At 36.6% G+C, this 224,330-nt stretch carries 209 protein-coding genes, 2 other RNA genes, 1 pseudogene, 2 riboswitches and 1 other annotated feature; of the genes and pseudogenes, 189 read left to right on the forward strand and 23 right to left on the reverse strand.

The features are described from left to right. The 10 genes from secF to A33S_RS0101455 all read left to right on the forward strand — a co-directional run. A partial coding sequence (gene secF, locus A33S_RS11525) for a protein translocase subunit SecF (RefSeq protein WP_037556596.1) occupies positions 1–1,575 on the forward strand: 1,575 nt, incomplete at its 5' end. A 155-nt stretch (positions 1,576–1,730) separates the two neighbouring features. Next, positions 1,731–4,004 (forward strand): single-stranded-DNA-specific exonuclease RecJ, encoded by a 2,274-nt coding sequence (gene recJ, locus A33S_RS0101420; RefSeq protein WP_009382662.1) that lies wholly within the window; start codon positions 1,731–1,733, stop codon positions 4,002–4,004. A gap of 19 nt (positions 4,005–4,023) precedes the next feature. Continuing rightward, complete coding sequence (locus A33S_RS0101425; protein ID WP_009382661.1) at positions 4,024–4,545, forward strand: adenine phosphoribosyltransferase; 522 nt, start codon at positions 4,024–4,026, stop codon at positions 4,543–4,545. Between the two features lie 407 nt (positions 4,546–4,952). Next, entirely contained in the window at positions 4,953–7,142 is a 2,190-nt protein-coding gene (locus A33S_RS0101430; protein WP_009382659.1) for a RelA/SpoT family protein, read from the forward strand. 13 nt (positions 7,143–7,155) lie between these two features. Beyond that, on the forward strand, positions 7,156–7,608 hold the full coding sequence (gene dtd / locus A33S_RS0101435) for a D-aminoacyl-tRNA deacylase (protein WP_009382658.1): 453 nt from the start codon (positions 7,156–7,158) through the stop codon (positions 7,606–7,608). Beyond that, positions 7,605–8,480 (forward strand): N-acetylmuramoyl-L-alanine amidase family protein, encoded by an 876-nt coding sequence (locus A33S_RS0101440; RefSeq protein ID WP_009382657.1) that lies wholly within the window; start codon positions 7,605–7,607, stop codon positions 8,478–8,480. Before dtd ends, A33S_RS0101440 begins: the two co-directional genes overlap by 4 nt. A 540-nt stretch (positions 8,481–9,020) precedes the next feature. Further along, a complete protein-coding gene (gene hisS / locus A33S_RS0101445) occupies positions 9,021–10,280 on the forward strand; it encodes a histidine--tRNA ligase (protein WP_009382656.1) in 1,260 nt (419 codons plus the stop codon). A gap of 12 nt (positions 10,281–10,292) precedes the next feature. Further along, positions 10,293–12,056, forward strand: a complete 1,764-nt coding sequence (gene aspS / locus A33S_RS0101450; RefSeq protein WP_017176473.1) for an aspartate--tRNA ligase — start codon at positions 10,293–10,295, stop codon at positions 12,054–12,056. Between the two features lie 53 nt (positions 12,057–12,109). Next, positions 12,110–12,303, forward strand: a non-coding RNA gene (ssrS, locus tag A33S_RS11960) — 6S RNA. Between the two features lie 74 nt (positions 12,304–12,377). Further along, complete coding sequence (locus A33S_RS0101455) at positions 12,378–13,151, forward strand: tRNA threonylcarbamoyladenosine dehydratase (RefSeq protein WP_017176474.1); 774 nt, start codon at positions 12,378–12,380, stop codon at positions 13,149–13,151. Between the two features lie 239 nt (positions 13,152–13,390). Here A33S_RS0101455 and A33S_RS0101460 read toward each other — a convergent pair whose 3' ends face one another. After that, positions 13,391–14,662 carry a replication-associated recombination protein A gene (locus A33S_RS0101460; RefSeq protein WP_009382653.1) on the reverse strand — a complete coding sequence of 424 codons (1,272 nt, stop codon included), beginning with the start codon at positions 14,660–14,662 and terminating at the stop codon, positions 13,391–13,393. A 91-nt stretch (positions 14,663–14,753) separates the two neighbouring features. Between A33S_RS0101460 and cymR the strand changes: the two genes are divergently transcribed. The 3 genes from cymR to A33S_RS0101475 all read left to right on the forward strand — a co-directional run bounded on the left by cymR (position 14,754) and on the right by A33S_RS0101475 (position 15,718). After that, the gene (gene cymR / locus A33S_RS0101465) at positions 14,754–15,173 is read left to right on the forward strand and encodes a cysteine metabolism transcriptional regulator CymR (protein ID WP_009382651.1); all 420 of its coding nucleotides are present in this window, start codon (positions 14,754–14,756) and stop codon (positions 15,171–15,173) included. Positions 15,174–15,282: 109 nt separating this feature from the next. Next, positions 15,283–15,474: a CsbD family protein gene (locus A33S_RS0101470; protein ID WP_009382649.1), complete on the forward strand. Its 192-nt coding sequence runs from the start codon at positions 15,283–15,285 to the stop codon at positions 15,472–15,474. Between the two features lie 37 nt (positions 15,475–15,511). Next, positions 15,512–15,718, forward strand: a complete 207-nt coding sequence (locus tag A33S_RS0101475) for a hypothetical protein (RefSeq protein WP_009382647.1) — start codon at positions 15,512–15,514, stop codon at positions 15,716–15,718. 1,145 nt (positions 15,719–16,863) lie between these two features. Here A33S_RS0101475 and A33S_RS0101485 read toward each other — a convergent pair. Next, positions 16,864–17,862, reverse strand: coding sequence for an LLM class flavin-dependent oxidoreductase (locus A33S_RS0101485; RefSeq protein ID WP_009382645.1), 999 nt, complete (start codon positions 17,860–17,862; stop codon positions 16,864–16,866). Between the two features lie 477 nt (positions 17,863–18,339). On the opposite strand from A33S_RS0101485, the gene A33S_RS0101495 reads away from it, so the two are divergent. The 35 genes from A33S_RS0101495 (at position 18,340) to holA (ending at position 51,893) form a co-directional block, all read left to right on the forward strand. Continuing rightward, positions 18,340–19,479, forward strand: a complete 1,140-nt coding sequence (locus A33S_RS0101495; RefSeq protein ID WP_017176476.1) for a cysteine desulfurase family protein — start codon at positions 18,340–18,342, stop codon at positions 19,477–19,479. Between the two features lie 3 nt (positions 19,480–19,482). After that, the gene (gene mnmA / locus A33S_RS0101500; RefSeq protein WP_009382642.1) at positions 19,483–20,592 is read left to right on the forward strand and encodes a tRNA 2-thiouridine(34) synthase MnmA; all 1,110 of its coding nucleotides are present in this window, start codon (positions 19,483–19,485) and stop codon (positions 20,590–20,592) included. A 123-nt stretch (positions 20,593–20,715) separates the two neighbouring features. Continuing rightward, positions 20,716–21,381, forward strand: a complete 666-nt coding sequence (locus A33S_RS0101505; RefSeq protein ID WP_009382641.1) for a tetratricopeptide repeat protein — start codon at positions 20,716–20,718, stop codon at positions 21,379–21,381. Between the two features lie 3 nt (positions 21,382–21,384). Further along, the gene (recD2, locus tag A33S_RS0101510) at positions 21,385–23,859 is read left to right on the forward strand and encodes an SF1B family DNA helicase RecD2 (RefSeq protein WP_017176477.1); all 2,475 of its coding nucleotides are present in this window, start codon (positions 21,385–21,387) and stop codon (positions 23,857–23,859) included. A gap of 22 nt (positions 23,860–23,881) precedes the next feature. Beyond that, positions 23,882–24,050, forward strand: a binding site (T-box leader). 40 nt (positions 24,051–24,090) lie between these two features. After that, positions 24,091–26,721, forward strand: coding sequence for an alanine--tRNA ligase (gene alaS, locus A33S_RS0101515; RefSeq protein WP_017176478.1), 2,631 nt, complete (start codon positions 24,091–24,093; stop codon positions 26,719–26,721). A 60-nt stretch (positions 26,722–26,781) separates the two neighbouring features. Continuing rightward, entirely contained in the window at positions 26,782–27,045 is a 264-nt protein-coding gene (locus A33S_RS0101520) for an IreB family regulatory phosphoprotein (RefSeq protein ID WP_009382637.1), read from the forward strand. A gap of 1 nt (position 27,046) precedes the next feature. Beyond that, positions 27,047–27,475 (forward strand): Holliday junction resolvase RuvX, encoded by a 429-nt coding sequence (gene ruvX / locus A33S_RS0101525; RefSeq protein WP_009382636.1) that lies wholly within the window; start codon positions 27,047–27,049, stop codon positions 27,473–27,475. Positions 27,476–27,488: 13 nt separating this feature from the next. After that, positions 27,489–27,809, forward strand: coding sequence for a DUF1292 domain-containing protein (locus tag A33S_RS0101530; protein ID WP_009382635.1), 321 nt, complete (start codon positions 27,489–27,491; stop codon positions 27,807–27,809). 209 nt (positions 27,810–28,018) lie between these two features. After that, positions 28,019–28,390: a hypothetical protein gene (locus A33S_RS0101535; protein ID WP_009382634.1), complete on the forward strand. Its 372-nt coding sequence runs from the start codon at positions 28,019–28,021 to the stop codon at positions 28,388–28,390. Positions 28,391–28,464: 74 nt separating this feature from the next. Further along, a complete protein-coding gene (locus A33S_RS0101540; RefSeq protein ID WP_017176479.1) occupies positions 28,465–30,471 on the forward strand; it encodes a DUF1430 domain-containing protein in 2,007 nt (668 codons plus the stop codon). Positions 30,472–30,551: 80 nt separating this feature from the next. Continuing rightward, entirely contained in the window at positions 30,552–31,178 is a 627-nt protein-coding gene (locus A33S_RS0101545; protein ID WP_009382632.1) for a putative bacteriocin export ABC transporter, read from the forward strand. A 286-nt stretch (positions 31,179–31,464) separates the two neighbouring features. Further along, positions 31,465–32,109 carry a class I SAM-dependent methyltransferase gene (locus A33S_RS0101550; RefSeq protein ID WP_017176480.1) on the forward strand — a complete coding sequence of 215 codons (645 nt, stop codon included), beginning with the start codon at positions 31,465–31,467 and terminating at the stop codon, positions 32,107–32,109. Between the two features lie 2 nt (positions 32,110–32,111). Then, the gene (locus A33S_RS0101555; protein WP_009382630.1) at positions 32,112–33,035 is read left to right on the forward strand and encodes a peptidase U32 family protein; all 924 of its coding nucleotides are present in this window, start codon (positions 32,112–32,114) and stop codon (positions 33,033–33,035) included. Positions 33,036–33,112: 77 nt separating this feature from the next. After that, positions 33,113–34,339: a peptidase U32 family protein gene (locus A33S_RS0101560; protein WP_392450437.1), complete on the forward strand. Its 1,227-nt coding sequence runs from the start codon at positions 33,113–33,115 to the stop codon at positions 34,337–34,339. Further along, positions 34,339–34,965, forward strand: coding sequence for a uridine kinase (udk, locus tag A33S_RS0101565; RefSeq protein WP_009382628.1), 627 nt, complete (start codon positions 34,339–34,341; stop codon positions 34,963–34,965). Before A33S_RS0101560 ends, udk begins: the two co-directional genes overlap by 1 nt. Before the next feature lie 23 nt (positions 34,966–34,988). After that, positions 34,989–35,471, forward strand: coding sequence for a transcription elongation factor GreA (gene greA / locus A33S_RS0101570; RefSeq protein ID WP_017176481.1), 483 nt, complete (start codon positions 34,989–34,991; stop codon positions 35,469–35,471). Positions 35,472–36,005: 534 nt separating this feature from the next. Continuing rightward, positions 36,006–36,737, forward strand: a complete 732-nt coding sequence (gene pxpB / locus A33S_RS0101575; RefSeq protein WP_009382626.1) for a 5-oxoprolinase subunit PxpB — start codon at positions 36,006–36,008, stop codon at positions 36,735–36,737. Next, on the forward strand, positions 36,727–37,746 hold the full coding sequence (locus A33S_RS0101580; protein ID WP_017176482.1) for a 5-oxoprolinase subunit C family protein: 1,020 nt from the start codon (positions 36,727–36,729) through the stop codon (positions 37,744–37,746). Before pxpB ends, A33S_RS0101580 begins: the two co-directional genes overlap by 11 nt. After that, entirely contained in the window at positions 37,743–38,186 is a 444-nt protein-coding gene (locus A33S_RS0101585) for an acetyl-CoA carboxylase biotin carboxyl carrier protein (protein WP_009382624.1), read from the forward strand. The genes A33S_RS0101580 and A33S_RS0101585 overlap by 4 nt, the downstream gene beginning before the upstream one ends. Before the next feature lie 14 nt (positions 38,187–38,200). Beyond that, the gene (locus A33S_RS0101590; RefSeq protein WP_017176483.1) at positions 38,201–39,559 is read left to right on the forward strand and encodes an acetyl-CoA carboxylase biotin carboxylase subunit; all 1,359 of its coding nucleotides are present in this window, start codon (positions 38,201–38,203) and stop codon (positions 39,557–39,559) included. Next, complete coding sequence (gene pxpA / locus A33S_RS0101595) at positions 39,559–40,320, forward strand: 5-oxoprolinase subunit PxpA (RefSeq protein ID WP_009382620.1); 762 nt, start codon at positions 39,559–39,561, stop codon at positions 40,318–40,320. Before A33S_RS0101590 ends, pxpA begins: the two co-directional genes overlap by 1 nt. 3 nt (positions 40,321–40,323) lie before the next feature. Next, positions 40,324–41,550 carry an NRAMP family divalent metal transporter gene (locus A33S_RS0101600; RefSeq protein ID WP_009382619.1) on the forward strand — a complete coding sequence of 409 codons (1,227 nt, stop codon included), beginning with the start codon at positions 40,324–40,326 and terminating at the stop codon, positions 41,548–41,550. Between the two features lie 179 nt (positions 41,551–41,729). Then, a complete protein-coding gene (locus tag A33S_RS0101605) occupies positions 41,730–42,416 on the forward strand; it encodes a 5'-methylthioadenosine/adenosylhomocysteine nucleosidase (protein WP_009382618.1) in 687 nt (228 codons plus the stop codon). Between the two features lie 44 nt (positions 42,417–42,460). Next, on the forward strand, positions 42,461–42,985 hold the full coding sequence (locus tag A33S_RS0101610) for a YqeG family HAD IIIA-type phosphatase (protein WP_009382617.1): 525 nt from the start codon (positions 42,461–42,463) through the stop codon (positions 42,983–42,985). Positions 42,986–42,988: 3 nt separating this feature from the next. Then, positions 42,989–44,089 (forward strand): ribosome biogenesis GTPase YqeH, encoded by a 1,101-nt coding sequence (gene yqeH / locus A33S_RS0101615; protein ID WP_009382616.1) that lies wholly within the window; start codon positions 42,989–42,991, stop codon positions 44,087–44,089. Between the two features lie 11 nt (positions 44,090–44,100). Then, complete coding sequence (aroE, locus tag A33S_RS0101620; protein WP_009382615.1) at positions 44,101–44,898, forward strand: shikimate dehydrogenase; 798 nt, start codon at positions 44,101–44,103, stop codon at positions 44,896–44,898. A 15-nt stretch (positions 44,899–44,913) separates the two neighbouring features. Continuing rightward, positions 44,914–45,204 (forward strand): ribosome assembly RNA-binding protein YhbY, encoded by a 291-nt coding sequence (yhbY, locus tag A33S_RS0101625; protein ID WP_009382614.1) that lies wholly within the window; start codon positions 44,914–44,916, stop codon positions 45,202–45,204. A 1-nt stretch (position 45,205) separates the two neighbouring features. Continuing rightward, positions 45,206–45,775, forward strand: coding sequence for a nicotinate-nucleotide adenylyltransferase (locus tag A33S_RS0101630; RefSeq protein WP_009382613.1), 570 nt, complete (start codon positions 45,206–45,208; stop codon positions 45,773–45,775). Then, positions 45,765–46,334: a bis(5'-nucleosyl)-tetraphosphatase (symmetrical) YqeK gene (gene yqeK, locus A33S_RS0101635; protein WP_009382612.1), complete on the forward strand. Its 570-nt coding sequence runs from the start codon at positions 45,765–45,767 to the stop codon at positions 46,332–46,334. Before A33S_RS0101630 ends, yqeK begins: the two co-directional genes overlap by 11 nt. 14 nt (positions 46,335–46,348) lie before the next feature. Next, entirely contained in the window at positions 46,349–46,723 is a 375-nt protein-coding gene (gene rsfS, locus A33S_RS0101640; RefSeq protein ID WP_009382611.1) for a ribosome silencing factor, read from the forward strand. Continuing rightward, entirely contained in the window at positions 46,702–47,424 is a 723-nt protein-coding gene (locus A33S_RS0101645; RefSeq protein ID WP_009382610.1) for a class I SAM-dependent DNA methyltransferase, read from the forward strand. Before rsfS ends, A33S_RS0101645 begins: the two co-directional genes overlap by 22 nt. A gap of 51 nt (positions 47,425–47,475) precedes the next feature. Then, complete coding sequence (locus tag A33S_RS0101650) at positions 47,476–48,156, forward strand: helix-hairpin-helix domain-containing protein (RefSeq protein ID WP_009382608.1); 681 nt, start codon at positions 47,476–47,478, stop codon at positions 48,154–48,156. A 28-nt stretch (positions 48,157–48,184) separates the two neighbouring features. Continuing rightward, complete coding sequence (locus A33S_RS0101655; protein WP_009382606.1) at positions 48,185–48,646, forward strand: ComE operon protein 2; 462 nt, start codon at positions 48,185–48,187, stop codon at positions 48,644–48,646. A gap of 36 nt (positions 48,647–48,682) precedes the next feature. Next, the gene (locus A33S_RS0101660) at positions 48,683–50,857 is read left to right on the forward strand and encodes a DNA internalization-related competence protein ComEC/Rec2 (protein ID WP_238537481.1); all 2,175 of its coding nucleotides are present in this window, start codon (positions 48,683–48,685) and stop codon (positions 50,855–50,857) included. A 61-nt stretch (positions 50,858–50,918) separates the two neighbouring features. Further along, positions 50,919–51,893, forward strand: coding sequence for a DNA polymerase III subunit delta (gene holA / locus A33S_RS0101665; RefSeq protein ID WP_017176485.1), 975 nt, complete (start codon positions 50,919–50,921; stop codon positions 51,891–51,893). Positions 51,894–51,983: 90 nt separating this feature from the next. Here the strand turns inward: holA and rpsT are convergent, their stop codons facing one another. Beyond that, positions 51,984–52,235, reverse strand: a complete 252-nt coding sequence (rpsT, locus tag A33S_RS0101670) for a 30S ribosomal protein S20 (protein WP_009382601.1) — start codon at positions 52,233–52,235, stop codon at positions 51,984–51,986. A gap of 225 nt (positions 52,236–52,460) precedes the next feature. Here rpsT and lepA point away from each other — a divergent pair, with 225 nt between their 5' ends. The 19 genes from lepA to recO all read left to right on the forward strand — a co-directional run bounded on the left by lepA (position 52,461) and on the right by recO (position 70,458). Further along, positions 52,461–54,284: a translation elongation factor 4 gene (gene lepA, locus A33S_RS0101675; RefSeq protein ID WP_017176486.1), complete on the forward strand. Its 1,824-nt coding sequence runs from the start codon at positions 52,461–52,463 to the stop codon at positions 54,282–54,284. Between the two features lie 55 nt (positions 54,285–54,339). After that, the gene (hemW, locus tag A33S_RS0101680; protein WP_103370602.1) at positions 54,340–55,470 is read left to right on the forward strand and encodes a radical SAM family heme chaperone HemW; all 1,131 of its coding nucleotides are present in this window, start codon (positions 54,340–54,342) and stop codon (positions 55,468–55,470) included. 101 nt (positions 55,471–55,571) lie between these two features. Next, entirely contained in the window at positions 55,572–56,540 is a 969-nt protein-coding gene (hrcA, locus tag A33S_RS0101685) for a heat-inducible transcriptional repressor HrcA (RefSeq protein ID WP_017176488.1), read from the forward strand. Positions 56,541–56,564: 24 nt separating this feature from the next. Beyond that, the gene (grpE, locus tag A33S_RS0101690) at positions 56,565–57,188 is read left to right on the forward strand and encodes a nucleotide exchange factor GrpE (RefSeq protein WP_009382596.1); all 624 of its coding nucleotides are present in this window, start codon (positions 56,565–56,567) and stop codon (positions 57,186–57,188) included. Between the two features lie 67 nt (positions 57,189–57,255). Next, positions 57,256–59,091: a molecular chaperone DnaK gene (gene dnaK / locus A33S_RS0101695; protein ID WP_009382595.1), complete on the forward strand. Its 1,836-nt coding sequence runs from the start codon at positions 57,256–57,258 to the stop codon at positions 59,089–59,091. 113 nt (positions 59,092–59,204) lie between these two features. Next, on the forward strand, positions 59,205–60,341 hold the full coding sequence (gene dnaJ / locus A33S_RS0101700; RefSeq protein ID WP_017176489.1) for a molecular chaperone DnaJ: 1,137 nt from the start codon (positions 59,205–59,207) through the stop codon (positions 60,339–60,341). A 2-nt stretch (positions 60,342–60,343) separates the two neighbouring features. Further along, on the forward strand, positions 60,344–61,282 hold the full coding sequence (gene prmA / locus A33S_RS0101705; RefSeq protein WP_009382593.1) for a 50S ribosomal protein L11 methyltransferase: 939 nt from the start codon (positions 60,344–60,346) through the stop codon (positions 61,280–61,282). Between the two features lies 1 nt (position 61,283). Next, the gene (locus tag A33S_RS0101710; RefSeq protein WP_009382592.1) at positions 61,284–62,036 is read left to right on the forward strand and encodes a 16S rRNA (uracil(1498)-N(3))-methyltransferase; all 753 of its coding nucleotides are present in this window, start codon (positions 61,284–61,286) and stop codon (positions 62,034–62,036) included. 4 nt (positions 62,037–62,040) lie between these two features. After that, positions 62,041–63,387, forward strand: coding sequence for a tRNA (N(6)-L-threonylcarbamoyladenosine(37)-C(2))-methylthiotransferase MtaB (gene mtaB, locus A33S_RS0101715; protein ID WP_009382590.1), 1,347 nt, complete (start codon positions 62,041–62,043; stop codon positions 63,385–63,387). 126 nt (positions 63,388–63,513) lie between these two features. Further along, positions 63,514–63,690 carry a 30S ribosomal protein S21 gene (rpsU, locus tag A33S_RS0101720; RefSeq protein WP_009382589.1) on the forward strand — a complete coding sequence of 59 codons (177 nt, stop codon included), beginning with the start codon at positions 63,514–63,516 and terminating at the stop codon, positions 63,688–63,690. A 312-nt stretch (positions 63,691–64,002) separates the two neighbouring features. Next, positions 64,003–64,701, forward strand: coding sequence for an NfeD family protein (locus A33S_RS0101725; protein ID WP_009382588.1), 699 nt, complete (start codon positions 64,003–64,005; stop codon positions 64,699–64,701). A gap of 14 nt (positions 64,702–64,715) precedes the next feature. Further along, positions 64,716–65,714: a flotillin-like protein FloA gene (floA, locus tag A33S_RS0101730; protein WP_009382587.1), complete on the forward strand. Its 999-nt coding sequence runs from the start codon at positions 64,716–64,718 to the stop codon at positions 65,712–65,714. A gap of 14 nt (positions 65,715–65,728) precedes the next feature. Next, positions 65,729–66,361, forward strand: a complete 633-nt coding sequence (locus A33S_RS0101735) for a hypothetical protein (RefSeq protein WP_009382586.1) — start codon at positions 65,729–65,731, stop codon at positions 66,359–66,361. A 246-nt stretch (positions 66,362–66,607) separates the two neighbouring features. Next, complete coding sequence (locus A33S_RS0101740) at positions 66,608–67,552, forward strand: PhoH family protein (RefSeq protein ID WP_009382585.1); 945 nt, start codon at positions 66,608–66,610, stop codon at positions 67,550–67,552. 3 nt (positions 67,553–67,555) lie between these two features. Further along, positions 67,556–68,017 (forward strand): rRNA maturation RNase YbeY, encoded by a 462-nt coding sequence (ybeY, locus tag A33S_RS0101745; protein WP_009382584.1) that lies wholly within the window; start codon positions 67,556–67,558, stop codon positions 68,015–68,017. A 1-nt stretch (position 68,018) separates the two neighbouring features. After that, entirely contained in the window at positions 68,019–68,354 is a 336-nt protein-coding gene (locus A33S_RS0101750) for a diacylglycerol kinase family protein (RefSeq protein WP_009382583.1), read from the forward strand. 18 nt (positions 68,355–68,372) lie between these two features. Beyond that, positions 68,373–68,777: a cytidine deaminase gene (gene cdd, locus A33S_RS0101755; RefSeq protein WP_009382582.1), complete on the forward strand. Its 405-nt coding sequence runs from the start codon at positions 68,373–68,375 to the stop codon at positions 68,775–68,777. Continuing rightward, positions 68,778–69,674 (forward strand): GTPase Era, encoded by an 897-nt coding sequence (era, locus tag A33S_RS0101760; RefSeq protein ID WP_017176490.1) that lies wholly within the window; start codon positions 68,778–68,780, stop codon positions 69,672–69,674. A 19-nt stretch (positions 69,675–69,693) separates the two neighbouring features. Continuing rightward, positions 69,694–70,458 carry a DNA repair protein RecO gene (gene recO / locus A33S_RS0101765; protein WP_009382580.1) on the forward strand — a complete coding sequence of 255 codons (765 nt, stop codon included), beginning with the start codon at positions 69,694–69,696 and terminating at the stop codon, positions 70,456–70,458. 56 nt (positions 70,459–70,514) lie between these two features. Here the strand turns inward: recO and A33S_RS0101770 are convergent, their stop codons facing one another. Beyond that, positions 70,515–71,906, reverse strand: coding sequence for a glycine--tRNA ligase (locus A33S_RS0101770; protein ID WP_009382579.1), 1,392 nt, complete (start codon positions 71,904–71,906; stop codon positions 70,515–70,517). 298 nt (positions 71,907–72,204) lie between these two features. Here A33S_RS0101770 and ccpN point away from each other — a divergent pair, with 298 nt between their 5' ends. From ccpN to A33S_RS0101800, 6 genes are all read left to right on the forward strand, one after another. Then, the gene (gene ccpN / locus A33S_RS0101775; protein WP_241864513.1) at positions 72,205–72,864 is read left to right on the forward strand and encodes a transcriptional regulator CcpN; all 660 of its coding nucleotides are present in this window, start codon (positions 72,205–72,207) and stop codon (positions 72,862–72,864) included. Between the two features lie 15 nt (positions 72,865–72,879). Next, entirely contained in the window at positions 72,880–73,707 is an 828-nt protein-coding gene (locus tag A33S_RS0101780) for a pyruvate, water dikinase regulatory protein (RefSeq protein WP_009382577.1), read from the forward strand. 78 nt (positions 73,708–73,785) lie between these two features. Beyond that, on the forward strand, positions 73,786–75,558 hold the full coding sequence (gene dnaG / locus A33S_RS0101785) for a DNA primase (protein ID WP_017176491.1): 1,773 nt from the start codon (positions 73,786–73,788) through the stop codon (positions 75,556–75,558). A 28-nt stretch (positions 75,559–75,586) separates the two neighbouring features. After that, positions 75,587–76,696 (forward strand): RNA polymerase sigma factor RpoD, encoded by a 1,110-nt coding sequence (gene rpoD, locus A33S_RS0101790; protein ID WP_009382573.1) that lies wholly within the window; start codon positions 75,587–75,589, stop codon positions 76,694–76,696. Positions 76,697–77,027: 331 nt separating this feature from the next. Then, complete coding sequence (locus tag A33S_RS0101795) at positions 77,028–77,702, forward strand: tRNA (adenine(22)-N(1))-methyltransferase (RefSeq protein ID WP_009382571.1); 675 nt, start codon at positions 77,028–77,030, stop codon at positions 77,700–77,702. Then, a complete protein-coding gene (locus A33S_RS0101800) occupies positions 77,699–78,796 on the forward strand; it encodes a Nif3-like dinuclear metal center hexameric protein (RefSeq protein ID WP_017176492.1) in 1,098 nt (365 codons plus the stop codon). The genes A33S_RS0101795 and A33S_RS0101800 overlap by 4 nt, the downstream gene beginning before the upstream one ends. A 319-nt stretch (positions 78,797–79,115) precedes the next feature. Here A33S_RS0101800 and A33S_RS0101805 read toward each other — a convergent pair whose 3' ends face one another. Further along, positions 79,116–80,084 (reverse strand): 4-hydroxy-3-methylbut-2-enyl diphosphate reductase, encoded by a 969-nt coding sequence (locus A33S_RS0101805; RefSeq protein WP_009382567.1) that lies wholly within the window; start codon positions 80,082–80,084, stop codon positions 79,116–79,118. Between the two features lie 255 nt (positions 80,085–80,339). Between A33S_RS0101805 and A33S_RS0101810 the strand changes: the two genes are divergently transcribed. The 7 genes from A33S_RS0101810 to A33S_RS0101840 all read left to right on the forward strand — a co-directional run bounded on the left by A33S_RS0101810 (position 80,340) and on the right by A33S_RS0101840 (position 86,858). Beyond that, the gene (locus A33S_RS0101810; protein ID WP_017176493.1) at positions 80,340–81,674 is read left to right on the forward strand and encodes a DEAD/DEAH box helicase; all 1,335 of its coding nucleotides are present in this window, start codon (positions 80,340–80,342) and stop codon (positions 81,672–81,674) included. 12 nt (positions 81,675–81,686) lie between these two features. Beyond that, positions 81,687–82,577 carry a deoxyribonuclease IV gene (locus A33S_RS0101815; protein WP_009382562.1) on the forward strand — a complete coding sequence of 297 codons (891 nt, stop codon included), beginning with the start codon at positions 81,687–81,689 and terminating at the stop codon, positions 82,575–82,577. 164 nt (positions 82,578–82,741) lie between these two features. Beyond that, the gene (locus tag A33S_RS0101820; RefSeq protein WP_009382561.1) at positions 82,742–83,512 is read left to right on the forward strand and encodes a thermonuclease family protein; all 771 of its coding nucleotides are present in this window, start codon (positions 82,742–82,744) and stop codon (positions 83,510–83,512) included. A 116-nt stretch (positions 83,513–83,628) separates the two neighbouring features. Next, positions 83,629–84,636 (forward strand): thermonuclease family protein, encoded by a 1,008-nt coding sequence (locus A33S_RS0101825; RefSeq protein ID WP_017176494.1) that lies wholly within the window; start codon positions 83,629–83,631, stop codon positions 84,634–84,636. A gap of 191 nt (positions 84,637–84,827) precedes the next feature. Continuing rightward, a complete protein-coding gene (locus A33S_RS0101830) occupies positions 84,828–85,598 on the forward strand; it encodes a metal ABC transporter ATP-binding protein (protein WP_009382559.1) in 771 nt (256 codons plus the stop codon). Next, the gene (locus tag A33S_RS0101835) at positions 85,595–86,455 is read left to right on the forward strand and encodes a metal ABC transporter permease (protein ID WP_009382557.1); all 861 of its coding nucleotides are present in this window, start codon (positions 85,595–85,597) and stop codon (positions 86,453–86,455) included. The genes A33S_RS0101830 and A33S_RS0101835 overlap by 4 nt, the downstream gene beginning before the upstream one ends. Continuing rightward, positions 86,445–86,858, forward strand: coding sequence for a Fur family transcriptional regulator (locus A33S_RS0101840; RefSeq protein WP_009382556.1), 414 nt, complete (start codon positions 86,445–86,447; stop codon positions 86,856–86,858). Before A33S_RS0101835 ends, A33S_RS0101840 begins: the two co-directional genes overlap by 11 nt. 328 nt (positions 86,859–87,186) lie before the next feature. On the opposite strand, the gene ispG is transcribed toward A33S_RS0101840, so the two are convergent. Next, positions 87,187–88,302 carry a flavodoxin-dependent (E)-4-hydroxy-3-methylbut-2-enyl-diphosphate synthase gene (gene ispG / locus A33S_RS0101845; RefSeq protein WP_009382555.1) on the reverse strand — a complete coding sequence of 372 codons (1,116 nt, stop codon included), beginning with the start codon at positions 88,300–88,302 and terminating at the stop codon, positions 87,187–87,189. A 290-nt stretch (positions 88,303–88,592) separates the two neighbouring features. Here ispG and A33S_RS0101850 point away from each other — a divergent pair, with 290 nt between their 5' ends. The 25 genes from A33S_RS0101850 to gcvPB all read left to right on the forward strand — a co-directional run bounded on the left by A33S_RS0101850 (position 88,593) and on the right by gcvPB (position 109,039). Further along, on the forward strand, positions 88,593–89,192 hold the full coding sequence (locus tag A33S_RS0101850; protein WP_009382554.1) for a superoxide dismutase: 600 nt from the start codon (positions 88,593–88,595) through the stop codon (positions 89,190–89,192). A gap of 127 nt (positions 89,193–89,319) precedes the next feature. Further along, the gene (locus A33S_RS0101855) at positions 89,320–91,563 is read left to right on the forward strand and encodes a peptidoglycan D,D-transpeptidase FtsI family protein (protein WP_017176495.1); all 2,244 of its coding nucleotides are present in this window, start codon (positions 89,320–89,322) and stop codon (positions 91,561–91,563) included. Positions 91,564–91,830: 267 nt separating this feature from the next. Next, positions 91,831–92,805, forward strand: a complete 975-nt coding sequence (locus tag A33S_RS0101860; RefSeq protein WP_009382552.1) for a PstS family phosphate ABC transporter substrate-binding protein — start codon at positions 91,831–91,833, stop codon at positions 92,803–92,805. 74 nt (positions 92,806–92,879) lie between these two features. Next, positions 92,880–93,806: a phosphate ABC transporter permease subunit PstC gene (gene pstC / locus A33S_RS0101865; RefSeq protein WP_009382551.1), complete on the forward strand. Its 927-nt coding sequence runs from the start codon at positions 92,880–92,882 to the stop codon at positions 93,804–93,806. 3 nt (positions 93,807–93,809) lie between these two features. After that, the gene (gene pstA, locus A33S_RS0101870) at positions 93,810–94,688 is read left to right on the forward strand and encodes a phosphate ABC transporter permease PstA (RefSeq protein ID WP_009382550.1); all 879 of its coding nucleotides are present in this window, start codon (positions 93,810–93,812) and stop codon (positions 94,686–94,688) included. A gap of 20 nt (positions 94,689–94,708) precedes the next feature. Beyond that, positions 94,709–95,575 (forward strand): phosphate ABC transporter ATP-binding protein PstB, encoded by an 867-nt coding sequence (gene pstB, locus A33S_RS0101875; RefSeq protein WP_009382549.1) that lies wholly within the window; start codon positions 94,709–94,711, stop codon positions 95,573–95,575. A 3-nt stretch (positions 95,576–95,578) separates the two neighbouring features. Beyond that, positions 95,579–96,232 carry a phosphate signaling complex protein PhoU gene (gene phoU / locus A33S_RS0101880; RefSeq protein WP_009382547.1) on the forward strand — a complete coding sequence of 218 codons (654 nt, stop codon included), beginning with the start codon at positions 95,579–95,581 and terminating at the stop codon, positions 96,230–96,232. Between the two features lie 70 nt (positions 96,233–96,302). Then, positions 96,303–96,452, forward strand: coding sequence for a 50S ribosomal protein L33 (gene rpmG, locus A33S_RS0101885; RefSeq protein ID WP_009382546.1), 150 nt, complete (start codon positions 96,303–96,305; stop codon positions 96,450–96,452). A 173-nt stretch (positions 96,453–96,625) separates the two neighbouring features. Beyond that, entirely contained in the window at positions 96,626–97,162 is a 537-nt protein-coding gene (locus tag A33S_RS0101890; RefSeq protein ID WP_009382545.1) for a 5-formyltetrahydrofolate cyclo-ligase, read from the forward strand. 11 nt (positions 97,163–97,173) lie between these two features. Then, positions 97,174–98,628, forward strand: a complete 1,455-nt coding sequence (locus A33S_RS0101895; protein ID WP_017176496.1) for a rhomboid family protein — start codon at positions 97,174–97,176, stop codon at positions 98,626–98,628. Beyond that, positions 98,618–98,824: a YqgQ family protein gene (locus A33S_RS0101900; RefSeq protein ID WP_009382542.1), complete on the forward strand. Its 207-nt coding sequence runs from the start codon at positions 98,618–98,620 to the stop codon at positions 98,822–98,824. The genes A33S_RS0101895 and A33S_RS0101900 overlap by 11 nt, the downstream gene beginning before the upstream one ends. Further along, on the forward strand, positions 98,821–99,804 hold the full coding sequence (locus A33S_RS0101905) for an ROK family glucokinase (RefSeq protein WP_009382541.1): 984 nt from the start codon (positions 98,821–98,823) through the stop codon (positions 99,802–99,804). Before A33S_RS0101900 ends, A33S_RS0101905 begins: the two co-directional genes overlap by 4 nt. 2 nt (positions 99,805–99,806) lie before the next feature. Next, positions 99,807–100,127, forward strand: coding sequence for an MTH1187 family thiamine-binding protein (locus tag A33S_RS0101910; RefSeq protein WP_009382540.1), 321 nt, complete (start codon positions 99,807–99,809; stop codon positions 100,125–100,127). Beyond that, entirely contained in the window at positions 100,127–100,750 is a 624-nt protein-coding gene (locus tag A33S_RS0101915; RefSeq protein WP_009382539.1) for an MBL fold metallo-hydrolase, read from the forward strand. Before A33S_RS0101910 ends, A33S_RS0101915 begins: the two co-directional genes overlap by 1 nt. Before the next feature lie 55 nt (positions 100,751–100,805). Then, positions 100,806–101,777 carry a competence type IV pilus ATPase ComGA gene (gene comGA, locus A33S_RS0101920; RefSeq protein WP_009382538.1) on the forward strand — a complete coding sequence of 324 codons (972 nt, stop codon included), beginning with the start codon at positions 100,806–100,808 and terminating at the stop codon, positions 101,775–101,777. Beyond that, entirely contained in the window at positions 101,749–102,822 is a 1,074-nt protein-coding gene (gene comGB, locus A33S_RS0101925) for a competence type IV pilus assembly protein ComGB (protein ID WP_017176497.1), read from the forward strand. Before comGA ends, comGB begins: the two co-directional genes overlap by 29 nt. A gap of 16 nt (positions 102,823–102,838) precedes the next feature. Further along, positions 102,839–103,174 (forward strand): competence type IV pilus major pilin ComGC, encoded by a 336-nt coding sequence (gene comGC / locus A33S_RS0101930; RefSeq protein WP_009382536.1) that lies wholly within the window; start codon positions 102,839–102,841, stop codon positions 103,172–103,174. Then, positions 103,152–103,592: a competence type IV pilus minor pilin ComGD gene (gene comGD, locus A33S_RS0101935; protein ID WP_238093926.1), complete on the forward strand. Its 441-nt coding sequence runs from the start codon at positions 103,152–103,154 to the stop codon at positions 103,590–103,592. Before comGC ends, comGD begins: the two co-directional genes overlap by 23 nt. Beyond that, entirely contained in the window at positions 103,579–103,863 is a 285-nt protein-coding gene (gene comGE / locus A33S_RS0101940) for a competence type IV pilus minor pilin ComGE (RefSeq protein WP_009382533.1), read from the forward strand. Before comGD ends, comGE begins: the two co-directional genes overlap by 14 nt. Then, positions 103,841–104,272, forward strand: a complete 432-nt coding sequence (comGF, locus tag A33S_RS0101945; RefSeq protein WP_009382531.1) for a competence type IV pilus minor pilin ComGF — start codon at positions 103,841–103,843, stop codon at positions 104,270–104,272. Before comGE ends, comGF begins: the two co-directional genes overlap by 23 nt. Continuing rightward, positions 104,250–104,459: a hypothetical protein gene (locus tag A33S_RS0101950; protein ID WP_009382530.1), complete on the forward strand. Its 210-nt coding sequence runs from the start codon at positions 104,250–104,252 to the stop codon at positions 104,457–104,459. Before comGF ends, A33S_RS0101950 begins: the two co-directional genes overlap by 23 nt. Further along, entirely contained in the window at positions 104,446–104,964 is a 519-nt protein-coding gene (locus tag A33S_RS0101955; protein WP_009382529.1) for a shikimate kinase, read from the forward strand. Before A33S_RS0101950 ends, A33S_RS0101955 begins: the two co-directional genes overlap by 14 nt. Then, positions 104,951–105,041: riboswitch (glycine riboswitch) on the forward strand. (Overlaps the previous gene by 14 nt.) A 79-nt stretch (positions 105,042–105,120) precedes the next feature. Continuing rightward, a complete protein-coding gene (gene gcvT / locus A33S_RS0101960; RefSeq protein WP_009382528.1) occupies positions 105,121–106,212 on the forward strand; it encodes a glycine cleavage system aminomethyltransferase GcvT in 1,092 nt (363 codons plus the stop codon). A 12-nt stretch (positions 106,213–106,224) separates the two neighbouring features. After that, positions 106,225–107,574, forward strand: coding sequence for an aminomethyl-transferring glycine dehydrogenase subunit GcvPA (gene gcvPA, locus A33S_RS0101965; RefSeq protein ID WP_009382527.1), 1,350 nt, complete (start codon positions 106,225–106,227; stop codon positions 107,572–107,574). After that, complete coding sequence (gene gcvPB / locus A33S_RS0101970) at positions 107,564–109,039, forward strand: aminomethyl-transferring glycine dehydrogenase subunit GcvPB (RefSeq protein ID WP_009382526.1); 1,476 nt, start codon at positions 107,564–107,566, stop codon at positions 109,037–109,039. Before gcvPA ends, gcvPB begins: the two co-directional genes overlap by 11 nt. Positions 109,040–109,135: 96 nt before the next feature. Here the strand turns inward: gcvPB and A33S_RS0101975 are convergent, their stop codons facing one another. Beyond that, positions 109,136–109,522, reverse strand: coding sequence for a rhodanese-like domain-containing protein (locus A33S_RS0101975; RefSeq protein WP_009382525.1), 387 nt, complete (start codon positions 109,520–109,522; stop codon positions 109,136–109,138). A 154-nt stretch (positions 109,523–109,676) separates the two neighbouring features. On the opposite strand from A33S_RS0101975, the gene A33S_RS0101980 reads away from it, so the two are divergent. After that, positions 109,677–110,507, forward strand: coding sequence for a lipoate--protein ligase family protein (locus A33S_RS0101980; protein WP_009382523.1), 831 nt, complete (start codon positions 109,677–109,679; stop codon positions 110,505–110,507). Positions 110,508–110,581: 74 nt separating this feature from the next. Here the strand turns inward: A33S_RS0101980 and A33S_RS12475 are convergent, their stop codons facing one another. Together A33S_RS12475 and A33S_RS0101990 are read right to left on the reverse strand one after the other, a co-directional pair. Beyond that, positions 110,582–110,800, reverse strand: a complete 219-nt coding sequence (locus A33S_RS12475) for an SA1362 family protein (RefSeq protein WP_026048946.1) — start codon at positions 110,798–110,800, stop codon at positions 110,582–110,584. Positions 110,801–110,810: 10 nt separating this feature from the next. Then, a complete protein-coding gene (locus tag A33S_RS0101990) occupies positions 110,811–111,425 on the reverse strand; it encodes a hypothetical protein (RefSeq protein WP_009382521.1) in 615 nt (204 codons plus the stop codon). Positions 111,426–111,523: 98 nt separating this feature from the next. Between A33S_RS0101990 and A33S_RS0101995 the strand changes: the two genes are divergently transcribed. From A33S_RS0101995 to A33S_RS0102105, 22 genes are all read left to right on the forward strand, one after another. Further along, positions 111,524–112,582 carry a M24 family metallopeptidase gene (locus A33S_RS0101995; protein ID WP_009382519.1) on the forward strand — a complete coding sequence of 353 codons (1,059 nt, stop codon included), beginning with the start codon at positions 111,524–111,526 and terminating at the stop codon, positions 112,580–112,582. A gap of 26 nt (positions 112,583–112,608) precedes the next feature. Further along, a complete protein-coding gene (gene efp, locus A33S_RS0102000; protein WP_009382517.1) occupies positions 112,609–113,166 on the forward strand; it encodes an elongation factor P in 558 nt (185 codons plus the stop codon). Between the two features lie 349 nt (positions 113,167–113,515). Continuing rightward, positions 113,516–113,977 (forward strand): acetyl-CoA carboxylase biotin carboxyl carrier protein, encoded by a 462-nt coding sequence (gene accB, locus A33S_RS0102005; protein ID WP_009382516.1) that lies wholly within the window; start codon positions 113,516–113,518, stop codon positions 113,975–113,977. A 2-nt stretch (positions 113,978–113,979) separates the two neighbouring features. Then, positions 113,980–115,332, forward strand: coding sequence for an acetyl-CoA carboxylase biotin carboxylase subunit (gene accC, locus A33S_RS0102010; RefSeq protein WP_026048947.1), 1,353 nt, complete (start codon positions 113,980–113,982; stop codon positions 115,330–115,332). Between the two features lie 24 nt (positions 115,333–115,356). Further along, complete coding sequence (locus A33S_RS0102015) at positions 115,357–115,734, forward strand: Asp23/Gls24 family envelope stress response protein (protein WP_009382514.1); 378 nt, start codon at positions 115,357–115,359, stop codon at positions 115,732–115,734. Between the two features lie 30 nt (positions 115,735–115,764). Next, a complete protein-coding gene (nusB, locus tag A33S_RS0102020) occupies positions 115,765–116,160 on the forward strand; it encodes a transcription antitermination factor NusB (RefSeq protein WP_009382512.1) in 396 nt (131 codons plus the stop codon). Between the two features lie 8 nt (positions 116,161–116,168). Next, entirely contained in the window at positions 116,169–117,506 is a 1,338-nt protein-coding gene (gene xseA, locus A33S_RS0102025; RefSeq protein WP_009382511.1) for an exodeoxyribonuclease VII large subunit, read from the forward strand. Next, the gene (locus A33S_RS0102030) at positions 117,499–117,732 is read left to right on the forward strand and encodes an exodeoxyribonuclease VII small subunit (RefSeq protein ID WP_009382510.1); all 234 of its coding nucleotides are present in this window, start codon (positions 117,499–117,501) and stop codon (positions 117,730–117,732) included. The genes xseA and A33S_RS0102030 overlap by 8 nt, the downstream gene beginning before the upstream one ends. After that, entirely contained in the window at positions 117,701–118,585 is an 885-nt protein-coding gene (locus A33S_RS0102035; RefSeq protein WP_009382509.1) for a polyprenyl synthetase family protein, read from the forward strand. The genes A33S_RS0102030 and A33S_RS0102035 overlap by 32 nt, the downstream gene beginning before the upstream one ends. Before the next feature lie 107 nt (positions 118,586–118,692). Beyond that, a complete protein-coding gene (gene dxs, locus A33S_RS0102040) occupies positions 118,693–120,585 on the forward strand; it encodes a 1-deoxy-D-xylulose-5-phosphate synthase (protein WP_009382508.1) in 1,893 nt (630 codons plus the stop codon). A gap of 440 nt (positions 120,586–121,025) precedes the next feature. Beyond that, positions 121,026–121,478: a transcriptional regulator AhrC/ArgR gene (gene ahrC / locus A33S_RS0102045; protein WP_009382507.1), complete on the forward strand. Its 453-nt coding sequence runs from the start codon at positions 121,026–121,028 to the stop codon at positions 121,476–121,478. Positions 121,479–121,489: 11 nt separating this feature from the next. Continuing rightward, positions 121,490–123,163 (forward strand): DNA repair protein RecN, encoded by a 1,674-nt coding sequence (gene recN / locus A33S_RS0102050; protein ID WP_009382505.1) that lies wholly within the window; start codon positions 121,490–121,492, stop codon positions 123,161–123,163. A gap of 16 nt (positions 123,164–123,179) precedes the next feature. After that, on the forward strand, positions 123,180–124,076 hold the full coding sequence (locus tag A33S_RS0102055) for a phosphate acyltransferase (RefSeq protein ID WP_009382504.1): 897 nt from the start codon (positions 123,180–123,182) through the stop codon (positions 124,074–124,076). A gap of 116 nt (positions 124,077–124,192) precedes the next feature. Continuing rightward, positions 124,193–125,254, forward strand: a complete 1,062-nt coding sequence (gene buk, locus A33S_RS0102060) for a butyrate kinase (RefSeq protein ID WP_009382503.1) — start codon at positions 124,193–124,195, stop codon at positions 125,252–125,254. A gap of 10 nt (positions 125,255–125,264) precedes the next feature. Further along, positions 125,265–126,683, forward strand: a complete 1,419-nt coding sequence (lpdA, locus tag A33S_RS0102065; protein WP_009382502.1) for a dihydrolipoyl dehydrogenase — start codon at positions 125,265–125,267, stop codon at positions 126,681–126,683. Positions 126,684–126,698: 15 nt separating this feature from the next. Beyond that, positions 126,699–127,697: a thiamine pyrophosphate-dependent dehydrogenase E1 component subunit alpha gene (locus tag A33S_RS0102070; protein ID WP_009382501.1), complete on the forward strand. Its 999-nt coding sequence runs from the start codon at positions 126,699–126,701 to the stop codon at positions 127,695–127,697. After that, a complete protein-coding gene (locus A33S_RS0102075) occupies positions 127,690–128,673 on the forward strand; it encodes an alpha-ketoacid dehydrogenase subunit beta (protein ID WP_009382499.1) in 984 nt (327 codons plus the stop codon). Before A33S_RS0102070 ends, A33S_RS0102075 begins: the two co-directional genes overlap by 8 nt. Before the next feature lie 12 nt (positions 128,674–128,685). Further along, complete coding sequence (locus tag A33S_RS0102080) at positions 128,686–129,981, forward strand: dihydrolipoamide acetyltransferase family protein (RefSeq protein WP_009382498.1); 1,296 nt, start codon at positions 128,686–128,688, stop codon at positions 129,979–129,981. A 74-nt stretch (positions 129,982–130,055) separates the two neighbouring features. Beyond that, positions 130,056–130,493, forward strand: coding sequence for a bacilliredoxin BrxB (gene brxB / locus A33S_RS0102085; protein WP_009382497.1), 438 nt, complete (start codon positions 130,056–130,058; stop codon positions 130,491–130,493). A 14-nt stretch (positions 130,494–130,507) separates the two neighbouring features. Beyond that, the gene (locus tag A33S_RS0102090) at positions 130,508–131,491 is read left to right on the forward strand and encodes an aromatic acid exporter family protein (protein WP_009382496.1); all 984 of its coding nucleotides are present in this window, start codon (positions 130,508–130,510) and stop codon (positions 131,489–131,491) included. A gap of 17 nt (positions 131,492–131,508) precedes the next feature. Continuing rightward, positions 131,509–131,757 (forward strand): hypothetical protein, encoded by a 249-nt coding sequence (locus A33S_RS0102095; protein WP_009382494.1) that lies wholly within the window; start codon positions 131,509–131,511, stop codon positions 131,755–131,757. Positions 131,758–132,052: 295 nt separating this feature from the next. After that, entirely contained in the window at positions 132,053–132,298 is a 246-nt protein-coding gene (locus A33S_RS0102105) for a hypothetical protein (RefSeq protein ID WP_009382492.1), read from the forward strand. A 241-nt stretch (positions 132,299–132,539) separates the two neighbouring features. Here A33S_RS0102105 and A33S_RS0102110 read toward each other — a convergent pair whose 3' ends face one another. Further along, positions 132,540–132,899: a hypothetical protein gene (locus tag A33S_RS0102110; RefSeq protein ID WP_017176499.1), complete on the reverse strand. Its 360-nt coding sequence runs from the start codon at positions 132,897–132,899 to the stop codon at positions 132,540–132,542. Between the two features lie 191 nt (positions 132,900–133,090). Between A33S_RS0102110 and A33S_RS0102115 the strand changes: the two genes are divergently transcribed. After that, positions 133,091–133,333, forward strand: a complete 243-nt coding sequence (locus A33S_RS0102115) for a hypothetical protein (protein WP_009382490.1) — start codon at positions 133,091–133,093, stop codon at positions 133,331–133,333. Between the two features lie 396 nt (positions 133,334–133,729). Here the strand turns inward: A33S_RS0102115 and prli42 are convergent, their stop codons facing one another. Continuing rightward, on the reverse strand, positions 133,730–133,828 hold the full coding sequence (gene prli42 / locus A33S_RS12160; protein WP_017176500.1) for a stressosome-associated protein Prli42: 99 nt from the start codon (positions 133,826–133,828) through the stop codon (positions 133,730–133,732). A gap of 135 nt (positions 133,829–133,963) precedes the next feature. Here prli42 and A33S_RS0102125 point away from each other — a divergent pair, with 135 nt between their 5' ends. The 6 genes and pseudogenes from A33S_RS0102125 to A33S_RS0102155 form a co-directional block, all read left to right on the forward strand. Continuing rightward, positions 133,964–135,073 (forward strand): M20/M25/M40 family metallo-hydrolase, encoded by a 1,110-nt coding sequence (locus A33S_RS0102125; RefSeq protein ID WP_017176501.1) that lies wholly within the window; start codon positions 133,964–133,966, stop codon positions 135,071–135,073. Between the two features lie 59 nt (positions 135,074–135,132). Continuing rightward, complete coding sequence (gene gndA, locus A33S_RS0102130; protein ID WP_009382487.1) at positions 135,133–136,539, forward strand: NADP-dependent phosphogluconate dehydrogenase; 1,407 nt, start codon at positions 135,133–135,135, stop codon at positions 136,537–136,539. Between the two features lie 281 nt (positions 136,540–136,820). Continuing rightward, a complete protein-coding gene (locus A33S_RS0102135; RefSeq protein WP_009382486.1) occupies positions 136,821–139,598 on the forward strand; it encodes a type I restriction endonuclease subunit R in 2,778 nt (925 codons plus the stop codon). Positions 139,599–139,709: 111 nt separating this feature from the next. Beyond that, positions 139,710–141,275, forward strand: a complete 1,566-nt coding sequence (locus A33S_RS0102140; RefSeq protein WP_017176502.1) for a type I restriction-modification system subunit M — start codon at positions 139,710–139,712, stop codon at positions 141,273–141,275. Then, a complete protein-coding gene (locus tag A33S_RS0102145; protein WP_009382483.1) occupies positions 141,268–142,500 on the forward strand; it encodes a restriction endonuclease subunit S in 1,233 nt (410 codons plus the stop codon). The genes A33S_RS0102140 and A33S_RS0102145 overlap by 8 nt, the downstream gene beginning before the upstream one ends. 181 nt (positions 142,501–142,681) lie before the next feature. Continuing rightward, positions 142,682–143,755 (forward strand): annotated as a pseudogene (locus tag A33S_RS0102155) (PDDEXK-like family protein); the annotation flags it as partial. 493 nt (positions 143,756–144,248) lie between these two features. Here the strand turns inward: A33S_RS0102155 and A33S_RS0102165 are convergent. Together A33S_RS0102165 and A33S_RS0102170 are read right to left on the reverse strand one after the other, a co-directional pair. After that, positions 144,249–144,644, reverse strand: a complete 396-nt coding sequence (locus tag A33S_RS0102165; protein ID WP_009382478.1) for a type II toxin-antitoxin system PemK/MazF family toxin — start codon at positions 144,642–144,644, stop codon at positions 144,249–144,251. After that, positions 144,634–145,149: a Panacea domain-containing protein gene (locus tag A33S_RS0102170; RefSeq protein ID WP_009382476.1), complete on the reverse strand. Its 516-nt coding sequence runs from the start codon at positions 145,147–145,149 to the stop codon at positions 144,634–144,636. The genes A33S_RS0102165 and A33S_RS0102170 overlap by 11 nt, the downstream gene beginning before the upstream one ends. Positions 145,150–145,509: 360 nt before the next feature. Here A33S_RS0102170 and A33S_RS0102175 point away from each other — a divergent pair, with 360 nt between their 5' ends. Further along, positions 145,510–145,998, forward strand: a complete 489-nt coding sequence (locus A33S_RS0102175; RefSeq protein WP_009382475.1) for a TspO/MBR family protein — start codon at positions 145,510–145,512, stop codon at positions 145,996–145,998. A 56-nt stretch (positions 145,999–146,054) separates the two neighbouring features. On the opposite strand, the gene A33S_RS0102180 is transcribed toward A33S_RS0102175, so the two are convergent. Beyond that, complete coding sequence (locus tag A33S_RS0102180) at positions 146,055–146,933, reverse strand: AraC family transcriptional regulator (RefSeq protein WP_009382474.1); 879 nt, start codon at positions 146,931–146,933, stop codon at positions 146,055–146,057. 335 nt (positions 146,934–147,268) lie between these two features. Here A33S_RS0102180 and A33S_RS12165 point away from each other — a divergent pair, with 335 nt between their 5' ends. After that, a complete protein-coding gene (locus tag A33S_RS12165) occupies positions 147,269–147,445 on the forward strand; it encodes a hypothetical protein (RefSeq protein ID WP_017176505.1) in 177 nt (58 codons plus the stop codon). A 137-nt stretch (positions 147,446–147,582) separates the two neighbouring features. Here A33S_RS12165 and zwf read toward each other — a convergent pair whose 3' ends face one another. Beyond that, a complete protein-coding gene (gene zwf, locus A33S_RS0102190; protein ID WP_009382473.1) occupies positions 147,583–149,067 on the reverse strand; it encodes a glucose-6-phosphate dehydrogenase in 1,485 nt (494 codons plus the stop codon). Positions 149,068–149,216: 149 nt separating this feature from the next. Between zwf and rnz the strand changes: the two genes are divergently transcribed. After that, positions 149,217–150,134 (forward strand): ribonuclease Z, encoded by a 918-nt coding sequence (rnz, locus tag A33S_RS0102195; protein ID WP_009382472.1) that lies wholly within the window; start codon positions 149,217–149,219, stop codon positions 150,132–150,134. Positions 150,135–150,725: 591 nt separating this feature from the next. Here rnz and proC read toward each other — a convergent pair. After that, entirely contained in the window at positions 150,726–151,538 is an 813-nt protein-coding gene (gene proC / locus A33S_RS0102200; RefSeq protein ID WP_009382471.1) for a pyrroline-5-carboxylate reductase, read from the reverse strand. 81 nt (positions 151,539–151,619) lie between these two features. Here proC and A33S_RS0102205 point away from each other — a divergent pair, with 81 nt between their 5' ends. Together A33S_RS0102205 and A33S_RS0102210 are read left to right on the forward strand one after the other, a co-directional pair. After that, positions 151,620–152,387: an SDR family NAD(P)-dependent oxidoreductase gene (locus A33S_RS0102205; protein ID WP_009382469.1), complete on the forward strand. Its 768-nt coding sequence runs from the start codon at positions 151,620–151,622 to the stop codon at positions 152,385–152,387. Between the two features lie 88 nt (positions 152,388–152,475). Continuing rightward, on the forward strand, positions 152,476–153,501 hold the full coding sequence (locus A33S_RS0102210) for a bifunctional metallophosphatase/5'-nucleotidase (protein ID WP_009382467.1): 1,026 nt from the start codon (positions 152,476–152,478) through the stop codon (positions 153,499–153,501). A gap of 805 nt (positions 153,502–154,306) precedes the next feature. On the opposite strand, the gene A33S_RS0102220 is transcribed toward A33S_RS0102210, so the two are convergent. Further along, entirely contained in the window at positions 154,307–155,215 is a 909-nt protein-coding gene (locus tag A33S_RS0102220; RefSeq protein WP_009382466.1) for an aldo/keto reductase, read from the reverse strand. Positions 155,216–155,305: 90 nt separating this feature from the next. On the opposite strand from A33S_RS0102220, the gene A33S_RS0102225 reads away from it, so the two are divergent. The 3 genes from A33S_RS0102225 to xerD all read left to right on the forward strand — a co-directional run bounded on the left by A33S_RS0102225 (position 155,306) and on the right by xerD (position 157,310). Then, on the forward strand, positions 155,306–155,848 hold the full coding sequence (locus A33S_RS0102225; protein ID WP_009382464.1) for an NUDIX hydrolase: 543 nt from the start codon (positions 155,306–155,308) through the stop codon (positions 155,846–155,848). A 104-nt stretch (positions 155,849–155,952) separates the two neighbouring features. After that, complete coding sequence (gene fur / locus A33S_RS0102230; RefSeq protein ID WP_009382462.1) at positions 155,953–156,399, forward strand: ferric iron uptake transcriptional regulator; 447 nt, start codon at positions 155,953–155,955, stop codon at positions 156,397–156,399. 23 nt (positions 156,400–156,422) lie between these two features. Continuing rightward, a complete protein-coding gene (gene xerD, locus A33S_RS0102235) occupies positions 156,423–157,310 on the forward strand; it encodes a site-specific tyrosine recombinase XerD (protein ID WP_009382461.1) in 888 nt (295 codons plus the stop codon). Between the two features lie 37 nt (positions 157,311–157,347). On the opposite strand, the gene A33S_RS0102240 is transcribed toward xerD, so the two are convergent. Continuing rightward, positions 157,348–157,851: a DUF309 domain-containing protein gene (locus A33S_RS0102240; RefSeq protein WP_009382460.1), complete on the reverse strand. Its 504-nt coding sequence runs from the start codon at positions 157,849–157,851 to the stop codon at positions 157,348–157,350. A gap of 93 nt (positions 157,852–157,944) precedes the next feature. Between A33S_RS0102240 and A33S_RS0102245 the strand changes: the two genes are divergently transcribed. The 6 genes from A33S_RS0102245 (at position 157,945) to A33S_RS0102270 (ending at position 163,686) form a co-directional block, all read left to right on the forward strand. Next, positions 157,945–158,676, forward strand: coding sequence for a segregation and condensation protein A (locus tag A33S_RS0102245; protein ID WP_009382458.1), 732 nt, complete (start codon positions 157,945–157,947; stop codon positions 158,674–158,676). Next, positions 158,663–159,211: an SMC-Scp complex subunit ScpB gene (gene scpB, locus A33S_RS0102250; RefSeq protein WP_017176506.1), complete on the forward strand. Its 549-nt coding sequence runs from the start codon at positions 158,663–158,665 to the stop codon at positions 159,209–159,211. Before A33S_RS0102245 ends, scpB begins: the two co-directional genes overlap by 14 nt. Further along, positions 159,204–159,947, forward strand: a complete 744-nt coding sequence (locus A33S_RS0102255; protein WP_009382455.1) for a pseudouridine synthase — start codon at positions 159,204–159,206, stop codon at positions 159,945–159,947. Before scpB ends, A33S_RS0102255 begins: the two co-directional genes overlap by 8 nt. A 119-nt stretch (positions 159,948–160,066) precedes the next feature. After that, complete coding sequence (locus tag A33S_RS0102260) at positions 160,067–160,792, forward strand: response regulator (protein ID WP_009382453.1); 726 nt, start codon at positions 160,067–160,069, stop codon at positions 160,790–160,792. Next, on the forward strand, positions 160,773–162,542 hold the full coding sequence (locus A33S_RS0102265) for an ATP-binding protein (RefSeq protein ID WP_017176507.1): 1,770 nt from the start codon (positions 160,773–160,775) through the stop codon (positions 162,540–162,542). The genes A33S_RS0102260 and A33S_RS0102265 overlap by 20 nt, the downstream gene beginning before the upstream one ends. 399 nt (positions 162,543–162,941) lie before the next feature. Further along, a riboswitch (FMN riboswitch) is annotated at positions 162,942–163,072 on the forward strand. Positions 163,073–163,128: 56 nt separating this feature from the next. Then, on the forward strand, positions 163,129–163,686 hold the full coding sequence (locus tag A33S_RS0102270) for an ECF transporter S component (protein WP_009382451.1): 558 nt from the start codon (positions 163,129–163,131) through the stop codon (positions 163,684–163,686). Positions 163,687–163,943: 257 nt separating this feature from the next. On the opposite strand, the gene A33S_RS0102275 is transcribed toward A33S_RS0102270, so the two are convergent. Further along, positions 163,944–164,192 (reverse strand): ferredoxin, encoded by a 249-nt coding sequence (locus A33S_RS0102275; RefSeq protein WP_009382450.1) that lies wholly within the window; start codon positions 164,190–164,192, stop codon positions 163,944–163,946. Between the two features lie 114 nt (positions 164,193–164,306). Here A33S_RS0102275 and A33S_RS0102280 point away from each other — a divergent pair, with 114 nt between their 5' ends. The 4 genes from A33S_RS0102280 to ypdA all read left to right on the forward strand — a co-directional run bounded on the left by A33S_RS0102280 (position 164,307) and on the right by ypdA (position 169,268). After that, positions 164,307–165,272 (forward strand): helix-turn-helix domain-containing protein, encoded by a 966-nt coding sequence (locus A33S_RS0102280; protein ID WP_009382448.1) that lies wholly within the window; start codon positions 164,307–164,309, stop codon positions 165,270–165,272. Further along, complete coding sequence (locus A33S_RS0102285; RefSeq protein ID WP_009382446.1) at positions 165,256–166,638, forward strand: RecQ family ATP-dependent DNA helicase; 1,383 nt, start codon at positions 165,256–165,258, stop codon at positions 166,636–166,638. The genes A33S_RS0102280 and A33S_RS0102285 overlap by 17 nt, the downstream gene beginning before the upstream one ends. 129 nt (positions 166,639–166,767) lie before the next feature. Beyond that, the gene (locus tag A33S_RS0102290; protein WP_238537483.1) at positions 166,768–168,114 is read left to right on the forward strand and encodes a LysM peptidoglycan-binding domain-containing protein; all 1,347 of its coding nucleotides are present in this window, start codon (positions 166,768–166,770) and stop codon (positions 168,112–168,114) included. Between the two features lie 167 nt (positions 168,115–168,281). After that, positions 168,282–169,268: a bacillithiol disulfide reductase YpdA gene (ypdA, locus tag A33S_RS0102295; RefSeq protein WP_009382443.1), complete on the forward strand. Its 987-nt coding sequence runs from the start codon at positions 168,282–168,284 to the stop codon at positions 169,266–169,268. Between the two features lie 133 nt (positions 169,269–169,401). Here the strand turns inward: ypdA and A33S_RS0102300 are convergent, their stop codons facing one another. Next, the gene (locus A33S_RS0102300) at positions 169,402–170,370 is read right to left on the reverse strand and encodes an asparaginase (RefSeq protein WP_017176509.1); all 969 of its coding nucleotides are present in this window, start codon (positions 170,368–170,370) and stop codon (positions 169,402–169,404) included. Between the two features lie 75 nt (positions 170,371–170,445). On the opposite strand from A33S_RS0102300, the gene cmk reads away from it, so the two are divergent. The 25 genes from cmk to A33S_RS0102425 all read left to right on the forward strand — a co-directional run bounded on the left by cmk (position 170,446) and on the right by A33S_RS0102425 (position 195,732). Then, positions 170,446–171,102 (forward strand): (d)CMP kinase, encoded by a 657-nt coding sequence (gene cmk / locus A33S_RS0102305; RefSeq protein WP_009382441.1) that lies wholly within the window; start codon positions 170,446–170,448, stop codon positions 171,100–171,102. A gap of 96 nt (positions 171,103–171,198) precedes the next feature. Then, complete coding sequence (gene rpsA, locus A33S_RS0102310) at positions 171,199–172,380, forward strand: 30S ribosomal protein S1 (protein WP_009382440.1); 1,182 nt, start codon at positions 171,199–171,201, stop codon at positions 172,378–172,380. A gap of 341 nt (positions 172,381–172,721) precedes the next feature. Next, complete coding sequence (der, locus tag A33S_RS0102315) at positions 172,722–174,032, forward strand: ribosome biogenesis GTPase Der (protein WP_009382439.1); 1,311 nt, start codon at positions 172,722–172,724, stop codon at positions 174,030–174,032. A gap of 14 nt (positions 174,033–174,046) precedes the next feature. Next, positions 174,047–175,045, forward strand: coding sequence for an NAD(P)H-dependent glycerol-3-phosphate dehydrogenase (locus A33S_RS0102320; RefSeq protein WP_009382437.1), 999 nt, complete (start codon positions 174,047–174,049; stop codon positions 175,043–175,045). Positions 175,046–175,215: 170 nt separating this feature from the next. Next, positions 175,216–175,488 carry an HU family DNA-binding protein gene (locus tag A33S_RS0102325; protein ID WP_009382433.1) on the forward strand — a complete coding sequence of 91 codons (273 nt, stop codon included), beginning with the start codon at positions 175,216–175,218 and terminating at the stop codon, positions 175,486–175,488. 390 nt (positions 175,489–175,878) lie between these two features. After that, positions 175,879–176,457 (forward strand): heptaprenyl diphosphate synthase component 1, encoded by a 579-nt coding sequence (locus A33S_RS0102330; protein ID WP_017176510.1) that lies wholly within the window; start codon positions 175,879–175,881, stop codon positions 176,455–176,457. Continuing rightward, positions 176,454–177,179, forward strand: coding sequence for a demethylmenaquinone methyltransferase (locus tag A33S_RS0102335; protein WP_009382429.1), 726 nt, complete (start codon positions 176,454–176,456; stop codon positions 177,177–177,179). The genes A33S_RS0102330 and A33S_RS0102335 overlap by 4 nt, the downstream gene beginning before the upstream one ends. Position 177,180: 1 nt before the next feature. Then, positions 177,181–178,134, forward strand: coding sequence for a polyprenyl synthetase family protein (locus A33S_RS0102340; RefSeq protein WP_009382428.1), 954 nt, complete (start codon positions 177,181–177,183; stop codon positions 178,132–178,134). Between the two features lie 260 nt (positions 178,135–178,394). Then, positions 178,395–178,844, forward strand: coding sequence for a nucleoside-diphosphate kinase (ndk, locus tag A33S_RS0102345; protein WP_009382427.1), 450 nt, complete (start codon positions 178,395–178,397; stop codon positions 178,842–178,844). A 474-nt stretch (positions 178,845–179,318) separates the two neighbouring features. Beyond that, the gene (aroC, locus tag A33S_RS0102350; protein ID WP_009383763.1) at positions 179,319–180,485 is read left to right on the forward strand and encodes a chorismate synthase; all 1,167 of its coding nucleotides are present in this window, start codon (positions 179,319–179,321) and stop codon (positions 180,483–180,485) included. A gap of 12 nt (positions 180,486–180,497) precedes the next feature. Beyond that, positions 180,498–181,568, forward strand: a complete 1,071-nt coding sequence (gene aroB, locus A33S_RS0102355; RefSeq protein ID WP_009383764.1) for a 3-dehydroquinate synthase — start codon at positions 180,498–180,500, stop codon at positions 181,566–181,568. Between the two features lie 3 nt (positions 181,569–181,571). Next, positions 181,572–182,861 carry a 3-phosphoshikimate 1-carboxyvinyltransferase gene (gene aroA / locus A33S_RS0102360; protein WP_009383765.1) on the forward strand — a complete coding sequence of 430 codons (1,290 nt, stop codon included), beginning with the start codon at positions 181,572–181,574 and terminating at the stop codon, positions 182,859–182,861. Positions 182,862–182,864: 3 nt separating this feature from the next. Continuing rightward, the gene (locus tag A33S_RS0102365; RefSeq protein ID WP_009383766.1) at positions 182,865–184,109 is read left to right on the forward strand and encodes a tetratricopeptide repeat protein; all 1,245 of its coding nucleotides are present in this window, start codon (positions 182,865–182,867) and stop codon (positions 184,107–184,109) included. Between the two features lie 8 nt (positions 184,110–184,117). Then, the gene (locus A33S_RS0102370; protein WP_009383767.1) at positions 184,118–184,663 is read left to right on the forward strand and encodes a YpiB family protein; all 546 of its coding nucleotides are present in this window, start codon (positions 184,118–184,120) and stop codon (positions 184,661–184,663) included. A gap of 13 nt (positions 184,664–184,676) precedes the next feature. Then, positions 184,677–185,279 (forward strand): DUF1405 domain-containing protein, encoded by a 603-nt coding sequence (locus tag A33S_RS0102375; RefSeq protein ID WP_009383768.1) that lies wholly within the window; start codon positions 184,677–184,679, stop codon positions 185,277–185,279. A 36-nt stretch (positions 185,280–185,315) separates the two neighbouring features. Then, positions 185,316–186,005, forward strand: a complete 690-nt coding sequence (locus A33S_RS0102380; RefSeq protein ID WP_009383769.1) for a zinc metallopeptidase — start codon at positions 185,316–185,318, stop codon at positions 186,003–186,005. 256 nt (positions 186,006–186,261) lie between these two features. Beyond that, positions 186,262–186,591, forward strand: coding sequence for a nucleotide pyrophosphohydrolase (locus A33S_RS0102385; RefSeq protein ID WP_009383770.1), 330 nt, complete (start codon positions 186,262–186,264; stop codon positions 186,589–186,591). Between the two features lie 15 nt (positions 186,592–186,606). Continuing rightward, complete coding sequence (gene bshA, locus A33S_RS0102390) at positions 186,607–187,746, forward strand: N-acetyl-alpha-D-glucosaminyl L-malate synthase BshA (RefSeq protein ID WP_009383771.1); 1,140 nt, start codon at positions 186,607–186,609, stop codon at positions 187,744–187,746. Next, positions 187,727–188,926 carry a CCA tRNA nucleotidyltransferase gene (locus A33S_RS0102395; protein WP_193765452.1) on the forward strand — a complete coding sequence of 400 codons (1,200 nt, stop codon included), beginning with the start codon at positions 187,727–187,729 and terminating at the stop codon, positions 188,924–188,926. The genes bshA and A33S_RS0102395 overlap by 20 nt, the downstream gene beginning before the upstream one ends. Continuing rightward, a complete protein-coding gene (locus A33S_RS0102400) occupies positions 188,913–189,887 on the forward strand; it encodes a biotin--[acetyl-CoA-carboxylase] ligase (RefSeq protein ID WP_009383773.1) in 975 nt (324 codons plus the stop codon). The genes A33S_RS0102395 and A33S_RS0102400 overlap by 14 nt, the downstream gene beginning before the upstream one ends. A 15-nt stretch (positions 189,888–189,902) precedes the next feature. Then, positions 189,903–192,605, forward strand: coding sequence for a helicase C-terminal domain-containing protein (locus A33S_RS0102405; RefSeq protein ID WP_009383774.1), 2,703 nt, complete (start codon positions 189,903–189,905; stop codon positions 192,603–192,605). A 64-nt stretch (positions 192,606–192,669) separates the two neighbouring features. Then, positions 192,670–193,962 carry an asparagine--tRNA ligase gene (asnS, locus tag A33S_RS0102410; RefSeq protein WP_009383775.1) on the forward strand — a complete coding sequence of 431 codons (1,293 nt, stop codon included), beginning with the start codon at positions 192,670–192,672 and terminating at the stop codon, positions 193,960–193,962. A gap of 108 nt (positions 193,963–194,070) precedes the next feature. Next, the gene (locus tag A33S_RS0102415; RefSeq protein ID WP_009383776.1) at positions 194,071–194,757 is read left to right on the forward strand and encodes a DnaD domain-containing protein; all 687 of its coding nucleotides are present in this window, start codon (positions 194,071–194,073) and stop codon (positions 194,755–194,757) included. Further along, the gene (gene nth / locus A33S_RS0102420) at positions 194,747–195,409 is read left to right on the forward strand and encodes an endonuclease III (protein WP_017176511.1); all 663 of its coding nucleotides are present in this window, start codon (positions 194,747–194,749) and stop codon (positions 195,407–195,409) included. Before A33S_RS0102415 ends, nth begins: the two co-directional genes overlap by 11 nt. Beyond that, complete coding sequence (locus tag A33S_RS0102425; RefSeq protein ID WP_009383778.1) at positions 195,409–195,732, forward strand: YpoC family protein; 324 nt, start codon at positions 195,409–195,411, stop codon at positions 195,730–195,732. Before nth ends, A33S_RS0102425 begins: the two co-directional genes overlap by 1 nt. Before the next feature lie 61 nt (positions 195,733–195,793). Here the strand turns inward: A33S_RS0102425 and A33S_RS0102430 are convergent, their stop codons facing one another. Both A33S_RS0102430 and recU read right to left on the reverse strand, forming a co-directional pair. After that, entirely contained in the window at positions 195,794–198,217 is a 2,424-nt protein-coding gene (locus A33S_RS0102430) for a transglycosylase domain-containing protein (protein WP_009383779.1), read from the reverse strand. Then, positions 198,214–198,840, reverse strand: coding sequence for a Holliday junction resolvase RecU (gene recU / locus A33S_RS0102435; RefSeq protein ID WP_009383780.1), 627 nt, complete (start codon positions 198,838–198,840; stop codon positions 198,214–198,216). Before recU ends, A33S_RS0102430 begins: the two co-directional genes overlap by 4 nt. Positions 198,841–199,098: 258 nt before the next feature. Between recU and A33S_RS0102440 the strand changes: the two genes are divergently transcribed. The 8 genes from A33S_RS0102440 to A33S_RS0102470 all read left to right on the forward strand — a co-directional run bounded on the left by A33S_RS0102440 (position 199,099) and on the right by A33S_RS0102470 (position 207,559). Continuing rightward, entirely contained in the window at positions 199,099–199,440 is a 342-nt protein-coding gene (locus A33S_RS0102440) for a DUF1798 family protein (RefSeq protein WP_009383781.1), read from the forward strand. Then, the gene (locus A33S_RS0102445; protein ID WP_009383782.1) at positions 199,433–199,990 is read left to right on the forward strand and encodes an SLOG family protein; all 558 of its coding nucleotides are present in this window, start codon (positions 199,433–199,435) and stop codon (positions 199,988–199,990) included. The genes A33S_RS0102440 and A33S_RS0102445 overlap by 8 nt, the downstream gene beginning before the upstream one ends. Before the next feature lie 22 nt (positions 199,991–200,012). Beyond that, entirely contained in the window at positions 200,013–200,339 is a 327-nt protein-coding gene (gpsB, locus tag A33S_RS0102450) for a cell division regulator GpsB (RefSeq protein ID WP_009383783.1), read from the forward strand. An 82-nt stretch (positions 200,340–200,421) separates the two neighbouring features. Beyond that, positions 200,422–200,802: RNase P RNA component class B (rnpB, locus tag A33S_RS11965), an RNA gene on the forward strand. Between the two features lie 171 nt (positions 200,803–200,973). Then, positions 200,974–202,095, forward strand: coding sequence for a THUMP domain-containing class I SAM-dependent RNA methyltransferase (locus tag A33S_RS0102455; RefSeq protein ID WP_009383784.1), 1,122 nt, complete (start codon positions 200,974–200,976; stop codon positions 202,093–202,095). A gap of 23 nt (positions 202,096–202,118) precedes the next feature. Continuing rightward, positions 202,119–203,018 (forward strand): EamA family transporter RarD, encoded by a 900-nt coding sequence (gene rarD / locus A33S_RS0102460; RefSeq protein ID WP_009383785.1) that lies wholly within the window; start codon positions 202,119–202,121, stop codon positions 203,016–203,018. A gap of 196 nt (positions 203,019–203,214) precedes the next feature. Then, positions 203,215–206,664, forward strand: a complete 3,450-nt coding sequence (locus A33S_RS0102465) for a dynamin family protein (protein WP_017176512.1) — start codon at positions 203,215–203,217, stop codon at positions 206,662–206,664. Between the two features lie 13 nt (positions 206,665–206,677). Further along, complete coding sequence (locus tag A33S_RS0102470; RefSeq protein WP_009383787.1) at positions 206,678–207,559, forward strand: 5'-3' exonuclease; 882 nt, start codon at positions 206,678–206,680, stop codon at positions 207,557–207,559. A gap of 79 nt (positions 207,560–207,638) precedes the next feature. Here A33S_RS0102470 and A33S_RS0102475 read toward each other — a convergent pair whose 3' ends face one another. Next, positions 207,639–208,028 carry a ribonuclease HI family protein gene (locus tag A33S_RS0102475; protein WP_009383788.1) on the reverse strand — a complete coding sequence of 130 codons (390 nt, stop codon included), beginning with the start codon at positions 208,026–208,028 and terminating at the stop codon, positions 207,639–207,641. A 200-nt stretch (positions 208,029–208,228) separates the two neighbouring features. Between A33S_RS0102475 and A33S_RS0102480 the strand changes: the two genes are divergently transcribed. The 3 genes from A33S_RS0102480 (at position 208,229) to A33S_RS0102490 (ending at position 224,288) form a co-directional block, all read left to right on the forward strand. Beyond that, positions 208,229–208,531 carry a YSIRK-type signal peptide-containing protein gene (locus A33S_RS0102480; RefSeq protein WP_017176513.1) on the forward strand — a complete coding sequence of 101 codons (303 nt, stop codon included), beginning with the start codon at positions 208,229–208,231 and terminating at the stop codon, positions 208,529–208,531. A 24-nt stretch (positions 208,532–208,555) separates the two neighbouring features. After that, on the forward strand, positions 208,556–210,166 hold the full coding sequence (locus A33S_RS0102485; protein ID WP_017176514.1) for an LPXTG cell wall anchor domain-containing protein: 1,611 nt from the start codon (positions 208,556–208,558) through the stop codon (positions 210,164–210,166). Positions 210,167–210,227: 61 nt separating this feature from the next. Beyond that, the gene (locus A33S_RS0102490; RefSeq protein WP_017176515.1) at positions 210,228–224,288 is read left to right on the forward strand and encodes an Ig-like domain-containing protein; all 14,061 of its coding nucleotides are present in this window, start codon (positions 210,228–210,230) and stop codon (positions 224,286–224,288) included. Positions 224,289–224,330 lie beyond the last annotated feature (42 nt).

Here is a 224,330-nt window from a genome sequence, read left to right on the forward strand (position 1 = left end):
GGTTCACTTCCAGTTAAATTAGATGAAATTTACTCTACATCAGTTGGTGCTCAGTTCGGTCAAGATGCACTTAAAAAGACAGTATTCGCGTCATTAATTGGTATCGGACTTATCTTCTTATTTATGTTGTTCTTCTATCGCCTACCAGGCTTAATCGCGATTATCACGTTAACAACATATGTATACTTAACATTAGTCGCATTTAACTTTATCTCTGGTGTACTTACATTACCAGGTATTGCAGCGTTAGTACTTGGTGTTGGTATGGCAGTAGATGCGAACATCATCATGTACGAACGTATCAAAGATGAATTACGAATCGGTAGGACATTAAAACAAGCTTATAAACGTGCGAATAAGAGCTCCTTTATTACGATTATCGATGCCAACTTAACAACAGTACTTGCAGCAGGCGTACTTTTCGTATTCGGTGAAAGTTCAGTTAAAGGTTTCGCTACAATGTTATTATTAGCGATTCTGATGAGTTTCATAACAGCGGTGCTTTTAACACGTATTCTAATGTCACTACTTGTTTATTCAAACTTCTTCAAGAAAAAGCCAGGCCTGTTTGGTGTCAACAAGAAGTCACAACATGATATTGGTGAAGGATATGACATCCATGATTTAAAAACACCTTACGATAAAATTAACTTTATGAAACTTGCTAAACCATTATTTGCGCTTAGTGGTATCGTGATTTTAATCGGTGCTATTATCTTATTTATCTTCAAGTTAAATTTAGGCATTGATTTTACAAGTGGTACTCAAGTCAGCATGCAATCTGACAAAGCAATCAAACAAGATAAGATTGAGAAGCAAATGAAAGATCTTGATCTTAAACCTGATCAGCTTTCAGTGTCTGATGGTGAAAAGGCCAACGTTAAAATGCAATTTAAGAAAGATTTAACGAAAGACGAAGAAGCTAAGATTAAATCTAAGATGAAAAAAGAATATGATGCAACGCCAACAGTAAGTAAGGTATCACCAGTAATTGGTCAAGAACTTGCTAAAAACGCACTCATGGCGTTACTTTACGCATCAATCGGTATGATTATCTACATCTCATTACGATTCGAATGGCGTATGGGTATCGCATCCATCATTTCTTTACTTCACGATGCGTTCATGATTATAGCTGTATTTAGTTTATTCAGATTAGAAGTTGATATTACATTCATTGCAGCTGTACTTACGATTATTGGTTATTCAATTAACGATACGATTGTAACGTTCGACAGGGTTCGTGAAAACTTACGTAAAGTTAAAGTCATTACGAAGGAAAAACAAATCGACGATATCGTTAACAGCTCAATTAGACAAACGATGACACGTTCAATTAGTACAGTTCTCACTGTAGTAATCGTAGTTATAACATTATTAATCTTTGGTGCTTCAAGTATCTTTAATTTCGCATTAGCGTTATTAATTGGCTTAATCTCAGGTGTCTTCTCATCTATCTTCATTGCCGTTCCATTATGGGGTATCATGAAAAAACGTCAACTTAAGAAGACAGATAATCATAAACTTGTCGTACACGAAGAAAAACGATCAAACGAAGAGAAAATTCTCGTTTAATAGATGCAATTTAGGAGTTAAGACATGTTAATGTCTTAGCTCCTTTTTTCTTGAAAAGGACTTTAAATATCTAGTTTGTCGTGCTAATTTAAAGTACTTACTTTTGATTTGGTGAATAGTTCGATATAATGACTTGTGGAAATGAGGAATTGATTATGATTAAATCTAAGTTTGTTTGGGATACAAAATTTACGGACAATCAAATACCTGATGAAGTGAGTACGTCATTAAACTTAACACCAATCGTTAAGAAAGTACTTGAAAGCAAACATATTACGGATGCTGATTCGATTAATGCTTTGTTCAAATCTAAAGATATAGACCACGCGCCAACTCTAATGAGTGATATGGACAAGGCTGTCGAACGCATTAACGAAGCGATAGAGTCCGATGAAAAGATACTCGTCTATGGTGATTATGATGCTGACGGTGTCACTTCAACAACGATTATGGTTAAAACTTTAAGTTCTTTAGGTGCTGAAGTGGGTTATTACATACCAAACCGTTTTACTGAAGGATATGGACCTAATAAAGATGCCTTTATGCAGGCTTATGAAGAAGGCGTAAACTTAATCATAACGGTCGATAACGGGATTCAAGGTCACGATGAAATTGACATGATTCAAGAATTAGGTGTAGATGTAATCGTTACAGATCACCATGAAATCGGTGAGACATTGCCAAATGCTTTTGCTATTGTGCACCCAATGCATGAATCATTTAATTATCCATTCAAGTATCTATGTGGAGCTGGTGTTGCTTATAAGGTTGCTCAAGCACTCATTGATCATCCACCTCAGTCCTTCTTAGCTTTAGCAGCAATAGGTACGATTGCGGACCTCGTATCATTAACCGATGAAAACCGTGCCATTGTGCAAAAGGGGCTTGAAGTACTGAATCAACATTGCCCTGTAGCTATTGAAGCGCTATTAAATCAAGCGAATTATAAGGATGATATCAACGAGGAAACGATTGGTTTTATTATAGGACCACGTTTAAATGCTGTAGGTCGATTAGATGATGCGAGTTTAGCGCTTGAATTACTTATGACTGAAGATATCGAAGAAGCAAGTTTTCTAGCAGAACAAGTGGATGCCTATAATGTTGAACGTAAAGATGTCGTCCAGTCTATTTATGATGAGGCTTCTGTTATTGCTGAAGAAAAGGTTCAGTCAGGCAGAAAGTTTATTCTGTTAGCCCAAGAAGGTTGGCATGAGGGCGTACTCGGAATTGTAGCCTCACGCATCGTTGAAATGTATAACTTACCTACGCTCATATTAAATATAGATATTGACCAAAACCACGCGAAAGGTTCAGCTAGAAGTATTGAACAAGTATCCATGTTTGATTGCTTATCAGAGAATCAATCGTTAATTTCTAAGTTTGGTGGTCACCACATGGCTGCCGGCATGACATTACCGATTGAGAACATTGATGAACTTGAAGCGGCATTAGACGCCTATGTTCAAAAGCTCAGTCAGCAATATGATTTATCACCAAAGAAAACCGTTGATATAGAGTTAGAAGAATCAGATATCACAGTGGAAAATATTCAAGATATCGAACGTTTACGTCCATTCGGAACTGATTTTAATGCACCACTTATACGTATTAATAATATTCGCATTCGTGATTCAAAAGCAATCGGACAAGAAAAGCGTCATCTTAAGTTAACGCTAGGTGAACGTTCTATTCAAGCACTATTTTGGAACCAAGGTCAACTGTCGCAAGAAATGATGACAGATGAGTCACTAAGCTTTATAGGTAAACTACAAGCTAACGAATGGAATGGTAATAAAAATCCTCAAGTCATCTTAGAAGATTTAAAAAGTGATCATATTCAAGTTCTCGATTATCGTAGTAAAAATAAAGTAAACCAGCTCAAACAAATTGAAGATGAACTCGCATTTTTCATTAACGATTCCGAAGACAAATTTGGTGACAACTATTACTACTATGGTGAAGCGATTGATAAGCAGTATGACAAATGCGTGTTTAGAGATTTACCGAATACGCTTGATGACTTTAAGGCAACGCTTAAATTAAACAATGTATCTCAAATCTATTTGATTTTAAAGCATCATCAATCCATTTACTTTGATGGTATGCCACATATGTCTAGCTTTAAAAATTGTTATAAAGCTATTTATGCGAAGAAGCGTGTGAACTTAGAAGATCAAGGCATGATGCTATGTGAGTATTTAAGAATTAAACCAAATGAATTGAAATTTATATTAAAAGTATTTCTCGAATTACAGTTTATTAAAGAGGAAAATGGTATAATTGAAATCGTTCCGTTAAATGAGAAAAAGGATATTCAATCGAGTAAGATTTATCAAAAAAGGGAACAACGCATAATGGTTGAGAAACACTTACTCTATCAGGATTTTGATTCATTAAAAAAATGGATATTAAATGAATTGGCATAAGTTTTAGGGAGGCACAAACATGGATTTAAAACAATATGTTTCAGAAGTACCGAATTGGCCTAAAGAGGGCGTCAACTTTAAGGATATCACTACAATTATGGATAACGGTGAGGCGTACGGTTATGCGACAGATCAAATCGTTAAGTATGCGAAAGAAAAAGAAGTAGATATTGTAGTTGGACCAGAAGCACGTGGTTTTATTATTGGTTGTCCAGTTGCCTACGCAATGGGTATTGGATTCGCACCTGTTCGTAAAGAAGGTAAACTTCCAAGAGAAGTTATCTCATATGAATATAATCTTGAATATGGTACGAATACGTTAACAATGCATAGAGATGCGATTAAACCAGGTCAACGTGTACTTATAACTGATGACTTACTTGCTACTGGCGGTACGATTGAAGCGGCCATTCACTTAGTTGAAGAACAAGGTGGTATTGTTGCGGGTATCGCATTCATTATAGAATTAAAATACTTAAACGGTATGGAGAAGATTAAGGACTATGACACAATGTGCTTAATCTCATACGAAGAAGAATAACAAATAATTTAACTGAGGCTGGGACATTATTTAAACAATAGAGCATAATTGCTTTATTTGTACATTTCCCGTAACAGCTGACTCCTAGGGGAGTAGCGTGAGTCCGGAGACTACAGGCTCCGGCCACGCCCCAGGAAAGCATGCTGTTTAAGGGAATTGGTTATTATGTCTTAGACCTCTTTTTTTACATATTTGAGTAATCAAACCGATAAGATTCCAAAAACAATTCAATAATAAAAGAAATTATTATATAATGTACTCAAAACAAGAAATCAGATTGGATAAAATCTATAAGTAAAATATATTTAATTCATTTTCGGTTATAGAACTATTGAAACATGAACATTTAAATCTGTATAAACTTATAGTAAAATAGAAGAAATTAACTTTTCGTAGGGGGTGTCCTTTTGAATAATGAATATCCATACAGTGCTGATGAAGTATTGTATACAGCTAAAACATATTTAAGTAAGGAAGATTATGAATATGTTCTAAAGAGCTATCATATTGCATATGAGGCACATGAAGGGCAGTTCCGTAAGAACGGATTACCATTTATTATGCATCCAATCCAAGTAGCGGGTATATTAACTGAGATGCGCTTAGATGGTCCTACAATTGTAGCAGGGTTTTTACACGACGTAATTGAAGATACATCTTATACGTTTGATGATGTGAAAGGTATCTTCAATGAAGAAATCGCTAGAATTGTGGACGGTGTTACTAAACTTAAGAAAGTAAAATATCGCTCTAAAGAGGAGCAACAAGCTGAGAACCATCGTAAATTGTTTATCGCCATTGCGAAAGACGTTCGCGTTATCTTAGTTAAGCTTGCTGACCGCTTACATAATATGCGTACTTTAAAAGCAATGCCCCGTGAAAAGCAAGTGCGTATTTCTAAGGAAACTTTAGAAATATATGCGCCACTCGCTCATCGTTTAGGTATTAACACGATTAAGTGGGAGCTTGAAGATATTGCGTTACGTTACATTGATAACATGCAATATTTTAGAATCGTCAATCTGATGAAAAAAAAGCGTAGTGAGCGTGAAGATTATATACAAAATGCGATTAAAAACATTCGCCAAGAAATGGATGTTATGTCGATTTCAGGAGACATTAGTGGACGTCCTAAGCATATTTATAGTATCTATCGCAAAATGATGAAGCAGAAGAAGCAGTTTGAACAAATATTTGATCTCTTAGCAGTACGCGTTATCGTGAATTCTATTAAAGATTGTTACGCGGTATTAGGCTTAGTGCACACGTTATGGAAACCCATGCCGGGGCGTTTCAAAGATTATATCGCGATGCCGAAACAGAATATGTATCAATCTTTACACACAACGGTAGTAGGTCCTAATGGCGACCCACTTGAAATTCAAATTCGTACATTTGAAATGCACGAAATTGCGGAACATGGTGTTGCAGCACATTGGGCTTACAAAGAAGGTAAGCAAATCACGAAAGAAGACGATGATTATCAAAAAAAATTAAGCTGGCTTAAAGAAATCGCTGAAACGGATAACACGACGTCTGATGCAGAAGAATTTATTGAGTCACTTAAATTCGATCTTCAAAGTGATAAAGTTTACGCGTTTACGCCTGAGAGTGACGTCATAGAGTTACCTTACGGCGCAGTACCTATAGACTTTGCTTATAATATTCATAGTGAAGTTGGTAATAAAATGATAGGTGCTAAAGTGAATGGTAAGATCGTGCCGATTGATTATGTCTTGAAAACTGGTGACATTGTTGAAATTCGTACGAGTAAACATTCTTACGGTCCGAGCCGCGACTGGTTAAAGATTGTGAAGTCTTCAAGTGCGAAGAGTAAAATACGTAGCTTTTTCAAAAAGCAAGACCGCTCATCAAACATTGAAAAAGGTAAATTTATGGTTGAAGCGGAAATTAAAGAACAAGGTTATCGTGTTGAAGATATTCTAACGGAAGCCAACATCGAAATTGTTAATGCGAAATACAACTTCTCGAATGAGGATGACTTATATGCTGCTGTCGGTTTCGGTGGTATCACGTCGTTACAAGTTGTGAATAAACTTTCTGAAAAGCAACGTATTATCGATAAGCAAAAGATGCTAAATGACGTTCAAGAAGTGAGTAAATCAATACCGATTAAGGATAGTATTACAACGGACACTGGTGTCTATGTTGAAGGGCTTGAAAATGTTTTAATTAAGCTGTCTAAATGTTGTAATCCAATACCTGGAGATGATATTCTAGGTTATATCACGAAAGGTCATGGTATCAAAGTTCATCGAAGTGATTGCCCGAATATTCGTAATGAAAAGGATCGTTTAATTGCGGTTGAATGGGTGAAATCTAAAGATGAAACACAGCGTTACCAAGTTGATCTTGAGGTTAACGCTTATGATCGTAATGGTCTTTTAAATGAAGTTTTACAAGCAGTGAATAGTACAACAAGCAATTTAGTTAAAGTTTCAGGTAAATCTGATATCGATAAAAATGCCGTTATTAACTTAAGTATAATGGTTAAAAATGTGAATGAAGTTTATAAAGTCGTAGATAGAATCAAACAACTTGGCGATGTTTACACCGTGACACGAGTATGGAATTAGGAGTGCACCTTACATGAGAATTGTCTTACAAAGAGTAAAGTCTGCTAAAGTTTCTTTTGATAAAGAAGAACATGCTATTCAAAAAGGTTTCTGTTTACTAGTTGGTGTTGGCAAGGATTCAACAAAAGAGGATGCTGAGGTGCTCGCAAGAAAGATAGCCAATACCAGACTTTTTGAAGATGAAAATGGTAAAATGAATCTGAACATACAAGCCGTGTCGGGTGAAATTCTTTCGATTTCGCAATTCACGTTGTATGCAGATGTACATAAGGGCAATCGCCCTAGCTTTATGAACGCAATGTCGCCAGAAGAGGCTAATTCGTTATATGAATATTTTAATGAATCTCTAAGTCAATATGATATCCCTGTTCAAACAGGTGCGTTTGGGCAAGATATGACTGTTGATATCGTCAATGATGGTCCAGTAACAATCATATTTGAAAGTCAGGATGGCAAAGTAAAATGAAAAAACTACTCGCATGGTTTAAGAAAAAAAGATTAAAACCAGTACCTGTTTTACTTCTCGCTTTAGCGCTTTTACTCGGTTTAATACTGTTAGCGATCTTAGGGTTTTATCATCTTAAAAATGATGACCGACTTTCTTTAAAAGAAGATGCTGAAATTAGATCAGGTCCTGGCGCACAATACCCAGAGCTTTATCAAATTAAAAAAGGCGAAGCCTATGAAATTATAGGTGAAAAAGGTAAATGGGTTGAAGTTAAATCTGGTGATGATAAACGTAAAGGTTGGATAGCAGGTTGGCATACGGATTTAGGTATTAAAGAAGACGTTAATCCGAATGAACATCCTTTGAAAGGTAAAACCATTGTCTTAGATCCAGGTCATGGTGGTGGTGACCAAGGTGCAGCAAGTAGTACGAAAGCACATAGTTTAGAAAAGACAATCACACTTAAAACAGCACAAGAACTTAAGAAACTACTTGAAAAAGAAGGCGCTAAAGTAGAGCTTACGCGTGAAGAGGATAAGTTTGTAAGCCTTGAGGAACGTAAAGTTGACGGTGATGCGTACTTAAGTATACATAATGACGCACTTAAGTCACCTAAAGCTAACGGCGCGACTGTATATTGGTACCATGAACAACAAGAAATTCTTGCTGAAACTCTGAACCAATCGATTCAGAAAAAAGCAGTTCTAAGTAACCGTGGTGCGCGTCAACAAAACTTCCAAGTATTAAGACAAACAGAAACACCAGCTGTTTTACTTGAGCTTGGCTATATTAGTAATCCTACCGATGAAGAAATGATTAATGATAAATTACACCGTCACGTTGTTGAACATGCAGTTGTAGATGGCTTAAAATATTACTTTATGGAATAGGTACTTGCAACTTATTCAAAAAGCAGTTATGATTGTAATTAATTACAGACATGAACCGTTAATATTCTTGCATGTTAAATAGTGATAGCTAAAGAGACGTTCATCCGTGGCTGAAAGATAACGCAAATTCCTATTTAATTTATGGAACACAAGAAGAGGTGTCTTATTAAAAAGTAAGGCCGTTCAACGTACGTTACACGTTACGAGTGAGTAATCATTTGATTACTAATTAGGGTGGCAACACGGAAATTTCGTCCCTTACATAGTTAAGTACTATGTAAGGGGCTTTTTTTATTGCATGAAACTCAAACTCGAAGTTTAAAATTCTTAGTTTTTAAACGTTTTTGCTAAATGACAACTTTAATTATCTAATTTCCTAACAGCTGACTCCTAGGGGAGTAGCGTGCGTCCGGAGACTACAGGCTCCGGCCACGCCTCAGGAAAGCATGCTGTTAAGGAAATTAGGGTGAATTAAATACTTTAACTACTAAGAGATGAATAATCGCACTTACTTATAATCACATTAAGGAGATGACCGATATGATACGTATCCCTAGAGGTACTCAAGATATCTTGCCTACAGAAACAAAGAAATGGCGTTACATCGAAAATAAATTAGATGAACTCATGACATATTACAATTATAAAGAAATTCGTACACCGATTTTTGAAAGTACAGAATTGTTCGCACGCGGTGTTGGTGATTCTACTGATGTTGTGCAAAAGGAAATGTATACATTCAAAGATAAAGGTGACAGAAGTTTAACACTTCGTCCTGAAGGTACAGCTGCAGTTGTTCGTAGCTTTATCGAAAATAAAATGCAAGGTGAACCTAATCAACCAATCAAATTATATTACAATGGGCCAATGTTTCGTTATGAACGTAAACAAAAAGGGCGTTACCGTCAGTTTACGCAATTCGGTGTTGAAGCTATTGGTGCTGAGAATCCAAGTATTGATGCTGAAGTGTTATCTCTAGTGATGCATGTTTACCAAGCATTTGGTTTAAAGAAACTTAAGCTTGTTATCAATAGTATTGGTGATATGGAATCTCGTAAAGAGTATTACGAAGCTTTACAAGCTCACTTTAAGCCAGTGATTCACGAATTTTGTAGCGATTGTCAAAATCGTATTGATTCTAACCCAATGCGTATCTTGGATTGTAAAGTAGACCGTAATCATGAAGCTGTTCAAAACGCACCAAAGATTACAGATTACTTAAATGATTATTCAAAAGCGTATTACCAAAAGGTTAAGGAATTACTCGATGTGCTTGAAATCCCTTATGAAGAAGATCCGAATTTAGTTCGAGGATTAGATTATTATACGCACACAGCATTCGAACTCATGATGGATAACGAAGCTTATGACGGTGCTATTACAACGTTATGTGGTGGCGGTCGTTATAATGGTCTACTCGAGCTTCTTGACGGACCTAAGGAAACAGGTATTGGTTTCGCGTTAAGTATCGAGCGTTTACTACTTGCGCTTGAAGAAGAAGGTATTGAACTACCTGTAGATGATGAATTTGACTTATTCATCGCGACGATGGGTGAACGTGCTGATACTTATGCAGTAAAACTATTAGACGCATGTCGCAAAAATAATATTAAAGCAGATAAAGATTATCTTTCTCGTAAGTTAAAAGGCCAAATGAAACAAGCGGATCGCTTAAACGCTACTTATACAATTGTACTAGGTGATCAAGAGCTTGATAACGATGAAGTTAACCTTAAGACTATGGAAACAGGCGAGCAACAATCTATTAAACTTTCAGAGCTCGTATCGCATTTAAAATAAGGAGTGTTATTAATGTCAAAACGTACAACATATTGTGGTTTAGTTACAGAATCACTATTAGATAAAGAAGTAACTTTAAAAGGTTGGGTGCATAACCGTCGTGACTTAGGTGGTTTAATCTTCATTGACTTACGTGACCGTGAAGGTTATGTACAGACAGTATTTAACCCTGACTTTTCAAAAGAGGCATTAGAAATTGCGGAAACGATTCGTTCAGAATACGTTGTTGAAGTTCAAGGTATCGTTAAAAAGCGTGACCCTGAAACAATCAACCCTAAAATTAAAACAGGTAACGTAGAAGTACGAGTTTCTTCAATTAAAGTTATCAATAAATCTCAAACACCACCATTTGCGATTAATGAAGACAATTTAAATGTAGATGAAAACCTTCGTCTAAAATATCGTTATTTAGATTTACGTCGTGAAGGTTTAGCGAACACAATGAAGATGCGTTCACAGATTACGCGCTCTTTCCGTAATTATTTAGATGACAATGGATTCTTCGACGTTGAAACGCCAATTCTTACGAAATCAACACCAGAAGGTGCACGTGACTATTTAGTACCATCTCGTGTACATGACGGTGAGTTTTACGCATTACCTCAATCACCGCAGTTATTTAAACAATTGTTAATGATTAGTGGTCTTGATCGCTATTATCAAATCGTAAAATGTTTCCGTGACGAAGACTTACGTGCTGACCGTCAACCTGAATTTACGCAAGTCGATATCGAAATGAGCTTCGTTGATCAAGAAGACGTGATTCAAATGGGTGAAGAGATGCTGCAACAAGTTGTTAAAGACGTGAAAGGTAAAGACATTACGACACCATTCCCACGTATGACATATGATGAAGCAATGGCACGCTATGGTTCAGATAAACCTGATACACGCTTTGGTATGGAACTTCAAGATGTGTCAGAGCTTGGTGAAATTATGGACTTTAAAGTATTCAAAGGTGCTGTTGAAAGCGGCGGCCAAGTTAAAGCTATCGTAGTCGAAGATGCTGCGAAAGATTACACGCGTAAAGATATCGATGCGTTAACAGAGTTCGTTAACATTTATGGCGCTAAAGGTTTAGCATGGGTCAAAGTAGTAGATGATGGCTTAAGTGGACCGATTGCACGTTTCTTTGAGGACCCCCACGTTGAAAAGCTTCAAGCTTTAACAAACGCGAAATCAGGAGACTTAGTACTCTTTGTTGCTGACCAAAAAGATGTAGTAGCTCAAAGTTTAGGTGCGCTACGTACGAAACTTGCGAAAGAACGTGAACTTTACGACCCAGAACAATTAAACTTCTTATGGGTAATGGATTGGCCATTATTTGAATATGACGATGAAGAACATCGTTATGTAGCTGCGCACCATCCATTCACAGCGCCAAAAGATGAAGACTTAGATAAACTATCTTCAAATCCTGAGGACGCTCAAGCAAAAGCCTATGACGTTGTATTAAATGGTTATGAGCTAGGTGGCGGTTCTATCAGAATTCATGATGGTGATATCCAATCACAAATGTTTAAAGCATTAGGCTTTTCAGAAGAGGAAGCACAAAAACAATTCGGATTCTTACTAGAAGCATTTAAATACGGTGCACCACCACATGGCGGTATCGCTTTAGGTTTAGACCGTTTAGTGATGTTATTATCAGGTCGTTCTAACTTACGTGACACAATCGCATTCCCTAAAACAGCGTCAGCATCTTGCTTATTAACAGATGCACCTGGTGAAGTTTCAGAACGTCAATTAGATGAGTTATCACTTCGCATTAAATAATAAACGTTAAACTTGCCAATACGTAAAATTATGGTATTATATAAGTATAAGATAGCCGTCTGAAGTGTTCGTAAGTTCGCTTTATGTATTTTGACCTAACACTCTCTGATCAGGGAGCCCAATAGGTTTTCTTACGGCGCAAACGTCTCTATAGGAGGACTTGCAAACTAAGAAACAGGGCACCCACCTGTATTTAGCAGGCCAAAATGATCAAGCACTTATAAAACTACGGCACTATGGATTCTATCGGTACGCAAGGCATTTATTGTCTTGCGTATTTTTTTAGGCTATAAACTGAAACGTGTTAAAGGAGTCTGTTCAATGAAACACCAATTTTCAAGAAATGAGTTGGCCTATGGTAGCGAAGGCCTCGATAAGCTAAAGGAACAAACAGTTGCGATACTTGGTGTAGGCGGTGTGGGTTCTTTTGCTGCTGAAGCGCTCGCGAGAACAAATATCGGCCATATCATATTAATAGATAAAGATGATGTAGATATCACAAACGTCAATCGCCAAATTCATGCGTTAACTACGACAATCGGTCAAAGTAAAGTTAACCTTATGGAAGAGCGAATTAAATTAATTAATCCAGAATGTAAAGTGACTTCACTTCATATGTTTTATACTGAAGAGACGTATGAGGACTTCTTCCAAGATTTTGATATCGATTATATTGTGGACGCTAGTGACACGATTATGTATAAAGTGCACTTAATGAAAGAATGTATCCGTCGTGATATCAAGATGATTTCAAGCATGGGTGCTGCGAACAAGACTGATCCAACCCGCTTTGAAATTGCTGATATTTCTAAGACACATAGCGATCCTATGGCAAAGATTATCCGTCAGAAACTCAAGAAGGATGGTATTAAGAAGGGTGTTAAAGTTGTATTCTCTGATGAGAGTCCGATCGTTATTCGTGAGGACGTCAACGAAGTTGTGGGTGATAAGAATGCGCCTACCCGAAAAGCCCAAATGCCACCGTCTTCAAATGCATTCGTACCAAGTACAGTAGGATTAATTTGTGCAAGTTATGTCGTAAATGATATTTTAAAAGATATTCCAGTACGCCGTGTTAAAGACGGAAAAGGTTGAACGATTATTGATAAAGAAATAGACGTGAGCACATTGTGAATAGCGTGTCTCACGTCTTTAAGTTTATGGTATGGATTTGTGGTTATGGGTTGAATTTAAGGTTGTGGTAAGGTTTTAAGTTACAGGAAATGATCTTAGTTAATGGTATAGATTAGTGGTTATGGATTTAATTTAAGATTGTGGTAAAGATTTGAGCTAATGTTTATGGCATTGATGTGTCTTTAGGAAATGGCATCGTCTTAAGATTTATTTTTTAAATTATCATAAATTGTCTTAAATTGATGTTCACTTTTAGATGTGTCTTTTGGTTGATAATATGAACGGTGCTTTAACTTGTCTGGTAAATATTGTTGAGGCACGAAGCCATTATCATAATTATGCGGATATTTGTAGCCAATAGCACGACCTAAATCTTTCGCTCCTTTGTAATGACCGTCTTTAAGGTGATCTGGAATTTGGCCGATGAGGCCTTTTCTAATATCAGATAAAGCAGCATCGATTGACTTAATCGCCGAATTTGATTTAGGTGACAGACTAAGTTCGATAACCGCCTGACTGAGCGGGATTCGCGCTTCTGGAAAGCCGAGACGCTCTGCTGATTCTATCGCAGCGAGTGTACGTTGTGCGGCACCAGGTGAAGCAAGTCCTACATCTTCGTAACTGATGACGAGTAAACGTCTCGCAATCGTTGGTAAATCGCCAGCCTCGATTAAGCGGCCTAGGTAATGGAGCGCAGCGTCAACATCGCTACCTCTAATGGACTTTTGAAAAGCACTCATCACATCATAATGATGATCGCCATCCTTATCACTAACAATAGCACTCTTCTGAAGACAATCTTTCGCGTCAGATAACGTTACATGTCGACAGCCATCATCATCAGTATCAGCTGATAACACGGAAAGTTCGAGTGCGTTAAGAGCACTACGCACGTCACCTTGGCTACTTGTCATAAAGTACGTTAACGCATCGTCGTCTACTTTAGGGTTATAATTTTTAAGTCCCTTGTCGGAATCCTCTAAAGCACGATTGAGTGCAACACGAACGTCATCCTCATCTAGTGGATAAAGCTCGAATATTTGAGCACGCGAACGAATGGCTGGGTTTATCGCGTGGTAAGGGTTCGAAGTTGTCGCACCGATGAGCACGATTTTACCGTCTTCTAAGTGAGGTAGCAAGAAGTCTTGCTTTGCTTTATCAAGTCGATGAATCTCATCAAGTAATAAGATAACTTGGCCTGACATTTTAGCCTCATCCACAACCATCTGCATGTCTTTTTTAGTATTGGTAACAGCATTTAACTGTCTAAATTTAAATTTGGAACTACCCGCAATGGCTTTAGCGATACTCGTCTTACCGATACCTGGCGGGCCGAAAAATATCATAGATGATAGACGTTTGGTCTCAACCATACGTCGGATGATACCTTTCTTTCCCACAAGATGGCCTTGTGAAATAATATCGTCTATCGTTTCTGGTCGCATTCTAGATGCTAATGGTTCATTCGTCACTTTATGTCACACCTTTCTAACTATTATCTTAACGTAAAAAATGATAAAATGTGAATGAATCGTATTAAGAAGAATTAAGAGAGGGTAAAATATGAAAATTTCTACAAAAGGGCGTTATGGCTTAACACTTATGATTTCTTTAGCCAAAAAAGAAGGCTCAGGTTGTGTGTCTTTAAAAACGATCGCTGAAGAAAATGGCTTAAGTGATTTATATTTAGAACAACTTGTGGGCCCACTGCGTAACGCAGGTTTAATAAAAAGTGTTAGAGGCGCAAAGGGTGGCTACCAATTACGTACGCCAGCAGAAGAAATTACAGCTGGTGATATTATACGCTTACTTGAAGGTCCAATTACAATTGTTGAAGGTATTGAATCAGAGCCACCTGCGCAACAACAACTTTGGCTACGTATGCGTGATGCTGTCAAAGAAGTTTTAGATGAAACTACTTTGAAATACCTCGCTAACTATCAAGAAAAAGACGCATTAGAAGGGTATATGTTTTACATTTAAAATAATGTAAATATTTTACAAATAATTTATATAATGCGCGCGTGAATTGATGTTTAACAACTCTCTTTTAAGGTTATTGACAAGTAAAACCTTGAAAGGAGAATGTGAGATGTCTGAAGAAAACAATCAGTTCGAGCAAACTAAAGGTAACGTTAAAGAAACGATCGGTAATATGACGAATAATAAAGATTTAGAGAATGAAGGTAAAGAAGATAAAACGTCTGGTAAAGCTAAAGAAGTTGTAAACGATGTGAAAGATAAAGCACATGATGTTATTGATAACTTCAAAAGCGACAAATAATTATCAACTATAGAATTTAACGAAAGGCTGATTAACTATGAATAAAGAACAATTCGATAAAATTAAAGATACAGCGGAAGACGCTTATAACAAATACCAAGAGTACCAAAACAAAAATGGTGAGAATAACGAAAACAACGATAACGACAATAACGATAATAATGAAAATAATGAAAAGAGCGGCGGCAACTTCATGGATCAAGCTAAAGACGCTATCGATAAATTCACTGGCGACAAATCATAAGTATTTACGAAGCTACAACGATGTACATGCGTTGTAGCTTTTAGTCTGTTAAAGGTTTGGATTTGGGTTGGATTTGGCTTGGAATTGTTGGTGGTTTATCATGAAAATTGTAACGTGATAAACGGAGGCCCTTGGTTTATCAAGAAAGTCGAAACGTGATAAACGGAGGCCCTTGGTTTATCAAGAAAGTTGTTATGTGATAAACGGAGGCCCTTGGTTTATCAAGAAAGTTAGAACGTGATAAACGGAGGGGCTTGGTTTATCAAGAAAGTTAGAACGTGATAAACGGAGGGGCTTGGTTTATCAAGAAAAGTAGAACGTGATAAACGGAGGGGCTTGGTTTATCAAGAAAGTTGAAACGTGATAAACGGGAGGCCTTAGTTTATCAAGAAAGTTAGAACGTGATAAACGGAGGGGCTTGGTTTATCAAGAAAGTTGAAACGTGATAAATGAAGGCCCTTGGTTTATCAAGAAAAGTAGAACGTGATAAACGGGAGGCTTTGGTTTATCAAGAAAGTTGAAACGTGATAAACGGAGGGCTTATACCTTCATTTACAAGAAATCGAAAACGTGTAAATGAAAGGGCTCTAAATTTACAAGAAATCAGAAACGTGTAAACCAAGGCCCTTTAAAATTACAAGAAATCAGAAACGTGTAAATTAAGGGCCTTCAAATTTACAAGAAATCGAAAACGTGTAAATGAAAGGGCTCTAAATTTACAAGAAATCGAAAACGTGTAAATGAAAGGGCTCTAAATTTACAAGACTTCAAAAACGAGTAAACCAAGGGCCTCCAAATTTACAAGAAATTGAAAACGTGTAAACCTAGAGCCATCAAATTTACAAGAAATCGAAAACGTGTAAATCAAGGGCCTCCAAATTCAAAAGACTTCGAGAACGTGTAAAACAAGCCCCCCTCTAAAAATTGTACATACTTATCTTATCACTTATGTACATTCTAAATTAGCATTTACAGTAAACCCCAGCAGCACATAATTCTCTCTCATATGGACCCAAAGAAGCAATGGCTTCTTTGCCCCGATTATAACCAGCAATATCAAAGGAACAACACCCAATACCGCTAAATATCCATAAAAAAGGACCAAAGAAGCGACGGCTTCTTTGACCCTCATTTAATTCAACAAATTATGATTCTAAAGCTTCCTTAAGCAGTTTGTAAGAGTAATGTTGTTTGTCTTCATCATATATATAGCTTACTGCGATTAACTCATCGAATTCACCATAAGTTTCTTCGAATGCTTCTAACTGTTTCTTAACGGTTTCTTTAGAACCGACTAACGATTGTTGCATACGTGTTTTAGCAAGTTCATACTCTCTTGGCGTTAGAATTGCTTCTAAGTCTTCTACAGGTGGTTGAACGGGTTGAAGTTTACCGCGAATGATACTAATCATAACTTGAGCTTGTGTAGTAGCTAGATATTGAGCTTCTTCATCCGTATCAGCTACGATAGCGTTTAAACATACCATCATATAAGGCTCGTCAAGTACATCAGATGGTTCGAATAAGCGTTTGTAAATATCCATTGCTTCTTTCATTTGTTGTGGCGCGAAATGACCAGCGAATACATACGGTAGGCCTTTTCGGGCAGCAAGATGAGCAGAATCTGTAGATGAACCAAGAATATATAAAGGCACTTCTTTCTCAGGTGCTGGATAAGCGCGAACATGTGGTTGTTGAGATGACGGACCGAAGTACATGCGTAACGATTCAACCTCATCAGGGAACTGATGAACGCCTGCATGTTGATCGCGACGTAGAGCACTAGCCGTCATCATATCCGTACCTGGTGCGCGACCTAAACCTAAATCAATACGGTCGCCAAAAATCGTAGCTAACGTACCAAACTGTTCTGCAACGACTAAAGGTGCATGGTTAGGTAACATGATACCACCTGAACCAACGCGAATTGATTTCGTATGATGAAGGGTATGTTGGATGAGTAGCGATGTCGCCGTACTCACTAAGTGAGGCATATTATGATGTTCTGCAATCCAGTAACGCTGATAACCTAAATCTTCTACGTGTTGCGCTAAGCGAATAAGTTCATCTATCGCTTCTTTATCACTATGGCCTTCACGTATCGGCGCTAAGTTTAATGCAGACAATTTTTTAGCTTGAGCCATTTAAATTCCTCCCTCATTAATCGTATATCAATTATATCAATTACCTTACACCTTCTTAATCTAATTGCTCAAAAGCATTTTGAAGGGGGCACCTATTATCAAATGTTCAAAGACCCTTTTAATGGAAGGGTTGCACCGATAATCAAATATTCAAAGGCATTCGAAGGGGGCCACCTACAATCAAATGTTCAAAGGGCCTTTCATCGAGAGTTTAGCACCGATATCAATTATTCAAAGGGCTTTTCAACGAGAAGTCAGCACCGACAATCAATTGCTCAAAGGGCTTTTCAAGGAGGGGTTTGCACCGACAATCTGCAACCTTTAGAATAGTGGTGTGTGAAGAAAACGTTACGGTTAGGTTTAAGACCTAGAAGTTTTGATAAATAAGTGCTATCATAGGAACATTGATTATCAACGAATCTATGTGAAAAGCCACCATTAAGTGGTATTGAACGTTAAAAGAAGGGAAGTTCTCAAATGCAAGTTTATGCTGATTACGCTGCAACAACGCCAGTTAAACCGGAAGTCATCGATAAAATGACAGAGATTTATAAGCATCACTATGGCAATCCTTCATCGATTCATAGTATCGGGCGTGATGCGAGAAAGTTCTTAGACGAATCACGTCGCACGGTTGCAAAGCATTTAAATGCGAATCCTGAGCAGGTGATCTTCACAAGTGGTGCCACGGAATCTAACAATACGGCGATTCGCGGCATGGCTTATAAGCGTGCTTCAGAAGGTAAGCACCTCATTACGACTAAAATGGAACATCATGCTGTCTTGCACGTGTTTGAAGCACTTGAAAAGGAAGGCTTTGAGGTAACGTATCTCGATGTAACGAAAGAAGGTATCGTTAATCTAGACCAGCTACGTGAAGCGTTACGTGAAGATACGACACTTGTGTCAATTATGCTTGTTAATAATGAAGTCGGTACAGTGCAACCCATATTTGATATAGAAATGATCCTACAAGACTCGAACGCCCAACTTCATGTTGACGCTGTTCAAGCTGTCGGTCACATGCCAGTAGAATTTAATGAACTCGCGATAGATGCCTTAAGTATTACGGCTCATAAGTTTGGCGGACCTAAAGGTGTTGGTGTCTTACTTGTTAAGAAGGATACGGATTTAACATTTAGTCAACTTGGCGGTGAACAAGAAACTAAGCGCCGTGCTGGTACTGAGAATCTAGCTCAAATTGTTGGTATGGCAGAAGCTTTAAAATTAGCGGATGATAATCGCGATCAACACAATATTCATTTGATGTCTTTAAAAGAAACATTCCTCGTACAGCTTCAAGAACGCGCAGTTCCATTTGAAGTGAACGGTTCTATGGTTGATACGACGGGTCATATCGTTAATTTATACTTGCCATTTATTGACGTTGAAACGCTTCTAACGTTACTCGACATGGCGAATATTTATGTGTCATCAGGCTCAGCATGTACTGCTGGTTCAACAAAACCGTCTCACGTATTAAACGCGATGTATGGTGAAGATGACCGTGTTTATCGTTCAGTACGATTTAGTTTCGGTTCAGAAACTACAGAAGTAGAAGTTAAGACCATTGCGGCTGAATTACAGAAGATTTATCACAGATTTAAGGAGGACTAGAAATTGAGTAATCAAGACATTCGAGTTGTGGTCGGAATGTCAGGTGGTGTAGATAGTTCCGTAACAGCTCAAATTTTAAAAGAACAAGGCTATGACGTCATCGGTATCTTTATGAAGAACTGGGACGACACTGATGAGAACGGTGTATGTACAGCGACTGAAGATTACAATGACGTGATTGCAGTTTGTAACCAAATCGGTATCCCATACTATGCGGTCAATTTTGAAAAGCAATATTGGGATAAAGTATTCACGTATTTCTTAGACGAATATAAGAAAGGTCGTACACCAAACCCAGACGTCATGTGTAATAAAGAAATTAAATTTAAGGCATTTCTCGAACATGCACTTAAATTAGGTGCTGACTATGTGGCGACAGGTCACTATGCGCGTGTACGTCGCGATAATGGTAAAGTCGAAATGTTACGTGGTGTCGATCAAAACAAAGACCAAACGTATTTCTTAAACCAACTTACACATGAACAATTATCTAAAGTAATGTTCCCGTTAGGCGAAATGGAGAAAAGCGAAGTTCGTGAAATCGCGCTAGATCGTGGTCTCGCAACAGCTAAAAAGAAAGACTCTACAGGAATCTGCTTCATAGGTGAACGTAACTTTAAAGACTTCCTTTCACAATACCTACCAGCTCAACCTGGTAACATGGTGACTTTAGATGGTGAAGTTAAAGGTAAGCATACTGGTTTAATGTATTATACGATTGGCCAGCGTCATGGTTTAGGTATCGGCGGTGACGGTGATCCATGGTTCGTCGTAGGAAAGAATCTTGATGATAACGTTTTATATGTTGAACAAGGATTCCATCATGATGCGCTATATAGTGATTATCTGATTGCTTCAGACGTTTCATTTGTAAATCCAATCAATCTAGACGAACCGTTAACATGTACGGCTAAATTTAGATATCGTCAGAAAGATACGAAAGTGACCGTTACGAAAGAATCCGAAGATGCGATTCGCGTGACATTCGATACTCCAGTTCGTGCCATTACACCAGGTCAAGCAGTTGTGTTATACGACGGTGAAGTGTGCTTAGGTGGCGCAACAATCGATGACGTCTATATAAACTCAGGTCAATTAAGTTACGTTGTATAACGTTAGGCTTAGGCATAGAGATGTGTCTAGGCCTCCATTTATTTAAAGCGATTTCTTTCAGCAAAATGAAATTCAATAACATTTCTATTATAATAGAAGAAAAAGATGAGGAGCTAAAACACTATGACACGTCAAGAAGAGATCTATGACTTAATCAAAAAGGGTCAATATGAGCAAGCACTTAGCGCACTTTTTGAGAATATCGAACAATCTCCTGAAGAAGTTGAAAACTATATCAATGCAGGTGTACTTTTAGCTGAAGCCAATCAAGTTGACAAAGCAGAACGCTTCTTCCAACGTGCGATAACGTTAAAGCCAGAACATGGCGCAACGTACTATAATCTTGCGAACATGTATTACAATCAAGGTCGCTATAAAGAAGCGATTAAATTGTATCAACTTGCGAGCCAGAAAGGCTTTGATTCAGTTGACACAAATTATATGATTGGCATGTCATTCAATCAGCTTGAGGCATTTAACGAAGCGATGCCATTCTTAATGCGTGCTGCCGAACTTGATCCTAGGGACACTGAAGTACAGTTTCAATACGGTTTAGTTTTATGCCATTTAGAGATGTTTGAAGAGGCCATCAAACAGCTTAATCATGTACTTGAAGTCGATCCGAAACACGTTGACGCAAGCTACAATTTAGGACTTGCTACTTATATGGCGCATGAGGACACAGATGGTGCGATTGCTTCCTTTGAAAAGGCCATTGAAATCGACCCGGGTCATTTACTAAGTCAACATGCTTTAAAGACGTTTAAAGGTATTAAAGAGGAGGAGTAGGAAATGTCAGAACCTACATTGTTTGATTATTCCATCATCAAAGGTACGGTTGAAATCGTTCTTTTCCAGAATAAGGAAAATTTCTATACGGTATTAAAAGTAGATAAAATTGAATCAAACGAAGACTTTGATGATTCACCGACGATTGTAGGTTTCTTTCCGAATATCCAAGAAGGCGATACATACACGTTTAAAGGTCAAATTGTCGAACACCCGAAGTATGGTAAGCAGCTAAAAACAGAAACGTTTGAAAAGGAAATACCTCAAACCAAAGACGCTATCATTAATTATTTATCGAGTGACTTATTTAAAGGTATAGGTAAAAAGACAGCTACTACGATTGTCGAAACACTTGGTGAAAATGCGATTAATGATATCCTTAACGATAAAACGGTGCTAGATCAGGTACCACGCTTAAATAAGAAGAAAAAAGATCAAATTGCTGAACAAATCCAAAGTAACCAAGAAACTGAAAAAATTATGATTCAGCTTCATGATTTAGGCTTTGGTGCAAAGCTTGCGATGGCGATTTATCAAGTATATTTCGGTGATACGTTAGATGTTATTAATAAGGAACCGTATCGACTCGTATATGATGTAAAGGGCATAGGGTTTAATAAAGCTGACCAGTTAGCGACTAAAATTGGCATTGCTTTTAACGATGATGAACGGATTAAAGCAGGATTGCTCTACGTCTTAGAGGAACAATGCGTTAAGGAAGGTCATACGTATTTAACGATTGAAACGCTTACTCAAGAAGCGCTGAAAATCTTAAGTCGTAGTGATGAAGAAGCCATACAATCAGATCAGTTAGAAAATATGATTGAGCAACTTAGCGAGGAACGTAAACTCATCAAAGATAATGGTGTCGTATCAATTCCAAGTCTATATTACTCTGAGCTTAAAAGTGCGCAAAATATCTTCCGCACTGTGACGCATGACCACCAATTTAAGACGATTGAACAGTCCGATTTGCAACTTCGAATCGGTGAAATTGAAGAACATAACAATGTTACTTATGCGAAGTCTCAACGTGAGGCTTTAGAGACTGCAATGAATTCGAAAGTCATGCTATTAACAGGTGGTCCTGGTACAGGTAAGACAACGGTAATCAAAGGAATTGTTGAACTTTATGCAGAGGTGCACGGAATTTCACTAGATTATGATGATTATCAAGAGGACGACTATCCCGTCGTTCTAGCTGCTCCGACTGGACGTGCGTCAAAGCGTCTTTACGAATCGACAGGTTTAGAAGCGATGACCATTCATCGACTTATAGGTTGGAGTCAAGATACGAAACCTGAAGATATTCTAGATAATGAAATTAACGCGAAATTGATTATTATTGATGAAATGTCGATGGTAGATACATGGTTGTTCCACCAATTTATGAGCGCTGTGCCAATAGACGCCCAAGTCATTCTTGTCGGGGATGAAGACCAATTGCCTTCAGTAGGGCCCGGGCAAGTCTTCAAGGACTTGATTGACGCGAATGTGTTAAAGCGTATTAACCTTACCGAAGTATATCGACAACAAGACGGTTCAAGTATTATCCAACTTGCGCATCAAATTAAGCATAAGGCGCCGGTTGATGTTACTGCGCGTTTCCATGACCGTAGTTTTATTCCATGTGATACAAGTCAGATTGCTGACGTCGTTGAGAAGATTGTGAAGAACGCCGTTACTAAAGGTTACGATATGACAGATATCCAAGTATTAGCTCCGATGTATCGTGGTAATGCAGGGATCAAACGTCTGAACCAAGTACTGCAGAACATTTTAAATCCGCTTGAAGATGATAAGCGTCAAATTGAGTTTGGCGATGTTCTTTTTCGAAAAGGCGATAAAGTCTTGCAACTCGTTAATCGTCCGAATGATAATATCTTTAACGGTGATATCGGCGAAATTATTGGTGTCTTTTGGGCAAAAGAGAATGCTTTAAATAAAGACGTCCTTATCGTCGACTTTGATGGCAATGAAATCACATTTACGAAGCAAGATATGATGGAGTTGACCCATGCGTATTGTACATCCATTCATAAAGCTCAAGGGTCTGAATTTCCGATTGTCATAATGCCAATGGTTAAACAATACTTTAGAATGTTGCAACGACCGATATTATATACTGGTCTCACGCGAGCTAAGCAGTCGTTAGTATTCTTAGGTGATCCGAGTGCTTTCGAACTAGGACTTAATACGGAAGGGCAAATGCGCATGACGCGCTTGAAATCGTATCTTGAGGCATATTTCGATGGTAAGAGCGTCAATGAAGTTGAAGTGGAATCGAAAGATAAGGTTCAGTCTTCACCTGATTCAAAAGACAATCAAAGTGTACGAAATGAAACTGAGGATGAACCCTCTAGTGAAGATGAAGCTTTAATTACGCTTTCTGAATCGACGATATATCATATTAACCCTATGATTAATATGGGTGACATCACGCCATATGACTTCTTAGAAATTGACAATGAAGCTTAATATCTTTTATAATTTAATTAAATTAACGATAAAGATGAGTAAATAATCTTGTGCTTTTCAGAGACATACTGGTTGGTGTAAAGTATGACACAAATTATTGAACGCTACTTTATTTGATAACCGAAATACGCATTTAGAGTGATGATGATAAATCATAATTAGGGTGGTACCGCGAAGCATTCGTCCCTTTGATAGGACGGGTGTTTTTTTATTTTATGAGGAGTGATTGTTATGAAAAAGCTTAAGGCAAGTGACATTAGGCAAAGTTATATTGATTTCTTTAAAGAAAAGGGACATATGGTCGAACCTTCTCAACCATTAGTGCCTATCGATGATGATACATTATTATGGATTAACTCAGGTGTAGCGACATTGAAGAAATACTTTGATGGTCGTGAAACACCGAAGCAACCAAGAATTGTGAATGCTCAAAAAGCAATTCGTACAAATGATATTGAGAACGTTGGCTTCACTGCAAGACATCATACGTTCTTTGAGATGTTAGGTAATTTCTCTATTGGCGATTACTTTAAGAAGGAAGCGATTGAGTTTGCTTGGGAATTCTTAACAAGCGATAAGTGGATGGCAATGGAACCAGAACGCCTTTATGTAACGATTCATCCTGAAGATACGGAAGCTTATAAATTATGGCATGAAGACATCGGTTTAGAAGAAAGTAGAATTATTCGTATTGAAGATAACTTCTGGGATATCGGTGAAGGTCCATCAGGTCCTAACACTGAAATTTTCTATGACCGTGGATCTGAATATGGTCAAGATGATCCTGAAGAAGAAATGTACCCAGGTGGCGAGAATGAACGTTATCTTGAGGTATGGAACCTTGTATTTAGTGAGTTCAACCATAATAAAGACCATAGTTACACACCTCTACCAAGTCAAAACATTGATACTGGTATGGGTCTTGAACGTATGGCATCTATTTCTCAAGATGTGCGTACGAACTATGAAACGGATTTATTTGTTCCTATAATTAAAGAAGTTGAGAACGTTTCAGGTAAAACGTATTTAAAAGATGAAACACAGGATGTGGCTTTTAAAGTAATTGCAGACCACATTCGAACAATTTCGTTCGCGATTTCAGATGGCGCATTACCAGCCAACGAGGGACGCGGATACGTACTACGCCGCTTATTACGTCGTGCTGTGAGATTCAGTCAAACACTAGATATCAACGAGCCGTTTATGTATGCATTAGTTGATACAGTGGCTGAAATTATGGAACCATATTACCCTAACGTCAAAGAAAAATCTGATTTCATTAAACGTGTGATTAAATCAGAAGAAGAGCGTTTCCATGAGACATTAGAAGAAGGTTTATCTATCTTAAATCAATTTATGAAAGATGCGAAATCTAACAACAATGAAATTAACGGTAAAGATGCCTTTAAACTATATGACACTTACGGCTTTCCAATTGAGTTAACTGAAGAAATTGCTTCTAATGAAGGCTTATCAATTGATATGGCAACGTTTGATACTGAAATGGATAAGCAAAAAACGCGCGCGAGAGAGGCACGTCAAGCTTCACAATCAATGCAAGTTCAAAGTGAAGTACTTGGACAAATTGATACCGAAAGCAAGTTTGTTGGTTATGATGTGATGGATACGACGACTACAATAACTGACTTAATTAAAGATGGTGAACGTGTTGATAGTGTTGAAGCGGGCGACGAAGTTCACTTTATACTAAAAGAAACGCCGTTCTATGCGGTAAGTGGTGGTCAGGTAGCTGATAAAGGTACTGTTTCAAATGAGACATTTGAGATTGAGGTTACTGAAGTTATTAAGGCACCTAATGGTCAGAATTTACACACAGGTAAAGTTAAGTTTGGTGAGCCATCAATTCATCAAAATGTTGAAGCGTCTGTTAACCATGTTGAACGCCAAGATATTAAGAAGAATCACAGTGCAACGCATTTACTTCATGCTGCTTTAAAAGAAGTCTTAGGCGATCACGTTAACCAAGCTGGTTCACTTGTAGAAAGTACGCGTTTACGCTTTGACTTCTCTCACTTTGGCGCTATGACAGATGACGAAATTAAGCAAGTTGAGCAACGTGTAAACGAGGAAATTTGGAATAACTTACATGTTTCTATTGAAGAGATGCCAATTGAAGAAGCTAAGGCTAAAGGAGCGATGGCACTATTCGGTGAGAAATATGGTGATGTCGTAAGAGTTGTAGATATGGGGCCATTCTCTATTGAGCTATGCGGTGGTATTCATGTCACGAATACTTCAGAAATCGGTTTATTTAAGATTGTATCTGAATCGGGTACGGGCGCTGGTGTTCGTCGTATTGAAGCCTTAACTGGTAAAGAAGCATTCCGATACCTTGAAACAATTCAAAACCATTTCAACGACGTGAAGGCCTCCGTTAAAGCCAAAACTGATGATCAAGTGCTTCAAAAAGTAACGGAGCTTCAAAGTAAGGAAAAAGAACTTGCTAAAACGTTAGAACAACGAAACAAAGAAATTACGAAGCTTAAGATGGGTAATGTTGAAGATCAAGTTGAAACGATTAATGGAATTAAAGTCATTGCCACTGAAGTAGAGGTTTCAAATCCAAAAGAAATTCGTTCAACGATGGATGATTTTAAATCTAAATTACAAGATACTGTTATCATTTTAATTAGTGATGTAGGCGGTAAAGTATCAATGATTGCGACAGTTCCTAAGGACTTAACTCAAACGATTAAAGCTGGCGACATTATTAAGGAAATGGCCCCTGTTGTTGATGGTAAAGGCGGCGGCCGACCTGACATGGCGCAAGGTGGCGGAACGAATCCTGATAAAATAACAGACGCGTTACAATTCATTAAAAACTACATTAAATCACTATAAGTTCTGAAACACATCGTGTAGAATGTAATTAAAGGATTTATCTATTAAGGAGTGTTGAAGATGAACAATTTCGATAAAACAATGAAATTTAGTTATGAAGATATCCCAACAGAAGATGTAAAATCTGTATTAGACAACGTCAATAAAACTTTAGAAGAACGTGGCTACAATGCTGTAAACCAAATCGTTGGTTACTTACTTTCAGGAGACCCTGCTTACATTCCTCGTCATAATGAAGCAAGAAACCAAATTAGACGCATTGACCGTGATGATATTATGAAAGAGCTTGTATCTTCATATCTAGAGCAAAATAAAAAGTCATAATATGTTAAAACATAAAATTATAGGATTAGACGTTGGAAGTAAGACTGTCGGAATTGCCATTAGTGATCTAATGGGATGGACAGCACAAGGGCTAGATACACTCCGAATTAATGAAGATAAAGGCGAGCTTGGTATTGATCGAATCGTTGAAATTATTAATAAAGAAGACGTAGGTTCTGTTGTTATTGGTTTACCTAAGAACATGAACAATTCTATTGGATTTAGAGGCGAAGCATCGTTACAATATAAAGAGAAGTTAGCAGAAGCATGTCCTAACTTAGAACTGATAATGTGGGATGAACGCCTAAGTACTATGGCAGCTGAGCGCTCATTATTAGAAGCAGATGTTTCAAGACAAAAAAGAAAGAAAGTAATTGATAAAATGGCCGCAGTGTTTATCCTTCAAGGCTATTTAGATTCTTTAAATTAAGGAGCGTAATACTATGACAGAACAAAATAATCAAGATGCAAATTTAGAAATTAACGAGAAAGAGGAACTTTTAACATTATTTGATGAAGATGGTAACGAAGTTCTTTATCGTAAAGTATTAGAATTTTATCACCCTGAATTCAAAAAAGATTATGTGATCTTAGCTGAAGAAGGTGCATCTGGTGATGAGGATGACTTAGTTGAGTTAATTCCGATGATTAACGAACCAGATGAATCAGGTGACGGTGGTAAATTCTTACCAGTTGAAACTGATGAAGAGTGGGACATGATTGAAGAAGTTGTTCATACAAATTTAGATGAACCAGAAGAATAATTCATTAAAGTTGAGCGCGATACTTACGTATCGCGTTCTTTTTTGAGGTTAAAAGATAAAAATAGAATAATATTTTACATAAAAGAAATATTGTGTATACTTAAATTAAAAGTTAGAAGCGCATTGTTTTTACGTTATACTCAGGGCCTTTTACGAAAAGAACGTAAGAAGTTCTAAACTAGAATTTACATCAGGAGTAGTTATTCACCATGAAAAAATTCTTAATTTTTATAATTAGTATTATTGTTATTGGCGTGATATTAAGTTTCAGCTTGAGGCATTTCAATCATTTTGTCGATAGATTAAATCCGCTCGAACCAAGGACAAAAAGTTACGCTAAAGTACCTCATACAATACAAGAAGAGATGAAAAAATTGTCTGATAAAGCACTCATGAACTTACAAGACTATCGAAACATCAATATCTATGATGAAAAAGGTATTGAACGCACATATCATCTAGATTTTGAAGGCCATGATCCGCTAGGAACATATGTGGTTATTGATCATAAAGGACTGTGGGTTTTTAGCATAGAATACATAGATAAGCATACATTTAAGCATCAAACAGGTAAGGAATAAAAAAGTTTACAACTAAGGTGAGGACATCATGAAAAGATTACTAATAACTGATTCACTTAAGAGGTTTGAGGCTTATGGTTAAATTAAAGGTAATCATCTATGCATTCATATTTTTAATACTTAACTTTATATATGTACAATTCTTTAATAACCTAGAAGAAATCAAACTTCCTAACTATACACATAGTTTAACCATTGTGAGCTGGGATCAAAAACTTTCCAAAAAAGAAATAGAAGAAGAGATAGATAAAATTTCAATCAGGCATAACGAGGTATTTATATGTGTTAGTGATAAGTATAAGGGCGAACATTTAATTAAGACGGTGACGTATTTTCCGAGTAACGTAAAACACGATAAAATAACACCATTTAGTCCTAATGTTGACTATGAATATTTAAAGGTAGGTAGTACAGAAAGTTTGAAGTTACCGATAACATCAACTTTTTACACGACTAGACCCTTCTCTAAATCAATAGAAAATGATTTTGAAAAATTAGGACTCAAAGTTGTTTATTCGTATCAAACACCTGGATTAATTTTTAATGATTTTATTCAAATTTATTCAATTATACCACTACTCATCGTTATCTTAATACTCGTATTAATGCTAAATATAGTTGATACAAGTAAAAATTTGTATCAATTTGCGATTCAACGCTTGAATGGTTGGTCAATGAAAAGGGTTTTTTGGGTTTCTTTTAATAAGGAAATGAAAATTATTCTAATAACTTATTCCATATCCGCTATGATCATGTTTATAATTTTGATTTTTTATAATCAGTTGGCCCAATTTAAAACGTTTCTGTATCAATATCTAATATATTCAGTATCAATCATTGTAATAATTATAGGTTTATTTATTATCAGTTTTGGCATCATTGCACGTGCTTCATCACAAATAAGTAAATTTATAAAAGGGGCTATGTTATCGAGGGTATTGAATTTTTTACCACAAACAATGAAAATGATTTTAATTGTCATTGTGTTGACAACGATGTCTGTAAGTTTAAATAACTTAAAGACGTACCAAAGTAGCACGGAGGCTCAAAATAAATGGAAGAAAATTGAAGATCTTTATGTAATTGACTTTGTGCCTCTACATAATAGCAGACAAAAATATCATGACAAAATCACCATTGAATCTTACAAGCTTTTACAGCATCAGAAGTCTAATAATGTTATCATTTCGCGGAGTGATGCGAAATATGGTGAAATGTCTATAAGTGATTCATATGATAGATATATGTGGGTTAATCGAACATTTTTACAAGATCAATTGAATTTCAATGAAATTAATCGACGTGTGAAGCAATTTTCTAACAATACATTACTAGCTTTATATCCACAAAGAGATTTTAATAAAGACGACGTATCTCAACTCAAATCTGATATAAATAATAGTTTAGATATGTATTACGAATTAGATAAAAGATTAGATTACACTAAGGTAAATAAACCATTAGTCAAGATCGTCCCATACCAAGAACAGATACGTGCATTTAATTATAACTCAAGAATCGGCTTAGAATTTAGCTTTGAAACAAACCCAGTCCTTATTGTAATACCTGATCAATTACCTCTTCATGATCTTTATTATTCAGCATTGACTAAAAATGAAATTTTATTTAAGGATTTTGAGGAACTTGCTTCATACATTGAAAATAGCGTCCTAAAGCATTTCTTGAATGGTATTACAGACATAAAGTATGTGGTTGATAAAGATATTAAAGTTCTAGAATCTAACCTGTATTACAACTTTATTGCTTTAAGCGTAAGTATGATTATATATGGGTTCACGTTGTATTTTACTACTCAAACTCACTTTGAATTACATAAAGACAAAATATTTATAAAGTATTTATATGGTAGTCATTTTTTACATCGACATAGAACCTTCCTAATATATGACTTATTGCTTACTGTAATTGTAAGTTATCTCATCTACCATTTTAACTTGGCGTCGTTCTCACCATATCTATATGGGGCCATCCTACTAGCAAATACATTAATAATGACGTTGTTACTGCGAATTTTAGAACGACCTGCATTTAACCGTTATCAAGAATTACTTAAAGAATAATTTATTATCTATATTGAATAAATAGGTGTGCTACTTCATGAACACTTGGAAAGCATATTGTATTAAAGAGGTGTAAGCATATGATTCAATTAAATAACTTTACAAAAAGGTACGGACAAAATACCATTTTTGATTCATATTATTTAAGTATAGCTGAAGGGGTTATGGTTGCTATAACAGGTAAGAGTGGATCGGGTAAATCTACATTGTTAAATTGTATATGCGGATTGGAAAAATTTGATACTGGAGAAGTATGGATTAACTCTAAGAATATCGCGAAACTTTCTCGACGCCAAAAGATGTTGATGTATCGGAATGAGTTTGGTTACTTGTTCCAAAACTATGCCCTCGTTTCATATGAGACGATTGAATACAACTTGAACCTTGTCTTAACATATATGAAGTTATCTCAGAAAGAAAAGCGTGAACGCATGAGAAATGTGCTTGAGAAAGTAGGGTTAGAGCATCCACTCAAAACGAAAGTATTTACATTAAGTGGTGGTGAACAACAACGTGTGGCACTCGCGCGTTTGTTACTTAAAAAACCTAAAATTATTTTTGCTGATGAACCAACAGGTGCATTAGATGATAAAAATAAGCACGAAGTCATGCAACTTATCACTTCTTTAAAGGGTCAATCTACGATATGTATCGTAACCCATGATCCAGAAGTGATTCAATACTGTGATTATGAAGTTAAGCTATAAATCAAATGCCCCCTAAAATAAATCGTATTGAATTTAAAGGGCTTTTCAAAATGGGGAAGATTATTAGCACTGCTTAAAATTAAACTTTAACTCAACTGAGTAGGTAATTGAAATTTCTATTAATTTCGTGCCTGCTCTTTTAATTTTACACTTATAATTTTGGTCAATATATGATAGAATATTTAAAGTTAAATTACGACACAGATGAAAACGCGAGAAATAGTACAAATCAGTCACCGATGACTGATTTATTTTATTATGTGTTCATTTAGAAGGAAGTATGTTTATGTCAGAGAAAGATCTAAATTATCTCGTTAACTTACATCAAGTTTTAAAGGAAAATGATACAATAGAACAATTGCGTGAATATGCCGAAGCACATCAAGTTCCTATCGTTCATCCTTTAACTTTAGATATGATTAAACAGTTAATACGTATGAAAGACGTTCGATCAGTTTTAGAAATTGGAACTGCGATAGGTTATAGTAGTATGCAGTTTGCTTCAGTTAAATCGGGTATCCATGTCACAACGGTTGAACGAAATCCTGACATGATTCAACGCGCTAAAGAAAATATTCAACACTATAGATATGAGGACAATATCACGCTTGTTGAAGGTGATGCGTCTGAGCGACATGATGCGATCTTCAATCAAACGTACGACATGTTATTTATTGATGCAGCAAAAGCCCAATCAAAACGTTTCTTTGAAATGTACGCGCCATTAGTTAAGCCAGGCGGTCTCATCTTAACGGACAACGTGTTGTATCATGGATTTGTTGCAGATATCGATGTTGTACGTAGTCGTAACGTGAAACAAATGGTTAAGAAAGTACAAAAATATAACGAGTGGCTTATTCAATTAGAAGGTTATCATACGAACTTTTTAGATATAGAAGATGGACTAGCAATTACGATAAAAGGAGAATGAGAATGACTGAATTATTAGTAACACCTAAGTCTATAGACCATATCGAAACGCTAATCGATAAGGGTGCTGATGCATTTGTTATCGGTGAAGAAAAATTCGGTTTACGTCTAGCAGGTGAATTTAAACGTGATGATATGAAACAAGCTGTTGAACTGATTCATGCGAATGGTAAAAAAGCTTACGCTGCAGTTAATGGTCTTTATCATAACTATCATATCAATGCTTTAGAAGACTATATTCAATTCTTACATGACATTAGAGTAGACCGTATTATCTTTGGTGATCCTGCGGTAGTTATGATTGTTAAAGAACAAGAAAATCCAATTCCATTGAACTGGGATGCTGGCACACTTGTCACAAACCACTTTCAATGTAATTATTGGGGACGTAGAGGCTCTAAACGTGCCGTACTCGCTAAAGAATTAAGTTTAGAAGAAATCATTAATATTAAAGAAAATACTAATGTAGAAGTAGAAGTTCAGGTTCATGGTATGGCATGTATGTTCCAATCTAAACGTATGTTACTTGGTAACTATTATACATTCCAGGAACGTCAAATGAAGATTGAACGTAACCAATCTGAAAAGACATTACTACTATACGATGAGGAACGTGATAATAAATACCCAGTCTTTGAAGATTACAATGGTACACATATCATGTCGCCAAACGATATGTGCCTAATTGAAGAGTTAGAACCTTTATTTGAAGCGGGTATTGATAGTCTTAAAATCGATGGCGTACTTCAAACAGAAGCATATATCAATGTGTGTACAGAACAATATCGTGAAGCCATTGATTTATACAATGAAGATCCTGAGCTATATGAAGATGAGAAATTCATGTTAGTTGATCCAATTGAAGATATTCAACCTGAACATAGACCTTTTGATGAAGGGTTCTTATTCAAACAAACTGTATATTAATGAACTGATTGATAAATTTATAGGAGGGTTTAAGTTTGAAAACTTTAGAAGCAGTAAAACCGAAATCTAAACCCGTTATGAAAAAGCCAGAACTACTTGCACCTGCTGGTAACTTAGAAAAACTAAAAATTGCCGTTCACTACGGTGCAGATGCGGTATTCTTAGGTGGACAAGAATACGGGTTACGTTCTAACGCTGATAACTTTACAATGGAAGAAATTAAAGAAGGCGTTGATTTCGCTAAACAATACGGCGCTGAAATCTATGTAACAACGAATATTATTGCGCATGATGAAAATATTGAAGGCTTAGAAACGTATTTAAGAGACCTAGATGCGACAGGAGCTACAGGAATTATTGTGGCAGATCCACTTATTATTGAAACATGTAAAGAAGTGGCACCTAGACTTGAAATTCATTTATCTACACAACAATCTCTAAGTAACTATAAAGCGGTTCAATACTGGAAAGAAGAAGGTCTTGACCGCGTTGTACTTGCGCGTGAAACAGGCGCAATGGAAATGAAAGAAATTAAAGATAAAGTCGATATTGAAATTGAGGCATTTATCCATGGTGCGATGTGTATCGCGTACTCTGGTCGTTGTACATTAAGTAACCATATGACTGCGCGTGACTCTAACCGTGGTGGTTGTTGTCAAAGTTGTCGTTGGGATTATGATTTACTTGAAGTAGAAGATGACGGCGAACTTGATTTAGTATATGATGAAGATGATGTTGTACCGTTTGCGATGAGCCCTAAAGACCTAAAGCTTATCGAATCTATTCCAAATATGATGGATATTGGTATTGATTCTCTTAAAATCGAAGGTCGTATGAAGTCTATCCATTATATTGCGACTGTTGTTTCGGTTTATCGTAAAGTCATTGATGCTTACTATGATGATCCTGACAACTTTAAAATTAAAAAGGAATGGTTAGTAGAACTTGATAAATGTGCGAACCGTGACACTGCACCCGCATTCTTTGAAGGTACGCCAGGTTATCATGAACAAATGTTTGGAGATGAATCTAAGAAGAAATCACCATATGATTTCTGCGGCTTAGTACTTGATTATGATGAATCAACACAAATGGCTACAATTCAACAACGTAATAACTTTAAGCCTGGACAAGAAATTGAATTCTTCGGACCGGAAATTGATACATTTACTGAAACAATCGATAAAATCTATGATGAAGAAGGTAATGAACTCGACGCTGCGAGACATCCACTTCAAATCGTCCAAATTAAAGTTAGTCATAAAATTCATAAGAATAACATGATGCGAAAGGAAATTGGATGATGAATAACGTTACGATTATTGGTATTGCTGGTGGCTCTGGTTCAGGTAAAACAACAGTTACAAATGAGATTATGAAAAATCTAGAAGGGTATAATGTTGCATTACTAGCTCAAGATTATTACTACAAAGATCAATCTCATTTAACATTTGATGAGAGATTAAAAACCAACTATGACCACCCATTTGCATTCGACAATGAATTGTTAATAGAGAATCTAGAATCGCTTAAAAACGGTGAATCAGTTGAAGTACCTACTTACGACTATACTGAGCATACGAGAAGTGACAAAACGGTTTACTTTGAACCAAAAGATGTTATTATCGTAGAAGGTATATTTGCATTAGAAAACAAGGCATTAAGAGACATGATGGATGTTAAAATCTATGTTGATACAGATGCGGACATCAGAATTTTACGCCGTTTAATTCGTGATACGAAAGAACGTGGAAGAACGATGGACTCTGTAATCAATCAATATCTTAATGTCGTACGCCCAATGCATATTCAATTTATTGAACCAACGAAACGATATGCAGATATCATTATTCCTGAAGGTGGAAGTAACAAAGTTGCTATTGATATCATGACTACAAAAATCCAAACGTTGGTTAAAAATCACGACTAACATTTTGTAAAGGAAGATGACGAATGGAAAATCAAAAGCAATATCCTATGACCAAAGAAGGTTTTCATAAGTTAGAACAAGAACTTGAAGAATTAAAAACCGTTAAACGACCTGAAGTTGTTGAAAAAATTAAGATCGCACGTAGCTTTGGTGACCTTTCAGAGAATTCAGAGTACGATGCAGCTAAAGACGAACAGGGTTTCATTGAACAAGACATTCAACGTGTTGAAACAATGCTACGTAACGCTTTAATCATCGAGGATACTGGTGATAACGGCGTAGTTCAAATTGGTAAAACTGTAACTTTTGTTGAATTACCAGGTAATGAAGAAGAATCATATCAAATCGTTGGTTCTGCAGAAGCAGACGCTTTTAACGGTAAAATTTCTAACGAATCGCCAATTGCTCAAAGCTTAATTGGTAAAAAACTTAACGATGAAGTTCGCGTACCACTTCCTAACGGTGGCGAAATGACTGTTCAAATTAAGAAAATCGAAAGCAACTAATAATCGTATACATGTAGACATTTAAACTCAATTTCTGAAGGCGTTACAGTAGGTTATCCTCCTTACTAACGTTACTCAGGAATTGAGTTTTCTTTTTTAAAAGGACTTTTAAATAAGGGAAAGCGACTAGGCAGTAGGTATACGCTTAGACCGCGTCTCATAGTATAAGGTCTCGATAAAATGGTAGATCAGATAAATTGCAGGATACATTACATATCCATGTCATTTACAAATTTCCTATTGTTAATTGTTCGTCTTAATTAGTATAATATATATAGGAAATGTATGAATATTCGTGTTCATGCTTTTTTATTAACTGTAAAAGCTTTAAACTTAAATTTTTATAATAAATATTGCGAAAACTTAAAATATTAGGTAGCTTTTTAAATAGTTATCGTTTACAATTAAGTAAATTTTAAAATTTATTTAAGTTTACATCTTTAAAATGACTAAAGTCTTCGCTATTTCATGAAATTGCCCTTAGTAATTATAGATGATAAAATGACATGTAAGGGTTTTCTAGGGGGAGTGAAAATGGAGATAATTCAAATCAATGAGCAATCTTTGATGATTTACTTTAAACCTGAAATTAGCGAGCAGGTTTATGGGCAAGTTGCTTCAGTAGTTGAATACATAAAAGATTTTAACCATGCAGCAATCACTGAAGTTATACCGTCGTATAGAGCAGTGATGTTGCATTTTGATTTTCTGAAAGCAAGTAAAGAAGAGATTATTGATGATTTAAAATTAAATGAATTAGATTTAGACAAGCAATCATCAACTGAATCCAGACGTATTATTCATATTCCAGTCGTATATGGAGGCGCGTATGGACCTGATATTGAAAATGTAGCTCAACATCATGATTTAAGTGTAGAAGACGTTATAAAACGTCACACCGAGAACGCTTATCTCGTATATATGCTAGGGTTTTTACCAGGTTTTCCTTTCTTAGGTGGCTTAGATGAAAAGCTACATACGCCTAGACGCGAAGAACCAAGACTTAAAATTGACGCAGGTTCAGTTGGTATCGCGAATAACCAAACTGGTCTTTATCCATTAGATTCTCCTGGTGGTTGGCAAATTATTGGTCGTACACCAATCGATGTATTTAATCAATATCGTAAACCGATGTGTGTATACGAAGCTGGAGATAAGATTCAATTTTATGAAATCACTGAATCTCAGTTTAAAGACATTAAAGCTGAAATCGAAGCAGATAAACTTGATTATAGTAAATGGGTGGTGATTAAAGATGACAATTAAGATTTTAAAACCAGGACTATTTACTACAATTCAAGATGAAGGTCGCTATGGCTACGAGGATGCTGGATTCTCTACAAGCGGTGCTATGGACATCTTTAGTTATCAATTAGGGACGTGCCTTTTAGAAAAGGACAAGTCACCAGCTCTTGAAATGACAATGATAGGTCCTACGGTTCAATTCTTAGTACCGAACACTTTCGTGATAACTGGGGCTAAATTTAATGCGAAACTTAACGGTGAACCAGTTCAACCTCAAACCGTTACGTATGTTTCGAAAGGTGATGTATTAGAAGTAGGTGCCGCAACAGAAGGTATTCGAGGTTATCTTAACTTTGGAAAAGCACTAGATGCGTCATATATTGCAGATAGTTACGCGACTCATACACGAAGCAAAATTGGTGGCTTTAAAGGCCGTACATTACAAAAAGGTGATATCATACCATCTAAAAACGAAGCGCTTAATCACGATTTAATTGGTCGTACGACAGACTTTGAAACGATACTAACACGTACGAGCAACGTGATTCGAGTTATGGCTGGACCTCAGTTCGATAAATTCAGTAAAGAAAGTCATGAAATGCTAAGTCGTGATACGTATAAAGTTACTGAAAGTTCTGACCGTATGGGGTATAGACTTAAGGGTAATCAAGTACCTCCAATTGAATCGGCAGATATTATTTCTGAACCAGTTGCTCTCGGTAGTATTCAAGTGCCAAACGATGGTAATCCAATCATTTTAATGAATGATAAACAAACAGTAGGTGGCTATACTAAAATTGCTACTGTCATCAAAGCAGATCTTCCTAAAGTTGCTCAAATCAAACCAGGTGAGGAAATTAAGTTTGAATGGGTTACTGTAGAAGAAGCGACAGAAGTTTACAAAGGTATGTTACAACGCTTTAGTGAAGTGAAACATGCACTTAAACGTACGCCAAAACGTGATATAACAGGTATCAGACACACGGCTAAAAAGATTAATCAAGTAATAGAAAGGGATATTGAATTATGAATTTAAATCAAATTGAACAAACGTTACAACTACTTAAAGCACATGGTGCTAAGCACTTAAGATATAAAGATGAAGATTTAGAATTAGAACTTGATTTAAATACTGCACAAATTGAATCAGATGGTACTGCTCAAGCTACAAGCACACCTCAACCAGCTCAAAGTCAAGCTTCTGAGCAAACTGCAGCTAATGATAATCAAGAAGCTAAAGAAGTGCGTTCTCAAATGATCGGAACATTCTACCTTCAAGATGAAAAGGAACTTACAGATCCAATCATCAAAGTAGGCGACGAAGTTAATGAAGGTGACGTTATTGGTTACGTTGAAGCAATGAAAGTTATGAATGAAGTAACTGCTGACCAATCAGGTAAAATCACGGAAATTTTAGTAGAACACGGAGAAAATATTGAGCATAATCAACCAATCATTAAATTGAAGTAAGGGGAGATTTATAAATGTATCGTTGTTTAGTCGCAAATAGGGGTGAAATCGCAGTCCGCATTATTCGTGCGTTGCGAGAAGCAAATGTTGAATCAGTTGCAGTGTATGCTGAAGGAGACGAAGACAGTTTACACGTTAAATTAGCTGACAAAGCAGTTTGTATAGGTGGCGCAAATCCTTTAGACAGTTACTTAAATATTCCAAAGTTAATTACTGCTTGTGAAATTACAGGTGCAAATGCAGTGCATCCTGGTTATGGTTTCTTATCAGAAAGTCCAAAGTTCGCTGAAGAACTTGAAAAAGAAGGTCTTTATTTCATGGGACCTACTAAAGAAACAATGGAAATGATGGGAGACAAAATTACTGCCCGTCAAACCGTTAAAAACGCAGGTGTACCTATTATTCCTGGTTCTACTGATGCAGTTGAATCAATTGATGAAGTTAAAGCATTCGCTAAAGATTTAGGCTTTCCAATTGTATTGAAAGCTGCAAGCGGTGGTGGCGGTAAAGGTATCCGTATCATTAAAGAAGAAAGTGAAATTGAGCAAAAGTTCAAAGAAGCTAAAAGCGAAGGCGAAAAATACTTCGGCGATGATCGTGTATACATTGAAGCCTTTATTCCAGTAGCTAAGCACGTAGAAGTTCAAGTCTTAGGTGATGGCAAAGATACTTACATACATTTAGGTGAACGTGACTGTTCTGTTCAACGTAAAAACCAAAAGCTTATTGAAGAATCACCATGTGCTTCGTTAACTGATGAAAAGCGTATTAAGATGTGTGAGGATGCTGTTAAAGTTGCGAAAGCTTCTAATTATCGTAGTGCTGGTACAATCGAATATCTCGTTACGGACGATGCGTACTATTTCATCGAGATGAACGCAAGAATTCAAGTTGAACATACCGTTACAGAAATGCGTACAAACATTGATTTAGTTGGTCAACAAATCGAACTAATGAAACAAGGCACATTATCGCTTAAACAAGATGACATTCACTTCAGTGGTCATGTTATTGAAGCGCGTATTAATGCGGAGGATCCTAAGCAAGGATTCCGTCCTACACCAGGTAAAGTGCGTGGTTTACACTTACCACATGGTTTCTTAGTGCGTGTAGATTCACTATTATATCCAGGTTATACCGTTTCTCCTTACTATGATTCTCTTGTAGCAAAAGTCATTGTAAGTGGTAATGACCGTGACCATGCAATTGAAAAACTTAAAGTAACATTAGATGAAATGGTTATCGATGGATTTACAACTACAGCAGACTTCTTATATGCGTTATTATCTTATCCACCATACTGTGATGGTGACGCAAGTGAAGTTGATATTAAATTCTTAGATCGTCATCCGATTTATAAGGAGGATTCATAATGGTTAAAGTTGATTTAAACTGTGACTTAGGTGAAAGTTTTGGTAATTATAAAATTGGTAATGACGCAAACATTCTTCCTGTCATCACGTCTGCAAACGTAGCATGTGGCTTTCATGCAGGTGATGAAAATGTGATGCACCAAACTGTCAAATTAGCTAAAGAAAATAGCATTAGTATTGGTGCACACCCTGGTTTACCAGATTTACAAGGCTTTGGCCGTCGTAACATGGATATTAATCCAGATGAAATTTACAACCTTGTCGTTTATCAAGTAGGTGCTTTAAAAGCATTCTGTGATATTTACGGGGTTCCATTAAATCACGTTAAACCACATGGTGCTTTATATAACATGGGGGCTCGTGATTCAGAAATTGCGACAGCAATTGCTAAAGCTATTTATGATATTGACCCTAATCTCATTTTAGTAGGTTTATCTAATTCTAAATTGATTGACGCAGCAAAAGAAGTTGGCTTAAACGCAGCTTCAGAAGTTTTTGCCGATCGTCGTTATGAAGAAGATGGTCAATTAGTAAGTAGAAAAAAATCTAATGCTGTTATCGAAAATACAGAAGATGCAATCAACCAAGTAGTAAAAATGGTAACAGAAGGTAAAGTCACTTCAGTATCTGGAAAAGAAATCGATATTGATGCAGACACGATTTGTGTCCATGGGGATGGAGCACACGCGTTTGAATTCGTATCACAAATTAGAACAAAATTGAAAGAGGCGAATGTAGAAGTTATACGCCTAGGGGGTTAAGTTATGGGGAATAGACCAGAACAGCAAGAGTTTGAGTTCACAAAAGCGCATAAACGCTTATTACTAGGATCAGTGTTCTTAATGGCGACATCAGCCATTGGGCCTGCCTTTTTAACACAAACTGCAGTATTTACAGAACAATTTTTAGCAAGTTTTGCATTTGCGATTTTAATTTCTATTATCATTGATATTGGTGCTCAAATAAACATTTGGCGTGTTCTAGTAGTTACTGGCAAACGTGGCCAAGAAGTTGCTAATGACGTATTTAAAGGTTTAGGGACATTTATATCAGCTTTAATTGCAATAGGTGGATTAGCATTCAATATTGGTAACGTTGCTGGTGCAGGACTTGGTCTGAATGCGATATTTGGATTAGACGTTAAATGGGGTGCAGCTTTAACTGCAATTTTTGCAATTCTTATCTTCACAAGTAAACGTGGTCAAAAGATTATGGACATAGTCACAATGGTATTAGGTACGTTAATGATTTTAATCGTAGCATTCGTAATGGTTAAATCAAATCCACCATACGCAGATGCAGCAGTTCACACAGTTATGCCTGAAAATCCAGGCGCTCTCGTATTACCAATTATTACTTTAGTTGGTGGTACAGTAGGTGGTTACATCTCATTCGCAGGTGCACACCGTATCTTAGATGCAGACATTAAAGGTAAATTCTATTTACCATTTGTTAACAGAGCAGCGATTTCTGCTATTTTAACTACTGGAGTTATGCGTACATTACTTTTCTTAGCAGTACTTGGTGTTGTAGCAACTGGTGCAGTTTTAAATCCAGACAACCCACCTGCATCCGTATTTGAACATGCTTTAGGTCCGATTGGTAAGAATATATTCGGTGTCGTATTATTCGCAGCAGCAATGTCTTCAGTTATAGGTTCAGCTTATACAAGTTCGACGTTCTTAAAAACAATGCACAAATCACTTTATAATAGAAGTAACTTAATCGTTATCGTCTTCATCGTGATTTCAACAATTGTATTCTTATTTATTGGTAAACCAGTTAAGTTATTAATTTTAGCAGGTGCCTTAAACGGTTTAATCCTTCCAATCGTATTAGCTACAGTACTAATTGCGTCTAGGAAGAAAAGCATTGTTGGTGATTACAAACACCCTATGTGGATGATTGTATTCGGTGCCATAGCTGTTTTAGTGACAGTTTATACTGGTGTATTATCTTTCCAAAGTTTAGGGGACTTATGGTCAAAATAATAAATAAAGTTGTTTTAAAAGCAATTTAAGGTCAATGCGGCCTTAAATTGCTTTTTTGTATTTCGGTAGTCATTGAAACTGTGGTAATATTGTACAAGTCGACTTTAGTTAAATTTTCTTAGCATATCTGAAATATGTTAAAATATTGGTGTTATGAGTATATGAGGAGGGCATCCATCATGATCGGAATCATTGGTGCAATGGAAGAAGAAGTTGAAATTCTAAAAAATAAAATACAAGATATAGAAGAAATCAAGATTGCGCACGTTATCTTTTACAAAGGACAACTTAACAATAAAGACATTGTTCTTACTCAATCAGGAATCGGGAAAGTGAACGCAGCAATCTCAACAACACTTTTAATCGAGAAATTTAATCCTGAATATATTATTAACACTGGCTCAGCAGGTGCTTTAGACGCTTCGTTAAATATCGGAGACGTTGTTGTAAGTAACGAAGTCATTTATAGCGATGCAGATGCACGTGCGTTTGGTTATACTTTCGGTCAAATTCCAAATATGCCTGCATCATTCAAGGCGAACGATGAGTTACTTAAACAAACATTAGATGTGTTACCTCAAATGTCTTTAAATGGTAAATCTGGATTAATTGTTAGTGGGGATAGCTTTATCGGCACTAAGGAACAAAAAGATGGTATTAAAGCTCAGCTCCCTAAAGCGATGGCTTGTGACATGGAAGCTACTGCGATTGGTCAAGTTTGCTATCAATTCGACGTGCCATTCATCGTTACGCGTGCAATCTCAGATTTAGCAGACGGTAACGCGGATGTATCTTTCGAAACATTCTTAAAGGATGCCTCAGTGTCATCTAGTGAGATGGTTGAGCATCTTTTAAAAGCCATTTAAACAGTATCAAACATTATATTTGAGTAGTTAAGGGGAATCTACACATGAGCTTAATAAAAAAGTATTTTATGCCTAATGAATATGTAAATTCAATTTATGAAATCAAACCTGAAAAGCTTGTTGAAATGAACATTAAAGGTATTATTACAGACCTAGATAATACATTAGTAGGTTGGGACGTTGAAGCGCCAACTGAACTTGTCGAGAGATGGTTTAAAGAAGCTGATGCAAAAGGCATCAAAGTAACCATCGTTTCAAATAATAATGAAGAACGTGTTTCTGTGTTCTCAAAACCTCTAGGCGTCGATTATATTTGTCGTGCACATAAACCTAGAGGTAAATCATTCAGAAAGGCCGTTGACCTCATGAATATTAAACCAGAAGAAACACTAGTTATAGGTGACCAAATGTTAACTGACATCTTCGGTGGTAATCGAAATGGCTTATATACCATTATGGTGGTACCTGTAAAGAATACAGATGGTTTTACGACACGAATCAATCGTGTTTTCGAACGTCGTTTACTTAAATACTTTAAAAGAAAAGGATATATAGATTGGGAGGAATAACGATTGCAAGAAACGTATAAATGTATCGGTTGTGGTGCTACACTTCAATCAGAAGATCCTAAGAAGTCTGGATATGTACCCGCGCACAATATTGGTAAAGAAGATGTTATATGTAAACGTTGCTTTCGCTTAAAGCATTACAATGAAGTGCAAGATGTAGGTATGGATAGTGAAGACTTCTTAGACTTACTTACTGGTCTCTCTGACAAGAAAGGTATCGTTGTCAATGTAATTGATATTTTCGACTTTGAAGGATCATTTATTCATGCCATCAAACGTATCGTTGGTAATAAACCAATTATCTTAGCAGCTAATAAGATTGATCTATTACCAAAACAAATCAATAAGAGACGCGTTACCGAGTGGATTAAACGTACTGCACGTTCATACGGCTTAGAAACGGAAGTAGTTGTATTATTATCAGCTGAAAAGAATATCGGTCTTGAAACGCTTCTCGAAACGATTGAGAAATACCGTGGTCAAGATGACGTGTATATCGTAGGAACGACAAATGTTGGTAAATCGACTTTAATCAATAAATTAATTGAAACTAGTGTTGGAGAGAAAGACGTTGTGACAACTTCTCGCTTCCCTGGGACAACGTTAGACATGATAGATATACCTTTAAATGACGATAGCTTTATGTTTGATACACCGGGTATTATCCAAGAACATCAAATGACGCATTTGGTTTCTGATAAAGAACTTAAAATCATTATGCCTAAAAAGGAAATCAAGCAGCGCGTCTTTCAATTAAACGAAGGCCAAACATTATACTTTGGTGGTCTAGCACGCATTGATTATCATGAAGGTGGAAAGCGACCACTCGTGTGTTACTTTTCAAATGAGTTACACATACATCGTACAAAAACTGAAAATGCCGATCGTTTATGGGAAACAAAACTTGGTGATGTTCTAGAACCACCTAAAGATCCATCTCAATTCAATTTGGATCAAATCAAGACAGTTAAACTTGAAACGGGTAAACACAAGAAAGATGTTATGATATCTGGATTAGGTTTTATTACGATTGAAAGCGGTGCGAAGTTCGTTGTTAAAGTCCCTAGAAATGTAGATGTTACGTTAAGACCATCAATTATGTAGGAGTGAATGTCATGAAATTTGCAGTTATCGGTCATCCAATTGACCATTCATTATCACCAGTCATGCATCATGCGAATTTTCAAGCACTTAACTTAGACTACGGCTATGAGGCCTTAAATGTTCCACCTAAAGATATGCATTTAATTAAAGAAATTATCACTTCAAAAGGCCTAGATGGCTTTAATGTCACGATTCCTCATAAAACTGAGATCATGTCGTACCTCGATGTGATTGATGAAGCTAGCTGTGCGATTGGTGCTGTAAATACCGTGAAGATCGAAAATGGTAAATGGATAGGCTATAATACAGATGGCATTGGATATGTTAAAGGATTAATTGAACTAGACCTACATTTAAAACATCGAAAGATACTCATATTAGGTGCAGGCGGTGCGAGTAAAGGTATCGCGCACGCTTTAGATAAAATTACCGAACATAAGGTTACTGTAGCGAACCGTACGCTATCAAGATTTGATTCTTGGCAATTAGATGTTCATACAATGTCACTCAATGAAGCGGCCTTAGAATTAGACCAATTTGATATCGTTATTAACACAACGCCACTAGGTATGAAAGATAATCAAGAACTACCTATCGAACTTACAAATCTTAAAAGAGGGGCACTCGTTAGTGATATCGTTTATACGCCGAGTGAAACGCCTTTTCTAAAAGCAGCAAAGGCACAAGGCAACCCTATATATAATGGTTTAGATATGTTTGTGCAACAAGGTGCCGAAAGCTTTAAAATTTGGACAGGTCACACTGCTGATATAGAAGCTATGAAGAATAAAGTTATCGAATATTTATAAAAAAGGAGACTAGATATGTTATCAGGTAAACAAAGACGCTTTTTAAGAAGTAAAGCACATCATTTAGACCCGATATTTCAAATTGGTAAATCAGGTATAAATGAAAATATGGTTGATCAAATTAATGATGTCTTAGAAAAGAGAGAATTAATTAAAATTCACGTACTACAAAATAACTTTGATGATAAATCAGATTTAGCAGAAAGTTTAAGCGAACACACGCAAAGTGAAGTCGTTCAAGTCATTGGTTCTATGATTGTGTTATATAAAGAATCAAGTGACAATAAACAAATCGAGTTACCATAATATGAAAAAGATTGTCATATATGGCGGTCAATTTAACCCGCTTCATACCGCGCATGAACTTGTCGCATCTGAAGTTTATCATCACATACAACCGGATAAATTTTTCTTTATGCCGAGCTATATGTCGCCGCTTAAAACGCATCAATCACAAATTGACGTGAAACATCGTATTCAAATGGTGGAACTGGCAATACGCCATTTAGGCTTTGGTGAATGCCGTCTTGATGAAATCGAACGTAAAGGTGAAAGTTATACGTACGATACGATTAAAGCACTGACTGAAACGTATTCAGATTATGCCTTTTACTTCGTGATTGGCACTGATCAGTATAATCAGCTCGACAAATGGTATCATATTGATGCACTCAAACAATTAGTTACATTTGTTGTTGTAAATAGAGAGAAAGAAACACAAGAAGTTGAAGATGGTATGATTGCCATTTCAATTCCAAGGTTTGATATTAGCTCAACGATGATTAGAGAACGTATCCAACAACATGAAAGTATCCAACTTCTCGTTTCTAAAGATATCGAAACCTATATAAAGGAGGCTTCCTTATATGAAAGCTAAAGAAGCAATCGCATTAATTGAAGAGAAATTACCAAAGAAACGCTTTGACCATTCATTACGCGTAGCAGATACTGCTGTAAAGTTAGCTAAGAAACATGATGGTGACGTTAAACAAGCGAAGCTAGCTGGAATCTTACATGATTATTGTAAATATGATGAGTTAAGTGACATGTATCAAGTCGTTAGAAAATACGAACTTGAGAATGACTTACTTGGTTATGGCGGTGAAATTCTGCATGGTCCTGTTTGTGCGGCGGTGATGAAGCATGATTTTGGAATAGATGATGAAGAGATTCTTCTAGCTATTAAAAATCATACAACTGGTCGACAAAATATGACTAAAAATGAAAAAATTATATTTATAGCAGATTATATAGAACCTGGACGCACTACACCTGGAGTAGATGATATTAGAGAGATGGCTTTTAAAACAGGGAACTTAGACCATACCATTTATGAAATTTCTAAGCGTACCGTGTTATTCTTAATTGAAAAAGATATTAGTGTCTATAAGTCAACGATTGAATGTCTAAACTATTATAATTTAAATGCGAAATAAAAAAGGATGATTGAATGAATTCAAAAGATTTACTAATTGAAAGCACTCGTGCCATTGGCGATAAAAAAGGTGAAGATATTATTGCTTTAGATATGAAAGGTATCCATGATATATCGGATTACTTTTTAATTTGCCATGGTAATAATGAACGTCAAGTTCAAGCAATTGCTAAAGCTGTTAAAGATAAAGCGTATGAAAAAGGATATGACGTAAAACGTATGGAAGGGTATCAAGAAGCACGTTGGACATTAGTTGATTTATCAGATGTCGTTGTGCACATCTTCCATAAAGATGAACGTGATTATTATAATTTAGAGCGCTTATATCAAGATGCAACGTCTTATTCATACGACGAGGTTATGAATTTATGTCACAGTACACAGAACTAAGTCAGTACTACGATCGATTAACAGAAGACCAACCTTATGACTTATGGCAAGATATCGTTGAAACGTATGTGCCCAAGCGTAGTAATTTAAAAATTTTCGATATCGGTTGTGGTACAGGAAGCTTAACGCATCGATTAACGCGCCTAGGTCAGGTTACTGGGATGGATTTGAGCGTAGAGATGCTCGCATTAGCGCGTGCTAAATCACGTGATGTGAGATGGCTTGAAGGTGATATGTCTGACTTCGACTTAAAAACAACGTTCGATGTTATCACGATATTTTGTGATGCACTGAATTATTTGAAGGACACTGAAGCAGTCAAAGCAACCTTTGAAAATGTATACAAGCATTTAGATCAAGATGGCGTCTTTATATTTGACGTGCACACGATTTACAAGATGGAAACGCTGTTTCATAATCAAACATACCGTGATGAGCAAGAAGACTTTATGCTTGTATGGGACGCTGTCGAAGGTGAAGAACCATATAGTGTTTGGCACGATATGACATTTTTTATACAAGACAACAATGACTTATATCGACGTGTTGATGAAAGTCATTACCAACAAACGTATACGCTCGAGACTTATGCTACTTGGTTAAAAGAAGCGGGCTTCAGTGACATCGAAACATTTTATGATTTTGATCGTCATCGTAAGGACGAACATAGCGATCGTTTATTCTTTGTTGTGAAAAAGTAAAAGTAAAAATTTGATCTCCCTCGTTTATATATATGAGGGAGGTTTTTTTGTATGGATATTAATCAATTTAAGTCGTTAGTCATGAAGTATAAAGTGCATGTATTAATAGGTATTGGTGCACTCATTTTAATTGTGATGGGTTATAGCCAGTTCGGTGCTTCAGATATGAATTCTCAAGAATCCATGAAACCGATTAACGAACAACCTCAACCTATACTAGGTGACAAAACATATGATACAAAAAAGCATTCGAAAGTAGGTGAGACTAAGTCGAAGGATAAACGATTAATGGTTGATATTAAGGGTGCTGTAAGGTCTCCAAATGTGTATGAGATGAAAGAGAATGATCGCATCAAGCAATTGTTAGATCGTGCTGGTGTCTTACCAGAAGCGGATTTATCTCAAATCAATTTATCTGAAAGACTTCAAGATCAAAAACTCATTTATATACCTTCTAAATATGACGAAGGACCTAAACCAAATGGTGTTCATACTACGTCTATGGAACCGACCTCGAGTACAAGTAATAATAGCGGTGAAGTAAGCGTTAATTTAAATCAAGCAACTGAACAAGACATTACTAAAGTACCAGGTATTGGTCCTCAAAAAGCGAAAGCGATCATTGATTATCGAAATGAGAAAGGAGCCTTTCAGTCAGTAGAAGAATTGAAAGAAGTAAAGGGCATTGGAGAGAAAACCTTTGAGAAATTAAAAGATTATTTTACAATATAGGTATCACACGTATCTAGGAGGTGAGTTGATGGAACGTATTAATTGGACGGACTATTTTATGGCTCAAAGTTATCTTTTATCACTACGATCAACTTGTATAAGATTATCTGTAGGTGCCACGATTGTGAAAGATAACCGTATTATCGCCGGCGGATATAATGGCTCGGTTGCTGGTGAAGTACATTGTATTGATGAAGGTTGTTTAATTGAAGATGGACACTGTATAAGAACGATACATGCTGAAATGAATGCTTTATTACAATGTGCGAAACAGGGTGTTTCAGCACATAATGCAACGATATATGTGACGCATTTTCCTTGTCTAAATTGTACGAAGTCTATAATTCAAGCAGGTATTACGACAGTCTATTACGCTGAAAATTATCATAACCATGATTATGCAATTCAATTACTAGAACAATCTGGCATTACATATCAAAAGGTACCTTTCAATCCGAAACATATTGCCCAGTATTTCTTGGAGCGCTAATTGTTTCATATCGCTTTAAGTTTTTTAATTGGAGCTTTGTTTCATTATAATATTTATCTTTCAATCACTTTATGCTTGCTAAACGGCTTTATCTTATTACGAAAGTCGCTTTTTAAATTATTCGGTGGTTTGTCTTTAATCGCAATGTTAGGCGGATTCTACTGGTATACGCCTGAAAGCCATGATGATAGTCAAACCACCCAAATGTTAGCTACGAAATCAACTTACACATTACAATTTCTCGATGAATTTGAACTTAAAGAACCTAACTTGTTAACTGACATCACGTACCAAGACGAACCATACAAATTTTTGATACCAAGAAAAGCTTTAGATAAACAAGCTATATATATTACTTATCATACGTGCCAAGTAGAAGGCTCCTTTAAGCAAAATACCTCGCAACAATACAAGTCTAAAGGCATTTTTATCGCACAAAACATACACTTTGAAACATGTAAGCCCCTACCTAAAAATGTGATATCGCACATTAACGTATTCCGCTCACATATTATACAACGTATTCAAGCGCACCCGCATTTTGGGTCAGATAAAATTGTTTCCTTAATGTCAGGTAGCACTAAAACAATAGATTCAAGTGAACTCGACTTGATACGTCAACTAGGTATCTATCATTTGTTTGCGGTAAGTGGCACACATGTAGGCTTATTTTGTCTATGCGTACGATACATCATGCTGCGTTTGAATATACCTATTATTTATATCAATATAGCGCTCGTCGTCTTACTACCCAGTTATGCTATCTTCACAGGCATGCAACCTAGTGCGATTCGAGCGGTATCGATGTGTTTAATTTTATTGTTTTTACCTAAGGTATGCCGGCCTTATTTATTAGAGATACTGAGTGTATTATTTATATGTATATGCTTAATAAATAAAGAAATATTATTTCATTTAGGGTTTCAATTTTCTTATCTTATAACATGCTTTCTAATATTATCTAAAACATTTGTAAGTCAATTAAGCAGGTTCCAACAGCTTATAAGTATCACTGCGATAGCACAGTTTGGTGCCATGATAATTAGTATATATGCTTTTAACGAGGTCCAATGGATTGGGCTCATTTCAAACATTGTATTCGTTCCACTATATTCAATCATCATTTTACCATTCGTATTTCTGTACTTCTTAATCGTACTCACTTTCGGACAAGCACCATTCCTCATAACTTTTATCGCAAGTTGGTTGTTTCGACTACAAGATATATTATTACGACTCTTTGAACCACTTACGCGCTTTAAATGGCACGTCCAAGACTTAACGCCATTATATTTATGTATAACGTTTATCCTAGTTTTAACGATTTTCGTTTGTTTCACTCATAAAAAGCCCAAAGCCGCAATAGTATGTTTGCTCACGTTAATACTATGTCTAAAGTTTATATTTATATTTCATGGTACTAAATTAACGTTTATCGATGTTGGACAGGGTGATTCAACGTTGTTTGAAACTAAAAAGCATCATTATATTATGATTGATACAGGAGGGTTAGAGCACGAGCACTCAAGTCGGAAATCTTCTAAAAGTATTACAGAACGCAACACGTATCCTTTATTGAAAAGACACTGTATTACTCACTTAGACCATTTGATTATTACACACCCTCATAAAGATCATTACGGCGAAATCGAAAACTTGCTTCAAAAAGTGCCTATCAAGCATGTCATTATTAATAAAGGTAGCTTTGAACCATCTTTATTACAAGCTTTTGAAACACTTTCAAAAACATATCGTTTTCAATTAACAGATGTTAAATCAATGAATCAGCTACAAGTTGACGAGGTAGAATTTAATTTTTTAGATGGCTACATTGATACAAGCGATGATCCGAATGAACACTCAATCGTTGTTTTAGCTAACATCAATCAGTATCGTCTTCTCTTTATGGGAGATGCTACCGCGCGCAATGAAGAAAAGCTCTTAAATCAATATGATTTTCCGCATATCGATATATTTAAGGTAGGACATCACGGAAGTAAAACAAGCTCTAGTCCTAAGTTTATTGAAACGATTCATCCAACCTTTAGTGTCATATCTAGCGGTAAAAACAATGTGTACCGGCTTCCTAATAAAGAGGTCGTGTCACGGTTGCTTCAACACCAAACGATATTATACGATACGCAAAAGCATGAACATGTTGTTTTTGAGTTAGGGGATCAGCTCCAAATTTATCAAGAAAGTGTCCGTTAATAGTCTAAATAAACCGTAGATGATATAATGAAGCAATGATAATTAGAAAGGGCGCTTGAAGATGTCGAATAATCTGATTGCAGTTTATGGCGAAGTACCAGAACTCATTCGTAAATTCTCTAATGAAAAAGTAGAAGCTTATCTCGATGAACCTAAAGATGACTTTAACTTTGTTAAGTTTGATTTGTATCATACTGAAATCACACAATGTATTGAAGAAGCGTTAACTTTACCTTTTTTATCAGATAAGAAAGTCGTACTCATTCAAAATGCGTTTGTTTTTACAGGTGAAAAAGCGCCTAAGGATGTTAACCATAATCTTCAACAACTTATGGAATTTATTGAAAAATACGATGATCATACATTAGTCATATTTGAAATATATAATCAAAAGTTAGATGAACGTAAGAAGCTTGTTAAAACACTTAAGAAACATGCTACATTAAAAAAGATTGACCAAATGACCGAAGAGGAAATGAAAGCATGGATTAAACGCTATTTAAACGATCACTATAAAGATATCAAACAGGATGCACTTGATTTACTTATCGAACTTACAGGCATTCATTACAACATTATTAAACAAGAACTTGAGAAACTCATGCTCTTCTTAGGCGATAATCCTACGATTACAAAGCGTGATGTTTCACAAATTGTAAGTCGTAGTTTGGAACAAAATGTGTTTTTACTTACTGAATATATTCAAAAAGGGAAGAAAGAAAAAGCAAATCATTTAGCTAAAGATTTAGTATATATGAAAGAGGAACCAATCAAGTTATTGGCGCTCATTACAAGTAACTATCGCTTATTCTATCAATGTAAGATATTGAGTCAGAAAGGGTATAGTGGTCAACAAATTGCCAAAACAGTAAGTGTTCACCCATATCGCGTTAAACTTGCTTTAGGTCAAGCACGTAAGTATGATCTAGAAACATTACTCAAAATTATGGATTCCTGTGTTGAGACAGATTACAAATTAAAGTCATCTTACATGGATAAAGTGCTTATACTCGAATTATTTATACTAAGTCTCTAAAAGAAGGCATAAAGAAAGGGTTAAAGTTCATATAGAAATGAGCTTTAACCCTAATTTCATACTGAGACGTATCTCAGTTGTTTTATAACATTATTTTGCAGCTGTCATTAATTTAGATTTCATGCGGTCAGCTTTATTTGAGTGAATTAAGTTGCTTTGAGCTGCTTTGTCGATTTTTTTAATCGCAACATTTACTAACTCAGCTTTGTTATCAGCATTGTTTTCAATAGCTGATTTAGCACGTTTAACTGCTGTACGCATATTGTTCTTTTGAGAAATGTTTCTTTCTTCAGCAACTTCAGTTCTTCTTACACGTTTGATTGCAGATTTAATGTTTGGCATTTCGGTCACCTCCTAAAAGTGAACTAGAATGATCAAATAAATTTGATTACAACAAAAAATATTTTACCAAAATCACGTTCTTTTAGCAATCATTAATTATTAAAGTTCTTTTACTTAAGGCAAAGCGAACGATCAAGATTTGCAATTATGTTGTAAAAACGTTATTATATCAAAGATGCAATAGAAAGCTACAGGTAATTCTTTTTAGAAAGTGAGTCGGATGTAATGGATAAACAAGAGCGTATTAATAGAAGAGAGAAGATCAGAAATTTTTCTATCATCGCGCATATTGATCATGGTAAATCTACCATCGCTGATAGAATTTTAGAGAATACGAAATCTGTTGAGTCACGAGATATGCAAGCGCAACTATTAGATTCAATGGACTTAGAACGTGAACGCGGAATCACAATCAAACTTAACGCAGTTCGTTTAAAATATGAAGCTAACGATGGAGAAACATACATATTCCATTTAATCGATACACCTGGGCACGTCGACTTCGCATATGAAGTATCACGTTCTTTAGCAGCTTGTGAAGGTGCGATTCTTGTTGTAGATGCTGCTCAAGGTATCGAAGCACAAACGTTAGCTAACGTATATTTAGCTTTAGATAATGATTTAGAACTATTACCTGTAATCAATAAAATCGACTTACCTGCCGCTGAACCTGAACGTGTAGCAGAAGAAGTCGAAAATGTAATTGGTTTAGACAAGGACGATGTTGTGTTTGCGAGTGCTAAATCTAACATTGGTATCGAAGAAATTCTTGAGAAAATCGTAGATATGGTACCTCCTCCAGAAGGTGATCCTGAAGCACCCCTTAAAGCACTTATCTTTGACTCTGAATATGACCCATACCGCGGTGTAATTTCATCTATTCGAGTAATTGATGGTGTCGTTAAACCTGGAGATAAAATCAGAATGATGGCTACAGGTAAAGAATTTGAGGTAACTGAAGTAGGGATTAATACGCCAAAACCATTATCAATTGAAGAGTTAACAGTCGGCGATGTAGGTTACATTATCGCAAATATTAAGAATGTTGATGACTCTCGTGTTGGTGATACGATTACCCATGCTGAACGTCCTGCAGACAACCCATTAAAAGGGTATAAGAAATTAAACCCAATGGTATTCTGTGGTCTATTCCCAATTGATAATGCGAAATATAATGACTTACGTGAAGCCTTAGAGAAACTTCAACTTAACGATGCTTCGCTAGAGTTCGAACCTGAGTCTTCTCAAGCTTTAGGCTTCGGTTACCGTACTGGTTTCTTAGGTATGTTACACATGGAAATTATTCAAGAACGTATTGAGCGTGAGTTTGGTATCGAACTCATCGCTACTGCACCATCTGTTATATATACCGTTCACATGAAGAATGGTGAAGAAATCTTTGTTGATAACCCAGCACAAATGCCTGAGCGTGACCAAATTGAAGCGATTTACGAACCATTCGTAAAAGCTACAATGATGGTTCCAAATGATTATGTTGGACCTGTTATGGAACTGTGCCAACGTAAGCGTGGTCAATTTGTAAACATGGATTATTTAGATGATATTCGAGTGAACATCGTTTATGAACTTCCATTATCTGAAGTCGTTTTCGATTTCTTTGACCAACTTAAATCTAATACAAAAGGTTATGCATCATTTGATTATGAATTCATCGAGAATAAAGAAAGTACGCTTGTTAAGATGGATATTCTTTTAAATGGTAGTAAAGTTGATGCGCTAAGCTTCATCGTACACAGAGACTTTGCTTATGAACGTGGTAAAGCACTTGTTGAAAAGCTTAAAACGCTCATTCCGCGCCAGCAGTTCGAAGTACCTGTTCAAGCAGCGGTAGGTCACAAAATTGTAGCCCGCACTAATATTAAATCAATGGGTAAAAACGTTCTATCTAAATGTTACGGCGGTGACATTAGTCGTAAACGTAAACTACTTGAAAAGCAAAAAGCTGGTAAAGCTAAGATGAAAGCAGTAGGTAATGTTGAGATTCCTCAAGACGCTTTCTTAGCAGTATTAAAAATGGATGATGAATAATAAGATGACAAACGGGTTAGGGTCTCCCTACCCGTTTTAATTTATGAAAGTTGAGATGATAGTTATGGCTAAAAGTGTTTATATACATATCCCGTTTTGTGTCCGCATATGCACATATTGTGATTTCAACAAATACTATATTCAAAACCAACCCGTAGATACCTATCTAGAGTGCTTAAAAGCAGAAATGGCAACGATCCCTAAACAAACGATTCAAACACTTTTTGTCGGGGGTGGAACGCCGACAGCACTTTCGATGCATCAACTTGAATATCTTTTAAAAGCCATTCAAAATCAATTTAAAATTACTAAAGAGTTTTCTTTTGAAGCAAACCCCGATGAATTAACGAGAGAAAAAGTACAGCTCCTTAAAGACTATGGTGTTAACCGTATATCAATGGGGGTGCAAACGTTTGAACCTCGCTTATTAGAAATATTAGGACGCACACATCGTACTGAGGATATATATCGCTCAGTTGACGATGCAAGAGCGGTGGGTATCCCGTCTATAAGTCTTGACTTAATGTACCACTTGCCAACTCAAACCATGAATGAGTTTGGAGATAGTCTTAACCGTAGTATTGAAATGGATATTGATCATATTTCGAGTTATGGGCTTATACTCGAACCTAAAACGCAGTTCTATAATATGTATCGTCAAGGCAAATTGAAACTACCTAATCAAGATATTGGTGCTGAAATGTATGAATATCTGATGCATCGACTTGTCGAAACGCCTTTTCAACAATATGAATTATCCAACTTTGCGAAAAAAGGACATGATTCAATCCATAACCAAGTTTATTGGAAGAACGATTATTACTATGGGTTTGGTGCTGGAGCTAGTGGTTATGTAGATGGCGAACGTTACACTAACGTGAATCCTGTTAATCATTACATCAAACATATTAAGCATAACGAACGACCATTGTTGCACGCGTCTCGCCCAACGCTTAAAGAACAAATGGAAGAAGAGATGTTTCTAGGACTCAGAATGAATCAAGGCGTTAATAAAGATCGCTTTTACAAGAGGTACCATCAAACACCAAACGACGTCTTTGGTCAAACGATACCTAAATACGTTGAGAAAGGTTTGCTTATTGAAGATGGTCAAAATATCGCTTTGACGAATCGAGGTAGAGTAATCGGTAATGAAGTCTTTGAAGCCTTTCTGATAGGGGATTAAATAAAAAATTAAATTCAAAAGCGTTCACGTTGACTTACTTTGACCTTTTTGTTAAATTATAATTAGCACTTGAAAGTGATGAGTGCTAATGAGGTGATAACATGATTACAAAACGGCAATTTCGCATACTTAATGCGGTTGTTGAAGATTATGTTGATTTAGGACAACCTATCGGCTCAAAAAGTTTAATTGAAAGACATGGTGTGAATGTAAGTCCAGCGACAATTCGTAACGATATGAAACGCTTAGAAGAAATGTCTCTCATAGAGAAGACGCACACGTCGTCAGGGCGTGTACCTTCAAATTTAGGTTTTCGCTTTTACGTTAACCACATTTTAGATCAACATTCATTCCAAAATAATGAAAGATTAAATCATATAAGTGACATGTTAGTGAATAATCATTATGATATGACCTCGACTTTGAACGAGTTTGCTAATGAAATATCATCAATGTCAGAGTATACAACGCTTGTGGTTGGTCCTAATCATTCAGAGCACCAAATTAACACTGTGCATCTAATTAAAGCTACAGAACACCATCTTGTAATGGTAGTTGTCTTTAATACTGGTCACGTCGATCATCTTCATTTATCAACGCCGGATTCTTACAGTACTGATGATTTGATAATGTTATCAAATTACATCACGAACGAAATCCAAACTCGTAATGAAGTTGGAATGCGAGATGATTTTGATGCAACGTCTTATCAAAAGTTGATACAACAGATTAATACATTAATTAAAACTGAGATTAGTAATAATGCTTACGGTGTCTTTATGGGTGGTAAGGTGAAACTGATTGATGCTTTAAATGAATCTAATGTTTCATCGATACAACCTATCTTGCAGTACATCGAATCTAATCAAATTATGTCGTTAATTGATCACATGAATGATGCACGTATTAATGTAAAAATCGGTAAAGAAATCGATGAAGGGCTAGATGAAATATCAATCATCATAAGTGATTACCATATTGATGATGAATCTAAAGGCCATATTGCGGTTATCGGTCCTACCGCAATGAGATATCATGATGTTATCCAATTATTAGGACGTATTTGGTAAATATATTATTATGGAGGGCTAGTAATGGCAGAACATGATGAAGATTTAAAACAACAAAATGAAGCTGCTAACGAAGAAGCTGAAAACAAAACTCAAGCTTCTAATGAGAATGAAGAAGTTCAGTCTCAAGATTCAGAAGATAATCAAAATGAAAACAATGAAGAACAATCTGAATCTAATGAGCAAGTAGATGAAAAAGATCAAGAAATTGAACAACTTAAAAAAGAAGTAGACGAAAAAGAAGATCAATTCTTACGTTTACGTGCAGAATTTGAAAACTACAAGAGACGTATTCAGAAAGAGAATGAAACACTTAAAAAGTATCAGTCTCAACAAGTATTAACAGACATTTTACCTACATTAGACAATCTTGAACGTGCACTTCAAATTGAAGGTTCTGATGAATCATTCCAATCACTTAAAAAAGGCGTTCAAATGGTTTATGATAGTTTAGGTAAAGCCTTAGAAGAAAATGGTATGGAAGTTATTGAAACTACTGGTCATGAATTTGACCCTAATGTCCACCAAGCAGTTATGCAAGATGACAATTCAGAATATGATTCTGGTATTGTTACAGCTGAGCTCCAAAAAGGATACAAGCTTAAAGAGCGTGTCTTAAGAGCTGCAATGGTTAAAGTAAATCAATAATTTTGACGAATAGAAACCATTATGTAAAAATAAAATTGTTTTGACTAAATAGGAGGAATTGTTAATTATGAGTAAAGTAATTGGTATTGATTTAGGTACAACAAATAGTTGTGTAACAGTATTAGAAGGTGACGAACCAAAAGTAATTCAAAACCCAGAGGGTGCTAGAACAACACCATCTGTTGTAGCATTTAAAAACGGTGAAACTCAAGTAGGTGAAGTAGCTAAGCGTCAAGCTATCACTAACCCTAATACAATTCAATCTATTAAACGTTACATGGGTACAGACCATAAAGAAGATATCGAAGGTAAACAATATACACCTCAAGAAATCTCAGCTATGATTTTACAAAATTTAAAATCAACTGCTGAAAGTTACTTAGGTGAAAAAGTTGAAAAAGCAGTAATCACTGTACCTGCATACTTCAACGACGGTGAACGTCAAGCGACTAAAGATGCTGGTAAAATCGCTGGTTTAGAAGTTGAACGTATTATCAACGAACCAACTGCAGCAGCTTTAGCTTACGGTTTAGATAAAACAGACCAAGATCAAAAAGTATTAGTATTCGACTTAGGTGGCGGTACGTTTGACGTATCTATCTTAGAACTTGGTGACGGTGTATTTGAAGTATTATCTACAGCTGGTGACAACCGCTTAGGTGGGGATGACTTCGACCAAGTTATCATCGACCACTTAGTATCAGAATTCAAGAAAAAAAATGGCATTGATTTATCTCAAGATAAAATGGCATTACAACGTCTTAAAGATGCTGCTGAAAAAGCTAAGAAAGACTTATCAGGTGTATCTTCAACTCAAATTTCATTACCATTCATTTCAGCTGGTGAAGCAGGTCCAGTTCACTTAGAAACTAACCTTACACGTGCTAAATTCGAAGAACTAGCTGATGACTTAATCCGTAAAACAATGGAACCAACTCGTCAAGCAATGAAAGATGCTGGTTTATCAAGCTCTGAAATTGACGAAGTTATCCTAGTTGGTGGTTCTACTCGTATCCCAGCTGTACAAGAAGCTGTTAAAAAAGAAATCGGTAAAGAACCTAACAAAGGTGTTAACCCTGACGAAGTAGTAGCAATGGGTGCTGCTATCCAAGGTGGCGTTATCACTGGTGACGTTAAAGACGTTGTATTATTAGACGTAACACCATTATCATTAGGTATTGAAATCATGGGTGGACGTTTCAATAAACTAATCGAACGTAACACTACAATCCCAACATCTAAATCACAAGTTTACTCTACAGCAGCTGACAACCAACCAGCAGTAGATATTCACGTATTACAAGGTGAACGTCCAATGGCTAACGACAACAAAACACTTGGTCGTTTCCAATTAACAGACATTCCACCAGCTCCACGCGGTGTACCTCAAATCGAAGTTACTTTCGATATCGATAAAAACGGTATTGTTAATGTAACTGCTAAAGACTTAGGTACTAACAAAGAACAAAAAATTACGATCGAATCAAGCTCATCACTTTCAGACGACGAAATCGATCGTATGGTTAAAGAAGCTGAACAAAATAAAGAAGCCGATGAAAAACGTCGTGACGAAGTAGACTTACGTAACGAAGCTGACCAACTTGTATTCCAAGTTGATAAGACGTTAAAAGATGCTGGTGACAATGTTTCTGAAGAAGACAAGAAAGATGCCGAAACTAAGAAAGACGAATTAAAATCAGCTCTAGAAGGCGACGATATCGAAGACATCAAGTCTAAGAAAGAAGCTTTAGAACAAGTTGTTCAACAATTAACTATGAAGATGTATGAGCAAGCACAACAAGCTCAACAAGGTGCTGAAGGTCAACAACAATCTAAAGACGACAATGTAGAAGATGCTGATTATAAAGAAGTTAAAGACGACGATGATAAAAACAACAAATAAGTTCTAGCTTCAATCATTAAAAGTCAAAGTCAATGCTATTGGCTTTGACTTTTTTCTTGAATAAAATATAAACGTAATCATTTCACGATTTTAAACATAAAGGAGAGATAACTGTGGCAAAACGAGACTACTATGAAGTCCTTGGTGTAAGTAAAAGTGCTTCTAAGGATGAAATAAAAAAAGCTTACCGCAAATTATCTAAAAAATATCATCCAGATATTAACCACGAAGAAGGTGCGGATGAGAAGTTCAAAGAAATTTCTGAAGCTTATGAAGTCCTAAGTGATGAAAATAAACGTGCTAACTACGACCAATTTGGCCATGCAGGTGCTCAAGGCGGCTATGGCAGCCAAGGATTTGGTGGTCAAGACTTTGGTGGATTCTCTGGCGGTGGCTTCGAAGATATCTTTAGTTCATTCTTTGGTGGAGGCGCACGTCAACGTGATCCAAACGCGCCACGTAAAGGTGACGACCTTCAATACACTATGACTGTTACATTCGAAGAAGCAGTCTTTGGTGGCGAAAAAGAGATATCTATACGTAAAGATGTTAAGTGTGATACTTGTGATGGTGAAGGTGCTAAACCTGGTACTAAAAAGAAAACTTGTAACTACTGTCACGGTGCAGGAAGTGTATCAGTTGAACAAAATACGATCCTTGGTCGCGTAAGAACTGAAAAAGTATGTCCATCATGTAATGGTTCAGGTCAAGAATTTGAAGAACCATGCCCAAATTGTCATGGTAAAGGTACTGAAACGAAAAATGTTAAATTACAAGTAACAATCCCTGAAGGTGTTGACAACGAACAACAAATTAGACTTCAAGGTCAAGGTTCACCAGGTGAAAATGGTGGTCCAGAAGGTGATTTATTCATCGTATTTAGAGTCAAACCTTCTCAAACATTCGAACGTGATGGCGACCACATTCTGTATCACTTAGACATCAGTTTCCCACAAGCTGCTTTAGGTGATGAAGTCAAAATACCTACGCTAAATGGTAATGTTATGCTTACAATCCCTGCAGGTACGCAAACAGGTAAGCAATTTAGATTAAAAGAAAAAGGTATTAAGAACGTACATGGATATGGCTACGGTGACTTATTCGTAGACGTTAATGTTAGAACGCCAGACAAATTAACTGAAAGACAACGTGAACTTATGAAAGAATTTGCTGAAATTAGTGGGGAGTCAATTAATGACCAACCATCAAGTTTCACAGATAAAGCGAGACGTTTCTTTAAAGGAGAATAATCATGAAATGGATTGAATTATCAATCAATATCAATCGTGAGATAGAATCTTTAGTGACGTCTCTCTTAGTTGACTTTGGTTCTTCAGGTGTCGTCATTGAAGACCCTGAAGAATTAACGAAAGAACGTCAAGATCAATACGGAGAAATTTATGATCTTAATCCAGATGACTATCCTGAGGAAGGTATACGTGTAAAGTGTTATTTCAATGAGTTAGACTTCAGTGAAACCTTACAACAAAACATTGAACAAGCGATTCTTAACTTAGATGATGCTGATCAAAACTTTATTCAACTGCATGTTAAGCATCTACAAGAATCTGACTGGGAAAATGAATGGAAACATTATTTTCATCCATTTAAAGCCTCAAAACATTTTACAATTGTGCCAAGTTGGGAAGATTACGAAACGCAAGATACTGAAGAAAAATGTATAGAGTTAGACCCTGGTATGGCCTTTGGAACAGGGGATCACCCAACTACTTACATGTGTCTGAGTGCAATTGAAGACATCGTTAAACCAGAACATTCGGTTATAGACGTGGGTACTGGTTCAGGTGTTTTAAGTATTGCAAGTCACCTCATGGGGGCTAAGCGAATTAAAGCAATTGACCTTGACCAAATGGCAGTTAACGTTGCGGTTGAGAACTTTGAAAAGAATAACTGTGCTCAAGATATTGAAGCCGCAACTGGCAACCTTTTAAAAGAAGAAACTGGCAAATATGACGTTATAATCGCAAATATATTAGCACATATTATTGAACAAATGATTGAAGATGCATATGATAAATTGAATGATGGTGGTTACTTTATCACATCGGGTATTATAATAGAAAAAAGTAATCAAATCATTGAACAATTAAAGCGCGTTGGTTTTAAACACATCAATTTAAAAGAAGACAACGGTTGGGTATGCATCGTTTGTCAGAAAGTGAGCGAATAATATGCAACGATATTTCCTAACAGAAAGCGCTGATTTAAACCAGCGTTTTTTTATACAAGAAAAAAATGATATCCATCATATCTCTAAGGTGATGCGCATGCAGCCTGAAGATCACATCGTCATCACGTTTAACGATGAAAAGGTATTTAAGTGTGAGATCATAGACATTTCTAACGAAGCCATCGAAGTTGAAACTATCGAAGCTTTAGATGTTATGAGTGAAATGCCTGTTGAAGTTACGATTTTAAGCGGACTCATCAAAGCCGATAAATACGAATGGATGTTACAAAAAGCAACTGAATTAGGTGCTAAACACTTTATTGGTACTGAAATGGAACGAAATGTAGTTAAGTTACAACCAAATAAAGCCTCTAAAAAGCTATCGCGTTGGGAAAAGATCATTAAAGAAGCTGCTGAGCAGAGTTATCGTTTATCGATACCTTCTATTAAATACATGTCGAACTTTAATGAAATATATGATATTATTAATCAATATGATTATGTCATTATCGCATATGAAGAGTCAGCCAAACGTGGTGAAGTTAGTCATTTGAAAGCTTTAACTCAAAAGTTTAAAGCAGGTGACAAAATCTTATTTGTATCAGGTCCTGAAGGTGGCTTTAGTGAAAACGAAATCGAGAAGTTAACTGAAGTAGGCTGTGCCGTAGGTTTAGGGCCTCGTATATTACGCGCAGAAACAGCACCACTTTATGTATTAAGTGCGATAAGCTATGAATTAGAATTAATGAGGTGATTAAATGTCAACAGTTGCTTTTCATACTTTAGGTTGTAAAGTAAATCATTATGAAACTGAAGCAATTTGGCAATTATTTAAAGATGCGGATTATGAACGCGTTGATTTCAATCAAAACGCTGACGTATTCGTTATTAATACATGTACAGTAACAAACACTGGCGATAAGAAGAGTCGTCAAATTATTCGTCGTGCAATTCGTAAAAATCCTGATGCAGTTATTTGCGTGACAGGTTGCTACGCTCAAACATCTTCAGCAGAAATTATGGAAATTCCTGGTGTGGATATTGTAGTAGGTACAGAAGGTCGTTCACGCTTATTAGATTACATTGAAACGTATCGTAAAGAACGTGAACCAATCAACGGTGTCGGTAATATCATGAAGAACCGTACATACGAAGAACTTGAAGTGCCTTACTTTACAGACCGTACGCGTGCATCACTTAAGATTCAAGAAGGCTGTAATAACTTCTGCACGTTCTGTATCATCCCTTGGGCACGTGGTTTAATGCGTTCAAGAGATCCTGAGAAAGTGGTTGAACAAGCAACAACACTTGTGAATTCAGGTTATAAAGAAATCGTTCTAACTGGTATTCACACTGGTGGTTATGGTCAAGACCTTAAAGATTATAATCTCGCGCAATTACTACGAGATCTTGAAACGGTTGATGGCTTAGAGCGTATTCGTATTTCTTCAATCGAAGCAAGCCAATTAACAGACGAAGTGATTGAAGTGTTACAACAGTCTACTAAAGTAGTGCGTCACTTACACGTACCATTACAATCAGGTTCAGACTCAGTGTTAAAACGTATGAGACGTAAATATTCAATGGCACATTTCTCTGAGCGTTTAACGAAATTACATGAAGCTTTACCTGGCTTAGCAGTTACAAGTGACGTTATAGTTGGGTTCCCAGGTGAAACAGAAGAAGAATTCCAACAAACATACGACTTTATTGTCGACCATCACTTCTCAGAACTACACGTATTCCCATATTCTCCAAGAATTGGTACGCCAGCCGCTCGTATGGACGATCAAGTTGACGAAGAAGTGAAGAATGAGCGTGTGCATCGTTTAATCAATTTAAGTAATCAGCTTGCGAAACAATATGCTTCTAAATTTGACCAAGATGTTCTTGAAGTGATCCCTGAAGAAAAAGGCTCTCACGATGGCATCTTAGTTGGCTATGCTGATAATTACATGAAAGTGGAATTTGACGGTGACGAATCATTAATTGGTGAACTTGTCAAAGTAAAGATTACAGAACCTAACTATCCAATAAATAAAGGTCAACTCTTAAGAGTCGTTGAACATGCTACAAATCAGTCAAATAAAGAAGTATTAGTTTAAATGTAAATTTTATGAAATTCGCATTTGACCGTAAAAGCGACTTATATTATACTTGTTGTACATAGTTATAAGACTATGTAAAGATAATATAAAGCTTTCTTGAGATTTGGAGGGAGGGAAATACAGATGTCTAAAACAGTAGTCCGTAAAAACGAATCAATCGATGACGCTTTACGTCGTTTCAAACGTTCTGTTTCTAAGAGCGGTACGATTCAAGAAGTACGTAAACGTGAATTCTACGAAAAACCAAGTGTTAAGCGTAAGAAAAAATCAGAAGCTGCACGTAAGCGTAAATTTAAATAATTAATGAATCTGTTGATCTCCCTCAACACATAAATTCATTATGAATAACAGTCTAAGACACATGTCTTAGGCTGTTATTTTTATATCTGAAAAGCCAAGTTATAGGGGTATGGCTTTTCAAAAGGAGGCAACCTTGAACGCGCATAAATGCAAGAAGTATGCATAAAAATGCGTTTCAATCATAATGATTCTTTAAATTTTAGAGGGTGATATAAAAAGGTTGATAATATATTCAATTCTAAATAAAAAACCTATTTATACGCTTGTATTTAATGTATACTTAAATTAGGGAGTGAGGTGAAAGGTTATCCCATGATGAATTTACATATACTAACTTTTCTTCAAAATACACAAGATAATAGTTGGATGAATATGTTAAGTAAAATGATTACCTCACCTTTAATTTCATTAGTTTTAACGTGTGTGATCTTTTTAGGGTTTTTGTACCAATTATATTCTAAACGAATTAATATCATTGGTATTATCGCTACATTAGCTTTACTGGTCTTCTTTTTAGGGTTCTTAATCGAAGGCAGTATGAGCTTTCTAACATTCATACTATTTATAGTCGGGGTTATCTTTTTAATTCTTGAACTATTCGTAGTAGGTGCTGTGCTCGGTATTACCGGATTAGTGCTGATTATATTTAGTATTGTTTCGTTGGGAGATAATTTATTACAAATGCTAGTTAATGTTGTCATTGCATTAATTTTAGCAATTATTGAGTGGGTGATTTTAGTGAAATTTTTCAAACGTAAGATTCCATTTTTTGAGAATGTGGTACTTAAAGATTCGACGAGTCGTGAGTCAGGATATACATCTCACGATGATTTATCGCATTTAGTTGGAGAAGTAGCTAACACCGTTACAGACCTAAGACCATCTGGGGTCATTGTCTTAAATGATGATCGAATAGATGCGGTTTCTGATGGTCCCTTTATTTTAAAAGACAAGCCCGTCAAGATTATTGAAGTTGAAGGTACCCGTGTTGTAGTAAGAGAAATTGAATAAGGAGTGTATAGGAAATGATGTTTAGCGGATTAATTCCTCTTATTGTCATTATTGTGCTCGTTATCGTAGCACTAATGATTTTACTATCGTTTGTTCCTGTAGGATTATGGATTTCAGCGATTGCAGCTGGCGTTAAAGTAGGTATCGGTACACTTGTAGGTATGCGCTTAAGACGTGTATCACCTCGACGTGTTATCGGGCCTTTAATCAAAGCGCATAAAGCTGGATTACACTTATCAACGAACCAACTTGAGTCTCACTACCTAGCAGGTGGTAACGTAGACCGTGTCGTTGATGCGAACATCGCAGCTCAACGTGCTGAAATTAATTTACCATTTGAACGTGCCGCTGCTATCGACTTAGCAGGTCGTGATGTACTTGAAGCGGTTCAAATGTCAGTTAACCCGAAAGTGATTGAAACACCATTTATCGCTGGTGTTGCGATGGATGGTATCGAGTTAAAAGCTAAAGCACGTATTACAGTTCGTGCAAACATTTCTCGATTAGTCGGTGGTGCTGGTGAAGAAACAATCATCGCCCGTGTAGGTGAAGGTATCGTTTCTACAATTGGTTCTAGTGAACACCATAAAGAAGTACTTGAGAATCCTGATAATATCTCTAAGACAGTATTAAGTAAAGGGCTTGATTCAGGTACTGCTTTCGAAATTTTATCTATTGATATCGCAGACGTTGATATCAGTAAGAACATTGGTGCCGATCTTCAAACTGAACAAGCAATGGCTGATAAAAACATTGCTCAAGCAAAAGCCGAAGAACGTCGTGCAATGGCTGTAGCTTCTGAACAAGAAATGAAAGCACGTGTGCAAGAAATGCGTGCGAAAGTTGTTGAAGCTGAGTCAGAAGTACCACTTGCTTTAGCTGAAGCATTACGTTCAGGGAATATCGGTGTGAAAGATTATTATAATCTTAAGAACATCGAAGCGGATACAGGCATGAGAGAAGCAATTAACAAGAGTACTAATCAAGGCGACCAAGATTCACCAGAAAACTAAATGAGGTGATATAAGTGAATATAGGTCTCATAATTTTTGTAGTCTCTATTATCATTTCGGTCGTTAGTGCGATTAATGATAAGAGTCATAAATCGCGACAAAATCAAAGACCTAAACAACAAACACCTAATAAACCTAAAAACGTTTTTGAACGGTTTGAAGACACGATGAAAGAGGTTGAACGTGAACTAGATGGTGGCTTTTCAGATGTATTTGATGAGGAAGATGATAAACCTTCTAAAAGAGTACATGAAACACCTCAAGAAGAACAAACACCACCTTCACGTGAAAGACAAACGACTCGAACTGAAAAACCTAAAGAAATGTCTAATTCTGAACAGAAAAAGCGTGCCGCTGAAGCTGAAGTGAGACGTGAACTTGAAGAAGATGTACGTCGTCACATGGATAGTGTTAGTTATGAAATTGACAAGGTTAAGGACGAACGCTTAGCTGAAATTAGATACAAAACTGAACTTATCTTAGACGACAAATACTTATCGCCTAGAGCAAAACGTGCTCGCATTCAAGAATTAATGGCACAGTTTAAACCTAAAGATCAATTGAAGTCAGGTCATCAGTTTTCAGATAATGAAGTGGTTAATGGGTTAATTTGGTCAGAAATTTTAAATAAACCTAAACAATTATAAATGTTTAAATTGGCTTTTCAAAAAGTATGATGATAAAGCTCCGAGTGATCTTAAGTACGAGATTATTCGGGGCTTTTTATTTGGGGAAAGCGAGAATAAAATGGCGAAATCGTAGTTTCAATTTTAAGGTGATGTGTCATGAATCGTGATATAATTGAGATGGATATAAGTTAATTAAATTGCATGGCTAACATGCTTTTGATACATTTAAATTGAACTAAATTACAATTGAAAAGGAGCTCATGTATGCCTGAGTTAATTCATATCGATGACATCAATCAAGCACAAGCATTAATTGGGAGTAATGATGAACACTTAAAGTTTGTCGATGATGCGTTTGATGTCAATATTCATGCCAGAGGTCAAGAAATTGCTGTAAGAGGTCAAAAGGTTGAGGAAGTTGAACTTGCTGAATCTGTTATCAAGAATCTGTTAAAGGTGATTGAACAAGGTGCCTCAATTAACATTAAAGATGTTCAAGCAGCAGTTAAAATGGCTAAAAACGGCAACATCAATCATTTAATTGATTTATATGAAGAAGAAATTACCAAAGATGCTTATGGTAAAACAATACGTGCCAAAACAATGGGGCAACGTATGTATGTACACGCTATGAAACAAAATGATTTGGTGTTTGGAATAGGTCCTGCTGGTACAGGTAAAACGTTCTTAGCGGTCGTCTTTGCAGCTAAGGCGTTAAGAAAAGGTGAAGTTAAGCGAATTGTGCTTACGCGACCAGCAGTTGAAGCGGGCGAATCTTTAGGGTTCTTACCTGGTGACTTAAAAGAGAAGGTCGACCCGTATTTACGTCCGTTATATGATGGTTTAAACACAGTGCTCGGTGCTGAACAAACTGCCCGCTTTATTGAACGCGGTATTATTGAAATTGCACCACTTGCATACATGCGCGGTCGAACTTTAGACGATGCATTTGTAATTCTCGATGAAGCTCAAAATACAACGCATGCACAAATGAAGATGTTCTTAACACGTTTAGGATTCGGTTCTAAAATGGTTGTTACAGGCGATAAAACCCAAATTGACTTACCTAAAGGTGTTAAAAGTGGTTTAGTTGAAGCTGAACAACGTTTAAAAGGTGTTAAGGGCCTTTCGATACTTCAGTTAGAACAAACTGATGTTGTGCGTCACCCATTAGTCGGTAGAATTATCGATCGTTATGAGGAGGAATAAAGCATGTTTACGATAGATTTTAGTGATCACACGAATGAAGTTGAGGCTTCATGGTTTGAACAAATTGAAGACCTGCTTACGTTTGCTAAATCTAAAGAAGGTATTGAAGAGGAAGCTGAATTATCCGTAACTTTCGTAGATAAAGAAGAAATTCAAAGTATTAACCGAGATTATCGTGACAAAGACAAAGTGACGGATGTGATTTCTTTTGCATTAGAAGAGGATGAGCCTGAGATTGAAGGATTAGACATGCCGCGCGTTCTTGGTGACATCATTATTTGTACTGACGTTGCGAAAGAACAGGCTGAAAGCTATAACCATTCATTCGAACGTGAACTTGGGTTCCTAGCTCTACACGGTTTCTTACATCTTTTAGGTTATGACCACATGAATGAAGCGGATGAGAAGAAAATGTTTGGTCGTCAGACAGAGATTCTCAATGAATATGGTTTAACAAGGGATTAATATGAAGCGTTTCAAATATGCATTTGAAGGATGTATTCAACTCTTTAAAAAAGATCATAATTTCTTGTTGCACATCGTGTTAATGATAATTGCAATCATATTTGGAATCATTTGCGGAATTTCTCCTATAGAGTGGATGATACTCACGCTCGTAATCGGATTAGTGCTTGCCTTTGAAGTGATAAATACAGCGCTTGAATACGTTGTTGATTTAGTGACACTTGAGTATCACGATTATGCTAAATATGCTAAAGATATCGCTGCGTTCAGTGTTGTAATCATGGCTATTGTGGCAGTCATTATTGGAATAATCATATTCATACCGAAACTTATTTAACAACAAGGAGGAACAAGCATGGCTTATAATGAAACGTATTTTAAAGAAGTGCGTGAAGCGCAAAGTAAAGCTTATGCACCGTATAGTAACTTTAAAGTAGGTGCTTATTTAATTACGAAAGATGGTAAAAGTTACCATGGCGCTAACGTTGAGAATGCTGCATATCCAGACAGTATTTGTGCAGAACGTTCAAGTTTAGTTGCTGCTATTAGTGATGGTTACCGCCCAAGCGACTTTGAAAGTATCACAGTTACAGTTGATGCAAATGAGCCATCTTCACCATGTGGTTCTTGTAGACAAGTGTTAAAAGAACTCTGTGATGACGATATGCCTGTCTATATGACGAACCACAAAGGTGATATGAAAATGTTAACAGTCAATGAATTATTACCACTTGGCTTTTCAGGAAAGGATTTAGATTAAATGGAACATAAATCAGGGTTTGTATCGATTATTGGACGCCCGAATGTAGGTAAGTCGACGTTCATGAATCGTGTGATTGGACATAAAATTGCAATCATGTCTGATAAAGCGCAAACAACTCGAAATAAAATTCAAGGTGTTATGACGGAAGCGGATTCTCAAATTATCTTTCTTGATACACCGGGTATTCATAAACCGAAACATAAACTAGGTGACTATATGATGAAAGTCGCTAAAAATACGCTCGGTGAAATTGATGCGATTATGTTTATGGTCAATGTGGATGAAGAAATAGGCCGCGGCGATCAATATATCATGGACATGCTTAAAAATGTTAAGACGCCCGTATTCTTAGTATTAAATAAAATTGATCTTGTGCATCCTGATCAATTAATGCCACGTATTGAACAATATCAAGAGTACATGGATTTCACAGAAGTGATTCCGATTTCCGCTTTAGAAGGTCTTAATGTAGATCACTTTATTAGTGTGTTGAAATCTTACTTACCGGAAGGGCCGAAGTATTATCCAGACGATCAAATATCTGATCACCCTGAACAATTCGTTGTTAGTGAGCTCATTCGCGAGAAGATTTTAGAGCTAACTTCTGAGGAAATACCGCATGCGATTGGTGTAAACGTTGCCCGTATGGTTAAAGAAAGCGAAGACCGCGTGCGTATTGAAGCAACGATTTTTGTTGAGCGTGACAGCCAAAAAGGTATCGTTATCGGAAAAGGCGGTAAGAAGTTAAAAGAAGTTGGTAAGCGCGCAAGACGTGATATCGAGATACTCCTTGGTTCTAAAGTTTATTTAGATGTTTGGGTAAAAGTTCAACGCGACTGGCGTAATAAAGTGAATTTCATTCGCCAAATGGGTTACGTTGAGGATGAATATTAAAAGGAAGAGGTGATGCCTTTTGTTACAAAAGCAAAAGGGCGTCATTATTAAATCAGTCGATTATGGTGAATCGGATAAGGTTATTACGATATTAAATGAGCACGGTAGTAAAGTGCCGTTGATGGTTCGTCGTGCGAAAAAGAGTAAAAAAGGACTACAAGCCAGTACACAATTATTTGTATATGGCTTGTTTATTTATTCTAAATGGCGCGGTATGGGGACGTTAACGTCTGTAGATGTGATTGACCGCCATTATCCATTGCAATTAGATATTTATAAAAGTAGTTACGTGAGTTTGTGTGCGGAAATTATAGATCGTGGCTTTGAAGATCAAATAAGCGAAGAAAGTTTTAAGCTACTACAGTTTGCTTTAACGCGAATTGAAGCGGACGTTTCACCTCAACTCGTAGCAAATATTGTATTCTTAAAGTGTATGTATCTCTTCGGCTTCCAGCTCGACTTTACAACTTGCGCCATTACGCATGATACCGACCAATCTCATCTAGCTGGTTATAGCTTTAAGTTTGATGGTCCCATTTCTGAAAAGGTCTTGCACCAAGATCCCCATGCGGTGCGCATTAAAAATCGAACGTTTTATCTAATGGATGTTTTACAACATTTACCGATCGATAAAATGAAATCTATTACGATAAATGAAGACATATTAACTGAGATGAATGATTTATTATTGATGCTATACCGTGAGTACGCGGGCGTCTTCTTTAAAGGTCAAAAGTTAATCAACCAGTTGAAACGCTTTGAACAATCAACTGAGTCAGACTAAAAAAGATCCGAGACAACTAATTGTGTCCCGGATCTTTTAATTATATTGAGAATAAATTAGAACTTAACTTTGTCAGCTAAGAAGTCGTTTAACTCATCGATAGGCATACGAACTTGTTCCATGCTATCGCGGTCACGAACTGTAACTTGGTTATCTTCTAATGAATCGAAGTCGAATGTGATACAGTATGGTGTACCAATTTCGTCTTGACGACGGTAACGCTTACCGATTGATTGTGATTCGTCAAAGTCGATTGTGAAGTTTTCACTAAGTTGCTCGTAAACTTTCATTGCATCGTCAGATAATTTCTTACTTAATGGTAAAACTGCTGCTTTGTATGGTGCTAAAGCAGGGTGGAAGTGTAATACTGTACGTGCATCTTTACTACCTTCAACACCTTCTTCGTCATAAGCATCACATAAGAATGCTAATGTAACACGGTCAGCACCAAGAGATGGTTCGATACAATATGGAATGTATTTCTCATTCGTTTCTTGGTCGTGATATTTAAAGTCATCACCTGAATGTTCACTATGGCGTTTTAAGTCGAAGTCTGTACGACTTGCGATACCCCATAATTCACCCCAACCGAATGGGAAGCGGTATTCGATATCAGTAGTAGCATTTGAGTAGTGAGATAACTCGTCTTCGTCATGATCACGTAATCTTACGTTATCATCAACAAGACCTAAGTTACGTAACCAGTTACTTGCAAAGTTTTTCCAATACTCTTGCCATTCAATTTCTTCACCTGGTTTACAGAAGAATTCTAATTCCATTTGTTCGAATTCACGCGTTCTGAAGATGAAGTTACCTGGCGTAATTTCGTTACGGAACGATTTACCGATTTGACCGATACCAAATGGTAACTTTTTACGCATTGAACGTTGAACGTTTTTGTAGTTTACGAAGATACCTTGAGCTGTTTCAGGACGTAAGAAAATTTCGTTAGTTGAACTTTCAGTTACACCTTGGAAAGTTTTGAACATTAAGTTGAATTGACGAATGTCAGTCCAGTTAGCTGTACCACTTACAGGACATACGATACCTTCGTCATCAATGATTTTCTTCATTTCATCGAAGCTTAAACCGTCAGCTACGAAGTTTTCGTCGCCTTTTTCATTTTGCATGTATTCTTCAATGATTTTGTCGGCACGGTAACGAATTTTACTATCTTTATTATCGATCATTGGGTCGTTAAAGTTACCTAAGTGACCTGAAGCTTCCCACACTTTAGGGTTCATAAGAATAGCTGCATCTAAACCAACGTTATATGGTGATTGAGAAATGAATTTTTTCCACCATGCTTTTTTAACGTTATTTTTAAGTTCAACACCTAATGGACCATAATCCCAAGTGTTTGCTAAACCACCGTAAATGTCACTGCCAGGGAATACAAAACCTCTATGCTTGGCTAATTGTACAATTGTTTCCATATCTTTTGTCATATTCCATAACACTCCTTTTTAATATAAAAAACGCCCCAAGACAAAGATTAACTCTAAGTCTTGGGACGAATTATGTATGATAATCCGCGGTTCCACCCAAATTAGTGTAGCCACTCGCTTTACATGAAATTGTATCTTACGCCAAATTAATTGCTAAGCTCACACCATCCTTAGCTCGCTTCAATCTTTATTTTAAGTTAAAGGCATATTTAAGGCAAGTAAAATGATGCTTTTCACCAAGTTTGTCGTTTCAATTGTTAAAGGGTATAATAGGAATTATTAATTAAATTGTTTGCCCATGATTAAATTGAGGTTGTATTTCAAAGGGGTGATTCCAATAGAACTCAATTCAAGGCAAGAGAAAATCATTGAAATTGTAAAAAGGGATGGACCCATTACAGGTGAGAAAATTGCAGATAAGCTTGATTTAACGCGTGCTACCTTAAGACCGGATTTAGCAATTTTAACAATGGCAGGCTATTTAGAAGCAAGACCACGTGTAGGTTACTTCTATTCAGGAAAATCAAGTTCTCAATTATTAACTGAGAAGTTTAAACATTATCTCGTTAAAGATTATAAATCAACACCTGTTATTTTAAAGAGTAATGTAACCGTTTATGAAGCCATATGCACCATTTTCTTAGAGGATGTCGGTACGCTATTCATCGTTAACAGTGACAACGATCTAATTGGTGTATGTTCACGTAAAGATTTATTGCGCGCTTCGATGGCAGGTCAAGATATCCATAACATACCTGTTAATGTCATTATGACAAGAATGCCGAATATAGTGCTTTTAAAGGATGACGACTTAGTGCTTTATGCTGCGAATCAAATGATTGAGCGAGAAATTGATTCGATTCCTATCGTTTCTGAAAAGCCAAACGGTAAGTATGAAGTGACGGGGCGTATATCGAAGACGACGATTACAAAGCTATTTGTGTCATTATTTAAGTAACAGGAGGAGTTAATCATGGAAAGAGTAAAGATTATCATTGCCTCGGATTCTGTAGGAGAAACTGCTGAATTAGTAGCAAAAGCATGTATTTCACAATACAATACACGTAATAAAATTACGGAAATCGTGCGTTATCCATATATTGAAACGAGAGAAAACATTGAAGAAGTGATTCAAGTAGCGAAAGATGAAGGGTGTATCATCGTTTATACGCTCGTTAAACCTGAAATTCGTGAATATATGGAAGGCTTAATTCAAGAGGAAGAAATTGAGTCAGTTGATATTATGGGACCACTGATGCGTATCTTATCCGAGAAGTTTGAAGAGTTACCATACAATGAACCTGGTATCGTGCATAAACTTGATGAAGCTTACTTTAAGAAAATAGAGGCAATCGAATTTGCGGTTAAATACGATGATGGTAAGGACCCTAAAGGTTTACCAAAAGCGGATATCGTATTAATTGGAGTTTCACGCACGTCTAAAACGCCGTTATCTCAATATCTTGCACATAAGCGATACAAAGTCATGAACGTACCAATTGTACCTGAAGTTTCACCACCAGAAGCTTTATACGAAATTGATCCGAAGAAATGCATCGCCTTAAAAATCAGCGAAGCAAGTTTAAATACGATTCGCAAAGAGCGTTTAAAGCAGCTAGGTTTAGATGATTCTGCACGTTACGCGACAGATACACGTATTAAAGAAGAGCTCGAGTATTTCGAAACAATCGTAGAACGCATTGGATGCCCGGTACTTGATGTATCGAACAAAGCGATTGAAGAAACAGCTAACGATATTATGTATATTATTGAACAAAATAATTCCAATATGCACTTTTAATTGTTATAATGTTTAAATATCTAATATAATGTCTTTCGTATTTAATGACGAATTAGCTAGAATAATCAGGTGATAGGGTTGCGAATTGAACAATCTGTTATAGATGAAATCAAACATAAGACAGATATCATTGATCTTGTAGGTGAATACGTTAAGTTAGAGAAAATAGGACGCAATTATATAGGTTTGTGTCCTTTTCATGATGAAAAGACACCTTCGTTTACAGTATCAGAGGATAAACAAATATGTCATTGCTTCGGTTGTAAAAAAGGGGGCAATGCCTTTCAATTTTTACAAGAAATCGAAGGTCTTTCCTTTGTCGATGCAGTTGCACAACTTGGTGAGCGTGTAAATGTTAAAGTTGAAACGAACCAGAGCAGTAAAGAAGAAACGTATGCATCTGATGACTTAAGTATGATTGAGATGCATGAGCTGATTGAGTCTTACTATCATTATGCACTGCTTAAAACCGTAGAAGGTGAAAAAGCATTAGCCTACCTTAAAGAGAGAGGATTCACGTTAGAACTTATCCAGAAGCTTAAAATAGGTTATGCGCCAAATGTGTCGCATTTCTGTCATGACTTTCTAAAAAAGAGAGGCTATGATATTAATCTTGCTTATGAAGCAGGTTTATTATCACGTAATGAAGAAAACTTCTCCTATTATGACCGATTTCGTGATCGTGTCATGTTCCCTTTAAAAAATTATCAAGGGCGTACGGTTGGCTTTTCAGGAAGAGGATATGAAGAAAGTCAGCAACCTAAGTATTTGAATAGTCCAGAGTCTCCTATCTTCCAAAAAAGAAAGTTGCTTTATAATTTACATCAAGCTCGTAGGTCTATCCGTAAGCTAGATGAGATGATGGTTCTTGAAGGTTTTATGGATGTGATTAAAGCGAATGAAGCGGGCGTTACGAATGTTGTCGCAAGTATGGGTACCGAATTGTCGAGTGATCATTTCCAAGTGATTCGTAAGCTTACTTCTAACGTGACGCTCATGTACGATGGTGACAAAGCAGGTATTAATGCGACGCTTAAAACGGGCGAAGCGCTATTAAAAGAGCATCTCAATGTATTTGTGATTACCTTACCAAATGGCATGGATCCAGACGACTACATTTCGAAATATGGTGAAGAGACGTTCCATCAATATGTAACATCAAATAAAGTTGCGTTTGTATCATATAAGATGCGACAATATAAGGATGAAATTGAAAATAATGACTTAGCCTATGAGCGTTATTTAAAAGAAATCACCCATGATGTAGGATTCATGAAATCTGATTTATTACGCAAAAAAGTATTGCAAGAAGTAGCTGAATTGTTTAAAGTAAGCTTTGATAGTCTAAATAATGAAGTAGTGACTCATAATCATGAACCTAAATCTTATTCAAATCACAATCAAGCTTCAAACCCTAAATTATCACGAAAAGATAAGGCAGAAAGAGCGTTATTAAAGCATTTTATGAATGATAAGGATATATTCTTAGATCATCATAAATCAATTGAATCTGATGATTTTAATCAATTACAATTTAAACGCATTTTTAATTTATTGCATCAATACTATGGTGAATATGATGAATTTATCTTAAGTGATGCGTTTCAATATATTGAATACAATGAAGATAAGGATACATTGATTTATTTAGATGGATTAGATATGAATTATGAGCCATCTATTGAAGAAATGCATGACTACATTCATACAATGACTGAGGGGAAAGATACGCTTTCTGTAACAGATATCGCGATGAAAATACGTGAAGCAGAGAGAACAGGTGATTTTGAATTGCAAAAATATTATTTAGAACAATTGATATCACTTAAACGACAAAATATAAACCATTAATAATAGATTATTTTCAGGAGGCCTTTTTATGTCTGATAACCAGGTAAAAGTAATTAAAAAAGAGACAATAGACCCGACGTTAACATTAGAAGATGTTAAAAAACAACTCATCGAAAAAGGTAAAAAAGAAGGTCATCTTAGTCACGAAGAAATTGCGGATAAATTACAGAATTTCGATATGGATTCTGACCAAATGGATGAATTTTTCGATCTACTCAATGATAATGATATTACATTAGTTAATGAAAAAGATAGCTCTGATACAGATGACAAACTGAATCCTAATGACCTTAGTGCACCTCCAGGCGTAAAAATTAATGACCCAGTACGCATGTACTTAAAAGAAATTGGTCGTGTGGACTTATTAAGTGCCAAAGAAGAAATCGAACTTGCGAAACGTATTGAGCAAGGTGACGAAATTGCGAAATCACGCCTCGCAGAAGCAAACTTACGACTTGTTGTAAGTATTGCGAAACGTTATGTTGGCCGTGGTATGTTATTCCTTGATTTAATTCAAGAAGGTAACATGGGCTTAATTAAAGCCGTTGAAAAGTTCGACTTTAGTAAAGGGTTCAAGTTCTCAACTTATGCAACTTGGTGGATTCGTCAGGCAATTACTCGTGCCATCGCTGACCAAGCGCGTACAATTCGTATTCCAGTGCATATGGTTGAAACAATCAACAAATTAATTCGTGTTCAACGTCAACTCTTACAAGATTTAGGCCGTGATCCTGCACCTGAAGAAATCGGTGAAGAGATGGATTTACCTCCAGAAAAAGTACGTGAAATCCTTAAGATTGCTCAAGAACCAGTATCACTTGAAACGCCAATTGGTGAAGAGGACGACAGTCATTTAGGTGACTTTATCGAAGACCAAGAAGCACAAAGTCCATCTGACCATGCAGCTTATGAACTTCTAAAAGAGCAACTTGAAGATGTTTTAGATACGCTAACTGACCGTGAAGAAAATGTCTTACGTCTTCGTTTCGGTCTAGATGATGGTCGTACACGTACGCTTGAAGAAGTTGGTAAAGTATTTGGTGTTACGAGAGAACGTATTCGTCAAATTGAAGCAAAAGCACTTCGTAAACTTCGCCATCCAAGCCGTAGTAAACGTCTTAAAGACTTTATGGATTAATAAGGATAGAAGCTGGCTGTCTTTTAATAAGACAAGCCAGTTTTTTTGTAGGTTTGATTAGTTTATATCTAAAGTTCTTTCCTTAACAGCATGCTTTCCTGGGGCGTGGCCTGAGCCTGTAGTCTCAGGACGCACGGAGTCAGCTGTTAAGGGAATTAGGTTTCATAAACTACTTTTGAGGTGTTGAAATACTTATTACTTATTAAGATAATTTAAGGAAACGCGTTCAGGCACCCTAGACGATTGAATAACGATAGGGCTTTTCAATGAAGAGGGAAAATAAGTTATGATAAAATGACTTTAAACGTAAATATATTTAAAAGGTGACATTATGATTAATATCAATCAAAGATTAAAACACGTGAGTACTTATGTGACGGGCGATACGCTTGCTGACATTGGTTCTGATCACGCTTATTTACCGATTTATTTGATTCAAAACCAACACATCAAACGCGCGATTGCAGGTGAGGTTATTCACGGTCCTCTAAAAGCAGCGGAAGACAATATCGCATCATATGGTTTAACATCATCGATTTCTGCGCGCTTAGGGAATGGATTAGCGGTCATTGACCCATCAGATGACGTTGATTGTATTACGATTTGCGGCATGGGCGGGCCACTCATTGCCGATATCTTAAACAATGGGGCGTCAAAACTCGTGAACCATCCTCGCTTAGTTTTACAATCTAACATTCAATCTGAGCCAATAAGACGCACGTTAAATGAGCTCAATTATAAAATTGTTGCGGAAGCGCTTGTTGAAGAGAAAGGGCATATCTATGAGATTATTGTAGCGGATCAAGGTGAGATGACGTTGAGCGACGAAGCTTATAAGTTCGGCCCTGAGTTATTACAAGAGAAAGATGCATTGTTTTATAAGAAGTGGGAACGAGAATTACAAGCACTTAAACGTATCCAAGCCCAACTTAATGAAGCATCACACCAAGAACGTCTGGCTGAAATCACCGCGCAAATTAAACAATTAGAAGAGGTGTTACGATGATTGTTAAAGAATTACTTTCTAAAATTGAAACGCACGTTCCGTTTTATACAGCGGAATCATGGGATAATGTTGGTTTATTAATAGGTGACGCGTCTCAAGAGGTTAATCGCATTATGACGTGCTTAGATTGTACGCTCGAAGTTGTTGACGAGGCGATTGAAGCTAAAGTAGATACGATTGTTGCGCACCATCCACTTATCTTTAAAGGGGTTAAGTCTATTACAGAAGATGGTTACGGCACAATTATTCGTAAGTTAATTAAGCACGACATAAACTTAATCGCCTTGCATACGAATTTAGATGTTTATGAGAAAGGCGTCAACCATATGCTTGCGTCTAAATTAGGTTTAAGCGATGTTAAAATTTTAAATCCACAGTATGAAGATTATTATAAAGTGCAAGTATTTATTCCGAAAGAGAATGCCGATGACTTTAAGGAAGCATTAAGCAAAGAAGGTATTGCGAAAGATGGCGACTATGAATATTGCTTCTTCCAAGTTGAAGGTAATGGCCAGTTTAGACCTGTAGAAGGTGCAGATCCTTATTTAGGCGAAATTGGTAAGATCGAGAACGTTAACGAACTGCGCATGGAGTTCATGATTCAAGAACACGAGCGTATGAAGACAGAACAATTAATTTATAAACATCATCCGTATGAGACACCAGTATTTGATTTCATTCGATTAGATAAGGAAATGACGCGTGGTCTCGGCGTGATTGGTGAACTTCAAGAAGCGAAGGCAGTTCCAGGATTCGTTCAAGACGTTAAGTCTCAACTTGATATGCCGAGCGTTCGTTTCATTGGCGATAAGCGTGCGTCGATTAAGAAAGTTGCGATTATCGGTGGTAGTGGCATCGGTTTCGAATATAAAGCAAAAGCCCTAGGCGCGGACATCTTTATTACAGGTGATATCAAACACCATGAAGCACTAGACGCTAAAATCAATGGTATGAACTTATTAGACATTAATCACTACAGTGAATACGTCATGAAAGATGGACTTAAAGCATTATTAGAAGATTGGTTAGGTAAAGAAAGTTCTGTTTCAATCGTAGCTTCTACTTTAAATACAGATCCTTATGATTATATGTAATGACATAGGTAGGAATTCAAGCTAAGGTGGCTTGAATTCTTTTTTTTGGTTGGAGGCGGTTAGGAAAAGTACGAAATGGTTGTGTTGATTCAGTGGGGGTGACGGTAAGGAGGGTATTACAGAGGGCTTGAGACTTGATTAAGTTTCGCTCATCAAGTTTCAATCGGCTTGAAAAGCGATTACAGTTCTTTCATCAAGTCTCATCCCGTCCTAGTACACCGCGATATTCGCCAAATTCCTCATGAAATCGATCTTTCTCCACAAAAAAGAAGAATCTGGACGCTTAAGTTCCAGATTCTCCTCTATATAAACAAGTAGATTATTCCATAATCTTAACTGGTTGTGCTTTTTTAATTTTAGGTAAGATTTTTTCAACAGGCACATTTGAACGTAGTTCTTCAGTTGATGGTTCTAACGGATTATAGTCTTTAAGATATTTAATAACTTCTTTAACAATCGGTGTAGGCGTAGAAGCACCAGCTGTGACAGCTACAGTTTCAACACCTTCAAGCCATGCTGTATCAAGTTGTGAGATATCTGAAATGCGATGTGCATTTGTATGCGCGATATCTTTTGAAACTTGAGCTAGGCGGTTTGAGTTATTACTCTTAGGATCGCCAACTACGATTAATAAATCTGCTTCTTCAGCTTGCGTCGCAACAGCTTCTTGACGAACTTGCGTTGCTTGGCAGATTTCTTCATGTTGTTCAATATGTGGGTACTTGTCTTCTAAATCTTCCATAAGATGTTGAACATCCCATTGTGACATCGTTGTTTGGTTCGTCACGATAAGCGGATATTGTGCTAAATCATCTGACAGTGCTTCAACATCATCTTTCGTTTCAACTAAATGCACGATATCAGGTGCGACACCAACTGCACCTTCTGGCTCAGGATGTCCTTTTTTACCTATATAGATGACATGATAACCTTCATCTCGTTTTTGACGGATAAGGTTGTGTGTATTCTCAACGTCTGGACACGTAGCATCAATGCACGTAAGTCCTTTTTCTTTAGCACGACGTTTAACTTCTGGTGAGACACCATGTGCTGTGAAAATAACTGTACCTTCATCAATTTGATCCAAGATTTCTAAACGGTTAGGACCATCTAATGTAATAATGCCGTCTTCTTTAAATGCATCCGTTACATGTTTATTATGTACAATCATTCCTAAGATATAAATCGGGCGTGGAAGTGACTTATCTAAAGATGCGTTACGAGCAATCACCATAGCGTCTACCACACCGTAGCAGTAGCCTCTTGGCGTAATTTTTACGAGTTCCATGAATGTGCCTCCTTCTTTACTCTCATTATATCAACTTAGATACACGATTGAAATAGATTGAGTATCGGTCGAATGATGTAATTTAATTGCATGATTCACTCATTTATTACACAATAAAGATAACACGTGACGACAGTAACGTCATACGATGCGGTGAAACGAGAAAGGATTTAAGGTGAAATCTTATTTAAAATGTTCAAAAGTGAACACTTTTCCTTTATAATAGATAAGATGAAATTTTAAGGAGGCCACAAAATGGCAAACCATCCGTTTTCGCACTTTAATTTACAACCTGAATTAATTGATGCGGTTAAAGATTTAAACTTCGATAAACCAACTGACATACAAATGCGTATTATCCCTAAAATATTTAAAGGGGCAAATATAATCGGTCAATCACAAACTGGTACAGGTAAGTCACATGCATTCTTACTACCACTTGTGAACATGGCAGATCCTGATGTGAAAGAACCACAAATGATTGTGCTTGCGCCAACTCGTGAGCTTGCGACGCAGTTATTTGATGCATGCCGTCACTTAACGTCTTTTAAAGAAGGGGTTAAAGTGAGCTTATTTATTGGCGGCACTGACTTTGAAAAGGACAAGCAGAAAGCAAGAACGCAACCTCAAATTATTATCGGTACGCCTACGCGTATTAACGATTTAGCAAACGAAGGGGAACTTCACGTTCACTTAGCGACACACTTAGTTGTCGATGAGGCAGACCTAATGATTGATTTAGGTTTAATTGACGATGTCGACCACGTCGCTGCTCGTCTAAGCGATGATGCGAAACTCGCCGTATTCAGTGCTACGATTCCGAAATCACTCTATCCATTTCTTAATAAATACTTAGAGAACCCTGAATTTGTTGAGGTTGAGTCTCATCAGAAGAATAAGAAGAATATCACATTCTATTTAATTCCAACGAAGGGTGCCGAGAAGCTCGATAAAGCAAAAGCCCTTATCGACATCTTAAATCCTTATTTATGTATTATCTTCTGTAATAGCCGTGATAATGCTGATGTGCTTGCGAAACAATTAAATGAAACAGGCTTAAAAGTCGGTATGATTCATGGTGGGTTAACACCTCGTGAACGTAAGCAACAAATGAAACGTATTCGTAATTTAGAATTCCAATATGTTATTGCGAGTGACCTTGCATCACGTGGTATAGATATCGAAGGTGTTAGTCACGTTATTAACTATGATGTACCTAAAGATATTGATTTCTTTACACATCGTGTTGGTCGTACAGGACGCGGTAATTATAAAGGTATCGCAATTACACTTTACACGCCTGACGAAGAAGATAAAATTGCTTTAGTTGAAGATAAAGGTTATAAATTTGAAAACGTCGATATTAAGAACGGAGAATTAAAACCAATTAAAGCCCACAACACGCGTAAAGTACGTAAAAAGCAAGACGATCATCTAGAACAACAACTTAAAAACAAGCTTAAACGTAACAATAAGAAACGTGTTAAACCAGGCTATAAAAAGAAATTTAAGTTTGAACTTGAAGAATTAAAACGTAAAGAACGTCGTAAATATAGTAAGAGACGTAATAGACAGAATAGAAAAGGTTAGGAGAATGACTTTATGTTAATTGGCTCTCATGTATCTATGAATGGTAAGAAAATGCTACAAGGTTCGGCTGAAGAAGCGCACAAGTACGATGCTTCAACATTTATGATTTATACAGGTGCGCCGCAAAACACACGCCGTAAAAGCATCGAAGATTTAAATATTGAAGCGGGTAAGAAAGCGATGGAAGAGTATGGTCTTTCAAACCTTGTCGTTCATGCACCATATATCATCAACATTGCGAATACACAAAAGCCTCACGTCTTCGAACTTGGTGTAGATTTCTTACAAAAAGAAATTGAACGTACTGAAGCTTTAGGTGCTAAAGATATCGTATTACATCCTGGTTCTCACGTAGGTGCAGGTGTAGACGTTGGTATTAAACGTATTATTGAAGGTCTTAACGAAGTACTTACTAATGATAATGACGTTCGTATTGCGCTTGAGACGATGGCAGGAAAAGGCTCTGAGATTGGACGTTCATTCGAAGAGATTGCTCAAATTATGGAAGGCGTTAACCATAACGAACGATTATCAGTATGCTTCGACACATGTCATACACATGATGCTGGCTATAATGTTAAAGAAGATTTCGATGGCGTGTTAGAGGAATTTGATAAAATCATAGGTGTAGATCGCATTAAAGTGCTTCACGTTAACGACAGTAAGAATCCAATGGGCGCTCATAAAGATAGACACGAAAACATTGGCTTTGGACACATTGGATTTGATGCACTCAACTACATCGTGCATCACGATACATTCAAAGATATTCCTAAAATCTTAGAAACACCTTATGTTGGTGAGGATAAGAAGAATAAGAAACCACCATATAAATTTGAAATTGAATCATTCCGTAACCAAACATTCGATATGAACTTAAAAGAAAAAATTATGAATCAATAATTTATGATGCATCCGCTTTGTAAGTGGATGCTTTTTTAATAGGGTGAAGATACCTTTGAATATTTAAAATTTGTAAATTCTAATTAAATAATTATTTAGATTATTCGTAAGATATATACCTCTTTTTTCAATTAGTATATGATTTGTTGAGGGAGGTTATACAAATGAATATCACACTTATTTCGATGACATTACTTGCAGTTGGTTTATTGTTATTTATGGCGAGTCGTATTGAAAGTGCTTTTAAAGTGAGAAAAGGTTTAATTGTACTAACGGCTATCGCAACTTTAGTTGGCGTAACTACATACCAAGCACCAAGCGAATCGGTTCAAGCAGCTGAATCTTCAGATGATAACTTCAAAGACTTAACAAAATATGAGGCTACATATTCAGAAGCAGTTGACGGTGACACAGTGAGATTAAATTTAAACGGCAAGCAAGAAACGTTTAGATTCTTATTAGTGGATACACCTGAAACAAAACACCCTGATATTGGCGTTGAACCATACGGCCCAGAGGCTGCAGCATTCACGAAGAAGAAATTAGAGAACGCTGAGAAAATTGAAGTGGAATTTGACGTTGGTGAAAAACGTGACAAATATGGTCGCTTGCTTGCTTATATTTATGTGGATGGCCAAATGTTAAACAATCTACTAGTGAAAAATGGTTTAGCAGAAATTAAATACGTTTACCCACCAAGCACGACATACTTACCTCAGCTTCAAAAAAGCCAAGAATACGCAAAACAGAATAAATTAAATCTATGGTCAAGCGATGAAACAGCGCCTGACACACCTGATGAAAATACTGATAACGATTTCAGTAATTGTTCTGAACTACGTAAAGTTTATCCAGAAGGTGTTTCAAAAGATCACCCAGCATACAAGTCATCTTTAGATGGTGACAAAGATGGTTACGCTTGTGAAGTAGGTTAATGGATTAAACCGGCACTTGATGTGTCGGTTTATTTTTGTGAAAAAACGCTAAAATACTATACATTATTTATAAAGTATCTATAATTATATTATACAGTTTGAAAGGAAGATGTAATTTGAATTTCATCATAAGTTTTTGCTTCGTAATTACATTTATTATGCTCATATTTTATACGATTAAAATACTTTACTATCTAATTAAGAGAAGAAAAGTTAAACCAATCATTAAAAGATTATTTATAACATTCATTTTATTTATGGGTTTAGGTTTCTTCGTACAGGATGATACAAAAACTAAAACCCAAGATACGGAAAAGACCAAGTCTAAAAAGACTAGTAATGACTTGAAATTCGAGTCACTCAAAACAGATATTTACGGTAAAATAAAATCCGAGGAGGATGTTCCTAAATACATAATGAAGCTTGAAGAGGTTGTAGATGGTGATACCATTAAACTTAAATATAAAGGTGAAGTACTTACGATGCAGTTATTAATGGTAGAAACACCTGATATAAAAAGTACCACTAAAGAATTTAAGTACTACGGTAAAAAGGCGTATCATTTAACTAAAAAGCTATTAACTAATGCAAAACAAATATATGTAGTCTTTGATCAAGGGCGTCAAAAGAATGACAAGGGACATTATTTAGTATATCTATTTGCAGATAATAATTCCTTAAATAATGAACTATTACGTCAGGGTTTAGCCCGTCTTAAATTCGATTCTTTTAAAAACGATACCTTATACGATAAGTTTTATGAAAGTGAATCTTTAGCTAAAAAAGAGCGATTAAATTTATGGTCTTATTTAAATAGGGAAGTTGGTAATCTACCAGAGACCGTTGAAAAGGAACAATCTGAGAAAAATACGAATCATACGAATCCATCTATACAAAATGACCAAAAAGATAATTATAATACGCCTTCACAACCAAATGATTCTAAATCACAACCGCAACAACAACAGCAACCTCAACCTCAGGAGCAACCTGCTATACCTGTTTATTTTGGTACATGTGGTCAAATGAGGCAATTCTATCCAGGCGGAGTCCCAAGTAGTCATCCTTCTTATTCTCGAAAACTTGATAGAGACAAAGATGGCTTCGCGTGCGAACCTTACTAAATGAAAGTAACCGGCACTTGATGTGTCGGTTTTTTCTTTATAAAAAGCCCTTTAGAAATTAAACTGACATTGCGTGTTATCCCAATCATACAATTATCAGAATTAAACATCTATTTCAAATTATATATTTCGTAAAGATTACTATTTACATAACTTGCAACTGGTTGTATAGTATTAAACGAGGTGAAACTATGGAAACGCCAGTATTCGAATTAAAGCATATAGATTTCTATTATGAAAATAAACAAGTACTTGAAGATATAAATATTAAGATAAATAAAGCTGAATTTTTGGCGATTGTTGGTCCTAACGGAGCTGGTAAATCTACGCTACTAAAGCTCATTTTAGGCTTAATTCCACTACAAAAGGGTGAAATTCTTGTAGATGGTCGTAGCTATTCAAATAAACATGCGATGCAAAAGATTAGTTACGTTTCTCAGCGTGCGATTGCCTTTAACCAAGGATTTCCAGCAACCGTGAAAGAAGTTGTACTGAGTGGGCTTACGAAAAAGAAACGCTTATTTAAATGGTTTAATCAAAAAGATGATAAAGCTGTAGATGCCGTGCTCGATCGTTTAAATATTACTCATCTTAAGCATAAAAATATTGCACGTTTATCAGGTGGACAACAACAACGCGTTTTAATCGCGCGTGCGTTAATTTCTGAACCAAGCGTACTCATTTTAGACGAACCGACTAACGGTATTGATGCGAAACACGTAAAAGAATTTTATGACACACTGAACCAACTTAAAGAAGACGGCGTAACGATCATTCTCGTAACACATGATATTGGTGTCGTAGTAGATACGGCTACAGAAGTGGCATGCTTAAATCGTCACTTACACTTCCATGGCACGACTGAAGATTTCAAGTCACTAGACGAAGTTGAAGTATCTAAAATATATGGTCATCCGGTTAAATTCGTGGATCACCAACATGATAGGGCGTGTTGTTCATGATTGAGGCGATACTTAACTATGAGTTTATGCGTTACTCTTTCATCAGTGGTATTTTAATCGGTTTACTCGCCCCATTAATCGGGGCTTTCATCGTCGTACGTCGACTATCTCTTATCGCAGATGCTTTAAGTCACGTTACGCTCGGTGGTATTTCATTCGGGATGTTTATCATTACCGCATTCCCATTTATGGTCGTATTTAATCCGATTTGGTTCGGAATTCTGTTCGCTATCGTTGGTGCCTTTTTAATAGAAAGACTACGTACCTCATACTCAAATTATCAAGAAATTGCGATACCGATTATTATGAGTTCAGGTATTGGTTTGAGCGCTATCTTTCTTTCATTATCAGAAGGATTTAACCAAGAATTAGTCGGATTACTCTTTGGCTCTATTAGTGCCGTTGCGAAAAGTGATTTAATTACAGTTATTGTGATAGCGATTATCGTACTCTTATTCATTCTATTCTTTTATAAAGAAATGTTTATATTATCCTTTGATGAAGAGTATAGTAAAGTGATTGGTATTCCAAGATGGATTCAATTCTTATTTATCGTTATCGTAGCACTCGTTATCTCAGCTTCAATGCGCGTAGTAGGTATCTTACTCGTAAGTGCATTGATTACTTTACCAGTCGCGATTGCGATGCGTTTGTCAAAAGGCTTTAAACAACTTATCGCCTTCAGCATCCTTATAGGGGAGTTCTCAGTAATTAGTGGATTGACGCTAGCATTTTATATGAATTTATCGCCTGGTGGTGTTATTGTAGTAGTACTTATATTATTACTTATCATCACAATGTTATACCAAAAATTCATTGCGAATAAATTTGTAGGAGCTGGTAATCATGAACGTTAACGATGCGATTCAAATACTAAAGTCTAACGGACATAAATATACAGATAAACGACGTGATATGGCACAATTATTTATTGATGAAGATAAATATATTAATGCGAAACACGTTCAAAAGCATATGAACACATTGTATCCTGGCATTTCTTTTGATACGGTGTACCGAAACTTACACTTATTCAAAGATTTAGACATCATTGAAAGTACTGAATTAGATGGAGAAATGAAATTCAGAATCGCTTGTACCGATCATCACCATCATCACTTTATTTGTGAATCATGTGGTGATACGAAAGTCATTGATTATTGTCCGATTGATGAAATCAAATCGCAGTTACCTAAAGTTGACATTCAAAAACATAAATTAGAAGTTTATGGCATCTGCGAAAAGTGCAATGCGAAATAAATCATATTAAAGTTTTATATATATTTGTACTATTACTATATTTTATTAAATAGTAAATTAAAGAAATTGTTAGATTAAACAGCTGAACCTGTTGTCTTATTAAAAGAGTAATAGTACTTACTAAGTGAATAAACTTTAAATTTCCTAACAGCTGACTCCTAGGGGAGTAGCGTGAGTCCGGAGACTACAGGCTCCGGCCACGCCCCAGGAAAGCATGCTGTTAGGAAATTAGACTTTAAATATAAAAAGGATCCAAGACTTTAACTTCATTCAGTGTAATAACTGAACAAGTTAATCGTCTTAGATCCTTTCTTTTTATATAAAGCTATTATTTTGTAGCTTCTGCTTCTTTTTCTTCTTCGCGTTTTTTCTCCCATTCAGCTGCTAACTTATCAATTTCAATCTTAAGTTCATCAACCATTGTTTCTTCTGGGACTTTTCGAACAGTTTTACCTTTCATGAATAACAAGCCTTCGCCACGCGCACCAGCAATACCAATATCGGCTTCACGCGCTTCACCTGGGCCGTTTACGGCACAACCAAGTACGGCTACTTTCAACGGCACTTGAATTTTTTCGATATATTCCTCAACTTCGTTCGCGATTGAAATTAAGTCAATTTCAATACGACCACAAGTTGGGCACGCGATTAGAGTAGCAGCGTTACTAGCAAGACCAAATGCTTTTAATAGCGATTTTGCAACTTTAACTTCTTCAACAGGGTCAGCTGATAATGAAATACGGCATGTGTTACCGATACCAAGTGATAAAATCGCACCAAGACCAGCTGATGATTTAACTGTTCCATTAAATAATGTACCACTTTCTGTAATACCTAAATGTAATGGGTAGTCGAAAGCTTTCGCAGCTTTAGTATAAGCTTCGATAGCTAAATCAACATCACTTGCTTTCATTGAAACAATGATGTCATGGAAATCTAGGTCTTCTAAGATTTTGATATGGTGTAACGCACTTTCAACCATACCATCAGCAGTAGGGTAGCCATATTTCTTAAGGATGTGCTTTTCTAATGAACCAGCATTAACACCAATACGAATTGGAATGCCTTTAGCTTTACATGCTTCAACTACAGCTTCTACCTTCTCACGACGACCAATATTACCAGGATTGATTCTGATCTTGTCAGCACCATTTTCAATAGCGATTAACGCTAATTTATAGTTAAAGTGGATGTCGACTACAAGAGGAATATTAATTTGTTCTTTAATATCTCTAATCGCATGCGCATCTTCTTCGTTAGGGCAAGCGACACGCACGATTTGACAACCAGCTTCTTCTAAACGTTTAATTTCAGCCACAGTTGCTTCAACATCATATGTTTTAGTTGTCGTCATACTTTGAATGACTACTTCATTCGCACCACCAATTGGAATACCTCCAACATTCACAGTGCGCGTATTTTTACGATGCGTAATTTCAGACATGTTATGACTCCTTTATACCAATATTTATATCAAATATGTTACTTACTTTATTGTCAAAGCTCATTATACTATATTATATGCAAAAGGTTAAAGTCTCACTACTTATAACATTAATTGTTTAAACATTAATGAATCAATTTCAATATTTTGAAAAGTCCTTTAAAGATGTTATTTTGAACATACATCGTAACGCACTTATTCAATTAAGTCGTTACAAGCAAAAAGATTGAGTAGCAACATAGCTAGTTGTTATAGTTAAGTTGTAAACAAATCAAGGAGGATGATTATTTATGGCATTTGAATTACCAAAATTACCATATGCATACGATGCATTAGAACCACATATCGATAAAGAGACTATGGAAATCCACCACTCTAAACACCACAACACTTACGTTACTAAATTAAACGCAGCTGTTGAAGGTACTGATTTAGAATCTAAATCAATCGAAGAAATCATTGCTAACTTAGACAGCGTACCAGAAGAAAAACGTACAGCAGTACGTAACAACGGTGGTGGCCACTTAAACCACTCACTATTCTGGCAATTACTTTCACCTAATTCAGAAGAAAAAGGTGACGTAGTTGAAAAGATCAAAGAAAAATGGGGTTCAATGGACGACTTCAAAAAAGAATTTGCTGAAAAAGCTGCAGGCCGTTTCGGTTCAGGTTGGGCTTGGTTAGTATTAAATAACGGTGAATTAGAAATCGTTACTACACCAAACCAAGATAACCCAGTAACTGAAGGTCAAACTCCTTTACTTGGTTTAGACGTTTGGGAACACGCTTACTACCTTAAATATCAAAACAAGCGCCCAGAATATATCGAAGCATTCTGGAACGTTGTTAACTGGGAAAAAGTAGACGAGTTATACAACGCTGCAAAATAATTTTGCATGATATTTATAAATAACGACCTCTATACGAGGTCGTTTATTTTTTATAAAATTGTTCGCAAAATCATGCGATTTCATTTATAGTTGATAAAGAGACTTTAGTGAATAGAGGTAGGTTGTTTTGCTAAAAAGATTAAAAGAGAAATCTTATGATGAAAAAAACATCAATAAGATGAACAAACGGATCAATTTTATATTTGGTATTGTTATCTTTATATTTGCAATTCTCGTCCTAAGGCTAGGGTACTTACAGATTGCTCAAGGCTCGCATTATAGTGAATTAATCAAAAATAGCGAAAACCTAACTGTAAATGAACCCGTACCAAGAGGACGTATACTTGATAGAAATGGTAATGTCCTTGTAGATAATGCATCCAAAAAATCGATTACATATACAAGAAATAGAAACTCAAGTCCTGATGAAGTTTTAGAAACTGCCGAAAAGCTCTCTAAGCTTATAGAAATGGATACTTCGAAACTCACACCTCGTGATAAACAAGACTATTGGATTCAAAAGAACCCTGAAAAAGCTAAAGAAATTGTTAAAAAAGAAGAACAAATGGTTCAAGATGGTAGTATTTCTCAGGAAGATTATGATAAGCAGATGCATGAGAAAATACCTCAAGAAGAACTTGACAACCTCTCAGATAAAGATAAAGAAGTCGCAGCTATCTTTAGCCGTATGATGTCAGGTACTATGATGGATCCACAAACAATCAAGAATGAAGATGTTACTGAAAAAGAATATGCGGCAGTATCACAACAATTATCTAACTTATCAGGTGTTAACACTTCAATGGATTGGGATCGTAAATATCCTTACGATGAAACGTTAAGAGAAATCTTTGGTAATGTTTCTTCAGAAGAAGAAGGTGTACCTAAAGGGCTTTTAAATGAGTATCTATCGAAAGGCTATTCACGAAATGACCGCGTTGGTAAAACATATTTAGAATATCAATATGAGAACATCTTAAAAGGTAAGAAGAAAGAGATGAAATATACGACCGATAAGTCAGGTAGTATTATTGACTCTGAAGTCATTCATCCAGGTTCTCGTGGCGATGATTTAGTATTATCTATTGATATTAAGTTACAACAAAAACTTGAAGAACTTATGGAAAAACATATTAAAAAGCTCCGTAGTGAGGGTGCTAAGGATATGGACAAAGCCTTAATGGTCGTCCAAAATCCTAAAACAGGTGAAGTACTCGCTTTATCTGGTAAGCAAATCGAAAAAGATGGCACAATTAAGAACTTCGACTACGGTACGTTTAGTACTCAGTATACAGTAGGTTCTTCTGTTAAGGGTGCTACGTTACTCGCTGGTTACCAAAATGGCGCGATTAAAGTTGGCGAACAAATGATTGATACGCCGATGATTTTTAATGGTGGCCTTAAGAAAAGTTCTTACTTTAATAAAGATGGTTCTAAAGAAATTAATGATGCTGAAGCATTAATGCATTCATCAAACGTCTACATGTTCAAGACAGCATTAAAACTTGCTGGCTATGAATATAAGGAAGATATGCCACTTCCAAGTGATGTATCAGAAGCAGGTATTAAATTACGTAAAGGTCTTAACCAAGTAGGTTTAGGCGTTAAAACGGGTCTTGATTTACCTAATGAGGTAAACGGTCAAATCGAACCTTTAAAAGATAATCCTGGTAACTATCTCGATTTATCAATTGGTCAGTATGATACGTACACACCATTCCAATTAGCACAATATGCATCTACAGTGGGTAATGGTGGTTATCGTATTCAGCCACACATTGGCAAAGAAATTCGTAAAGCTACAAATAAAGATGAGCTTGGTCCAGTTAAGAGTAAAATCGATGGCAATGTTTTAAATAAAATCAATAACTCCGATAAAGAACTCAATCAAGTTCAAAAAGGTTTCGACAAGGCATTCAATGACATCAATGGAACAGGTTATATGAGTTTCCACGACACAGTTGTTCCATCAGCTGGTAAAACAGGAACTGCTGAAGTATTCCTTGATGGTGAGCCTCGTGTTAACTCAACATATGTTGGTTATGCTCCAAAAGACGATCCAGAACTTGCATTCTCAATCGTTTATACGAACCACCCAGTTCCAGAACCATTCTTACCAGGTGGTGACTTAGGTAGAGATATCATCAACTACTATTTCAAAGAAGAGAAAGAAAAAGAGGACGACCCGTCATCTAAAGATAAGAAAACAGAGCAAAGCGAAAATGGTGAAGCATCATCTGAGAACGGTCAAGATGACAATGGTGAATCACCTTCAGAAAACTCAGAAGGTGGTAATGGTAACCAAAATGCAGGTACTAACCAACAGAATGCTACAAGACCTGAAGATGAAAATGAATCACAAACTCAATAATTATAGTTAACAAGGGCGCAAACGCGTCCTTGTTTTTTAATGGCTTTTCAAGGAGAAAAAGAAAGAAATTTAGTGATTGGAATAGTCGAAAAATTATGAATGTATTTTAAGTTACTTAATATTTAAGTATAAATATCGTAAACGATAAAGAATTACGAAATTAAATAGCATGTTAACAGAAAATTTACAATAAGTTCATCACGCATTAATAATAAGTATGTATTGTGGATGTTGTAGAAAGTATATTGATACTAGGAGGATGTTTCAATGAAGAAATTACATGTTTTAGGTGCTACGACTGCTAGTGCTGCATTATTATTAGCTGCTTGTGGTGGCGCTGGACAATCTGAAAGTGGTTCTGGTTCAGGCGGTGGCCAAAGCGATTTAAGTGGTAAAGCAAAAGCTAACGGTTCATCAACTGTTGCGCCTGTTGTTGAAAAATTAAACGAAGAATGGGCTAAGAAAAACCCTCAAGCTCAAATCGAATCAGTTACATCAGGTACTGGTGATGGATTCAAGAAATTCATCTCAGGCGATACTGACTTCTCAAATGCTTCTCGTCCAATTAAAGACGATGAGAAAAAACAATTAAAAGACAAAGGTATCGACTACACTGAATTCACTGTAGGTCTTGACGGACTAACAGTTGCTGTAAACAAAGAAAATGATTTCGTTGAAGAATTATCAATGGAAGAACTTAAAAAGATTTACACTGGCGAAGCTAAGACTTGGAAAGATGTAAATTCTAAATATCCTGATAAAGAAATCAAAGCGTTCTCACCAGACCAATCACATGGTACATACGATTTCTTTACTGAACACGTTACAGATAAAAAAGACTTAACGTCTCAAAAGAACCAAAAAACTGACGTAATCGTTAAATCAGTTGAAGATAACAAAAACGGTATCGGTTTCTTCGGTTATAGCTTCTTCCAAGAAAACAAAGACAAGTTAAAACCTGTTAAAATCAAAGGTGACAAAGGTGAAGCTGTAGAACCAACTAAAGAAACTATCCAAGATAAATCTTATCCTTTAAGCCGTGAATTATTCATCTATGCTAACAACAAGAAATTAAAAGAAAACAAAGTAGCATCTGAATTCATGAAATTTGCTTTAGAAGATAAAGGTAAAGCAGCTGAAGACGCTGGTTACGTTGCATTACCAGAAGATAAGTACAAAGAGCAACTTGACAAACTTAAAAAGATCTCTGGTGGCTCTGAAGACAAAAAAGAATCAAAATAATGAATTGAATTAAGATCAACCAAAGGGGCGCTTAATCCTAAGACGCCCCTTTTTGTGAATAAAGGAGTTATCTTATGAAATCAAATTCTTCTGTAAGAGAGATGATTAAGAAAAATCAAAAGGGTAAATCAAACATCAATGATAAGATTATGCCAGTCATCTTAGGTGCTATTGCTACTATTTCAATCCTTACTACGATTGGTATTCTAATCACGTTACTCACTGAGACAATTACATTTTTTACACGCATTTCATTCGCCGAATTCTTATTTACGAGCGAGTGGAAACCATTCTCATCTGATCCTAAATTTGGTATCTGGGCATTAATTTTAGGTACGCTTAAAATTACAATCATAGCTACGTTAATTGCCGTACCTGTTGGTTTAGGTGTTGCTATTTACTTAAGTGAATATGCATCTGATAAAGCAAGAAGAATCATCAAACCAATACTTGAAATCCTTGCTGGTATTCCTACTATCGTATTCGGTTTCTTCGCTTTAACATTTGTTACACCATTACTTAGAAGTATTATCCCTGGATTAGAAAGCTTCAACGCACTAAGTCCTGGTTTAGTAGTAGGTGTAATGATTATTCCTATGATTGCAAGTTTAAGTGAGGACGCAATGTCTTCAGTTCCAAATAAAATTCGTGAAGGTGCCTTAGGTTTAGGTGCTACGAAATTAGAAATGATTTTAAAAGTCGTAATTCCGGCTGCGATTTCAGGTATCATTGCTTCTATCGTTCTTGCGATTTCACGTGCAATCGGTGAAACAATGATTGTATCACTTGCAGCAGGTAGTGATCCAAGTTCAGACTTCAGTATCTTCAAATCAATCCAAACAATGACTGGTTACATTGTTCAAGTAACTTCAGGTGACGCTGGATTCGGTACTGATATCTACTACAGTATTTATGCTGTTGGTTTCACATTATTTATCTTTACGTTAATCATGAACTTAATTTCACAATGGATCACGAAACGATTCAGAGAGGAGTATTAAAATATGTCTTTAGTCGATCATAAAGCTATAGAAAAAAATCTCTCTGGCAGACAGAAAAAGAATTCGATCTTTAGAGGTATTTTCTTTGCTTGTACATTAATCGGTTTAATCGTTTTAGCAATCTTATTAATCGATATTTTACGACAAGGTTTAGGTTCACTAACTGGTGGATTCTTTACAAACTTTTCATCTACGACACCTTCAAAAGCAGGTATTAAAGGTGCATTAATCGGTACATTATGGTTAATGATGACATTAATTCCAATCTCTTTAGTACTTGGTGTAGGTACAGCAATTTACTTAGAAGAATATGCGAAAGACAACGCATTTACTAAATTTATCAAAGTGAACATTTCTAACTTAGCAAGTGTTCCTTCAATTGTTTACGGTTTATTAGGTTTAACAATTTTCGTTACTTTAATGAAAATGGGTAACTCAGTTCTTGCGGCTGCATTAACTTTATCATTATTAATCTTACCTGTAATTATTGTAGCGAGCCAAGAAGCGATTCGCTCAGTACCACGTTCAGTAAGTGAAGCTTCATATGGCTTAGGTGCCAACAAATGGCAAACAATCAAGAATGTTGTATTACCAGCGGCTATCCCTGGTATCGTAACAGGTGTTATCTTAGCGATTTCTCGTGCAATTGGTGAAACAGCACCACTTGTAGCACTTGGAATTCCGACAATCTTACTTGCGACACCACAAGGTATCTTAAATTCATTCCAAGCGTTACCACTTCAAATCTACAACTGGTCAGCGCTTCCGCAAGAAGAATTCCAACACCTTTCTGCAGCAGCAATCATTGTTCTACTAGTGTTATTACTTTTATTAAACTCAGTAGCAATCTATATCCGAAACAAATTCTCTAAAAAGTATTAATATAAAATGGGGTTTTTAATATGAATAAAGTAAAAGATTTAAATACAGAGCAAAACACTGATCAAAAAACATTTGAATCTAACTTAGAAAAAAATGAAGGCAACAAAAAGAAAATCATCACAGACAAAGATAGAGACGTAGTATTCTCTACTCAAAATTTAGACTTATGGTATGGTGAGAACCATGCATTAAAAAATATCAACTTAGATATTTTAGAAAATAACGTAACAGCGATTATCGGACCTTCAGGTTGCGGTAAATCAACATACATCAAAGCTTTAAACAGAATGGTAGAATTAGTACCATCAGTTAAAACTTCAGGTAAAATTTTATATCGTGACCAAAACATCTACGATAAGAAATACTCAACTGAAAAATTAAGAACTGATGTCGGAATGGTATTCCAACAACCAAACCCATTCCCTAAATCAATTTATGACAACATCACATATGGTCCTAAGATCCACGGTATTAAAGATAAGAAAACGTTAGACGAAATCGTTGAAAAATCTTTACGTGGCGCAGCAATTTGGGATGAATTAAAAGACCGTTTAGATACAAACGCTTACGGTTTATCAGGTGGTCAACAACAACGTGTTTGTATCGCAAGATGTTTAGCGATTGAACCAGATGTTATCTTAATGGACGAACCAACATCTGCACTTGACCCAATTTCAACATTAAAAATCGAAGAACTTGTTCAAGAGTTAAAACAAGAATACTCAATTATCATGGTTACACACAACATGCAACAAGCAGCGCGTGTATCTGATAAAACAGCATTCTTCTTACATGGTTATGTGAATGAATATAATGATACGGATACTTTATTCTCTAATCCTTCAGATAAAGAAACTGAAGACTACATCTCAGGACGCTTCGGTTAATACATGGCAATAATTAGACACACATACGAAAGCCAATTGTTAGAACTTAGAAAAGATATCAGACGATTGGGCCTTCGTATTTTTTCTTTAATACAGCAATCCGTATCTGTATTAAGTGATCAAGACATTAACCATGCACGAGCTGTTGTTAAAAAGGATACCGTAATTAATCGTTTAGATCATGACATCAATGAACAAGTCATCATGCTAATTACGAAGCAGCAACCAATTGCGACTGACTTACGTTTAATGATTGCTGCGCTTAAAATATCATCAGAATTTGAACGTATCGGTGATAATGCCGCGAATATCGCTCAAATCAGAAAGCGTGTTAAGTTCACAGATAACTACATTCTGATGCGCCTTGATACAATGGGTAAACTTGCGATGTTAATGCTTAAAGATTTAAACACTGCAGTACGTGAGGATGATATTACTTTAATTAAAGAAATCATTATTCGCGATGAAGATATTGACGACTTATTTAAAGATATCATCAACACAACGTACTTAATTGATAACGACCCATTCGTTGCAGCACAAGCGCATTTAGCAGCGAGATATTTAGAACGTATTGGTGATCACATCGCGAATATCTCAGAACATATCTATTACTACATGACAGGTGAACGTTACGAATCTTATGATAAAAATTAACGCTTTCAAAATCTCTCGTGAAATGATATGATATATAGGTCGTATTTTGAAAAATGAGGAGGGGTTTATAATGCGTATCAACGTAACGCTAGCATGTACAGAATGTGGAGACAGAAACTACATCTCTACTAAAAACAAAAGAACGAATCCTGAACGTATCGAAATGAAAAAGTTCTGTGCACGTGATAATAAACACACATTACACCGTGAAACTAAATAATATTGCTTAAATTTCATAGAAACATGAAATAAAAGCCTAAAACTTGAACTTTGTTTAGCATCGTTCAAGTTTTTTGTATTTAAAGGACTTTTCAAAAATGCGACGTCTATTCATGACATCATATTAGAGAAATTGTATAATTAAGGCATACTACATAAAAGAGGGTGTTATGATTGGATAAGCGTTTATTGAGAAAAGAAACAATAGCTAAAATGAAAGATTATTCAATTGAAAATAAAAAGTCTTCTGATCAATATTTAATGAATCAATTATTAAAACATGATAAATTTATAAAAGCGAACCGTATCGGGCTCGTATTATCTATGCCGCATGAGGTGAATACGCATCCCATCATTGAAAAGGCACTTGCTATGAATAAAGCTGTATTCGTGCCGGAAACAGATTATGACAATAAAGAAATGAACTTTAAACGTATCGAAAGTCTTGATCAAATTGGACCTGACGATAAAGGGATTGACCATGTCGTGAGCGATACTGAAATCAGCAACGACTTAGATTTAGTTGTTGTACCAGGCGTTGTCTTTAATGAAGAGGGGTACCGTATTGGATATGGTGGCGGATACTTTGATAAGTTTTTAAGTAAACATCAACCTAAAACGTTAAGTTTAATTTATGAATTTCAAATTGATGAAATACCAGTAGCGTCACATGATCAACCAGTTGATGAACTGATTGTGGCGAAAACGTAACGGAGGCATTTATGATTAGTGAAAAGTATTACTGGCAGACGATTCATCGTTGGATGAAATATTCTAATTATGAAATTGCATTTAAATCAAAGGATCTTAATGAGATTTGGCTAAAACATACGAAGCGCCATGAGATTGCTATCTTTAAATATGGGTCTAGTACATCTCAAGAAATTCGTTTCGATAAAAGTCGTATCCTTGAACATCCTGATAATATTAATAGATTTCTTGGCTTTAGGCCAGAAGCTTATAAGTTTTATTATTTCACAGACCGCACGTATGACACGCACGATTTCAATGAATATGACCGTACAAAGATGACGTATCATTTTATTGAATCTCAATCTGATTTAGCTTCAATTATGTCGCACCCGATTGCGAAACGCATGGCAAATCGTAAAGATAGTAAATCCGCTTCTTACTATAAGAAACGTGTGCTCAATGAAAATCCTATCGAACGACACATGAACAAATTTAGTCCAATTACATATGGCCTTATACTACTTAACGTAATCATTTGGGCCTTAATTAATATCTTACATCATAACGAGTTTACAGATTTAAAGTTAATTGATTTAGGTGCGTTAGCGCATTTCAATGTCGTTCACGGTGAATGGCACCGTCTGATTACATCGATGTTCTTACATCTCAACTTTGAACATATATTATTTAACATGTTGAGTTTATTCATATTTGGTAAGTTACTCGAGTCGATTCTCGGTTCATGGCGCATGTTCGGTGTATACATGTTATCGGGGATTATTGGTAATTTAGTTACGCTCGCATTTAGCCCAGATACGTTCTCGTTAGGGGCTAGTGGTGCGATATTCGGCTTAATCGGTTCTTTAATCGCGTGCATGATTATTAGCCAGAAATTCGACCAACGTACAATCGGTCAACTTTTATTAGCGCTATTGATTATGGTCGTGATTTCGCTCTTCATTTCAAACATCAATGTCTTAGCACATATTGGTGGTTTACTAGGTGGTGTACTTGTAACGTTCCTAGGTTATTACTTCTTAAAGGACCGTAAGTTATTCTGGATCATCATCGCATGTACGGCATTTGTTGCGTTATTACTTTTAATCAAGATATTTGTGACACAAACCGATAACATCTACAACCGAATTATTCGAGAACAGATGTATGAGAATCATTATGATGAAGCGGAGCACATGATTAATCAAACGAAGAAGAAGGATTATGCGGATGATTACACGTATTATTTAAGCGGTTTAATTAATGCGACTAAAAATTCGAAAGCAGAAGCAATGGCTGATTGGGAACGCGGTCTTAAAATATTCCCTAAATCAAGTTTACTTCACTTCGAGATGGCGATTGCGAACCGCTCACTAGGTGACTTAGATACGGCTAAAGAACACATTAATAAAGCTGTTAAGTACGCGCCTAATGTGAAGAAGTATAAAGATTTAAAGCATGAACTTGAGGACGACGATGAAGAATAATCAGTTAAAAGAATTTTATGATGTATTACAACTTCTCAAACAGTTTGGTTACGTGTCTTATATGAAGAATCCACTTGACCATTTAGAACTCATCGAACAAGAAATTCATGAGTTACGAGACTTTCATCTTATTTCCAACCAAACGTTTATAGAAGCTAAATTACTTATCAATCAGAGAAGGATGGAACTTAAATGAAAAACATTATTTTAGCAGCTGATATTGGAGGTACAACATGTAAATTAGGCATCTTTGATTCAACACTCATCAGACTAAAGAAATGGTCCATCAAAACCGACATCAAGGACGAAACAGGCGAAAGCTTAATTGAAGATATTTTCAACGCATGGCAAGCATCACTTAAGGATCTCGGCTTTGAACTCGAAGACGTTTTAGGCATCGGCATTGGCGTACCAGGCCCAGTTAATTTCGAAACAGGTGTCGTTAATGGCGCTGTTAACTTAAATTGGCCGAATAAAGTCGATATTCCGAAGCTTCTAAGTAAACATATCGACTGTCCTGTATTTGTTGATAATGATGCGAATGTAGCCGCCCTCGGTGAAAAGCACAAGGGTGCAGGTAAAGGTGCGCGTGACGTAGCGATGATTACATTAGGCACTGGACTTGGCGGTGGTATGATTGCGAATGATAAACTGGTACATGGGCACAATGGTTCAGGCGCAGAATTCGGCCACTTTAGAGTTGACCATGACCAACGCTTTCAATGTAATTGTGGTAAATCAGGATGTTTAGAAACCGTAGCTTCAGCGACAGGTGTTGTTAATCTCGTGAACTTTTACTATCCGAAATTAACGTTTAAATCATCGATATTACATTTAATTAAGGAGAACAAAGTTACCGCTAAATCTGTGTTCGATGCTGCAAAAGAAGGCGATCAATTCTGTATCTTTATTACAGAGCGTGTCGCAAACCACATCGCATATGCGATCAGTGTTATCAGCGTCATGAGTAATCCTAAATTCGTAATTTTAGGTGGCGGTATGTCAGACGCTGGTGACATTCTTATTGAAAATATTAAGACAGAATATCGTCATTTAACATTTAACCCAGCGCAAGATGGTACTGAAATCGTTCAAGCAGAACTTGGTAACGATGCAGGTATTGAAGGTGCAGCTGGCTTAATCAAAACTTATCTAATCGATACAAAAGGAGCATAATTATGGCAATAGTAGACGTAGTTGTAATTCCTGTAGGTACAGAAGGACCAAGCGTAAGTAAATACATCGCTGAAATCCAAACGAAGCTTGAGTCTTATAAAGCAGAAGGTAAAATTGATTATCAATTAACACCAATGAATACGTTAATCGAAGGTGATTTAAAAGATTTACTAGAAGTTGTTCAAGTCATTCACGAATTACCTTTCGATAAAGGCTTAGACCGTGTATGTACGAATATTAGAATTGACGATCGTCGCGACAAATCTCGCAAGATGAACGAAAAATTAGACTCTGTAAACAAACATTTAAAGGGTGATCAATAATGCGTATTTCACATCTACCACTAGGTATGGTTGAAACAAATTGTTACTTCATTGAGAATGATAACAGTTTAATCATTGTCGACCCAGGTGCTGACTCAGGTCGAATCTTTGATCAAGTGAACAAGATTAATAAACCTGTTAAAGCGGTACTCCTAACGCACGCACACTTCGACCACATCGGTGCACTTGATGACGTTATCGAGAAATATGACGTGCCCGTTTATATGCATCAAGAAGAAGAAAGCTTCCTAACAGACCCTGATAAGAACGGCTCAGGCAAGTTCGCAGAGTATGGTTTACCTCTTGTGAAAAGCACTGCCAAGCCTCAATTTCTTAATGAAGGCAAAGCAGAAGTTGAAGGATTTAAATTTAATGTATTGCATACGCCAGGTCATTCACCAGGTAGTTTAACGTATGTATTTGATGAATTCGCTGTTGTAGGCGATACATTATTCAATAGTGGTATCGGACGTACGGATTTATACAAAGGTGATTATGAAACGCTTGTTGATTCCATCAAAGATAAAATCTTTGAACTTGAACAAGATTTACCTTTATATCCTGGTCATGGGCCATATACAACAGTGGAAGACGAAGAACTCAATCCATATTTAAATGGCTAAAATTAAAAGTAATTTAGACACCTCCTACGTTTAATTATATGTAGGAGGTGTTTTTTTGAAGTTATTATTTAAAGGTATTATTCAACAAGCCATTTTAAAGCAAACGTCTGATATACACTTTATACCGTTTCGAGATGAGGTCGTCATTAAGTTTAGGATAGGAGATGAGTTAGAGGAGTTTGAACGCGTAAAGTTCGATACTTACAATAAGTTGTTAACGTACATGAAATACGAAGCAGGTTTAGATGTATCGACAAAGCATAAAGCTCAAAGTGGGCGTTACGTCTTTAAGCAAGATATCGTATATTTCCTAAGGATTTCTACATTGCCATTAAGTTTGGGGATTGAAAGTTGTGTCATTCGGATTACGCCTCAATACTTTCAAGATGAGAAGCGGTACCACTCACATCAGCCCTTATTAAAGCTCATGCATAAGAAGCAAGGTTTAATTTTATTTAGTGGACCAACAGGCGCTGGTAAAAGTACGCTGATGTATCAAATGGTGAAATATGCCTTAAATCATCTAAACCGCAACATTATTACCATTGAGGATCCAGTCGAACAACTTATAGAAGGTATAACACAAATCTCGGTTAATGATAAGGCAGAAATCGATTATGAAACATCATTCAAAGCGATACTACGTTGTGATCCAGACATCATTTTAATCGGCGAAATCAGAGACCACCATATCGCGAAGAAAGTGATTCAAGCGAGTTTAAGTGGTCACCTAGTGCTATCAACCATTCACGCGAATGATTGCCAAGGCGTTTTATTAAGGTTACTCGAAATGGGTGTTACGAAAGAAGAACTTAAACAAGCGATTAACCAAGTAACGAACCAGCGTTTAATAACTACCAATGATCATGAACGTCAACTGGTTTATGAAGTAATGGATAAGGAAGCCATTCAATATTTCTTAGCACATGAAGTCTTGCCGTCCTCATTTTTGAGCATCCAAGACACGCTCGCTAAATTGAACAAAGAAGGTATTATTTGTGAAGACACGTATAACCGCTATCATTAACTCGATTCAATTTCGACAGTCTTTTAAGCCAGAGGATCAAATTGACTTTTTAAATCGGCTCTCAGAATTATTGAAACACGGCTTTACGTTATACGAATCGGTTGAGTTTTTATTATCGCAATATCATCTAAAACCGAAACATCTTAAGGATGACATCTTAGAGGACCTACGCTCAGGCAAGGAATGTTATTATATTTTGACATTATTGAAATATCCGAAGTCTGTCATTATGCAAATTTTCTTTGCGGAAAAGTATAGTTCCTTAGAGGAGAACCTTGAGACAGCAGCTTTCTTTTTGAAAGAGCAACTCAATATACGAAAGAATTTACTTAAGACGATTCAATATCCGCTTGTATTACTCTTCATCTTTATTTCAATGCTTATCGTAATTAATCAAACCATTATACCTGAATTTCAAACGATGTTCGATACGATGCAAGTTAAACGGTCGCATATCCAAGTTATATTAACCAACATCATCTTTCATTTACCTACAGTACTCATGGGTCTTCTCTTCGTTATATCGTTAAGTGTCGTAATATTTATAACGGTGATGAAGCGGTTGTCGATTGAGAGGCGTTTAATCGTGTATCGACGTATACCCATTATTTCAAAGTATTACCGCATGTTTAAAACGTACTTTATTACCAATGAATTTGCGCTATTTTATAAGAACGGTATTAAGCTTCAGAATATGATTCACATTTATCGCACGCAGGACGAAGATATGTATCTTAAGTACATTTCTAAGGCGTTAAATGAACACATGCATCAAGGTACGGCTTTACCAGATGCCTTAGCTTCTTTAAACCTATTTGAAAATGACTTTATACAGTATATTAGGCAAGGTGAGAAAAGTGGCAAGTTAGACATCGAACTCAAAATGTATAGCACCTTTATTTTAAACAAACTTAAAAAACGCTTTTTATTCCACTTGAAGTGGATACAGCCCTTAGTATTCTGCTTACTAGGATTTTTTATCGTAACCTTATACCTTGTCATCATGTTACCAATGTTTGAAATGATGGCATCGATACAAAATTAATTTGGGAGTGACATCTATGAATCAAAAATTACAACAATTGAAACAAACTTTCCGAAATAATAAAGCTTTTACCTTGCTCGAAATGTTAGTCGTTTTGTTAGTGGTATCTCTACTTTTAATATTGATATTACCGAACATCGCGAAACAAACTGAACATATTCAAGCTACTGGATGTGAAGCACAAACTAAAATGGTAAATAGCCAAATTGAGTCTTACACGCTTAAGCATAATCAAAAACCTACTTCGATTGATCAGCTTGTTAATGATGGCTTTTTAAAAGAGAATCAAAAAACATGTAAAAATGGTGCAACGATTTCAATTGTGAATGGTGAAGCGGTTGCGCGAAAATAAGGCATTCACCTTATTAGAAATGCTATTAGTCTTGATGGTTATTAGCGTTATGCTCACGATTACGCTACACTTACAAGCTTTAATTAACCGAGATCAAGCTTCTGAAAGACAAGTAAAACACTTTGTATCAGAATTAAATTACATTCAAGCAAAAGCAATTGGACAGCAAAAAACGATACATGTGACTTTAAACCCTTATAGAGACTATATAACGTTATATGAGCAAGGGGAGCGAGAACCAAAGCGATTGCCATTACGAGGCGGTAAAATATTACCTTCAAGTAATATAAACGGACTAACATTTACAAAAGATGGTCATTTAAAACAATTTGGTCGAATTGATATTAGATTTGGTGAACAAGATTATGGGTTTATCTTCCATATAGAAAGAGGGCGTTTTAGAATTGTTAAAAAATAACCAAGGGTCATTAGTCATTGAAACTTTGTTAGCGATGTTTGTTCTCTCAACGATTACGTTTATCCTAATTCCAATTTTTAATCAACTCAACCAAAAGCTTGAAGAAATCGAACGTCAAGTTGAAATGAAACAAATGTTATTTACGCATTTAAAACATCACCAATTCGAAACGCAATCTTACAAACTTCATCCTTATAAGATTGAATCTAAAAAAGGTCGTGTATGCGTCATACATGAAGGGTTAAAGTATGAAACGTGTGCAACGAAGTAGTGGATTCACTTATATTGAAATGTTGTTTGCGATGCTCGTGCTGTCACTCGTACTGAGCCTTTTACCTTTAATGATTCGTACGTTAGGACAGTTAGAATTTCAAATCTATAATTCTAACGACGTTCAACTCGAATTTTTTATGAGAGATTTAACAGACGATTTAAAACATGTTAAACGTAATCAGGTTCATGTTCGAAAGGATGCGCTAACTTTTGAAAAGGATGGAGATATCATACGTGTTTTTATAAGAAATCATAAAATCCATAAAACGGTAAATGGTAGAGGGGACATCACGTTACTTTATCAAGTATCAGATCTAGAGTTTATACGTTTACCAAATGATATGATTAGCGTTAAAATACTTAATAAAAGAGGTCAATATGCCTATGAAAAGCTTTTTTATGTGTAACAAAGGATTTATTTTACCCGGCGTACTCATATTATTTAGTTTGTATATGTCAATCGTGGCATATTACATCATTCAATATGAACTTAAATTTAAAACGCTTTATCATTTAGAGCAATATTATGACCATGAAATCAACGTATATATCAAATCAATCAAAAAGGATGAAGCACGAGATGGAACGAAATGAACCAATTATCCTAGTCGGTTTTATGGGGACAGGTAAAACAACTTTAGGCGAGTACCTCGCAGAAAAACTTCAAGCAACGTTTATAGATTTAGATCACTATATTGTAGTTAATGAAAATCGTTCGATTCCCGAAATTTTTGATCAAGACGGCGAGTCTCATTTTAGAAAGCTTGAACATGATTATTTAAAGGATTGTATGCATCAATACGACATCATCGCTACTGGTGGTGGCATTATTGAAAGCGATACATCTCTTAAACTTTTAGAATCATGTCAAAATGTCGTCTGGTTAGATTGCGATATCGATACAATCTACCATCGTGTGAACACTGATTCAAACCGTCCAAACGCTAATGGTAAAACTTTAGACGAATTAAAAAACTTGTATTGTTCAAGGCATTCAAGATATAATGAAATCGCATTCATAAAAGTGAATACGAACCAGGTTATTCATGATTCCTACCAAGAAATTATGAATCAAATTAACGCGAATGATCAATGTTAGAGAGAATGATACAAAAATCATCGCCGAAGGAGCAAGCATTACGCGAATCTCTCAGGCAAAAGGATAACATTGGGACGCATTCCTGAAGGATATTCAACAGGGTGGCAAGTTACTTGTCACTCTTTTTTATTTATCATTTAAAATGGGGGTTTCAATATGTCAAATGAATTAAAACAAACACCACTTTATCAAAGTTTTGTTGATCACGATGCTAAAATCGTGGAATTCGGTGGTTGGGCAATGCCAGTTCAATTCTCTAGCATTAAAGAAGAACACAATGCGGTTAGAGAAAACGTTGGTATGTTCGATGTAAGTCACATGGGAGAAATCTTAATTGAAGGTCCTGAAGCTTCTAAGCTTGTTCAATATTTATTATCTAACGACACTTCTAAGTTAACTACTGAAAAAGCACAATACACAGCTTTATGTAACGAAAAAGGTGGCGTAATTGATGATTTAATCACTTATCAGTTAGATGATAATAAATATTTATTAGTCGTTAACGCTGCTAATACGGATAAAGATTACGAATGGATGGCTAACCATAAAAATGGTTTTGATGCTGAGGTTACGAACGTATCTAAAGACTATGGCCAAATTGCTGTTCAAGGTCCTAAAGCACGTGACCTAGTTGCATCTTTAGTAGACGTTGACGTTTCAGAAATGAAACCGTTTGAATTTAAACAAAATGTCGAAATATTCGGTAAAAAAGTATTACTTTCTCAATCAGGTTACACTGGTGAAGACGGTTTTGAAATCTATACGAAGGCTGAAGATACTTTAGCTGTATGGGAAGGCTTCATTGATAAAGATGTAACATTATGTGGTCTAGGTGCACGTGACACGTTACGTTTAGAAGCTGGTTTACCTTTACATGGTCAAGACTTATCAGAAGATATTACGCCATATGACGGCGGTATCGCATTTGCTTGTAAACCTCTAATTGAAGAGGACTTTATTGGTAAAGACGTACTTAAAGAACAAAAAGAAAATGGTTCACCACGTCGTTCAGTTGGTATTGAATTAGTTGGTAAAGGTATCCCTCGTACTGGCTATGAAGTATACAACGAAGATGGTGAAGAAATCGGTGTTGTAACTTCAGGTACACAATCTCCATCATCAGGCAAATCAATTGGTCTAGCTATGATTAAGAGAGATGAATATGAACTTGGTAAAACAATCATTATTCAAGTTCGTAAGCGTCAAGTAGAAGCTAAAATTGTTAAGAAAAATCATATCAATAAATAAGGGGTGTATATTGTGAGTCATCGTTATATTCCATTAACAGAACAAGACAAAAAAGAAATGCTTGGAACTATTGGTGTTAACTCTATCGATGAGTTATATAGTGACGTTCCTAAAGAAATCTTATTAGATCGCAAATTAAACATTGAAGAGGCAGTACCAGAAACAACACTTTTAAAAAGATTAAATAAAATCGCAAGTAAAAACATTACTAAAGAAACACACACATCTTTCCTAGGTGCTGGTGTTTATGATCATTACACACCTGCAGTTGTAGATGCGATGATTTCAAGATCTGAATTCTATACTGCGTACACACCATACCAACCTGAGATCTCACAAGGTGAACTACAAGCAATTTTCGAATTCCAAACATTAATCTGTGAACTTACAGATATGGATATCGCTAACTCATCTATGTATGATGGTATGACAAGTTTTGCTGAAGCTTGTATTTTAGCTTTTGCTCAAACGAAGAAAAACAAAATCGTAGTATCTAAAGGCTTACATTACCAAGCGCTTCAAGTACTACACACTTATGCAGAAATTAGAGAAGATTTTGAAGTCGTAGAAGTTGATCTTGACGGTACAGTAACGGACTTAGAAAAGTTACAAGACGCTATCGATGACGATACAGCTGCTGTTGCAGTTCAATATCCTAACTTCTATGGTTCTATTGAAGACTTAGAAAAGATCAAGTCATTCATTGAAGATAAAAAAGCATTATTCATTGTATACGCTAACCCATTAGCTCTAGGTTTATTAACACCTCCAGGTAGCTTTGGTGCGGACATTGTTGTTGGTGATACTCAAGTATTTGGTATTCCAGCTCAATTTGGTGGTCCTCACTGTGGTTACTTCGCAACGACTAAAAAGTTAATGCGTAAAGTACCAGGTCGTTTAGTAGGTCAAACGCAAGATGACCATGGTAACCGTGGCTTTGTATTAACATTACAAGCGCGTGAACAACATATCCGTCGTGACAAAGCGACTTCAAATATCTGTTCAAACCAAGCGTTAAACGCGATTGCTTCATCTATCGCGATGTCAGCTCTTGGTAAACAAGGTATTCAAGAAATTGCTGAACGTAACCTTGAAAATGCAAACTATGCAAAACAACAATTTAAAGATAACGGTTTCGAAGTATTAGATGGTATGTCATTTAACGAATTCGTTGTTAAATTCGATAAACCAATTGCTGAAGTTAATAAACAATTACTTGAAGCAGATATTATCGGTGGTTTCGACTTAAGTGCTGCATCTAGCGACTTTGACAATCATATGTTAATTGCAGTTACAGAATTAAGAACTAAAGAAGAGATTGATACATTCGTTAAGAAAGCAGGTGAAGTAAATGGTCAGTAAATCAAGTCCATTAATTTTTGAACGTTCTAAAGTAGGTAGATTCTCTTATTCATTACCAGAAAAAGATATTGAAGGTCAAAAAGCTTCGTCACTTTTAGATGAGAAATTCATCCGTAAAGAAAAAGCAGAATTACCTGAAGTTGCTGAATTAGATTTAGTTCGTCACTATACTGAGCTTTCTAATAAAAACTTCGGTATCGATAACGGTTTCTATCCATTAGGTTCATGTACGATGAAGTACAACCCTAAAATTAATGAAAAAGTTGCACGAATTCCTGGATTTAGTGAATCACATCCTTTACAAGATGTTGAACAAGTTCAAGGTTCTTTAGAAATCGTGTATAACTTACAAGAAGAACTTAAAGAAATCACAGGTATGGACGAAGTAACGTTACAACCTGCAGCTGGTGCTCACGGTGAGTGGACAGCATTAATGATTTTCAAAGCGTATCATAAGAAAAATGGTGAAGGTCACCGTAACGAAGTTATCGTACCTGACTCAGCTCACGGTACTAACCCAGCCTCTGCGGCATTCGCTGGATTTAAATCAGTTACAGTTAAGTCTAACGAACGCGGCGAAGTGGATATTGAGCACTTAAAAGAGCTTGTTAATGAAAACACTGCAGCGATCATGTTAACAAACCCAAATACGCTTGGTATTTTCGAACAAAACATCATGGAAATTGGTAAAATCGTTCACGAAGCAGGCGGCTTATTATACTACGATGGTGCTAACTTAAATGCCATCATGGATAAAGTACGTCCTGGAGACATGGGCTTTGACGCTGTACACTTAAACTTACACAAAACATTCACTGGTCCTCACGGCGGTGGTGGTCCTGGTTCAGGCCCAATCGGCGTTAAGAAAGAATTAAAATCATTTATGCCTAAACCACTTGTAGTTAAAGAGGGCGACAGCTTTAAATATGACAATGATATTGAAAATTCTATCGGACGTGTTAAACCGTTCTACGGTAACTTCGGTATCTATCTTAGAGCATACACGTACATCCGCTCTATGGGTGCTACAGGCTTAAAAGAAGTATCTGAATCAGCTGTATTAAATGCAAACTATATCAAAGCGCGTCTTAAAGAAGAATTCGAAATTCCATTCGATCAATATTGTAAACATGAATTCGTTCTAAGTGGTGTTAAACAAAAAGAACTAGGTGTACGTACATTAGACATGGCTAAACGTCTTTTAGACTTTGGTGTACATCCACCTACAATTTACTTCCCACTTAACGTTCAAGAAGGTATGATGATTGAGCCTACAGAAACTGAATCTAAAGACACTTTAGATTACTTCTGTGACGCTTTAATTCAAATCTCTAATGAAGCTAAAGAAGATCCTGATAAAGTATTAGAGGCACCTCATAATACGATTATCGACCGTTTAGATGAAACACAAGCTGCGCGTAAACCTGTTTTAAAATTTGAAGGTTTAAAAGCTGAAAAAGAATAAATAACATATTAATCGATACACTAAAAAACACCCAAGCCACATAGCAGTGGTTTGGGTGTTTTAATAATTATAATAAAATAAATTGGTGAGATAAGCTTATTTCTTAGACTTAATCTTACCTGTCCATTTTTTATAGCCGCCTTTAAGCATATAAATATCAGTGTAACCTTTTTTCTTAAGGATACGAGCTGCTCTGTAGCTAGCGATACCATTCGCATCAATTAAGTAAATCGGTTGATCTTTACGTAAGCCTTTATAACGTTGACGAAACATCGTCATAGGAATATTTCGAGCACCGTTAATGTGGCCGTAGTCATAATCAACTTTCTCTCTTAAATCAATAACTTGAGATTTACGTAAACCATCACTAAATTCATTTTGGTTTAATTCAGTAACTGATTTTTTATTCATGAAAAATTGATAGACCATATATAGCACAATAATAATTAATATTGCTAGGGCTATAAACCAAAAGTTACTCATCTTGCATCCTCCCTAAAATACCGATATTATAATTATAAGACTGTTCTAGTTAATTTTCAAAACTTTTTCATTGAAAAATTTATGAATTAATATAATGTGAAAAGTTAGAATTTAGTGCAATATACATAGATATATTTAGATAGGAGTTTTATAATTGACTGAAACTTGGAACTTTATTAACACTGGAAGCAACGACCCGTTTTACAATATGGCAGTCGATGAGGCACTGTTAAATTTTGTATCTCGAGGTGAAATAGATCCAGTAGTTAGATTCTACACTTGGGATCCACCTACATTATCAGTAGGGTATTTCCAAAGACTAAAAAAAGAAATCGACATCGATATGGTGCGTGAAAAAGGATATGGTCTCGTACGTCGTCAAACAGGCGGACGCGGGGTATTACATGATAAAGAGTTAACTTACAGTGTGATTGTACCTGAATCGCATGAAAATATGCCAAAGACAGTAACTGAAGCATACCGAGTGATTTCAGAAGGACTGTTAGAAGGATTTAAATCATTAGGATTTGATGCTTATTTTGCTGTCCCTCGTTCAAAAGAAGAACGTGAGAAATTAAAACAACCACGTAGTGCTGTATGTTTTGACGCGCCAAGTTGGTATGAACTTGTAGTAGAAGGTCGTAAAATTGCAGGTAGCGCGCAAACTAGACAAAAGGGCGTTATCTTACAACATGGTTCTATCTTGCAAGAGGTTGACATTGATGACTTATTCGATATGTTCATCTTCAAAAATGATCGCCTTAAAGACAAAATGAAAAAGGCGTTTATCGATAAAGCAGTCGCAATTAACGATATTGCTGATAAACACATTACCTTAGAAGAAATGGAAGAAGCATTTGAAGCTGGCTTTAAAAAAGGTCTTAATATCGAATTCAAGCCTTTAACATTTACAGAAGCCCAAGAAGCAGAAATTAAAGAACTAGAAGCGAAATTTAAGTCTGACGAGTGGAATTACCGTAAATAACGACATCTCACATATTAAAGATTTATTTCAACTTTAAAAGCCCTAGATGATATATGGTCAACTAGGGCTTTCTCTTACTTTCTACGACGTCGTTTGTTCTTTCGCAACGCACGACGATATTTCCGTTGATCTTCGGTTAAGAAGAAGAAATGGTATATAAGATATCCAATACCTACTAAAATTAATAGGGAGATTATCATTCTAATGAAGCTATCCATAAACATATTAAAATTGAGAACAATTCCTATTAAGGCAACGATGACAATAAACCAAAAGAATATTTTTTGACCCATGCTTTCACCTCTATTCTTGTGATGTAGTTTCAGAATCATTACTTTCAGTTTCTTGATTTACATAAGTAATTTCACGTAATTTCTGTCTACCTTTAGTTATTTTCTTATCATCTTTATCACGATAACCATCTTTGATTTCAGTTAATGCTTTATCTAAATTCTTATTTATTGATTTAATTTGTTTGTCATCATCTTTAGATATTTTAGAAACTTCCTCAATGTTAGACTTATAATCATCGTAAGCAGTGCTAGCTTTCTCTTGTAATTCATCTAACTGCTCATTAATTTCATCTTCACCTTTATTTTCCGTAACTTCTTCATCTATCTTGGCATATTCCTCAATAATATGCGTAATATCTTCATAATACTTAGCAGAAGCTTCTAGATAATCAGAATGCTTTTGATTTTGTTTGGCCTGTTTACCGTTCTCCATATCCATTTCAAGACCATGAAGACGTTCCTTTTTATCGGAGATATCTGTCTTAAGTTCTTGAATCTTAAGCTTTGTTTTATGGTTAGATTCTCTTAATTTAGTTGTTTTCTCTTCAATTGGAGCTAAATCTTGGCTCCTGCAAGCAGTTAATAATAACGAACCTGAAATAAGTAGCAACAAACTTTTTTTCATCTCATAATCTTCCTATTCAATTCATTTTTATAAAGTATGTATGCTATCATTTTAATGTATAGCGTTACTTAGTACAAATATTTAAAGGGGATGACGACATGAATAAATTAGAAAATGTGAAAAACATTTTAAAAGAGAAAGATCTAGATGCCTTAATCATATTATCTGATTTCAATAGACGCTATGTTTCAAACTTTACAGGAACGAGCGGTGCGCTGTTAATCACATCTAAAGAATCAATCCTTGTCACTGACTTTAGATATATCGAACAAGCTAATGAACAGGCTAAAGGCTTTGAAATCGTTAAGCAAACGAAGGATTTAATTGCTACCGTTGGCGAGCTAATTGAATCTAAAGGACTTAAAGAAATTGGCTTTGAAGGTCCACATGTACCTTACGATACATATGAGGCTTTAAATGCATTTGATTTTAACTTAACTTCGGTAAATTTTGATATTGATAAAATCAGACAAGTTAAAACTCAAGAAGAAATTGAGATTATTCAACATGTAGCTAAAATCGTGGATGATGCCTATGAATATATTTTAACAGTTGTAAAACCAGGTATGACTGAGAAAGAAGTTAAAGCATACCTAGAAAGTAAAATGCTTCATCTTGGTGCTGATGACACGTCATTCGATACGATTGTAGCTTCAGGCTATCGTGGCGCATTACCACATGGTGTTGCTAGTGATAAAGTAATCGAGAAAGGCGATATGATTACACTCGACTTTGGTGCTTATTATCAAGGCTACGCTTCAGATATTACGCGTACATTTGCGGTCGGCGACCCTGATCCTAAGATGAAAGAAATTTATAACATTGTTTTAAAAGCACAAGAAGAAGCTGTGAAACAAGCGAAAGCAGGCATGGGTTGTAAAGAACTTGATGCTGTAGCGCGTGACATTATTACTGAAGCAGGCTATGGTGATAACTTTGGTCACTCACTAGGTCATGGTATCGGGCTCGATGTACACGAAGCACCAGTACTGTCATTCAAATCTGATGCCACTTTAAAAGTCAATCAATGTGTTACAATTGAACCGGGTATTTATGTAGAAGGTTTAGGTGGCGTACGTATTGAAGATGACATTTTAATCACTGAAGATGGGTGTCAACGCTTTACTAATTCGTCAAAAGAACTTATTATTTTATAATGAAAGCATAATGAGGAGGAAACTGAATGATTTCGGTTAATGATTTTAAAACAGGTTTAACTATTTCTGTAGATAACGGTATTTGGAAAGTTGTAGACTTCCAACACGTTAAACCAGGTAAAGGTTCTGCATTCGTACGTTCTAAGTTACGTAACCTACGTACAGGTGCGATTCAAGAGAAAACATTCCGTGCTGGTGAAAAAGTAGAACCAGCAATGATTGAAAACCGCCGTATGCAATACTTATATGCAGATGGTGAAAACCATGTCTTCATGGATAACGAAACGTTCGATCAAATTGAATTACCTGAAGATTACTTAAAATATGAACTTCAATTCTTAAAAGCGAACATGGAAGTTCAAATTCAATCTTATGAAGGTGAAACAATCGGTATTGAATTACCTAAAACTGTTGAACTTACAGTTACGGATACTGAACCAGGTATCAAAGGCGATACAGCAACTGGTGCTACGAAATCAGCTACAGTTGAAACTGGTTATACGTTAAACGTACCACTTTTCGTTAATGAAGGTGACGCATTAGTTATTAACACTTCTGACGGAAGCTATAGTTCAAGAGCATAATCGTCAAATCATTGCTAAGTTTGAACCATGATTCTCAATTTCTTATACAGCCTGCGTACCTTTAGCACTGTTGAGTTTTTTACTCAATATTAAGCTATTTACGTCGTGCTGACTTAAGAGATTGAGAATTTTTCTATATCAATAGGAAATTATAGCGTAAGCCTACCTATATTTCTGTTCATTGAAACTCATAAAATGTTACTATTACTATGTGTACATATTTATCAATTAAAATGATGTATCATACATGAGTTTAGGGTAAATGTATATGCGTGATTTACTTGAATTGATAAAATCTGTAAAGTAAAATAACAGGATAGACGAAATCTAACTGAAGGAGTCAGTCGAAATGAGTTTTAAAGAGATTAAAGAATTAATAGAGATATTAGACAATTCTAACTTAACCGAAATTAATGTTGAAAGTAAGGGGAATAATGTAACACTTAAGAAGGAAAAAGAAGTTATCCGTGAAAGTGTTCAAGCTCAACCAGTACATAACCAACCTGCTCAACCACAAGCACCAGTCAATACGTCTGACCAATCAAACCAAGGTTCTAACGATCAAGAAGACGATGGTACGCAAAAAATTACTGCACCAATGGTTGGTACATTCTATAAAGCACCATCACCAGATGAACCTGCATATGTTCAAGTTGGAGATAAAGTATCTAACGAATCCACTGTTTGTATTTTAGAAGCTATGAAATTATTTAACGAAATTCAAGCCGAAGTATCAGGCGAGATTGTTGAAATTCTAGTAGAAGACGGACAAATGGTAGAGTATGGCCAACCGTTATTTAAGGTGAAATAATGATGAAGAAAATTCTAATTGCTAACCGTGGGGAGATTGCAGTTCGAATTATTCGAGCATGCCATGAACTAGGGATACAAACAGTAGCGATTTATTCTGAAGGCGATAAAGACGCTTTACATACTCAAATAGCAGATGAAGCATACTGTGTAGGTCCAACGCAATCTAAAGATTCATATTTAAATATTCCAAACATACTCTCAATCGCAACAGCAACTGGATGTGACGGGGTACATCCAGGTTATGGTTTCTTAGCGGAAAATGGGGATTTCGCTGAACTATGTGAAGCTTGCCAATTAAAATTTATTGGACCAAACTATAGCTCAATACAAAAAATGGGAATCAAAGACGTTGCTAAAGAAGAAATGAAACGTGCTGAAGTTCCTGTAGTTCCAGGTAGTGAAGGCTTAGTTGATTCCATTTCGGAAGCTAAGAAGACAGCTAAACGTATCGGTTACCCAGTTATCATTAAAGCAACAGCAGGTGGTGGCGGTAAAGGTATCCGTGTAGCTCGCGACGTTAAAGAGCTTGAAAACGGTTATAAGATGACTCAACAAGAAGCTGAGACAGCTTTCGGTAATGGCGGTTTATATCTTGAGAAATTTATAGAAAACTTTAGACACGTTGAAATTCAAATTATTGGTGATGAATATGGTAACGTTATTCACTTAGGGGAACGTGACTGTACGATCCAACGCCGTATGCAAAAGCTCGTTGAAGAAGCACCATCACCGATCATATCTGAAGATAAGCGTAAAGAAATGGGCGATGCGGCAGTACGTGCTGCTAAAGCCGTGAATTATGTCAATGCAGGTACAATTGAATTTATCTATGATTTAGATACGAATGACTTCTATTTCATGGAAATGAATACGCGTATCCAAGTTGAGCATCCTGTAACTGAAATGGTTACTGGAGTCGACTTAGTTAAACTACAAATCAAAGTAGCTATGGGCGAACGATTACCATACACGCAAGATGACATTCAGATTAATGGTCACGCGATGGAATTTCGTATTAATGCAGAGAACCCATATCAAAACTTCATGCCATCACCTGGTAAAATTGAGCAATACTTAACACCTGGTGGTATGGGCGTACGTATCGAATCTGCTTGCTATACAAACTATATGATTCCACCTTACTACGATTCTATGGTGGCCAAATTAATCGTGCATCAACCAACGCGTGATGAAGCGATTCAAACAGGTATTCGTGCATTAAGCGAATTTGTCGTGCTTGGTATTGATACGACAATTCCATTCCATTTACGTTTATTAAATCATGATGTTTTCCGAAAAGGATTCTTTTCAACGAAATTCTTGGAAATTCATGATATTATGAATGGAGAATAATAGTTAATAAAGGAGGCAAAAACCATGGTTCAAGCTATTGCCAAAGAACACCCGAATTTAGGTAATGTAGAAATCGCACCAGAGGTTATTTCCGTCATCGCAAGCATTGCTGCATCAGAGGTTGAAGGCGTGCATGGATTGTTCTCTGATTTTAAAGATATAACATTAGAGCGATTCGGTAAGAGAAATCCAAGCAAAGGTATCAAAGTAGAAACGAAAGATAACGAAATTTATATTGATGTGTATTGTTCATTTAAATATGGCACACGCATTTCTGAGACTGCTCACAAAGTTCAAAATGCTATTCATAATTCAATAAAAACGATGACTGCGATTACACCTAAACAAGTCAATATTCATATTTCTCACATCGAAGTGTCTCATAATAAAAAAGTGCGCTAGTAGAAATTTACAGAAATGAAGGAGCATAATATGAGTAGAACACAAGCAAGAGCTCAAGCTTTTCAAACTTTATTCCAATTAGAGATGAAAGATACCGAACTTTCAATTGATGAAGCGATTTCATTTATTAAAGATGATTATCCAGATTTAGACTTCGACTTCATTCACTGGCTTGTATCAGGCGTTAAAGATCATGAATCTGTTCTTGATAATAAGATTCAACCCTATTTAAAGGACTGGACGATTTCTCGTCTTTTAAAATCTGATCGCATCATTCTACGTATCGCTACTTATGAAATCGGTTATAGTGATACGCCTGATAAAGTTATCATTAATGAAGCCATCGAACTTGCCAAGCAATATAGTGACGAAGGTCACTACAAATTTGTGAACGGCGTATTAAGTAATATTATTAAAAATGATTGAGTGATTTTATGTCAAAATATCTAAGTGTTTCAGCACTCACGAAATACATTAAATATAAATTTGATCAAGACCCGCATCTTCAAACGGTGCTTATTAAAGGTGAAATCTCCAACTTTAAAAAGCACTTTAGCGGTCACCTTTACTTTGCTTTAAAAGACAAAGGAAGCGTAATCAGCGCGATGATGTTTAAAGGAAATGCTTCAAAATTAAACTTTGAACCTAAAGAAGGTGACGAAGTTTTAATTGAAGCACGTGTTTCTGTTTATGAGGCACGAGGAAGTTATCAAATTTATGTTAATAAAATGCAATTAGATGGTATTGGTAACTTATACCAACGACTTGAAGAACTTAAGAAGAAGTTACACAAAGCAGGCTATTTTGATCAATCTCTTAAAAAGCCCATTCCAAAATACCCTCAAAAAATTGCAGTATTAACAGCGAGCACGGGTGCTGCGATTCGAGATATTCACTCTACGATTAATAAGCGCTATCCACTTGTGGAACAAGTTCAAATCAATACCTTAGTACAAGGTAAACAAGCGAAACAGGATATTATTCAAAACATTCAAAAGGCTGATGCATTAGGTGTAGACACGATCATTATCGGTCGTGGTGGCGGTTCTATAGAAGATTTATGGAACTTTAATGAAGAAGAAGTTGTTCAAGCAATATATGAATGCCAAACGCCAATTATTTCAGCGGTTGGTCACGAGACTGACTTCACGCTTAGTGACTTTGTAGCTGATGTTAGAGCTGCCACACCTACGCAAGCAGCTGTAATCGCGACTCCTGATAAGTATGAGTTACTTCAACAACTAAAACAAACGAAGTTAACACTTACAAGGTCAATGCAACAACTTTTAAAACATCATTCCAAACATTTATCTCATCTATCATCTTATTATAAGTTCAAACAACCTACATTACTTTATGATCAACAACTTCAAAGGAAAGATGATCTTGAAAAGCAACTTATACAAACAATGATGTTGAGAATTCAAAACACGACCTATCAATTAAGCTTGTATAATCAACGTTTTAATCTCAAACAATTAAATGAACGTGTGACTCATCTAAATGAGACAAAAGCTAAGTTAAGTTCTAGGCTTCAACAAACAATGAAATCAACCTTAAAGCATCATCAAAATGCCTATGTAAATAAACTAGAACGACTTAACAATCTCAGTCCTACTAACACGATGCTACGTGGTTATACCATCGTGAATAAAGACGATAAAGTTGTGACGAGCACACAAGCTTTAAAAGAAAATGATGAAATTGAACTTACTATGAAGGATGGCAACGTCGATGCAATCGTAAAGAAAGTTAGGTGTAAAAATGAGTAAGAAGCAAAACTTTGAAGACATGATGCAAGAACTTGAAAACATTGTTCAAAAGCTTGATAACGAAACAGTTTCCCTAGAAGAGTCGTTAGAACTCTATCAACGCGGCATGGAATTATCAACGAAATGTGATCAAACGCTTAAAAATGCTGAAGAAAAAGTGAACGAAATGATTAAAGAAGAAGAGGATAATAATCATGATAACGCCACACATGAAGCAAACAATTGATGATATAAATAACGTCATCGAACAATCGATTGAAACTTCAGAACTGAATACGAACCTAGAAGAAAGCATGCGCTATTCACTTCAAGCAGGCGGGAAACGTATTCGCCCCTTACTCATGTTACTTACCATTGATATGATTGATCCTAACGCCGTACAAAATGGTTATCAAACCGCTATAGCGCTAGAGATGATTCATACGTACTCACTGATTCATGACGATTTACCCGCTATGGACAACGATGACTATAGACGTGGTAAATTAACGAATCATAAAGTTTATGGTGAATGGAAAGCCATTCTAGCCGGAGATGCGCTTTTAACAAAAGCATTCGAAATCATCACGAAAGATGAGAAGCTAGAACCAACGATTCAGGTTCAATTAATCAAAGACCTAGCTATCGCAAGTGGACATATGGGCATGATTGGTGGTCAAACGATTGATATGGAGAGTGAAGATAAGACAATCTCACTATCGCAACTTGAAACCATTCATCGCTATAAAACTGGTGCTTTACTTAAATACGCTGTTTTAGCAGGTGCACACATTGCGAAAGTAGATGGGAAATACCTTAATGCATTAGATACATTCGGCGATGCACTTGGGATGATTTTCCAAATTAAAGATGATTTACTTGATATATATGGTGACGAAGCCGAAATCGGTAAACCGACAGGAAGCGACGTTGCGAACAATAAAAATACATATGTTTCATTATTAGGCGAGAAAGAGACAAACGCACGTCTACATGCATATGTCGATCAAGCTCACAACGCTTTAAACGAATTAGAAAATGAATTTGATACATCAGAGCTCCAAGAAATCACAAAATTAATGTATCAACGCACGAAATAAATAGTCATTACACTTTACGTTTACATTAATTGGGTATTATGATTAACTTAAATGATTAAACGTAACTTGCATATGAATTATTTCAACTTAAATTAAGGGTGATATATGTGGATATAGAAAAAATACAGGATCCATCATTCTTAAAAAGTCTTAATGACGAGGAACTGATTCAACTTAGCGAAGAAATCAGAACATTTCTCATCAAAAAATGTTCGATCACTGGTGGACATATTGGTGCTAACTTAGGTGTTGTTGAATTAACACTTGCATTACACAAGTATTTTGATAGTCCTACTGACAAGATACTTTTCGATGTGGGGCATCAATCATATATTCATAAAATATTGACTGGCCGTGGTGAACAATTTGATACATTACGACAATATAAAGGATTATGTGGATTCCCTAAATTAAAAGAGTCTGAACATGACGTGTGGGAAGCAGGTCACAGTTCAACATCTTTATCAGCAGCACATGGTATGGCGAAAGCACGTGATATAAGAGGCGAAGACCATCACGTTGTTCCAATTATTGGTGACGGTGCTTTAACAGGTGGTATGGCACTTGAAGCTTTAAATAATATTGGCCATGATAAAACGAATATCAATATCATTTTAAATGATAACGAAATGAGTATTGCCCCGAACGTTGGCGCAATGCATAATATGTTAGGCCGTATTCGCATGAATCAAGGCTATAATCGTCTAAAAGTAGATGCGGAAACTGTACTAAGCAAGTTACCAGGTGGCAGTCGATTACGTGAATCAGCTGATCGTTTAAAAGATAGCTTGAAATACCTCGTGGTAGACGGTGCCTTTTTTGAAGAGTTAGGTATTCGTTACATCGGACCAGTCGATGGACATAATTTCCACGAACTTAGAGAGTCAATTGAGACAGCTAAATCAATCGATAAACCAGTCATTATTCATGTTGTAACGAAAAAGGGTAAAGGTTATAAGCCAGCTGAACTCGATACAATCGGTACTTGGCATGGTCTTGGACCTTATAAACTTGAAACTGGTGAACAGATTAAAGGTACTAGCGCTGGTCCTTCATGGAGTCAGTTTATGAGCGATGAAATACTTCATTATGCAAAATCAGACAAACGTGTCGTAGCGATCACACCTGCAATGCCAGTAGGTTCTAAGTTAACGAAATTCCAAAATGAATTACCAGAGCAATTCTTTGATGTTGGTATCGCAGAACAACATGCCGTTACGATGGCTGCAGGTATGGCTGTAGACGGTATGAAACCGTACGTAGCGATTTATTCAACATTCTTACAACGTGCTTTTGACCAAGTGTTACACGATGTGGATCGTCAAAACTTAAACGTTATCTTTGGTGTTGACCGTGCTGGATTAGTTGGTGCAGACGGTGAAACACACCAAGGTGTCTTTGACATTGGTTTCTTAAGTCAGTGTCCTAATATGACAATTATGATGCCTAAAGATGAGAATGAGGCACAACATCTCGTTCATACTGCCATGAAATATGAAAAAGGCCCAGTCGCAATCCGTTATCCAAGAGGTAATGGTTTAGGTGTGCCACTCGACACAACGAAACAAGAACTACCTATTGGTAAATGGGAAGTTATCCATGAAGGTAGCGATGTTGCACTTATTAGCTATGGACCAAGCGTTTCAATGATTGAGAAGGCGCAAGAGCTGCTTGAAGATTATGGTATCAAAGCGTCAGTAATTAATGCACGCTTTATCAAGCCAATGGATGAATCTCTACTAATGACGTTAGGTCGTAAGCAAACACCAATGATTATTGTTGAAGAAGCAATGTTAACGGGTGGACTAGGTAGTCAAATTCAATCATTTCTTATGGATAATCAATTTCTTAATCAAACTAAACGCTTTGGTATTAATAATGAGTATATCGAACACGGTGACGTTTCAGAAATCCTTCGTGACATCGGTTTAACTGCCGAAAACATTGTGAAAGCAACAACTGAAATGCTTTCAACACACAATCTTAAACAATCTCTTTAATACACATCGAATGCTTTTTTACTTCCTTGAAAAGTACTTTAGCATTCTTAGATGGACTTAAGACATTTAAACGAGTAAAGCTTTTATGCTTATTCATTCAATTTCTAAATCGCGATTGTAATAGGTCGAGACCTAGAATGAACGCCATATCGAAATTGACTTACATGTCTTAAGTCCTTTTTTTGATTTTAATGTATTGAATTTCCTTTCATCGTGTATTAAAGTCACAAAACCGGCTTAATCGCTCGTAATAAGAAACGTAGTTATCTATTAAATCGCTGACTTTCAAATGCGTCATAATCATGCATTTATTCAATTTATACATAAACGAAAAATCAAAACATTCGTGAATACCCTTACATTACATGGTTATTAGTAGTTGTAAAAATTTGCTTGTGATAAAATGAATGTATAAATATTCAAAATAAGAGGTGTTCGTCGTGGCCAAGAAATCGGTTAGACACATTAAAATCAGAGAAATTATCACAAATGAACAAATTGAAACTCAAGAAGAGTTAGTCAAAAGACTGAACGATTTTGAATTAAATGTCACTCAAGCGACAGTTTCTCGTGACATTAAAGAGTTACAACTTATTAAAGTGCCAGCACCAACCGGCCATTATGTCTATAGTTTGCCTAACGACCGCAAGTATCACCCTTTAGAAAAACTAGGTCGTTATTTAATGGATTCGTTCGTTAATATAGAAGGTACTGACAATCTTTTAGTACTTAAAACGTTACCAGGTAATGCGCAATCAATCGGTGCGATACTCGATCAAATCGATTGGGACGAAGTACTTGGTACCATTTGTGGTGATGATACATGTTTACTTATTTGCAGAAACAAAGATGCAGCTAAGGAAATTAAAGACAGAATCTTTAATATGCTATAGGATGTGAGAATATGCTACAAACATTATCAATACGCCAGTTTGCGATTATAGACGAACTGGAAGTTCATTTTGGCGATGGCTTAACGGTACTTAGTGGTGAAACGGGTGCGGGTAAGTCCATCATCATCGACGCGATTGGTCAATTAATAGGGGTACGCGCGTCACATGATTTTGTACGTCATGGTGCTAAGAAAGCGACTATTGAAGGTATCTTTGATATCGATAATGCGAAAGATGCTATCGCTATTTTAAAGGATATGGACATCGATGTAGACGAAGATTTCTTACTCGTGAAACGTGAAATCTTTAGTTCGGGTAAAAGTATATGCCGAATTAATAATCAAACTGTGACGCTTCAATCTTTGCGAAAGGTCATGCAGGAATTATTAGATATCCATGGCCAGCACGAGACGCAGTCTCTTTTGAAGCAGAAATATCATCTCACGCTATTAGATCAGTATGCTGAAGGTCAATATGATAAGGAGCTCAAACAGTATCATAAGACGTATGAAGCATATGTGAGTAAAAAGAAAGAGCTTGAGAATTTAGAGTCTGCTGACCAAGCGTTGTTACAACGTTTAGACTTAATGAAGTTTCAGTTCGATGAATTAAAAGAGGCCCATCTTAAAGAAGGAGAAATTGAAGACCTTGAGGCTGAAATAAAGCGGATACAAAACTCTGAACAATTGAGTCACGCGCTTAATAATGCGCACGTGGTGCTTACAGATGAGAATGCGATCCCTGATCGTTTATACGAACTATCAACGGAACTTCAAAATATCAACGAAATCATCCCTGATCAGTATCAAGAGCTCAAAGATCAAGTCGACCAGTTTTATTATCTGCTCGGAGATGCCAAACATCAGATTTATGATGAAATGAGTAATACAGAATTTGATGAGCAATATTTAAATGAATTAGAGTCACGTATGAACTTGCTTAATAACTTAAAGCGTAAGTACGGCAAGGACATTAAGTCGTTACTGCTTTATCAAGAAACGATCGCGGATGAGATTCATAAAATTGAGAACTATGAAGAAAGTTCAGCGGAACTACGTAAAGAGATAGAAGAATTGTACGATAAGGTCATTAAATACGGTGAGCAACTATCCAAGAAACGCCGTAAAGTAGCCCAAGAGTTACGCGACCATATTGTAGATGAAATCCAAAATCTACAAATGAAGGATGCAAACCTTGAAATTTTCTTCAAAAAGTTAGATTCACCATCTCATGACGGCTTAGAATTTATTGAGTTCCTAATTAGTCCGAATAAAGGAGAACCGTTAAAGAGCCTGAATAAAGTCGCATCAGGCGGGGAATTATCTCGTATTATGCTCGCGTTGAAAAGTATTTTTGTTAAATCTCGTGGTCAAACGGCTATATTATTTGATGAGGTGGATTCTGGCGTATCCGGTCAAGCCGCTCAAAAGATGGCTGTTAAGATGAAAGACATTGCAAAGCATATCCAGGTCATCTGTATTTCGCACTTACCACAAGTAGCAGCTATGAGTGACCATCACTTATTTATTTCAAAGGTTGAAAAAGATGACCGTACGACAACATCCGTTCAAGAGCTAGAAGGTGACAACCGAATTGATGAAGTCGCACGAATGATCTCAGGTGCACAAGTTACATCGATTACACGCGAGAACGCGAAAGAAATGATTGAACAAAATAGTCGCTAAGGAGCTGAACTAAATCATGCAATTTAAAGATGTATTAAATGATATAGACAATCTCAAAGGTCGCATCGGTATTGTTGCAGCAAACGATGAATCAACTTTAAAGGCAATGATTGATGTCCTACACCATACAAGCGCACAACTAGTTTTATATGATGTAACTGATACATCAGAAATGGTACGTTCATTCGATTTATCCCAATCAGATTACGAACGCATTGATATCAAGACATACCAAGATGAAAGTAACATGCTTGAACATGTTTTTAACGACATTGCGTCGAAAGAAATTGATGTCATCTTTAAAGGTAATATCACGACTTCAAAGATCTTAAAGGCCGTACTTAAATATGAAAAGCAAGTTCAAGACCAATGTTTCTTATCGCATGTAGCATGTTTCGATATCCCAGATTACCATAAATTACTTATGATTTCGGACGTTGCTTTAAACGTGTTACCAAGTGTTGAAGATAAGATGAACATGATCCATAACATTGAGCCCTTTGCGAGAGAAATCGGGTATACGTCATTAAACGTTGCGATGCTGTCATCTGTAGAATATGAAACAAAGAACATTCCTTCGACTATCGACGCGAAAGCAGTCGCTGAGCATTATCAACAACAAACGTCTGATGTGAATGTCGTAGTTGATGGTCCTTTCGCGTTTGATAATGCGATTGATAAGCACAGCGCGATCAAGAAGCAAATTTCATCCCAAGTAGCTGGTGAAGCTGACGTGATTATCGTGCCTCAACTCGACGTGGGGAACGCGATTTATAAGACATTAACGTATTTCAGTAATGCGAACGTTGCGAGCATTATCTTAGGGGCTTCATTACCGATAGGAATCACGTCTCGTGCCGATAGCGTTAAGAACAAGTATTTAACCGCTATTCTCACTTTAAAAGCCATTTAAATCAGTTACGTTTGTCGAATTGTAACTTAAATGATTGCACTCATTTACGAATACGTATAATTTTAAATTGGAAAACATATCATAGTATAATAAAAAACGGAAAGAGATTATTGCTTATGGAAACGAAAATTTTAGTTTTAAATTTAGGAAGTACATCTTCAAAAATTGCAATTAATTTTGATAATCAATGTGTCTTTTACGAAAACTTAAAACATGATATGGCGTTAACATCCTTGCCTTTATCCGAACAAGAAGGGAAACGTCTTGAAGAAATTCATGCACGCATACGTACAGAAGGCTATGATTTACATCACTTTGATGGTATAGCTTGTCGAGGCGGTCTTGTAAAACCGATTGAAGGCGGGGTGTATCATGTCACGAAAGAAATGGTTGCAGACCTTTCATCTTTTAAATATGGTTCCCACGCATCAAATTTAAGTGCCATGACTGGTTACACGTTAGGTAATATGTACGGTGTACCTGTTTATACACTTGATCCACCTGTAACTGATGAATTTATACCAATCTCACGTGTTACAGGTATTAAAGGTGTAGCCCGTAAAAGTGTTTATCATGCCTTAAACCAAAAGGCTGTAGCACGTATGTATGCGAAGTCCGTTAATCGACCATATGATGAGATTAATGTGATCGTTGCGCATATGGGCGGTGGCACAACAGTTGGTGCCCATCTTAAAGGCAAAGTTGTCGATGTGAACGATGGTTTACTAGGAGAAGGTCCAATGAGTCCAGAACGTGCAGGTTCAGTACCTAACGACGCGCTCTATCAATACGGCTTTGAACGACAGATGTCACCTAAGGACTTCAATCATTTCTTAAGCCGTAAGACAGGCTTCATATCACTTTGTGGTTCTAATGATGTTGAGTCTATATGTCGTGAGATGGATCAAAACGCTGAATATAAGTTAGCCGTAGACAGTTGTATTTATCAAGTTTCAAAGGCAATTGGTGAACGTTCAATTTCTTTAAAAGGACAGGTTGACCAAATTATTTTGACAGGTGGACTTGCTTATAACACTTATATAACAGACGAAATCAAACGTTACGTTGATTGGATAGCACCTGTTACGATTTACGCAGGTGAAAAAGAAATGGATGCTTTAGCCACACGTGTATATGATTTATTTATTGATCATGAAGAAGCTAAAGACTATCGTTAGGAGTTGAACAATGTCTAAAGAACAATACGATTTAGTCGTTATTGGCGGCGGTACGGCAGGTTATGCTGCTGCAATCCGTGCAAGTCAATTAAAAAAGTCCGTTGCACTTGTTGAAGAACATCAACTTGGTGGAACGTGTTTACATAGAGGATGTATTCCTACGAAAGCATTACTTAAATCAGCTAAAGTTTTAGATACGATTAAACATGCAAGTGAATTCGGTATCGAAACTGAAGCTTTTAAATTAAATGTCGACCAAATATTTGGCCGAAAAGATACAGTTGTGAACCAAATGTATCAAGGCGTCAAACATCTTATGAAGCAGAATAAAATTGACGTTTACCACGGACGTGGGCGCTTACTAGGTTCATCGATATTCTCACCTCAAAGTGGCACGGTATCTGTTGAATATGAAGATGGTGAATCAGAATTATTACCGAACCACCATGTATTGATTACTACAGGTTCTAAACCAATGTCACTACCTTTCTTACCATTTGACCATAAACAAATTTTATCGAGTGATGATTTATTACAAATGACGTCATTCCCTGATTCTATTGCGATTATCGGTGGTGGCGTGATAGGTATCGAATTTGCATCAATGCTTAATGACTTTGGTGTAGACGTACATATAATAGAAGGTAGCTCCTCGATTCTACCGAATGAGAGTCCGAGAATCGTTACGCAGTTGCGTAGGGCTTTTCAAGAGAAGGGCATTCATATTTATGAAAATGTCATGTTTGATGAAGACGCGATTAAACAAGGCGATACAGTTTCCATTCAATTACAAGACCAAACGATTGAGGTTGAGAAAGTGCTCGTTGCGATTGGTCGTGCACCTTTAACGGATGATCTAGGGCTTAATAATACGAAAGTTCAACTGGATGACCGTAACTTTATCCAAGTAAGTGACTACATGCAAACGGACGATAGTCATATTTATGCGGCAGGCGATTGCATTGGTCAACTTCAACTTGCGCATGTGGGTTCTAAGGAAGGTATCACGGCTGTTGAACATATGTTTGACCAACGTCCAATTGAAATCGATTATAACAAGATGCCTAAATGTATTTATGCGCAACCTGAGATTGCATCAATTGGTATGACCTTTGAAGCAGCGAAGTCTCAAGGCTTTAAGGCGAAGAAGCACAAAGTGCCTTTTCAAGCGAATAGCAAAGCAGTCATTGAAAGTCTCACGCCACAGGACGGTATGTGTGAAATGGTTGTTGAAGAAGGGTCTAATGAGATACTCGGTTTAAGTATGATTGGTCCTAACGTAACTGAACTGATTAATGAAGTTTCACTGCTTCAATTTATGAATGGTTCAACGTTAGAACTTGGTTTAACTACGCATGCACATCCATCAATCGGTGAAGTGCTTATGGAGATGGGTTTAAAAACAGAGAATAGCGCGATTCATGTCTAATAAGGAGGCAAATTGATGATAGATTATAAAGAAGTGGGTTTGACTGAATCAGATTTAAAGAAAATGTATGAATGGATGGATCTAGGTCGTAAGCTAGATGAAAGAATGTGGCTCTTGAACCGCGCCGGTAAGATTCCGTTTGTAATTAGTTGCCAAGGCCAAGAGGCAGCGCAAATTGGTATGGCATATGCGATGGAACAAGGCGATATTACGTCTCCTTATTATCGTGATTTAGCACTTGTGACGGCACTTGGTATGCCTGTTCTTGATACGATGATGTCGACGTTTGGTAAACGTGACGATGTCAGTTCGGGTGGTAAACAGATGCCATCACATTTCAGTCGTAAAGAAAGTGGTATTATTTCACAAGGTTCAACTGTCGCAACTCAAGTACTTCACGGTGTAGGTGCTGCGCTTGCGATGAAGATGGATGGTAAAGAGAACATCGCGTTAACGACTTTAGGTGAAGGTTCATCCAGTCAAGGTGACTTTCACGAAGGTTTAAACTTCGCTGGTGTTCATAAGCTACCTTTAATTTGCGTTATCGAAAATAATAAATACGCCATTTCAGTACCACAAAACTTACAATATGCGTCTGAGAAACTATCAGACCGTGCAATAGGGTACGGCATGCATGGTGAACAAGTCGACGGTAATGATCCTATCGCGATGTATAAAGTTATGAAAGAAGCCCGTGCACGTGCATTAGCTGGTGAAGGTCCATCGTTAATTGAAGCGATGTGTTCAAGATTAACACCGCATTCATCAGACGATGATGATTCGTACCGTACAACGGATGAGAAAGATGAAGACAAGCGTTTAGATTGTAACGTACGCTTTAAGCATTACCTCTTAGATAACGGTGTGTGCGATGAAGCTTGGTTCGACGAAGTTGATCAAAAGCACAAAGATATCGTTAATAAAGCGACGAAAGATGCGGAGAAATCAAGTTATCCATCTATCGAGGAAACGTATACGCATGTTTATGAAGAAGGGAGCTTCCAAAATGGCTAAAATTTCATATTTAGATGCGATTCACCAAGCACTTGATCAAGCTATGGCTAAAGACGACCAGGTTTACTTACTAGGTGAAGATATCGGTAAGAAAGGCGGTGTATTCGGCGTAACGAAAGGCTTACAAGATAAATACGGTTTATACCGTGTGCTTGATACGCCGCTCGCTGAATCTAATATCGTCGGTACTGCGATCGGTTCCTCTATGGTAGGTAAACGACCAGTTGCGGAGATACAGTTTGCTGAGTATATTTTACCTGCGACCAATCAAATTATGAGTGAAGCGGCTAAGATTCGTTACCGTTCGAATAACGATTGGAACTGCCCACTTACGATTCGTGCGCCATTTGGTGGCGGTATTCATGGTGCTTTATATCACTCACAAAGTATCGAAAGTGTCTTTGCATCAACGCCTGGTCTCACAGTTGTTATCCCTTCATCACCATATGACGCGAAAGGCTTATTGCTTGCTTCAATTGAGTCCAATGACCCTGTCTTATACTTCGAACATAAGAAAGCTTATCGCTTATTAAAAGAAGAAGTGCCTGAAGATTATTACACAGTGCCTTTAGGTAAGGCAGATGTAAAACGTGAAGGTAGCGATTTAACCGTCTTTACATATGGTTTATGCGTCAATTACTGCCTTCAAGCTGCCGATATGCTTAAAGAAAAAGGTATTGAAGTAGAGGTTGTCGACCTTCGTACCGTGTATCCGCTTGATAAAGAGACAATTATCGAACGCGCGAAAAAGACAGGTAAGAACTTACTTGTTACCGAAGATAATCTTGAAGGTAGCGTCATGTCAGAGGTTGCTGCAATCATCGCTGAAAATTGTTTATTCGACTTAGATGCACCGATTATGCGTCTAGCGGGTCCTGACGTGCCTGCGATGCCGTTCGCGCCGCCACTTGAAGATGAGTTTATGATGAACCCTGAAAAGATTAAAGCTAAAATGAAAGAGCTTGCGGAATTTTAAGGAGGGCCTACGATGGAAATTAAAATGCCTAAATTAGGTGAAAGTGTGCACGAAGGGACAATTGAACAATGGTTAGTTAAAGAAGGCGACACAGTTGAAGAATATGATCCGCTTTGTGAAGTTATCACAGATAAAGTTACAGCCGAAGTGCCATCTTCATACGCGGGTACGATTACTGAAATTATCGCAATTGAAGGAGAAACCATCGAAGTTGGAACAGTCATTTGTAAGATGGTGGTAGAAGGTGATGATAGTGCGGACAATGAGCCAACGTCTGATGCCGAGGATGCACAATCTGAAAGTCCGTCTCAAGACACTTCCTCTTCTGAAAAGCCAAATAAAGATAATCAGGCGCAAACGTCTAAACCTGCTTCAAATCAACCTAAGAACAATGGTCGTTATTCACCAGTTGTCTTTAGATTAGCGTCAGAACATAATATTAACTTAGCCGATGTTGAAGGTACAGGTAACTTAGGACGTGTTACTAAGAAAGATATCGAACGTGTTATTCAAGAAGGCCCAAGTACAGCTATTGATCAAACGAGCGCTGAGCCATCATCTCAAGCACCACAAAGCACACCTACAACAGCTTCAAGCGATGACCATGCCAATGCTTCAAGTATTCCAGTAGATGGTGTTCGTCGTCAAATCGCGAACAAGATGGTACAAAGTGTTACAGAAATTCCACACGCATGGATGAAAGTAGAAGTCGATGCGACAGAGCTTGTTAAAACAAGAAACCATTACAAGAAAGACTTTAAAAAGAACGAAGGCTATAACTTAACGTTCTTCGCCTTTTTCGTAAAAGCAGTCGCAGAAGCCTTAAAACAATTCCCAATGCTTAACAGTAGTTGGCAGGGTAGCGAAATTAAAGTCCACAAAGACATCAATATTTCTATTGCGGTCGCTTCAGAAAACAAGCTTTTCGTGCCTGTGATAAAGCACGCCGATGAAAAGTCCATTAAAGGTATCGCGCGTGAAATCGACAGTTTAGCTCATAAAGCACGCAATAACCAATTAACACAAGCCGATATGGAAGGTGGTACCTTCACTGTGAATAACACAGGTTCATTCGGTTCAGTCTCTTCAATGGGTATTATCAATCACCCTCAAGCGGCTATCTTACAAGTCGAATCAATCATTAAACGCCCAATGGTCATTAACGATATGATTGGTATTCGTGATATGGTGAACTTATGTATCTCAATTGACCATCGTATCTTAGACGGTTTAATGGCCGGTCAATTTATCAACTATGTTAAAGACCGTATTGAGTCATATACCATTGAACATACGCAAATCTTTTAATTTGGCTAATTGAATAATGCCCTTCAATCTAGTAAAATTAAATTAACACTAACAGTAATAGAGAGGGGTTTACCATGGATTTAAATTTTGATTTATATATGAATAACGTGGTTGAACAAGCACGTAATGAAATAGAAGCAGCTGGCTACGAACAGCTTACAACAAGCGAGGAAGTCGACAAAGTCTTATCACAAGACGGTACAACGCTTGTAATGGTTAACTCAGTTTGTGGTTGTGCTGGCGGTATCGCACGCCCAGCAGCGCAACACGCATTACACTATGATGCATTACCAGATCGATTAGTAACTGTATTCGCTGGTCAAGATAAAGAAGCAACTCAAAAAGCACGTGAATACTTTGAAGGCTTCCCACCATCAAGTCCATCATTTGCACTTGTTAAAGATGGTAAAGTTCAAGAGATGGTAGAACGTCATCAAATCGAAGGCCACGAAATTATGGATGTTATCAACCAACTTCAAGCCTTATTCGATAAATATTGTGAAACGAAATAATAAGGAGTATCGCCATGTTACGTTTAAATCCATATCGCATTGGATTTAGGACCATTAAAACGGCGATCGGTATGGCACTAGGCGTCATAATTGCTAAACTTATAGGTTTAGATAATTTTGCATCTAGTGCCATTTTAGTTGTACTGTGTATTAAAGATACGAAAGTACATTCATTAAACGCCATCGTTTCACGTTTTATATCTTGTCTAATTGCGATATTACTCGGCTTTTTAATCTTTCAGCTACTTGGTCAGTCCGCCATTGTACTCGGACTCATTGTCTTAATTTTTATTCCATTGACCGTTTCTTTAAAAGTCCAAGAAGGCGTCGTAACGAGTATCGTTATCTTATTACACATCTTTAACGCGAAGACACTCGACTTTAATCTTATAATCAACGAAGTGTTATTACTCTTTGTAGGTCTTGGTATCGCATTCTTAATGAACTTAATTATGCCGAGCTTAGACCGTAAGTTAAAGGACTATAAAAATCGTATTGAATCAAGTTTTACAGAAATTCTCATGCAGTTTGGTGAGCATTGTAAGCACCCAAACACATCGCCAAACTTCTCATTCAATACAGTTGAAACGAATATAAAGAAAGCGAAATCATACGCTTTCCGAGATGTTAAAAACCATTACGTACGTAATGAAAACTCATATTACAATTACTTTAATATGCGTGAAGAACAGTTAGATGTACTTAAACGTATACAAGCCTTAATCGGCGAAATTAGCACTGATGATCCAATACATCAGGATATTGCGCAGCTTTTCCAAGAGATCGCACTGAACGTGAATAGTAATAACTACACGTTATTACGTTTACACTCGCTATATGAAATCAAACTCAACCTTGAAAAACACGATTTACCTAAAACACATGCTGAGCTAAAATCTCGCGCGAGCATCATACAGATCTTGAATGAAATGGAAGTTTACTTAAAACTTAAATCAGAATTTGGGTCACTGAAACATCATAATCAAGTCATCGTATAAAGATAGGAGTGAAGGACATGTACTTTCCGAAATTCAATAAGATACAATGGGTAGGATTAGTTTTATTAATTATTGCATTAATAATTCTAATCATTCAAAACGTTATGTTTTTAACTGGAGCTACAAATGATTCTTCCTTTTTATTTACTATAGGCCTTATTTTAGGAGGATTACCGTTATTCATTAAATCAGATAAAATTTCTATTGTTTTAAACTTATTAGCATGCATTTTTATGGTTGCTCATATCATTTTACTTTTTATGTGAGGGTGATAGAAGTGGCATTTAAGGAATTTGACAAATACCTATGGATAGCATTCATTTTGTATACGATTATGATTGTCCTTAGCGTAGTCCACGATGTGATGGCTACGTTTGGACTAGCCAAAGATCCTAATTATTTTCTAACATTGGGCTTTATCTTTATAGGTGCCTCTATGATAATTAAAAACCGTAAGATTTCTTTCACTTTGGGATTAATCTCATGTGGATTCATGGTTATAAATATGATGATTTAGTCTTAAAAAATCGATCCCGTAGATAAAGAGAAGGGAGTTCATTTATGAGAGAACTAAATAAAAAAGAGAAAGTTTTATATGGATTAACGACGCTTGTAATAATAGCTGGAGTTGTGAAAGGAATTCTAAGGTTATTCGGCGTAGTTAATGAATCAAACTTACTCGTTACGGTTACTTTAACTTGCATGTTAATTGCTCAGGTCGCTAAATCTGAAAGAATTTCCATTATATTTAACGTATTAATGATTATATCAGGTATATCATTGTTTATATGGGGCGATATCATTTAATGAATGAAAAGGCGAAGCGTCTGGGGTTTGAGCTCCAGACGCTTCTTTATTAAAAGAGGGAAAAGATTGATTAAGATTTGAATTGAAACTTGATGGTGAAACTCTAATCAAGTCTCATGCTCTTTCAAACTTGATGACGAAACTCTAATCAAGTCTCAGACCCTCTGGAACTTGATGAGCAATTCCTAATCAAGTCTCATTATAGAATATGTCATTAAGTTTTTATTCTTATGCGTATACTTTAATGAATCAACCCTATTTCTTGTATTTCATAATCCCACGAAAAAGGGGATTGATCGAATTTAACTTGAATCTCGGCTGGTTCGCCGTTTAAATCAATGCGGTAATAACCAATATCATCACTACCTTGATTGTCGCTATTTAAATGAAGGTTTACATGATCAGCTTTATTAAGTAAACGAGCTGTAGTTTTATCATTGCTCATTTGGCTTAAATGAGTGTTATCGTGTTTTTCAACATACGAATTAATTTGTGTCTCACTGGATTTAATCACCCAATAGTCGTAGAAAAAGAAAGCAAGAAGTAAGTATAAAATAATGAGTAGTAGGATAGTACCGCTAATATAAGATAAAGTTTTCATAAGTTGTCACCTGAATTTAAAATATTTATTATACTTCATTGTAGATTTTATTTAAGTACTATTTCAATTAATAAAATTTAGATTATTTCGTAACATTATTTAGCCAGCCATTATATTAAGTCTATAATTTTTAGAAAAACTATGTTAATTTATAAATACCTTATACATTATTTCTCACAAGGAGTATCTCTATGGATGAGTATGCAAAAGAGCATAAAGTTTTAACAACACTTTTAGGATTAGTCGTTATAGGCATGTTAGTATTAGATATACTTAATACCGTTGGGATTATTCACGGTGAAGCAAACTACTTACTAACTTTCAATACAATATTTGTCTTCTTAGCCTATATCGTTGAAAGCAGAAAGCTACAAATCATTTTTAGTACAATAGCATTAATATTTATAATAGTTCATATCATTATTACTCATTAAATATTGTTGCGTCTAGGGTTTGGTACTCCAGACGCTTCTTTATTATTAAGGGAAACGATTGATTATGATTTTATTTGAGACTTGATGGTGAAACTCTCATCAAGTCTCAGGCCCTTTGAAACTTGATGACGAAACTGTAATCAAGTCTCAACCCCTTCCAAACTTGATGGCGAAACTCTAATCAAGTCTCAGACCCTTCCAAACTTGATGAGCAACTCCTAATCAAGTCTCAGGCCCATCCAAACTTGATGGCGAAACTCTAATCAAGTTTCGCTACGGCACGTAACCTCCATTTTCAAGAAAATCCCTCAAACCAATCAAAAAAGCGACAACTGATCTAGCCTTAACACTAGAACAAGTTGTCGCGTCGCTCATTTTATATTATGATTTCTTAATTTATCCCATCATTGGCGCTAAGCTGGATAATAATAGCGCTACTACTACTGCGATTAACATCACAATAACTACGATTCTACGTATGTTTCCGTTTCTCATATTTGAACCTCCAAAATATTATCTTGGTATTATTATACCGAGATTAATTCATGAATTCTAGTACATTTCGTGAAACCGTCGTGTTAAGATATATGCGTATGCAACCATAAGACGAATAGAGATAAGGATGAAAATATGAACAAAGCGCGTCTACGTAAAACTTTCATGGAACTCGTTCAAATCGATTCTGTATCAGGTCACGAAGGTCAGCTACAACGTTATTTAAAGCAAGCATTTGCCGAATTAGACTTTGAAGTACAAGAAGATGACGCCATGAACGACACGGGTTTCGGTGCGAACAACCTCATTTATACGCTTGAAGCGAATGCACCGTATCAGCACGCGATGTTGTTTACGAGCCACATGGACACGGTTCAACCAGGTCAGAACGTGAAACCTATCATTCAAGACGGTTACATATATTCAGAGGGCGAGACGATACTGGGTGCTGATGATAAAGCAGGCATCGCAGTACTCCTCGAAACATTTAAAACGATTCAAGAAGACGCACTCCCGCATGGTAAGATTCAAATCCTGCTCACAATTGGCGAAGAGTCAGGGCTTCTCGGAATCAAAGCGCTAGACCCTGACATGATTAAGAGTGATATGGGATTCACGCTTGATGCTACGAAACCAGTAGGCGAAACCGTTATCGGCGGACCTGCACGCACGCATTTTAAAGTGGCGATTATTGCTCCCCCTGGAAAAGCCCAACTCAGTGCCACTCAAATCGCAAGCAGGGTCATCCAACAACTTGAACTTGGAACAATCGACGAACAAACGAAAGTAACGCTCATGAAAATGGGCGGTGAACCGTTCGCTAAAAGCGACGCGGTACGACTTGAATTTGAACTTAAGTCCTTCTCAAATGAAACTATTAGACAAGTCGCACGAACAATGAAGCAAACGATTGAAGAAACTACTTCGATGCTAAATGCGAAAGCACTGATGGAAATAATCGAACTCTATCCAGCCTTCAAAGTTCAGGAAGATACGAATGTCGTGACCATCGCTGAAGAAAGTGCTAAGCGTATAGGACTTGAACCAGAAACATCTACCGTACTAAGCGGGTCAGATGGTACAATTCTAAACCAATACGGGCTTGAAACGGTTATCCTTGGTGTCGGCTTTGAAGACATTCATACGACATCTGAAAGAATCGCGATACAAAGCCTAGAGGATTTAACGAGGCAAACGCTTGAAATAATTGCGCTAGGGCTTTTCAAAGAGAGTGAATTAATATGAAAGTTGTGTTCGAAATATGGTACAATCAATTTGAATTTATAATAAGAGAGGTATGACAAATGACACAAGATATTGGTGTAATCGGATTAGCAGTAATGGGTAAAAACCTTGCGTGGAACATCGAATCACGCGGCAATACTGTATCTGTATATAATCGTTCTAGAGAAAAAACTGACGAAATGATTCAAGAATCAGAAGGGAAGAACATTGTTCCAACGTATTCTCTTGAAGAATTTGTGCAATCGTTAGAAAAGCCTCGTAAAATTTTATTAATGGTAAAAGCAGGCCAAGCTACTGATGCGACAATCGATCAATTATTACCTTTATTAGATTATGATGACATCTTAATCGACGGTGGTAACACGAACTATAACGACACGATCCGTCGTAACAAAGCTTTAGCTGAAAGTGGTATCAACTTCATCGGTACAGGCGTTTCAGGTGGTGAAATTGGTGCGTTAACTGGACCTTCGATAATGCCTGGTGGTCAAAAGGAAGCGTATCTTAAAGTGAAAGATATCTTAGAATCAATCGCTGCGAAAGCTGAAGACGGTGAACCATGTGTAAACTACATCGGTCCTAATGGCGCCGGTCACTATGTGAAGATGGTGCATAATGGTATTGAGTATGCGGATATGCAGCTAATTGCAGAAAGTTATATCTTAATGAAAGATTTATTAGGTATGACGCACACTGAGATCTCAAATACGTTCAAAGAGTGGAATCAAGGTGAGCTTGAAAGTTACCTAATTGAAATCACTGGCGATATCTTTAGTAAAGTTGACGATGACGGTAAAGTGCTCGTTGAACAAATTATGGATAAAGCTGGTCAGAAAGGTACTGGTAAGTGGACGTCTATCAATGCATTAGAACTTGGCGTACCTTTAACAATCATCACTGAATCTGTATTCGCGCGTTTCATTTCTTCATTAAAGGATGAGCGTACAAATGCTTCAAAAGCCCTTCACGGTCCTAAAGCAAACTTTGAAGGCGATAAAGCAGACTTCTTAGAAAAGATTCGTAAAGCCTTATACATGAGTAAAATTTGTTCATACGCTCAAGGTTTCCACCAAATGGCTGAAGCAAGTAAAGCTTACGAGTGGAACTTACAACTTGGCGAATTAGCGATGATCTGGCGTGAAGGTTGTATTATCCGTGCGCAATTCTTACAAAAGATTAAAGACGCATATGACAACAATGCAGAACTTGAAAACTTATTATTAGACGATTACTTCAAAGACATCGTGACAACATACCAAGATAGCTTACGTGACGTTGTGGCAGAAGGTGTTAAGAACGGTGTAGCAACACCTGGTTTCTCAGCAAGTATTAACTACTATGACAGCTATCGTACAGAGAACCTACCAGCTAACCTTATCCAAGCACAACGTGACTACTTCGGTGCACATACGTACGAACGTAAGGATAAAGAAGGCGTCTTCCATACAGAATGGAACAAAGGATAAATTAATATTAATTTTTGAAAATCGGGGCGACACGTCGCTCCGAATTTTTTTATATCTAAGTCCCGAACTTCATATTGAAGTTCAGGGCTTTTTATATACCTATTAATTATCAAGCTTCAAGCTACTTTATATACTATCTGCATAAATTCATTTAAATTCTAAGAAGCTTTATATTTTTATATAAACTTAAACACAATTTAGCTATACTGAATATAAATATAAATATAATTGTCGTAAATGTAAGATTTATGATTTTAACTTTTATTTTATGGGGTGGCGGTATGGCATATCAAAGCGAATTACAACTTGAAAATGATGTATTACAGCGTTTGAGTGAAATCGGCTATGAACGCGTGAACATCCATAATAAACAAACTTTAGAAGCTAATTTTCGTCAAATTATTAATGATAGACACCGTGATAAACTCGATGGTAAACCTTTATCTGACAAAGAATTTGAACGATTAATGCTTGATATAAACGGTAAAAGTGTATTCGATAGTGCATTGATTTTGCGAGACAAGTACGTCTTAAAGCGTGACGATGAATCTATCGTTTACCTCGACTTCTTAAATAAACAGAAGTGGTGCAAGAACACGTTTCAAGTCGCAAACCAAGTGAACGATCGCAAAGACTATCGCAGTCGCTATGACGTGACAATCCTGATTAATGGTCTACCGCTCGTGCAAATTGAGCTTAAACGTAGTGGTGTTGCTATTACTGAAGCGTTTAACCAAGTGAAGCGATACCACAAACAAAGTTTCACAGGTTTATTCCGATACATACAACTCTTCGTCATTAGTAATAAAATGAAAACGCGTTACTTTGCAAATAGTGATAAAGAACTTCTTAAAGGTTTTATGTTTTATTGGAGTGACGAAGCCAATAAACGTATTAATCACTTAAAAGATTTCATAGATGCTTTCTTATCGCCATGTAAGCTCGCTAAAATGATAAGTCGTTACATGATCGTTAACGAAGCTGATCGTATACTGATGGCACTTCGTCCGTATCAAGTTTATGCAGTTGAGGCATTGATTAATCAAGCGCTTGAAACAAACAACAATGGTTATATTTGGCATACAACTGGGAGCGGTAAAACACTAACGTCTTTTAAATCAAGCCAAGTACTTGCTGAAGAACCAGATATTAAGAAAGTCATCTTTTTAGTCGACCGTAATGATTTAGATGACCAAACATTAAGAGAATTTAATAAGTTTCAAGCTGATTCGGTAGACGATACTGAGAATACGAAGAAATTACTCGAGCAATTAGCAAATCCGTCTCAAAAATTGCTTATCAATACGATTCAAAAAATATCACATGCGATTAAAAGCGGTGACGATATTCTAAAACGCTATGAAAACGATAAAGTGATATTCATTATAGACGAATGCCATCGTTCTCAATTCGGTGAGATGCATCGCTTAATACGTAAACAATTTAAGAATGCGCAATACTTCGGGTTTACAGGTACTCCGCGATTTGAAGAGAATAAGAGTAATGACGGGCGTGCAACGTCAGATATATTTGGACGCTGCTTGCATACGTACTTAATCAAGGATGCGATTCGAGATGGTAACGTATTAGGTTTCTCTATAGATTACATGAATACACTTGACGTTAAGGATGAACTCGATGAGAGCGAAACTGCAGATAAGATCAATACAGAAGAAGTTTGGATGGCTGATGAACGTTTGAGTCAAATTATGCGTCATATTGTAGATCATTATGACAATAAAACTGTAAACCGAAAGTATACAAGTATCTTAGCGGTCCAAAGTATCCCTATGGCGTTAAAATACTATAATCTTTTTAGTCAAGCTAAGGCGCAAGGGTTACATGATTTAAATGTTACAACGATATTTTCATTAAGACCAAATGAGGATGTTAAAGAAGACGACCGAGAAGCAACACGTGATGCTTTAGAAAGGGTCATGCAGGACTACAACCTCATCTTCGATACGAATCACTCGACAGAGAATACGGATAGTTACTTTAAAGATGTATCGAAACGCATGCGAGAAGTAATCCCTGGTCAAAAAATTGATATCCTTATCGTCGTTAACATGTTTTTAACTGGCTTCGATAGTCGTAAACTCAATACCCTTTATGTAGATAAAAAACTTCAATTCCATGAGCTTATTCAAGCTTATTCACGTATAAATCGGGTCGAAAAGGAAACGAAGCCTTATGGCAATATCGTATGTTATCGAAACTTAAAGGCGCGTACGGACGAAGCTATTGAAATCTTTTCACAAACCGATAATACGGATTTAGTTCTTGAACCTCAATATCAAGATGTTTTAAACGAGTTTAAAGACTTAGTTGATCAATTAAACTTAATTGCGCCGACACCAGAGTCCGTTGACTTACTAGAAGGTGAGGAAGAACAAAAGGACTTTGTCTTAACTTATAGAAGAATGCTAGGTTTGCTTGAGCGACTTAAGATGAGAGATGACTACCAGGCTCGTGATCTAGGTATTTCAGAACAAGACATTCAAGATTATAAAGGTAAGTATCAACATATTTACGACCGCGTGATCAAGCGCCGAGATTCAGATGCGGTATCTATACTTGAAGACATTGATTTCAAGATAGAGATGTTACACAACGACGTCATAAATGTTCAGTACATACTCGACCTCATTCAAGATATTAATTTAAGGGATATAGTCGAGCGCGATGAACAGCGTAAGCAAATTCATAACATGCTTAAGAAAGCAATCGATGATCAAGTTCGCCTTAAGGCTGACTTAATTCGAGAGTTTATAGATGAAGTTGTCCCTCAACTTGAAGTTGGAACAGATATGAATGAAGCTTACCTTAACTTTGAAGAGCAAGCTAAAGTTCAAGAAATTCACGACTTCGCAACGGACACAGATTTCTCACAACGTGAACTGACGTCGCTATTAGACGAGTACGAATTTAGCGGTAACATCAACCGTAATCAAGTTGATTCAAAGCTTAAAGGAAGTTTTATTAAACGCAGAAAGAAGATTGATAAAATAACGAACTTCATTAAAGAAGTCGCAATTAAATATGGATTAAGTGGTTAGAAGATAGCTTTTATTACTATCACTTTATGAAAAGCATTATTAAGAAGTGAACAATGAACCCGTTAGAGACATAGAAAACACGGCTTCGTCGTTCAACGGGAGGAAATACAGGTGTCTATAACTGAAAAACAACGCATGCAACAGGCAGAACTTCAGAAGAAATTATGGAGTATCGCGAATGATCTGCGTGGGAACATGGATGCAAGTGAATTTAGAAACTATATCTTAGGATTAATCTTCTATCGTTACCTTTCTGAGAAAACGGAACGACAAGTGGAACGCATGTTAAACGATGATGAAGACGATGGTATCTCTTACGAAGAAGCGTGGGAGAACCCTGAGTATCGAGAGGCAATCGAAGAAGAACTCATCAAACGTATTGGCTTCGTTGTAGAGCCTCAAGACTTATTTGGTCATTTAATTACAAAGATCGAACACCAAACTTTCGAAATAGAAGATCTTCACCGTGCAGTAAATAAGATAGAGGAGTCAACTAAAGGTGAAGAAAGTGAAGAAGACTTCTATCATTTATTCGAAGATATGGACTTAAATTCTACGCGCTTAGGTAATACTAACGCCACACGCACGAAGCTTATTTCTAAAGTTATGATGAATTTATCAACATTACCGTTTAATGATGGCGATGTAGAAATTGATATGTTAGGCGATGCTTATGAGTACTTAATCGGTCAATTTGCGGCAAACGCTGGTAAGAAAGCTGGCGAATTCTATACACCACAACAAGTGTCTAAAATTTTATCTAAAATTGTAACGACTGATAAAACGGATTTACGTCATGTTTACGACCCTACGTGTGGTTCAGCATCATTATTATTACGCATAGGTCGTGAAGCAAATGTACGTGAATATTACGGTCAAGAATACAATAATACGACATATAACTTAGCACGTATGAATATGTTACTGCACGATGTGAACTATACACGCTTCTCTATAGAGAATGGAGATACACTTGAACAACCGGCATTTGAAGGTAAGAAGTTTGAAGCGGTTGTCGCAAACCCACCATACAGTGCCAAGTGGAGTGCTGATTCTAAATTCCTAGATGATGAACGTTTCAGTAATTATAGCAAACTCGCGCCAAAATCTAAGGCTGACTTTGCGTTCATTCAACATATGATTCATTACCTTGATGATAATGGCACAATGGCTGTTGTTTTACCTCATGGTGTCTTATTCCGTGGGGCAGCAGAAGGAACTATTCGTCGTTATATGATTGAACAGAAAAACTATTTAGATGCGGTAATCGGATTACCTGCGAACCTTTTTTACGGTACGAGTATTCCTACATGTATCTTAGTATTTAAAAAATGTCGTAAATCAGAAGATGATGTATTATTTATTGATGCCTCTCAGTCGTTCGAGAAGGGCAAAAATCAAAACCACATTACTGATGAAGATGTCGATAAAATAGTTGACACATATCGCAATAGAGAAGCTATCGATAAATTTAGTTACAACGCCACTTTACAAGAAATCGAAGAAAACGACTTCAACTTAAATATACCACGCTATGTTGATACATTCGAAGAAGAAGAACCAGTGGATCTCAATAAAGTTCAACAAGAACTTAAAGATATTGAAAAAGAAATCGCTGAAGTCGAGAAAGAAATACAAGGTTACTTAAAAGAATTAGGAGTCGCTAACCATGACTAACGATAAAAGAAAAGTTCCAGAACTACGATTTCCAGGATTTAAAAATGAATGGGAAGAGGGTTTAGTAGGTGACAATTTTACTTTTAAAAATGGGATTAATAAAGGTAAGGAATATTTTGGACATGGTATACCAATAATAAACTTTAAAGACGTATATAATAATAGAGCTATCTATTTCGATAATTTAGAGGGAAGGGTAGAAGCTAGTTTATCTGAAATCAAAAACTTTTCTGTTAGACAAGGTGATGTTTTTTTTACTAGAACAAGTGAAGTTATAGAAGAAATAGGTCTGCCAGCTGTAGCAATGTCAGACATGGGTAGTACGGTTTTTAGTGGATTTGTATTGAGAGCTAGACCAAAAGATAATTGCAATCTATCCAGTGATTTATTTAAAAAATATGTTTTTATTACGAACTTGTTTAGAAAAGAAATGATGATAAAAAGTTCTATGACTACGAGAGCATTAACTTCTGGACAAGCTATAAGTAATATGAAATACATGTATCCTAAACAACATAAAGAACAACATATACTTGGTAATTTTTTTAGCAAACTCGACCACTTAATCGAACTTGAAGAGAAAAAACTTGAGTTACTTGAACTACAGAAGAAAGGGTACATGCAACAAATCTTCTCCCAAAAGCTACGATTTAAAGATGAAAATGGGAATGATTATCCTGAGTGGGAAGAGAAGAAATTAAGCGATGTAGCATTGACATATAGTGGAGGAACCCCAAGTTCTATAAACAAAAGTTTCTATAATGGTACAATTCCATTCATTAGATCTGGAGAAATTGGTGAAATTTCAACTGAACTTAAAATAAGTGAAAAAGCATTACAAAATTCTTCGGCTAAAATGATAAAAGAAGGCGATATTTTATACGCATTATATGGAGCTACCAGTGGGGAAGTGGCGATAAGTAAAATCGATGGTGCAATTAACCAAGCAATCTTATGCATACGAACTGATGAATACCCTTCTTATTTATACTACTATTTGAAATACAAAAAAAATCATATTATCAAGACTTTTTTACAGGGTGGACAAGGAAATTTATCAGCAAAAATTATTAAAAGTATCCTAATAATATTGCCGTCACTAGAGGAACAAGCTTATATTGGTAATCTTCTAAGCAAAGTAGATAATCTAATCAATCTTAAAGAAAAAAAAGTTAATTTACTTAGACAACAAAAACAAGGTCTTTTGCAAAAAATGTTTATTTAATAATCATTATATGATTAAATAAATACAATGCTATACAAATTTAATCTTTTAAAGAAGTGAAAATATGACAGAAAAAGAAATATCATTACTAAAGTTTATGAAAGATATCGCTATTTTAGACAACTTAAACCACTATACGAAAAACTTTAATGCATTTTAGGTATTAGGTGTAGTAAATACGGAGATTCGTCACAGTAACGTGCTTGCTTGGTTATTTAGTCCATACGAAAATCACAATCTACGGGATTCGTTTATGAAGAAATTTCTGCATATATATGTAGACATTACATTGAATGAACTAGATAATTTTAACTATTTAGAACTACTAATAGCTGATAATAGTGACTTAAAGGTTAGAAGAGAATGGGAACACATTGATTTATTGCTTATATCAGAGACCAATAAGATCATTGTTGCTATCGAGAATAAAGTTTATAGTACCGAATCTGAAGGTCAATTAGAACGTTATACTCAAGTACTTAACCATGAATTTGAGAATTATCAAGTATTTAAGGTTTATCTTACACCTGAGGGTGATTTAAGTTCTATCCCCGATGAATGGGTAAATATGTCTTATGCCGATATTATACATGCTATTGATAGTATTCTTCAAAACGATCTTTCACTTGATTCAAAGGTTAAAGACTTTTTATCTCAGTACTTAGATATTTTAAGGAGGCATATTTTGACTGATACGAAACTTGAAAAAATATGTAGAGAAATCTATTTTAAACATAAAGATGCTTTAGATTTAATATATGAATATAAGCCTGATATAAATAGTGATATCAATCACGAACTCACTGAAATTATCAAAGAAAATGAACATATCATAATGGATGATTGCAATAAATCATATATTAGATTTACTACAAATACGTTAGATGATTTATTAAAGGAATATCAAACTGTGCAAAGATGGACATCAACTCAGCGCCCATTATTATTTGAGATTAAAAATTTTCCTAATAGAGTAAGTTTACATTTAGAATTAGGTCCTGGAGAAACTGAATTAAGAGAAAAAATACATCATATCACAAGTGAGAATTCACGTATTTTTAGAAATCAACGTAAATTATCCCAATCTTTTACAAATTTATATACTAAAAATTTAGCAACTAATAATGAACTTAATGGTGAAGACCATCACAACCTTATAAGTTTTGTGACGGATAAATTTGTTAAATTTATTGAGAATGAACTTCCTAGGATTGAAGAGAAAATTATTAATGGGTTTAAAGATGACACGCTATAGGAGTTAATTCACATGGGGGATATTAAAGAACTCTATGACAGACTTATGCAAAATTTAATGTCATTGGACGATGATGTCCGACTAAAAGAATTAAAATTCTATAATGCCTTCAAACTTATTAAAAACTTTGTGAGCGTTTAGGTCTTTCTAAAAAAAGCGTTTTAGCTTTATATTTAAAAGTTAAGTTAGACAGTGCTGAGTTTATAGAGGTTTTTAGTAGTGACGTGACAGATATAGGGCATTAAGGAACAGGTAATTTTGAGATTAGAATTAGTAATGATAATGAACTTGAAAAAGCCAAAGTTTATATTGAGGAAAGCTATGAATCAAGTTAAAGTTATAGTTATGACACAAGATTGATTTAAAGTAATACTACTTATAAGGTTAAAACCATGACAGTTCTAAATAATAAACTAATTTAATAAAAAATTATAAGTCTGAATTAAGTTATGATTTAAGCCCTACAACTAATTAAGGTTGTAGGGCTTTATATTTAGAAGAGCGTTTTACTAAATTTATGATATTTTTGTTCTATTATAAGATAAGTTTGGTAGTCTAATAATCTTAAATTACAGATAACCTTATTATGTACGTCTCGACTGTTAATTGTTGTAGGTTTATGAGTTCGTATAAAAGAAAGGTTATTTTTTAAGTTATACTTTCTACAATCTTTAGAACTTATCTCATAATCGAATTCAAGACTAATTTTAGATTTATCTGAAATCGAAGAAAGGGGCAAGACAGTAAAATCACATGGTAAAGTTTTTAATTCAGCACCAATAATTAAAACTGGTCTAGCTTTATATGCTATTTTTTTATCTTTAATGTTGTAGTATGGTAATCGCGTTATGGCGATAATACCTATATAATCTGAAGCATCATTCCACACATCTAAATTCCTCTTCATCAATATCGTCAAACTCATCTAAATACATATCGTATAAATGATCATAAATTCTCATATTTTCAGCGTCTTTTCTTATATCATCTATTTTGAGTGAGTAATACCCACGTTGGTTGGTTCTCATACCTTTCCTGCTATTCTTCCATGATAATTCTTCATGAGACATTTTGCTTAGCGTATAAGAATCGTATTTACCATATGTGTGAACGGTGTTATCAATAATGTATGTTTCTGTAGCATTTAATTTAAAATCACTAAACTCTTCCTCTTTAAAATGCTTAAATATATTTCTAAGTGAAGGTAATACAGGACCGTAAACCCATCCTTCAAACTTCTCGTTAAATAGTGTTTCACCAGTCAATACTAATGATGTTTTTTGGGCGAAATACATAAGTTTGTGGGCTTTCATTTCATCACCGATTAAACTTTCACCGGTTATACGTTCATGTGCTTTAACGAGTGCTTGTAAAATTTCATAAGTGCGTTCCATGCATATCCCTCCTCAACTATATAATACAATATAACACGTACAATATGATAAAAAATCTATTAAAAAACTTAATAAATTTTAATCGTAAAAAAATAGCCATTATGCAGCAACATAATGACTAAATAGTTGTTGGTAAACATATCAGCGAATTTCACGGTTCCATATGTTCTAAACTCTAACACCTAGATCAAGGTCAAAGAGACTAGGTGTTTTATATAAATGAATTATATTACATATCACTACTAAAAATCAACTCAAAGCTAATTAAATTTCCTAACTTTTAAATATTATTTTATACTTTTAACATTATTTCCATGCTCAATAGGGTATTGTACTATAAAAGACATAGGAAGTGTTAAAATGAAGATCGTTAAAGATCTAGTTAGGTTATTTCTACCATTTGTAGGTGGTAATATCATAGGTAAAGTTATCGCTAATGAAACGAAACAAGACTATGAAGATTTTAAGAAGCCTCCCTTTGCGCCACCTAAAATCGCATTTCCAATCGTATGGTCGATACTTTATCTCATTATGGGTTTCGTGTATATGGCTATTCGCAAGAAAGATAAGGACTCACTTGATGTAATGGTCACACATTGCACACAACTTATTCTTAATTTCTCATGGACGTTACTTTACTTCAAATGGAAGTTAAGATTTACAGCCTTAATCGATAGTTTCCTACTATTAATAGCGGTAGTTGTTCAAACTGTCGTAGTCATTAAAAAGCGACCAATCATTGGCATGTTGCTATTACCATACGTTGTATGGAGTGCGTACGCAAGTTACCTTACAACAGGTAATTGGATCTTAAACAAAGACAATCCTAACTATAGTAACGATATCTAAAGAAAACGCCTTACTACACATGTAGTAGGGCGTTTCACATTTAATAATCCTTCTATTTAAATAATATCCTCATCCATACCTAAATTGTCCTTTTGAATTGGTACCCATAATTGGGCTTTGGTGTAAGGGTGGTCGAATGATAGATCAAGTGGGTAGACTTCGACATATAAGCTATCACGTTCGTAAGGTAAATTAAGCTCTAATCGTGTCTCGATATAATGCCATGCTTCAGTGGTCACGTAATCAATTTCACCTTCTAAATTGAACATCGCATAGTGTCGCTCTGGAAGTAGACGACTTTCTAAATGATCGGGATAGCGTTCACTAGGTACGCCAATAAATAATTCTAAACCATTATCTAATGGGCAACTGACAACGAACAACTCGTGCGGGCTACAATCGTTATATTTAATAATGTCGTCTAAATCACCGCTCAAACTTAAGTCTTCGAGAAAGTCAGGAATCAAAAAGTGCTGACTTAAATCATCAGTAGGGACGAATCTCGATTGACCTACAAGTGAGATATCGCTTAAGTTTTCAAGTTTATAGCGGTAGGGTTTCTTTTCAGTTGCAGATAATTTAATATATAAACGTTTCTGTATATTTAATCGGTCTTGTTTGGTTTTAACTTGGATTGGTGAAATGTCATGATGTGAACTAAAGTCATGCGCGAATTGGTTCATATCTGGGTAACCAAAGCGTTTAGCTAAATCAATTAATCTACCACTTGTATGTAAAATTTCGTGTGCTGCTACAGTCATTTTTCGAGCGTAATGATAATCCTTAGGTGATAGCCCGAGTATCATTTTAAATGCTTGTTCTAAGTGATAGGGTGAAAGACCAACGTAATCACTGAGTTCTTGTAAATCGAAAGGCTCTAACAAACGATCTTCAATATACACAATCGCTTGCTGAAGTTGATTGATAACGTTCAAAATGTTCACTCCTAAAATCTAACTCGCATTAAGTTTACACTAAATTGATTTGAATTACACGTTGAATGGTTCTCGTTCAATTCATATATTTGGAAAGTATATATAAAAGCGTTTCATAAGTCAAAAATTATCGGTTGTTCGTTTCATTGCTTCTTCCTCTCTGAAAAGCCCTTTAAATATACACATGTTTCTTGAGTCGTTTTTATAGTAATACTATCGAACACTAAGGGTACTAAATACGACACTTAAGAACTTTTGAAAAATTTTAATCATTCATATGGTAATTTGATAGTGTAGATTTATTAACCTAAACGCTCTGAAGGGAGTGAAGAAGCTTGAATACGACGTTTTTAACGATGTTAATCGTAGTTATTAGTGTTCTAATTAGTTTCTATGTTACGAAGGGCTTTTTCAAAAGCAATAAAAGATTCTGGCTTCAAGTACTTGTGGCTGGGTTATTAGGTGGCCTGTTAACATTAGTACTGTATATGCTCTTTATACCACCTCAATGACGCATTACAATTGAGCAAATAGTTAACTGACCGTGTCTTGATAAGGGCACGGCCTTTTTAATGCGTGCATAAAAAACTGGCGATTGTAGTCGTATACAATCAGCCAGCGTTTATAAAATCTAATATTATATTGATGTTTATTGAATGTCGTCCCACCATTGGAACCCATCACGGCTTAGGAGTAGGTCACTTTCAAGTGGGCCGTTTGAACCTGCTTCGTAGTTAGGGAATTCAGGTTCTGTGTGTTCCCATTCTTCTTGAATGATATCAATGAATTTCCATGTTGCTTTTAATTCTTCCCAATGCGTAAAGTTTGTCGCATCGCCTTTAAGGCAGTCGAACAATAAGTTTTCATACGCATCTACAGTATTCATCTTATCATGAGCACTCATTGAGTAAGAAAGTTGTACTGGTTCTGTTTCGATACCTTGAACGTATTTCTTACCGTTTAGGTGGAATGACACACCTTCATTTGGTTGGATATTAATCACAAGTAGATTGGAATCTAAATGTTTATCACGTTCGTAATATAAGTTCATTGGTACTTCTTTATATTCTACGACAACTTGAATCGACTTACGTTTCATGCGTTTACCTGTACGGATGTAAAACGGTACGCCAGCCCATCTGAAGTTATCGATCATTACTTTACCTGAAACGAACGTAGGTGTCTTAGAGTTTTCGTCGACACGGTCTTCGTCACGATAGCCTTTGACTTCTTGGCCTTGAATCTTACCTTTATCATATTGTCCACGTACGAAGTTACGTTGTACGTCTTCTGGTTTTAGAAGGTGAAGTGACTTAAGGACTTTGACCTTTTCAGAACGAATATCTTCACTTTCTAGGCTAATAGGTGGCTCCATTGCGAGTAGTGCAACCATTTGAAGCATATGGTTTTGGACCATGTCTTTTAAAGCACCGCTTGATTCGTAGTAACCACCACGATCTTCAACGCCGAGTACTTCTGAAGAGGTTACTTGAATGTTTGAGATGTATTTATTATTCCATAAAGGTTCAAACATGGCGTTACTAAAACGTAGAACCTCGATGTTTTGTACCATATCTTTACCTAAGTAGTGGTCGATACGGTAGATTTCTTCTTCTTGGAAGGAACGTCTAATTTGTTCGTTTAACTCTTCTGCAGATGCTAAATCACTGCCGAAGGGCTTTTCAATGACGAGACGCTTAAAGCCTTTCGTTTCAGTTAAACCTGAAGACTTTAAGAAATCTGTAACGGTTCCAAAGAACTGAGGTGCCATCGCTAAATAAAACATACGATTGCCTTCAAGTTCGAATTCATGATCGAGCTTTAAACTTAACTCAAGTAAGTTCTCGTAGCTTTCTTCATCATTCACGTCATGAGGTTGATAAAACACGTGTAACATAAATTTGTCTAAGTGTTTTGTATCTGCGACATGGGCTTGAATTGATTCTTTTACTTGAGTACGAAATTCATCGTTTGTTAATGATCTTCTTCCGATTCCGATAATGGCAACGTGGCTGTCTAAATTATCTTGTTGGAATAAATGGAATAAAGATGGAAAAAGCTTTCTATGACTTAAATCACCAGTCGCACCAAAAATGGTAATCAAACATGGAATTTGCTTATCAATTTTATTCAAGATTTAAAACCTCAATTCTAAATAAATATCTTTACTTATTATAGAACAAGTATAGGGGATAAGCATATACTTTGCTTTAAATTTTAATCGAATTGTATTATCTTTTTAAAGTGTTGATGTGATAAGATGACGTTAAGGGAGGCACTTACATGGAATTAGTATTTTTCGGAACAAGTGCGGGATTACCAACGAAAGAGCGTAACACCCAATCTGTCGCATTAAAACTTGATCCTTACCAGTCTGATGTATGGTTATTTGATGTCGGTGAAGCAACGCAACATCAGATTCTACATCATTCGATAAAGCTCGGTAAGGTGAGTCATATCTTTATCACGCATATGCATGGTGACCATATATTTGGATTACCTGGTGTGCTTACAAGCCGCTCGTTCCAAGGCGGTGAAGATAAGCCATTAACCATTATTGGGCCTAAAGGCATTAAATCGTTCGTCGAGATGAACTTGAAGTTATCACAGTCGCATTTAAATTATCCGATTGATGTGATTGAGCTTGATCACGAGATGGACCTTGTGATTAATGAGTTTCAAGTTACGGCGAAGATATTGAATCATGGTATTCCATCGTACGGCTTTAGAATTGAAGCGCCTAGTACGGTAGGTAAGTTAGACGTTGAGAAATTACGTGAGATTGGTATGGAACCTGGTCCGTTGTATCAACAGGTTAAGTCAGAGGATACGTTCTCATATAATGGTGAAATTTATCATTCAAGAGATTTCCGTGGTCCTTCGAAAAAGGGGCCGGTTATTAGTGTGCTTGGTGATACGAAACCGTGTTCGAATGAGGATGTGCTTGTAGAGAACGCGGACGTAATGGTTCATGAAGCGACGTTCTTAGATGGTGATAAAACGTTAGCGCAGAATTATCATCATAGTCATATTGATGATGTATTTGAATTAATGCAGCGCAATGATGTTAAGTACAGTTGCTTAACGCATATCAGTAATCGCTACACGATTGAAGATGTTGAAGAGATTGAAGCTGAGTTGAAGGCTGGCTTTAGTCATGATTTTAGATTCGTAAAAGATTTCGATGCGTATACGTTTTAATAGAAGTCATTGTGTGGCGCTTGTTTAGGATTAGCGCGTATGAATATTTATATAATGATAGCCGCGGCGAGGTTGCCACGGCTATTTTTTATGTGGATAAGTTGGGCGGGGCTCCGGCACATCTCAAAGAACAAAGAAGACTTAGCTTCTTTGTAAGTTCAACCAACGAATTAAAAATTCGGGTTGAGCTTTATGCGTAAGCAAATTAACAAGCTATGCAAGCCGGGGTTTATGAGCTAAGCTAGGACGACGCTGATTAAGCGCGGAACAAAGAAGCAATAGCTTCTTTGTAAGCCCAACTAACAAACTAAAGTTTGAGTTGGGCTATACAGGAAAGCATGCTAACAAGCTAAGGTAACGGGATATGTTTTAAATATAAGTTTAATGGCTCAGTTGTAACAATTCACAAACAGCTGACTCCTAGGGGCGGGGCCCCGGCACAGAAATTTGCCTTGGCAAATTCTCAAGCAAAGCAAGCCGGGGTTTATAATTGAACTAGTGACAGCATGAATTAGCCCCAATTAAAACAACCCAACTCATTCTATATGAGTTGGGCCGTGTAAGACGTTGAGAATCATCTCAACCTCAATATTATTCGTCGTTATTTGATAATTCTACGCTGCGGTCTACCGCGGCTTTTAAACAATCCTCAAAGATGCCTTGAATATCATGGTCTGACAACGCATTTAAACCTGCTTGCGTCGTACCACCTTTAGACGTAATGTTCTTACGTAATTGTTCCATGCTTAAATCAGAACGTTCGATCATCTTACTTGTACCGATGATTAAGTTACGGATTGATTCTTCAACTTCTGATTTCTCTAAACCTAAGTTTGTTCCAGCTTTCACATACTGTTCGAATACATGGTATAAGAACGCTGGACCACTACCTGTAATCGCAGTAACTTGGTGAAGTGAATCTTCATTTACTTCCATAACTGAACCGAATGCGTTGATTAAGTCATGTACTTCGCCTTTTGAAGTAGGGCCAAAGTTATTTGAGAAACTTATACCTGTAACTGAGTGACCTACGTGTGCGTTTGTGTTTGGCATAATACGAGCTATTGGATTACTTGTTCCAAGTTGTTCTCTAATGTAAGAAATCGGTAATCCAGCCATAATTGAGATAAACTTATTGTTATCGTTGATATATGGTCTGATTCTGTCAGCTAAGCCATCAAAGTCGTGCGGCTTAGTACCTAAAAATACATAGTCAGCGTCTTTTAATAGCTCCTCATTATCGTAATTATAATTGACACCAAGTTCCTTGTTATACGACTTTAAGCGTTCTTCATTCGAACGATTCGTTAACAGGATATTTTCAGGTGGTACAATATTTGAGTTCACAATTCCTGTAAAAATCGCGTGTGCCATATTTCCAGCACCATAGAATACAATTTTCATACGGTATCTCACTTCCTCAATTTAGTTTTCTACTTTATATTAACATATTTCATGAAGTAAACTAGTCATGAGGTGATAAATATGGTTTCACAACACTTTATTGTGACCGGCGGAACGAGTGGTATCGGTCTCTCTCTCGTAAAAGCCCTTTTAAAAAAAGGTGTGAAAGTGACCTTAATCGTGCGCAATGTTGAGAAGGCGCAATGTCTTCAGGAAACGTACGGTTATTCAAAGGTGAATTATATACATTGCGATTTAAATGATATCGAATACATTAAAGAAATTTCAGGTGAGCTCGAACAATTTGCCCCGTACGACGGTTTTATCTACAGTGCGGGTATGGGCTACTTTAAATCAATTGAAGCACATACGATAGACGAAACCGTTCAAACGTATCAATTGAATTTAGTCAGCTTTTCCGTGCTTTATAAACTTATCAAACCTTATTTAAGATTTAATGCGCATATCGTCGGCATATCAAGTATGGCGGCCTTTTCGTCTCAACCCGCTGCAGCGCATTACGGTGCAAGTAAGGCGGGGTTTTATCAACTGTTAAACACGATTCGCTTAGAAGAACCGAATTATCACGTGCTCGTTGTGAACCCGGGTCCAGTTAAGACTGAGTTTCATGAAAAGGCCGACCCGACCTTAAACTATCAAAAGAAAGTTAAACTGATTATGTTGAATAAAGACAAGCTTGCGAAGCGTATTGTCAATGGTATTGAACATAAGAAGCGTGAGATTAATACGCCACGTTGGATGTATGTATTGCTTAAGATTTATCAATTAAATCCGGCATTTTTCGAGACTAAGTTTAAAGGGCTTTTCACATCGAAGCTGAATAAGTAGCCTTCACGACGACTTTATTGCGACTTAACATGGTGTTTACAATGGTCAGATATACTATTCTCATAAAGAGAGAAAGAGGTGGACGTTGATGCAACGTGTTATGAAAGTTATCGCGGTATGCGTGATGATGCTCAGTGTACTTAGTTTCGTGCCACAACAAGCTGACGCATCAGAGAAGTTAAAAGAGGGTGAAACATTTCATCTAACGGTATTACATAGTAATGATTGGCACGGTCATTTGGATGATACGACGAAGCTTGAGAATGGTAAGATGCATGAGAACAATGTTGCGAAGTACGCGACGAAGATTAAGGAAGTTAAGCAACAAGAAGATAACGTGCTTGTCCTTGATGGCGGTGACTTGTTCTTACGCGGTGAGTTCGAAAGTGCTGAAGGGGACCTTGAAACGAAGCTTATGAAGAAGATGGGTTATGACGGTTTAGTAATCGGTAATAATGATTTCCGCGTACATCCTGCCGGTACAGGTGACCCAGCACAACGTGATGCATTCTTAAAGAATTATCAAAAGAACGCGAACTTCCCGTTACTACTTGGTAACGTGATTGATAAAGATACGAATGACTATATGAAGATGACTGACCCGTATCATACGTATACGTTTAAGAAAGGCGTTAAGATCGGTGTAATCGGGTTAACGTCGATGAAACCTGAGAACCGTAAGTGGAACGATGTTAAGGATTTAGATTTCATCGAGCCTACCAAAGCACTTAAGAAATTAGTGCCTGAAGTAAGTAAGAAATCTGATGCGAATATCGTGTTGTCGCATGTTGGTAATAAAGGCGACCACGACTTAGCGAAACATCCTGGTGTTTCAGCTGTACTTGGTGCCGATACGCATAAAGTGATTAAAGGCGGCGCTGAATATGAATCTAACGGTCATGAAAACGTACCGATTACACAAGGCGGTGGCGAAGAGGAACATTACCTAGGTCGCCTGAACTTAACGTATAAAGTTAAGAACGGACAGCTAGAGCTTGTAGATTCTAAGGATAAGTTATACGATATCGAGAATGTCAAAGCTGATCCAAAGATTAAACATATGATTGATGAATATCGCGCTGATATGAAAGACGATCAAGGTCAAGCTGCGTAGGGTAATCTTTGGATGGTATGGCTTGCTGTGGTAAGCGGTGAAAAGCTGCTTGCCGCAGCTTTTTTGGTTGGTGCGGGGGACGGGCGGTCGTAGGGGTTGAGAGAATAGAAGCGATTGTATGAAATAATCTCAATTTGAAATTACAAGATTTTTGGAACGAGTAAATATAGCGGGTTTAAAATTACAAGACTACAGAAACATGTAAATCAAACGGGTCTAAATTTACAAGACTTCCGAAACGTGTAAATGAAAGGGCTTCAAATTTACAAGACTTTCGAAACGTGTAAATGAAAGGGCTTTAAATTTACAAGACTTCGAAAACGTGTAAATCAAAGGCCTCCAAATTTACAAGACTACATAAACGTGTAAATCAAAGGGCTCTTTATTTACAAGACTCCGTAAACGTGATAAACCGACGCCCTCCGTTTATCAAGAAAGATGAAACGTGATAAACCAACTGCCTCTGTTTATCAAGAATACCGAAACGTGATAAACCGACGGCCCCCGTTTATCAAGAAAGCGGAAACGTGATAAATGAACGGCCTCTGTTTATCAAGAAAGAGAAAACGTGATAAATGAACGGCCTCCGTTTATCAAGAAAACGGAAACGTGATAAACCGACGGCCTCCGTTTATCAAGACTGCGAAAACGTGATAAACCGACGCCCTCCGTTTATCAAGAAAGATGAAACGTGATAAACCGACGGCCCCCAAAATTACAAGATCCCACAATCATGCAAACCTACGACCGCCCCTCAAAGCAGTCCAAAGAAGCGCCGTGCTTCTTTGCTCCTCATTGAACCTGATTAATCTAAGTGATTCGTATACTCTAAGTCTTTAACACGATTACGTGCAGCTAAAACTTTATCTGCCTTAACAAGGTCTTCGTATTGCTTAACGTTCTGTTCGATTTGTTCTACTGAGCTAGCGCCTGTAATGATAGAGCCCATAGCGTTGAACGATCTTAAGTAGCTGAATGACAAGCTAGATAAATTATGGTCTACCTCTTTAATAGAAGCAATTGTTTCGTCTAACGTTTCGTAATCGTAGTCGAAAATACCATCTTTAAATTTACGGTCTAGCACGTCGTTGCTTTTCTCAGTGAGAAGACCTTTAAATACAGGACCGCGTGCAAGTACTTTCACTTCATTAGCATGAACTTTGTCCATCAGTGATTCAGGGCGATTGTCGATAAGGTTGAATTGAGACATTAACGTTTCAATATCGCTATGTTCAAGGTAGTAGTTAATCACATTCGGGCGAATAGACGAAATACCATAAGCTTTCACATAGCCTTCTTGTTTCAATTCATCAAAAGCACTAATCGTTTCATCTAACGGATCGTCAATCGTACCACCGTGTAGTTGATATAAATCAAGGTGATCGAGTTGAAGACGTTTTAGAGAACCTTTAACGCTTTCTTTAATATACTTTTTAGAAGGGTCCCAAAACGTTTCGCCATTATCTTTAAGATGATTACCGACTTTCGTACCAATCACGATATCGTCGCGGTCTTGGTACGGCTTCAACGCTTCACCGACAATTTCTTCATTAATCCCTTTATCATAAATGTCAGCGGTATCAAAATAGGTAATACCGAGTTCTAAGGCACGTTCGATAATTTCTGTAGCATATTTTTTGCCAGTACCTAAACTCATACAACCTAAGCCTAACTCAGAAATCTCAATACCGCTCTTTAAAGTATTCTTTTGCATGGACAAGCTCCTTTCGTTATCATTTACTTAACATGTATTCAGTTTATCATATGAAACAACTAATCTTAATTAAAAGGGAACGTGATGTAAATGTCTAACAATGAACCTACATTAAATAAAGAGGTCATTTATAATGGAAAGATTATCGATGTCGAGTTACACGAGGTCGAACTGCCTAACGGTAACACATCAAAGCGTGAAGTCGTGTATCACAATGGCGCAGTGGCAGTATGTGCATTAAATGCGGATAACGAGGTTATTCTCGTGAAGCAATTTCGTAAACCTCTTGAAAAGCCCTTAGTCGAAATTCCTGCTGGTAAGCTTGAAAAAGGTGAAGATCGTGAAGACGCAGCGAAGCGCGAATTAAAGGAAGAAACAGGCTATGAAGCAGAATCACTAACATTAATTGCAAATTCATACGGCACACCGGGCTTTTCAAATGAATTAATCTCAATATACATGGCAGAGGGTTTAACGAAAGGTGAAGTGGATTTAGATGATGATGAGTTTGTCGAACATATCACGCTTCCAATTGATAAAGTAAAAGAAGCCTTACAAAACCAGGAGTTTGAAGACGCTAAGACAATTATAGCTTTACAATACCTTTTATTAAATTATAATCATTATAAATAAAAGACAGAGATTTGTTGCAATAATTCTCATTAACTGGTAATTTATTAGATGTAAATTATTTAATTGAGAATCATTATAAACATTAGAAGAGGAGTGAGGCTTCCGTGGAAGAACGTTTAGATCGCGTGAAGCAACAATTACAACAATCATCATATAAACTCACACCACAACGTGAAGCGACTGTTACTGTATTAATTGAAAATGAGGCTGACCACTTAAGCGCTGAAGATGTTTATCTTAAAGTTAAAGATAAAGCCCCTGAAATTGGACTTGCTACAGTATATCGTACATTAGAGCTTTTAGCGGAATTAAAAGTGGTTGATAAAATTAACTTTGGTGATGGCGTCGCGAGATTCGATTTAAGAAAAGAAGGTGCCAAGCACTTCCACCATCATTTAGTATGCATGGAATGCGGCAGCGTCGATGAAATAGAAGAAGATTTATTACCTCAAGTTGAAGACAAAGTAGAGAAAGACTTTAACTTTAAAATTATTGACCATCGTTTAACATTTCACGGCATCTGTGATTCATGTCAACAAAAAGGTAAGTAACTTAGAGACGCGAGGTGCGATTCATGCAAGAGATCATTTCAGAATACTTAAAGTTCATTCAATTAGAAAAAGGCCTCAGCGACAATACAATAGGCGCTTATCGTCGAGACCTCAATAAATATCGAGAACTCCTTGAAGAAAAGAAAATCAGTCATATCGACTTTATCGACCGTAAAGTCATTCAGGACTGTTTACTCACATTAAGAGAACAAGGTCGCCAAGACAAATCGATCGCAAGGTTTACGTCTACAATTCGTAGCTTTCATCAGTTTGCCCTGCGTGAAAAGTACGCGGCTAATGACCCTACAGTACTTATCGAAACGCCCAAATACGAACGTAAATTACCAGACGTGTTATCGATTGATGATGTTGAAAGGCTACTTCAAGTACCAGACTTAAATAAGAACAACGGTTATCGTGACCGTACAATGCTAGAACTCCTTTACGCTACAGGTATGCGTGTGACGGAATTGATAGAGCTCGAAATCACGAACGTCAATCTACTTATGGGCTTTGTCAAAGTCTTTGGTAAAGGTGATAAAGAACGTATCGTTCCGTTAGGCGATACCGTGATTGATTATCTCGACACGTATATCGAATACGTGCGACCGAATTTGCTTAAGCAACATATGACGAACATTTTATTTCTCAACACGCACGGTAAGCCTTTAACACGACAAGGTATTTGGAAGATTATGAAACAGACTGCTTTAAAAGCAGGTCTTAAGAAGAATTTAACGCCGCATACGTTAAGACATTCGTTTGCGACGCATCTCCTTGAAAATGGGGCTGACCTACGTGCTGTACAAGAAATGCTAGGTCATTCAGATATTTCAACAACACAACTTTATACGCATGTCTCTAAATCACAAATTCGTAAGATTTATAACGAATATCATCCGAGAGCATAGAAGAACCGAGCAATCCACGTTGCTCGGTTTTTTTATATTATTTCTCCTGATGTCGTTGTCGGTAGGCTTGATCTCGAGCGTCGACAACGGGTTGACGATCTCTTTTTAAATGATGATGAACGATATAGTGATCCTCGATAGGTGTCATATTGTTCTGAAAGGATGGGTATTTCTGCATTAACAAACGTTGAAAGGTTTCTGTTAAAGGCAGACTTATCGGCGCATAAGGCTTTTGCTGATGGGAAGCTTCAATGAGATGATCGAGTGTTTCGAGATATGCATTGATATCGATACCTAGCAGTTCTTGATCCTCAACGCCATCAATCACATGCTTAGCCTTTCTAAAAGAACGGTAAGCGCCTTTATAGTTATGTCGTCGATAATGATAACAACCCGTCGCAAGCAGGATAAGTGACACGACAGGATCGTCTTTAGTGAAGCTTTGATTGTCTTTCCAAGCTTCCTCTAAAATATCGTGACATAAAAAATAATGTCTTGAATGATGAAATTCGTAATAAAATTCTAATAAAGCATCTTTCATAAAACATTCTCTCCAAAATTTATTGTTCTTAACAAACATGCTATAATATTTTATTGAAATATGCATTCAACTTGCAAAGATGAAGGAGAAACTATGTACGAAGTTAAATTAGATGCCTTCAATGGACCACTCGATTTACTATTACATTTAATTAAAGAATTTGAAATCAATATTTATGATATCCCCATGAAATCACTTACTGAACAATATATGCAGTACATCCATGCGATGAATCGCCTTGAAATCAATGTTGCAAGTGAATATCTCGTTGTTGCGAGCGAACTTCTCATGATTAAAAGTAAAATGTTATTACCTCAACACGACGCTGATGACCTTGAAGAAGAGGACCCGCGTGATGACTTAGTAGAACGTTTGATTGAGTATCAGAACTACAAAGAATATACGGAAATTTTAAGTCAATATAAAACAGATCGCGAACAGTATTTCTCAAAGCCACCATCTGACTTATCACACTTGGAATCACAAGAAACGTGGGATGAAAATGAGACAATCGATTTAACGGAACTTATTATCGCGTATCAGCGTATCAAAAACCGTGTCGCGCTATCTAAACCAACTACGGTTAACGTCCATAAAGAAACGTTTACCATTCAAGAAGCAACTTCTAAGTTTAATGACCGTTTAAAAGAACACGAATCTTTTAATTTCTTCCAACTTTTTACGTTTAAAGAAAGTTTAGAAGTTGTCGTCACACACTTTCTTGCCATGTTAGAATTGTCTAAATCCGGTATTATTAATATCGAACAAGAGAAGAATTTTACCGATATTGAAATCTTTAGAGGTGTAAACTATGAGCATTCCTAATTCAGGCATCCTAGAAGCCTTGCTGTATACGGCAGGCGACGAGGGGTTAGATACGAAACAACTATGTGAGATACTTGAAATAGATGAGCAAACATTACTTCAATTAGTCGAAGATTATAGCCGTGAAGGGCTTTTGATACAGAGATATGGGTCGAAGCTTGTCTTAACAACGTGTGAGGCTGCGAAACCCTACATTGAAAAGCTCATTGAGCGTTCTTCAAAGATGAAATTGTCACAAGCTGCTATGGAAACGTTATCGATCATTGCGTATAATCAACCTGTTACACGAAGTGATATTGAAATGATTCGTGGTACGAATTCAGATGGTGCCGCTAAAACGTTGATTGCTAAAGGCTTGATTGAAGCTAAATCAGAAGAACAGTCCCGAAGCCAACAATTATATACAACGGATTTATTTTTAAATGTATTTGGTATAGAACATATAGATGAGTTGCCAACGACGGATGAAGATGAAGAAGAAATTGAATCATTTTTCAACAATCTCGTAAATCAGAAAGGAGAACATAATGAGTAACGAACTTGAAAGATTACAAAAACGTATCGCTAACAGTGGTTATACGTCACGACGTAAGGCAGAAACGCTTATTGTCGAAGGAAAGGTACAGGTGAACGGTGAAACGGTCACAGAACTTGGTACAAAAGTAAAAGAAAGCGATGAGGTTAGCGTTGAGGGCGTGCCTTTAGAGCTTGAAGATAAAATATATATCCTCTTTAATAAACCAACGCAAGTAATTACAAGTGTATCTGATGACCGTGGTCGTACGGTTGTGACAGACTACTTTGATGATTTAGAAACACGCATTTATCCTGTAGGTCGCCTGGATTACGATACAGGTGGCGTGTTGCTTTTAACGAATGATGGGACATTCACAAACTTAATGACGCACCCACGTTATAAGATTAAGAAGAAATATGTTGCGAAGCTTAAAGGTTATTTAATGCGTGAAGAAGTTGCCCAGCTTGAAAAGGGGATTAAACTCGATGACGGCATTACACAGCCTGCAGCAGTGAAGATCAAGCGTCAAGATAAAGAGAAGGATACCACACATGTTGAGATTACGATTTCAGAAGGGCGTAATCGCCAAGTTCGACGCATGTTTGAATACTTTGGTCATAAAGTGTCTAAGTTAACACGTATTCAATTTGGTCCCCTCGATTTAAAAGGACTCAATGCCGGTGAAGGACGCGTATTATCACCTCACGAAGTTAAAACATTACGTCAATTAGCCGAAAATGGTAGTTTAAAATAGCGCTTACAAAGTTTGATAAATTTTTCACAAACTTGTCCTAATTTCCATTTATTAACGTTATAATATGATATAATATAATTGTAATATATGATTAGGCAGCGTTATAGGAGGATGAAATTATGACTAAAGAACTTCTAGTCGTAGATGATGAAGAAAGAATTAGAAAATTATTGAAGATGTATTTAGAGAGAGAATCTTACGTCATTCACGAAGCAAGTGATGGTGAGGAAGCATACAATATGGCGCTTAAGCATAACTACGCTTGCATTATTTTAGATTTAATGTTGCCTAAGATGGATGGTATCGATGTGGCGAAAAAACTTCGCGTAGAAAAAGATGTACCTATCGTCATGTTGACGGCTAAAGGCGAGGAGAATAACCGTGTAGAAGGGTTCGAATCAGGTGCGGATGATTATATCGTGAAGCCTTTCTCACCACGTGAAGTCGTGTTACGTATTAAAGCATTATTAAGACGTACTGAAGATGTGACAACAGAACAAGAAGAGCCTACAACGAGAGATTTAATCGAATTTAAGCACCTTGTGATTGATAATGATGCACACCGTGTACTTGCAGATGACAAGCCTGTTAATCTAACACCTAAAGAATATGAATTACTCATCTTCTTAGCTAAGACACCAAACAAAGTTTTCGATCGTGAACAATTACTCAAAGAAGTTTGGCACTATGAATTCTACGGTGACCTTCGAACTGTAGATACGCATGTTAAACGTTTACGTGAAAAACTTAATCGCGTCTCACATGATGCTGCAACAATGATTCAAACAGTATGGGGCGTAGGTTATAAGTTCGAGGTAGACGAAAATGATGAAACGGCTGAATAGCGTCGTTGTAAAACTGTGGTTAACTATTATGTTAATAGTAACGACAGTTTTAATTTTATTAAGTGCCGCTTTAATCACATTTATTTCTTATTATTATACCAAGGAAACAGAACAGAGTCTTTTCGTCGATGCGAAACGTGTCAGTGAGTTAATGGAATCATCAGACGATAAAGAAGCTGTTATCAAGCAAAGTCATGCTTTAATCGAAGGTCCTGAAGGGTTAATTATATTTCCTTATAAAGATACGTCGCGTTCGGACGATAAGACAGAACTTAAGCGACGCATGTTAAACGAAATCGAAGCTAATGATGCGTATAAACGTGTCATTGATCATGATGAAACGCACATTCAACACGTGTCGATTAACTATAAAGGCAAAGAACGTACGTATGTGTTGGTAGGGTATCCATCCCAAGACGCTCAGAATAAGAAGAGTGCCGTCTTTATTTATCAAGATTTAAAGAGTATAGAGGATACCACAAATGTGATAACAATCATTATTCTCATTACCGCGTTATTATCATTGTTCTTAACAACAATATTCGCCTTTTTCCTATCAACGCGTATTACGAAGCCTTTACGTCAGATGCGTTCTCAGGCAAATAAGCTTGCGAAGGGTGAATACCATGAGAAGATTCATGTGAATACGAAGGACGAAATAGGCGAGCTAGCACTTACATTCAACAAGATGAGTTCTGAAATACGTTCACACATTAGCACGATTACGTCTGCTAAGCACGTTAGAGACACGTTAATCGAATCTATGATTGAAGGTGTGCTTGGCATTAATGCGAAGAAAGATATCATTTTATCGAATAAACTCGCACATTCCATCTTACTTCAAATGACTGAAGACGATGAACGTCGATTTAATGCGCAAATCGATGACACATTTGAGTCTGAAGAAGTGACGTTTAAAGAATATGAAATGTTCCAACGTTATTATGTTGTCATTATGAGCTTCATCGAGAACATCGATCACAGCAATGAGTGCGGCATCGTAGTTATTATTCGTGATATGACGAATGAGCATAATCTTGACCAATTGAAAAAGGACTTTATAGCTAATGTCTCACATGAGCTGCGTACCCCAATTTCATTGCTACAAGGTTATACTGAGGCCATCGTCGACGGTATTGTAAGCGAACCAAATGAAATACGTGATTCGTTATCTGTTGTGTTAGATGAGTCTAAACGACTGAATCGCTTAGTGAATGAGCTCTTAAATGTGGCGAAAATGGACGCTGAAGGGTTATCTATGGATATCACGAAACAACCAATAGATGTGCTTGCAGATAAAATCGACATGAAGTATCAACAACAAATTGATCAACTTGGTCTTAAGATGAACATCGATATCGAAGCGAACATGGACGATTGGTATTACGATATTGATCGCATGGATCAAGTCGTGACGAACCTATTAGATAACGCGACACGTTATACAGAGCCTGGTGATACGATAACGATTACAGCCTTTGAAGATTCATCAAATTATGTACTTTCAATTGCCGACACAGGTGCAGGTATTTCACCTGAACATTTACCGTTAGTGTTCGATCGTTTCTACAAGGTTGACGCTTCACGTAAACGTGGTAAACAAGGTACAGGGCTAGGACTCTTTATTTGTAGAATGATTATTGAAGAACATGGTGGTCAAATTACGGCTGACAGTAAGTATGGCCAAGGTACAACATTTAAAATCATCTTGCCTAAACAACCTAAATCAATACAAAATAATCAATCATAAAATCATATTGTCTTTAACTAAAGATTGATTTAATATATAAAATAATAAATGCTTTATTTCGAATGTAACTAGTTTAAAGATAATAACGTTTGTCTAGGGATAATACTTGTTAATTTGTGTTATTACCTAACTTAATCTTATTTCGTAAATAATTTCCTAACAGCTGACTCCTAGGGGTGGGGTCCCCGGCAAAGAAATTTGCGTAAGCAAATTATCAAGCTATACAAGCCGGGGCTTAAGCGTGGTACAAAGTAGCAATGCTACTTTGTAAGTCCAACTAGCAAACTGGAAGTTTGAGTTGGACTTTAGAGACTACAGGCTCAGGCCACGCCCCAGGAAAGCATGCTGTTTAAGGAAATTATTAAGAATTTTATAACTTACAACCAAATCAAATAATAAATTCATCTTCGGGGTCGGGTGCAATTCCCAACCGGCAGTAAATTAAGCCTGCGACCTGCATAATCTAATTATGTGGCTGATCTAGTGAAATTCTAGAGCCGACAGTAAAGTCTGGATGGGAGAAGATGGAGGTTATTTCGCATGCATTTTAACCTCCTATTCTTACGAGATGAATGGGAGGCTAATTATGGAAAAGAACCAAACACGTAAACTTATTATGATTGGCATGTTAAGTGCGATAGCGTTTGTACTCATGTTTATTAAATTCCCGCTACCGTTCTTACCGCCTTATTTAACAATTGACTTTAGTGATGTACCAGCACTCATCGCGACATTCACTTTTGGTCCGCTTGCTGGCATATTAGTGGAATTTATCAAAAACGTATTAAACTTTTTAATTAATATGGGTGACCCAGTTGGTCCCGTCGCAAACTTCTTGGCAGGCAGTACGTTAATCCTAGTCGCGTATCTCATATATAAAAAGAAACGCTCTATGAAGTCATTAGTATCAGGCTTAATCGTTGGTACGGTTATGATGACACTTGTATTAAGTATCTTAAATTACTTTGTATTGTTGCCATTATACGGTTACATCATGAACTTAGGCGACGTTGTAAAGAATTTAAAAGTAATTATCGCAGCTGGAATTATTCCATTTAATTTAATTAAAGGTATACTCGTTTCACTCGTTTTCTTACTTCTATTCAAACGTTTGAAACCATTCCTTAAAAAATACGAATCATAGTGGCTAGATTATAATAAAAATTTCTCAAACAGCATGCTTTCCTGGGGCGTGGCCTGAGCTTGTAGTCTCAGAACGCACGCTTCTCCCCTAGAAGTCAGCTGGTTGAGAAATTTTACCTAAACCTAAATAATTATTTAACTTATAATCTATAAACTATGTAACATATAACAAAAGAGCTAGGACGCACATAGAGAATCTCTTCCTCTAAAGCGTTCTAGCTCTTTTAATTAGGTTAATGTCGTACCGACCAATCAACCTTATTCATATTTTAATGCGTCACCATCGAATGGTTTATCTTCAACTTTGATTGAATCTGTTGGACAACCTTCGAATGCATCATCCATATCTTCGTATAATTCTTCAGGAATTTCAGCCGTACCTTGGTTATCGTCTAGTGTTACGTATGCGATACCCTCGTCATCGTAATCATATATATCAGGCGCAGCAGCACCACAAGCGCCGCATGCGATACATGTATCCATGTCAACTATAGTATATTTAGCCATTATTTTCGCCTCCTTTTAAAAAAATGCTAAACTAACTTATAATACATATAATATTTTAGTCATTGTACTTATAATTTTCAATACTTTCGTTTCAACAGAATAAGGAGTTATATCATGGAAAGAGCCGTCCAAATTTTAAAACAACGTACATTTAATTATAAGACTGAAAAAAGTATCTTTAATATTATCACAGGTAAAAAATCTCATCAAACGTTTTTCGATGCGTGTATACAAGATACACTTCCTTTATATCAAAGTATGCCGAATCTCAATAGCCAAACGTTTCTACAATTGTTACAAAGTTCTGACAATACGTCTGACTCGCTACCGAAATTGTTTGGTCACACGTATATGAGTATGCGCGATACGTTTACAACCATTCAATTACTTGTTCAAGTTGTATCGCAATATATTAGCGATAATGCGAAGTACTTACCCATTACGTCTAATCTTAATATCCAACAGAAGGTCAAAGGGCTTTTCAAGGAGATGAAAGAAGAGGAGACGATATCACAACTTGAAGACGAGTTGATGACCTTATTTGAAGTTTTAGAATCTGAGCTTGAGGTACCGCTCTTGCATTATTATTTAGACGGGTATGATGAGCATGCGTACACGAGGCAGCAGGTGAGTTTAATCACGTCCTTGTCACTTAAAGAAGTGTGGTTTCATGAACTCATAGCGCTTCATCATTTAGTTAAGGCCATTTCAAACCAGGATACGTATCCTTTATTGAGTCGTTGTGTCGAGAAGCCGACGCTCTTGCATCAAACCTTTACGACGTATCAGCAGCTATTGAAAGAACCTGATGTGAAGATTGAGGACATGGCGGCGCGTAAAAACGTTAAACCAAACACAATTGAAGATCACATCCTCGAACTCTTTATTAAAGGTTATCTCCATGACTTTAGACCCTATGTACCGAGTGAAGGTTATGCTGATTTAAAGGCCGCTTTTTTAAAAGCCCCAAACCAACGACTTAAATATTTTAAGGAAGCATTCCCAGACTGGTCGTACTTTCAAATTAAAATGGCATTTGTGAAAGTGAGAAAGGAGGTATATGATGCATCTCGAAAATGAATTACGTCGTTACTTTGGCTTTGAACATTTTAAGCCAGGTCAAGAAGCGATTATTGAAAATGTGATAAAGGATACGCATACGCTAGGTGTACTACCAACTGGTAGTGGTAAGAGTTTATGTTATCAGTTGCCGACGTACATCAAACAAAAACCAACGCTCATTATATCGCCATTAATTTCACTCATGGATGACCAAGTTGCGCAGATGAAGATGAACGGTGAAGAACGCGTTATTCAAATTCATTCAGGTTTATCAGAAAGTGAGCGTTACCAGCATTTAAAGCGACTACATTCGAGTCGATTTATCTACATGAGTCCTGAATTCTTGTTGCAACCTCATAATTTAAGACGTATTGAAAATATTGACTTTGGCTTAATCGTGCTTGATGAGGCGCACTGTATTTCAGAGTGGGGCTATGACTTTCGACCGCACTATGTATTAATACAGAAGGCGATCAAACGCTTTAAAAATGCGACGATTTTAGCGCTAACTGCGACAAAGCCACCTTATTTAGCTCAAGATTTAGAGCGCGTACTTGGTCTTGAACTCAATGAAATTATGACGACGATGAACCGCGACAATATCATGTTAAGCCACCGTAATTGTTGTGACCAAGAGGAAAAGATGGAATGGTTAACAAAGCAACTTTCGGAATCAGGACCAACAATAGTTTATGTCTCGTCGAAGAAAATGTGTCATGAAATTGCGAAACGTATTTATGAAGCTGGTTACTTAACGGGTATTTACCATGCTGACTTATCCTATGAGGAACGTTTTACTGTGCAACAACAGTTTTTAGCTAACGATATTTCAATTATAGTTGCGACAAGTGCGTTCGGTATGGGAATTAATAAGAAAGACATTCGAACAATTATTCACTTTCACTTACCAGCTAACCCTGCGAACTACTTACAAGAAATCGGTCGTACAGGTCGTGATGGCGGTTTAAGCCAAGCAATCAGTTTATATCAACCGGACGATTACTATTTACTTGAAACGTTAATCTTTAGCGATATGATTACGTCAGCCGATATCGAGCAATTTGAGTTAGGTACACAGTTACCTGAACCTAAGCACGATCAACTTTCATTATTAAGCGAGAACTTTTCAATTAGGGAATTAAAACATATCTTTGAGACGACTAATTTAAGAAAAGAAGAAGCTTTGATGAAAATGATGGAATATACACGTCTTAATTCTTGTCGAAGAACGTATTTACTTTCTTACTTTAATGATCAATGTGAGCAAGCTGAGTACTGTTGTGACAACTGTGATAACATCATTCCGATACAAGCATTCAATCGCAAAAAGGTTCTCATGCAGTATAAATATAGTGACAAATTAAAAAGTCTATTTCTTAAATAGCTTTTGCTTTTAATAACAATTCAAAGTGGATATAATACAGGTATCATCTTTAGTTTTTTCAAATTTTTATATTATTTCTAATTGAACAACCATTCTTTAGGGTAAAAGACTACAAATACATATGAAAGGGTGAAACTATTGTCTAGAGATAATTTCAAGGACGATTTCGAACGCAATCGTCAAGCAATTAATCCAGAAGACACTAACCACGACTTAGATCGCGGTGAAGACAAAGGATTTAATGACTCATTTAATAACAATGAACAACCTTACCCACCACGAGGTGCACAAAGAAGACAACGCAGAAGAGATACTGCAACACGAAACAATCAAAACGACAAACAAGAATTCGAAGATGGCAGAAACGAACATCACGATGACCGTCGTGTCGAAGATAAACACTTAGATCGCGACAATCGTGACAATGAACGTTTCGATGATGACCGTCATGTGGAAGATCATCATGATGATAAACAATCTAAAGGTAAAAAAGCAGGATTATTTGGTGGAGCTGGTGCTGTTGGAGCAGGCGCTGCAGCGAACAAAAAACATAAAGATGACTTAGAACACGATCATCCAACAGAACATAATGATAAAGCTGTTCGTCCTGACAAAGATGAAGACATCAAACATGACGATGATAAAAAACATAGTAATAAGAAAAAAGCTGCTGCCGGTGCAGGTGCCGCTGGAGCGGGCGCTGCTGGAGCTGGATTTGCAGCAAACAAAAACCGTCATGACGACCATGACCGTCACGATGACTATGATCGCCGTGATGAGCATGATGATCGTGACTATGACGATTATGATGATGACGATAGAGATAAAGGCGGCGGTTGCCTTAAAAAATTATTACCTTTATTATTAGCATTATTATTACTTGCAGCACTAGCTATTTGGGGTGCTACGCAATTATTTGATGGCGACGACAAGAAGAAAGAAGATAACAAAACTGAACAAACTGATAAAAAATCTGACGAAGAAAAAGATAAAGATAAAGACAAATCTTCTGAAGAAAAATCTGACGAAGAAAAATCAGATGAGCAAAAATCTAACGAAGATAAGTCTTCTGAAGAATCATCTAAAGACAAATCATCTGAAGAAGATTCATCAGATGAAGAAGGATCTAACGTAGGTCAACAAGCTGGAACAGCTGCTGGCGCTGGTGCAGCAGGTGCAGGTGCTGCTAATGCTGGTCAATCTGATCAAGCTAATGCAAACCAAGGTAACCAAGGCCAACAAGGTCAGCAAGGTAACCAAGGTCAACAAGCTGGCCAAGCTCAACAAGGCCAACAAGGTAACCAAGGTCAATCTGGTCAACGTGTTCACACAGTTTCAGGTAACCAAAACTTATATCGTATCGCTATCCGTTACTACGGTGAAGGTACACCTGAAAATGTTGACAAAATCCGTAGCGCTAACAACATTCAAGGTAATAACTTAAGCAACGGTCAACGTTTAGTTATTCCTGAATAATAAATGTTTTATTGAGCTAGGGCATATCAATTGCCTTAGCTCTTTTTTTATATGCGCAAATAAATGTTTTGATATACTAATTTAAATTATATTCAATTAAGCCAGTCTTTTTTGATTTTAAACGGGTACTGTTATAATATTAGTTGTGGTAAAAAGGAGGATATTTTATGAAAACCGTTGAAAGTATTATTATTGGCGCAGGTCCGTGTGGCTTAAGCGCAGCTATCGAGCAAAAGAAAAAGGGTATCGAAACATTAGTTATCGAAAAAGGGAATGTAGTAGATGCAATTTATAACTATCCGACACATCAAACCTTCTTTTCATCAAGCGAAAAATTAAGCATTGGTGATATACCGTTTATCGTTGAAGATAGCAAACCTAAACGTAATCAAGCACTTGTTTATTACCGTGCAGTTGTAAAACATCATCAGTTAGATGTAAACCCATATGAAGAGGTATTAACCGTTAAGAAGATGAATGATAAATTCACTTTAACGACAACGAAAGACGTTTATCAATGTCGTTTCTTAATCGTTGCTACAGGTTATTATGGTCAACACAATTCTTTAGAAGTAGAAGGTGCGAACTTACCTAAAGTACATCATTACTTTAAAGAAGCACATCCATTCTTTGACCAAAATGTAGTCATTATTGGTGGTAAAAACTCTGCAGTTGATGCTGCATTAGAACTTGAAAAAGCAGGTGCCCATGTAACGGTACTATATCGTGGTGCAACGTATTCTAAATCAGTAAAACCTTGGATTTTACCTAACTTTGATTCACTCGTTAAACACGACAAAATTACGATGAAGTTTAATAGTGTTGTGACTAAAATTAAAGAAGATACAGTTGAGTATGAGGAAAATGGTGAGACACACACAATTCCTAATGATACCGTATTTGCGATGATTGGTTATCATCCTGATTATGATTTCTTAAAACAAATTGGTATTGATATTAATACAAACGAATTTGGTACGGCTCCGGTTTATAATCGAGAGACTTACGAAACGAACGTACCTAATTGCTATATTGCGGGTGTCATAGCGGCAGGTAATGATGCGAATACCATCTTTATTGAAAATGGTCGCTTCCACGGTGGTGTCATTACGCAGTCAATTTTGACAAAGCGTCAAACACCACTTGAAACTTAATTGATAACTACCTCGATTTGGCCGAACATAATCGATACAATATATTTTCAAGCACGCAAAAAGGCTTGGGATGCACCGTGACATCACGATGTATCTCAAGCCTTTAATCTATTTAAGATATTCCCATTTAGAATTACTCATCAAAGTAAGTGTTTAGTTGATCATGCGTATAATCATTACTTAAACCTACTAGAAGTTTCAAGCGTGCTTTGGCACCGTTTAAACCGTTCGAGAAGATAACACCTTTTTGTTGAAGTTGATAGCCACCGCCATCATACGCATATATCGCACCTACGATTCCATTAAATGAACGTGAAACAAGCACAATTGGTATTCCTTTATCACGACAATGATCGAGACCTTCGATACAACTTGGTGGTAGGTTACCTTGACCTAGTGCTTCAATGACAATACCGTCAACTTCTTGTTCTGCATAGAAATCAAAGATATCCTTATTAATGCCCATATACGCCTTTATTAAAGGTACGTTCAAATTTGAATTGATATGATCTAAAATGGTATGTGGATATGGTCTATGGTGGAATAAAACACCACTTTTCGTCACTACACCAAGTGGTCCATGGTTTGGACTTTGGAACGTATTTGTATTAGATGTGTGCGTTTTAGTAACGTTACGTGCTGTATGAATTTCATCGTTAAAGACTACCATTACACCTTTATCGTATGAATCTTCAGCAGTCGCTACTCTAATAGCAGATATAAAATTGTATAAACCATCTGAACCAATTTCATTTGATGAACGCATTGCACCTGTTATCACGATAGGACGCTTAATACCTACATTTAAATCAAGTAAGAAAGCTGTTTCTTCAAGCGTATCTGTACCATGCGTTATCACGTAACCATCGTAGTCATTGCTTTCGTCAGCAGTTAGAATAATGCGTTGTAAAATTTCGACATGTTCAGTCGTCATATGTGGAGAAGGAACATTGAAAGGTGTTTCTTCAACAATCTCTGCATACGATTGAATGATATCTTTGTGAGTTGTGATTGGGTTGTGTTCGTTTGTAACTACTTTCTTCGATTCATCTTCAGACATACTAATCGTGCCACCAGTATGTAATACTAATAGTCTCTTCATGAAACTTCCTCCTATTAATCGCATTCTTTTTTATGATAAAATAATCGTATTAAAACAACAAGGTAGGTTTATTAAATGAGCAAAATAAATATCGCATTAGATGGACCAGCTGCTGCAGGTAAGAGTACGATTGCGAAGTTACTTGCGTCAAAATTATCTATGATATATGTAGATACAGGTGCAATGTATCGTGCGATTACATATTATTATTTACAAGAAAATGGTTCAACAGAAACAAATTTTTACGATTTAGTAAATCGTGTTTCAATTCATTTAAAATATGATAAAGAAAAAGGGCAAAGGGTTATACTAAATGATCAAGATGTGACAGATTATCTTCGTGAAAATGATGTTACAAATCATGTCTCATTTGTCGCGTCTCAAGAGCCTGTTCGTACGTTCTTAGTCGAAAGACAACAATTAATGGCTAAAGAAAAGGGTATTGTAATGGATGGGCGAGACATTGGTACAACAGTACTGCCTGATGCAGACTTTAAATTTTACATGATTGCTTCGGTAGAAGAACGCGCTAAACGTCGTCAAATTGATAATGAAGCTCGCGGAATTGAATCTAACATTGAAACTTTAAAAGATGAAATTAAAGCGCGTGATGAATTTGATATGAATCGTGACATTTCACCGCTTAAAAAAGCGGAAGATGCCATAACGATTGATACGACTGGTTTAAGTATCGAAGAAGTCACACAAAAAATCTTAGGATATGTTGTGTAAAATTTGAATGTTATAAAAATTCGATTTTAATTTCTTGACAATTAGTCTGCTTTATAAGATGTTATAAGTATGTAGACGTATAAGGAGGCATTCAAGATGACTGAAGAATTCAATGAATCAATGATTAAAGAAATTAAAGAAGGAGATAAGGTAACCGGTGAAGTACAACAACTCGAAGACAAACATGTTGTTGTATCTGTTAATGGTGGTAAATACAATGGTATTATCCCAATTAGCCAGCTATCAACGCACCACATCGAAAATGCGAGTGATGTAGTGAAAGTTGGAGACGAAATCGGTGCTTATGTTACAAAAATCGAAGTTGATGAGGAAAACGAAAGTGGTAGTTACATACTTTCTAAACGTCAACTTGAAGAAGAAAAATCATATGAATTTCTTAAAGAAAAACAAGATAACGACGAAACAATCGAAGCAAAAGTTACAGAAGTTGTTAAAGGTGGATTAGTTGTTGATGTTGGCCAAAGAGGTTTCATTCCTGCATCCCTCATCTCTACTGATTACATTGAAGACTTCTCTGATTATGATGGGAAAGTTCTTGAACTTAAAGTAGAGGAACTTGATCCTGAAAATAATCGTGTCATCCTAAGCCGTAAAGCTGTTGAAGCCATCGAGAATGAGAAGAAAAAAGAACAGTTACTTGATTCAATCCAAGCTGGGGATGTGCTTGAAGGTAAAGTTGCACGTTTAACTAACTTTGGTGCATTTATTGATTTAGGTGGCGTTGACGGTCTTGTTCACGTATCAGAACTTTCTCATGAACACGTTAAAACTCCAGACGAAGTTGTAGAAATTGGTCAAACAGTTAACGTGAAAGTTCGTTCAGTAGAAAAAGACTCAGAACGCATCTCATTATCAATCAAAGACACTTTACCAAGTCCTTTTGAAACAATTAAAGAGAAATTCAACGAAGGCGATGTTGTTGAAGGTAAAGTTATGCGTTTAGCTAACTTTGGTGCGTTCGTTGAAATTGGTGCTGGCCTTCAAGGTTTAGTACACATCTCTGAAATTAGCCATAAACACATCGGTACACCTAACGAAGTCTTAGAACCAGGTGATACTGTAAACGTTAAAATCTTAGGTATTGACCAAGAGGAAGAACGTATTTCACTTTCAATCAAAGCAACTGAAGAAAAAGAAGAATCAAACGAAAGTGATGAAGAAACAACTCAATCTTATACGACTAGCCAAGATTCAAACGAGGATAACCCAACTATCGGGGATATGTTCGGCGACAAACTTAAAGATTTAAACTTATAAGTTTCATAAAATAAATGATAACGTCTATGCAATTTGATGATTACGACATGTTATGCGTCATCAATAAGTATTGTATAGACGTTTTTTATTGGTTCAATCTTTGTTTCTCTACTAGTAAAAGTCCTTTCAATACGCTATCCTTTTTCAAAAAATGACAAGTTCACCAGTCAAACTTGTGAGCGAACGTTAGAATAGGGCTGCATTCAAGAAAGTACCTGTTCTAAAGGGCTTTTCAAAAAGAAGAAACGAAACTGAGTAATGTACTGAACCTTATATTTTCTTTTTTATTCATATCCCGTATGGTAGAATAATAGAGATATTTTAAGAGAGGGAGAATGGTTATGACAAAACCAATCGTAGCAATTGTTGGTAGACCTAACGTAGGTAAATCCACAATTTTCAACCGTATTGTTGGTGAACGTGTCTCTATCGTTGAGGATACACCTGGTGTGACGCGTGACCGTATTTATTCAAGCGGTGAATGGCTTACAGATGAATTTAATATTATAGATACAGGCGGTATTGAAATCAGTGACGCACCTTTCCAAACGCAAATTCGTGCGCAAGCTGAAATCGCCATAGATGAAGCAGACGTTATTATCTTCATGGTTAATATTCGTGAAGGTTTAACACAAGATGATGAAATGATCGCGCAAATGCTTTACCGTTCAAATAAACCTGTCGTACTCGCGGTAAACAAAGTAGATAATCCTAAAATGCGTGCAGAAATTTATGACTTCTACGCTTTAGGATTCGGCGAACCATTCCCAATTTCAGGTTCTCATGGACTTGGTTTAGGTGACTTATTAGATGAAGTTAAAAATCATTTCAAACGTGAGGAAGAGGACCCATATGATGAAGATACAATTAAGTTATCAATCATTGGCCGTCCGAACGTTGGTAAATCAAGCTTAGTTAATGCGATTCTCGGTGAAGAACGTGTTATCGTATCGAATGTCGCGGGAACAACGCGTGACGCGATTGATACGGAATATACGTTCGACGATCAAGACTACGTATTAATCGATACAGCGGGGATGCGTAAGAAAGGTAAAGTATATGAGTCTACAGAGAAGTATTCTGTACTTCGTGCTTTAAAGGCCATCGAACGTTCAAACGTTGTTCTTGTCGTGATTGATGCGGAACAAGGTATTATCGAACAAGATAAGCGTGTTGCAGGTTATGCCCATGAACAAGGTAAAGCAATTGTGATTGTTGTCAATAAATGGGATACTGTAGAAAAAGAGAACAACACGATGAAGAAATTCGCGGATAAGGTCCGTAACGAATTTCAATTCTTAGATTATGCGCAGATCGCCTTCGTTTCAGCAAAACAAAAGCAACGTTTACGTACAATTTTCCCTTATATTAAAGAAGCGAGCGAAAATCATAAGAAACGTGTTAAAAGTTCTACTTTAAACGAAGTGGTAACAGATGCCGTATCTATGAACCCAACACCTACTGATAAGGGTCGTAGACTTAACATCTTCTATGCGACTCAAGTTGCGATAGAACCACCAACGTTTGTTATATTCGTAAATGATGTCGAATTAATGCACTTTTCATATAAACGTTACCTTGAGAATCAGATCCGACAAGCATTTGGTTTCGAAGGTACACCTGTACATCTAATTCCTAGACGCAGAAACTAATTGGAGGGGATTCTATGACAAATATTACTGTACTCGGTATGGGCAGCTTTGGTACTGCATTAGCCAATGTCCTTGCCGAAAATGGTAGTAATGTTTTAATGTGGGGGAAATCTGAACAAAGCGTCAACGATTTAAACACTAAGCACCGTAACACGAAGTATCTTAAAGATATCGATTTAGAGCCATCTATTAAAGCAACGTCTAACTTAGATGAAGCTGTTCGTCATGCAGATGTGTACGTTGTCGCGCTACCTACAAAAGCGATTAGACAGGTATTAACCGATGTGAACGACAAGCTTGATTCTAAGAAGACATTTATACACGTTGCTAAAGGTATTGAGAACGATACCTTTAAACGTGTGTCTGAAATGATCGAAGAAACGATTTCACCTGAATACTTTGAAGGTGTTGGTGTCTTATCTGGACCGAGTCACGCTGAAGAGGTTGTTGTTAAACAACCTACAACCGTTGCAGCATCATCTAAACAACACCGCATTAGTCAATTAATTCAAGATTTATTTATGAATGAATATTTACGCGTATATACAAATGACGATTTAGTCGGTGTTGAACTTGGCGGTGCCTTAAAGAATATCATTGCTTTAGCAAGTGGTATCGTGAGCGGAATCGGTTATGGCGATAACGCCAAAGCTGCTTTAATGACGCGTGGTTTGGCTGAAATTAGTCGCCTCGGTGAAAAGCTCGGTGCCGACCCTATGACATTTTTAGGTCTAGGTGGTATAGGTGACTTAATCGTGACGTGTACCTCTACGCACTCACGTAACTACACGTTGGGATATAAGCTCGGACAAGGTTTAACGTTAGAAGAAGCTTTAAATGAAATGAACATGGTTGTAGAAGGTGTATATACAACGAATTCAGTTTATAATCTCGCTTTAAGAGAAGACGTAGAGATGCCAATTACGGAAGCTTTATACCGTGTTTTATTCGAGGATGCACCTGTTAAAGACAGTGTCAAAGCACTCATGGGTAGAACGAAGAAGTCAGAATAATGTGTTATATTACAATTTTCTTGAATTTGGTAACAAATTTCTTGAAAATGTGTTCAAATCAACGTTTTTAAGCACATAAATCGTTGCAGATACTGATAACACTGTGTTAAAGTCATACCATAATGATATAACCTTATATCATTACATAACCTTCCGGGAGGTGAATTGACATGAACAAAACTGACTTAATCAACGCTGTTGCTGATCAAGCGGACTTAACTAAAAAAGAAGCTGGTCAAGCAGTTGATGCCGTTTTCGAATCAATTCAAACATCACTATCAAAAGGTGAGAAAGTACAATTAATTGGTTTCGGTAACTTTGAGGTACGTGAGCGTGCTGCACGTAAAGGACGTAACCCTCAAACTGGTAAAGAAATTGACATTCCTGCAAGCAAAGTTCCAGCTTTCAAAGCAGGTAAAGCTCTTAAAGACGCTGTAAAATAATAACGCATAAAAAGGCCCTTTTATAAGGGCTTTTTTTATTGGTTCTAAATCAATTACGGTTGTTTAAGGTTTAATTTAGTTTTCTTAACAGCTGACTCCTAGGGGTGGGGCCCACGGTACAGTTAATGAACAAAGTAGTTGTGCTACTTTGTAAGTCCAACTAACGTACTGTAAGTACGAGTTGTACTTTACAGGAAAGCATGCTGTATAAGGAATTGTTCTAAATGTCCTACCTATGTCAAACAACAATCTTAAATATTAATAAACTTAATTTAAAATAAGGAATGTCATCTTAATCCAGATATTTAAACGTTTTATGAATAATTACGATTTTTAATTTCGTAACGATAATGTTATTATGGATAGTGATTATAACTTGAGGTGTGGGACATGGATTCTATAATGACATTATTTAACAAACAAATTAAAGACGTTTTAAGTGATATTAATTACAATGAACCAATTATTGTAAACGAGCCGTTGAGTGAGGTACTAGATACATATCATCTTCCGACTGAAGCTAAACTTTCATGTCTCATGATAGATACTGCAATGAATTTGTTAGATTCAATCTCATTTGATCATACATCGAAGCACTCGATATTAATTGGGGATTTATTGAGCGCGCATTATTATACGATTTTAGCTACGTTTAACGATTTGACTTTTCAAAAGAGAATGAGCGAAGCCATCATTAAATCTAACGAATTGAAATCATATATTCACCATCACAAACTTGATACACCTACACTAATCGATACAATTATCGAAATTGAGACAATCTTTCCACAAACCGCGTTCCAGACGTTCGACGTTGACTATAGACAAGACGTATTCTTACAACTTGCATATAAACGACTCACAGACTATCATCCAGATTATTTGAATCACTTATCTGATGAAGCCTACCAAGAACTCATTGACGTAGTTTCCAACGATTATATAAAAGTAGAGGGTAATAAATCATGACTAAAAATAAAGCGAATAAAGAACAAGTTCATACCGTATTCCAAAATATTTCAACGAAGTACGATACTTTAAATAACATTATCAGCTTCGAGCAACATAAGATCTGGCGTAAAAAGATTATGAAAGAAATGAAGGTTCAATCAGGTTCTACTGCATTAGATGTATGTTGTGGTACGGCTGATTGGACGATTGCGTTAAGTAAAGACGTTGGTCCAGACGGCGAGGTTATTGGGCTAGACTTTAGTGAGAATATGCTTGAAGTCGGCAAAGAGAAAACGGTTGATATGGCGAATATTAAGCTTATCCAAGGCGACGCGATGTCATTACCATTTGATGATAACGAATTTGATTACGTTACGATTGGTTTCGGATTACGTAATGTGCCGGACTATAAGGCTGCTTTAGCGGAGATGTACCGCGTCTTAAAACCAGGCGGCATGGTCGTATGTCTTGAAACGAGTCAACCAACGATGCCTGTATTTAAGCAACTGTATCGATTATACTTTAAATTTGTAATGCCGATATTTGGTAAGATATTCGCTAAATCTCAAGCTGAGTATGAATGGTTGCAGCAATCAACGTTCGATTTTCCTGACAAAAAGACCTTAAAGCGTATGTTTGAAGAAGTTAACTTTAAGGATGTTAAAGTGCGTAGCTTTACAGGTGGCGTTGCTGCGATGCATTTAGGTTATAAAGAAAACAGTACTTCAAAAGGTGATTAATGTGTCAAAGATTAACATGAACAGTGAAATTAAGAAGATTGAGAAACAACTAAAAAAAGAAGTGAGTAGTGCTGATCACACACTTAATGACACAAGTCATCACCTACTTGATTCTGGCGGTAAACGTGTACGCCCACTGTTCGTCATTCTAAGTAGCCAGTTTGGAACGAAGGTTAATGACGAAAGTTATCGTGTTGCAGTCGCGCTTGAACTGATTCATATGGCGACTTTAGTTCATGATGACGTTATTGATAAAAGCGATAAACGTCGTGGTCGCCCGACGATCGTTAAGAAATGGGATCAACCAACTGCAATACTTACGGGAAATTTTCTGCTCGCACGTGCTCTAGAATACATCTCTTCGATTGATAACCAAGCGATTCATACGACATTGTCTAAAGCGATTGTAGAAGTATGTCGCGGTGAGTTGTTTCAATTTGAAGATCAATTTAATGGTAAACAAACGATTACGAATTACCTCAGACGCATAAATCGTAAGACAGCGTTACTGATTCAACTTGCTACAGAACTTGGCGCTATGTCATCACATTCAACGGATGAGACCGTATATCGTTTGAAGATGATTGGTCACTATATCGGAATGAGTTTCCAAATTGTCGATGATATTCTCGATTTCACAAGTACCGAGAAGGCATTAGGGAAGCCTGTAGGTAGCGACCTCATGAATGGTCATATCACGTTACCAGTACTGTTAGAAATGCGCAAGGATGCAAACTTTAAAGCACGTATTGAGGCGCTTCATGCGGAATCAGAACCTAAAGAGTTCGATGCGATTATTAAGCGTGTTAGACAATCAGCGTCGATTGATGAGTCTAAGGCCATTAGTCAGCGTTATTTAGACAAAGCGATTCAATTATTGAATGAGCTTGAAGATAATCACGCTAAAGTTTTAATCGAGAAATTGATACACCGTATGGGTAAACGTACAGCTTAATGTACGATCAAAGATAAATTGATGTGCCAGTGGGTGTCGTAACGTCCGCTGGTTTTTGTTTGAGTATTTTTCTTTAAATGCGTGCGTGTTTTGAAAGGGCTTTTGCTAATGAAGATTGAAGGGTATAAAGATTCCACTTCTCATCCTTGAAAAGCCCTCTAAGCGTAGCGTTGAGATGACTTGATATTTAGAATTGAATGAATAATTAAATAATGATACTATTAATGAGAAATACATAATTGAAATAGGGGGATTTATCCATGGAACGTACGTTTCTTATGCTTAAACCAGATGCAGTTCAACGTAATTTAATCGGAGAAGTTGTATCACGCTTAGAAAAGAAAGGCTTAAAATTAGTAGGCGCTAAATTAATGACTGTACCTAAGTCTTTAGCTGAAGAGCACTACAAAGAGCTTTCTGACAAACCATTCTATGATGGATTAATTTCATTTATTACATCAGCACCTGTATTTGCGATGGTTGTTGAAGGGGAAGATGTTGTTAACGTAACACGTACAATTATCGGTAGTACAAATCCAACAGAAGCAACACCTGGTACAATTCGTGCTGACTACGGTTTAACTGTAGGCCGTAACGTGATTCACGGTTCTGACTCAAATGAATCAGCTGAACGTGAAATTAACTTATGGTTCAACGAAGATGAATTAACGGATTACAAATCTATCCAAGAACCATGGATTTACGAATAATACGCAATTAAGTTTGGAAGCTAAGACGATGAGTCTTAGCTTTTTTATAATTCATAAAATTTCTTAACAGCATGTTTTCATTTTAGTATGCAAAATAAAACAATTCTATCAAAAAGCAAGCTTTCCTGTATAGTCCAACTCAAACTTCAGTTTGTTAGTTGGACTTACAAAGTAGCTATGCTACTTTGTACCATGCTCAACCCCCAGCTCTATACTTAGTAATTCGCTTAAACGTGATAGGTTAAGATTTAGCGGTGCGTTCAACGTTAAGTGCGTTGTTTTCCTCGAGCTTCTACCTAACCTTTAAACGTTTGGATTGAAGTGTCATTCCTCCTGTATGATATAATACTCGTGATTATTCGTGTCGTTACCACATTACATATGTTTTTTCTAATTTTTCAGTTAATTAAATTCAAACTCTGTGGTAGAATTTAGAAATATCTTATTAAATATTTATAGAACGGAGTGATGAGGATGCGTTTTTTAACATCTGGTGAATCCCATGGACCTCAATTAACAGTTATCGTTGAAGGTGTACCTGCACACTTAGAAGTTAATGTTGAGGATATTAATAAAGAAATGTTTAAACGTCAAGGTGGATACGGACGTGGACGCCGTATGCAAATTGAGAAGGATGCGGTAGAAATTGTTTCAGGTGTACGAAATGGTTACACACTAGGTAGCCCAATTACGTTAGTGATTACAAATGATGATTTCACGCATTGGCGAAACATTATGGGTGTACATCCAATTAGTGAAGAAGCTCAGGCAAACATGAAACGCGTAATCACTAAACCTAGACCAGGTCATGCTGATTTAGTTGGCGGTATGAAGTATCAACATCGCGACTTACGTAATGTACTTGAACGTTCATCTGCACGTGAAACTGCAGCGCGTGTAGCGGTAGGTGCGTTGTCTAAAATTTTACTTAAGCAACTTAGTATCGATATCTTTAGTCGTGTCGTTGAAATTGGCGGTATTAAAGATACAAGTGAATTCGACCTAGACTTAATTAAATCTAAATGTGACCAAAATGATGTTCGCGTTATCGATGACACGATTGCGCAATCAATTCGTGATAAAATCGATCAAGCGAAAAAAGACGGCGACTCTATTGGTGGCGTCGTTCAAGTTATTGTAGATAAGATGCCTGTCGGAATAGGTAGTTATGTGCATTACGATAGAAAGCTTGATGGGCGTATTGCGCAAGGTGTTGTAAGTATTAATGCGTTTAAAGGTGTTAGCTTTGGTGATGGTTTTAGCGTTGCAGGAAAGCCTGGCAGTGAAGTTCAAGATCAAATCGCATATGATGAAACAAAAGGTTATATGCGTCTATCTAATCACTTAGGTGGTCTTGAAGGCGGTATGTCGAACGGGATGCCGTTAATTGTAAATGGTGTTATGAAACCGATTCCTACATTATATAAACCGTTAAATTCCATCGATATCGAAACGAAAGAACCGTTTAAAGCAACTATTGAACGTTCTGACAGTTGTGCGTTACCTGCAGCGAGTGTGGTATGTGAACACGTGGTGGCTTTTGAAGTTGCGAAGGCACTTATTGAAGAATTTGAATCGAATACGATGATGCAACTAAAAGCACAGATTGAGAATCGACGTGCGACGAATCAAACGTTCTAGGGAGTGAACGCAATGCGTTTAGATACAACTTATGAGAGAGATAATTATCCGATTATCGTTGAAAATGGGGCGCTTAACCACCTTAAATCATATGTAGAATCGTATCATACCGTTATTTTGTGTGTGGATGATACTGTACAAGCCTCATGGTCTGACAAAATAACATCTATCGCCGAAGAAACGGGTGCTCGGTTAAAAGTACTGCATGGTGGAGAATCGTTGAAATATCTCAAACATTACGAAACCTTTGTGGAAGGGCTTTTAAAAGAGGGCGTTACAAGAAACACTTGTTTAGTGGCTATCGGTGGTGGCGCTACAGGTGACTTTGTAGGATTTGTTGCGGCGACGCTCTTACGTGGCGTCGACTTTATTCAAGTACCTACGACGATACTCGCGCACGATTCGAGCGTTGGCGGCAAGGTCGGCATTAATACGAAAGCTGGGAAGAACTTAATCGGCGCCTTTCATCGACCGGAAGCCGTGTTGTACGATTTAGACTTTCTTACTACACTACCTTATAGCGAAATTTTAAGTGGCTATGGGGAAGTGTTTAAGCACGCGTTATTAAATAACGTTGATCAAGTTAACGCTTTAATGAAAGCTTATCCAAATCAAGCGCAACTTAAAGCGCTTCATGACATGGAGAAATACTTAGTGCTTGGTATCGTAACGAAATTAAAGATTGTGGTAGCTGATGAAAAGGAATCAGGTTTACGAAAACATTTAAATCTCGGTCATACCTTTGGTCACGCGTTTGAATATTTATACCACATTCCGCACGGTCAGGCTATTCTAGTCGGCATTCTATACCAAATGATACTGTCTAACGAGCACCTACAAGCGAACTTTGATATTCAGAAATACTACCAATACTTGCGTAGGCTTGACGTGCCTTTTCAAGAAATGGAGCAAGTGAACTTTGAATCCATCTATAAACTGATGTTAAAGGATAAGAAAAACACGCAAGCCGGCGTTCAAATGGTCTTACTTAAGGACTATGGCGAACCGATTACGATGACTGTTGAAAAGTTAGCGCTTAAATCTGCGTTTCTTAAGCTACAGTCGCTGATAAAGGAAGTGTAACAAATGGAAGCAATTCAAATTAAAGGGCCGTTAAAGGGCGACATCGAGGTGCCGGGCGATAAGTCGATTACGCATCGCGCAATTATCTTAAGTGCACTTGCTAAAGGACAAGCTACGATTTATAAACCGCTTCTCGGCGAAGATTGTTTACGCACAAAAGCTATCTTTGAATTACTTGGCGTCGATATTTCGATCGAATCTGACAAGATGTTCATCGATTCGAAAGGCTATACATCATTTACAACGCCGCACCAAGTTTTATATACTGGTAACTCTGGAACGACAACACGCTTACTTGCGGGACTCTTCGCAGGACTCGGCATTCAAGCTGTCTTATCAGGAGACGCTTCCATCGGCAAAAGACCTATGGACCGTATTATGAAGCCGCTTCTACAAATGGGCGCACGCATTAGAGGCGTAGATGATAATTATACACCACTGATTATTGACACAAGCGACATTAAAGGTATTGATTATAGGATGCCTGTCGCAAGCGCTCAAGTTAAAAGTGCGATTCTCTTAGCGAGTCTCTTTAGTGAAGACGAGACGACTATTCACGAGTTAGCATTGACGCGTAATCATACAGTGACGATGTTCCGTCATTATAATATTCCATTAAATATTGACGGCAATGAGATTCAAACTGTCTCACGCGGAATCGATCACATTCAGCAAAGGGACTTCTATGTGCCAGGTGATATTTCATCAGCTGCGTTCTTTATTGTCGCTGCACTTATTACACAAGGTAGCGATATCACGCTTCACAATGTTGGGATGAACCATACGCGAACAGGCATTATTGATATCGTGAAACAAATGGGCGGTCGTATCGATATCTTTAACGTGTCGGAAGGTGCTGAGCCGACCGCTTCAATTCGCGTTCAATATACAGAGAACTTGAAACCAGTTTCGATTGAAGGCAACATTATACCGAGATGCATCGATGAAATTCCGATTATAGCGTTACTCTGTACCCAAGCTACTGGAAAGAGTATGATAAAGGATGCAGGTGAATTGAAAGTTAAAGAAACAAATCGCATTGATACGACGGTTAATGAACTCAATAAACTCGGGTTTGATTTAACGTCGACTGACGACGGTATGATAATTATGCCGTCTACGATTACTCAAGTTGCAAACGTTGATAGTCATACCGACCATCGTATTGGTATGATGTTAGCCATTGCGTCACTTTTAACACCATCAACGATTCATATTGACCGATTCGATAGCGTTAATGTGTCATTTCCAGGATTCTTATCTAAACTAAAACAATTAGAAAATGAGGGATAATGTATGGAGGACATCCATAAGATTATAGATGATATCAACCTTCAAAATTTAAAGGGCATCGATTCACGCGTTGAAAATGCGCTCACTGAAGAACAAGATGAAGGTGCGTTATTCATACTTGGTGAAACACTCTACCAATATGGCTTAATACCACAAGGTTTAGAAGTGTTTCGATTCCTTTACCATAAATTTCCGAACGAACCTGAACTCTTAATTTACTTTGTAGAAGGATTAATTGCGGAAGGTGAAACAGACGAAGCCTTAGAGTATCTCACTGAAGTTGAAGATACGCCTGAGAAGCTCATGTTAGAAGCAGATTTATATCAACAACTGAATATGCTTGAGGTCGCCATTGAAAAGCTCAACCAAGCCAAAATGATTCAACCAGAAGATCCGATTATCAATTTCGCGTTAGCTGAACTCTTCTACTATGATGGCCAGTGGTTACGTGCTGTTACAGAGTACGACACTGTTCTTGAGACAGGTGACTACATGATTAATGGTGTGAACTTGTTCTCACGTATCGCGGATTGTAGTCTTCAAAGTGGTAACTATGCAGACGCGATTCAAAACTACGATGAAATTAGTGATTCTGAAATGACGTCTGAAGATTATTTTAAGAAGGCCATTTCATATGAGAAGAATGAGCGTACTAAAGAAGCCATCAGCATTATGAAAGACCTATTGACGAAGGACCCAGACTTTATTCAAGGTTATTTCTACTTACAGCAACTTTATGAGCTTGAAAAGGACTATCCAAGCGCGATAGAAATTGGTAATGAAGGTCTTAAACTTAACCAATTCTATAAAGAGTTAATGTGTCAGACTGGTAGCTTAGAAATCGAACACGGCGATCAAAATGATGGTGTCGATCATTTACTTGAAAGTTTAGAAGTAGATCCAAGCTATCATGAACCAGTCCTTATCTTAAGTGAATTTTACCGAGAACAAGATGACCACGAAGCATTAATTGGGTTAATTAAGTATGTAGATGAAGAGGACATGGACCCTGTATTTATGTGGCATTTAGCCTATGCATACGGTGAAGAAGAACGTGATAAAGAAGCCATGCATTTCTATCAACTTGCTTATCAAACACTCAATGACCAAGCACCATTCTTAAGCGATTACTATTTCTATCTCATAGAAATCGGTCACATCGAAGAAGCAAAGCCAATCTTACAAAAGCTTAAGGAAATTGACGCGACAAACGAAACTTGGTTTGAAGAAGAAGACAGATTACAATAGGTGATCGTATGTCAACAACGTCTATTACGTGGGATAAACAAAATTTCATAGAATATCTATTGTTCCATTATGAATTTAAATCACGCATTAGTGTCTGGATATTAAACTACATTAAAGCTGATTTAGAGACGCTCGAACGCATGCACTTCGTCGATACTATTGTACCTTCGCATCAAACGCTAGAATTAAGTGTTAATCACGCTTATCACATTGGTGTGAAGTTAACACGTGATGGTGAAACTTATTATAAAAACAACATGATATTTAAGTTAATCGCAACGACACATGAACCCTTTGACCTTAAGATTCATTTTGAAAAGGGTAAGCGTAATGATAGATATGATACGTTACTATTCAATCAACTCTTGGCTTCACCTTCGTATGAAGCGTATTTACAAGACTTATACGATATTCATTTGTCACAGCCCGATCAAGAACATTTAATTCATGAATTAAAAGCTTCAATCGATCTAAGTCTTCAACTTAAGCAAGAAGACCGCTTTAAACAGTATAGTCATATCTTAAATTCGATACAGTTTCGAAATTTTAAATAAAGGATACATGTTTATGAATTTGATGCAAAATTGGCGCATGCTGATTACAAATAAGTTTTTCTTATATTTTATAATTTTATGTAACTTACTAGGAACCATTTATGGCTATATTTGGTATGGCTCGCAGCTTGCTGAAACACCTTGGTATTTTTATATCTTCGTGCCAGATAGCCCGACTGCTACACTTTTTCTAACGATTTCGTTAATTTTGTTACTTTTCAATCGGAAAAGCACAATCATCGATACACTCGCATTTGTGACGTTAATTAAGTACGGTGTTTGGGCTGTATTTATGAATATCTTTATGTTTTATGTGGATCAAACGATTTATCCCATGGGCGTGATGCTTATCATGTCACACGGTATCATGGCAATACAAGCATTCTTGTTTATGCCATTATTTAAGTTTGATATTAAAAGTATTATCATAGCACTTATTTGGGTATTTCATAATGATGTCATTGATTATGTATTTCATCAGTATCCGAAATACGGATCACTTGATCCTTTCGAACCAATAATTGCCTATGTCGCATTTTGGTTAACCGTTATCAGCTTTTTATGCATCTCTTTGAAAAAGCCCTTAACCGAAAATAAAATGTTTGACCAATCTTAACGTACTAATTAAAATATAATATGAGGAGTGAAGTGAATGTTATCATACCTATTATTTCTGTTTATCGTAATGATTCTCCCAATGTACGCACAACATAAAGTTAAAAAGAACTATGAGAAATACTCTCAAGTGCGTTCAACTAGTGGGAAAACAGGTCGAGATGTTGCTTTAGAAATTTTACATGCGAATGGGATCTATGACGTAGAGGTTAAACAGGGACATGGCTTCTTAACGGACCATTATGACCCTAGAAATCGAGTACTTGTATTATCACCAGCAAACTTCAATCGTCCAAGTGTTGCCGGTGCTGCAATCGCTGCTCACGAAGTTGGACACGCGATTCAACATCATCAAGGTTATTTCTTCTTAAAATTTAGAACAGCGCTCGTACCACTTGCGAACCTTGGTGGCTCATTATCTTACATCTTTATTATGATTGGTTTTGTATGTACGATGATGCAATTCGCATTCGGTTCAACAGCTTTATGGATTGGTATTTTCCTAATGGCTTTATCTGTATTATTCTCAATCATCACATTACCTGTTGAGTTTGATGCAAGTAAACGTGCAATGAATCAAATTCAATCTTTAAACTTAGTTAATCAAAAAGAATATAAACATGCGCAGAAAGTGTTACAAGCTGCAGCAATGACTTACGTTGCTTCTACAGCAGTAGCAGTTGCCGAATTAGTTCGTTTAATTCATTTTACGCAATCACAAGATTAATAGATATCGAAACTGGGACATTTTAAATGTCTCAGTTTTTTTTAGTTATGGATACAAGAGGCGTATTACGAAAAAGAAAATAGGCATTTCAGCTTCCAGTAGCTTAGAGGGCTTTTCAAAGAGGGCAAGCGTCTATGAAAGGAACGTATTTGACCTAAATTACTTAAACAAATGTGCTCGAAATTTGCCGTGTGTATCACGAAATTGAAATTCGACGTACTCTATAATACTATATGTGATAAGGGAGGACGACGTTATGACGAAATCTATGAACGATATGCAGAAGGAAGTTGACCAATACATAAGCCAATTTAAGACGGGCTACTTCTCGCCGCTCGCAAATCTTGCACGCTTAACAGAAGAAGTTGGCGAACTCGCAAGAGAAATTAACCATACGCACGGAGAGAAGAAAAAGAAGGCGAGTGAAGCTGAGAACACGATTAAAGCTGAACTTGGTGACAATCTGTTTGTATTATTATGTCTCGCGAATTCTTTAGACATTGATATGACTGAGAGTTTCGATGAGACAATGGCGAAATTCAACACGCGCGATAAAGATCGCTTTGAACGAAAGTCTGACTCATAAAGGAGGTGCCGTTGTATGAAGATTGGTATTACATGTTATCCATCTATGGGTGGATCTGGCATCATTGCGACTGAACTTGGTATTTTAATGGCTGAAAAAGGACATGATGTCCATTTTATAACGTCTAATATTCCATTTAGAATGCGTAAGCCTATCCCAAATATTACATTTCACCAAGTTGAAGTGAATCAATATGCGGTATTTCAATATGCGCCGTATGATATCACGCTTAGTACTAAAATTGCGGATGTCATTAAGGAATATGACCTCGACATCTTGCATATGCACTATGCGATTCCTCACGCAATTTGTGGCATTCTAGCACGCGAAATGGCAGGTCGAGATGTGAAGATTATGACGACTTTACATGGTACGGATATAACGGTGCTTGGTTATGACCATGCGTTAAAAGGCGCGATTCGATTCGGCATTGAACGTAGTGACATGGTGACGAGTGTAAGTCATGCTTTAAAAGACGAAACGATGGATATCATTAAGCCGAATAAAACGATTACGCCTATTTATAATTTCGTTAGGGAGAACGAATTCCCAACATGCTACAATCCTAAGCTTAAGGAAACGTATGGTATTGAAGATGATGAGAAGGTCATCATTCACGTGTCGAACTTTAGACGTGTTAAACGTATTGATACGATTATTGAAACGTTCTATTATATTCGAAAAGAAATGAAAGCGAAGTTAATTTTACTTGGAGATGGACCTGAACTGATTGATATGAAAGCGTATGCCAGACAACTGGGTTGCTTTGACGATATTTTATTCTTAGGTAAACAAGACTACGTGAGCGAATTTTACCAAATGTCTGATTTAGTGCTATTACTCAGTAACAAAGAAAGCTTCGGTTTATCATTGCTTGAAGCGATGAAGACAGGCGTGCTTCCGATTGGTACGCGCGCTGGCGGTATTAAAGAAGTCATCAAACATAACGAAACAGGCTTCTTAGTAGATGTAGGCGATAGTAAGAAAGCGAGTGAATATGCGCTTGATATCTTAAATGATCCTGAGCGTTATCAATCGATGAAACAAACAATGTTGAAAGATATCGAGGAACGTTTCTACTCAGGGAAGATCGCGGATGAGTATGAATATTATTATAGGAAGATGTTAGGTGACAATCATGAAGAAAGCCTTTAATGACGCTAGACCGATACTTGATACCATCGAACAACATGGCTATGAGGCATATTTTGTTGGTGGTGCGGTCCGAGATTTCATCCTCGAGCGCCCAATTAATGATGTTGATATTACGACGAGTGCGATGCCTGATGAAATCGAAACGATATTTGAGCGTACAATTCCGATTGGTAAAGAACACGGCACGATTAATGTGTTATATGATGACGATCAGTACGAGGTGACGACGTACCGTACTGAAAGCGATTATGTCGACCATCGTAGGCCAGATCATGTAGCGTTCGTGCGAGAACTGAAAGAGGATTTGAAGCGTCGTGACTTCACAATAAATGCGCTTGCGATGGATAAGGACTTTCAAGTTGTCGATTACTTTGAAGGTAAGAAGGACATGCGCTTACGCCAGATTCGTGCGGTAGGTGAGCCAGCAGAACGTTTTACTGAAGATGCACTACGTATTCTACGCGGCGTACGCTTTCAGTCTCAACTTGACTTTGAAATCGAGACCCATACATTTCGCGGTATGGCCGCTCAAATTCATGACATCAAGTATTTATCCATTGAACGTATCGTTGTAGAACTGAAGAAATTGTTTCATGGTGTCGCCGTTGAAAAGGCCCTTAAGTCTATGAACCATTTAGGTGCCTTTAATGATATTCCAGTGTTTAAATCCTTTGATATGAAAAGACTTAAGCTAAGTACACCGCTATCAATGGACTTTGTACTCGCTATACTTAAGCTTCAACAAGGGTCAGTTCAGTTAAAGCCACTTAAAATTAGTAATCAAGAACTTCAAACGATTCAAACTTATGAAAAAGCCATTGCTCAAATAAACGCGATTCAAAGTAAATTCGATATCGACAAATTACTATTTCAAATAGATATTCAATGTATTTATAGTATCATTTCAAAAACTGATATACTTAAAGAGAATGATGTTTTACACGTCTCGCCGTTCATTTTTAACAAGCAAGTCGTTGAAACGCGTTACGCTCAGTTACCGATAACATCGTTTAACGATTTAGCTGTAAATGGGCATGATCTTATGACACACTTGAATCAAAGAGGTGGCCCTTGGATCAAAGCAACACTTAATCAAATAGTAGACGCCATTCTAAAACGAGACATAATAAACGATAAAGACGAAATATTGAAATGGGTGAAACAACATGTCGAAGTATGAAAATGATGTATTAAATGTATTGTATCAGCACCAACCTGAATTCGTTTCAGGCCAATTTATTGCTGAGCAACTTAAAATATCAAGAACCTCAGTTAAAAAGGTTATTGACCGTTTGAAAAATGATGGATGTGAAATTGAATCGATTCATAACAAGGGACACCATTTGGTAAATCTTCCAGATAAATGGTATGAGACGCTTGTTGATCGACTTATCCAAAAATCATCACTCATCGACTATGCCGTAACGCATGAAACGGTTGATTCAACACAAATACTCGCTAAACAAGCATTAGTTGGAAATCAAGATACATTTATGGTTATCGCAGATGAACAAGTTAAAGGGAAGGGACGTTTTAACCGACCATGGGCTTCAGAAAGAGGTCTCGGTTTATGGACGTCTCTTGTATTACGTCCAAATGTGCAATTTTCAATGATTACGACATTCAACTTATTTATGTCGCTAGCAATTCGTGATGCGATTCAATCCTTTGTGGAAACAGATGTATTTGTGAAATGGCCGAATGACATTTATATTGGTGATAAGAAGGTGTGTGGCTTTTTAACGGAGATGGTCGCAAATCATGATGGTATTGAAGCGGTTATTTGTGGCATTGGAATCAATATGAATCAACTTGGTGACCATTTCGATGAAGTTATTAAAGATAAAGCGACGTCCATTCGTCAACACAACAATGATGTATTAATCGATCGATATGATTTCTTAGACGTGTTACTCAAGAACATCGAACACCGCTACCTACAATTTTTAAGTACGCCATTTAAAGATATTAAGGATCAATATATGAAACATTCTAATATCTGGGACCGTACGCTTACGTTTACTGAAGGCAGCAAGCGTTTTAAAGGCGAACCTGTTTCAATCGATGATCAAGGGTTCCTTCACGTTAAAGATGGAAACGGTGATATGCATCGTTTAATGAGTGCTGATATAGAATCTTAAGAGAGGAGAACAATTATGGCTCAGCCGTGTTATGCCGTTGTAGATTTAGAGACTACGGGCAATCAAATACAAACCGATGAAATCATTCAAATAGGTATAACATTCGTGAAAGGCGATGTCATCACAGGTACGTATCAATCTTTAATTAAGACGGATATCACGATTCCGCCATTTATCTCAGCGCTGACATCGATTGATAACGAAAGTTTAGCTAACGCGCCTTATTTCCATGAAATTAAAGAGGAAATTTTAAAGCAACTTCAAGGTTGTATCTTTGTCGCGCATAACGCGGATTTCGACCTGAAGTTTTTAAAGGCCTCTTTTGAAGCATGTAATATGTCATTTGAACCGTATAAGGTCATTGATACGATGGAACTCTTTAAGATTGCGTTCCCTACTGCGAAAAGCTATCAGTTAGGTGAGCTTGCAAGTGCGCTTGATATCCCGTTAGATCATGCACATCAAGCTGATGAAGATGCGAAGACAACCGCTTTAATCATGTTGAAAAGCTTTGATAAATTCAAAAACTTACCTTTAGATTCTAAGAAACAACTTTATTATTTAAGTAAAGCACTTAAATATGATTTAAAAGATTATTTCTTTGAATTAATCCGTCATTCTAAAGAGATTGACATTTCAAAAGATTATGGTCAGTTCGAACAACTCATTTACAAAAAGCAAGTTGATTTAAAACTACCGAAATTTAAATTACCTCATACGTTAAAAGATATTTATGCATTAGTAGTGGAACGTTTAAATCTTAATTACCGAAGCGAACAACTTTACTTAGCAGAAACCATTTTTGAGCAACTTTTACATAATGAAAAGGCCTTAATCGAAGCTGAGTTAGGTAGCGGTAAATCTCTTGCTTATTTATTAGCTGCCTTATTATATAATCATGAAACTGATCGTCATGTAATGATATCGACGAATACGAAACTACTTCAAAATCAGTTGTTGCATAAAGATATACCATTATTAAACGAGGCACTTGGTATCAACGTCAATGCTGCGCTCATTAAGAGTAAGAATGATTATATTTCACTCGGTTTAATCAGCCAAATTTTGAAAGATGAAACGCATAACTACGAGGTCAGTTTATTAAAAGCCCAATTACTAATTTGGATAACCGAGACCGAAACAGGCGATATTCACGAATTAAATCTTAAAGGTGGACAAAAAGTCTACTTCGAACAAAAGGTTGAGACTTACGTGCCTGTGCCTGGCGATATTCATTATTATAATTACATTAAACGTAACGCTAAGCACATTCAAATTGGTGTAACGAATCACGCGCACTTACTTCATCAGTCTAATGAGAATTCGATTTATCACTTATTTGATGACTGTATCATTGATGAAGCGCACCGTTTACCAGACTATGCACTTAATCAAGTTTTATCGAAACTGACCTATAGTGACATCAAATATCAACTCGGATTAATTGGTAAAAACGAAAATGAGAAACTACTTCAGAAGATAGACGAGCTTGAACAAAAGCGTATCTTTGAACGTATTGATATTCCACCAATTGATGTCTTTGGACTTAAAATTGACATTAATGAACTACATGAATTAACAGAAGACTTATTCGATCATATGTTAGACATTATTCATACATCACATATTTATGATGATGAAAGTAATAAGTTTCATTATGCGTTCGAATTTAATCCATCACCATTAATTCAAAAACTGACACTCATTACTCATAAAATTAATCACATTTTAGAATACTTTAACGGAATGAGTCATAAAACAATCAAAACGACGCGTAAACAATTGCTTTATATTAACGATCAATTTAAACAAGTTTTAAAAAGTCTCAAAGCCAACCATACGTCGTTTATCGCAATTAAAAATGTAGAACAGAAATCAACGATTGAACTTATGATTAAAGATCATTCAGTTAAAGATATCTTATCCGAACGCATCATCGATAAGTTTAACGCTTTAACATTGATTTCAGGTACGCTCACGTTCAATGAATCTTTCGAGCATTTTAAAAAGTGGTTCCATAATGAGCACACCTTTAATGCATACATTATTAATACGAAGATGAAACGAAAGCATGAACCTAAACTTTTCATACCAAGTGATATCGAAAGTTACGATTATTCAAATATCGACGGGTATGTGATGTCTATCGTGAACTATATCGTAGAGTATGTGAACACGACGCAGGATAAATGCTTAGTGCTTTTCACAAGTTATAAAATGTTGTACATGGTCAATGAGTATCTCAATGAAATGCCTGAACTATCGGATTATGTGATATTGCATCAACAACAAAGTCAGAATAATAAAATCGTAAATCAATTTAATAAATTTGATAAATCAATCCTGCTCGGCACGAATACGTTCTTTGAAGGATTTGATTTCCAAAGCAAGGGCATTAAATGCGTGATGATTGCGAAATTGCCATTTATGAATCAGAAACATACGAAATATTGGCTCATGCATGACGAATTTATTCACATCTTTAAAGATTATGTGCTGCCTGATGCGGTAACGCGCTTTAGACAGGGGCTAGGGCGCTTAATTCGAAATGAGGATGATAATGGCATCGTCGTGTCGTTTGATAATCGCTTGATACATAGTCAGTATCAACAATATTTCGAATCGACGACAGCATCATTCGACGTGATTAATAAAGACATCAATATTTTCCGAAAAGTCCTAAAAGATTTAATCCAAGACGATAGAAACAATTCTTAATCTAGAAGTTACGCAGTGATTTTGTTAAACTAAAGAAGAGTATTTTATAAATAGGAGACTGGTTATGAAAACGACAATTAGAGAAGCTAAAAAATATATCGACCAAGAAGTAACAATTGGTGCTTGGCTTACAAATAAACGTTCAAGCGGTAAAATTGCATTCTTACAATTACGTGATGGTACAGGTTTCATGCAAGGTGTTGTAGTGAAATCTGAAGTTTCAGAGGACGTATTCCAAACTGCGAAAGACATCACGCAAGAATCTTCAATGTACATCACAGGTACGATTACAGAAGATAACCGTTCTGATCTAGGTTATGAAATGCAAGTGAAATCAATTGAAATTATTCACGAAGCAAGTGATTATCCGATCACACCTAAAAACCATGGTACTGAGTTCTTAATGGACCACAGACACTTATGGTTACGTTCTAAGAGACAACATGCGGTTATGACAATCCGTAATGAAATCATTCGTGCAACATACGAATTCTTTAATGAAAATGGATTCACTAAAATTGACCCACCAATTTTAACAGCAAGTGCGCCAGAAGGTACAAGTGAATTATTCCATACTAAATACTTTGATGAAGATGCATACCTTTCACAAAGTGGTCAGCTATACCTTGAAGCTGCAGCAATGGCATTCGGTAAAGTATTCTCATTCGGGCCAACGTTCCGTGCTGAAAAGTCTAAAACAAGACGTCACTTAATTGAGTTCTGGATGATCGAACCTGAAATGGCGTTTACGAACCATGATGAAAGCTTAAAAGTACAAGAAGAATACGTTGCGCACGTTGTTCAATCTGTACTTAAGAATTGTAAAATTGAACTTAATATTTTAGATCGTGACACTTCAAAACTTGAGAAAATCAAAGCACCATTCCCACGCATTACGTATGATGATGCGATTGAATTCTTAAAAGAAGAAGGCTTTGACGATATCGAATGGGGCGAAGATTTCGGTGCACCACACGAAACGGCTATCGCTAACCATTATGACTTACCAGTATTCATCGTGAACTACCCAACTAAGATTAAGCCATTCTACATGCAACCAAACCCTGAGAACGAAGACACAGTACTATGTGCTGACTTAATAGCACCTGAAGGTTATGGTGAAATCATTGGTGGTTCAGAACGTATTAATGATGCTGAATTACTTGATCAACGTATCGATGAACACGGTTTAGATAAAGAAAGCTATAACTATTATTTAGATTTACGTAAATACGGAAGCGTACCACACAGTGGCTTTGGTTTAGGTTTAGAACGCACAGTTGCTTGGATTTCAGGCGTTGAACACGTTCGTGAAACATCACCATTCCCACGCTTATTAAACCGTTTATATCCATAATCAATGTCGACATAAAAATAGTGTTAAAGAGCCAGGGACTTAGTACGTTTCCCTGGCTTATTATATAGGGCGCACGTACCTAATCCTAATGAATATTGAGGTGAGCTTATGCATACTAAATTTTTAAAAGAACGTCCGCTCGTGATACATCATATGCTTTTAAATCATTACAACGAGCTAGGCATCAACGAACAAGACTTCGTGATATTACTCAAATTGATATATGCTTACGACGTGACGAATAAACAGCCGTCTATACTTACGCTTCAACAAGGTACGACGCTTGAAGAGCGTGAAATCACCGCTATTATTCAAAAGCTCATCCAACGTGATCTTCTTGATCTGAGTGTTCATAAAGATGATGAAGGTAAATTCTCTGAGTACATGAACTTAGAGGGCTTTTACGAGAAGCTATCGGAAATCATGAAGAAGGATATTTCTGAAGATCACCATAAGAAGAAAGAGATCGACTTTAAAACACTCTTCCAACAATTCGAACAATCGTTTTCAAGACCGCTATCTCCTATAGAAATTGAAACGTTGAATCAATGGATTGATGTCGATCAACATGGTAATGAATTGATTCTACAAGCTTTGAATGAAGCTGAATCTAACCAAAAGCTGAGTATGAAGTATATTGATCGGATACTGCTGAACTGGAAGAAGAATAATGTTGAGACGATTGAGCAATCGAAGCAGGTGAGTCGTGCGTTTAATCAACCTGAAATGCAGCATAAAGTTAAGAAAATACCGAAATTTGATTGGCTGAATGGGGAGAATCCGTATGATAAGTAAGAAAAAAGCGTTAGAAATGTTAGATGTCATCGATGACATGTTTCCGGATGCTGAATGTGAATTGAGGCATGAGAATCCGTTCGAATTAACGATTGCTGTACTCTTATCAGCTCAGTGTACGGACAAACTTGTGAACAAGGTAACGGCGTCGCTCTTTGAAAAGTACAAGACACCCGAGGATTATTTAGCGGTTGAACTTGAGGAATTGCAGGATGACATTCGTTCAATTGGCCTCTATCGTAACAAGTCTAAGAATATTCGAAAGTTGTGTGCGTCACTTCTTGAAAAGTTCGACGGTAAAGTTCCTGAAACCCATGCTGAGTTAGAAAGCTTAGCAGGTGTTGGTCGTAAGACAGCAAATGTTGTGATGAGTGTCGCATTTGGAGAACCTTCTTTAGCGGTAGATACGCATGTAGAACGTGTTTCAAAGCGTTTAGGTATTTGTCGCTATAAAGATAATGTGCGTGAAGTGGAACGTAAACTTACATCGAATATACCGCGCGAACAATGGACGAAGAGTCATCATCAGCTTATCTTCTTCGGTAGGTATCATTGCCTAGCTAAAAAACCGAAATGTAGTGAGTGTCCATTGCTACAAGATTGTAGAGAAGGGCAAAAGCGTTATCGTGCAAGTTTAAGGGAGTCATCTTAATGTTTAAGGAAAAGTTTAGTCAATTAGAAAGTGAATTAGATGAAATGAGTAAGTTGCGTCAATTGAAGACTGAATCAGGTAAAGCATTACTCGATCAATACTTCGACTTATTAATGGCGTACTTTAAGGATATTAATGAAATTGAGGATTATGATGCGGCGCGTATAGATGCGTTGCCTGTAGTGCCAATGAACTTTGAAGAACGATTATCATATATCGAATTGCGTAAGCATCACTTTATGGGTTATCAACAAATGAAGACGATGAAACAGGAATTGATTAAGATGAATGCGTCGTATCAAATTCGTAAAAAGCGTCAGTGATAGAGAAGAATAAGCGTATATGAAAAAGACCAGGCTCAATGCCTGGTCTTTAATTATGTCGTTAACCCGCTTGCTGTGACTGACCGTTTTGAGGTCGGGTGGATGTTTGCGGTGTTGTCGACTGTTGATTTTGAGAATTTTGATTACCTTGGTTGCTACCATTTTGTTGCTGACTTTGGTTACCTTGTTGTGTAGCCCCAGCTGGCTTTTGGTTCTGAGATTGTCTTTGAGATTGACCTTGTTGTTGTGACTGAGTCGTACCTTGTTGCTGTTGGTTCTGAGTAGTAGCACTTGATCCATTAGAACTATTTGATGACTCTGAGCTGCTGTCGCTTTCAGATGAATCAGATTCTTCACTTGATTCGTCAGATGATGGAACTGAGCTAGTACTGTTACCAAAGTTTGAGTTAGGTGATGATTTTGTTTTATTGTCTGTAGTTGAACTATCTTTGTTACCAGCAATATTGTAGTTAGGGTAGCTACCTTCAACTGAAGCTGGTTTCTTGTAATCTTGACCATCTTTAGGGTTAACTTCACTCATAACATCTTGAAGTAATCCTTGTGGTAAGACTTGTTCATCATGACCAACAAATGAGTTTTCACCGTATGGTTTAACTTTATCAAAGCCCATCCACACTGACATTGAATATTTCGGTGTGAAACCGTTTATCCAAACGTCTTTTGCGGCAGAATCTGGTAAGTTATATTGGTCATAAATTTGTTGCGCATAAGTACCAGTACCTGTCTTAGCTGCTAAGTTAATGCCTGGTACGCCTTTACCAAACGCAGAGCCGTATGGTTCGAATGTACCTTTAAGCATTTCAGCTAACATGAAGGCTGTTGAATCTTTCATTGCCTTATTACTTGAGTGTTCAAATTCGATTGTATCACCGTCAGCGTCCACAACTTTTTGAATTGAGTGCGCTTTGTTGTACTCACCGCCGTTAGCGATTGCCGCGTAGGCAGAAGCAAGTTCAGTAGGTGAGAATTCAGATGATGAACCACCAAGTACATCAGAAGGGCCGATATCTTTAGATTGATATTCAAGTCCAACTTTTTCAGCAAATTTAACTGGTGCGCCATTACCTGCATGGTCCTTAACTTCTTGCCATGTCTTGAGTGCAGGAACGTTGAAACTTTGTCTTAACGCGTCAAAGGCAGAAACTTCACCGTGACCTTTTTGGTCGTAGTTTTTGAAGATGCCTCCGTTAATGTTAATTTGGTCTTCGTCCTGGATCTTATGGTTTGTTGCCCAGTTCATGTTTTCAATGGCTGGTCCATAAGCTAAGAATGGTTTTAATAAAGAACCAGTAGGGTGAACATCTGTAGCCATGTTACGTTCTACAACGTCTTTATAATCACGGCCACCTGAAATCGCGACTAATTCACCAGTTTCACTATCAACAATAGTGGCACCAACTTTTTGGTCATCGTTCTTATAATAAGAACCGTTATTAACTTTGTCTTGTAAAGAGTTTTGAACATTTTTGTCCATGTTCGTGTAGATCTTAATACCACTGTTCATAACGTCTTGAAGATTTTTACCTTTGTATTCTTCGTTAGACATTAACTCTTGTTTCACAAAGTTAATATATGATGCATATTGCTTAGAATCTTCATCTTCAGGTTGAATTTGACGATCTTTAGCTGTACGTTCTACAAGGTTTTTGTCGATAGGTGTTTCTTGTGCTTCCTTCATTTGCTTCTTAGAAATACGTCCGTGCATTTCCATCAGATGTAATACTGTGTCTTTACGCTTTTCAGCACGATCTGGATGGTCATAAACGTTGTTGTAAGAAGGTACTTGAGGTAAACCAGCTAAGTATGCAGATTCAGCAAGATTTAAGTCTTTTAAATCTTTATCAAAATAGTACTTAGCAGCGGCTTTAACACCATGTACACCATCGTTGTAGTAAATCTTGTTTAAGTACATTTCGAAAATTTCATCTTTACTATATTCTTGCTCTAAACGGTAAGATAGATAAGCTTCTTGTGCTTTACGTCCGATAGACTTTTCATTCGTTAGGAACGAACGTTTAACAACTTGTTGTGTAAGCGTTGAAGCACCTTGAGAACCGAATCCACCTGTAACGTTCTTAAGAACTGCGCCGAATAAACGTTTATAGTCTAATGCACCATGGTCATAGAAGCGATTATCCTCAGTTGCTAATACAGCATCTTTCATTTGCTGTGGTACTTCATCGATATCAACACGTGCACGACGCTGACCGTCGTCCATGGTCTTAACCAGTTCTCCGTTCCTGTCATAAATTTTTGCCGGTATATTATCTTGTAACTTAGAATCACTAAAAGCTGGAGCTTTCCAAGCATAATAAGCAAAAAGTAATATACCTAACAACATTAAGACTAAGAAGGCTAAGAACAAGAATCCTAGAATCTTAATTATCGTCCTCTTAATGTTTTTATTCTGTTTTTTACCGGACTTCGACTTATTTGAACGCGAAGTCCTATTCTTTTGGCTCATAAGCGGTCCTCACTTTCATCTAATATCAACTTATCAACTGCATTAAGATAGTTTAATCGTGGTTGATACTGATAAGGAATATGGTAACCATTTTCTCTGATTTCTTCAACCGAAATAGACTTCTTGACATCGTTTAAAAAACGTTGCCAAAATGGTAAAAACTTCCTATAAGATATTAAATAAACTTCATTTAAGCTTTTGAAACGTATCATTAAAAAGACAATCGCTTTTTGCTGATAAACCGCTTCCATATGCGACACTTGATGGTCGTGAATATTATTCAAAGGGAAGGAGGTTTTGTTCTTTGTTTCCTTAGCTTCGAAGTCAATGTAATATCCATTATAAATACCATTATAGTCGGTTGTAGAAGGGGTCCTGAAGTATGCTTCTCTTATGACAGCTTTACTACGCATCGGATAGTCGACATTAACAATTTGAACCGGAGTCGGTTTTTTATGTATGACTGCTCGGTTAGTCTCTCGGTAATATTTATTCGATTTCTCGATATCCGATTCTAAAGACATACCTCTACCACCATATTTAATGTTACGTGACTGGGACTGCTTTTTCATTCCGTCCTGAGTCCGATTTCTTAAAAATGGCTTCCCATTAGGATAATTCATTTGTTTCACCACGCATTATTAATGGTTCATCCGATCACACGTATATTCAAATACATATTTTATTTATATATTTATCGTTCTTTATATTTCTATGTAAACGCATATGTATTTGAACATAATAATACGAATCGGCAAATTTATTATAGCATTTTTAATAGAGAATACATATCTACTTACACAATTTTTAACGAAGCATTTGATACAACTAGGTTATAGACACTGATATATGATAAATTATTGTTAAAAGGAGGGTGAAAGATGGATAGGCACGTGCTTAAAGAACTACAAGTCATTCTCGATGAAATCTTTCAACGCTTCACCTCATCAAAAGAAGGGCACGCGTACGACTTTTACAAAGAAGTGGTACCTTACACAAAAGAGGTTGATGCTAAATTAGACCTTTTAATAGAAGAAAAACAAAACATCGTCGAATTACCTTACATGAATCCGATGAAATTCGATAACTTTATCGAGCATTTTAAAGAATTGACCGTCGAATGTCATTTCGATAAGAGTCGAAAGCTATTTATTGAAAAGCACAAAGCTGTGACTTATGATTTAAACTATATTCAACAACATTTAGGTGATATCGATGTATAAGACCGCTTACTTTACGGGATATAAACCATTTGAGCTTAATATATTTAATGATAATTGTGATGAAGTTAAATATTTAAAAAAGTTTATCAGAAACAAATTAATCACTTATATTGAAGAAGGTCTGGAATGGGTGCTAACGCAAGGGCAGCTTGGTATCGAAATGTGGGTCGCTCAGACCGTTATTGAACTTAAAGAGGAATATCCGCAAATTAAACTTGGTATCATCACACCATTCGAAGAGGTAACGGCAAAGTGGAATGAAGAGAACACCCTTAAGTTTGAACAAGTCGCTTCAAAGGCTGATTACGTGAATAGTATTTATCACGCACCATACCAAGGTCCGCACCAATTTAAAGCTTGCGATCAGTTTATGCTTGATCACACAGACCTAACTATTATGATATATGACGATGAAATGGAAGGAAGCCCTAAATACTTCAAAAGACTCTTAGTTGATTTTGTTGAAAAAACAAATTATACTTATGATATTGTCACATTTGATGAAATCACTGATTTCATCAACGATTTGCAATGGTCAAATGAACAATAGTTTTGAATGAGGTGGAGAAATTATGTCAGAAGTTTCATTAAAGTTAACTGCTAAAGATATTTATGAAAAAGATTTTGAAAAGACAATGGTAAGAGGATATCGTCCAGAAGAGGTTGATGCCTTTTTAGATGATATTATTGCAGATTACCAAAAAATGTCTGATCTTAACAACGAAGTAATTAAGTTATCAGAAGAAAACAATAAACTAAAAAAAGAGATTGAAGATTTAAGATTACGTGTTGCTTCAAGCAGACCTCAAGATAATAAAGCATTCTCAGGTAACAACTCTGGCAACGTTGACCTCTTAAAACGCATTTCTAATTTAGAAAAAGCTGTATTCGGTAAGTAATACACTTTCTTTAGATGCGATACAGTACATAGGACTTTTAGTCTTTATATTTTTGTATATGCATGATATAATTTTTCAGTGATATTTTGAGTAATCGCTATAGTAATATAGAGGAAAGTCCATGCTCACACAATCTGAGATGATTGTAGTGTTCGTGCTTGACGAAACAATAAGTCAAGGCATTAAGTTGACGGCGGTGACCTAACCTAAGTCTTTGATATGGTTACAATAGCCTGAAAGTGCCACAGTGACGTAGCTTTTATAGAAATATAAAAGGTGGAACGCGGTAAACCCCTCGAGTGAGCAATCCAAATTTGGTAGGAGCACTTGTCTAATGGAAGTCAACATATAGACGAGGTATTTATATTCGTAATATATAAATTCAGACAGATGATTACTGCCGGCGTACGAGTGTGACTAGTGCACGTTAGTAGTACTAAGGTACAGAACATGGCTTACAAAAATATCACTACTAGACACTATGCTCTCCAATAGACGGAGAGCTTTTTTTAATGGGTATGACAACTTATATTATAGATATATATTTGTTTATTTGAATTTAATATATAACATAAGTTTTAAGAACTCTGTTAACATAGAATTACATAATACTTAGAAAAGGGATTGTTTTAAGATGTTTCAATTACTAGCAGTATGCCCAATGGGTCTTGAAGCAGTTGTTTCAAAAGAAATCCAAAGCTTAGGTTATGAAACGACGGTAGAAAATGGCCGAATTTATTTCGAAGGTGATGAGGAAGCAATCGCGACATGCAACTTATGGTTACGTACCGCCGATCGAATTAAAATTGTCGTTGGACAATTTAAAGCGTTTACGTTTGATGAATTATTTGAGAAGACAAAAGATTTACCATGGGAAACGTTTATATCTGAAGATGGAAAATTTCCAGTCCAAGGACGTAGTGTAAAATCTAAATTATACAGTGTGCCAGACTGTCAGGCGATTACAAAGAAAGCGATCGTCGAAAGACTTAAGCACGCTTATAACGAACGCGGTTGGTTAGATGAAACAGGTGCTATGTATCCTGTTGAGGTTTCAATACTTAAAGATAATGTCTTACTCACGATTGATACTGCAGGTTCAGGTCTTAACAAGCGTGGCTACCGTATCGCGCAAGGGGAAGCGCCGATTAAAGAAACGCTTGCAGCAAGTTTAATTCGCCTTGCGAACTGGGATGGCAATACGCCTTTAATCGATCCATTTTGTGGTTCAGGTACAATTGCGATAGAAGCATGCTTAATTGCTCAAAATATTGCACCAGGATTTAATCGTGAGTTTGTTTCTGAAAAGTGGGATATGATGCCAGCAAATCTTTACGAAGATTTACGTGCTAAAGCAGATGAAAGTGCAGATTATGAAAAAGAAGTTGAAGTCATCGCTTCAGATATCGATCCTGAAATGATTGAGAATGCGAAACAAAACGCCGATGAAGTAGGTCTAGGTGACATCATTCAATTTAAAGTACAGGATGTTAATACATTGTCAATTCAACATGACGGACCTGTGTCGTTAATCGGAAACCCACCATATGGTGAACGTATCGGTGACCGTGAAGAAGTTGAAGAAATGTACCGCTACATTGGTAAACTCATGAAGAAAAACCCATCTCTATCAACTTATATACTTACAAGCAATAAAGAATTCGAATTCTTAGTTAATCAAAAAGCTACTAAACGTCGTAAACTCTTCAATGGTTATATTGAATGTACCTATTATCAATATTGGGGTAAACGATAATTTAGGTTTAAAGGAGGAATTATATGCATCAAGAATTTAAACGAGGCATCTTTTTATCGCTAGGTGCATACATACTATGGGGCATCTTACCCATATATTGGTCACTCGTTAAAGGTATCGGCTCGTTTGAAACACTCGCGTTTAGGATAATTCTTTCTCTCATTTTCATGGTCATTTTGCTACCAATTATTAATAAGACGGGCGCACTTAAGAAAGATTTACATTACTTAAAACAATTTCCGACTAAATTTGTTGCAATCGTCGTGGCTGGTTACATTATCACAATTAACTGGGGTACATTCATCTACGCCGTTGATCATGGCCACGTACTTCAAGCAAGTTTAGGTTATTATATCAATCCTTTAGTAAGTATTGTGCTCGCTCTCATCTTTTTAAAGGAACGCTTTACCAAACTTGAATGGATCGCCATTGCTTTAGCAACGATAGGTGTTATCTTTATGACGCTAAAAATAGGTGAATTTCCATATATTTCACTACTACTCGCATTTAGCTTTGGTTTTTATGGCCTCATTAAGAAGTCTATTAACATTGACGCGTTAAGTAGTATTACAATTGAATGTATCGTAACAGCTCCTGCTGGTATCATCTACATTTGGTACTTATTCCAAACAAGCCAAGTTTCATCAGGTTGGAACATGTCAACATTCTGCTTATTGTTCTCAGGTGCCATCACCGCGATACCGCTCATACTATTCTCTGCAGGCGCTAAACGTATACCGTTATCATTAGTTGGCTTCATTCAATATGTTGGTCCAACATTAATCTTCATTCTTGGTATATTTGTCTTCCATGAAAAGTTTGACATTAACCAATTAATAACATTCATATTTATATGGATTGGTATTATTTTATATAGTATTTCAAAATACTTAACAATTCGTAAATCTAAAAATCCAGTATAATTTTATTTAAGAACGGAACTTCGGTTTCGTTCTTTTTTATATCATTTTCTTTTTTAAAAGCACTTTATAGACACACTATGCATAAATTCATAAAAGTTACAAAATTATGGCGATAATCAATTAAATTCTCTTTTGACTCATCAATAAATGATATACAATATGTATCAAGAGTATTTATACAAGGGGAGCCAATTTAATGACTAAAGATGAACAATTAGACATTTTATATAAATTGAAAAAAGAGATTGAAAAATCTGATCATCAATCGTTTATTCATACGATTAATCAAATTATTAAAAAGGTTTATTTAGAGCAATACACAGCGACTTTCGTAGGTCACTTTTCAGCAGGAAAATCAACACTCATCAATAACATTATTGAACAAGAAATTCTGCCAAGTTCTCCCGTACCTACTACAAGTAACACTGCGATTGTTACAGCTTCAGAAGAGGCTAATATTATCGCGAACATTGAAGGTCAACGTTATACCAAATTAAGTAATTATGACGAAGTTAAATCTTTAAACCGTGAAAATGTAGATATAGAATCGATTGAAATTAATTATGAAACAGATAAGTTTAGTAATGGCTTCACACTTCAAGATACACCAGGTGTAGATTCTAATGTTCAAACACACCGTTCAAGTGCTGAGAGCTTCTTATACACAAGTAATATTATCTTCTATACAGTAGATTATAACCACGTACAATCTGCGATGAACTTCCGCTTCATGAAAGAACTTAATCAAGCTGGCATTCCGCTTGTATTCGTTATCAACCAAATTGATAAACATAACGAAGATGAAATTTCGTTTGATACATTTAAGTCTCGCGTGATGAAGTCGGTCGAAGAATGGGATATTAAACTAGAAGATGTGTTTTACGTGTCAAAATTTGAAACACCACATAATCAACTTCAAGATTTATCGGAATATCTCGTTCAAAAAGACCATGACCGTGAACCGATGGATGTTTATGTTAATCGTATGGTTGATTTTATTACGGAACATCAACTGTCATATATTAACAATCATATGGAGAGCATTCTTGAAGCGCTTGAAGTTTCAGCAACGGAATTTGATGAGGCTTATATCCGTCATCAGCAACATCAATCTGTTAGCGAAGAGTCGCGTTTGTTAAATGATTCTGAAGCATTATATAACTATTTATATGATAAACGCCGCAACATTATTGATAACTCTTATGTTATGACGCATGATATGCGTGAAACGATTAAGCATTATTTAGAAAGCATGACGAAGGATTTTAAAGTAGGTGGCTTTTTCAATAAGAAGAAAAAGACTGAAGAAGAACGCCAGAAACGCTTGGATGCTGCGGTAGAACATCTGCAACAAAAGGTAGATAACGAGATAACCAAAGTTATGCGCGAAGACATGTCATTCTTAACACGCTTTACCACGTCAAAAGACATTAACGAGCGTATCTTAAATCAAAGTTATACGATTGAACCTGCAACATTAGAAGATTTATATCAACCTCAAATTTCAATAAGTAATAATTATGTATTAACGTATTGCGATGATTTAATGAAAAAGCTAAAACAACAAATCTTAAAGCAATCAGAGCCTCTAGTAAATGACATAATTCAAAATGTTGAAGTTGAAGAAGTTGATGATCAACAACAAGATGAAAATGATGATTACCAAATTTATATGAATTTAAGAAATTTGAAACAATCGTTAGAAACTCAAAATTACAAACATTATTATATTCATATGGATGATTCTTTAGATAAACTCATTGATCGTACCGAAATTCAATATGAACCTAAAGAGACAGAAAAACAAACTGAAGCACGCGAAACAAAATCGAAAGAGACCGAAACGGACGGTAAACGTTACCGCGAAACGGTAGAAAGTGGTCTACAAGTCGTAAAAGATATCCCGCTATTTGAGTCAAATAAGAACGACATTCAAAATACGTTAGATCGACTCGATAATCAGCTTATTAAAATTGGTGTCTTCGGAACATTTAGTGCGGGTAAAAGTAGCTTAATTAATGCTTTACTCGGTGATCATTACCTTGTAAGCTCGCCAAACCCAACGACTGCAGCTACAACTGAGATTAGTTACGGTAACAATAGTGGGATTACATTAAAGACACAAGATGAGTTACTTGAAGAAATTAATAATGTAACTGAAATTGTGGGCGAGGTTTATGATTCAGTTGAGTCATTTACTAGCAAGAACCATAAGAAACTTTATCAAGCTATAGAGAAGAATCAGCTTGCCTTTTTAAAGGCTATTGAACAACATCATGATATGTACCTATCAATGCTTGAAAAGGGTGCGTATCAAGAAATTCCACAAGATGAAATTAAAAAGTGGAGTGCTGAAGATGAATACGCGACGTTTGTTAAAACCGTACATATTCAATTAGAACATCCTTGGTTACAAGATAAGATTATTGTTGATTCACTTGGTTTACACTCTAATAACCAACGTCATACAAATGAGACGGAAAAAATCTTAACTTCTTCTGATTTAATATTATACGTGAGTTATTTTAATCATTCGTTTACAGATAATGACAAAGCGTTCATTAAACACATGAAAGATATGAACCAACTTATCGAGAACCAAGCATTCAAGATGGTTGTAAATGCAGTAGATTTAGCTGAAACTAAGCAAGATGAAGAAGATGTTATTCAATATGTAGATGATGCATTGCAACAAGTTGATATGCATCCAGAAATCTTTGGTGTTTCAAGTCGTAATGCATTACAGTCAGGTGATGACGGTATAAATCAACTTCATGATAGTATTACGCATTTTGCAAAAGTCGAATCTAAACATGTTTTAGAACATGCAATGTGTCAACAACTTACACAAATGAACGTTTCATTTAAATCAATGATTGATGAACATCAAAATAATAAATCCGAACTTGAGAAAAATAAACAAGACTTAAAACAAATTAAATCACCTAAAGTCTTTAAAGATAAGTTCTTAGATACGACAAATATTAAATCTGAAAATGAAATTGAAGATCAAATTTATCACTTATCAGAACGCTTGAAAATTCAATTGTTAGATGAAGTGAAATCGGTATTTAATGGTCAAATGACAAACACGTCTAACTTTAATCAAGAAAAACGTTTAGCGTCGAAGGTGTATTTAGATCAAATTCAACAACGTTTATATCTTGAACAAACTTTAATGATTGAAAGATTAAAACGCTTTATAATTTCAACTTATGAAAATGAAATTGCACCAACAATTAAAGAGTTACAACAACGACATGTTTTAATTCATCCTACTTTTAAAGTAGATGTCGATGAAATTAATGAATCCTATTTAAATATTGATTTAGATCAGTTTGTCGAAGGCTTACCTAAGCAGTTAACGAAGAAAAATATTTTAAACCATGAGAAACAAAAACAAATTCAAGAAACGATATTGAATCTTTCAGTCACATTATTGGGAGATGGCTTTTCAAAATTAAGAAATAGTCTCATGACGCTTAAAAATCAACAACTTAAAGCACTCGATAATCAAGTCGAAGCATTTGAAACGGAAGCAAATTCTCAAATCGACGGTATTTTAAACTTTAGCATGGATGAGGCATTGCTTGGTCAATTACAAGAAGCGATTGCTGAACTCGACCGTTTAGATTTGAAAGCATAAAGGAAGGTCACTTATGGAGAAACGCATTTTACTCATAGATGGTATGGCGCTCTTATTCCGCCATTTCTATGCGACAAGCATTCACAAGCAGTTTATGAGAAATAGTGAAGGGGTGCCTACAAACGGTACTCAAGGATTTATTCGACATGTCATACAAGCTGTGCATGACATTAAACCAACTCACGTAGCGGTGTGTTGGGATATGGGTCAAAAGACCTTTAGAAATGATATGTTCGAAGCCTATAAATCAAATCGCAAGGCGCCACCAGAAGAACTCATACCACAATTTGATCACGTCAAAGAACTCTCTGGAGCTCTAGGTTTCCATAATATCGGCGTTGTGAATTATGAAGCGGACGATGTAATGGGAACGATTGCGAAACATTATGCTAAAGAGAACCGAGTGTTTATCGTGACTGGCGACCGAGATTTATTACAATGTATTGATGAACATGTTGAAATATGGCTCATTAAAAAAGGCTTTAAGATATATAACCGTTACGATATGTCACGTTTTAATACGGAATATGACCTACAACCACATCAACTCGTAGATGTAAAGGCGTTTATGGGTGATACGGCAGATGGATATCCCGGCGTTAAAGGTATCGGTGAGAAAACGGCAGTGAAACTGATTCAAAATCATCATTCTGTAGAAGGAGTGCTAGACAATATCGATCAACTAACGAAAGGCCAACAAACGAAGATCAATACGAATGTTGACGCTTTAAAGTTATCTAAATCGTTAGCTCAAATTCATACAGACGTGCCTTTAGACCATGAGTCTTTAATTGAAAACATGCGATATCGTCTTAACTTACCGCTCATTTTGAACGTTTGTGACGAGCACGAATTACGCGTTTCCAAACGCTATATTACGTCAAATTTTATTTAAATTTTCACTCTAGAAAAAGCCCTCTCAATGATGTAACAGTCATTGAGGGGGCTCAATTTTTATGTTGAGGTACTAAGGATTATTTCATCTTTCTAAGCGCTTGTTGCGCGAGCTGGTTCGCTTCTTTATTCTGGTCGCGGGGTACCCATTTAACAAAAACTAAATCAAACTCGTGTTCAAGTGATTTATAAGTTTGAAAGTAATGCTTGAACTTTTCGCTTTTAACTTGGTCGTCTAAAATAGAATCTTCCACTAATTTGGAATCTGTTTGAATGAAAGCATTTTTGACGCCATGTTGGATTGCTAAATGTAAGGCATATAATAACGCTTCCCATTCAGCAGAATGATTATCAGTAATACCTAAATATTTGGTTTCTTTAATACGCTCGTTCTCTAAAGCAATTACTACGCCACAAACACTCTCGCCAGGATTTCCTCTCGTTGCAGCATCAAACGCAATTTTAGCCATCTATTACTCATCCTTTTCGATTTCTTACTTAATATTATATCAAAATGAATTTCTTTTACACCCGCGGCCAATTAAATTGATATATTTATTTAATGATTCCCGCTTTTATATTGACATTATATGTTTCAATATATTATAAATAATTTAAGCAAACTATTATTTCTCAATATAAAAGCACATCAAGAAAAGAGGTATCATCAATGAGTCAACATCAAAGATTTAGTATACGAAAGTATAAGAAGGGTATTTACTCAGCTTTACTTGGTACAACTATCCTTTTGGGTGGTAATTATGTAGCTGAAGCTGAAGAAACTACCAACTCCACAGTCCCTGATCAAAACAATGAGTATGTCCACGCTCACACGATAAAAGGCCATGAAGGTGAAGTCGTTAATCAGCCTATTATCGAAGCACCAAACTACGCTGGCGACAATGAAGCCACATTTTCTTTCAAAGAGGGACAAGACACACATGGTTTAAATATTAACAAAACCTATATCTAGGGTACCTTAACGACGCCAACTGATTTGAAACCCTTAACCATTCGCGCGACTAAGAAGGATAACCAAGAAGAATTTCTTGAATATTATGTTCGTGTTAACGAGGCCTTAAAATTATTTGAACCTATAATTACCAATGATATCACTACTCAATCTACTTTCATTCGCGGCACATCTGAACCCGATACAACAGTCAACTTTTTCTATAATGAAAAGGGAAATCAAGTGACGAAGCATACGCGTCCTTTGTTGGATGCCAATCAAAGTCCTTTGTCAACGGTAACGAATTCTGACGGTACTTTTAACGTAGATTATGACTTTTCAAATATGGAAGATGCGTCGTTTTATGCGGTAGCGTCTAAAACAGGCTATAAATATTCTGAACCTTCTAACATCGTAGTTGTATATAACGAATTTAAACTTAAAATCAATCAACTCGATAAGGAAGGTTTAAAAGCGTATTTGAAGGAAATTAACGATCAGTTTAGTGCGCTTAAAACAATCGTAGAAGCTGAGAAAAATAATCCAAATAGTAGTGCTATTTCGGATGACACGCTTAAAAAGCTACAAACCTTGTTTAAAAATGCTCAAGAGTTAAAAGCAGCAATCGATAAAAAAGAAGCTGAAGAGACGTCTCAACCAATCGACTTTTCAAAAATGACAAAAGATGAATTGAAAGGGTACTTAGTTGAAGTTAATAAGCAGTTTGAATTGCTTAAGTCACTGGCTGCAGAAGATTTGAAAAATGGAACTACTATTGTGAACAACAAAGAAACAATAGAGAAGCTCGTTAAATTGCGAGATAAGTTATTAGAGTTAAAAGCGCACGTTGATAAACAAGAGTCGGAAGCTAATCAGGAAAATACGAAACCTGAGCCTAAGGATCTTTCTAAAATGTCGAAAGACGAGTTAAAAGCGTACTTGGTTGAAGTTAATAAACAACTTGAGTTATTGAAAAAGTTAGCTGAAGAAGACTTAAAAAATGGTACGACAATCGTCAATAACAAGGAAACAATAGATAAACTGCTTAAGTTACACGACCAGCTCGTAAAATTAATGACAGAGGTTGAGGCACGTGAAGCAAAAGCGGGTGATAAACCACCTGTAGAAGATAAAGAAATTGACTGGAAAGGGCTTTTAAAAGAGTTAGAAATGAACCTTGATGGTTTAAATAAAGAAGAGGCATTGAAACAATTGACGTTGCTAAAAGAAAAATTTGCAAAGTTTAAAGCGCTTGTCGAACAAGAAAAGGTTAAAGCGGATAGTTCTGTGTTTAATGATGATTTCTATGAAGCATTGCTTAAGCTTGAAGCTAACTATGCTGAATCAATCAACCAATACTTAAAAGCAAATCACTATCCTAAAGATCCTGCTAATCCGTTGCAATTCATGCCAGAGGTTAAGAAAAAAGACAATGCTGATACAGTCGTGACACCTTTACCAACTTCGGTCAATACGAGTCATGGAAGCGAGGATTCAACGCCTTCAAAAGCCAAATCAGCTAAAGCGCAACAAGCTCAGAAGATGTTGCCACAAACAGGTGAATTCGATCATCAAAAATTAATTAACATTGGTATGATTTCACTTTTAGTTGGAGGAAGTATCTTATTAAGTTACCGCAGTAGAAAGCATAACTAACATTAGGATACTGAGATAGAACGAAGTAACCGAAACTAACACCACGAAATGAGGACTGAATATGAGACATCAAAAGATACAAAGATTCGGTATAAGAAAATATAATGTCGGTTTATTTTCTACCGTAATAGGTACCTTACTTTTTCTAGGTAGTCAATCAACCGCATTTGCAGATGAAACGACACATCGTGAATCAAATGTAATTGCTACTACTATTCATGAGTCAGAATCAGATAAAGAAGAAGCGGACACACCGAAGCCAGAGGAAGCAATTACGCCACTAGAATCTGAGACATCTGATGATACGAATACATTAAATGTAAAAGACGAAGTATTAGATTATGAGAGTAAAACTGAAACTGAGAGTGAAGCGTCAGAAGACGACGCTAAAGACAAAGTCGAAGAAAAAGATAAAAAAGACGAAGAGACTCAAGAAGAAAAATCTGAGAAGGAAGCTAAATCTGATAAGGAAGACGAAGCTTCTAAGTCAGAGGAATCTCAGAAAGAAGATACGCCTAAAACTGAGAAGGCTAAAGCTGAATCACGTGAAGCGACTGAAGATAGTAAACCACGTCGTCGAGGCAAGCGTTCATTAGAAGCTAACTCGCTCCGTGAAGCTACACCACCAGAGAATAATCCTATAAGAAAGCGTTCAAAGCGTGCTACTAACGATCCAACGCCTACGCAAGATCGAAGTAACCGACATAGCTTTATCTATGGGGATCCAAACGATCCTAGAACGCTTATGTTAAATGATTACGACCACCCATTAAATTTTACAGATGGTATGGACTTGCATCTTGATTTCAACTGGTTAAACTATAATGAAAACCGTCGTCGTGTGAGAAACCAAAACGGTGACCCTTATGGTTTAAAAGGTGCAGGTTTACATCAGGAATTTGTATCTAACACAAGCGAAATCTTGTTGAGATATGTTACATTCCCTGGTAATAACAACTATTCTACTAATGAAGAACGACTACATTTATCTTTCCGTCAACCGAAATTCTACAAAAATATTGAAGCAATCGTTATCGAAGATGGCAACAACACAGTAGGTTTCACACGTAACTACGATGGTTCTAACTGGGATACTGAAGTACGTCAATTTACGAGTCTTTTAAGAAATGCAAGAACGAAAGAAGTAAGACTTAAAATCAAGTTGAAAAATGGTCAGACATTAAGATCACTTGGTTTCACGGATGACATTCCAGTTTATGTGACATCTTCTCTTGAAGATACAAGAAACGGTATTATCGCGAACTCGGTACAAAATACGTTAATTACGTTAAAACAATACGGCGGTCGTGAACAACAAGGCTTTCCAATTATTGATAGCTTGAATAATCCATCAGGCTTCTTTATTAGACCTATGAATAGTAACATCGTCGTAAACCGTAAAGATAAAACATTTATGGTGAAACACAACTTCCAGCCTAGGGGTAATGCGACAACGAATGAACAACTACGTTATTCATTGTTATATTTTAAAGAGCAATTACCTAGAGAATTATTACCTTTCGTACGTCCTGAACTTGTAGAATTATTCCAAACGAATAACAACGATATCGAAGGTCAAGAACAAGCTACTGGTAAGAAGGCTCACAGATTTACACTTGATAGTAATGGTTTGCTTGATACAAGCCAAGGTTCGAAATGGTCTATCATTAACCCTAATGCTGAGACTCTTGATAACTTTAGAACAGCTGAAAACAATTGGCGTGAAGTATTAACTAAGAACGATAATTCTCCTGTTTCGTTCGCGACACGTTACTATTTAAAAGACAATGTGACTTTCGACTCTATGGAAAAAGCATTAAAACAGTCTTTAGGCTTTAAATTATTACATTTAGATTCATGGTTTGAATTAGACCAGGCAAACACAAAACTACAGACGCATTGGCCTGTAATAGACCGTGGTAGCCCTGAAAAAATCATGAAGGGTAGTTATTCAGCTAACTTCTTTGACTTTAGAAATTTAAATAAAGATACACCGCCTACAATTGATCCAATAGCGAACAAGACAGTACTAAAAGATGCAGGTATTGAACCAATTCGTGTCAGAGCTCATGACGACAAAGTGGTTTCAAGAATAACTGTTACAAACTTACCACAAGGTTTATTATTCGATTCAGCAAATAATGAAATTCACGGTTTCCCTACAGAATTGGGTACTAAAACGGTAACTGTTCGTGCATATGATAACCGGAATCATGAGACGTCGAGAACTTTTAATATCACTGTTCAAAAAGCGCGTTTAGAAGCACCGACTTTAAACCCGGTTAATAACGAAGAGTGGGTTGTTACAGGTAAAGCTATACCAGGTACTCGAGTAGGTGTCAAAGTTAATGGCACACCTTTAACGCTCAATGGTCAACCAAAATTAGTTGATACAGATGATAGAGGTTTTTATAGCTTTAGATTAAATAACCGTGTCCCAGCTGGACAAATTATTAGAGCATACACGACAAAAGCAGGCTATCAAGATTCTAATGATTCAGCGCCAGTAACTGTTTCTCGAGGTAATCCACCTCGTTTAACAACACCTACGACGAATTCGTATACAGATCAAGATCCAATTAGTATTGATTTACAAGCTGTAGATGATGTTACTGAACCACATCGTATAACTTATAGTTTTCCACCAGGAACTAATACTTATGGATTAGTTATCGATCATAATCGTTTAAGAGGTACCGCGAATTTACAAATGCATAACCAACCTATACAAGTCATAATATCGGATGAAGTAGGTAATACAAGACTTGAGACTTTTACAATGCTAGTAAGTGCTCGACCTCAGGCTAATGCGCCTATCATAGACCCTGCAAGTGCTAACTCTGAAACTCAGTTCTTGAGAGTGCATGGTAATAAATTCGGTAGAATTGATTTGTATCGAAATGGTGTATTATATACTGAGTCTAATGGAGCACCTTCTTACGCATTTGTATCATCAATGTCAGGAGGATGGGCGTCAGCTCGATTAGACCGTAAGTTTCAAGCTGGAGACGTTATAGTAGCGCAATATCCAAATAATGGTTCTCCGCCTTCAGCACCGGTTGTAGTTTCTGACAAAACAAGACCGAACATGAGTGTAATCCCTGATCAAGAGATTCTTGAAGGTGACGCTTATAATATTACGCTTACAGGTAATGATAACTACACACCTGCAAACGAGTTAGTATATGCATTTGAAGAGGGTCAAAATTTGCATGGCATGCGTATTGAAGGCAACCGAATTGTAGGTACCGCTTCAGATCCATTACTAACTAATGTGAGTATTCATGTTAAAGTAATTGATAAAGGTAAAAATGAAAACTCTCGAACATTTAATTTAAAAGTTAATGCGAAACCTCAAGTAGCAAAACCTACTATTAGTGGTGACTTAACTAGTGAAATGAATCGGGTAACTGGTACTACGACCGCTGGAGCTACAGTGACTTTACGTAATAATAATGTTCCTGTAGTTAACAGCAATAGACAACCAATTACTACTGTAGCCGATAGCAACGGTAACTTTGTGTTTAATTTAGCTAACAGATTACAGGCTGGCGCTCAAATTACCGTTACAGCAACTAAAGCGCGTCACAATGATTCTGAAATTTCGGACGTTAAAACCGTATCTGATGCGACATTCCCTACTTATGATTACATTGCATCAATCGTTAAAACAATTAATGACCCTGTTCAAATATCTATCGTAGGTCGTGATAATGTAACAACGCCTCAGAACTTAAGATATGAATTTGAAGCAGGTCAGGATACTTATGGTTTAACTATTAGTGGTCAAACGATTAATGGTCCGGTAACAAAATTAACGAACGGTACAAAACGTATACGCATGAAAGTTACAGATGAAGCCGGCAACTTTGCATGGGGAACTGTAACGTTAACTGTTAACGATTATCCAAAACTAGCTGCGCCAACTATTACAACAAATATTAACTCAGAAACTACAATCGTTCATGGTACAGGTGTGGTAGGTTCAACAGTAAAACTTTATAATGGTACGGAAGTTCTAAGAGATCGTGGCAATAAAGAACTTGCTTATACAATTGGCGCAAATGGTAGCTATAGATTCACGTTGGCAAGTAAACTACCTGCAGGTAGTGAAGTCATAGCTGTTGCTACAAAAACAAACTTTAGAGAATCTGATGCTTCAAGCGTTGACGTCGTTGAAGATGCAACACCACCATCAACACCTAAAGCAATTAGAGTTACAGTGACAAGAGGCCATAGAGTAAATACAGCCATCACCTTAAGAGATAATGTTACTTCACAACAAAATTTACGTGTAGTATTAGTGCCTAATCAAGAGACACATGGTATCTCTATTTCTAATACACATATTACAGGTACGGCGACTTCCGTGACTTCACCAAAACCAATTCAGTTTAAAATTATTGATGAAGCTAACAACGAACGATTAGCATCGTTTACGTTAGAAGTACGCGAGCAACCTCATGCTGCAACACCATTATTTAGTTCTAGTATAAATACAAACACAACTGAAATTTCAGGTACTTCGACACCTAATTCAACAGTTCGATTAAAAAACGGACCAAACTTTATCACGGATAGCAATAATCAACCATTAGTTGCAACGGCGAATAGTAGAGGTAAATTTATCTTTAATTTAAGTCAACCTTTACCATACCTCGCTTCCATAACTGCTATTGCGTCGTTACCTTTACATTTAGACTCTTTACCATCTCGCGAGTTGATTGTAGTCGATAAAACTGTACCAGTTATTGATACCTCAAATCTAAATGATTTAAATCTAACTGTGGGAGATGACATAAGCATTCCTTTAAGAGCTACGGATAATGCAACAAGTCCTAATTCTATAATTTTCTCGGTTAAGAGAGGTTCTGCTAATACTCAAAACTTAACTGTTCAAAATGGTATGTTGACTGGTATTGCATCAAGTCCAGTAACAAATGAAATCGTAACACTCGTAGCTACAGATGGCGCTAGTAACTCATCAGAACATTCTTTTAGAATGACAGTCGTTGAACAACCTCAATTAGATCCACCTCAAGTAAATGATATTAACAGTGATGATCTAACAATAACGGGTACTACAGCACCAAACGCAACGGTAAGTGTTACAGTTAACAATAATCCGTTAGAAAATAGTTCTCATGATGCTATTACGGCAGTAGCTGATGCAACAGGTGCTTTTACTATTAATCTAGAAACACCTATAGAAGCGTATTCAAACGTAACCGTATCCGCTTCTAAAACGAAACATCGTAGTTCAGACCCTTCTGACACTATCGTTGTTTCAGATGGTACAGCACCAGAATATGACGCTATAGCGCCTATTAATACCACTAGAGGACATGAAGTAAGTCAAGATATTTCATCATATGACAACGTTTCACAGCCAGGTAATTTAGTATATGATTTCGCAAATGGCCAAGATAATTATGGCTTAAGTATTGACGGTGGTATCATTACTGGACGACCTAATAAAGTAACTAATGGAGACGTTACAGTAAGATTTACCATTACTGACGAAGCTAACAATATTAAAGATGGCGAATTTACTTTAAATGTACGCGAACAACCTAAAACACCTACACCTAGCTTAAATAATATTACGACTGAAACGACTACTGTTACAGGTAGTGCAGTAATCGGTAGTACGATTAAGCTTAAAAAAGGTACGAATTATATTACAAATAGCCAAGGTCAGCCTTTAACGACTACAACGAATCAAAATGGTACATTCAATATTCAATTACCGAACAAACTCGTTACAGGTGATCGTGTAGTAGCTATAGCATCGCAAGATTTACATCTTGATTCTGACCCTTCAACAGTTGATTTAGTTGAGGATAAAACACTTCCTACAATTAGTCCTATTTCTCCAATTCATGGACGAAGAGGGTATGATATCACACCAGTTGCAATAAGTGGTACAGATAATACGACACGTAGTAACAACTTAGTTTATGCTTTTGCAGGTAATCAAAATACGCATGGTTTAAGAATAGATAACAAACGTATCGTCGGTGCTCCTAATACAGTTCTAAGTTCACCAGTTACATTAAACTTAACTGTTACTGACGAAGCGGGTAACGTTGGTACTTCAACAGTATCCTTTACTGTGGAAGAACAACCTAAACTTGCCAAGCCAACGATTAGTCATGATATCTCTACGGTTACGAATGAAATTACAGGTACAGCTGAGAGTGGTAGTACTGTTAAATTGTTAAGAGGTAATCAAGAAGTAACAGGTGCAAACGGCACTCCTTTAACTGCTGTAACAAATAATCAAGGACATTACGCAATTCAATTACCAAACACTTTCTCAACAGGAGACAACATTACTGTCGTAGCAAGTAAAAATTTACATTTAGATTCAGATGCTTCCGATATGAAAGCAGTTATAGATCGTACAAATCCATCCCTAAATCCAATAGCGAATATTAACGGTATGCGTGGTTACGACATTACACCTATAACACTTACGGCAACTGATAATACGACGTCTAGTAATGACTTAGTTTACGAATTTGTTGCCGGTCAACCAACGAATGGTCTATCTATTGTCAATAAACAAATCGTTGGTGTGCCTACAATTGTTACGCCTTCTCCAGTAGAGTTAACTGTTAAAGTAACTGACCAAGCGGGCAACTTTGATACTAAAAAAGTTATTTTAAATGTAGTTGAACAACCTAAATTAGTTACACCTACGATTACAACGAACATCAATTCTGAAACAACAGAAGTTACGGGTAGAGCTGAAAATGGTTTTAAAATCAAGATTAAAAAAGGTAATGACTTTATTCTTAACGCTCAGGGTCAACCCCTTGAAGTAACAACTAATAACCAGGGAGAATTTAGACTATCATTACCTCAAAAAGTAGATGCAGGAAGCAATGTAACTGTTGTGGCTTTTAAAGACAAACATTTAGATTCAGATCCATCTACTGTAGATTTCGTGGAAGATGCGACGAACCCAACACTTAACCCTATTTCAAATATTAATGGAACGCGTGGTTATGCTATCACGCCTGTAAATTTAACGGGATCTGACAATGCTACGTCGCCAAGTGACTTAGTATATGAATTTGTTTTAGGTCAAGATACGAATGGTTTACAAATTGTAAACAAACAAATCGTGGGTACGCCAACTTCAGTGACAGCTTCACCATTAGAACTTTCAGTTAAGGTTACTGACCAAGCTGGAAATATTGATACGAAGCGATTCACTTTAACTGTAGCTGAACAACCTAAGTTATCTAAACCAGTCATAACGACGAACATCAATACTGAAACAACGGTTGTAGAAGGTACTGCTGAAGCGGGCGCGACAGTCAAGATTAAGAACGGTAGTAGCTTTGTAAACGATAATAATGGTCAACCGATTTCAGTAACAGCTAACAACCAAGGCCGATTTGCAATCAATCTACCTCAGAAATTTAATACGAATGATGTAATCACTGCCTTAACGTATAAGCAGCTACACCTTGATTCTGATGCATCAAATCCTGATACGGTAGAAGATGCTACACGTCCTTCGCTTAATTCAATATCAAATATTAACGGAATGCGTGGTTATGATATTACACCAGTACAATTATCTGGAAGTGATAACACGACGGCATCTAATGACTTAGTATATGATTTCGCTCCTGGTCAAGATACGAATGGTTTACGTATCGAGAACCAGCAAATCGTGGGTACTCCAATAGCTGTAACGGCTTCACCGGTTGAACTTACTGTACGCGTAACGGACCAAGCAGGTAATACAAATACGAATACGTTTACGCTAAATATCGTTGAACAACCTAAATTAAGTACGCCTATTATTACAACTAACGTGACTTCTGAATCATTAGTGATTTCAGGAACTGCTGAGGCAGGTTCAGTCGTTAAACTTAAGAATGGTTCTAACTTCGTCATTGATCAAAGCGGCTCACCAATTGAAGCAGTCACGAATGCTTCAGGAAGATTTACATTTAACCTTAATGACAAAATCGATGTAGATAGCGAACTTAAAGCAATCTCTTATAAAGATAAGCACCTTGATTCAGATGAATCAGCGCCAGTTATCGTCTCTGATGATACAAATCCAGTTTTTGATCAAATTCCTGCAATAAATGGAATGCGCGGCTATGAAATTTCGCCAGTAACAATTAACGCCCGAGATAACAAAACGCCTAGTAATAATCTTGTTTATGAATTTGTTCCAGGTCAAAACACGCATGGTTTATCAATCCAAAACAATCAAATTGTGGGTACACCTAACAAAGTCATTACTAATCCAATTGAACTTTCAGTTAGAGTTACAGACCAAGCAGGCAAATCTGATATTACGACTGTTTCCTTAACTGTTGCGGAACAACCGAAGTTAATGAAACCAACTATTACTACAGATGTTAACTCTATGACTACATCAATTACCGGTACTGGAGAACCAGGCGCTACAGTTCATCTTAAGAATAATCAACAAGACGTAATTAGAACTAATGGTCAACCAATCACTACAATAGTAGGTAATGATGGCAGCTTTACGCTTAGTCTGCCGAATCCACTACCTGCCAATTCTGAAGTAACCGTTCTAACTACAAAGGATAAACATCTTGATTCTGATAGTTCAGATGTAGATCATATCGAAGATAAAACGCCACCAACGCTTACAAAACCTAATGGCATTCTTGAAGTCAACGGTATGCGTGGTTATGATTTAGCACCAGTTCAACTAAGTGGTACTGATAACGTATCAAATTCTAACCGTTTATCGATAAGCTTTAAGCCTGGTCAAGATACACATGGTTTAAACATTACGAATAACGTTTTAAGTGGTACACCTGTTAAAGTCACGCAACAACCAATTACACTCACACTTTTAATAGAAGATGAAGCTCATAACGTTTCAGAAGATACGCTTACTTTAAACGTTGCTGAACAACCTAAGTTAGTTAAACCAACAATAAATGGTGATATTGATACGAATAGTAATGTCATTACAGGTAATGCTGACCCAGGTGCTTTGATTACGCTTTATGATGGAAACAATCCGTTAACAGACTCAAGCGGTAATCCAATCACAGGTGTTGTCGCTCAGGATGGCACATTTAACATTCCGCTTCATAAACCATTAGCGCCGAATGTTGCCCTTACTTTAAAAGCAACGAAAGATAAGCATCTTGATTCGGATAGTTCGGATACTGACCAAGTTGAAGATCGAACTAACCCAACACTTGAAGATATTAATGATGTTACTGTTTTAAAAACAAAAGAAATTCGAATTCCATTTGTAGCTAGTGATAATAGCAATAACTACGTAGCGTCTTTAACAGGCACTGATTCAAATATCAATTTACGTATTGAAAATGGAGAAATCATTGGTTCTGCAGCTCTGCCAACGAATGGTGCTGTACCAATAACGTTGACAGATGACGCAGGTAACACAGTGAGTAAGACATTTAACTTAACTGTTAAAGAATTTCCGAAACTTAAGACACCAGTTGTAACGGATGATTTGAAATCAACGACTACTGAAATACATGGTACAGCCGAGCCTGGTTCTCTCGTTACGCTTATCAACGAAAATGGACCAATTTTAAATAGTTCGGGACAACCAATTACTGCTATAGTAGATCAAAGTGGCGCATTTGTGATTGCTACGCCTGACGGTTTACCTATTGACACGGAAGTTCAAATTACTTCTACTAAAGCTGACCATTTAGATTCGGATGCTTCAACAAAAGATTTTGTAGAAGATAACGAAGATTTGGATCAAGATGGTAGACCAAATTATCTCGACCATGATATCGATGGTGATGGTATCAACAATGAGGATGAAAAATTACTCAACCTCAATCCTAAACTTGCTGATTCAGATAATGACGGTACACCTGATGGCGACTTAGACAGTGATCAAGATGGTATCTTGAACAAAGATGAGTCTGATCCGAATAGTGAGCGTGCAACGGATAGAGATAACGATGGCAATCCTGACGTTCTAACACAATTAGATACTGATAATGATGGTACACCAGATATAAATGACCCTGATGACGATAATGATGGCGTAAACGACGTAGACGAAGCTTTAATGAACTTGAACCCTAAAGTACGCGATACGAACAATGATGGTACGCCTGATGGTGATGAAGATTCTGATCGTGATGGGCTTTTAAATAAAGATGAGTCAGACCCAACGCTAAATACTGCTACAGACCGTGATCAAGATGGCTTACCTGATATCCAAACTAGAAAGGATACAGATGGTGATGGAACGCCTGATGTTGATGATACGGATATCGATGGCGATGGTATTAATAACGCGGATGAAGCATTGATTGGTACAGACCCTAAACTTAAAGATAGTAATCAAAATGGCACACCTGACGGAGATGAAGATTTCGATGGTGATGGTATCTTAAATAAAGACGAGTCAAATCCTAATCGTGCTGATGCCACTGATAAAAACCAAGATGGTCAACCTGATATTACAACGCAACTTGATACGGATGGAGACGGTACGCCAGACCACCAAGATCATGATGACGATGGTGATGGTATTAATGATGCAGATGAACTATTACTTGGTTTAAATCCTAAGTTAGTAGATTCTAATAATAATGGTACGCCTGATGGCGACGAGGATTCTGATGGAGATACAATTCCTAACAAGAATGAATCTGATCCGAATTCAGCGACGTTTACTGACAAAGATAATGATGGTAACCCTGATGTATTAACGCAACTTGATACGGATCACGACGGTACGCCAGACCATCAAGATAACGATGATGATAATGATGGTATTAATGACGCTGACGAAGCACATCTTGGTTTAGATCCTAAGTCAACTGACTCTAACAACAATGTTACAGCCGATGGTGATGAAGATGCTGACGGTGATGGCATTCTAAATAAGGATGAATCTGATCCAACATCTAATTCGATTACGGATAAAGATGGAGACAATCAACCTGATATTTCAACGCAGCTTGATACGGATCGTGACGGACAACCAGATCACTTAGATCCAGATGACGACAATGATGGTATTAATGATGCAGATGAACGTGTTCTTGGTTTAAATCCGAAGTCTACTGATTCGAATAACGACGGTACAGCTGATGGTGACACAGACAGTGACGGAGACGGTATTCTGAATAAAGATGAATCAGATGAAACATCTTCTGACATAACTGACAAAAACAATGATGGTAAACCAGACGTATCAACACAACTTGATACGGATAATGATGGCACACCAGATTACCTAGACAATGATGACGATAATGATGGTGTGAGCGACGCAGATGAAGCGGTGTTAGGTCTTAATCCTAAGCTTATCGATTCAAATAGTAATGGTGTTCCAGATGGTGACGAAGATGCTGACGGAGATACGATTTCAAACAAAGATGAATCAGACACTACGATTTCAACGTTTACAGACAAAGACCAAGATGGCGTTGCTGATATTAATACTGCTCTAGACACGGACCATGATGGCCAACCAGATCACGAAGATAACGATGATGATAATGATGGTATCAATGATTCCGATGAAGCATTATTAGGATTAAATCCGAAATCAGCTGATTCTGATAATAATGGTACAGCTGATGGTGATGAAGACTCTGATGGAGATACTATTCCAAATAAAGATGAATCGTATGAAAATGCTAACGCGCCAACTGATAAAGATGGTGATGGCAACCCTGATGTATTAACACAACTTGATACAGATTCTGATGGCACACCTGATCATCTAGATACAGATGATGATAATGATGGCGTAAATGATGCCGATGAAGCGGTCTTAGGTTTAAATCCAAAATTGGCCGATTCTGATAACAATGGTAAGCCAGTTGGAGACGAGGATGCAGATGGCGATACAATCCTTAACAAAGACGAATCAGACGCTTCAAGTTCACAACAAACTGATAAAGATGGCGACGGTCAACCTGATATTAATACAGCTTTAGACACTGACCACGACGGTCAACCAGATCATGAAGATAACGATGATGATAATGACGGTTTATCTGATGAAGATGAACAACTTCTAAACCTTGATCCTATGAACTCTGATTCTGATGGTGATGGTGTGATAGATGGCGATGAAGATGCTGACGCAGATGGTACGCCTAACTCGAAGGATGATTATCCAAGTGATGCAAAACGTCATATTGATAAACAGCTCGATACGGATGGCGACGGTATTCCGAACTATATTGATTCTGATGATGACAACGATGGTTTATCAGATGAAATCGAAAGACTTTTAAACCTTGATCCTGTGAACCCTGATTCTGATGGTGATGGCGTTATAGATGGCGATGAAGATGCCGATGCGGATGGTACGACGAACGCAAACGACGATTATCCGAATGATGCAAAACGTCAAATCGATAAACAACTTGATACGGATGGCGATGGTATTCCAAATCACCTCGATTCAGACGATGACAACGATGGATTATCAGATGAAATCGAACGACTTCTAAACCTCGATCCTGTGAACCCTGATTCTGATGGTGATGGCGTTATAGATGGCGATGAAGATGCCGATGCGGATGGTACGACGAACGCAAACGATGATTATCCAAGTGATGCAAAATGTCAAATCGATAAACAACTTGATACGGATGGTGACGGAATTCCTAACCATATCGATTCTGATGATGACAACGACGGTTTATCGGACGAAATCGAACGACTTCTGAACCTTGATCCTATGAACTCTGATTCTGATGGCGATGGTCTTAAAGACGGCGATGAAGATGCTGATGGCGATGGCACATCTAACTCAAAAGATGATTATCCGAATGATGTAAAACGTCAAATCGATAAACAACTCGATACTGACGGCGACGGTATTCCTAACCACATCGATTCAGATGACGATAACGATGGTTTATCGGATGAAGTTGAACGACTTCTAAACCTAGATCCATTAAATCCAGATTCTGACAGAAACGGTGTGATAGACGGCGACGAAGATACTGATCAAGATGGTACGCCTAATTCGAATGATGACTATCCGAATGATGCGACACATCTAGTCGACAAGCAACTTGATTCAGATGGAGACGGTATTCCTAACCACATAGATTCAGATGACGATAACGATGGATTATCGGATGAAGTTGAACGTCTTCTCAACTTAGATCCTATGAACCCTGATTCTGATGGAGATGGTGTGACAGACGGCGACGAAGATACTGACGCGGATGGCACACCTAACGTGAATGATGATTATCCTCAAGATGCGACGCGTCAAGTCAATAAGCAACTTGATTCAGATGGAGACGGTATTCCAAATTATCTCGACTCAGACGATGATAACGATGGATTATCGGACGAAATCGAACGACTTCTGAACCTAGATCCTATGAACCCTGATTCAAATGGTGATGGCATTAAAGATGGCGATGAAGATACTGATGGCGATGGCACATCTAATATGAAAGATGACTATCCAAATGATTCGACACGTCAGATTGATACACAACTCGATACTGATGGCGACGGTATCCCGAACTACATCGATTCTGATGATGACAACGATGGTTTATCGGATGAAATCGAACGTTTGCTCAACCTCGACCCATTGAATCCTGATTCAGATGGAGATGGTGTGTCAGACGGCGACGAAGATAATGATGCGGATGGTACGCCTAACTCAAACGATGATTATCCAAATGATGCAACACGTCAAATCGATAAACAAATTGATACGGATGGCGATGGTATTCCAAATTACCTCGATTCAGACGATGACAACGATGGATTACCTGATGAAGTTGAACGTTTACTCAACCTTGATCCACTAAACTCTGATTCTGACGGTGATGGCATTTACGATGGTAATGAAGATCATAATCAAAACGGTATTTCTAATAAGAATGAATTTAGTCAAGCAGTACCTTCTCACAAATTGAAACATGATAGAAGTGAACAGAAGTTAGATAACCAAGCAGGAAAATCAATTAAAGAAACTCAGAAAGATAAAGCTTCATTAAAACAATTACCTGCAACTGGTTCGAACCATACTTCAACCACTTTACTAAGTGTCTTTAGTTTGTTTGCTGGTGCATCATTACTACTAAGAAAAAGAAGAAAACGCAATAAAGATAAATAGAAACCTAAAAAGCCACCTTGGTATGCTTACCAAGGTGGCTTC

The organism is Staphylococcus massiliensis CCUG 55927 (assembly GCF_000298075.1).
GTDB classification, from domain to species: domain Bacteria; phylum Bacillota; class Bacilli; order Staphylococcales; family Staphylococcaceae; genus Staphylococcus; species Staphylococcus massiliensis.

What these genes read in the sequence shown, in the direction of transcription:
- recJ (WP_009382662.1), top strand. Translation starts at nt 1,731, where the DNA reads ATGATTAAATCTAAGTTTGTTTGGGATACAAAATTTACGGACAATCAA.
- A33S_RS0101425 (WP_009382661.1), top strand. Translation starts at nt 4,024, where the DNA reads ATGGATTTAAAACAATATGTTTCAGAAGTACCGAATTGGCCTAAAGAG.
- dtd (WP_009382658.1), top strand. Translation starts at nt 7,156, where the DNA reads ATGAGAATTGTCTTACAAAGAGTAAAGTCTGCTAAAGTTTCTTTTGAT.
- A33S_RS0101440 (WP_009382657.1), top strand. Translation starts at nt 7,605, where the DNA reads ATGAAAAAACTACTCGCATGGTTTAAGAAAAAAAGATTAAAACCAGTA.
- hisS (WP_009382656.1), top strand. Translation starts at nt 9,021, where the DNA reads ATGATACGTATCCCTAGAGGTACTCAAGATATCTTGCCTACAGAAACA.
- aspS (WP_017176473.1), top strand. Translation starts at nt 10,293, where the DNA reads ATGTCAAAACGTACAACATATTGTGGTTTAGTTACAGAATCACTATTA.
- A33S_RS0101455 (WP_017176474.1), top strand. Translation starts at nt 12,378, where the DNA reads ATGAAACACCAATTTTCAAGAAATGAGTTGGCCTATGGTAGCGAAGGC.
- cymR (WP_009382651.1), top strand. Translation starts at nt 14,754, where the DNA reads ATGAAAATTTCTACAAAAGGGCGTTATGGCTTAACACTTATGATTTCT.
- A33S_RS0101470 (WP_009382649.1), top strand. Translation starts at nt 15,283, where the DNA reads ATGTCTGAAGAAAACAATCAGTTCGAGCAAACTAAAGGTAACGTTAAA.
- A33S_RS0101475 (WP_009382647.1), top strand. Translation starts at nt 15,512, where the DNA reads ATGAATAAAGAACAATTCGATAAAATTAAAGATACAGCGGAAGACGCT.
- A33S_RS0101485 (WP_009382645.1), bottom strand. Translation starts at nt 17,862, where the DNA reads ATGGCTCAAGCTAAAAAATTGTCTGCATTAAACTTAGCGCCGATACGT.
- A33S_RS0101495 (WP_017176476.1), top strand. Translation starts at nt 18,340, where the DNA reads ATGCAAGTTTATGCTGATTACGCTGCAACAACGCCAGTTAAACCGGAA.
- A33S_RS0101505 (WP_009382641.1), top strand. Translation starts at nt 20,716, where the DNA reads ATGACACGTCAAGAAGAGATCTATGACTTAATCAAAAAGGGTCAATAT.
- recD2 (WP_017176477.1), top strand. Translation starts at nt 21,385, where the DNA reads ATGTCAGAACCTACATTGTTTGATTATTCCATCATCAAAGGTACGGTT.
- alaS (WP_017176478.1), top strand. Translation starts at nt 24,091, where the DNA reads ATGAAAAAGCTTAAGGCAAGTGACATTAGGCAAAGTTATATTGATTTC.
- A33S_RS0101520 (WP_009382637.1), top strand. Translation starts at nt 26,782, where the DNA reads ATGAACAATTTCGATAAAACAATGAAATTTAGTTATGAAGATATCCCA.
- ruvX (WP_009382636.1), top strand. Translation starts at nt 27,047, where the DNA reads ATGTTAAAACATAAAATTATAGGATTAGACGTTGGAAGTAAGACTGTC.
- A33S_RS0101530 (WP_009382635.1), top strand. Translation starts at nt 27,489, where the DNA reads ATGACAGAACAAAATAATCAAGATGCAAATTTAGAAATTAACGAGAAA.
- A33S_RS0101535 (WP_009382634.1), top strand. Translation starts at nt 28,019, where the DNA reads ATGAAAAAATTCTTAATTTTTATAATTAGTATTATTGTTATTGGCGTG.
- A33S_RS0101540 (WP_017176479.1), top strand. Translation starts at nt 28,465, where the DNA reads ATGGTTAAATTAAAGGTAATCATCTATGCATTCATATTTTTAATACTT.
- A33S_RS0101545 (WP_009382632.1), top strand. Translation starts at nt 30,552, where the DNA reads ATGATTCAATTAAATAACTTTACAAAAAGGTACGGACAAAATACCATT.
- A33S_RS0101550 (WP_017176480.1), top strand. Translation starts at nt 31,465, where the DNA reads ATGTCAGAGAAAGATCTAAATTATCTCGTTAACTTACATCAAGTTTTA.
- A33S_RS0101555 (WP_009382630.1), top strand. Translation starts at nt 32,112, where the DNA reads ATGACTGAATTATTAGTAACACCTAAGTCTATAGACCATATCGAAACG.
- A33S_RS0101560 (WP_392450437.1), top strand. Translation starts at nt 33,113, where the DNA reads ATGAAAAAGCCAGAACTACTTGCACCTGCTGGTAACTTAGAAAAACTA.
- udk (WP_009382628.1), top strand. Translation starts at nt 34,339, where the DNA reads ATGAATAACGTTACGATTATTGGTATTGCTGGTGGCTCTGGTTCAGGT.
- greA (WP_017176481.1), top strand. Translation starts at nt 34,989, where the DNA reads ATGGAAAATCAAAAGCAATATCCTATGACCAAAGAAGGTTTTCATAAG.
- pxpB (WP_009382626.1), top strand. Translation starts at nt 36,006, where the DNA reads ATGGAGATAATTCAAATCAATGAGCAATCTTTGATGATTTACTTTAAA.
- A33S_RS0101580 (WP_017176482.1), top strand. Translation starts at nt 36,727, where the DNA reads ATGACAATTAAGATTTTAAAACCAGGACTATTTACTACAATTCAAGAT.
- A33S_RS0101585 (WP_009382624.1), top strand. Translation starts at nt 37,743, where the DNA reads ATGAATTTAAATCAAATTGAACAAACGTTACAACTACTTAAAGCACAT.
- A33S_RS0101590 (WP_017176483.1), top strand. Translation starts at nt 38,201, where the DNA reads ATGTATCGTTGTTTAGTCGCAAATAGGGGTGAAATCGCAGTCCGCATT.
- pxpA (WP_009382620.1), top strand. Translation starts at nt 39,559, where the DNA reads ATGGTTAAAGTTGATTTAAACTGTGACTTAGGTGAAAGTTTTGGTAAT.
- A33S_RS0101600 (WP_009382619.1), top strand. Translation starts at nt 40,324, where the DNA reads ATGGGGAATAGACCAGAACAGCAAGAGTTTGAGTTCACAAAAGCGCAT.
- A33S_RS0101605 (WP_009382618.1), top strand. Translation starts at nt 41,730, where the DNA reads ATGATCGGAATCATTGGTGCAATGGAAGAAGAAGTTGAAATTCTAAAA.
- A33S_RS0101610 (WP_009382617.1), top strand. Translation starts at nt 42,461, where the DNA reads ATGAGCTTAATAAAAAAGTATTTTATGCCTAATGAATATGTAAATTCA.
- aroE (WP_009382615.1), top strand. Translation starts at nt 44,101, where the DNA reads ATGAAATTTGCAGTTATCGGTCATCCAATTGACCATTCATTATCACCA.
- yhbY (WP_009382614.1), top strand. Translation starts at nt 44,914, where the DNA reads ATGTTATCAGGTAAACAAAGACGCTTTTTAAGAAGTAAAGCACATCAT.
- A33S_RS0101630 (WP_009382613.1), top strand. Translation starts at nt 45,206, where the DNA reads ATGAAAAAGATTGTCATATATGGCGGTCAATTTAACCCGCTTCATACC.
- yqeK (WP_009382612.1), top strand. Translation starts at nt 45,765, where the DNA reads ATGAAAGCTAAAGAAGCAATCGCATTAATTGAAGAGAAATTACCAAAG.
- rsfS (WP_009382611.1), top strand. Translation starts at nt 46,349, where the DNA reads ATGAATTCAAAAGATTTACTAATTGAAAGCACTCGTGCCATTGGCGAT.
- A33S_RS0101645 (WP_009382610.1), top strand. Translation starts at nt 46,702, where the DNA reads ATGTCACAGTACACAGAACTAAGTCAGTACTACGATCGATTAACAGAA.
- A33S_RS0101650 (WP_009382608.1), top strand. Translation starts at nt 47,476, where the DNA reads ATGGATATTAATCAATTTAAGTCGTTAGTCATGAAGTATAAAGTGCAT.
- A33S_RS0101655 (WP_009382606.1), top strand. Translation starts at nt 48,185, where the DNA reads ATGGAACGTATTAATTGGACGGACTATTTTATGGCTCAAAGTTATCTT.
- holA (WP_017176485.1), top strand. Translation starts at nt 50,919, where the DNA reads ATGTCGAATAATCTGATTGCAGTTTATGGCGAAGTACCAGAACTCATT.
- rpsT (WP_009382601.1), bottom strand. Translation starts at nt 52,235, where the DNA reads ATGCCAAACATTAAATCTGCAATCAAACGTGTAAGAAGAACTGAAGTT.
- lepA (WP_017176486.1), top strand. Translation starts at nt 52,461, where the DNA reads ATGGATAAACAAGAGCGTATTAATAGAAGAGAGAAGATCAGAAATTTT.
- hemW (WP_103370602.1), top strand. Translation starts at nt 54,340, where the DNA reads ATGATAGTTATGGCTAAAAGTGTTTATATACATATCCCGTTTTGTGTC.
- hrcA (WP_017176488.1), top strand. Translation starts at nt 55,572, where the DNA reads ATGATTACAAAACGGCAATTTCGCATACTTAATGCGGTTGTTGAAGAT.
- grpE (WP_009382596.1), top strand. Translation starts at nt 56,565, where the DNA reads ATGGCAGAACATGATGAAGATTTAAAACAACAAAATGAAGCTGCTAAC.
- dnaK (WP_009382595.1), top strand. Translation starts at nt 57,256, where the DNA reads ATGAGTAAAGTAATTGGTATTGATTTAGGTACAACAAATAGTTGTGTA.
- prmA (WP_009382593.1), top strand. Translation starts at nt 60,344, where the DNA reads ATGAAATGGATTGAATTATCAATCAATATCAATCGTGAGATAGAATCT.
- A33S_RS0101710 (WP_009382592.1), top strand. Translation starts at nt 61,284, where the DNA reads ATGCAACGATATTTCCTAACAGAAAGCGCTGATTTAAACCAGCGTTTT.
- mtaB (WP_009382590.1), top strand. Translation starts at nt 62,041, where the DNA reads ATGTCAACAGTTGCTTTTCATACTTTAGGTTGTAAAGTAAATCATTAT.
- rpsU (WP_009382589.1), top strand. Translation starts at nt 63,514, where the DNA reads ATGTCTAAAACAGTAGTCCGTAAAAACGAATCAATCGATGACGCTTTA.
- A33S_RS0101725 (WP_009382588.1), top strand. Translation starts at nt 64,003, where the DNA reads ATGATGAATTTACATATACTAACTTTTCTTCAAAATACACAAGATAAT.
- floA (WP_009382587.1), top strand. Translation starts at nt 64,716, where the DNA reads ATGATGTTTAGCGGATTAATTCCTCTTATTGTCATTATTGTGCTCGTT.
- A33S_RS0101740 (WP_009382585.1), top strand. Translation starts at nt 66,608, where the DNA reads ATGCCTGAGTTAATTCATATCGATGACATCAATCAAGCACAAGCATTA.
- ybeY (WP_009382584.1), top strand. Translation starts at nt 67,556, where the DNA reads ATGTTTACGATAGATTTTAGTGATCACACGAATGAAGTTGAGGCTTCA.
- A33S_RS0101750 (WP_009382583.1), top strand. Translation starts at nt 68,019, where the DNA reads ATGAAGCGTTTCAAATATGCATTTGAAGGATGTATTCAACTCTTTAAA.
- cdd (WP_009382582.1), top strand. Translation starts at nt 68,373, where the DNA reads ATGGCTTATAATGAAACGTATTTTAAAGAAGTGCGTGAAGCGCAAAGT.
- era (WP_017176490.1), top strand. Translation starts at nt 68,778, where the DNA reads ATGGAACATAAATCAGGGTTTGTATCGATTATTGGACGCCCGAATGTA.
- A33S_RS0101770 (WP_009382579.1), bottom strand. Translation starts at nt 71,906, where the DNA reads ATGACAAAAGATATGGAAACAATTGTACAATTAGCCAAGCATAGAGGT.
- ccpN (WP_241864513.1), top strand. Translation starts at nt 72,205, where the DNA reads ATGATTAAATTGAGGTTGTATTTCAAAGGGGTGATTCCAATAGAACTC.
- A33S_RS0101780 (WP_009382577.1), top strand. Translation starts at nt 72,880, where the DNA reads ATGGAAAGAGTAAAGATTATCATTGCCTCGGATTCTGTAGGAGAAACT.
- rpoD (WP_009382573.1), top strand. Translation starts at nt 75,587, where the DNA reads ATGTCTGATAACCAGGTAAAAGTAATTAAAAAAGAGACAATAGACCCG.
- A33S_RS0101795 (WP_009382571.1), top strand. Translation starts at nt 77,028, where the DNA reads ATGATTAATATCAATCAAAGATTAAAACACGTGAGTACTTATGTGACG.
- A33S_RS0101800 (WP_017176492.1), top strand. Translation starts at nt 77,699, where the DNA reads ATGATTGTTAAAGAATTACTTTCTAAAATTGAAACGCACGTTCCGTTT.
- A33S_RS0101805 (WP_009382567.1), bottom strand. Translation starts at nt 80,084, where the DNA reads ATGGAACTCGTAAAAATTACGCCAAGAGGCTACTGCTACGGTGTGGTA.
- A33S_RS0101810 (WP_017176493.1), top strand. Translation starts at nt 80,340, where the DNA reads ATGGCAAACCATCCGTTTTCGCACTTTAATTTACAACCTGAATTAATT.
- A33S_RS0101815 (WP_009382562.1), top strand. Translation starts at nt 81,687, where the DNA reads ATGTTAATTGGCTCTCATGTATCTATGAATGGTAAGAAAATGCTACAA.
- A33S_RS0101820 (WP_009382561.1), top strand. Translation starts at nt 82,742, where the DNA reads ATGAATATCACACTTATTTCGATGACATTACTTGCAGTTGGTTTATTG.
- A33S_RS0101830 (WP_009382559.1), top strand. Translation starts at nt 84,828, where the DNA reads ATGGAAACGCCAGTATTCGAATTAAAGCATATAGATTTCTATTATGAA.
- A33S_RS0101835 (WP_009382557.1), top strand. Translation starts at nt 85,595, where the DNA reads ATGATTGAGGCGATACTTAACTATGAGTTTATGCGTTACTCTTTCATC.
- A33S_RS0101840 (WP_009382556.1), top strand. Translation starts at nt 86,445, where the DNA reads ATGAACGTTAACGATGCGATTCAAATACTAAAGTCTAACGGACATAAA.
- ispG (WP_009382555.1), bottom strand. Translation starts at nt 88,302, where the DNA reads ATGTCTGAAATTACGCATCGTAAAAATACGCGCACTGTGAATGTTGGA.
- A33S_RS0101850 (WP_009382554.1), top strand. Translation starts at nt 88,593, where the DNA reads ATGGCATTTGAATTACCAAAATTACCATATGCATACGATGCATTAGAA.
- A33S_RS0101860 (WP_009382552.1), top strand. Translation starts at nt 91,831, where the DNA reads ATGAAGAAATTACATGTTTTAGGTGCTACGACTGCTAGTGCTGCATTA.
- pstC (WP_009382551.1), top strand. Translation starts at nt 92,880, where the DNA reads ATGAAATCAAATTCTTCTGTAAGAGAGATGATTAAGAAAAATCAAAAG.
- pstA (WP_009382550.1), top strand. Translation starts at nt 93,810, where the DNA reads ATGTCTTTAGTCGATCATAAAGCTATAGAAAAAAATCTCTCTGGCAGA.
- pstB (WP_009382549.1), top strand. Translation starts at nt 94,709, where the DNA reads ATGAATAAAGTAAAAGATTTAAATACAGAGCAAAACACTGATCAAAAA.
- phoU (WP_009382547.1), top strand. Translation starts at nt 95,579, where the DNA reads ATGGCAATAATTAGACACACATACGAAAGCCAATTGTTAGAACTTAGA.
- rpmG (WP_009382546.1), top strand. Translation starts at nt 96,303, where the DNA reads ATGCGTATCAACGTAACGCTAGCATGTACAGAATGTGGAGACAGAAAC.
- A33S_RS0101895 (WP_017176496.1), top strand. Translation starts at nt 97,174, where the DNA reads ATGATTAGTGAAAAGTATTACTGGCAGACGATTCATCGTTGGATGAAA.
- A33S_RS0101900 (WP_009382542.1), top strand. Translation starts at nt 98,618, where the DNA reads ATGAAGAATAATCAGTTAAAAGAATTTTATGATGTATTACAACTTCTC.
- A33S_RS0101905 (WP_009382541.1), top strand. Translation starts at nt 98,821, where the DNA reads ATGAAAAACATTATTTTAGCAGCTGATATTGGAGGTACAACATGTAAA.
- A33S_RS0101910 (WP_009382540.1), top strand. Translation starts at nt 99,807, where the DNA reads ATGGCAATAGTAGACGTAGTTGTAATTCCTGTAGGTACAGAAGGACCA.
- A33S_RS0101915 (WP_009382539.1), top strand. Translation starts at nt 100,127, where the DNA reads ATGCGTATTTCACATCTACCACTAGGTATGGTTGAAACAAATTGTTAC.
- comGC (WP_009382536.1), top strand. Translation starts at nt 102,839, where the DNA reads ATGAATCAAAAATTACAACAATTGAAACAAACTTTCCGAAATAATAAA.
- comGF (WP_009382531.1), top strand. Translation starts at nt 103,841, where the DNA reads ATGAAACGTGTGCAACGAAGTAGTGGATTCACTTATATTGAAATGTTG.
- A33S_RS0101950 (WP_009382530.1), top strand. Translation starts at nt 104,250, where the DNA reads ATGAAAAGCTTTTTTATGTGTAACAAAGGATTTATTTTACCCGGCGTA.
- A33S_RS0101955 (WP_009382529.1), top strand. Translation starts at nt 104,446, where the DNA reads ATGGAACGAAATGAACCAATTATCCTAGTCGGTTTTATGGGGACAGGT.
- gcvT (WP_009382528.1), top strand. Translation starts at nt 105,121, where the DNA reads ATGTCAAATGAATTAAAACAAACACCACTTTATCAAAGTTTTGTTGAT.
- gcvPB (WP_009382526.1), top strand. Translation starts at nt 107,564, where the DNA reads ATGGTCAGTAAATCAAGTCCATTAATTTTTGAACGTTCTAAAGTAGGT.
- A33S_RS0101975 (WP_009382525.1), bottom strand. Translation starts at nt 109,522, where the DNA reads ATGAGTAACTTTTGGTTTATAGCCCTAGCAATATTAATTATTATTGTG.
- A33S_RS12475 (WP_026048946.1), bottom strand. Translation starts at nt 110,800, where the DNA reads ATGGGTCAAAAAATATTCTTTTGGTTTATTGTCATCGTTGCCTTAATA.
- A33S_RS0101990 (WP_009382521.1), bottom strand. Translation starts at nt 111,425, where the DNA reads ATGAAAAAAAGTTTGTTGCTACTTATTTCAGGTTCGTTATTATTAACT.
- A33S_RS0101995 (WP_009382519.1), top strand. Translation starts at nt 111,524, where the DNA reads ATGAATAAATTAGAAAATGTGAAAAACATTTTAAAAGAGAAAGATCTA.
- efp (WP_009382517.1), top strand. Translation starts at nt 112,609, where the DNA reads ATGATTTCGGTTAATGATTTTAAAACAGGTTTAACTATTTCTGTAGAT.
- accB (WP_009382516.1), top strand. Translation starts at nt 113,516, where the DNA reads ATGAGTTTTAAAGAGATTAAAGAATTAATAGAGATATTAGACAATTCT.
- accC (WP_026048947.1), top strand. Translation starts at nt 113,980, where the DNA reads ATGAAGAAAATTCTAATTGCTAACCGTGGGGAGATTGCAGTTCGAATT.
- A33S_RS0102015 (WP_009382514.1), top strand. Translation starts at nt 115,357, where the DNA reads ATGGTTCAAGCTATTGCCAAAGAACACCCGAATTTAGGTAATGTAGAA.
- nusB (WP_009382512.1), top strand. Translation starts at nt 115,765, where the DNA reads ATGAGTAGAACACAAGCAAGAGCTCAAGCTTTTCAAACTTTATTCCAA.
- xseA (WP_009382511.1), top strand. Translation starts at nt 116,169, where the DNA reads ATGTCAAAATATCTAAGTGTTTCAGCACTCACGAAATACATTAAATAT.
- A33S_RS0102030 (WP_009382510.1), top strand. Translation starts at nt 117,499, where the DNA reads ATGAGTAAGAAGCAAAACTTTGAAGACATGATGCAAGAACTTGAAAAC.
- A33S_RS0102035 (WP_009382509.1), top strand. Translation starts at nt 117,701, where the DNA reads ATGATAACGCCACACATGAAGCAAACAATTGATGATATAAATAACGTC.
- recN (WP_009382505.1), top strand. Translation starts at nt 121,490, where the DNA reads ATGCTACAAACATTATCAATACGCCAGTTTGCGATTATAGACGAACTG.
- A33S_RS0102055 (WP_009382504.1), top strand. Translation starts at nt 123,180, where the DNA reads ATGCAATTTAAAGATGTATTAAATGATATAGACAATCTCAAAGGTCGC.
- buk (WP_009382503.1), top strand. Translation starts at nt 124,193, where the DNA reads ATGGAAACGAAAATTTTAGTTTTAAATTTAGGAAGTACATCTTCAAAA.
- lpdA (WP_009382502.1), top strand. Translation starts at nt 125,265, where the DNA reads ATGTCTAAAGAACAATACGATTTAGTCGTTATTGGCGGCGGTACGGCA.
- A33S_RS0102070 (WP_009382501.1), top strand. Translation starts at nt 126,699, where the DNA reads ATGATAGATTATAAAGAAGTGGGTTTGACTGAATCAGATTTAAAGAAA.
- A33S_RS0102075 (WP_009382499.1), top strand. Translation starts at nt 127,690, where the DNA reads ATGGCTAAAATTTCATATTTAGATGCGATTCACCAAGCACTTGATCAA.
- A33S_RS0102080 (WP_009382498.1), top strand. Translation starts at nt 128,686, where the DNA reads ATGGAAATTAAAATGCCTAAATTAGGTGAAAGTGTGCACGAAGGGACA.
- brxB (WP_009382497.1), top strand. Translation starts at nt 130,056, where the DNA reads ATGGATTTAAATTTTGATTTATATATGAATAACGTGGTTGAACAAGCA.
- A33S_RS0102090 (WP_009382496.1), top strand. Translation starts at nt 130,508, where the DNA reads ATGTTACGTTTAAATCCATATCGCATTGGATTTAGGACCATTAAAACG.
- A33S_RS0102095 (WP_009382494.1), top strand. Translation starts at nt 131,509, where the DNA reads ATGTACTTTCCGAAATTCAATAAGATACAATGGGTAGGATTAGTTTTA.
- A33S_RS0102105 (WP_009382492.1), top strand. Translation starts at nt 132,053, where the DNA reads ATGAGAGAACTAAATAAAAAAGAGAAAGTTTTATATGGATTAACGACG.
- A33S_RS0102110 (WP_017176499.1), bottom strand. Translation starts at nt 132,899, where the DNA reads ATGAAAACTTTATCTTATATTAGCGGTACTATCCTACTACTCATTATT.
- A33S_RS0102115 (WP_009382490.1), top strand. Translation starts at nt 133,091, where the DNA reads ATGGATGAGTATGCAAAAGAGCATAAAGTTTTAACAACACTTTTAGGA.
- prli42 (WP_017176500.1), bottom strand. Translation starts at nt 133,828, where the DNA reads ATGAGAAACGGAAACATACGTAGAATCGTAGTTATTGTGATGTTAATC.
- A33S_RS0102125 (WP_017176501.1), top strand. Translation starts at nt 133,964, where the DNA reads ATGAACAAAGCGCGTCTACGTAAAACTTTCATGGAACTCGTTCAAATC.
- gndA (WP_009382487.1), top strand. Translation starts at nt 135,133, where the DNA reads ATGACACAAGATATTGGTGTAATCGGATTAGCAGTAATGGGTAAAAAC.
- A33S_RS0102135 (WP_009382486.1), top strand. Translation starts at nt 136,821, where the DNA reads ATGGCATATCAAAGCGAATTACAACTTGAAAATGATGTATTACAGCGT.
- A33S_RS0102145 (WP_009382483.1), top strand. Translation starts at nt 141,268, where the DNA reads ATGACTAACGATAAAAGAAAAGTTCCAGAACTACGATTTCCAGGATTT.
- A33S_RS0102170 (WP_009382476.1), bottom strand. Translation starts at nt 145,149, where the DNA reads ATGGAACGCACTTATGAAATTTTACAAGCACTCGTTAAAGCACATGAA.
- A33S_RS0102175 (WP_009382475.1), top strand. Translation starts at nt 145,510, where the DNA reads ATGAAGATCGTTAAAGATCTAGTTAGGTTATTTCTACCATTTGTAGGT.
- rnz (WP_009382472.1), top strand. Translation starts at nt 149,217, where the DNA reads ATGGAATTAGTATTTTTCGGAACAAGTGCGGGATTACCAACGAAAGAG.
- proC (WP_009382471.1), bottom strand. Translation starts at nt 151,538, where the DNA reads ATGAAAATTGTATTCTATGGTGCTGGAAATATGGCACACGCGATTTTT.
- A33S_RS0102205 (WP_009382469.1), top strand. Translation starts at nt 151,620, where the DNA reads ATGGTTTCACAACACTTTATTGTGACCGGCGGAACGAGTGGTATCGGT.
- A33S_RS0102210 (WP_009382467.1), top strand. Translation starts at nt 152,476, where the DNA reads ATGCAACGTGTTATGAAAGTTATCGCGGTATGCGTGATGATGCTCAGT.
- A33S_RS0102220 (WP_009382466.1), bottom strand. Translation starts at nt 155,215, where the DNA reads ATGCAAAAGAATACTTTAAAGAGCGGTATTGAGATTTCTGAGTTAGGC.
- A33S_RS0102225 (WP_009382464.1), top strand. Translation starts at nt 155,306, where the DNA reads ATGTCTAACAATGAACCTACATTAAATAAAGAGGTCATTTATAATGGA.
- xerD (WP_009382461.1), top strand. Translation starts at nt 156,423, where the DNA reads ATGCAAGAGATCATTTCAGAATACTTAAAGTTCATTCAATTAGAAAAA.
- A33S_RS0102240 (WP_009382460.1), bottom strand. Translation starts at nt 157,851, where the DNA reads ATGAAAGATGCTTTATTAGAATTTTATTACGAATTTCATCATTCAAGA.
- A33S_RS0102245 (WP_009382458.1), top strand. Translation starts at nt 157,945, where the DNA reads ATGTACGAAGTTAAATTAGATGCCTTCAATGGACCACTCGATTTACTA.
- scpB (WP_017176506.1), top strand. Translation starts at nt 158,663, where the DNA reads ATGAGCATTCCTAATTCAGGCATCCTAGAAGCCTTGCTGTATACGGCA.
- A33S_RS0102255 (WP_009382455.1), top strand. Translation starts at nt 159,204, where the DNA reads ATGAGTAACGAACTTGAAAGATTACAAAAACGTATCGCTAACAGTGGT.
- A33S_RS0102260 (WP_009382453.1), top strand. Translation starts at nt 160,067, where the DNA reads ATGACTAAAGAACTTCTAGTCGTAGATGATGAAGAAAGAATTAGAAAA.
- A33S_RS0102265 (WP_017176507.1), top strand. Translation starts at nt 160,773, where the DNA reads ATGATGAAACGGCTGAATAGCGTCGTTGTAAAACTGTGGTTAACTATT.
- A33S_RS0102270 (WP_009382451.1), top strand. Translation starts at nt 163,129, where the DNA reads ATGGAAAAGAACCAAACACGTAAACTTATTATGATTGGCATGTTAAGT.
- A33S_RS0102275 (WP_009382450.1), bottom strand. Translation starts at nt 164,192, where the DNA reads ATGGCTAAATATACTATAGTTGACATGGATACATGTATCGCATGCGGC.
- A33S_RS0102280 (WP_009382448.1), top strand. Translation starts at nt 164,307, where the DNA reads ATGGAAAGAGCCGTCCAAATTTTAAAACAACGTACATTTAATTATAAG.
- A33S_RS0102285 (WP_009382446.1), top strand. Translation starts at nt 165,256, where the DNA reads ATGCATCTCGAAAATGAATTACGTCGTTACTTTGGCTTTGAACATTTT.
- ypdA (WP_009382443.1), top strand. Translation starts at nt 168,282, where the DNA reads ATGAAAACCGTTGAAAGTATTATTATTGGCGCAGGTCCGTGTGGCTTA.
- A33S_RS0102300 (WP_017176509.1), bottom strand. Translation starts at nt 170,370, where the DNA reads ATGAAGAGACTATTAGTATTACATACTGGTGGCACGATTAGTATGTCT.
- cmk (WP_009382441.1), top strand. Translation starts at nt 170,446, where the DNA reads ATGAGCAAAATAAATATCGCATTAGATGGACCAGCTGCTGCAGGTAAG.
- rpsA (WP_009382440.1), top strand. Translation starts at nt 171,199, where the DNA reads ATGACTGAAGAATTCAATGAATCAATGATTAAAGAAATTAAAGAAGGA.
- der (WP_009382439.1), top strand. Translation starts at nt 172,722, where the DNA reads ATGACAAAACCAATCGTAGCAATTGTTGGTAGACCTAACGTAGGTAAA.
- A33S_RS0102320 (WP_009382437.1), top strand. Translation starts at nt 174,047, where the DNA reads ATGACAAATATTACTGTACTCGGTATGGGCAGCTTTGGTACTGCATTA.
- A33S_RS0102325 (WP_009382433.1), top strand. Translation starts at nt 175,216, where the DNA reads ATGAACAAAACTGACTTAATCAACGCTGTTGCTGATCAAGCGGACTTA.
- A33S_RS0102330 (WP_017176510.1), top strand. Translation starts at nt 175,879, where the DNA reads ATGGATTCTATAATGACATTATTTAACAAACAAATTAAAGACGTTTTA.
- A33S_RS0102335 (WP_009382429.1), top strand. Translation starts at nt 176,454, where the DNA reads ATGACTAAAAATAAAGCGAATAAAGAACAAGTTCATACCGTATTCCAA.
- ndk (WP_009382427.1), top strand. Translation starts at nt 178,395, where the DNA reads ATGGAACGTACGTTTCTTATGCTTAAACCAGATGCAGTTCAACGTAAT.
- aroC (WP_009383763.1), top strand. Translation starts at nt 179,319, where the DNA reads ATGCGTTTTTTAACATCTGGTGAATCCCATGGACCTCAATTAACAGTT.
- aroB (WP_009383764.1), top strand. Translation starts at nt 180,498, where the DNA reads ATGCGTTTAGATACAACTTATGAGAGAGATAATTATCCGATTATCGTT.
- aroA (WP_009383765.1), top strand. Translation starts at nt 181,572, where the DNA reads ATGGAAGCAATTCAAATTAAAGGGCCGTTAAAGGGCGACATCGAGGTG.
- A33S_RS0102365 (WP_009383766.1), top strand. Translation starts at nt 182,865, where the DNA reads ATGGAGGACATCCATAAGATTATAGATGATATCAACCTTCAAAATTTA.
- A33S_RS0102370 (WP_009383767.1), top strand. Translation starts at nt 184,118, where the DNA reads ATGTCAACAACGTCTATTACGTGGGATAAACAAAATTTCATAGAATAT.
- A33S_RS0102375 (WP_009383768.1), top strand. Translation starts at nt 184,677, where the DNA reads ATGAATTTGATGCAAAATTGGCGCATGCTGATTACAAATAAGTTTTTC.
- A33S_RS0102380 (WP_009383769.1), top strand. Translation starts at nt 185,316, where the DNA reads ATGTTATCATACCTATTATTTCTGTTTATCGTAATGATTCTCCCAATG.
- A33S_RS0102385 (WP_009383770.1), top strand. Translation starts at nt 186,262, where the DNA reads ATGACGAAATCTATGAACGATATGCAGAAGGAAGTTGACCAATACATA.
- bshA (WP_009383771.1), top strand. Translation starts at nt 186,607, where the DNA reads ATGAAGATTGGTATTACATGTTATCCATCTATGGGTGGATCTGGCATC.
- A33S_RS0102400 (WP_009383773.1), top strand. Translation starts at nt 188,913, where the DNA reads ATGTCGAAGTATGAAAATGATGTATTAAATGTATTGTATCAGCACCAA.
- A33S_RS0102405 (WP_009383774.1), top strand. Translation starts at nt 189,903, where the DNA reads ATGGCTCAGCCGTGTTATGCCGTTGTAGATTTAGAGACTACGGGCAAT.
- asnS (WP_009383775.1), top strand. Translation starts at nt 192,670, where the DNA reads ATGAAAACGACAATTAGAGAAGCTAAAAAATATATCGACCAAGAAGTA.
- A33S_RS0102415 (WP_009383776.1), top strand. Translation starts at nt 194,071, where the DNA reads ATGCATACTAAATTTTTAAAAGAACGTCCGCTCGTGATACATCATATG.
- nth (WP_017176511.1), top strand. Translation starts at nt 194,747, where the DNA reads ATGATAAGTAAGAAAAAAGCGTTAGAAATGTTAGATGTCATCGATGAC.
- A33S_RS0102425 (WP_009383778.1), top strand. Translation starts at nt 195,409, where the DNA reads ATGTTTAAGGAAAAGTTTAGTCAATTAGAAAGTGAATTAGATGAAATG.
- A33S_RS0102430 (WP_009383779.1), bottom strand. Translation starts at nt 198,217, where the DNA reads ATGAGCCAAAAGAATAGGACTTCGCGTTCAAATAAGTCGAAGTCCGGT.
- recU (WP_009383780.1), bottom strand. Translation starts at nt 198,840, where the DNA reads ATGAATTATCCTAATGGGAAGCCATTTTTAAGAAATCGGACTCAGGAC.
- A33S_RS0102440 (WP_009383781.1), top strand. Translation starts at nt 199,099, where the DNA reads ATGGATAGGCACGTGCTTAAAGAACTACAAGTCATTCTCGATGAAATC.
- A33S_RS0102445 (WP_009383782.1), top strand. Translation starts at nt 199,433, where the DNA reads ATGTATAAGACCGCTTACTTTACGGGATATAAACCATTTGAGCTTAAT.
- gpsB (WP_009383783.1), top strand. Translation starts at nt 200,013, where the DNA reads ATGTCAGAAGTTTCATTAAAGTTAACTGCTAAAGATATTTATGAAAAA.
- A33S_RS0102455 (WP_009383784.1), top strand. Translation starts at nt 200,974, where the DNA reads ATGTTTCAATTACTAGCAGTATGCCCAATGGGTCTTGAAGCAGTTGTT.
- rarD (WP_009383785.1), top strand. Translation starts at nt 202,119, where the DNA reads ATGCATCAAGAATTTAAACGAGGCATCTTTTTATCGCTAGGTGCATAC.
- A33S_RS0102465 (WP_017176512.1), top strand. Translation starts at nt 203,215, where the DNA reads ATGACTAAAGATGAACAATTAGACATTTTATATAAATTGAAAAAAGAG.
- A33S_RS0102470 (WP_009383787.1), top strand. Translation starts at nt 206,678, where the DNA reads ATGGAGAAACGCATTTTACTCATAGATGGTATGGCGCTCTTATTCCGC.
- A33S_RS0102475 (WP_009383788.1), bottom strand. Translation starts at nt 208,028, where the DNA reads ATGGCTAAAATTGCGTTTGATGCTGCAACGAGAGGAAATCCTGGCGAG.
- A33S_RS0102480 (WP_017176513.1), top strand. Translation starts at nt 208,229, where the DNA reads ATGAGTCAACATCAAAGATTTAGTATACGAAAGTATAAGAAGGGTATT.
- A33S_RS0102490 (WP_017176515.1), top strand. Translation starts at nt 210,228, where the DNA reads ATGAGACATCAAAAGATACAAAGATTCGGTATAAGAAAATATAATGTC.